General features: G+C 64.1%; 204 protein-coding genes, 3 tRNA genes and 2 pseudogenes (2 of these 209 running past the window's edge). 122 read left to right on the top strand and 87 right to left on the bottom strand.

What is annotated here, in order from left to right:
• From AC0Z35_RS13060 to AC0Z35_RS13040, 5 genes are all read left to right on the top strand, one after another.
• Positions 1-682: the 3' portion of a helix-turn-helix domain-containing protein gene (locus tag AC0Z35_RS13060; RefSeq protein WP_046803692.1), read on the top strand. 23 nt of this gene lie to the left of the window's left edge; the window shows 682 of its 705 coding nt (coding positions 24-705); the start codon falls outside the window, past its left edge; the stop codon is at positions 680-682.
• Positions 683-781: 99 nt separating this feature from the next.
• The gene (locus AC0Z35_RS13055) at positions 782-1,537 is read left to right on the top strand and encodes an ABC transporter substrate-binding protein (protein ID WP_046803691.1); all 756 of its coding nucleotides are present in this window, start codon (positions 782-784) and stop codon (positions 1,535-1,537) included.
• Between the two features lie 122 nt (positions 1,538-1,659).
• Complete coding sequence (locus tag AC0Z35_RS13050) at positions 1,660-2,313, top strand: amino acid ABC transporter permease (RefSeq protein WP_046803690.1); 654 nt, start codon at positions 1,660-1,662, stop codon at positions 2,311-2,313.
• Positions 2,310-3,041 (top strand): amino acid ABC transporter ATP-binding protein, encoded by a 732-nt coding sequence (locus AC0Z35_RS13045; protein ID WP_046803689.1) that lies wholly within the window; start codon positions 2,310-2,312, stop codon positions 3,039-3,041. The genes AC0Z35_RS13050 and AC0Z35_RS13045 overlap by 4 nt, the downstream gene beginning before the upstream one ends.
• Before the next feature lie 9 nt (positions 3,042-3,050).
• Positions 3,051-4,340: an NAD(P)/FAD-dependent oxidoreductase gene (locus tag AC0Z35_RS13040; protein ID WP_485132099.1), complete on the top strand. Its 1,290-nt coding sequence runs from the start codon at positions 3,051-3,053 to the stop codon at positions 4,338-4,340.
• An 88-nt stretch (positions 4,341-4,428) separates the two neighbouring features.
• Here AC0Z35_RS13040 and AC0Z35_RS13035 read toward each other — a convergent pair whose 3' ends face one another.
• Positions 4,429-7,323 (bottom strand): valine--tRNA ligase, encoded by a 2,895-nt coding sequence (locus AC0Z35_RS13035; protein WP_485132098.1) that lies wholly within the window; start codon positions 7,321-7,323, stop codon positions 4,429-4,431.
• Positions 7,324-7,728: 405 nt separating this feature from the next.
• On the opposite strand from AC0Z35_RS13035, the gene ndk reads away from it, so the two are divergent.
• From ndk to AC0Z35_RS12930, 21 genes are all read left to right on the top strand, one after another.
• A complete protein-coding gene (ndk, locus tag AC0Z35_RS13030; RefSeq protein ID WP_006218576.1) occupies positions 7,729-8,154 on the top strand; it encodes a nucleoside-diphosphate kinase in 426 nt (141 codons plus the stop codon).
• Positions 8,155-8,198: 44 nt separating this feature from the next.
• Entirely contained in the window at positions 8,199-9,353 is a 1,155-nt protein-coding gene (rlmN, locus tag AC0Z35_RS13025; RefSeq protein WP_046803686.1) for a dual-specificity RNA methyltransferase RlmN, read from the top strand.
• Positions 9,350-9,844 (top strand): helix-turn-helix domain-containing protein, encoded by a 495-nt coding sequence (locus AC0Z35_RS13020; RefSeq protein WP_046803685.1) that lies wholly within the window; start codon positions 9,350-9,352, stop codon positions 9,842-9,844. Before rlmN ends, AC0Z35_RS13020 begins: the two co-directional genes overlap by 4 nt.
• Before the next feature lie 13 nt (positions 9,845-9,857).
• On the top strand, positions 9,858-11,144 hold the full coding sequence (gene ispG / locus AC0Z35_RS13015) for a flavodoxin-dependent (E)-4-hydroxy-3-methylbut-2-enyl-diphosphate synthase (protein ID WP_046803684.1): 1,287 nt from the start codon (positions 9,858-9,860) through the stop codon (positions 11,142-11,144).
• 55 nt (positions 11,145-11,199) lie between these two features.
• A complete protein-coding gene (gene hisS / locus AC0Z35_RS13010) occupies positions 11,200-12,486 on the top strand; it encodes a histidine--tRNA ligase (RefSeq protein ID WP_120157424.1) in 1,287 nt (428 codons plus the stop codon).
• Positions 12,487-12,489: 3 nt separating this feature from the next.
• Positions 12,490-13,128: a YfgM family protein gene (locus AC0Z35_RS13005; RefSeq protein ID WP_046803682.1), complete on the top strand. Its 639-nt coding sequence runs from the start codon at positions 12,490-12,492 to the stop codon at positions 13,126-13,128.
• Between the two features lie 5 nt (positions 13,129-13,133).
• Positions 13,134-14,291, top strand: a complete 1,158-nt coding sequence (gene bamB / locus AC0Z35_RS13000; RefSeq protein ID WP_046803681.1) for an outer membrane protein assembly factor BamB — start codon at positions 13,134-13,136, stop codon at positions 14,289-14,291.
• Positions 14,292-14,317: 26 nt separating this feature from the next.
• Positions 14,318-15,676 carry a ribosome biogenesis GTPase Der gene (der, locus tag AC0Z35_RS12995; RefSeq protein ID WP_046803680.1) on the top strand — a complete coding sequence of 453 codons (1,359 nt, stop codon included), beginning with the start codon at positions 14,318-14,320 and terminating at the stop codon, positions 15,674-15,676.
• Positions 15,677-15,679: 3 nt separating this feature from the next.
• A complete protein-coding gene (gene hisC, locus AC0Z35_RS12990; protein ID WP_485132097.1) occupies positions 15,680-16,753 on the top strand; it encodes a histidinol-phosphate transaminase in 1,074 nt (357 codons plus the stop codon).
• Positions 16,754-16,911: 158 nt separating this feature from the next.
• The gene (gene hfq, locus AC0Z35_RS12985) at positions 16,912-17,148 is read left to right on the top strand and encodes an RNA chaperone Hfq (RefSeq protein ID WP_006218585.1); all 237 of its coding nucleotides are present in this window, start codon (positions 16,912-16,914) and stop codon (positions 17,146-17,148) included.
• 84 nt (positions 17,149-17,232) lie between these two features.
• Positions 17,233-18,339, top strand: a complete 1,107-nt coding sequence (gene hflX, locus AC0Z35_RS12980; RefSeq protein WP_046803678.1) for a GTPase HflX — start codon at positions 17,233-17,235, stop codon at positions 18,337-18,339.
• Complete coding sequence (gene hflK, locus AC0Z35_RS12975) at positions 18,305-19,609, top strand: FtsH protease activity modulator HflK (protein ID WP_485132096.1); 1,305 nt, start codon at positions 18,305-18,307, stop codon at positions 19,607-19,609. The genes hflX and hflK overlap by 35 nt, the downstream gene beginning before the upstream one ends.
• A gap of 18 nt (positions 19,610-19,627) precedes the next feature.
• A complete protein-coding gene (hflC, locus tag AC0Z35_RS12970) occupies positions 19,628-20,530 on the top strand; it encodes a protease modulator HflC (protein WP_046803676.1) in 903 nt (300 codons plus the stop codon).
• A 276-nt stretch (positions 20,531-20,806) separates the two neighbouring features.
• Positions 20,807-21,964 carry an ATP phosphoribosyltransferase regulatory subunit gene (locus AC0Z35_RS12965; protein WP_046803675.1) on the top strand — a complete coding sequence of 386 codons (1,158 nt, stop codon included), beginning with the start codon at positions 20,807-20,809 and terminating at the stop codon, positions 21,962-21,964.
• 76 nt (positions 21,965-22,040) lie between these two features.
• Positions 22,041-23,336, top strand: a complete 1,296-nt coding sequence (locus tag AC0Z35_RS12960; protein ID WP_485132095.1) for an adenylosuccinate synthase — start codon at positions 22,041-22,043, stop codon at positions 23,334-23,336.
• 81 nt (positions 23,337-23,417) lie between these two features.
• The gene (locus AC0Z35_RS12955; RefSeq protein WP_046803673.1) at positions 23,418-23,960 is read left to right on the top strand and encodes a phosphoribosyltransferase; all 543 of its coding nucleotides are present in this window, start codon (positions 23,418-23,420) and stop codon (positions 23,958-23,960) included.
• 400 nt (positions 23,961-24,360) lie between these two features.
• On the top strand, positions 24,361-24,573 hold the full coding sequence (gene rpsU, locus AC0Z35_RS12950) for a 30S ribosomal protein S21 (RefSeq protein ID WP_006218592.1): 213 nt from the start codon (positions 24,361-24,363) through the stop codon (positions 24,571-24,573).
• Positions 24,574-24,592: 19 nt separating this feature from the next.
• Positions 24,593-26,656 (top strand): DNA primase, encoded by a 2,064-nt coding sequence (gene dnaG / locus AC0Z35_RS12945; protein WP_104145705.1) that lies wholly within the window; start codon positions 24,593-24,595, stop codon positions 26,654-26,656.
• 868 nt (positions 26,657-27,524) lie between these two features.
• On the top strand, positions 27,525-29,801 hold the full coding sequence (rpoD, locus tag AC0Z35_RS12940) for an RNA polymerase sigma factor RpoD (protein WP_046803671.1): 2,277 nt from the start codon (positions 27,525-27,527) through the stop codon (positions 29,799-29,801).
• A 9-nt stretch (positions 29,802-29,810) separates the two neighbouring features.
• Positions 29,811-29,889 (top strand) — tRNA-Ile (locus AC0Z35_RS12935).
• A 190-nt stretch (positions 29,890-30,079) separates the two neighbouring features.
• Positions 30,080-30,283 (top strand): cold-shock protein, encoded by a 204-nt coding sequence (locus AC0Z35_RS12930; protein ID WP_172616244.1) that lies wholly within the window; start codon positions 30,080-30,082, stop codon positions 30,281-30,283.
• Positions 30,284-30,954: 671 nt separating this feature from the next.
• Here AC0Z35_RS12930 and AC0Z35_RS12925 read toward each other — a convergent pair.
• Both AC0Z35_RS12925 and AC0Z35_RS12920 read right to left on the bottom strand, forming a co-directional pair.
• Complete coding sequence (locus AC0Z35_RS12925) at positions 30,955-31,248, bottom strand: hypothetical protein (RefSeq protein ID WP_046803669.1); 294 nt, start codon at positions 31,246-31,248, stop codon at positions 30,955-30,957.
• A 48-nt stretch (positions 31,249-31,296) separates the two neighbouring features.
• Entirely contained in the window at positions 31,297-31,959 is a 663-nt protein-coding gene (locus AC0Z35_RS12920; protein WP_120154648.1) for an SOS response-associated peptidase, read from the bottom strand.
• Positions 31,960-32,339: 380 nt separating this feature from the next.
• Here AC0Z35_RS12920 and AC0Z35_RS12915 point away from each other — a divergent pair, with 380 nt between their 5' ends.
• The 10 genes and pseudogenes from AC0Z35_RS12915 to AC0Z35_RS12870 form a co-directional block, all read left to right on the top strand.
• The gene (locus tag AC0Z35_RS12915) at positions 32,340-32,606 is read left to right on the top strand and encodes a hypothetical protein (protein WP_046803667.1); all 267 of its coding nucleotides are present in this window, start codon (positions 32,340-32,342) and stop codon (positions 32,604-32,606) included.
• Between the two features lie 242 nt (positions 32,607-32,848).
• Entirely contained in the window at positions 32,849-34,024 is a 1,176-nt protein-coding gene (locus AC0Z35_RS12910) for a hypothetical protein (protein ID WP_485132094.1), read from the top strand.
• Positions 34,021-34,656, top strand: a complete 636-nt coding sequence (locus tag AC0Z35_RS12905; RefSeq protein ID WP_120154652.1) for a TadE/TadG family type IV pilus assembly protein — start codon at positions 34,021-34,023, stop codon at positions 34,654-34,656. The genes AC0Z35_RS12910 and AC0Z35_RS12905 overlap by 4 nt, the downstream gene beginning before the upstream one ends.
• 188 nt (positions 34,657-34,844) lie before the next feature.
• Positions 34,845-35,384: a hypothetical protein gene (locus AC0Z35_RS12900; RefSeq protein WP_240434061.1), complete on the top strand. Its 540-nt coding sequence runs from the start codon at positions 34,845-34,847 to the stop codon at positions 35,382-35,384.
• Positions 35,381-36,238: a Flp pilus assembly protein CpaB gene (gene cpaB / locus AC0Z35_RS12895; RefSeq protein WP_120157425.1), complete on the top strand. Its 858-nt coding sequence runs from the start codon at positions 35,381-35,383 to the stop codon at positions 36,236-36,238. The genes AC0Z35_RS12900 and cpaB overlap by 4 nt, the downstream gene beginning before the upstream one ends.
• Before the next feature lie 8 nt (positions 36,239-36,246).
• Entirely contained in the window at positions 36,247-37,620 is a 1,374-nt protein-coding gene (locus AC0Z35_RS12890) for a type II and III secretion system protein family protein (protein WP_371683128.1), read from the top strand.
• Between the two features lie 19 nt (positions 37,621-37,639).
• Complete coding sequence (locus tag AC0Z35_RS12885) at positions 37,640-39,535, top strand: TadA family conjugal transfer-associated ATPase (RefSeq protein ID WP_485132145.1); 1,896 nt, start codon at positions 37,640-37,642, stop codon at positions 39,533-39,535.
• Positions 39,532-40,377, top strand: a complete 846-nt coding sequence (locus AC0Z35_RS12880) for a type II secretion system F family protein (protein ID WP_319309042.1) — start codon at positions 39,532-39,534, stop codon at positions 40,375-40,377. The genes AC0Z35_RS12885 and AC0Z35_RS12880 overlap by 4 nt, the downstream gene beginning before the upstream one ends.
• Positions 40,378-40,388: 11 nt before the next feature.
• The gene (locus AC0Z35_RS12875; protein WP_219992051.1) at positions 40,389-41,258 is read left to right on the top strand and encodes a type II secretion system F family protein; all 870 of its coding nucleotides are present in this window, start codon (positions 40,389-40,391) and stop codon (positions 41,256-41,258) included.
• Positions 41,255-41,509 (top strand): annotated as a pseudogene (locus tag AC0Z35_RS12870) (DUF192 domain-containing protein); the annotation flags it as partial. The gene AC0Z35_RS12875 and the pseudogene AC0Z35_RS12870, both read left to right, overlap by 4 nt.
• A 3-nt stretch (positions 41,510-41,512) precedes the next feature.
• Here the strand turns inward: AC0Z35_RS12870 and AC0Z35_RS12865 are convergent.
• Positions 41,513-42,316, bottom strand: coding sequence for a BPSS1780 family membrane protein (locus AC0Z35_RS12865; protein ID WP_046803619.1), 804 nt, complete (start codon positions 42,314-42,316; stop codon positions 41,513-41,515).
• 66 nt (positions 42,317-42,382) lie between these two features.
• Positions 42,383-43,351, bottom strand: coding sequence for a homoserine kinase (locus AC0Z35_RS12860; RefSeq protein WP_485132093.1), 969 nt, complete (start codon positions 43,349-43,351; stop codon positions 42,383-42,385).
• Positions 43,352-43,533: 182 nt separating this feature from the next.
• Between AC0Z35_RS12860 and dusA the strand changes: the two genes are divergently transcribed.
• Positions 43,534-44,550, top strand: a complete 1,017-nt coding sequence (gene dusA, locus AC0Z35_RS12855) for a tRNA dihydrouridine(20/20a) synthase DusA (RefSeq protein WP_485132092.1) — start codon at positions 43,534-43,536, stop codon at positions 44,548-44,550.
• Between the two features lie 63 nt (positions 44,551-44,613).
• Here dusA and AC0Z35_RS12850 read toward each other — a convergent pair whose 3' ends face one another.
• Both AC0Z35_RS12850 and AC0Z35_RS12845 read right to left on the bottom strand, forming a co-directional pair.
• Positions 44,614-45,072 (bottom strand): CBS domain-containing protein, encoded by a 459-nt coding sequence (locus tag AC0Z35_RS12850; RefSeq protein ID WP_006218678.1) that lies wholly within the window; start codon positions 45,070-45,072, stop codon positions 44,614-44,616.
• Positions 45,073-45,108: 36 nt separating this feature from the next.
• Positions 45,109-46,422, bottom strand: coding sequence for a YihY family inner membrane protein (locus AC0Z35_RS12845; protein ID WP_485132091.1), 1,314 nt, complete (start codon positions 46,420-46,422; stop codon positions 45,109-45,111).
• Between the two features lie 17 nt (positions 46,423-46,439).
• Between AC0Z35_RS12845 and AC0Z35_RS12840 the strand changes: the two genes are divergently transcribed.
• From AC0Z35_RS12840 to AC0Z35_RS12830, 3 genes are all read left to right on the top strand, one after another.
• The gene (locus AC0Z35_RS12840; RefSeq protein WP_046803560.1) at positions 46,440-46,811 is read left to right on the top strand and encodes a DUF2069 domain-containing protein; all 372 of its coding nucleotides are present in this window, start codon (positions 46,440-46,442) and stop codon (positions 46,809-46,811) included.
• Positions 46,808-48,295 carry a protein adenylyltransferase SelO gene (locus AC0Z35_RS12835; protein WP_485132090.1) on the top strand — a complete coding sequence of 496 codons (1,488 nt, stop codon included), beginning with the start codon at positions 46,808-46,810 and terminating at the stop codon, positions 48,293-48,295. Before AC0Z35_RS12840 ends, AC0Z35_RS12835 begins: the two co-directional genes overlap by 4 nt.
• A 225-nt stretch (positions 48,296-48,520) precedes the next feature.
• Positions 48,521-49,240 (top strand): response regulator transcription factor, encoded by a 720-nt coding sequence (locus AC0Z35_RS12830; protein WP_006218682.1) that lies wholly within the window; start codon positions 48,521-48,523, stop codon positions 49,238-49,240.
• Here AC0Z35_RS12830 and AC0Z35_RS12825 read toward each other — a convergent pair.
• Both AC0Z35_RS12825 and AC0Z35_RS12820 read right to left on the bottom strand, forming a co-directional pair.
• Positions 49,222-50,781 carry a sensor histidine kinase gene (locus tag AC0Z35_RS12825; RefSeq protein ID WP_485132089.1) on the bottom strand — a complete coding sequence of 520 codons (1,560 nt, stop codon included), beginning with the start codon at positions 50,779-50,781 and terminating at the stop codon, positions 49,222-49,224. The genes AC0Z35_RS12830 and AC0Z35_RS12825 overlap by 19 nt on opposite strands.
• Before the next feature lie 8 nt (positions 50,782-50,789).
• Entirely contained in the window at positions 50,790-52,757 is a 1,968-nt protein-coding gene (locus AC0Z35_RS12820; protein ID WP_485132088.1) for an EAL domain-containing protein, read from the bottom strand.
• A 628-nt stretch (positions 52,758-53,385) separates the two neighbouring features.
• Between AC0Z35_RS12820 and AC0Z35_RS12815 the strand changes: the two genes are divergently transcribed.
• The 3 genes from AC0Z35_RS12815 to AC0Z35_RS12805 are packed head-to-tail and all read left to right on the top strand — an operon-like array spanning position 53,386 to position 56,632.
• Positions 53,386-54,663 (top strand): putative bifunctional diguanylate cyclase/phosphodiesterase, encoded by a 1,278-nt coding sequence (locus AC0Z35_RS12815; protein ID WP_223265054.1) that lies wholly within the window; start codon positions 53,386-53,388, stop codon positions 54,661-54,663.
• A 36-nt stretch (positions 54,664-54,699) separates the two neighbouring features.
• Complete coding sequence (gene aroC / locus AC0Z35_RS12810) at positions 54,700-55,767, top strand: chorismate synthase (protein WP_046803557.1); 1,068 nt, start codon at positions 54,700-54,702, stop codon at positions 55,765-55,767.
• A gap of 37 nt (positions 55,768-55,804) precedes the next feature.
• On the top strand, positions 55,805-56,632 hold the full coding sequence (locus AC0Z35_RS12805) for a M48 family metallopeptidase (protein WP_046803556.1): 828 nt from the start codon (positions 55,805-55,807) through the stop codon (positions 56,630-56,632).
• A 100-nt stretch (positions 56,633-56,732) separates the two neighbouring features.
• Here the strand turns inward: AC0Z35_RS12805 and AC0Z35_RS12800 are convergent, their stop codons facing one another.
• The 8 genes from AC0Z35_RS12800 to AC0Z35_RS12765 all read right to left on the bottom strand — a co-directional run bounded on the left by AC0Z35_RS12800 (position 56,733) and on the right by AC0Z35_RS12765 (position 77,521).
• Positions 56,733-58,685, bottom strand: coding sequence for a bifunctional diguanylate cyclase/phosphodiesterase (locus AC0Z35_RS12800; protein WP_485132087.1), 1,953 nt, complete (start codon positions 58,683-58,685; stop codon positions 56,733-56,735).
• Between the two features lie 17 nt (positions 58,686-58,702).
• Complete coding sequence (locus tag AC0Z35_RS12795) at positions 58,703-59,386, bottom strand: transglutaminase-like cysteine peptidase (protein ID WP_485132086.1); 684 nt, start codon at positions 59,384-59,386, stop codon at positions 58,703-58,705.
• A gap of 105 nt (positions 59,387-59,491) precedes the next feature.
• On the bottom strand, positions 59,492-71,434 hold the full coding sequence (locus AC0Z35_RS12790; RefSeq protein WP_485132085.1) for a retention module-containing protein: 11,943 nt from the start codon (positions 71,432-71,434) through the stop codon (positions 59,492-59,494).
• A gap of 84 nt (positions 71,435-71,518) precedes the next feature.
• Positions 71,519-72,175 (bottom strand): helix-turn-helix transcriptional regulator, encoded by a 657-nt coding sequence (locus tag AC0Z35_RS12785; protein ID WP_046807560.1) that lies wholly within the window; start codon positions 72,173-72,175, stop codon positions 71,519-71,521.
• A 19-nt stretch (positions 72,176-72,194) separates the two neighbouring features.
• Positions 72,195-73,616 carry an HlyD family type I secretion periplasmic adaptor subunit gene (locus AC0Z35_RS12780; protein WP_104145421.1) on the bottom strand — a complete coding sequence of 474 codons (1,422 nt, stop codon included), beginning with the start codon at positions 73,614-73,616 and terminating at the stop codon, positions 72,195-72,197.
• Positions 73,617-73,623: 7 nt separating this feature from the next.
• On the bottom strand, positions 73,624-75,789 hold the full coding sequence (locus tag AC0Z35_RS12775; protein WP_485132084.1) for a type I secretion system permease/ATPase: 2,166 nt from the start codon (positions 75,787-75,789) through the stop codon (positions 73,624-73,626).
• On the bottom strand, positions 75,773-75,985 hold the full coding sequence (locus AC0Z35_RS12770; protein ID WP_006218695.1) for a hypothetical protein: 213 nt from the start codon (positions 75,983-75,985) through the stop codon (positions 75,773-75,775). The genes AC0Z35_RS12775 and AC0Z35_RS12770 overlap by 17 nt, the downstream gene beginning before the upstream one ends.
• A 24-nt stretch (positions 75,986-76,009) precedes the next feature.
• The gene (locus AC0Z35_RS12765; RefSeq protein WP_120154672.1) at positions 76,010-77,521 is read right to left on the bottom strand and encodes a TolC family outer membrane protein; all 1,512 of its coding nucleotides are present in this window, start codon (positions 77,519-77,521) and stop codon (positions 76,010-76,012) included.
• Positions 77,522-78,038: 517 nt separating this feature from the next.
• Here AC0Z35_RS12765 and leuC point away from each other — a divergent pair.
• The 9 genes from leuC to AC0Z35_RS12720 all read left to right on the top strand — a co-directional run bounded on the left by leuC (position 78,039) and on the right by AC0Z35_RS12720 (position 88,183).
• Complete coding sequence (leuC, locus tag AC0Z35_RS12760; protein WP_046807556.1) at positions 78,039-79,442, top strand: 3-isopropylmalate dehydratase large subunit; 1,404 nt, start codon at positions 78,039-78,041, stop codon at positions 79,440-79,442.
• A gap of 26 nt (positions 79,443-79,468) precedes the next feature.
• Positions 79,469-80,119, top strand: coding sequence for a 3-isopropylmalate dehydratase small subunit (gene leuD, locus AC0Z35_RS12755; RefSeq protein ID WP_006218698.1), 651 nt, complete (start codon positions 79,469-79,471; stop codon positions 80,117-80,119).
• 29 nt (positions 80,120-80,148) lie between these two features.
• Entirely contained in the window at positions 80,149-81,225 is a 1,077-nt protein-coding gene (gene leuB, locus AC0Z35_RS12750; protein WP_046807555.1) for a 3-isopropylmalate dehydrogenase, read from the top strand.
• 234 nt (positions 81,226-81,459) lie between these two features.
• A complete protein-coding gene (gene asd, locus AC0Z35_RS12745) occupies positions 81,460-82,590 on the top strand; it encodes an aspartate-semialdehyde dehydrogenase (protein ID WP_485132083.1) in 1,131 nt (376 codons plus the stop codon).
• Positions 82,591-82,849: 259 nt separating this feature from the next.
• On the top strand, positions 82,850-85,009 hold the full coding sequence (locus tag AC0Z35_RS12740) for a FimV/HubP family polar landmark protein (RefSeq protein WP_485133311.1): 2,160 nt from the start codon (positions 82,850-82,852) through the stop codon (positions 85,007-85,009).
• A gap of 3 nt (positions 85,010-85,012) precedes the next feature.
• Positions 85,013-85,822, top strand: a complete 810-nt coding sequence (gene truA, locus AC0Z35_RS12735; RefSeq protein WP_046807552.1) for a tRNA pseudouridine(38-40) synthase TruA — start codon at positions 85,013-85,015, stop codon at positions 85,820-85,822.
• 60 nt (positions 85,823-85,882) lie between these two features.
• The gene (locus AC0Z35_RS12730; RefSeq protein ID WP_485132081.1) at positions 85,883-87,082 is read left to right on the top strand and encodes a TRAP transporter substrate-binding protein; all 1,200 of its coding nucleotides are present in this window, start codon (positions 85,883-85,885) and stop codon (positions 87,080-87,082) included.
• 68 nt (positions 87,083-87,150) lie between these two features.
• Positions 87,151-87,816 carry a phosphoribosylanthranilate isomerase gene (locus AC0Z35_RS12725; RefSeq protein ID WP_046807550.1) on the top strand — a complete coding sequence of 222 codons (666 nt, stop codon included), beginning with the start codon at positions 87,151-87,153 and terminating at the stop codon, positions 87,814-87,816.
• A 290-nt stretch (positions 87,817-88,106) separates the two neighbouring features.
• Positions 88,107-88,183: transfer RNA gene (locus AC0Z35_RS12720), tRNA-Val, on the top strand.
• 89 nt (positions 88,184-88,272) lie between these two features.
• On the opposite strand, the gene AC0Z35_RS12715 is transcribed toward AC0Z35_RS12720, so the two are convergent.
• On the bottom strand, positions 88,273-88,533 hold the full coding sequence (locus tag AC0Z35_RS12715; protein WP_046807549.1) for a hypothetical protein: 261 nt from the start codon (positions 88,531-88,533) through the stop codon (positions 88,273-88,275).
• A 35-nt stretch (positions 88,534-88,568) separates the two neighbouring features.
• On the bottom strand, positions 88,569-88,847 hold the full coding sequence (locus AC0Z35_RS12710; protein ID WP_052946133.1) for a hypothetical protein: 279 nt from the start codon (positions 88,845-88,847) through the stop codon (positions 88,569-88,571).
• Positions 88,848-89,107: 260 nt separating this feature from the next.
• On the opposite strand from AC0Z35_RS12710, the gene AC0Z35_RS12705 reads away from it, so the two are divergent.
• A complete protein-coding gene (locus tag AC0Z35_RS12705) occupies positions 89,108-89,701 on the top strand; it encodes a tetratricopeptide repeat protein (RefSeq protein ID WP_314362445.1) in 594 nt (197 codons plus the stop codon).
• 71 nt (positions 89,702-89,772) lie between these two features.
• Positions 89,773-90,168: a YbaN family protein gene (locus AC0Z35_RS12700; RefSeq protein ID WP_485132080.1), complete on the top strand. Its 396-nt coding sequence runs from the start codon at positions 89,773-89,775 to the stop codon at positions 90,166-90,168.
• 63 nt (positions 90,169-90,231) lie between these two features.
• On the opposite strand, the gene AC0Z35_RS12695 is transcribed toward AC0Z35_RS12700, so the two are convergent.
• The 4 genes from AC0Z35_RS12695 to AC0Z35_RS12680 are packed head-to-tail and all read right to left on the bottom strand — an operon-like array spanning position 90,232 to position 94,979.
• Complete coding sequence (locus tag AC0Z35_RS12695; RefSeq protein WP_485132079.1) at positions 90,232-92,013, bottom strand: IlvD/Edd family dehydratase; 1,782 nt, start codon at positions 92,011-92,013, stop codon at positions 90,232-90,234.
• 42 nt (positions 92,014-92,055) lie between these two features.
• Positions 92,056-93,072: a TRAP transporter substrate-binding protein gene (locus tag AC0Z35_RS12690; RefSeq protein ID WP_485132078.1), complete on the bottom strand. Its 1,017-nt coding sequence runs from the start codon at positions 93,070-93,072 to the stop codon at positions 92,056-92,058.
• A gap of 28 nt (positions 93,073-93,100) precedes the next feature.
• Positions 93,101-94,381, bottom strand: coding sequence for a TRAP transporter large permease (locus tag AC0Z35_RS12685; RefSeq protein ID WP_104145411.1), 1,281 nt, complete (start codon positions 94,379-94,381; stop codon positions 93,101-93,103).
• A gap of 55 nt (positions 94,382-94,436) precedes the next feature.
• On the bottom strand, positions 94,437-94,979 hold the full coding sequence (locus AC0Z35_RS12680) for a TRAP transporter small permease (protein WP_046807712.1): 543 nt from the start codon (positions 94,977-94,979) through the stop codon (positions 94,437-94,439).
• Between the two features lie 133 nt (positions 94,980-95,112).
• Here AC0Z35_RS12680 and gntR point away from each other — a divergent pair, with 133 nt between their 5' ends.
• Complete coding sequence (gntR, locus tag AC0Z35_RS12675; RefSeq protein ID WP_046807713.1) at positions 95,113-96,138, top strand: HTH-type transcriptional regulator GntR; 1,026 nt, start codon at positions 95,113-95,115, stop codon at positions 96,136-96,138.
• Between the two features lie 9 nt (positions 96,139-96,147).
• Here gntR and AC0Z35_RS12670 read toward each other — a convergent pair whose 3' ends face one another.
• The 10 genes from AC0Z35_RS12670 to AC0Z35_RS12625 all read right to left on the bottom strand — a co-directional run bounded on the left by AC0Z35_RS12670 (position 96,148) and on the right by AC0Z35_RS12625 (position 106,366).
• Positions 96,148-97,041: a DMT family transporter gene (locus AC0Z35_RS12670; protein ID WP_219992133.1), complete on the bottom strand. Its 894-nt coding sequence runs from the start codon at positions 97,039-97,041 to the stop codon at positions 96,148-96,150.
• 15 nt (positions 97,042-97,056) lie between these two features.
• Positions 97,057-98,121 carry a histone deacetylase family protein gene (locus AC0Z35_RS12665; RefSeq protein ID WP_104145409.1) on the bottom strand — a complete coding sequence of 355 codons (1,065 nt, stop codon included), beginning with the start codon at positions 98,119-98,121 and terminating at the stop codon, positions 97,057-97,059.
• A 19-nt stretch (positions 98,122-98,140) separates the two neighbouring features.
• Positions 98,141-98,431, bottom strand: a complete 291-nt coding sequence (locus AC0Z35_RS12660; protein ID WP_162941180.1) for a cupin domain-containing protein — start codon at positions 98,429-98,431, stop codon at positions 98,141-98,143.
• Positions 98,432-98,500: 69 nt separating this feature from the next.
• On the bottom strand, positions 98,501-100,135 hold the full coding sequence (locus AC0Z35_RS12655) for an ABC transporter ATP-binding protein (RefSeq protein ID WP_046807717.1): 1,635 nt from the start codon (positions 100,133-100,135) through the stop codon (positions 98,501-98,503).
• 9 nt (positions 100,136-100,144) lie between these two features.
• Positions 100,145-100,984 (bottom strand): ABC transporter permease, encoded by an 840-nt coding sequence (locus AC0Z35_RS12650; protein WP_104145406.1) that lies wholly within the window; start codon positions 100,982-100,984, stop codon positions 100,145-100,147.
• The gene (locus tag AC0Z35_RS12645; protein WP_162941181.1) at positions 100,981-101,988 is read right to left on the bottom strand and encodes an ABC transporter permease; all 1,008 of its coding nucleotides are present in this window, start codon (positions 101,986-101,988) and stop codon (positions 100,981-100,983) included. The genes AC0Z35_RS12650 and AC0Z35_RS12645 overlap by 4 nt, the downstream gene beginning before the upstream one ends.
• Before the next feature lie 102 nt (positions 101,989-102,090).
• Positions 102,091-103,665, bottom strand: coding sequence for an ABC transporter substrate-binding protein (locus tag AC0Z35_RS12640; protein ID WP_046807720.1), 1,575 nt, complete (start codon positions 103,663-103,665; stop codon positions 102,091-102,093).
• Between the two features lie 260 nt (positions 103,666-103,925).
• Positions 103,926-105,170 carry a Zn-dependent hydrolase gene (locus AC0Z35_RS12635; protein ID WP_046807721.1) on the bottom strand — a complete coding sequence of 415 codons (1,245 nt, stop codon included), beginning with the start codon at positions 105,168-105,170 and terminating at the stop codon, positions 103,926-103,928.
• On the bottom strand, positions 105,167-105,910 hold the full coding sequence (locus AC0Z35_RS12630) for a FadR/GntR family transcriptional regulator (RefSeq protein ID WP_120154692.1): 744 nt from the start codon (positions 105,908-105,910) through the stop codon (positions 105,167-105,169). The genes AC0Z35_RS12635 and AC0Z35_RS12630 overlap by 4 nt, the downstream gene beginning before the upstream one ends.
• A 210-nt stretch (positions 105,911-106,120) precedes the next feature.
• Complete coding sequence (locus AC0Z35_RS12625; RefSeq protein ID WP_046807731.1) at positions 106,121-106,366, bottom strand: hypothetical protein; 246 nt, start codon at positions 106,364-106,366, stop codon at positions 106,121-106,123.
• A gap of 125 nt (positions 106,367-106,491) precedes the next feature.
• On the opposite strand from AC0Z35_RS12625, the gene hemN reads away from it, so the two are divergent.
• Positions 106,492-107,919, top strand: a complete 1,428-nt coding sequence (gene hemN, locus AC0Z35_RS12620) for an oxygen-independent coproporphyrinogen III oxidase (RefSeq protein WP_485132077.1) — start codon at positions 106,492-106,494, stop codon at positions 107,917-107,919.
• A 23-nt stretch (positions 107,920-107,942) separates the two neighbouring features.
• Here the strand turns inward: hemN and AC0Z35_RS12615 are convergent, their stop codons facing one another.
• Positions 107,943-108,683: a response regulator gene (locus AC0Z35_RS12615; protein WP_052946146.1), complete on the bottom strand. Its 741-nt coding sequence runs from the start codon at positions 108,681-108,683 to the stop codon at positions 107,943-107,945.
• Positions 108,684-109,243: 560 nt separating this feature from the next.
• Here AC0Z35_RS12615 and thrS point away from each other — a divergent pair.
• The 6 genes from thrS to ptsP all read left to right on the top strand — a co-directional run bounded on the left by thrS (position 109,244) and on the right by ptsP (position 115,518).
• On the top strand, positions 109,244-111,196 hold the full coding sequence (gene thrS, locus AC0Z35_RS12610) for a threonine--tRNA ligase (protein WP_046807724.1): 1,953 nt from the start codon (positions 109,244-109,246) through the stop codon (positions 111,194-111,196).
• Between the two features lie 20 nt (positions 111,197-111,216).
• Positions 111,217-111,771 carry a translation initiation factor IF-3 gene (gene infC, locus AC0Z35_RS12605; protein ID WP_081451529.1) on the top strand — a complete coding sequence of 185 codons (555 nt, stop codon included), beginning with the start codon at positions 111,217-111,219 and terminating at the stop codon, positions 111,769-111,771.
• A 157-nt stretch (positions 111,772-111,928) separates the two neighbouring features.
• The gene (gshB, locus tag AC0Z35_RS12600) at positions 111,929-112,900 is read left to right on the top strand and encodes a glutathione synthase (protein WP_120154699.1); all 972 of its coding nucleotides are present in this window, start codon (positions 111,929-111,931) and stop codon (positions 112,898-112,900) included.
• Positions 112,901-112,917: 17 nt separating this feature from the next.
• Complete coding sequence (locus tag AC0Z35_RS12595; protein ID WP_120154701.1) at positions 112,918-113,319, top strand: PTS sugar transporter subunit IIA; 402 nt, start codon at positions 112,918-112,920, stop codon at positions 113,317-113,319.
• Positions 113,320-113,435: 116 nt separating this feature from the next.
• Positions 113,436-113,705: an HPr family phosphocarrier protein gene (locus AC0Z35_RS12590; protein WP_046807727.1), complete on the top strand. Its 270-nt coding sequence runs from the start codon at positions 113,436-113,438 to the stop codon at positions 113,703-113,705.
• Positions 113,706-113,766: 61 nt separating this feature from the next.
• The gene (gene ptsP / locus AC0Z35_RS12585) at positions 113,767-115,518 is read left to right on the top strand and encodes a phosphoenolpyruvate--protein phosphotransferase (protein WP_485132144.1); all 1,752 of its coding nucleotides are present in this window, start codon (positions 113,767-113,769) and stop codon (positions 115,516-115,518) included.
• Between the two features lie 210 nt (positions 115,519-115,728).
• Here ptsP and amt read toward each other — a convergent pair whose 3' ends face one another.
• Both amt and AC0Z35_RS12575 read right to left on the bottom strand, forming a co-directional pair.
• Positions 115,729-116,967 (bottom strand): ammonium transporter, encoded by a 1,239-nt coding sequence (amt, locus tag AC0Z35_RS12580; RefSeq protein ID WP_046807729.1) that lies wholly within the window; start codon positions 116,965-116,967, stop codon positions 115,729-115,731.
• A gap of 32 nt (positions 116,968-116,999) precedes the next feature.
• The gene (locus tag AC0Z35_RS12575) at positions 117,000-117,338 is read right to left on the bottom strand and encodes a P-II family nitrogen regulator (RefSeq protein ID WP_006218735.1); all 339 of its coding nucleotides are present in this window, start codon (positions 117,336-117,338) and stop codon (positions 117,000-117,002) included.
• 773 nt (positions 117,339-118,111) lie between these two features.
• Between AC0Z35_RS12575 and AC0Z35_RS12570 the strand changes: the two genes are divergently transcribed.
• From AC0Z35_RS12570 to AC0Z35_RS12530, 9 genes are all read left to right on the top strand, one after another.
• Positions 118,112-118,363 (top strand): accessory factor UbiK family protein, encoded by a 252-nt coding sequence (locus tag AC0Z35_RS12570; RefSeq protein ID WP_006218738.1) that lies wholly within the window; start codon positions 118,112-118,114, stop codon positions 118,361-118,363.
• Between the two features lie 389 nt (positions 118,364-118,752).
• Positions 118,753-120,285 carry a YifB family Mg chelatase-like AAA ATPase gene (locus tag AC0Z35_RS12565; RefSeq protein WP_485132076.1) on the top strand — a complete coding sequence of 511 codons (1,533 nt, stop codon included), beginning with the start codon at positions 118,753-118,755 and terminating at the stop codon, positions 120,283-120,285.
• Between the two features lie 390 nt (positions 120,286-120,675).
• On the top strand, positions 120,676-120,873 hold the full coding sequence (gene rpmI / locus AC0Z35_RS12560; protein ID WP_006218740.1) for a 50S ribosomal protein L35: 198 nt from the start codon (positions 120,676-120,678) through the stop codon (positions 120,871-120,873).
• Between the two features lie 15 nt (positions 120,874-120,888).
• Positions 120,889-121,248, top strand: a complete 360-nt coding sequence (gene rplT / locus AC0Z35_RS12555) for a 50S ribosomal protein L20 (RefSeq protein WP_006218741.1) — start codon at positions 120,889-120,891, stop codon at positions 121,246-121,248.
• A 77-nt stretch (positions 121,249-121,325) separates the two neighbouring features.
• On the top strand, positions 121,326-122,348 hold the full coding sequence (gene pheS / locus AC0Z35_RS12550; RefSeq protein ID WP_006218742.1) for a phenylalanine--tRNA ligase subunit alpha: 1,023 nt from the start codon (positions 121,326-121,328) through the stop codon (positions 122,346-122,348).
• A 13-nt stretch (positions 122,349-122,361) separates the two neighbouring features.
• Positions 122,362-124,779 (top strand): phenylalanine--tRNA ligase subunit beta, encoded by a 2,418-nt coding sequence (gene pheT / locus AC0Z35_RS12545; protein WP_485132075.1) that lies wholly within the window; start codon positions 122,362-122,364, stop codon positions 124,777-124,779.
• A 3-nt stretch (positions 124,780-124,782) separates the two neighbouring features.
• Positions 124,783-125,124 carry an integration host factor subunit alpha gene (locus AC0Z35_RS12540; RefSeq protein WP_006218744.1) on the top strand — a complete coding sequence of 114 codons (342 nt, stop codon included), beginning with the start codon at positions 124,783-124,785 and terminating at the stop codon, positions 125,122-125,124.
• 58 nt (positions 125,125-125,182) lie between these two features.
• Entirely contained in the window at positions 125,183-125,626 is a 444-nt protein-coding gene (locus AC0Z35_RS12535) for a MerR family transcriptional regulator (RefSeq protein ID WP_046807426.1), read from the top strand.
• A 232-nt stretch (positions 125,627-125,858) separates the two neighbouring features.
• Positions 125,859-125,935, top strand: a tRNA-Pro gene (locus tag AC0Z35_RS12530).
• A gap of 120 nt (positions 125,936-126,055) precedes the next feature.
• Here the strand turns inward: AC0Z35_RS12530 and AC0Z35_RS12525 are convergent.
• The gene (locus AC0Z35_RS12525; protein WP_485132074.1) at positions 126,056-126,460 is read right to left on the bottom strand and encodes a hypothetical protein; all 405 of its coding nucleotides are present in this window, start codon (positions 126,458-126,460) and stop codon (positions 126,056-126,058) included.
• Positions 126,461-126,658: 198 nt separating this feature from the next.
• On the opposite strand from AC0Z35_RS12525, the gene AC0Z35_RS12520 reads away from it, so the two are divergent.
• Both AC0Z35_RS12520 and AC0Z35_RS12515 read left to right on the top strand, forming a co-directional pair.
• Positions 126,659-127,405, top strand: coding sequence for a hypothetical protein (locus AC0Z35_RS12520; protein WP_485132073.1), 747 nt, complete (start codon positions 126,659-126,661; stop codon positions 127,403-127,405).
• A 3-nt stretch (positions 127,406-127,408) separates the two neighbouring features.
• The gene (locus tag AC0Z35_RS12515; protein WP_485132072.1) at positions 127,409-128,221 is read left to right on the top strand and encodes an alpha/beta fold hydrolase; all 813 of its coding nucleotides are present in this window, start codon (positions 127,409-127,411) and stop codon (positions 128,219-128,221) included.
• A gap of 77 nt (positions 128,222-128,298) precedes the next feature.
• Here the strand turns inward: AC0Z35_RS12515 and AC0Z35_RS12510 are convergent, their stop codons facing one another.
• Positions 128,299-128,868: a hypothetical protein gene (locus AC0Z35_RS12510; RefSeq protein WP_485132071.1), complete on the bottom strand. Its 570-nt coding sequence runs from the start codon at positions 128,866-128,868 to the stop codon at positions 128,299-128,301.
• Positions 128,869-128,922: 54 nt separating this feature from the next.
• Between AC0Z35_RS12510 and AC0Z35_RS12505 the strand changes: the two genes are divergently transcribed.
• Both AC0Z35_RS12505 and AC0Z35_RS12500 read left to right on the top strand, forming a co-directional pair.
• Complete coding sequence (locus AC0Z35_RS12505) at positions 128,923-129,837, top strand: PhzF family phenazine biosynthesis isomerase (RefSeq protein ID WP_314362511.1); 915 nt, start codon at positions 128,923-128,925, stop codon at positions 129,835-129,837.
• A gap of 303 nt (positions 129,838-130,140) precedes the next feature.
• On the top strand, positions 130,141-130,575 hold the full coding sequence (locus AC0Z35_RS12500; RefSeq protein WP_104145397.1) for a GNAT family acetyltransferase: 435 nt from the start codon (positions 130,141-130,143) through the stop codon (positions 130,573-130,575).
• Between the two features lie 37 nt (positions 130,576-130,612).
• Here the strand turns inward: AC0Z35_RS12500 and AC0Z35_RS12495 are convergent, their stop codons facing one another.
• A complete protein-coding gene (locus tag AC0Z35_RS12495; RefSeq protein WP_485132070.1) occupies positions 130,613-131,566 on the bottom strand; it encodes a M14 family metallopeptidase in 954 nt (317 codons plus the stop codon).
• A gap of 308 nt (positions 131,567-131,874) precedes the next feature.
• On the opposite strand from AC0Z35_RS12495, the gene AC0Z35_RS12490 reads away from it, so the two are divergent.
• On the top strand, positions 131,875-132,078 hold the full coding sequence (locus tag AC0Z35_RS12490; protein WP_223264989.1) for a hypothetical protein: 204 nt from the start codon (positions 131,875-131,877) through the stop codon (positions 132,076-132,078).
• Positions 132,079-132,305: 227 nt separating this feature from the next.
• A complete protein-coding gene (locus AC0Z35_RS12485) occupies positions 132,306-132,896 on the top strand; it encodes a BPSL1445 family SYLF domain-containing lipoprotein (protein WP_046807420.1) in 591 nt (196 codons plus the stop codon).
• Between the two features lie 78 nt (positions 132,897-132,974).
• On the opposite strand, the gene AC0Z35_RS12480 is transcribed toward AC0Z35_RS12485, so the two are convergent.
• Together AC0Z35_RS12480 and AC0Z35_RS12475 are read right to left on the bottom strand one after the other, a co-directional pair.
• Complete coding sequence (locus tag AC0Z35_RS12480; protein WP_046807419.1) at positions 132,975-133,208, bottom strand: hypothetical protein; 234 nt, start codon at positions 133,206-133,208, stop codon at positions 132,975-132,977.
• A gap of 115 nt (positions 133,209-133,323) precedes the next feature.
• Positions 133,324-133,794, bottom strand: coding sequence for an Lrp/AsnC family transcriptional regulator (locus tag AC0Z35_RS12475; RefSeq protein ID WP_006218755.1), 471 nt, complete (start codon positions 133,792-133,794; stop codon positions 133,324-133,326).
• A 160-nt stretch (positions 133,795-133,954) separates the two neighbouring features.
• Between AC0Z35_RS12475 and AC0Z35_RS12470 the strand changes: the two genes are divergently transcribed.
• The 6 genes from AC0Z35_RS12470 (at position 133,955) to AC0Z35_RS12445 (ending at position 138,100) form a co-directional block, all read left to right on the top strand.
• Entirely contained in the window at positions 133,955-134,866 is a 912-nt protein-coding gene (locus tag AC0Z35_RS12470; protein ID WP_046807430.1) for a DMT family transporter, read from the top strand.
• Positions 134,867-134,945: 79 nt separating this feature from the next.
• Positions 134,946-135,692: a sulfite exporter TauE/SafE family protein gene (locus AC0Z35_RS12465; RefSeq protein WP_046807418.1), complete on the top strand. Its 747-nt coding sequence runs from the start codon at positions 134,946-134,948 to the stop codon at positions 135,690-135,692.
• 54 nt (positions 135,693-135,746) lie between these two features.
• Positions 135,747-135,971, top strand: coding sequence for a hypothetical protein (locus AC0Z35_RS12460; protein WP_046807417.1), 225 nt, complete (start codon positions 135,747-135,749; stop codon positions 135,969-135,971).
• Between the two features lie 338 nt (positions 135,972-136,309).
• A complete protein-coding gene (locus AC0Z35_RS12455) occupies positions 136,310-136,522 on the top strand; it encodes a hypothetical protein (RefSeq protein WP_008159938.1) in 213 nt (70 codons plus the stop codon).
• A gap of 149 nt (positions 136,523-136,671) precedes the next feature.
• A complete protein-coding gene (locus AC0Z35_RS12450) occupies positions 136,672-137,781 on the top strand; it encodes an AGE family epimerase/isomerase (RefSeq protein ID WP_485132143.1) in 1,110 nt (369 codons plus the stop codon).
• Between the two features lie 103 nt (positions 137,782-137,884).
• The gene (locus tag AC0Z35_RS12445; protein ID WP_025135384.1) at positions 137,885-138,100 is read left to right on the top strand and encodes a hypothetical protein; all 216 of its coding nucleotides are present in this window, start codon (positions 137,885-137,887) and stop codon (positions 138,098-138,100) included.
• 131 nt (positions 138,101-138,231) lie between these two features.
• Here the strand turns inward: AC0Z35_RS12445 and AC0Z35_RS12440 are convergent, their stop codons facing one another.
• Entirely contained in the window at positions 138,232-139,167 is a 936-nt protein-coding gene (locus tag AC0Z35_RS12440; protein WP_485132069.1) for a LysR substrate-binding domain-containing protein, read from the bottom strand.
• 138 nt (positions 139,168-139,305) lie between these two features.
• Here AC0Z35_RS12440 and AC0Z35_RS12435 point away from each other — a divergent pair, with 138 nt between their 5' ends.
• The 3 genes from AC0Z35_RS12435 (at position 139,306) to AC0Z35_RS12425 (ending at position 141,673) form a co-directional block, all read left to right on the top strand.
• Positions 139,306-140,298: a Bug family tripartite tricarboxylate transporter substrate binding protein gene (locus AC0Z35_RS12435; RefSeq protein ID WP_046807415.1), complete on the top strand. Its 993-nt coding sequence runs from the start codon at positions 139,306-139,308 to the stop codon at positions 140,296-140,298.
• 2 nt (positions 140,299-140,300) lie between these two features.
• Positions 140,301-141,179, top strand: a complete 879-nt coding sequence (locus tag AC0Z35_RS12430) for an N-formylglutamate amidohydrolase (protein ID WP_046807414.1) — start codon at positions 140,301-140,303, stop codon at positions 141,177-141,179.
• 179 nt (positions 141,180-141,358) lie between these two features.
• Positions 141,359-141,673 carry a hypothetical protein gene (locus AC0Z35_RS12425; RefSeq protein WP_485132068.1) on the top strand — a complete coding sequence of 105 codons (315 nt, stop codon included), beginning with the start codon at positions 141,359-141,361 and terminating at the stop codon, positions 141,671-141,673.
• Positions 141,674-141,773: 100 nt separating this feature from the next.
• Here the strand turns inward: AC0Z35_RS12425 and AC0Z35_RS12420 are convergent, their stop codons facing one another.
• Positions 141,774-142,616 (bottom strand): LysR substrate-binding domain-containing protein, encoded by an 843-nt coding sequence (locus AC0Z35_RS12420; RefSeq protein ID WP_046807412.1) that lies wholly within the window; start codon positions 142,614-142,616, stop codon positions 141,774-141,776.
• Positions 142,617-142,727: 111 nt separating this feature from the next.
• On the opposite strand from AC0Z35_RS12420, the gene AC0Z35_RS12415 reads away from it, so the two are divergent.
• Positions 142,728-143,711, top strand: coding sequence for a bile acid:sodium symporter family protein (locus AC0Z35_RS12415; RefSeq protein WP_046807411.1), 984 nt, complete (start codon positions 142,728-142,730; stop codon positions 143,709-143,711).
• A gap of 51 nt (positions 143,712-143,762) precedes the next feature.
• On the opposite strand, the gene AC0Z35_RS12410 is transcribed toward AC0Z35_RS12415, so the two are convergent.
• Complete coding sequence (locus tag AC0Z35_RS12410; protein ID WP_046807410.1) at positions 143,763-144,146, bottom strand: Rieske (2Fe-2S) protein; 384 nt, start codon at positions 144,144-144,146, stop codon at positions 143,763-143,765.
• A gap of 52 nt (positions 144,147-144,198) precedes the next feature.
• Positions 144,199-146,064 (bottom strand): ABCB family ABC transporter ATP-binding protein/permease, encoded by a 1,866-nt coding sequence (locus tag AC0Z35_RS12405; protein ID WP_319304409.1) that lies wholly within the window; start codon positions 146,062-146,064, stop codon positions 144,199-144,201.
• A 261-nt stretch (positions 146,065-146,325) separates the two neighbouring features.
• Here AC0Z35_RS12405 and AC0Z35_RS12400 point away from each other — a divergent pair, with 261 nt between their 5' ends.
• Positions 146,326-147,153: an aldo/keto reductase gene (locus AC0Z35_RS12400; protein ID WP_319304407.1), complete on the top strand. Its 828-nt coding sequence runs from the start codon at positions 146,326-146,328 to the stop codon at positions 147,151-147,153.
• A 158-nt stretch (positions 147,154-147,311) separates the two neighbouring features.
• Here AC0Z35_RS12400 and AC0Z35_RS12395 read toward each other — a convergent pair whose 3' ends face one another.
• Together AC0Z35_RS12395 and AC0Z35_RS12390 are read right to left on the bottom strand one after the other, a co-directional pair.
• Positions 147,312-147,515, bottom strand: a complete 204-nt coding sequence (locus tag AC0Z35_RS12395) for a hypothetical protein (RefSeq protein WP_046807407.1) — start codon at positions 147,513-147,515, stop codon at positions 147,312-147,314.
• Entirely contained in the window at positions 147,512-148,687 is a 1,176-nt protein-coding gene (locus AC0Z35_RS12390) for a PepSY-associated TM helix domain-containing protein (RefSeq protein ID WP_046807406.1), read from the bottom strand. The genes AC0Z35_RS12395 and AC0Z35_RS12390 overlap by 4 nt, the downstream gene beginning before the upstream one ends.
• A gap of 246 nt (positions 148,688-148,933) precedes the next feature.
• On the opposite strand from AC0Z35_RS12390, the gene AC0Z35_RS12385 reads away from it, so the two are divergent.
• A complete protein-coding gene (locus AC0Z35_RS12385; RefSeq protein ID WP_485132067.1) occupies positions 148,934-149,647 on the top strand; it encodes a metallophosphoesterase in 714 nt (237 codons plus the stop codon).
• 118 nt (positions 149,648-149,765) lie between these two features.
• On the opposite strand, the gene AC0Z35_RS12380 is transcribed toward AC0Z35_RS12385, so the two are convergent.
• Both AC0Z35_RS12380 and AC0Z35_RS12375 read right to left on the bottom strand, forming a co-directional pair.
• Positions 149,766-152,492, bottom strand: coding sequence for a penicillin-binding protein 1A (locus tag AC0Z35_RS12380; RefSeq protein WP_485132066.1), 2,727 nt, complete (start codon positions 152,490-152,492; stop codon positions 149,766-149,768).
• A 226-nt stretch (positions 152,493-152,718) separates the two neighbouring features.
• The gene (locus tag AC0Z35_RS12375; protein WP_485132065.1) at positions 152,719-153,537 is read right to left on the bottom strand and encodes an AraC family transcriptional regulator; all 819 of its coding nucleotides are present in this window, start codon (positions 153,535-153,537) and stop codon (positions 152,719-152,721) included.
• Between the two features lie 162 nt (positions 153,538-153,699).
• Here AC0Z35_RS12375 and AC0Z35_RS12370 point away from each other — a divergent pair, with 162 nt between their 5' ends.
• Both AC0Z35_RS12370 and AC0Z35_RS12365 read left to right on the top strand, forming a co-directional pair.
• Entirely contained in the window at positions 153,700-154,980 is a 1,281-nt protein-coding gene (locus AC0Z35_RS12370; protein WP_485132064.1) for an MFS transporter, read from the top strand.
• 429 nt (positions 154,981-155,409) lie between these two features.
• Positions 155,410-156,651, top strand: coding sequence for a GGDEF domain-containing protein (locus AC0Z35_RS12365; protein WP_485132063.1), 1,242 nt, complete (start codon positions 155,410-155,412; stop codon positions 156,649-156,651).
• Here AC0Z35_RS12365 and AC0Z35_RS12360 read toward each other — a convergent pair.
• A complete protein-coding gene (locus AC0Z35_RS12360; protein WP_370512740.1) occupies positions 156,648-158,555 on the bottom strand; it encodes a S9 family peptidase in 1,908 nt (635 codons plus the stop codon). The two genes, AC0Z35_RS12365 and AC0Z35_RS12360, sit on opposite strands and share 4 nt — an antisense overlap.
• A gap of 137 nt (positions 158,556-158,692) precedes the next feature.
• On the opposite strand from AC0Z35_RS12360, the gene AC0Z35_RS12355 reads away from it, so the two are divergent.
• Positions 158,693-159,148 (top strand): BPTD_2524 family lipoprotein, encoded by a 456-nt coding sequence (locus AC0Z35_RS12355; protein ID WP_046804510.1) that lies wholly within the window; start codon positions 158,693-158,695, stop codon positions 159,146-159,148.
• 133 nt (positions 159,149-159,281) lie between these two features.
• Here AC0Z35_RS12355 and AC0Z35_RS12350 read toward each other — a convergent pair whose 3' ends face one another.
• Positions 159,282-159,704: a PaaI family thioesterase gene (locus tag AC0Z35_RS12350; RefSeq protein WP_046804511.1), complete on the bottom strand. Its 423-nt coding sequence runs from the start codon at positions 159,702-159,704 to the stop codon at positions 159,282-159,284.
• 101 nt (positions 159,705-159,805) lie between these two features.
• Between AC0Z35_RS12350 and dinB the strand changes: the two genes are divergently transcribed.
• Complete coding sequence (gene dinB / locus AC0Z35_RS12345) at positions 159,806-160,888, top strand: DNA polymerase IV (RefSeq protein WP_046804512.1); 1,083 nt, start codon at positions 159,806-159,808, stop codon at positions 160,886-160,888.
• Between the two features lie 15 nt (positions 160,889-160,903).
• Here dinB and AC0Z35_RS12340 read toward each other — a convergent pair whose 3' ends face one another.
• The 19 genes from AC0Z35_RS12340 to AC0Z35_RS12250 all read right to left on the bottom strand — a co-directional run bounded on the left by AC0Z35_RS12340 (position 160,904) and on the right by AC0Z35_RS12250 (position 177,297).
• A complete protein-coding gene (locus AC0Z35_RS12340) occupies positions 160,904-161,365 on the bottom strand; it encodes a GatB/YqeY domain-containing protein (protein WP_319304396.1) in 462 nt (153 codons plus the stop codon).
• 102 nt (positions 161,366-161,467) lie between these two features.
• Entirely contained in the window at positions 161,468-161,908 is a 441-nt protein-coding gene (locus tag AC0Z35_RS12335; RefSeq protein WP_046804514.1) for a hypothetical protein, read from the bottom strand.
• 153 nt (positions 161,909-162,061) lie between these two features.
• A complete protein-coding gene (locus tag AC0Z35_RS12330) occupies positions 162,062-163,288 on the bottom strand; it encodes a beta-ketoacyl-ACP synthase (protein ID WP_104145382.1) in 1,227 nt (408 codons plus the stop codon).
• Positions 163,288-164,019 (bottom strand): 3-oxoacyl-ACP reductase FabG, encoded by a 732-nt coding sequence (fabG, locus tag AC0Z35_RS12325; protein WP_485132062.1) that lies wholly within the window; start codon positions 164,017-164,019, stop codon positions 163,288-163,290. The genes AC0Z35_RS12330 and fabG overlap by 1 nt, the downstream gene beginning before the upstream one ends.
• Positions 164,016-164,477: a hotdog family protein gene (locus tag AC0Z35_RS12320; RefSeq protein ID WP_485132061.1), complete on the bottom strand. Its 462-nt coding sequence runs from the start codon at positions 164,475-164,477 to the stop codon at positions 164,016-164,018. Before AC0Z35_RS12320 ends, fabG begins: the two co-directional genes overlap by 4 nt.
• On the bottom strand, positions 164,474-165,829 hold the full coding sequence (locus AC0Z35_RS12315) for a beta-ketoacyl-ACP synthase (RefSeq protein ID WP_485132060.1): 1,356 nt from the start codon (positions 165,827-165,829) through the stop codon (positions 164,474-164,476). The genes AC0Z35_RS12320 and AC0Z35_RS12315 overlap by 4 nt, the downstream gene beginning before the upstream one ends.
• Positions 165,826-166,488 (bottom strand): DUF3261 domain-containing protein, encoded by a 663-nt coding sequence (locus tag AC0Z35_RS12310; RefSeq protein WP_485132059.1) that lies wholly within the window; start codon positions 166,486-166,488, stop codon positions 165,826-165,828. The genes AC0Z35_RS12315 and AC0Z35_RS12310 overlap by 4 nt, the downstream gene beginning before the upstream one ends.
• 5 nt (positions 166,489-166,493) lie before the next feature.
• Positions 166,494-167,741: an NAD(P)/FAD-dependent oxidoreductase gene (locus AC0Z35_RS12305; protein ID WP_485132058.1), complete on the bottom strand. Its 1,248-nt coding sequence runs from the start codon at positions 167,739-167,741 to the stop codon at positions 166,494-166,496.
• 25 nt (positions 167,742-167,766) lie between these two features.
• Positions 167,767-170,103, bottom strand: coding sequence for an MMPL family transporter (locus tag AC0Z35_RS12300; protein ID WP_485132057.1), 2,337 nt, complete (start codon positions 170,101-170,103; stop codon positions 167,767-167,769).
• Positions 170,087-170,770: an outer membrane lipoprotein carrier protein LolA gene (locus AC0Z35_RS12295; RefSeq protein ID WP_485132056.1), complete on the bottom strand. Its 684-nt coding sequence runs from the start codon at positions 170,768-170,770 to the stop codon at positions 170,087-170,089. Before AC0Z35_RS12295 ends, AC0Z35_RS12300 begins: the two co-directional genes overlap by 17 nt.
• Positions 170,767-171,210 (bottom strand): acyl-CoA thioesterase, encoded by a 444-nt coding sequence (locus AC0Z35_RS12290; protein ID WP_120154754.1) that lies wholly within the window; start codon positions 171,208-171,210, stop codon positions 170,767-170,769. The genes AC0Z35_RS12295 and AC0Z35_RS12290 overlap by 4 nt, the downstream gene beginning before the upstream one ends.
• A complete protein-coding gene (locus tag AC0Z35_RS12285) occupies positions 171,203-172,162 on the bottom strand; it encodes a lysophospholipid acyltransferase family protein (RefSeq protein ID WP_046804522.1) in 960 nt (319 codons plus the stop codon). Before AC0Z35_RS12285 ends, AC0Z35_RS12290 begins: the two co-directional genes overlap by 8 nt.
• Positions 172,159-172,935, bottom strand: coding sequence for a glycosyltransferase family 2 protein (locus AC0Z35_RS12280; protein WP_104145428.1), 777 nt, complete (start codon positions 172,933-172,935; stop codon positions 172,159-172,161). The genes AC0Z35_RS12285 and AC0Z35_RS12280 overlap by 4 nt, the downstream gene beginning before the upstream one ends.
• Positions 172,919-174,619, bottom strand: a complete 1,701-nt coding sequence (locus AC0Z35_RS12275) for an ApeI family dehydratase (protein WP_485132055.1) — start codon at positions 174,617-174,619, stop codon at positions 172,919-172,921. Before AC0Z35_RS12275 ends, AC0Z35_RS12280 begins: the two co-directional genes overlap by 17 nt.
• A gap of 3 nt (positions 174,620-174,622) precedes the next feature.
• Complete coding sequence (locus AC0Z35_RS12270) at positions 174,623-175,171, bottom strand: COG4648 family protein (RefSeq protein WP_120154760.1); 549 nt, start codon at positions 175,169-175,171, stop codon at positions 174,623-174,625.
• The gene (locus AC0Z35_RS12265; RefSeq protein ID WP_039883125.1) at positions 175,168-175,422 is read right to left on the bottom strand and encodes an acyl carrier protein; all 255 of its coding nucleotides are present in this window, start codon (positions 175,420-175,422) and stop codon (positions 175,168-175,170) included. The genes AC0Z35_RS12270 and AC0Z35_RS12265 overlap by 4 nt, the downstream gene beginning before the upstream one ends.
• 17 nt (positions 175,423-175,439) lie before the next feature.
• On the bottom strand, positions 175,440-175,700 hold the full coding sequence (locus AC0Z35_RS12260; RefSeq protein ID WP_046804525.1) for a phosphopantetheine-binding protein: 261 nt from the start codon (positions 175,698-175,700) through the stop codon (positions 175,440-175,442).
• A complete protein-coding gene (locus AC0Z35_RS12255; RefSeq protein ID WP_104145427.1) occupies positions 175,697-176,545 on the bottom strand; it encodes a lysophospholipid acyltransferase family protein in 849 nt (282 codons plus the stop codon). The genes AC0Z35_RS12260 and AC0Z35_RS12255 overlap by 4 nt, the downstream gene beginning before the upstream one ends.
• Positions 176,542-177,297: a beta-ketoacyl synthase chain length factor gene (locus tag AC0Z35_RS12250; RefSeq protein WP_485132054.1), complete on the bottom strand. Its 756-nt coding sequence runs from the start codon at positions 177,295-177,297 to the stop codon at positions 176,542-176,544. The genes AC0Z35_RS12255 and AC0Z35_RS12250 overlap by 4 nt, the downstream gene beginning before the upstream one ends.
• A gap of 135 nt (positions 177,298-177,432) precedes the next feature.
• On the opposite strand from AC0Z35_RS12250, the gene AC0Z35_RS12245 reads away from it, so the two are divergent.
• The 6 genes from AC0Z35_RS12245 to AC0Z35_RS12220 all read left to right on the top strand — a co-directional run bounded on the left by AC0Z35_RS12245 (position 177,433) and on the right by AC0Z35_RS12220 (position 183,312).
• Positions 177,433-178,071 (top strand): 4'-phosphopantetheinyl transferase family protein, encoded by a 639-nt coding sequence (locus AC0Z35_RS12245; RefSeq protein WP_485132053.1) that lies wholly within the window; start codon positions 177,433-177,435, stop codon positions 178,069-178,071.
• A 110-nt stretch (positions 178,072-178,181) separates the two neighbouring features.
• Positions 178,182-179,399: an NO-inducible flavohemoprotein gene (gene hmpA / locus AC0Z35_RS12240; RefSeq protein ID WP_485132052.1), complete on the top strand. Its 1,218-nt coding sequence runs from the start codon at positions 178,182-178,184 to the stop codon at positions 179,397-179,399.
• 56 nt (positions 179,400-179,455) lie between these two features.
• A complete protein-coding gene (locus AC0Z35_RS12235; protein WP_046804528.1) occupies positions 179,456-179,893 on the top strand; it encodes an Rrf2 family transcriptional regulator in 438 nt (145 codons plus the stop codon).
• Between the two features lie 151 nt (positions 179,894-180,044).
• On the top strand, positions 180,045-181,292 hold the full coding sequence (locus AC0Z35_RS12230) for a D-amino acid dehydrogenase (RefSeq protein WP_104145426.1): 1,248 nt from the start codon (positions 180,045-180,047) through the stop codon (positions 181,290-181,292).
• Between the two features lie 95 nt (positions 181,293-181,387).
• Entirely contained in the window at positions 181,388-182,353 is a 966-nt protein-coding gene (locus tag AC0Z35_RS12225; RefSeq protein ID WP_485132051.1) for a proline dehydrogenase family protein, read from the top strand.
• Positions 182,354-182,508: 155 nt separating this feature from the next.
• Positions 182,509-183,312 (top strand): AraC family transcriptional regulator, encoded by an 804-nt coding sequence (locus AC0Z35_RS12220; protein WP_485132050.1) that lies wholly within the window; start codon positions 182,509-182,511, stop codon positions 183,310-183,312.
• Here AC0Z35_RS12220 and AC0Z35_RS12215 read toward each other — a convergent pair.
• Positions 183,261-183,926, bottom strand: a complete 666-nt coding sequence (locus AC0Z35_RS12215; RefSeq protein WP_485132049.1) for a flavodoxin family protein — start codon at positions 183,924-183,926, stop codon at positions 183,261-183,263. The two genes, AC0Z35_RS12220 and AC0Z35_RS12215, sit on opposite strands and share 52 nt — an antisense overlap.
• 112 nt (positions 183,927-184,038) lie before the next feature.
• On the opposite strand from AC0Z35_RS12215, the gene AC0Z35_RS12210 reads away from it, so the two are divergent.
• Positions 184,039-184,938, top strand: coding sequence for a LysR substrate-binding domain-containing protein (locus AC0Z35_RS12210; RefSeq protein ID WP_485132048.1), 900 nt, complete (start codon positions 184,039-184,041; stop codon positions 184,936-184,938).
• A 27-nt stretch (positions 184,939-184,965) separates the two neighbouring features.
• Here the strand turns inward: AC0Z35_RS12210 and AC0Z35_RS12205 are convergent, their stop codons facing one another.
• The gene (locus AC0Z35_RS12205) at positions 184,966-186,405 is read right to left on the bottom strand and encodes an MFS transporter (protein WP_485132047.1); all 1,440 of its coding nucleotides are present in this window, start codon (positions 186,403-186,405) and stop codon (positions 184,966-184,968) included.
• 126 nt (positions 186,406-186,531) lie between these two features.
• Between AC0Z35_RS12205 and AC0Z35_RS12200 the strand changes: the two genes are divergently transcribed.
• The 4 genes from AC0Z35_RS12200 (at position 186,532) to AC0Z35_RS12185 (ending at position 190,202) form a co-directional block, all read left to right on the top strand.
• The gene (locus tag AC0Z35_RS12200; RefSeq protein WP_485132046.1) at positions 186,532-187,470 is read left to right on the top strand and encodes a LysR substrate-binding domain-containing protein; all 939 of its coding nucleotides are present in this window, start codon (positions 186,532-186,534) and stop codon (positions 187,468-187,470) included.
• Complete coding sequence (locus AC0Z35_RS12195; RefSeq protein ID WP_319304356.1) at positions 187,467-188,372, top strand: LysR family transcriptional regulator; 906 nt, start codon at positions 187,467-187,469, stop codon at positions 188,370-188,372. Before AC0Z35_RS12200 ends, AC0Z35_RS12195 begins: the two co-directional genes overlap by 4 nt.
• 189 nt (positions 188,373-188,561) lie before the next feature.
• Complete coding sequence (locus tag AC0Z35_RS12190) at positions 188,562-189,191, top strand: glutathione S-transferase family protein (protein WP_104145367.1); 630 nt, start codon at positions 188,562-188,564, stop codon at positions 189,189-189,191.
• Between the two features lie 33 nt (positions 189,192-189,224).
• On the top strand, positions 189,225-190,202 hold the full coding sequence (locus AC0Z35_RS12185) for a pyridoxamine 5'-phosphate oxidase family protein (protein WP_485132045.1): 978 nt from the start codon (positions 189,225-189,227) through the stop codon (positions 190,200-190,202).
• Here AC0Z35_RS12185 and AC0Z35_RS12180 read toward each other — a convergent pair.
• Complete coding sequence (locus AC0Z35_RS12180; RefSeq protein WP_046804538.1) at positions 190,199-190,657, bottom strand: winged helix-turn-helix transcriptional regulator; 459 nt, start codon at positions 190,655-190,657, stop codon at positions 190,199-190,201. The genes AC0Z35_RS12185 and AC0Z35_RS12180 overlap by 4 nt on opposite strands.
• A gap of 264 nt (positions 190,658-190,921) precedes the next feature.
• On the opposite strand from AC0Z35_RS12180, the gene AC0Z35_RS12175 reads away from it, so the two are divergent.
• Entirely contained in the window at positions 190,922-192,097 is a 1,176-nt protein-coding gene (locus AC0Z35_RS12175) for an MFS transporter (RefSeq protein WP_485132142.1), read from the top strand.
• Here the strand turns inward: AC0Z35_RS12175 and AC0Z35_RS12170 are convergent.
• Both AC0Z35_RS12170 and AC0Z35_RS12165 read right to left on the bottom strand, forming a co-directional pair.
• Complete coding sequence (locus AC0Z35_RS12170) at positions 192,079-193,848, bottom strand: acyl-CoA dehydrogenase (protein WP_485132044.1); 1,770 nt, start codon at positions 193,846-193,848, stop codon at positions 192,079-192,081. The genes AC0Z35_RS12175 and AC0Z35_RS12170 overlap by 19 nt on opposite strands.
• 42 nt (positions 193,849-193,890) lie before the next feature.
• Complete coding sequence (locus AC0Z35_RS12165) at positions 193,891-195,666, bottom strand: acyl-CoA synthetase (protein ID WP_485132043.1); 1,776 nt, start codon at positions 195,664-195,666, stop codon at positions 193,891-193,893.
• 180 nt (positions 195,667-195,846) lie between these two features.
• On the opposite strand from AC0Z35_RS12165, the gene AC0Z35_RS12160 reads away from it, so the two are divergent.
• Complete coding sequence (locus AC0Z35_RS12160; RefSeq protein WP_046804541.1) at positions 195,847-196,557, top strand: Crp/Fnr family transcriptional regulator; 711 nt, start codon at positions 195,847-195,849, stop codon at positions 196,555-196,557.
• Positions 196,558-196,573: 16 nt separating this feature from the next.
• On the opposite strand, the gene AC0Z35_RS12155 is transcribed toward AC0Z35_RS12160, so the two are convergent.
• Both AC0Z35_RS12155 and AC0Z35_RS12150 read right to left on the bottom strand, forming a co-directional pair.
• Positions 196,574-197,359, bottom strand: a complete 786-nt coding sequence (locus AC0Z35_RS12155; protein ID WP_485132042.1) for an aspartate/glutamate racemase family protein — start codon at positions 197,357-197,359, stop codon at positions 196,574-196,576.
• Positions 197,356-197,814 (bottom strand): MarR family winged helix-turn-helix transcriptional regulator, encoded by a 459-nt coding sequence (locus AC0Z35_RS12150; RefSeq protein ID WP_046804542.1) that lies wholly within the window; start codon positions 197,812-197,814, stop codon positions 197,356-197,358. The genes AC0Z35_RS12155 and AC0Z35_RS12150 overlap by 4 nt, the downstream gene beginning before the upstream one ends.
• Positions 197,815-198,053: 239 nt before the next feature.
• Here AC0Z35_RS12150 and aceE point away from each other — a divergent pair, with 239 nt between their 5' ends.
• Positions 198,054-200,717, top strand: coding sequence for a pyruvate dehydrogenase (acetyl-transferring), homodimeric type (aceE, locus tag AC0Z35_RS12145; RefSeq protein ID WP_485132041.1), 2,664 nt, complete (start codon positions 198,054-198,056; stop codon positions 200,715-200,717).
• A 144-nt stretch (positions 200,718-200,861) separates the two neighbouring features.
• Positions 200,862-202,220: a glutathione-disulfide reductase gene (gene gorA / locus AC0Z35_RS12140; RefSeq protein WP_046804544.1), complete on the top strand. Its 1,359-nt coding sequence runs from the start codon at positions 200,862-200,864 to the stop codon at positions 202,218-202,220.
• Positions 202,221-202,254: 34 nt separating this feature from the next.
• Here gorA and AC0Z35_RS12135 read toward each other — a convergent pair whose 3' ends face one another.
• On the bottom strand, positions 202,255-203,079 hold the full coding sequence (locus AC0Z35_RS12135) for a DUF72 domain-containing protein (RefSeq protein WP_485132040.1): 825 nt from the start codon (positions 203,077-203,079) through the stop codon (positions 202,255-202,257).
• A gap of 226 nt (positions 203,080-203,305) precedes the next feature.
• On the opposite strand from AC0Z35_RS12135, the gene AC0Z35_RS12130 reads away from it, so the two are divergent.
• Positions 203,306-203,938, top strand: coding sequence for a LysE family translocator (locus AC0Z35_RS12130; protein WP_046804546.1), 633 nt, complete (start codon positions 203,306-203,308; stop codon positions 203,936-203,938).
• A complete protein-coding gene (locus AC0Z35_RS12125; RefSeq protein ID WP_046804547.1) occupies positions 203,938-204,234 on the top strand; it encodes a hypothetical protein in 297 nt (98 codons plus the stop codon). The genes AC0Z35_RS12130 and AC0Z35_RS12125 overlap by 1 nt, the downstream gene beginning before the upstream one ends.
• On the opposite strand, the gene pdxR (AC0Z35_RS12120) is transcribed toward AC0Z35_RS12125, so the two are convergent.
• The gene (gene pdxR, locus AC0Z35_RS12120) at positions 204,231-205,751 is read right to left on the bottom strand and encodes a MocR-like pyridoxine biosynthesis transcription factor PdxR (protein WP_485132039.1); all 1,521 of its coding nucleotides are present in this window, start codon (positions 205,749-205,751) and stop codon (positions 204,231-204,233) included. The two genes, AC0Z35_RS12125 and pdxR (AC0Z35_RS12120), sit on opposite strands and share 4 nt — an antisense overlap.
• Before the next feature lie 153 nt (positions 205,752-205,904).
• On the opposite strand from pdxR (AC0Z35_RS12120), the gene AC0Z35_RS12115 reads away from it, so the two are divergent.
• Positions 205,905-206,633, top strand: coding sequence for a GNAT family N-acetyltransferase (locus AC0Z35_RS12115; RefSeq protein ID WP_104145359.1), 729 nt, complete (start codon positions 205,905-205,907; stop codon positions 206,631-206,633).
• Entirely contained in the window at positions 206,624-207,508 is an 885-nt protein-coding gene (locus tag AC0Z35_RS12110) for a DMT family transporter (protein WP_485132038.1), read from the top strand. Before AC0Z35_RS12115 ends, AC0Z35_RS12110 begins: the two co-directional genes overlap by 10 nt.
• Before the next feature lie 111 nt (positions 207,509-207,619).
• Here the strand turns inward: AC0Z35_RS12110 and AC0Z35_RS12105 are convergent, their stop codons facing one another.
• The 4 genes from AC0Z35_RS12105 to AC0Z35_RS12090 form a co-directional block, all read right to left on the bottom strand.
• A complete protein-coding gene (locus tag AC0Z35_RS12105; RefSeq protein ID WP_314357332.1) occupies positions 207,620-208,510 on the bottom strand; it encodes an EamA family transporter in 891 nt (296 codons plus the stop codon).
• 56 nt (positions 208,511-208,566) lie between these two features.
• Positions 208,567-208,902, bottom strand: coding sequence for a thioredoxin family protein (locus tag AC0Z35_RS12100; protein ID WP_046804551.1), 336 nt, complete (start codon positions 208,900-208,902; stop codon positions 208,567-208,569).
• Between the two features lie 88 nt (positions 208,903-208,990).
• Positions 208,991-210,274 carry a Zn-dependent hydrolase gene (locus tag AC0Z35_RS12095; protein WP_120154804.1) on the bottom strand — a complete coding sequence of 428 codons (1,284 nt, stop codon included), beginning with the start codon at positions 210,272-210,274 and terminating at the stop codon, positions 208,991-208,993.
• A 76-nt stretch (positions 210,275-210,350) separates the two neighbouring features.
• Positions 210,351-211,145: an enoyl-CoA hydratase/isomerase family protein gene (locus AC0Z35_RS12090; RefSeq protein ID WP_485132037.1), complete on the bottom strand. Its 795-nt coding sequence runs from the start codon at positions 211,143-211,145 to the stop codon at positions 210,351-210,353.
• A 227-nt stretch (positions 211,146-211,372) separates the two neighbouring features.
• On the opposite strand from AC0Z35_RS12090, the gene AC0Z35_RS12085 reads away from it, so the two are divergent.
• Complete coding sequence (locus tag AC0Z35_RS12085) at positions 211,373-212,353, top strand: SDR family oxidoreductase (protein ID WP_485132141.1); 981 nt, start codon at positions 211,373-211,375, stop codon at positions 212,351-212,353.
• Here AC0Z35_RS12085 and AC0Z35_RS12080 read toward each other — a convergent pair.
• Positions 212,326-213,042, bottom strand: a pseudogene (locus tag AC0Z35_RS12080) (TetR/AcrR family transcriptional regulator); the annotation flags it as partial. The gene AC0Z35_RS12085 and the pseudogene AC0Z35_RS12080 sit on opposite strands and share 28 nt — an antisense overlap.
• A gap of 103 nt (positions 213,043-213,145) precedes the next feature.
• Here AC0Z35_RS12080 and AC0Z35_RS12075 point away from each other — a divergent pair.
• The 4 genes from AC0Z35_RS12075 to AC0Z35_RS12060 all read left to right on the top strand — a co-directional run bounded on the left by AC0Z35_RS12075 (position 213,146) and on the right by AC0Z35_RS12060 (position 218,047).
• A complete protein-coding gene (locus tag AC0Z35_RS12075; protein ID WP_485132036.1) occupies positions 213,146-214,786 on the top strand; it encodes an acyl-CoA synthetase in 1,641 nt (546 codons plus the stop codon).
• A gap of 142 nt (positions 214,787-214,928) precedes the next feature.
• Positions 214,929-216,785, top strand: a complete 1,857-nt coding sequence (locus AC0Z35_RS12070; protein WP_046804555.1) for a phosphoenolpyruvate carboxykinase (GTP) — start codon at positions 214,929-214,931, stop codon at positions 216,783-216,785.
• A gap of 96 nt (positions 216,786-216,881) precedes the next feature.
• Positions 216,882-217,421 carry a PDDEXK nuclease domain-containing protein gene (locus AC0Z35_RS12065; RefSeq protein ID WP_162941184.1) on the top strand — a complete coding sequence of 180 codons (540 nt, stop codon included), beginning with the start codon at positions 216,882-216,884 and terminating at the stop codon, positions 217,419-217,421.
• Positions 217,418-218,047 carry a class I SAM-dependent DNA methyltransferase gene (locus AC0Z35_RS12060; RefSeq protein WP_120154815.1) on the top strand — a complete coding sequence of 210 codons (630 nt, stop codon included), beginning with the start codon at positions 217,418-217,420 and terminating at the stop codon, positions 218,045-218,047. The genes AC0Z35_RS12065 and AC0Z35_RS12060 overlap by 4 nt, the downstream gene beginning before the upstream one ends.
• Before the next feature lie 151 nt (positions 218,048-218,198).
• On the opposite strand, the gene AC0Z35_RS12055 is transcribed toward AC0Z35_RS12060, so the two are convergent.
• Complete coding sequence (locus AC0Z35_RS12055) at positions 218,199-218,525, bottom strand: antibiotic biosynthesis monooxygenase family protein (protein WP_104145351.1); 327 nt, start codon at positions 218,523-218,525, stop codon at positions 218,199-218,201.
• A gap of 158 nt (positions 218,526-218,683) precedes the next feature.
• Between AC0Z35_RS12055 and pdxR (AC0Z35_RS12050) the strand changes: the two genes are divergently transcribed.
• The 5 genes from pdxR (AC0Z35_RS12050) to AC0Z35_RS12030 all read left to right on the top strand — a co-directional run bounded on the left by pdxR (AC0Z35_RS12050) (position 218,684) and on the right by AC0Z35_RS12030 (position 223,998).
• Positions 218,684-220,210 (top strand): MocR-like pyridoxine biosynthesis transcription factor PdxR, encoded by a 1,527-nt coding sequence (gene pdxR, locus AC0Z35_RS12050; RefSeq protein WP_485132035.1) that lies wholly within the window; start codon positions 218,684-218,686, stop codon positions 220,208-220,210.
• A complete protein-coding gene (locus tag AC0Z35_RS12045) occupies positions 220,203-221,138 on the top strand; it encodes a LysR family transcriptional regulator (RefSeq protein WP_219992182.1) in 936 nt (311 codons plus the stop codon). The genes pdxR (AC0Z35_RS12050) and AC0Z35_RS12045 overlap by 8 nt, the downstream gene beginning before the upstream one ends.
• Before the next feature lie 113 nt (positions 221,139-221,251).
• On the top strand, positions 221,252-222,025 hold the full coding sequence (locus tag AC0Z35_RS12040) for an aldolase (RefSeq protein WP_046804558.1): 774 nt from the start codon (positions 221,252-221,254) through the stop codon (positions 222,023-222,025).
• Between the two features lie 29 nt (positions 222,026-222,054).
• Positions 222,055-223,386 carry an MFS transporter gene (locus AC0Z35_RS12035; protein WP_046804559.1) on the top strand — a complete coding sequence of 444 codons (1,332 nt, stop codon included), beginning with the start codon at positions 222,055-222,057 and terminating at the stop codon, positions 223,384-223,386.
• 3 nt (positions 223,387-223,389) lie between these two features.
• Positions 223,390-223,998, top strand: coding sequence for a DsbA family protein (locus AC0Z35_RS12030; RefSeq protein WP_485132034.1), 609 nt, complete (start codon positions 223,390-223,392; stop codon positions 223,996-223,998).
• A gap of 73 nt (positions 223,999-224,071) precedes the next feature.
• On the opposite strand, the gene AC0Z35_RS12025 is transcribed toward AC0Z35_RS12030, so the two are convergent.
• Together AC0Z35_RS12025 and AC0Z35_RS12020 are read right to left on the bottom strand one after the other, a co-directional pair.
• Positions 224,072-225,274: a trans-sulfuration enzyme family protein gene (locus tag AC0Z35_RS12025; protein ID WP_219992184.1), complete on the bottom strand. Its 1,203-nt coding sequence runs from the start codon at positions 225,272-225,274 to the stop codon at positions 224,072-224,074.
• 73 nt (positions 225,275-225,347) lie between these two features.
• Positions 225,348-225,833, bottom strand: the final stretch of a protein-coding gene (locus AC0Z35_RS12020) for an amino acid ABC transporter substrate-binding protein (RefSeq protein WP_370512741.1). 522 nt of this gene lie beyond the right edge of the window; 486 of the gene's 1,008 nt are visible here — the last part of the coding sequence; its start codon lies off the right edge, out of view — the gene reads right to left on this strand; it ends in the stop codon at positions 225,348-225,350.

Here is a 225,833-nt window from a genome sequence, read left to right as displayed (position 1 = left end):
CTCGCGTTCGACGCGGACCGCCCTTGATAGCCATCCCGAGTCGTCGCCTGCGTCGAAGGCCTTGCCGGCCGATCGGCCCGAGTCCGCCGTGGACTTATGGCTGGGCCAACAGCTGCGGCAGCTGCGTAAAGAGCAAGGCCGTTCACTGGCTGAAGTGGCGCGTGCCTGCGGCATGTCCTTGGGCTTGCTCAGCCAGATCGAACGCGGCCTGAGTTCCGCTTCCGTCAAAGTGCTGCACCTGCTGGCGCGCGAATTTCATGTCTCGGTCAATTCGCTGCTGCGCAATGCCGAGCCGACGCAGGGCGAAGATGGGGGCCGCGTGGCGCGAGCCGGCACGCACCGCTTCATTGACCTTAGTGAAAAAGGCATCAGCAAAGAGATGTACACGCCGCCGGCCTGCCGCAGCATGGACCTTTGCCGCGCCAGCATCGAGCCCGGCGGCTCCACCGGCAACGAGCTGTTCGTGACGGGGCAGGGCGAGCAGATCGGTGTTGTGCTGAAGGGGTCACTGGAATTGTGGGTGGGCGATCGCGTGGTCCTGCTCAATGAGGGCGACAGCTTTTGTTATGCCAGCAGCACGCCGCGACGCTGGCGCAATCCCGGCTCGCAGACGACCGAGGTCATCTGGGCCATTTCCAACATCACACCAGCCGCGGGGGACGACACGCAACAGGCGCCATAAGCGCGCAGCAGCCACATCCGCGCGACGACACTGGGGATTGTCGCGCCACCGGACACGCAGGGCGTTGCCCGGACTTCTTTGCCACGATGAGGAAATGTCATGAAATTCAAGACTCTTGTTGTCTCTGTATTTGCAGCATTGTCCATGGCCGCGGGCGCGCAAGCCCAAACGGTGTTGAAGGTGGGGTCCACGCCCACCGGCAGTCCTTTTACGTTTCTGGACACCAAAGCCAATAGCATCGAAGGCGTGATGGTGGACATCGTGAAGGCTGTGGGCAAAGAGGCCGGCTTCGAGGTTCAGATCGAACCCATGGCGTTTTCCGCATTGATTGGGTCACTGACATCCAAGCGCATCGATATCGTGTCGGCCGCAATGTTCATCACTCCGCAGCGCCAACAAGTCGTGAGCTTTTCCGAACCGGTCTATCGCTATGGCGAAGGACTGATGGTGCTTAAGACCGACAACAAGGAATACAAGTCGTTCGCGGACATGAAGGGCATGACCGTTGGCGTGCAGGTGGGGACGGCGTTTGTCGAACCCATCCAGAAGAGCGGTGTGTTCAAGGAAGTGAAGCTGTACGACAATCCGCCGGACATGATGCGCGACGCCAACGCCGGCCGCATCCAGGGCGGGTTCATGGACTACCCGATCGCCGCCTACATCCTGACGCAAGGCAACTACCCCAATCTGAAGATGGCACAAGCCTATCAACCTACCGTGATGGGCAGCCTGGGGCTGGCCACGCGCAAGGAAGATACCGCGCTGTTGGAACGCATCAATAAAGCGCTGGCCAAGCTCAAGGCCGACGGCGCCATCGACGCCATCTTGAAAAAGTGGGGGCTGTCCGGCGCATAACGCCGGCTGCTTGCAGGCAACCAACGTTTTAGCAACTGCCAAGCTGACGCGCGTGCGTGCGCGTCGGCGGGCGGGACGCATCCCGCGTCCCTGCTGGCGGTCGAGCCTGGGTGGATGAGGTCATGACGGAATTCTTCAACGACGCGGCGGAGTACCTGCCGATATTGCTGCAAGGCGCCAAGCTGACGATTCTGGTCACGCTCGGTTCGCTGGCGCTGTCCACGGTGCTGGGCCTGGTGTGGGCGCTGATGCGCGTCTCGGGCAATAAAATCCTGTCCAAGATCAGCGGCGGGGTGATCAACCTGCTGCGCGGTATCCCGATTATCGTGCTGCTGTTCTACATCTATTTCGTGATGCCGGACATGGGGGTCTCGTTGACCGCCGTGCAGGCGGCCATCATTGGTCTGGGCGTCGCGTATTCCGCGTATCAGGCCGAGAATTTCCGCGCCGGTATCCAGGCCATCGACCGCGGTCAGATCGAAGCGGCGATGGCGATGGGCATGAGCTGGAGCATGACGATGCGGCGCGTGGTCTTGCCGCAGGCAGTCAAGATCGTGCTGCCGCCGTACGGCAACATCATGATCATGATGTTGAAAGATTCGTCACAGGCGTCGACGATCACGGTGGCCGAGCTTGCGCTGCAAGGCAAGCTGATTGCGGTCTCCACCTTCAAGAACGCGACCGTCTTTTCGCTGGTGGCGCTGATGTACCTGGTGATGTGCGTGCCGTTGATCCTGCTGGTGCGTCACCTGGAAAAAAGGAGCGCCACCAAATGATCGAACTGCAAGGAGTGCGCAAGAGCTTTGGCTCGCTTGAGGTGTTGAAGGGTATCGACGCCGAAGTCCGCAAGGGCGAAGTGGTCTGCGTAATCGGCCCGTCCGGTTCGGGTAAGTCCACGATCCTGCGCTGCATCAACGGGCTGGAGCGCTATAACGCCGGCCGCATCACCGTGGATGGTGAACTCGTCGATGCCGACGCGGCGTCCATCGTGTCGATTCGCACGCAGGTGGCGATGGTGTTTCAACGCTTCAACTTATTTCCGCATCGCACCGCGCTGGAAAACGTGATTGAAGGGCCCATCTTCGTCAAAAAGGAGCCCCGCGCTCAGGTGATGGAACGCGGGCGCGAATTGCTGGCCAGCGTAGGCCTGGCGGACAAGGCCGACGCACATCCCAATCAACTGTCCGGCGGCCAGCAGCAGCGCGTGGCCATCGCGCGGGCGTTGGCGATGCAGCCCAAGGCCATTCTGTTCGATGAGCCCACGTCCGCCTTGGACCCTGAACTGGTCGGCGATGTGTTGGGCGTGATGCGCAAGCTGGCGGAAGCGGGCATGACGATGGTGGTCGTCACGCATGAAATGAGCTTTGCCCGCGAGGTCGCGGACCGCGTCATGTTCTTCGATGGCGGCGTCATGGTAGAGCAGGGCGCCGCCCGCGAAGTGCTGAATCATCCGCAGCATCCCCGGACGCAGGACTTCCTGCACCGCGTGCTGCATCCCATGTAAGGAACCGTCATGCCGCAAGCGCCGTTTCCCCTCTCTCCTTCCTTATGGGCCGCCACTGCGGCGCCGCCGCCTCCGACCGAGCCGTTGACCGCGTCGACGCAAGCCGACGTGTTGGTGATAGGCGGTGGCTACGCCGGGTTAAGCACGGCTTTGCACCTGGCCGAGCGGGGCGTGAAGACCATCGTGCTGGAGGCTCGCGAGATCGGCTTCGGCGGGTCCGGGCGTAATGGCGGTCAGGTGATTCCTGGGCTGAAATACGACCCGGACGATTTGATCTCAATGTTCGGACACGACAAGGGCGAGCGGCTGTTGCGGTTTGCCGGTGCGACGGCCGATTCAGTCTTCAACCTGATCGACCGTCATGCGATGGACGTGCCGCATGTGCGCAAGGGGTGGATCCAGGGCGCGCACACCGCCGAAGCCTTGCGCATAGCGCATGGCCGCGCGGCGCAATGGGCCCGCCACGGCGTGGACGCCCAGCCGCTCGATCAGGATCAGGTTGCGCGCCTGCTGGGCACGGACCGCTACCTGGGCGGCTGGGTCGATAACCGGGCGGGGGCGGTGCAGCCCTTGAGCTATGTGCGTGGCCTGGCGCGCGCCGCGTTGAACGCGGGCGCGCTGATCCATACGGAAACGCCGGTCACGGGCTTGAAGCGCGACGGCGGCAAGTGGACAGCCACGACGGCACGCGGTGCAAGCGTGATGGCGGATCGCGTCGTCATGTGCACGAACGCTTACGGCGGCGACCTGCTGCCCGGCCTGAAGACGTCCATCATCGACGCCAACACTTTCCAGGTGGCGACGGCGCCGCTACCGGAATCGGTGCGCGCGGGAATCTTTCCCGAAGGCCATGTCACGTCCGATACGCGCAACCTGCTGCTGTACTTTCGTCTGGACCACCAGGGCCGCCTGTTGATGGGCGGACGCGGGCCGTTTCGTGAACCCAAGGGGCCGCAGGATTGGGCGCACCTGGAACGCGTGATGTTCAAGATGTTCCCGCAGGTGGCCGGCACGCCGTTTGAATACCGCTGGTGCGGGCGCGTGGCCATCACGCGCGATTACCTGCCGCATTTGCACGAGCCGCAGCCTGGCCTGCTGGTGGATATCGGCTGCCAGGGGCGCGGGGTGGGTCTGCAAACCAGCATGGGGCGCGCGATGGCGCAGTACGTGGCCACGGGCGACGCAACCGCGCTGCCGGTGCCTGTGTCACCGGTGGTGCCGTTTCCGCTCTATGGTTTGCGCCGGCTGTACGTGAACGCGGTGGTCACGTGGTATCGCATGACGGACGGGGGCGTGTAAGCGTAGGCCACCGGCCAAGCCGAAAAAAACCCCGGAACGCGTTCCGGGGTTTTTGTTTGGCGGGCGTTTTGGCCAGAACCGATCGGGTTCAGTCCGCCAGCTTGGCACGCTGTTCGCGCACCTTTTGCAGGGTTTCGCCAAACTGCGCCATGCGCGCCTTTTCCTGCTCGACGACGGCCGCGGGTGCGCGTTCGACAAAGCTGGCGTTGGACAACTTGCCGTTGGCCTTGGCGATTTCGCCTTCCAGACGCGCGATTTCCTTGTCCAGACGGACGCGTTCGGCGGCCACGTCGATCTCAACGTGCAGCATCAGGCGGCTGGCACCCACCACCTGGACCGGTGCGCCGGCGTCGGGCAGGGTGTCCAGCACGTCGACCTGGCTCAGCTTGGCGAGCGCGGCAAGGTAAGGCGCGTTGCGCTTGAGCACGGGCGCGTCGCCCTGGGCGCACAGCGGCACCTTCTGGGCGGGCGACAGGTTCATTTCGCCGCGCAATGCGCGCACGGCCTCGACCTGCGCCTTCAGCTCGGCCACATCGGCTTCGGCCGCGGCGTCCACGGCAGCCAGATTGGCTTGCGGATACGGCTGCACGCTGACGCTGTCGGCAACGCCTTCCTTGCGCTTGCCCGCCACCACCGACACCTTCTGCCACAGTTCTTCAGTGATGAACGGAATGATCGGATGGGCCAGGCGCAACACGCATTCCAGCACACGGATCAGCGTGCGGCGCGTACCCAGTTGCTGGGCCGGCGTGCCGGTCTGGATCTGGACCTTGGCCAGTTCCAGGTACCAGTCGCAGTATTCGTCCCAGACAAAGCGGTACAGCGAGTTGGCGATATTGTCGAAGCGGTAGTCGGCAAAGCCGCGCGCCACGTCGGCTTCCAGCGTTTGCATCTGGCTGATGATCCAGCGGTCGACAAACGAGGTTTCGCCCGCGTCGGAACCCGTCAGGTCATGGCCTTCGGTGTTCATCAGCACGAAGCGCGTGGCGTTCCACAGCTTGTTGCAGAAGTTGCGATACCCCTCGCAACGCTTCAGGTCGAAATTGATGTTGCGACCCAGCGTGGCGTAGGCCGCCATCGTGAAGCGCAGCGCGTCGGTGCCGAACGCCGGAATGCCGTCCGGGTACTGGCGGCGCGTTGCCTTTTCGATGGCGCCGGCCTGCTTGGGGTTCATCAGGCCGTAGGTACGCTTGGTGACCAGACCGTCCAGGTCGATGCCGTCGATCAGGTCGACCGGGTCCAGCGTGTTGCCCTTGGACTTGCTCATCTTCTGGCCGTCGGCATCGCGGATCAGGCCGTGCACATAGACGTGCTTGAACGGAATCTGGCCCGTCATGTGCGTGGTCAGCATGACCATGCGCGCGACCCAGAAGAAAATGATGTCGAAGCCGGTAACCAGCACGCTGGACGGCAGGTAGCGTTCCAGGTCGGGCGTTTTTTCAGGCCAGCCCAGCGTCGTGAAGGGCACCAGGCCCGACGAGAACCAGGTGTCCAGCACGTCAGGATCGCGCTTGAGATCGCCTGTGACGCCTGCGGCGCGTGCCTGCTCGATGGCGCCGGCTTCGTCGTGTGCAACGAAGATCTGGCCGTCTTCCGAATACCACGCCGGGATCTGGTGGCCCCACCACAGCTGGCGCGAGATGCACCAGTCCTGGATGTTGTTCAGCCACTGGTTGTAGATGGTGGTCCAGTTGTCCGGGTAGAACTTGATGCGGCCATCGGCCACCACTTCAAGGGCCACTTCGGTGATGCTCTTGCCCGGGTTCAGCGTGCCTTCGGGCGCGGGCTTGCTCATGGCCACGAACCATTGGTCGGTCAGCATGGGTTCCAGGACGACGCCGGTGCGGTCGCCCTTGGGCTGCATCATTTTGTGCGGTTCGACCTTGACCAGATAACCTTCGGCATCCAACTGCGCAACGACTGCCTTGCGGGCTTCGTAGCGTTCCAGGCCCTGGAACTGCTTGGGGCCGTTTTCGTTGATGTGCGCGTCCAGCGTGAAGATCACGATCAAGGGAAGATCGTGGCGCATCGCGCAGGCATAGTCGTTGAAGTCGTGCGCGCCGGTGATCTTCACGCAGCCCGTGCCGAATTCCGGGTCAACGAAATCGTCGGCGATGATCGGGATGTTGCGGTCGCACAGCGGCAGCTCGACTTCCTTGCCGACCAGGTGCTGGTAGCGCGGGTCGTCCGGGTGCACGCACAGCGCGCCGTCGGCCAGCATCGTTTCCGGGCGGGTCGTGGCGATGGTCATGCCGCGCAGCGTGACGGTCTGGCCGTCTTTGTCGACGATGGTTTGCGGGCCGTCCACGAAGGGATAGAGGATGTGCCACATGTGGCCCTCGGTCTCTTCGGACTGCACTTCCAGGTCGGACACGGCGGTCAGCAGTTTCGGGTCCCAGTTGACCAGGCGCTTGCCGCGGTAGATCAGGCCCTGTTTATGCAGGCGCACGAAGGTCTCGACCACGCCTCGCGACATGCGGTCGTCCATGGTGAAATACTCGCGCGGCCAGTCCGCCGAGGCGCCCAGGCGACGCACCTGTTCGGTAATGGCGTTGCCCGACTTTTCCTTCCATTCCCAGACTTTTTCCACGAATTTTTCGCGCCCGAGGTCATGGCGCGAAACCTTCTGGGCATCCAGCTGTCTTTCAACAACGATCTGCGTGGCGATGCCGGCGTGGTCGGTGCCGGGAATGAACACCGTGTCGTCGCCGGACATGCGGCGATACCGCACCAGCCCGTCCATGATGGTCTGGTTGAACGCATGGCCCATGTGCAGCGTGCCCGTGACGTTGGGCGGCGGGAACTGGATGACATAGGGCTGGCTTTCTGTCCCCGTTTTTACGTGCTGACCCGCCGTGAAATAGCCGCGCTTTTCCCATTCGGCGTACCAGCGCGATTCCAGTTCAGAAGGTTCGAAGCTCTTGGAGAGTTCCGGGGCGTCGCTCGCGGGGTTCGCGGCGGTGGGGGGAGCAGCTTGAGTCATTACAGGGTTCCGGCAGACAGGGCGCCCGGCATAGGGATACGGGCAGCAAACCGCTCATTTTAAGATGTAATGCGGTCTTCTCAGCGTGTTAGAATACCGGGTTACTGTAAACCTTTTAGAAGTCCCTGAATTCATTGAGGATTCCTTCAGAAATGTGCGCTTAAAAGCTCCCGTTTCGGTATCCTCGGTAAGAATCCACGGCACGTCCGATCGGTGGCCAGTGTCGAATCCCTGCCTTGGCAAGCGGTTCGGGCCGGCCCGGAATGTTCAACGACATCGTTCAAACACGCCGGACCGCCCGCGCGCCCATCGCGCGATGACACTTCAAGGGTGACACCGACAAGTGCAGAGCCACGCCAGGCAATTCATCAGAAACCAGTCAGAAATCAGCTTTCGGAGTTCCTAATGTCCATCCAACGCACCCTCTCGATCATCAAGCCCGACGCCGTCGCCAAGAACGTCATCGGCCAGATCGTCGGCCGCTTCGAGCAAGCCGGCCTGAAGGTCATCGCTGCCCGCCTGGCGCAACTGTCGCGCGCCGATGCCGAGCGTTTCTACGCCGTGCACAAGGAACGCCCCTTCTTCAAGGACCTGGTCGATTTCATGATCTCGGGCCCCGTGTTCGTGCAAGTGCTGGAAGGTGAAGATGCCATCCAGAAGAACCGCGACCTGATGGGCGCCACGGACCCGAAGAAGGCTGAAGCCGGCACCATCCGCGCCGACTTCGCCGACAGCATCGACGCCAACGCCGTGCACGGCTCCGACGCTCCGGAAACGGCTGCCGTTGAAGTCGCTTTCTTCTTCCCCGAAATCAACATCCACAGCCGTTGATTTTCGCGTAAGCACTGAATTAGTTTTTTAGCGTTACCCAGGTCATGGAATCCGTCGAACGAATCAATCTGCTGGGGCTGGATGGCTCCGCCCTGTCCGAACTTGTCGGGCAGTGGGGCGGCAAGCCGTTTCGCGCCCGCCAGCTGCAGCGCTGGATGCACCAGCGCGGCGCCGATTCGTTCGACGCCATGACCGACCTGGCTCGCGAATTCCGCAGCCAGCTCGCGTCCAACTGCCGTATCGAGGCCTTGCCCGTCAATATCGAGCAACGCTCGACCGACGGCACGCGCAAGTGGCTGTTCGACGTGGGGCAGGGCAATGCCATCGAAACCGTCTTCATCCCCGAAGACGATCGCGGCACCCTATGTATTTCCAGCCAGGCCGGCTGCGTGGTCAATTGCCGCTTTTGCTCGACCGGGCATCAGGGCTTTAACCGCAACCTGAAAACCAGCGAAATCATCGGCCAGCTGTGGTGGGCCAAGCGCGTGCTGGAAGCCGATATCGGCACCGCCCGCCTGGAAAGCGCCAAGGCTACCGAAGATACGCGCGTCATCAGCAACGTGGTCATGATGGGCATGGGCGAACCCTTGCTTAATTACGACCAGGTCCTGCCGGCGCTGCGCCTGATGCTGGACGACAACGCCTACGGCCTGTCGCGTCGCCGCGTCACGGTTTCCACCTCGGGCGTGGTCCCCATGATGGACCGCCTGTCGCAAGACTGTCCGGTGGCGCTGGCGGTGTCGCTGCACGCGCCCAACGATGCGCTGCGCGACGAACTGGTGCCGCTGAACAAGAAGTACCCGCTGAAAGAGTTGCTGGCGGCTTGCGAGCGCTATCTGGCGTTTGCGCCCCGCGACTTCATCACTTTTGAATACTGCATGCTGGACGGCATCAACGATACCGACCAGCACGCCAAGGAACTGATCCAAATTGCACGCCAGCTGCGCTGCAAGCTCAATCTGATTCCGTTCAACCCCTTCCCCGAGTCGGGCCTGAAGCGTTCCAACTCCGCCCGCGTGAAGGTATTTGCGCAGCGGCTGATGGACGCCGGCATCATCACGACCGTGCGCAAGACCCGGGGCGACGACATCGATGCAGCTTGTGGTCAATTGGCCGGAGAAGTGCGCGATCGCACTCGGATTACCGAGCGCAACGCCGCACAGCGCCAGACCATACCAATTAAACAGGTGCATGCATGACGCAGGAATTCGCTTCTGCAGTTTCTGAAACGCCCGCCGGTTCCGCGGGCAATATCGGCTCGGCATTGCGCGCGCTGCGACAGTCCAAGGGTTGGTCCCTGGACGAGGTGTCCAGCCGGATCAAGTTTTCCACGAAGCAGATCGAAGCCCTTGAAAACGAAGCTTGGGCAGACTTGCCCACCGGCGTTTCCCTGCGCGGGCTGGTCCGCAACTATGCGCGTTTGCTGGGTGCCGATTCCCAGGCCATCGTCGACTCGCTTGACCCGAAGGCCCGCGTTACCGGCCCCGTCAAGCTGAGCCCGGGCGCCCTGCATTCGGCGCATTCCATTCCCCAATCCAGTGCTGACGACGAGCGTTCGTCGTCCACGTCCTGGGGCTGGTTGATCGCCATTGTGCTGGTGCTGGCCGCCGGCGTGGCGTACGCCTTCTGGCAAGGCTGGTTGCCGCAGCAGTGGCTGCCGTTCGACTGGCTGCCCAAGCCCACCAAGTAAACCGGTTCCACCGATGCAAGATTCCTCTCTGCCTTGCCACGATGCGCCGCCTCCCTCTGTGGGGGCCGCCATGCGCCGCGCCACCCGTTCGGTGGCGGTGAAGTGGGGTGATCGCGTCGTCATGGTTGGCGGCGATGCCCCGGTCGTGGTGCAGTCCATGACCAACACCGATACCGCCGACGCCATCGCCACGGCGATTCAGGTCAAGGAACTGGCGCAGGCCGGTTCCGAGCTGGTGCGTATCACCGTCAACACGCCCGAGGCGGCCCGCGAAGTGGTCGCCATCCGCGAACAGCTGGACCGCATGGGCGTGAACGTGCCGCTGGTCGGCGACTTCCATTACAACGGCCACAAGCTGCTGACGCAGTTCCCGGAATGCGCGCAAGCGCTGTCCAAGTACCGGATCAACCCCGGCAACATGGGTGGCGGCAAGCGGCGCGACGACAACTTCGCGCAGATGATCGAAGTGGCTTGCCGTTACGACAAGCCGGTGCGCATCGGCGTGAACTGGGGCAGCCTGGATCACGAACTGATGGCGCGCAAGATGGACGAAAACAGCCGTCGCGCGCAACCCTGGGAGGCCCAGGCCGTGATGCGTGACGCGCTGGTCGTGTCGGCCATCAGCAATGCCCAGCGTGCCGAGGAATTGGGCTTGCGCCGCGATGCGATCATCCTGTCGTGCAAGGTCAGCCATGTCCAGGACTTGATTGCCGTTTACCGCGACCTGTCCGCCCGCTGCGATTATCCGCTGCACCTGGGCCTGACCGAAGCCGGCATGGGCAGCAAGGGCATCGTGGCCTCCACCGCCGCGCTGGCCGTGCTGCTGCAGCAAGGCATTGGCGACACCATCCGTATTTCGTTGACGCCGGAACCCGGCGGCGACCGCAGCCGCGAAGCGATCGTGGCGCAAGAAATCCTGCAGACCATGGGCCTGCGCGCGTTCACCCCCATGGTGGTCGCATGCCCCGGCTGTGGCCGGACCAGCAGCACGTTCTTCCAGGAACTTGCCGACAGCATCCAGTCCTACCTGCGTCGTCAGATGCCGGTCTGGAAGTCGCAATATCCGGGCGTCGAAAGCATGAACGTCGCGGTCATGGGCTGTGTGGTCAACGGGCCGGGCGAAAGCCGCCATGCCGATATCGGTATCAGTCTGCCGGGAACGGGCGAAGTGCCCGCGGCGCCGGTATTCGTGGATGGCGAACGCACGGTCACCCTCAAAGGCGACCATATCGCCGAAGAGTTTCAGGCCATCGTCGAAGACTACGTGGCGCGCCGTTACGGCGTGCTCGCCTCTCATTAAAAGAAAGGGTGTAGCCGCAAACGCGCCGGCAGGCGCGTGATGCGGCATGATCAAGATGACTCAAGCTTTCCAGAAAGTCGCCGCCATACGCGGCATGAATGACGTGTTGCCCGGGCCGAGCGCCCGCTGGGAACAATTCGAGGAAATCGTGCGCGGCTGGCTGCGCGGCTACGGCTATCGCAACGTGCGTACGCCCGTGCTTGAGCATACGCGCCTGTTCACGCGCGGCATCGGCGAAGTGACCGACATCGTCGAAAAAGAGATGTACACGTTCACCGATGCGCTGAATGGCGAGTCGCTGACGATGCGCCCTGAAATGACGGCCGGCATCGTGCGCGCCTCCATCGAGCACAACCTGCTCTATGACCGCCCGCAACGCGTTTATTCGATCGGCCCGGTTTTCCGCCACGAACGCCCGCAGCGCGGCCGTTACCGCCAGTTCCACCAGATCGACGTCGAAGCCCTGGGCTTTGTCGGCCCCGACGTGGATGCCGAACTTATCGTCATGCTGGCCCGCCTGTGGAAGCTGCTGGGTCTGAAAGACGTGCGCCTTGAACTCAATTCGCTGGGCCAGCCCGCCGAACGCGCCGCGCACCGCGCCGCGCTGATCGAGCACCTGGAAAAGCACCGCGACATTCTGGACGAAGACGGCCAGCGCCGCTTGTACACGAACCCGCTGCGCGTGCTGGATACGAAGAATCCGGCCATGCAGGAAATGGCCAACAGCGCGCCGCGCCTGTTCGATTTCCTGGGCGACGAATCGCGCGCGCACTTCGAAGGCGTTTGCCAGCGCTTGACGGAAGCCGGCATTGAATACAGCCTGAATCCGCGCCTGGTGCGCGGGCTGGACTACTACAACCTGACCGTGTTCGAGTGGGTCACCGATCGCCTCGGCTCGCAGGGCACGGTGTGCGGCGGTGGTCGTTACGACGGTTTGATCGAACTGCTGGGCGGCAAGCCCGCTCCCGCCGTCGGCTTTGCCATCGGCATGGAACGCCTGCTGGACCTCTGGGAACAGAGCGTTCAGTTGGACGCCCCTGCCGAATGCGACGTGTACGTGGTGCATCAGGGCGAAGACGCGCAGCGCCTGGCGGCCCGTGTGGGCGAGTCGCTGCGCGATGCCGGCCTGTCCGTGATCGTGCATGCCGGTTCGGCCGGCTTCAAGTCGCAATTCAAGCGCGCTGATGCCAGTGGCGCCCGCGTTGCGGTTATTCTTGGCGCCGACGAAGTCGCATCGCAGACCGCCAGCGTCAAATATTTGCGTGCGGATGCCCAAGGCGACGCGGCGCAGCAGCAGGTCCCGCTTGCGGATCTGGCTGCGGTACTGAACAACAAGGGTTAAGGCATGGCATACGATCTCGAAGAACAGGAAAAGCTGGACGCCATCAAGGCGTGGTGGGCTCGATACGGCACGCTGGTCGTGACGCTGTTTGCGGTGGTGGCGCTGGCCTGGGGCGGTTGGTGGGGCTGGAAGGCCTATGAATCGCACCGTGCCAACCAGGCCATGGGCTACTTCGAAGCGCTGGAAGATGCGGCACGCCTGGGCGGCGCCGATTCGGCGGTGCGCATCAAGACGGCGGCCGCCACGCTGCGCGAGCAGTACCCGGCCACCGGCTATGCCGCGCGCGGCGCCCTGGTGGCGGCTCAGGCCCTGCAAGCCCAGAAGGACGAAGCCGGCGCGCGTGAGCAGCTGGAATGGCTGGCGGCGCAAGGCAAGAATCCGTCAATGCAGGCCGTGGCCCGTCTGCGTCTGGCCGGCATGCTGCTGGACCAAAAGCAGTTTGATGCAGCGCTTGCCCAATTGAACAATCCGCCGGCTGCCTTTGCCGCCTTGTTTGCTGACCGTCGTGGCGATATTCTCGCCGCGCAAGGCAAGCGCGATGAAGCGCGTGCGGCCTGGCAAAGCGCCATTGATGGCTTGGGCACGGCGAATCCGCTGACCCAGGTTGTGCAATTGAAACTGGATGCCCTGAGCGGAGCGTAACTGTAATGCGTAAATTTGCACCTGGTCGTACGTGGCGTGGCGCGGTCTGCCTGGCAAGCTTGCTTGCCCTGGGCGGCTGCGGTTTGTTCTCCCACGATGACGGCCGATACGATCCCGCCCCGCTGACCGAATACAAGGCCGGCATGTCCGTGCGCCAGATCTGGTCCACGTCGATCGGCAGCGGCTCGGGCCTTGGCTTTGCGCCCACGGTGCTGGGCACGGCCGTCTACGCCGCCACGCCTGATGGCTCGGTCGGCAAGTTCGACCTGCAAAGTGGCCGCCCGTTGTGGAAGGCCAAGACCGAAGGCAAGCTGTCCGCCGGTGCCGGCAGCGACGGCACCACGACCGCCGTCGCCTCGCCCGATGGCGACGTGATTGCGTTCGACGACACCGGCAAGGTCAAGTGGAAGGTCCGCGCGACCAGCGACGTCACGATCCCGCCGGTGGTGGGCTATGGCATTGTCGTCGTGCGCAGCGGCGACTATCGCATTCAGGCGTTCGACGCCAATAGCGGCGAACGCGTCTGGAACGTGCAACGCCCCGGTCCGTCGCTTGCCTTGCGCAGCGTGTCGCAAATGGTCCTGGCCGAAGGCCTGGTGATCACTGGCCTGCCTGGCGGCAAGCTGATGGCAATCGCGTCCGACAGCGGCAACGTGCAATGGGAAGGCACCGTGGCTACGCCGCGCGGCGCCAGCGACCTTGAACGCCTGACCGACGTCGTCGGCACGCCGCGTATCACGGGCAACCTGCTTTGCGCAGTCGCCTACCAAGGGCGTATCGTCTGCTTTGACGTGACCGCCGGCGGCCGTCCGTTGTGGGCCAAGGACTTCTCCAGCGTCAGCGGCATGACGCTGGATGACCGTTTTGCGTACTCGGCGGATCAAAATAGCGTTGTCAACGCGTTTGCGCTGGATAATGGCGGCAATGTGTGGAAGCAAGCGGCGCTGAAGAATCGCCAGCTGACCGCCCCGGCCATGCTGGGCGGCGCGCTTGCCGTGGGCGACCTGGAAGGTTATCTGCACTTCCTGTCGCGTAGTGATGGCAGCCTGATGGCCCGGCTGTCCGTGGGTGGAGGCGCCGTCGTTTCGCCGCCGCAAACCACCCCCCAAGGTGTGCTGGTCCAGACGGGCAATGGCAATCTCGTCATGATCGGCGCCAACTAAAAACCTATAGAACAAAGCCTTACACCGTGTCTTTCAAGCCTGTCGTTGCCCTGGTCGGTCGCCCCAATGTGGGGAAGTCGACCCTTTTCAACCGCCTGACGCGATCGCGCGCCGCGCTGGTGGCCGATTTTTCCGGCCTGACCCGCGACCGCCATTACGGTGAGGGCAGGGTAGGCGAGATCCCGTTCATCGCTATCGATACCGGTGGTTTCGAACCCGTCGCCAAGGACGGGATCCTGCTGGAGATGGCGCGCCAGACCCGGCAGGCCATCGCCGAGGCTGACGTCGTGGTGTTCCTGGTGGACGCTCGCGCCGGCCTGAACGCCCACGACCACCAGATCGCCCAACTGCTGCGCAAGTCTGGCCAGCAGCGCGTGCTGCTGGCGGTGAACAAGGCCGAAGGCATGGGCTTGGGCCCCGCCATTGCCGAATTCCACGAACTGGGCTTGGGCCAACCCTTTCCGATTTCGGCGGCGCACGGTGACGGCATCGTCGACCTGATCGAACTGGCCCTGAAGGACCTGGCCGAACCGCCGGCCGAAGACGAGGCGTTCGAAGAAGGCGAGGGCGAGCACGATCACCGCATCAAGCTGGCCATCGTCGGTCGTCCCAACGTGGGCAAGTCGACGCTTATCAATACCCTGATGGGCGAAGAGCGCGTCATTGCGTTCGACTTGCCCGGTACGACGCGCGACGCCATTGAAATCGACTTCGATCGCGATGGCCGCCGCTACACGCTGATTGACACGGCCGGCCTGCGCAAGCGCGGCAAGGTCTTTGAGGCTGTCGAGAAGTTCTCGGTCATCAAGACGTTGCAGGCCATCGAGGCCAGCAACGTCGTGTTGCTGATGCTGGACGCGCACACCGAAATTTCCGAGCAGGACGCCCACATTGCGGGCTTCGTGCTGGAAACGGGTCGTGCCGTGGTGGTCGCCATCAACAAATGGGACGGCCTGGACGGCGAGGAAAAGGAACGCATCGAACGCGAGTTTCAACGCAAGTTGCGGTTCCTGTCGTTCGCGCGCATGCATACCATCTCGGCGCTGCGTGGCCAGGGCATCAAGCCGTTGCTCAAGTCCATCAACTCGGCGCACGCCGCGGCGTTCGCCAAGCTGTCCACGCCGAAGCTGACGCGTGAGCTTCAGGCCGCTATCGAACAGCAACAGCCGCCGCGCAAGGGTATCTTCCGCCCCAAGATGCGCTACGCGCACCAAGGGGGGCAGAACCCGCCGCTGGTCGTCATTCACGGCAATGCCCTGGATGCCATCCCCGATTCGTATCGCCGCTATCTGGAAACGCGTTTCCGCAATGCGTTCGATCTGGCCGGCACGCCGCTGCGCATCGAATTCAAGTCGTCGCACAACCCCTACGCGCAGGAAAGCTGATCCATGAGCCGTTTCTGGAGTCCCGTGGTCGGGACGCTCAGTCCGTATGTCCCGGGCGAGCAGCCCAAGCTTCAGAACCTGGTCAAGCTGAATACCAACGAGCACCCGTACGGGCCGTCGCCCAAGGTGCTCGAGGCCATCCGTGCGGCCGCTGACGACACGCTAAAGCTGTATCCGGATCCGGCTTCGGACCGGCTGCGCCAGGCAATCGCGACCACCGTCGGCGTGCAAGCCGACCAGGTCTTCGTCGGCAATGGATCCGACGAGGTGCTGGCGCACGCATTTCTTGCGCTGCTCAAGCACGACAAGCCGCTGCGCTTTCCCGACATCACCTACAGCTTCTATCCGGTCTACTGCGGCTTGTACGGTATCGAGTACGAAACGGTGCCGCTGGCGGCGGATTTTTCCATCAATGTCGACGACTACCTGCCGGGTGCAAACGGACAGGCAGGCCCCATCATCTTCCCCAATCCCAATGCGCCGACCGGCCGGGCGCTAAGCCTGGCCGATGTTGAGCGCATCGTGGCCGGCAACCCGGAGTCTGTTGTGGTGGTGGACGAGGCCTATGTGGACTTCGGCGGGGAATCCGCGGTGGGCCTGGTGGCCCGCTATGACAACCTGTTGGTCGTGCAGACGCTGTCCAAGTCGCGCTCGCTGGCAGGGTTGCGCGTTGGTTTTGCCGTGGGCAGCGCCGAACTCATCGATGGCCTTGAGCGCGTAAAGAACAGTTTCAACTCCTACCCGATAGATCGCCTGGCGTCGGCCGGCGCAGTAGCGGCATTGGAGGATACAGAGTACTTTGACAAGACTCGCCAAGCCGTGATCGAAACCCGGTCGCGGATGACGGCGGGCTTGCAGGCGTTGGACTTTGAGGTTTTGCCGTCGGCCGCGAATTTCGTGTTCGCGCGGCATTCTTCAAAAGACGCTGCGGGCCTGGCCGCCGCCTTGCGCGAGCGCAGCATCATCGTGCGTCATTTTCGTCATGCTCGCATCGATCAGTTTTTGCGCATCACTGTGGGCACTGACGAGCAGGTCGACCTGCTTTTGAAGGCGCTTGAAGAGGTCCTGAAAGCGTGATCTTCAGGGGCATTTCAGCTTGAAATTTCTGGTGTCACTTTTGCTTCCTGGCCAAGTAGCACGGGCCGGGAAAACCCTGTAGAGTAGATGTTTCGGTGTGCTCCACCAGCACAAGAAAGCACATCATCACTCAATAACAAACAAATGGAGCCTGGCCAATGAGCAATAAAGGGCAAACTCTGCAAGATCCGTTTCTGAACACGCTGCGCAAGGATCATGTGCCCGTGTCGATCTACTTGGTAAACGGCATCAAGCTTCAAGGGCAAATCGAATCTTTTGATCAGTACGTGGTGCTGCTGCGCAATACGGTTACGCAAATGGTTTACAAGCATGCCATTTCCACCGTCGTTCCCGCGCGCGCCGTCAACTTTCAGGTGGAAGTCCCTGCTGAATAATCTCGCTCCAGCTGTACCTTTTTTTGCCCGCCTGACGGTTGACGTCGGCGGGCATTTTCGCTTTGGCTCCAATATGGTGCATGTATGCGCGCTCTGATTATCAGCGTGGACCTGGGTGACCCGGACCACGCTGCCCACGCCGAAGAATTCACCATGCTGGCCAAGGGTGCGGGCGCGGAAGTCGTCGGTACGCTGACTGCTCGGCGCGATCGCCCCGACGCCAAGTTCTTCATCGGCTCGGGCAAAGCGGACGAAGCCGTGGCGATGGCGCAAGCCTTGCTGGCTGATATCGTTCTTTTCGACCAACCTTTGTCGCCAGCTCAGCAACGCAACCTTGAACGCGCCTTCAATCTGCGTGTGGTGGATCGCGTGGCCCTCATTCTGGACATTTTCGCGCTGCGCGCAAAAAGCCACGAGGGCAAATTGCAGGTCGAGTTGGCGCAGTTGCAGCATCTGGCCACGCGGTTGACCCGCATGTGGAGCCACCTGGAACGTCAACGCGGCGGTATCGGGATGCGCGGTCCGGGCGAATCGCAGCTTGAAATGGATCGCCGCATGATTGGCGCCAAGGTCAAGACGCTGCGCGAGCGGCTTGATCGTGTCGAGCGCCAGCGGGTAACGCAACGGCGCGCCCGGGCCAGGGGCGGTGCGCTGTCGGTGTCGCTGGTGGGGTACACCAACGCCGGCAAGTCCACGCTGTTCAATGCGCTGACGCGTGCTGACAGCTACGCCGCCGACCAGCTGTTCGCCACGCTGGACACGACCACGCGTCGTATCTGGATCGATGGAGCTGGCTCGGTGGTGGTGTCGGACACCGTCGGATTCATCCGCGACCTGCCTCACGGCCTGATCGCCGCGTTCCGCGCAACACTCGAAGAGACTGTTCACGCCGATCTGCTGCTGCATGTGGTCGACGCCGCCAGCCCGCAGCGCGACGAACAGATATTTGAAGTCAACAAGGTTCTTGCCGAAATCGGAGCCTCCGCGATTCCGACCATTCTGGTATACAACAAGATTGACCGGGCGGGTTTGGAACCCCGGGTGGAGCGCGATGCACATGGTACGATTGCGCGAGTATTTGTAAGCGCCACCGAGCGCGCCGGTCTGGATGCGTTGCGCGGGGCAATTGCGGAGACCGGACAGATTGTGGGAAACAATGCCGCGAATTATCAAACTCTTCAATCTGAATGACCCCGGTTGGGGTCGTGGGAACAACAATGGCTCCGAGCCGCCGCCGAAGCGGCCTCAAGGCAATGGAGACGGCCCACCTGACCTGGACGAAGTCTGGCGCGATTTCAATAATCGCATCGGCTCCTTGTTCGGTCGCAAGGGCGGTGGCGGTGGCAACAATCGCCCCGGTAACCGAGGCGGCATGACGCCGCCATCGCCGCGCGGTACGCGCATCGGCCTGGGCGTCATCGCCCTGGTCGCGGCGGGTATCTGGCTGGCCAGTGGCTTCTATATCGTGCAAGAAGGCCAGGTCGCGGTTGTGACCCAGTTCGGCAAGTACAAGAGCACGTCGCAAGCTGGCTTCCAGTGGCGCTTGCCGTATCCCATTCAAAGCCATGAAATCGTCAACGTGTCGCAACTGCGCACGTTCGAAGTCGGTTTCCGTGGCGGTTCGCGCAATAAGGTCCTGCCTGAAGCGCTGATGCTCACGACGGACGAGAACATCGTCGATATGCAGTTCGTCGTGCAATACCGCCTGCGTGCCGACGGTGGCCCTGACTATCTCTTCAAGACGCGCGACCCGGACGAATCCGTCCGCCAGGCCTCTGAAACGGCGATGCGCGAAGTCGTGGGCAAGCAGTCGATGGACTTCGTCCTGTACGAAGGCCGTACCGCTGTCGCCACGCAAGTGCAGGCCTTGATGCAGCAAATCCTGGATCGCTATCAAAGCGGTGTGCAGGTCAGCACCGTTGCCATCCAGAACGTGCAGCCGCCCGAACAGGTGCAAGCCGCCTTCGACGACGCCGTCAAGGCAGGTCAAGACCGCGAACGCCAGATCAACGAAGGCCAGGCCTACGCCAACCAGGTCGTGCCATTGGCCAGCGGCCAGGCATCGCGCATGACCGAGCAGGCTGAAGGCTACAAGGCCAAGGTGGTGGGCGATGCGCAGGGTAATAGCTCGCGCTTCACCAGCATCCTGGGCGAATACGAAAAGGCGCCGCAAGTCATGCGCCAGCGTATGTACCTGGAAAGCATGCAAGACATCTTCACGCGCGCCAGCAAGGTCATGGTCGACACCAAGAGCAACAACAACATGTTGTATTTGCCTTTGGACAAAATCATGCATCTGGCTGCCCAGGACGCCAGCAAGTCCAGCGTCGGCAACCCGGGTTCGCCTGCGTTGATCAGCCCGCCAGTCCAACCGCCGTTGCGTAGCAACGCGGCGCCGGCGCCCCAGTCTTCCGGCAGCAGCAATAGCAACACGCTGCCCCGCGACCGCACGTCGCGCTAACCCGGAGGATTTCTGATCATGCAACGTTTTATGCCCATCCTGGTCGGCCTGCTTATCGTGCTGGCTGCCCTGTCGTCATGCGTCTTCGTCGTGCGCGAGCGCGACTACGCCCTGGTGTTCTCACTGGGTGAAGTGCGCAAGACCATTAATGAACCCGGCCTGTACTTCAAGGCGCCGCCGCCGTTCCAGAACGTGGTGACGCTGGACAAGCGCATTCTGACCATCGAAACCAACGAAGCCGAACGCATCCAGACTTCTGAAAAGAAGAACCTGCTGATCGATTCCTACGTGAAATGGCGTATTGCGGACCCCCGCCAATACTACGTTTCGACGGGTGGCAACGAGCGCGTCGCACAAGAGCGCCTGCAAGCGCTGATCCGCGACGCCTTGAACGCTTCGGTCAACGTGCGTACCGTGCGTGACGTGGTTTCGACCGAACGCGACAAGATCATGGCCGAGATCCTGACCAACGTGGCCAAGCGCGCCGAGCCCCTCGGCGTGCAGATCGTCGACGTGCGTCTGCGCCGCATTGAATTCGCGCCCGAGATTTCGGAATCGGTGTACCGGCGCATGGAAGCGGAGCGTACGCGCGTCGCCAATGAGCTGCGTTCCATTGGTGCCGCCGAGGGCGAGAAGATCCGCGCCGAAGCGGATCGCCAGCGCGAAGTGATTGTGGCTCAGGCTTACGCCACGGCGCAGGGCATCATGGGTGAAGGCGACGCTGCCGCCGCTTCGATCTATGCCCAGGCTTACGGCAAGAATCCGCAGTTCTACACGTACTACAAGAGCTTGGAGGCTTACCGCGCTTCGTTCTCGAAGCCGGGCGACGTGCTGGTGGTCGACCCCAGCTCCAGCTTCTTCCAGTTCATGAAGGACCCGGCGGGCGAAGCATTGGCGCCGGTCACCGTGCCCGCCAAGTAAGTCGCCACGCGCCTTGCACACTGAAAACCCCTTGGAAGTCCAAGGGGTTTTTTATTGCTGCAAGAGACCTTGAGGGCTGGGCTGCGGCGCTTGTTCGAACAAGCGGGGACGGCTTTCGGCCCTGATAATCCCGGCTGGCGCTGCCGGCCGACTCATGTACAATACCGCGTAAGCTAGAAAACATTCCGCAGCGGCTGAGCGGGCTTACGCCCCCTCAGCCGCTTTTTCGTTTGGGCGACGCCCACGCATCACTTGGCGTTATTCAGGTAAACATTCATGGGTAACTGGTTGCTGCCCGAGAGCCTTGCCGACGTACTTCCGGCAGAGGCCCGGCGCATCGAGGAATTGCGCCGCGAACTTCTCGATTTGTACCGTACATACGGCTTCGAGCTGGTCGCGCCGCCCCTGGTCGAATACATCGATTCATTGCTGTCCGGCACCGGTAGCGATCTGGATCTGCGCACGTGCAAGCTGGTTGACCAGCTGACGGGTCGCACGCTGGGTGTACGGGCCGACATGACTCCTCAGGTCACGCGCATTGATGCGCACTTGTTGAACCGTGCCGGCGTGACGCGCCTGTGCTATTGCGGCAACGTGCTGCACGCTCGCCCGGCGGACCTTCTGTCCAGCCGCGAGCTTCTGCAGATCGGCGCCGAGATTTACGGCCATGCCGGGTTTGAAGCCGATCTGGAAATTATCCAGCTCGTGTTGGAAACGGTGGCAATCGCCGGCGTGCGCAACCCCCGTCTGGACTTGTGCCATCCGGGTGTGGTGCGCGCCATCGTCGAATCCGACCCTGCCGCCGTCGCTTTGGCCGAAGATGTCATCCGTCTGCTGCGCGAGAAAGACGTGCCAGGGCTGGGTGAACTGGCCGAAAAGGCGCCCGGCATGCGCGAAGAAACGCTGAATGCGCTGAAGTTGCTGCCAAATTTGTATGGTGGCCCCGAAGTGCTGAAGAACGCACGTCGTGACTTGCCTTTGTTGCCTGGCGTGGCGGCGGCGTTGGATGCGCTGCAGGCTCTGGTGGATGCGATGCCCAACGTGGCATTCGGCGTCGACCTGGCTGATGTGGGCGGCTATGGCTACCACTCCGGCGTCAAGTTCGCGCTGTACGCCGAAGGGTGGCACGACGCGCTGGTCAGCGGCGGACGCTATGACGATGTCAGCCGAGCATTCGGGCGCGCCCGTCCCGCCACGGGCTTCAGTCTGGATTTACGCAAACTGGCGGCGGGTTTGCCGCCAGCAGAGCGGGCGCGTGCGGTTCGCGCGCCCTGGGGGCAGGCCCCCGCCTTGACCGAGGCGGTTCGCCGTCTGCGCCGGTCAGGGGAAATTGTCGTTCAGGTATTGCCCGGTCACGAGCAGGATCAGGACGAATTCGTTTGCGATCGCGAGCTGGCGCTGCAAGATGGTGCCTGGACGGTCAGAACGCTGTGACTAACTCCCTCTTGGAAACGAGAGGGCCGCGGGGAGATTTCCGGATTTCCCGAGAAACTCGATATTGATTCGTAACATGAGCAAGAACGTAGTCGTAATCGGCACCCAGTGGGGTGACGAGGGCAAAGGCAAGATCGTCGATTGGCTGGCGGAATCCGTCCAAGGCGTGGTCCGCTTCCAAGGCGGTCACAACGCCGGCCATACGCTGTGGATCAACGGCAAGAAGACGATTCTTCGCCTGATCCCGTCGGGCATCATGCATCCCGGTGTCACCTGCTTTATCGGCAATGGCGTCGTGCTGTCCCCGGAAGCCCTGCTCAAGGAAATCGAAGAGCTGGAAGCCGCCGGTCTGGACGTGCGCTCGCGCCTGCAGATTTCCGAAATCTGCCCGCTGATCCTTCCTTATCACGTGGCCATCGACAAGGCGCGCGAAGCGCGCAAGGGCGAAGGCAAGATCGGTACGACCGGTCGTGGCATCGGTCCGGCGTACGAGGACAAGGTTGCCCGCCGCGCGCTGCGCGTGCAGGATCTGTTCAACCCGTCGCTGTTTGACGAGAAGCTGGCCGAAGTCCTGGATTACCACAACTTCGTGTTGACCAAGTACCTGGGCGCCGAAGCGGTTTCCGCTGAGGAAGTGCGCGATCAGGCCATGGCCCTGGCTCCGGCCATTGCTCCCATGGTCAAGGACGTGTCCAGCAACCTGTATGCCATGCAGCAGGAAGGCAAGCGCATCCTGTTCGAGGGCGCGCAAGGCGCATTGCTGGACGTCGACCACGGTACGTACCCCTTCGTCACCAGCAGCAATTGCGTGGCTGGCGCGGCGTCGGCGGGTGCGGGTGTGGGTCCGCAGCAGCTGGATTACGTGTTGGGCATCACCAAGGCCTACACCACCCGCGTGGGTTCGGGCCCGTTCCCCACGGAGCTGGTCGACGAAATCGGCACGCGTCTGGCAACCATCGGCAAGGAATTCGGATCGGTCACCGGCCGTCCGCGTCGTTGCGGCTGGTTCGACGGCGCTGCGCTGAAGCGCTCGGTTCGCCTGAATGGCATTTCCGGCCTGTGCATCACCAAGCTGGACGTGCTGGATGGCCTGGAAACGATCCAACTGGGCGTCGGCTACCGCGTCAACGGTGAATTCCGCGATGTGCTGCCTTACGGCGCGCACGCCGTTGCGCAAGCGCAGCCGGTGCTGGAAGAATTGCCGGGCTGGTCCGAGTCCACCGTTGGCATCACCGAGTACGACAAGCTGCCCGCCGCGGCCCGTCGCTACCTGGAGCGCGTTGCCGAAGTTTGCGGCGTGCCGATCGACCTCGTGTCGACCGGTCCGGATCGCAATGAAACCATTGTCCTGCGTCATCCCCTGAAGGGCTGATCGGGTTAATATTCCAAAGGCCGCCGCCGGTCTCATACCGGCGGCGGCCTTTTCGTATTTTTAAGCAGGAGATGCTTACCTATGAGCGCACCGACCAATGATGAGAGCCATCTGTGGGTGACGTGGGACGATTACAACCGGCTGATCGAGCGCCTGACCTTGCAGGTGCACCAGTCGGGATGGAAGTTCGACAAGATTCTTTGCCTGGCGCGCGGCGGTATGCGCGTGGGCGACGTTATGTCCCGTATTTTTGATGTCCCGCTGGGCATTCTGGCCACCAGCAGCTATCGCGAAGCCGCCGGCACCAAGCAGGGCGACATGGACATCGCGCAGTTCATCACCATCACGCGCGGCACATTGTCCGGGCGGGTGTTGCTGGTGGACGACATGGTCGACACCGGCAAGACGTTCAGCAAGGTCTACGACCATCTGAAGAGCCAATTCGCCGACATCACGGAATTGCGCAGCGCCGTCCTCTGGTGGAAAGGGCATTCCCAAGCCACGCCCGACTATTACGTCGAGAAGCTGCCGACGAACCCCTGGATTCACCAGCCGTTCGAGGATTACGACAGCCTGCGACCACATCAGCTGGAAGCGTGGATCCGCAAGGGTTACAAGAGCTGAGCTCGGTCGGTCTGAAGTCCAAGGCAGGAAAGGAGGGATGCATGTATGCGTCAAGCGTCCCTCCTAGTAGTCAAAGCGGGCATGACCATGCTAGAATCGCTGGTTATCGCTAAACCGAACTTGGCTTGTTACTCTTTGGGTAGTCTTTGGGTAACGGAAACAGCCAGCGGAAATCCGAGAAATACGTAAAAAACGGGCAAGAGTGGGTACGCATCAGTACTGCTAAAGCAGCGCTGCATGTTTTCCCGCTACGTCGTTTTTCGAGAACTTGGGTTGCGCTTTCAAGGTTCCTCGTTCCGCGGTTATTGGTTACCGCGGACCTGGACCCGCGCAGCGTTGCTGGTAAGCAAGCCAGGTTTGTCATCAACTTTTGTTACCCTACAAGCAGGCCAATCACTTTATGCCTATCGTTCGACTGAAGGAAAACGAACCGTTTGAAGCCGCTCTGCGCCGCTTCAAGCGCACCATCGAAAAGACCGGTTTGCTCACCGAGCTGCGTTCGCGCGAGTTCTATGAGAAGCCCACGGCCGAGCGCAAGCGCAAGCACGCCGCCGCCGTGAAGCGCCACTACAAGCGCATTCGTAGCCAACAACTGCCCCCGCGCCTGTATTGATTTTTGATTCCCGAATCTATTGATTCCAGAATCATTCATCCAGGATCTACTCGCCCGAGTCGACGTCGTCGACGTAGTCGGGCGATATGTGCAGTTGCGAAAGGGTGGGGCCAACTTGCTTGGCCTGTGCCCCTTTCATAACGAAAAAAGTCCGTCTTTCACTGTCAGCCCCACCAAGCAGTTTTATCACTGCTTCGGCTGTGGAGCCCATGGCAGCGCCATCACATTCCTGATGGAACATACGGGTACCAGTTTCCCCGAAGCCGTGCGCACGCTCGCGGCTTCGGCGGGAATGACGGTCCCGGAAGAAAATCGCAGTCCACGTCAGCAGCAGGAAACCGCGCGCCGCAAGGCCGAGGAGTCCCGCCATACGCAGGTGCTGGATGCCGCCCAGGCGCACTACCTGAAACAGTTGCGTGCCTCTCCGGCCGCCATCCGCTACCTGAAGCAGCGTGGCCTAACGGGCGAAATTGCCGCGCATTTCGGCTTGGGGTGGTCAGGAACCGACCGGCACGGCCTTGCGCAGGTCTTTCCCAATTACGACGACCCCACGCTCGTGGAGTCGGGGCTTGTCATCGAATCTGAAGATGGGCGCCGTTATGACCGCTTTCGCGAGCGCGTCATGTTTCCGATTCGCAACGCGCGAGGCAGTCTGATCGGGTTTGGCGGTCGCATCATCGGCAAAGGCGAACCCAAGTACCTGAATTCTCCCGAGACGCCGCTTTTCTCGAAGGGCCATGAGTTGTACGGCCTGTGGGAGGCGCGCCAAGCCATCCGCCAGGAAGGCCAGGTGATCGTGGTCGAAGGTTACATGGACGTGGTCGGGCTGGCGCAGCAAGGGATCGCCAACGCGGTCGCGACGTTAGGCACGGCAACGACGCCGGACCACGTCAAGAAGCTGCTGCGCGCCAGCGACAAGGTGATATTCAGCTTTGATGGTGACGGCGCTGGTCGGCGTGCCGCATGGCGCGCGCTGCAAGCCTGTCTGCCCGTTCTGCGCGACGATATCGCGATCCGTTTCCTGTTCTTGCCGTCCGAGCACGATCCGGATTCGTACGTGCGGGAGCTGGGCGCTGAAGCCTTCCGCGCATGCCTGGGCGACGCTGTTGCTCTGTCCCGATTTTTGCTGGACGAGTTGGCCTCGCGCCACAACATGAATGAAGCGGAAGGCCGCGCCAGTTGCCTGCACGAGGCCAAGCCTTTGCTGGCAGCGATTCCGGAATGCGCCTTGCGCGTCCAGATCGAGCGCGAAATGGCCAAGCTTGTGCAACTGACCCCAGAGGAAATGTCGCAGATCCTGGCGCAGCAGCCGGCCAAGCCTTTTGCCCCGCCTGGCGCGGCGAAAGCCAGCGCAGGCGAGGCCGGTGCACCGTCCGGACATTCGGGTTCGGATCAGGACGGCGGTCACTCCGATATGGGGTATGACTTTGCCGGCCATGATTTCCACGATATTCCCGCCGAAGAGCCCGACTTTGCCGATTACGGGCATTTTCCGTCGGCGGGTGGGGATGCGGCGGCGGGCTCCGGCCAACGATCCGGCGGGAAGCCCGAATGGAAGAGCAAAGGCGATTGGAAAGGCAAAAGCGACTGGAAGGGCGGCAAGGGCAACTGGAAAGGGCGCCGGGACAATGATGTCGGCGGCTTTGAGGGGCGCCGCACCATGCCGTCCCTGGCCAAGCGTCTGCTGGGGCTTTTGCTGGCTCACCCCGAACTTGTCGACTCGATGGGCGATCAGCAACTTGAAGTCATCGATCATGGCCCCCATCTAGGTTTGGTACGGGACTTGATCATGCTGGCTCAGTCCAGCGGCGCGCGCCATGTCGGCGCCCTGTTGGAGGCAGCCGAGCCCGATTCGGACCTGGCAACGGTCCTAAAGGGGCTGCGCGCGGACATCCTGTCTCAGGAAGATTTGCCGGATCCGCAAACCGAGTGGGATGACGCCTTGCGGCGCATTGAATTTGATTCAGCGAAGCTTGAAATGGCCAAACTGGCGGCGACGGGTCTGTCTACCGAGGAAGCTCGGAAGCGCTATCTGGAGCTGTCCAGCCGATTGGCGGTGTTGAAAGGTGCTGGGATACGGTAAATGCGCTAAAATCAAAGGTTGTCCGCTGGCAAGGGCCATGCGAAGCTGTGTAGTTCCGAGAGTGGTGCGACCATCGAGCATAGTCTTGGAGACTATAGCCTTGGAGCATATAGCCTTGAAGCATAGCCTTCCGACCGTAGCCTTGCATTTTATGCATCGATGCTTGCAGCGCAAAGATTCCTGAAATATTTCTGAATCCTAAGACGACTTGGCCCGAGAGCGCTCGTGCTGAAGGATGCGTCCAAGCCGGCGGAATCAATTTCGGCTAGATGAATCTAATAGATTTTCGCCGTCTTTGCTTGAAGCGGTTTGGCAGGAAGTAAGGCCCGCAGGACGGTGCAGGCAGGACGGCATCGCAGGCGTGCATGAATGTGCAGTGCAAGACGTAGTGATGAATCGTAGTGATGAAGATTGATGCGAAAGCAGTATTGAGAAAGACCGAAGTACATCAAAGGTACTTGTTTTAAGTGATTTTATGGCCGACGGCTGGAGCCGAAGGCTGAGCGGTGAATCAGGCAGTTCAGCGGTGAGCATTTTTGCGTAGCGTTAGTGGTCTGGGTGCTGTGTCTACATAGCTGCTAGGGGCAACCGTCCCCATAAGCAAGCAAAGCCTATTTATAGGCAGGCAGCCCCCCCGACGCCCGGAATCCGCCGCAGGATGAGGTTATGCACGTTAAGCGCCCGAACGGTATTGCACCGGCAAGGCGCCAAGCGGGCTCGCAAGAGCTGGCGCTGCGAACAACGCAGCCGCGTGATCTTGGCCGGTTTATCTGTTTTACCCGTATCTGCGTCGCGCTGGGCCACCGTCCAGGGTGAACCAGCGCGGTGCAACATGCCCAAACGGGTTGCGACGACCACGGAAGCGACTATGACCAAATCCACCGGCAAATCCTCCTCTGCAATTGATGCGGCTGAAACTCAGGCCCCCGCGGCCAAGCGTGCCGTAAGCATGGCGGCGGAAAAAGCGCCCGCCAAGACGGCGGTGAAGGTCGCCAAGCCTGCCGCCAAGACGGCTGCCAAAAAGGCAACCAAGACGGCCGCGGCTGACAAGCCCGAAAAAGTGACCAAGGCTCGCGCCAAGAAGGCTGAGGACAAACTCGCCGACTTGGTCGGCGGCAGCGCGCCTCGTTCGGGTCCGGTACCCAGCGGCCGCCGCCCGGGCCGCCCCGCCAAGAACGCCAATAACGACGGCGATGGTTTCGACGACACGATGGACGGCGAAGGTGAAGTGCTGCCTGACCTGAAGCCGCCCAAGCGCGGCGGCAAGCGCGGCAAGGCAGATCCCAAGGATCTGATCGCGCGCGGCCCTGTCACGCCTGAAGAATACGAAGCTCGCCGCAACCGTCTGAAGCAGCTCATCAAGCTGGGCAAAGACCGCGGCTACCTGACATACGGCGAAATCAACGACCATCTGCCTGACGACCTGGTCGACGCCGAAGCCATTGACGGCATCATCAGCACGTTCAGCGACATGGGTATCGCGGTCTACGACCAGGCCCCCGACGCCGAAACGCTGTTGATGAGCGAGAACGCCCCGGTTGCGTCCAACGACGACGATGTCGAAGACGAAGCCGAGGCCGCGCTCACCACCGTGGATTCCGACTTTGGCCGGACCACCGATCCCGTGCGTATGTACATGCGCGAAATGGGCTCGGTTGAACTGCTGACGCGCGAAGGCGAAATCGAAATCGCCAAGCGTATCGAAGACGGCTTGAAGCACATGGTCATGGCCATTTCGGCCTGCCCGACCACGATCAACGAAATCCTGGCCCACATCCTGCGCGTGCGGGAAGGCCAGGCGCAGATCGACGAAGTTGTCGACGGCCTGGTTGATCCGGAAGACGGCGAAGAATACGCCGGCGCCGGTGTGACCGCTGACGAAGACGAAAGCGATGACGGCCCCGCGGGCGGGATGTCCAGCAAGCAGCTGGAAGACCTGCGCGTGAAGGCGTTGGCCAAGTTCGACGAAGTGGGCAAGCAGTTCGACAAGATGCGCCTGTCGTACGAGAAAGACGGCTACAAGTCGGACATCTACGTGCGCGCGCAGGAATCCATCCAGAACGAACTGATGGGCATCCGCTTCACCGCGAAGATGGTCGAGAAGCTGGCTGACACGTTGCGCAACCAAGTGGAAGAAGTACGCCAGCTCGAACGCGCCGTCCTGCACACGTGTGTGGACCGTGCCGGCATGCCGCGCACGCACTTCATCAAGGTCTTCCCGGGCAACGAAACCAACCTGCAATGGGTCGTTGACGAAGTCAGCGCCGGCCATCCTTACGCCGAAACGCTGGAACGTCAGATTCCCGCGGTGCAGGAACTGCAGCAAAAGCTGATCGACCTGCAAACGCGTGTCGTGCTGCCGCTGAAGGACCTGAAAGACGTCAACAAGCGCATGGCCACGGGCGAAGCCAAGGCTCGCAAGGCCAAGCGCGAAATGACCGAGGCCAACCTGCGTCTGGTGATCTCGATTGCCAAGAAGTACACGAACCGTGGCCTGCAATTCCTGGATCTGATTCAGGAAGGCAACATCGGCCTGATGAAGGCCGTGGACAAGTTCGAGTACCGTCGCGGCTACAAGTTTTCGACGTACGCCACGTGGTGGATTCGTCAGGCCATCACGCGTTCCATCGCTGACCAGGCGCGCACCATCCGTATTCCGGTTCACATGATTGAAACGATCAACAAGATGAATCGGATCAGCCGTCAGATTCTGCAGGAAACGGGTGCTGAGCCGGATCCCGCGACCCTGGCGCAAAAGATGGACATGCCCGAGGACAAGATCCGCAAGATCCTCAAGATCGCTAAAGAACCGATCTCGATGGAAACGCCGATCGGCGACGACGATGATTCGCACTTGGGCGACTTCATCGAAGACACCTCGACGCTGGCGCCTTCGGACGCGGCTTTGCATGGTTCCATGCGTGATGTGGTCAAGGAAGTGCTAGACTCTCTGACCCCGCGTGAAGCCAAGGTTCTGCGTATGCGTTTCGGTATCGAAATGAGCACCGACCAGACCCTGGAAGAAGTGGGTAAGCAGTTCGACGTGACTCGCGAGCGCATCCGCCAAATAGAGGCTAAAGCGCTGCGCAAGCTGCGTCATCCCAGCCGCGCCGATAAGCTGAAAAGCTTCCTCGAAGGGCAGTAATCGTTTCCTGGGCCTCTAGCTCATGCCTGGTTAGAGCAGCGGACTCATAATCCGTTGGTGCCGAGTTCGACTCTCGGGGGGCCTACCAAGAAAATCCTGAGTAATCAGGTACGTACAGCCGCCAGCAATGGCGGCTGTTTCGTTTTTGGAGCGAAGAGGGGCCTTCAGTGTGTGCAGAATATGTGTCATTGAGAAACAGCGATATCTTTGTTGCCGTTAAGCGCCCATAGTGGCTGCGGGAATATTTTTTCCCTGTACATCTAGGACATACATTGAAGATAGAAACTGGTATCGTGAAGTGGTTCAACAACGACAAGGGCTACGGCTTTATTTCGCCGGAACTGGGTGGTAAAGACCTCTTTGCGCATTACTCGGAAATTCAGGGTGACGGGCACAAATCTCTTGAAGAGAACCAGCGCGTTTCTTTCGTCGCCGGCCAAGGACAGAAAGGTCCTCAGGCGACCATGATCAAAGCGATTTAATAACCTGTTTGCCCGCTGTCAGGCGGGCAGGTAGGTAGCAAGCTGCGGGGCCGAATCCATTGGAACAATGGATTCGGCCTTTTTGTTTGTGAGGCCGGTCTAGCGTTCGCTCTTGGGCTAACACGGGGGCTAACACCAGGGCCAACAGACCAGATCTTGTGAATCTTGGCTGATTCTTTGTGCAGCCAAGGCGGGTATGCGGAAAGGTATGCGGCGGCCCCGACAAAAGCTATGGGCTTTGCCGGGGCGTTCGCAGTCTTCATTGTGCAAAAGTCATACGGATATGGCCTTTACCGCCTCGTTCGGGAGCGTGTGGAACGCCCCCTTGCCTTTTCAAGGTCGGTAACTGCTGAAGGCACATCCATATGGTGGGTTTCCGTGGGCTTATCTAATGCCTGCGGGCGTCGCCTGCCTATTCATTCGGATCCGGGCGCATGCCTCTCGCTTCTTGCAACGCTATCTCTGCGCAGAACGCTCGGATCATCGTTATGCAAAGCTCTTTGTCGGCTTCGGAGAGCGCCCGGAATTCGGCGGGCGGGAAATCGGGATAGGGCCATGTGTTCATTCAGACACTCTAGCAACGGGATTCGCTTCTGTATCGTCTGAAGCCCGGAACTAGGACTGATTGACGGGTCTATGCGCGGCGCTCCGGGGCTTGTGGCCTTGCCTTTTCAGCGCGGGGCCATTCCCTTGCGAAGCTTGTCAGGAGCCTCCAGCAGCGAGGCCGCCAGGCTGTCGCGCTCTTGCACACAGGGCTCGTCGCACAGACTTTTGACGAAATCATCGTACAGTTCGCCCGTCACGCCGGCGGGCCGCTTGAAGTCTCCCGATAGTTGATAGGCGCGCAGGATCACCGACCTTAGGCGCTTGACCTCCCAAAGCAGCGAGATCACGTCGGAGTTCCAGGGTTGACGCTCGCGGATCGTCCGGAGGTCGTCTAGGGTGAGGGGGGCTTTGAACGTCATGGCGAAAGACACTGTTTATATATCCAGTATATTCCACCAGAAACGGGGTCATTTCACGGCGTCGGCAATTAGTTTCAGGGCCGGATAGGCGCCCAGAAGGTCACGCGTCTCTTCCGGAGGCGCGCTCAGCCAGTCTTGGTACGAACCTTCCGACAGGATCACCACCATCCGCTTTTCCTCGTTTGGCCGGTGGTATCGACTGAACAGCGGATCGTCGTCGGCGTTGATGGTCAGCATTGTGTAGCTTTCGTACAGGTGGCCCGCGGCGTCGCGCCACCTGTCCCAAAGCCCGGCGATGCCTAGCGGCATGCCGTCGGCACGGCTGATCCGAGTCGGAACGGCCGCGCCTGATCGCCAGTCGGGTTCGAAGATGGCTTGGGCGGGGATGATGCAGCGTTGCGCGCGGCGCCAAGCGTTGCCGAACGTGTATGACTTTGCTGCGGTTTCGCTACGAGCGTTGAAGGTGGACAATTTGGCGGCTTTATCCACCGCATCCGGGCGCGTCGCCGCCGAGATCAGGCCCCATCGGCCGATGACGGCCTCTCGTTCCGGCACCGCTTCATCACCTGAATCCCACTCTTTCGGCCGGCGGACAAACAAGCCTTCGTAACGGGGCCACATGTCGTACTTCGTGCTGACGGAAGGGGCGCGAACGCCGAATTTCTGCAGCAGCAATTCTGCGTCTTTCAGCGTCTGATAGTGGGAACACATGCGTGCCTCGATGGCTGAAAAGTCGACGCCAAAACGGAAGAGCGCCCCAGCTCAAGATGAGTCTGAGGCGCTCCTGCCCGGCTTCGCACGCGATGGGTGTCAGACAGCCCGGCAACTCAAATCTACTGCTGGAAAAAACGACCGGCAATAGGGAAAACCCCAAAAGAATTAGCGGGTTACAAGATCTCGGTCTTACGCAGCTCATTCCGCTCTGAACCCCGTTATGACCGTCCGGCGTTAACGAATTTTTTGCCCGCTGTGGCGCTCTTCCAACGCGTCAAGGCCCGGGGACACATTTGCCCACCTCGGCTTGTGCGAATTGTGGCGCCTGAGTGCGACGTCGACACTGACGCCTACTTTCAATGCAGCGGAGAGCAGAAATGTGGAGCAGTCGAAAACGTCAGCTTGGGCAGGGCATGACCGAATACATCGTCGTCGTAGCGCTTGTGGCGGTCGCGGCGATCGCCGTCTATCAATACTTCGGACAAGTGGTTCGCTCGCAAACCGCCGCGATGGCGCGCGAGCTGGCCGGAGAAGACGGCGGGACGCAGACGCGCGCGGCGCAGCAAGCGGCTCAGAAGGCGGGCGCGCAGGCAAAGGCCCGCTCGTTGAAGTCTTTCACCGGCAATGCGACGGAAGCGAAGTGAAGATGTTTACTCGTACGCCAGAGTCCCTTCAACATGGCCAGGCCCTGGTGCTCGGCATGGTCGTTGTGTCAGTGGCTGTGGCGTCCCTGGTCGTGCTTTACAACCTGGGCCAGACCGTCGAGGGCCGCGTGCGGCTGACGCATGCCGCGGATGCGGCGGCGTACAGCGGCGCGCTGGAACAAGCGCGCACGCTCAACGCGATCGCCTACGTCAATCGCACCCACATTGCCCACCAGGTCGCCATGGCGCATCTGGTCACGCTGGCAGCGGCCGCGCAGTACGGCGGCGCCTTGCACACGCAGCACACTCGCCGCAATCCGCCGGCGGGCCTGATAGCCATGCTGTTCGGCGCGGATATGGGCCTGGCCTATCGGGCCGGGCAAGCCTCATCGGACGCACAGTCGCGGCTGGCCGGCGCGTTTGCTCAACATGATCGGGCGGTACATCGCGTATTGAAGGCGGGTGCGGAATCGGCCAGGGCGGGTCTTGTCGCTACTCGCGATCGCATCATGCGCAAGGTGCTTGAAGCCAACATGGTCGACTCCGGGTCCGGTTCCGATTCCGGCGTAGGCGCACGTTCGTCGGGCTTGGCGCTGGATCTGCTGTCCGACAACTGGCCCGGCTTCATTGGGCGCAGCGCAGCTACCCGAGAAGCGGGCCTGCGTCCGGCCGTGGAGCAGGCCACCGAACGTTATCGCTTTCTGAATAGCCGCGATGCAACGCGTCGCAATGCCTGGCCGGTCAGCCGCCGATGTCCGTTGAAAAGGCATGAATTGCGCCGTCGTGGAATGACCTGGCTTGGCCCGGACGGGCGATGGGGCGCGTTGGATACGCAATCGTTCCATGCGCTGCGTTCCAATCGCTGGATTGGGTGCTACTTCCGTGAGTACGCCATGGGTTGGGGCACGGCCCAAGGAAAAAAGTCCCAGACGCCTGACGGCATCGATTACGTGGATGACGCGCCCGCGGATTTCTCCCAAGAGGATTTTTGGCGATGGGTGCAGCAGTCCACCGGGTGGGACATTTTCAGCGGCGCGACCAATCCCATGGCCAACTCCTATGCGATGGCTTCAGCGCAGCGTTGGCCCGCCGGTGGCTTGCCGTCTTATCTGGAAATACCGACTGAGCGTATGCGCGACCCGCTGCGTTTTGCCGTGCGCGTGGCCTGGTCAGGCGCCCGGCTCAAGACGACGGATGCGGATAGCGCACTGGCACAACCTCGTGGTCGCTTTCGCTATGACGGCTTGGGCCAGTCGGGCGCCATCACCGTCGTCAGCGCCGCCGAAACGTACTTTCTGCGGCCGGAACCTAGAGCCGACAAAAAAAGTGAATTGCCGACATTGTTTCGACCCTATTGGCGGGCACGTCTATCCGCAATCACTCGCGACGAAGCGCTGCGAATCCGGGAGGCACGATGAGCTCGATGTCGACTCGCGCGGGCTTTCCGGCCGCCCAGCAAGGGCAGGCAATGATTGAAGCGCTGCTGATGCTGCCATTGATGGCGGCGCTAGTGTGGAGTGTCACCTGGATCGGAGGGTTGCAGTTTTCGGCGCAACAGTTGGCGCACGCCAGCCGCAAGGCGGCGATGGCCGGCGCGTTGGGCGAACCGGTGACGCCACGACACTCTTTCGCAGCCGCCGCGCAAACTCGCCGGGTACTCGGCCTTGCTGACGTCGCAGCGCCAAACCTGTCTCGCTTGCAGCACGAGTGGTTTGGAGCCGGGCTCCATTTGCTTGCGGTGTACGCCCGGTCGGCGCCTTCAGGGCGAGACGGACCGCCGGCGCCTTTAATCACGCGTCATACGCACGTGGCGGTCGGCACGGGACACGCACACGGAGACGCCGATGCACGCCGACGCATCGCCAACGCGCCCACGGCATGGCGTCACGTCGAACAAACGTCTCTTGCCGAGGCGCGTCGGATGGCGCCGTACGTCCAGCGCATGGACCGCGCATGGGGCAGGGCGGCGATCCACACTGATTGGTTGTCGGCGTGGGACGACGTCGTCCCGCCGGGCCGATTGGGCCAACAAAAGGAACGATCCCGATGACCACGGCTACGAACACTACTCAGAGACAAAGAAGGCGCGCTGTCAGCGCCGGCCTTCGTCCGCTGACGGCCGGCGTGCTGCTTGGCTGTATGGCCGTATCTTCCGTCGCGTGGCCGTCCGGGCGTTCGGCGGTATCGCCTGGCGTTACGTTGAACCGACTACGTTTTCCCGAAGGAAGCCGGCATGACATGTTGGCGGATCGTATATGGCTGCATGGGCTTCCTGCCCAGGTGCTTGTGTTCGACTCGCCTGTAGCAGTGCCCGACCTGATCCGCGACTTGTCGACTCAGCAGCCGGCCTTGGTCGACTTGAATGTGCTTCCCGATCAAATCATTTTGTCTGGCTGGGTCGACGACATGCAATGGGCGGTGCAGCTGCAAGGTGCGGGCCCGAGCCGCACGGTCGGCACGGTTTCTACGCTGCGCATGAATTCCGTTCCAGGCCTTGCGACACCGGCCTGGCTGCCGCGGGGCGCAATACCGAGGCTGGATCTTGCGGTGCAGGAAAAGGGAGGCAAAGTGTCTGATCGCATCTGGCAACTGGCCCTGCCGCCCGCCCGGCTTGGGCCGTTGCTGCACGGCGCGTTGCGCCGCGAAGGATGGGTATTTGAAACCGAAACCGAAAGTGGTGCAGAGCAGTCGTGGGCACAGGCTGGCGAGCGCCTGCAGATATCATTGACTGCGTTGGATGGGGGCAGCGGGCTCCACGTCAGAAGGTGGACGCCATGAAGGCCGCACTGATGCACGGCGTTCTGCGGTTGCGGCGCGTTGGCGTTTATGGGCTGGCATTGGCGGCGGGGCTGGTATCCGCGTGGGCCGTGCGCGAGCATGTGCAGCAGCGAGTGGAAGCGCTGGAAGCCGAAGCTCGGGCGCCTGTCGTCGAGCGCCTGGTGGCGGCGTATGACTTGGCGGCGGGGGCGCAGCTTGAAGAAATCGACCTGGCCGTGCGAGAGATCCCGGTGAAGTGGGCGTCTGCCGCCAGTTTGGAGCCGCAGGCCGTGAACCATCTTCTTGGCGGCACGCTGGTCGTGGATGTCGCCCAGGGCGAACCCCTGCTGAAGTCGCAGGTGACGTTCACGGCGCCGGCGCCCGCGTTGGCATCCCGATTGCGATCGGGCCAACGGGCGCTGACCGTCAGCGCCTCGGACCTTGGCGGCTTGGCCGATAGCTTGCGCGCCGACGACCTGATCGACCTTTACGTGACCTTCGTCCATCACCAACGAGAGGTCACTGTGCCCTTGCTGCAAGGGATGCGCGTGTTGACCGTAGGCGCCGGGGCGGACGAAGACGGCATCGTCGGCTCGGCCGGCAGCATCACGCTTGCCGCCGATCCCGATCAAGCAATGAAGTTTGTTGCTGCCAGGCAGGCAGGCGCGCTAACCGCCATGCTGCGGCATCGCGACGATGTGGCCACCGTGGCTGATTCGACTCAAACGGACCTGGCGTCCCTTATCGGGCTTGACCCCGAGCCCAAGCGCGCGCCGGACGTGACCATTTTGTATGGAGATCGTATGGACAAGCAGTCGGTGATGTTCCCACCGGAAGCCGTCGACGCGCCGGACTATTCCGCGAGGCGGCCATGAGACAAGTCATGGTGATTTTGCGGACTCTCTGCGTGGCGGCTGTCACTGCGCTTCTGACTCCCAGCACGGCGGCCGCCCTGGCGAACTCGGAAGTGCTGGAGCTACAGGTCGGCGAAACCCGTGTTCTTTCCCACCCTGGTGTGAAGCGCGTGGCGATCGGCAACGGGCAGGTACTAAGCGCCATTGCCGCCGAGGGCCGCGACGTGGTGATCTTCGCGCGCGCGGAAGGAATGTCGTCGGTGCACGTCTGGACCGCCGCCGGCCGCGCGGCTGCGTACGAGCTGCGCGTGGTGCCTGCCGGGGCGCCACGCCTGCGCGCGGAGGTCGACTCGCTGCTTTCTCGAATTCCCGGGGCGCGCAGCACGCACGTGGGTGGCCGTATCGTGATCGAAGGGGATGACTTGTCTGACGACGACCGAGCGCGCATTGCCGCCCTGGCTGAACGCTATCCCGCCATCCTGGACTTCACCGGGCAGGTGGGATGGGACCGCATGGTGCTTCTTGATGTTCAAGTCGTGGAAATCCCCACCTCGCGGATGCGAGAGTTCGGTGTGCGCTGGGACGGTGTTTCGCAGGGGGGCGTGAATGCCGGCGTCGCCTGGGACGCCGGCTCCAGAGGACGCATGACGCGTCCGGGCGAACCTGTGATCGAGACGCCGGGTCCCATGTCGACCGCGGCCGGATACTTCGGGGTCAACGCCTTGCTGTCCGCGCGTATCGCCGCGCTGGCCCAAAGCGGCGAGGCCGTCATGTTGGCTCAGCCGCAATTGCTGGCGCGCAGCGGCGCCAGCGCCACTTTCCTGGCTGGTGGCGAGGTCCCCTACACATCGACGGACTCGCGTGGCAACCCTACCACCTTGTTCAAACCGTATGGGGTGTCCCTGAACATTACGCCCCGCATCGACCGCAACGGCGTGATCCGTTCATTGATTGAAGTCGAGGCAAGTTCCGTGGACAGCTCGATAAGCGTCGCAGGAGGACCAGCGTTGCGCACGCGGCGGGCGTCTACCGAATTCAATGTCAGGTCGGGCAACACGCTGGTTATTGGCGGCTTCTTGTCGCGCGAGCAGGGGCAAGAGTCCACCGGACTGCCGTGGTTGAAGAACATTCCCATTCTGGGGGCGCTGTTTTCGTCCCGACGATTCCAGCAGCGCGAAACGGAACTGGCCATATTCGTGACGCCAAAAATCGTGTCGCAAAGCGAGCCGGCCCTGATGGACCGCGTGCAGCGGGGGCGGGGCGTTATTGACGCCGCGTTCCCGGATCCGCCCCGCCTGGGAACGGCGGCTCCGGTCGCCAGCCAGGGATGGGATCCCTATTCCGGCGCGGGCTCCCAGTGGGCCGTGAATGATGAACCTGCGCAGCCGCCAGATCAGCCCTGAAGCCATGCTGGACATCGAAATGACCTATGAAGATGCCGGCGTTCGCCGCCTGGCCACCACCGCGCCGGTACTGATCGGGCGAGGTGCCCAGTGCGGCCTTCGTATCGTCAATTGGCGAGTGGGGCGGCAGCATGCCCGACTGCTGCGCGAGGACGGCCATATCGTCCTGGAGGATCTGGGTACGCTTGCCGGCACCATTGTCAATGGCGCTCGTGTCGTGCGGCATGCGCCGGTGCTGCCGGACGACGCCATCCTGATTGGACCGTGCCGCCTCAGGGTGCGCTTGGCAACCCCTGACGCAGCCGCGCTGCCGGATCCGTCCGCCAGTGCCTCGCCGCATTGCCACGCCCCGCCCGGCGGCGATGCAACCGCCCATTTGCCGCTGGCCGCCGTCTCCCGGTTAACCCCATCCCCATCGCCATCGCCATTGCCATTGCCATTGCCATTGCCATCGCCATTGCCATCGACCCTGTCGTCGCCCACCCTATTGACCGCATCAACCGCATCAACCGCATCAACCGCATCAACCGCATCAACCGCATCAACCGCATCAACCGCATCAACCGCAGCGACCACGGCAACGCAACAGGAGCCAACGCGCCCGCCTCGACTTCAACCTCAACTTCAGCCACAGCAGGTGCAGGCGCGCCGCCGCCTGCATGCGGCGCTGTTGGACGCGCTGGACCTGCGCAGGCGCGATGTGGCAGGCATGAGCGATGGCACGTTGCGCGCCGAGGCCGAGCGCCTGCTGACGCGGATCGTGGCGTCGGACATCGATCTGCCGCCGGACGCCGACAGGCAGGCCCTGTGCGCCGAGGTGCTGGACGAGGCTGTGGGCCTGGGTCCCCTGGAACCGCTGCTGGCCGCGCCCGATATCACCGAGATCATGGTCAACCGCTATGACGAAATCTATGTTGAACGCGCTGGGCGTCTATGGCGGCATCCGGCCGCGTTCACCAGCGAACAGTCGGTCCGTTGGGTGATCGAACGTATCGTCACGCCGCTGGGCCGCCGCATCGACGAAAGCTCCCCGATGGTGGATGCACGCTTGCCGGATGGCTCGCGCGTGCATGCCATCATCCCGCCCGTCGCGATGAAGGGCGCAAGCCTGACCATCCGCAAGTTTCCGCAGCGTCGGCCTCAGATGGCGGATTTGATTGCGGCGGCGTCATTAAGCGGTCCCATGGCCGGGTTCCTTGCGCTATGCGTCAGGATGCGCAAGAACGTGGTCGTATCCGGCGGAACGGGGTCGGGGAAAACGACATTGCTGAACATCCTGTCCGACGAAATCCCCGAGGGCGAGCGTGTCGTCACCATTGAAGACGCGGCCGAACTGCGGCTGAATCACGATCATCTGGTTGCGCTGGAAGCGCGTCCCGCCAACCAAGAGGGCAGGGGGCATATCGCGATTCGCGAATTGGTTCGCAACGCGCTGCGCATGCGGCCCGACAGAATCGTCGTAGGCGAATGCCGAGGGGCCGAGGCGTTCGACATGCTGACGGCCATGAACACCGGGCATGAGGGCTCTTTGACCACGCTGCACGCCAACTCCCCCCGGGATGCACTGGCGCGGCTGGAATCGATGATCTTGATGGCTGGCCTGGATTTGCCTCTGTCGGTGGTGCGCGAACAGATAGCCGCCAGTGTGGACGTGATTGTGCAGCAGGCAAGAATGGCAAACGGCCGGCGAGTGGTGACATCCATTGTTGAAGTCGCGGGCATGGAAAGCGGTCGCATACAGATCCAGCAGCTATTTCGGTTTGATCGTGCAGCCGGCTTCAGCGGATGCGGAGCCTTGCCCGGCTTCATGCAGGATTGGGCCGACGAGGGTGTGTCGCTGGAACCGGCGTGGTTCTCCGAGGCCGCCTCCATACCCGCGCCGGTGGATGCCCATGGCGTATGGGGGGCATCATGATCTGGTTGGCGGCTGGGGCGGCGATGTGCTGCGCAGCGATGCTGGCTTGGCATGCGCAGGCCTGGTTTGCGCCGGCGTTGCGCCGCTATCGGGCGCTTTATACACAGGACGCCGGCGTGCGCTTGAGCGAGGTCTTTCTGTTCATTGACCCGGCGCAGTTATGGGCCGCCGCCATGGCGTTTGCGGCAATGTCCGCGGCGCTGGTCTTTTCATTGACCGGCAGCGGCATTTTGGCTGCCTTGTTCGCGGGCGTGGCCTCCAGGGCTCCCCGCATGACAGTTGATCTGTTGCGGCGAAGGCGGGCACGACGTTTCGAACAGCAGTTGCCCATGGCTTTGTTGATGCTGGCGGCGGCACTGCGCGCGGGCGTCGCGTTGACGACGGCGTTGCGCCATGTCGTCGAGCAAAGCGGCGCACCCCTGGCGCAGGAATTCGGGTTGATGCTGCGGGAACAGCGCTTGGGCGTGCCCTGGGACGTCGCGCTGGAAAACCTGCAAGCGCGGATGCCGGGGGATTCCACTGCATTGGTGGTGGCGGCAATGCGTATCGCGGCGCAAACCGGCGGGAACCTGGCAGAAGCATTGGACAGCATCGCGCAAACCCTGCGGGCTCGCCTGCAGCTACAGGCGAAATTGCTCGCCTTGACCTCTCAAGGGCGCTTGCAGGCGTGGATCGTCGGCGCGTTGCCCGTGCTGTTGCTGGCTGTGCTGGACCGCCTGGAGCCCGATGTGATGGCCGTGCTGTGGCACACGCCGATGGGTTGGGGCGTCCTCGCGATATTGACCGTGCTGGAAACGGCCGGGGTGCTGTTGATCCGGCGCATCGTCCGAATCGAACTCTGACAGGGGGAACCATGTTGCTGACTTTGAGCATGATGATGGCCGCGGCAGCCGTGGGCTGGTTGACTTGGTCCGCATTGCGTCCGTTGCTGGGCGGCAACCGATTGGTATTGGCCGGGCTGCCATGGTGGTGGCGGGTGGCTTGGCCGTGGGTGTCGGCCGTGGCGCCCCTTGTGGGGCCGCTTTGTTCGTGGCGTCTGCGTGCCCGCCTGGCCCGTGCAGTCGAACTGGCCGGGCTGACTGCCGAGGTTGGCTACGCGCACGTCGCGGCGTTGGGCGTCAGTGCGGCGTTGCTTGCAGGCGGTGTGTGCGCAGCCCTGGCGACGGCCTTTGACGCCTTCTTTCAAAGCGGGTGGCTGTGGTCGATAGCGGCGGCCATGGTGGCCGGCGTGGCGCCACGCCTGTGGTTGCATGGGCTGAGCGAAGCGCGGCGCCGCAGCATTGAACGCGACTTGCCTTTTGTGTTCGACATGATGACGCTATGCGTGGAAGCGGGCCTTAGCGTGCAGGGGGCGCTGCAAGTTGCGGCGCAAAGCGGGCCGAAGGGTGCGTTGCGCGATGCCCTGTCAGAAGCACTGTCGGAAATGCGGGCGGGCGTGACGCGCACCGTGGCGATCAAAGCGCTGGCCGACCGCAGCAATAGCCCGATCGCCCGGACGTGGGCTGCGGCGCTGGCTCAAGCCGAGACGCTGGGCATCAGCCTCGGCCCCGTCCTGCGTGCGCAGGCGGCGCAGTGCCGTGGTGACCGGCATGTGCGTGCCGAACAGCAAGCGATGCAGGCGCCGGTAAAAATGCTGTTGCCCCTGATTGGCTGCATCTTCCCGTGCACGTTCATTGTGCTGGCCTTTCCGATCGCGGTTCAGCTGCTTCAGAGCATTCCATGAACCGGAACAGCCAAAGCCAAAGCCAAAGCCCCTTGCCTCTGGCCCGGCTGCGATTCTTGCGTGTGCTTGACTGGAAAGGGCGGATGCGCGGACTGCTCGGGCGTCGACCGCCCGGCAGTCGGTCCGGTGTGATGCTGATGCCTTGTGCCGCTGTGCATACCTTTGGCATGCGCTACGCCATCGACGTGGCGTTTGTGTCGCGCGATTTAAGCGTGATAGCGGTGCGCCGGGCGCTGCCGCCATGCCGCATCGCCCTATGCCTGGGCGCTATTGCCGTTGTCGAGATGCGTGCTGGCGTTATTGATGCCAAACACGGAGGTATAGGCAGGATAGAAGCTGCAATACAACGCGCCGCCTGCGGCGATGTTGAACGGAATCTGCAACGTGCCGGCAAACTGCGGCGACAACCCCATGTAGACCAACAAGCCCGCGCACAGGTCGATGAAAAGAAACACCAAGGCCCACGTGGCGCCATACACCAGAAAGGGCCACTTATTACGCCAGCACGCGATGCCAGAGAAGAACAGGGCTTGCACCAGCCGCAGGCCGTGCCAGGCGACCAGAACGGGTGCATGCCAGAACAACGCGGCAATCACCACATAAATAATCGCGAAGATGGTCAGCGGCACGCGCATGGCCATCAGGATCGGGTCCAGGGAACGTTCGACCGATGCAATCCGATAAGCTTCCGCCATCGAATCCATGAACGGCATAAACGTCAGCAAACCGGCCGCCATGCTCAAACCGGCGTACAGCAGGCCCATGACGAAAAGTTTTCTGAACACGCCCGGTTGCTTCAGCGGCTTGCCCCACATCGACGGCAGCATGACGCGGTCGGCTTCGACGTGCTTGCACGCGGACAACGTCATGAGGGTGATGATGGGCATGAACGCCACGACCAGGATGGGGCCGACGGGCGGTGTCGCGCTGGCGAAAACGACCAGCAGGCTGATGAACATGGCCCAGGTGAACATGGCCAGGGGTTGCTTGCGGAACAGGCGGAAGCCGTCTCGAACCCATTGCCAGCCGGATGTCGCGGGTAGGAATGCTGCTTGCATGGCTCTCTAAAGGAGGGATAGCTCTCAAAAAGGGACGCGCTAGCCCCATTATGGGGGGCGTTACGGTTACGGCAATATTGGCAAGCCCGGGCGGTGGCGCGCCTGCAACACTCTTTCAAAGTGTCGGGGGTCATGCGGCTTAAGCGTTTGGGCCGGGCGGGGCAGATAAAAGTCGTACAGGCGCGACACCCAGAACCGCAACGCGGCGCCGCGCAGCATCAGCGGCCATACCTGGCGTTCGGCGTCGGTGAAGGGGCGCACGGCGGCATAGGCCGACAGCCAGGCTTGCACCAGTTCGGGGACGAACTCGCCCGTGTCACGTTCGATACACCAATCGTTGACGCTGACGGCCACGTCGAACAGCCAGGTATCGCAGCCAGCGAAATAGAAATCGATGATGCCGCCCATGAGCGGATCTTCGAAGGTGCCCGCGAACAGGACGTTGTCGCGGAAAAGGTCGCAATGGGCCGGGCCGGTTTGCAGGGCTTGCCAGGCGGGCGTGGCCACCGCGGCCTGCTGGGCAGCCAATTCGGCAGTCAGCAGCTCGGCTTGCGCGGGCGCCAGGAACGGCATCACCTTGGGGGCCGTATCCAGCCACCAGTTCAAGCCACGCAAGTTGGGTTGGTGTATGGGAAAGTCCTGCGCCGCCAGATGGGCGCGCGCCAGGGTCGCGCCGGCAAGGGCGCAGTGCGCGGCGCCGGGAGCCGGCTCGTACCCGCCGGGCAGGCGCGACACGATGGCGCAGGGCTTGCCGTGCAGCGTCGTCAGGCGGGTGCCGTCGCGCAGGTTCTGCGGCCGAGGCACCGGGATGCCGCGTTCCGCCAAGTGATACATCAATTCGATATAGAACGGCAGTTGGGCGTGCGTCAACACTTCGAACAACGTCAGCACATATTCGCCGCGGGTCGTATACAAGAAGTAGTTGGTGTTCTCGATACCCGCCGTAATCCCTCGAAGCGAGACGAACTCGCCCAGATCGAATTGCGCCAGCAGGGCGCGCGCGTCGTCGTCGGATACGGGAGTAAATACGGCCATTGATATGCAGGGAATAGGGGTTAACGGACGCTGGGACAAGCCCGTGCGGCGGCGGCGGCGCAATTTTAGACCACATAGCGTCCGGCCGTTCGGAAGCGCCGGGCACTGTCTGGCAGCGCGTCCCGGACATAATGCCGCGAAGCCCGTAAAATACCGCATCCCCTTGTTTTGTAGAGTGATTCTTGGACTCCCCCGACTGGCGGCTGTGCGTCGCCCCGATGATTGACGTGACCGACCGCCATTGCCGTTTCTTCCACCGGCTGTTGGCCCCCCGCGCGCGCTTGTATACGGAAATGATCACCACGGGCGCGCTGCAGCACGGCAACATCCCGCGCCACCTGGACTTTGACGAAGCCGAGCATCCCGTTGCGTTGCAGCTGGGCGGCAGCGAGCCCGATGCACTGGCCCAATCGGCCAAGCTGGGACGTCAATGGGGGTACGACGAGATCAATCTCAATTGCGGCTGTCCATCGGAGCGCGTGCAGAAAGGCGCTTTTGGGGCTTGCCTGATGGCGGAACCCGACCTGGTCGCCGATTGCATCAAAGCCATGCAGGACGCGGTCGACATTCCTGTCACCGTTAAACACCGCCTGGGTCTGGATTACGAAAATTCCTACGACTTTGTCCGAGATTTCGTCGGCAAGATTTACGACACCGGCTGTCGCGTTTTCATCGCACACGCCCGCAATGCCGTGTTGAAGGGTCTGACGCCCAAGGACAACCGCGAAATCCCGCCGCTGCGCTACGACGTCGTCAAGCAGCTGAAGCAGGATTTTCCCGATTGCACCTTCGTGTTGAATGGTGGCTTGGCGGATGCGGACCAGTCGGTGCAGGCGGCCGGCGAATTCGATGGCGTGATGCTGGGCCGCGCGGCCTGGCATACGCCGCGCGTGCTGTCCGAGGTGTCGCTGCGCTTGTGGCCGTCGGTACGCCTGCCCAGTGACGCGCAAGTCGTCGACGCCATGACGGAATACGCCGCCCGCCAGGTGGCCCAGGGCGTGCCATTGCGGGTGATGACCCGGCCGATGCTGGGCTTGGTGAACGGCCAGTCCGGCGCGCGTCGCTGGCGCCGGATGCTGTCGGACCCGGCCCTGCTTTCGGCTAACAACCCCGAACTGATCTACGACGCATGGCGCAGCCAGCGGCAGGCGCCTGACGTGCGCGGCGCCGCATTGGAAGCGGCGCCGGCAGGGGTGTAGCGTGGCGTCGGGGTGGCGGCTAGCGCTGCCTGAACCCCGGCCTGACCGAACTAATCAGAACAATCAGGACTTTGCCGGTTCGGCAGTTTCAGCCGGCCAGTCGCGTATATAGGCCTTCAGCATGTTGTTTTCGAACTGCTGCGCCGCGACGATCGCCTGTGCCATGTCATAGAACGAAATCACGCCCATCAGGGTCGGGCCGTCCATGACCGGGATGTACCGCGCATGCTTTTCCAGCATCAGGCGCTGGACTTCATCGGCGCTGGTATTGGGCGAAACGCTGACCGGCGCGTCGTCCATGATCGACCGAATCGTGGTTTCGCCGGCCCCGCCGTGCGCGTGCATGTGGCGGATGATCTCGCGGAACGTGAGCATGCCGGTCAGGGTGCCGAATTCCATGATGACAAGCGAGCCAATATCCTGCTCGCTCATGGTTTGCACAGCCTGGGACACAGGCATGTCGGGCGACGCCGTATAGAGCGTATCGCCCTTGACGCGCAAAATCTCACTGACCTTCAACATCGGTTCCTCCCGGGCGGACTACGCCCTGATGCTTTGCTATTTCTTGTTCGCTTCCAATTGCAGTAAGGGAGCGATTCCATTTTCGGTATTCTGCGCTTCTCCGCACAGTTCTTCCAGCGTGGGTGTATTTTGCTGTGAAATAACGGCCGAAGCGACTCGCAGAATTTCCGGGTCGTTACGGACCCTGGGCTGGCTGCGGTCCAGCAGGAAATTATCGACCACGGGCGCCATCGACGTTTCGCGGGCATCGCAGGTCAGCACCCAGTGGTCGTCGGGGCTGCGGGTGGCCAGGCCCATTGCGCTTAGCGTTTCCAGCACCTCGTTCAGTTCGTCCTGATGCAGCCGCAACTGGGACGCCAGCACATTGGCGGGCAGGCCGGGCGGGTTGGCGGATTGCACACGGCGTAACGCGCGTAGCGCATCCAGGGCGTCGACGAATTGCGCGCCGGGGTAGCGGTTGATTTCCCAGCGGCCCAGCCGGATCAGCGGGGCGCTTGAGGCCAGGGTGGCGCCTAGCAAGACGGCCAGCCAGGACAGGTAAATCCACAACAGGAAGATGGGCAGCGTCGCGAACGCGCCGTAAATGACCGTGTAGGTGGGGAACCGCGTCAGGTAGTAGGCAAAACCCGACTTCATGATTTCCAGCGCAACCGCCGTCACCCCGCCGCCCACCAACGCGTCGCGCCACAGCACGTCGCGGTTCGGCACGACGACGAACAGCGCCGCGAAGCCCAGCCCGGTCAGGACAAGCGGGATAAACGAAACGACGACGCTGACGACTTCCGGCACGTCCCGGACCAGCCCCAGCGATTCGCGCGCCACGAACGAAGTCGCCCACAGGCTGGCGCCTGCCAGCACGGGACCCAGCGTGATGATGGCCCAATACACCAGCGCCCGCTGCGGCAAGGGCCGCTGGCGGGACACATGCCAGATGTCGTTAAAAGCCTGGTCGATCGTCATGATCAACAGCAGGGAAGTCACCAGCAGGAATGCGCCGCCGATCGCCGTCAGGCGGGACGCCTGGCGTGCGAACTGGTTCAGGTATTCCATGATGTTGTCCGAGACGGACGGAGGCATCAAGCTGTTGGTCAGGAAGTCTTCCAGGGCGACACGGAACTCCTGGAACACCGGAAAGGCGGTGAACAGGGAAAGCACCACTGCCAGCATGGGCACGATGGCCAGCACCGTCGTGAAGGTGAGGCTGGAGGCAACCTGCAGCAGCTTTTCTTCGCCGGCGCGTTGCAACGTGAACCGGATGACGCGTCCGGCCCTTGCTACCCATGAAGAGCGCGCGGTCGAGGGTTCGGGGGCCACCGGCGTAGCGGCGCCGGGCTCGGCGGGGCGATTCATCAGGCGATAATAGCAGCATGAATCCCGAACTCAACCCCCGTCTACGCCTGCTGGCCTCGGCGTCATTGTTCGCTTTGATCGTCTTGTGCATTACCTGGGAAACGGTGGTGGCGCCGCTGCGGCCGGGCGGGTCCTGGATGCTGCTGAAGGCGTTGCCGCTGGCCTTTCCGTTGCGCGGCATTTTGCGCGGCAACCTCTATACCTATCAGTGGGCGTCCATGTTGTCGCTGCTATATCTGATGGAAGGCGTGGTGCGGGCGATGTCGGATCCGGCGCCGCTTTCCGTCCTGATGGCCTGGGGCGAAATCGTTCTTTCGGCTATCTTTTTCCTTAGCGCCATTTTCTATGTGCGGCCCGCCAAGCGCGCCGCCAGGAGCCAACGCGCATGAATGCCAGATCTCTTTCCGAACTTCAAGCGGTCAACAGCTTTGCCGCGTTGCCCGCTGCTTTCTACACCCGGCTGGCGCCGCAAGGCCTGAATAATCCGCGCCTGTTGCACGCCAATGCGGACGCTGCGGCGTTGATCGGCCTGGACCCGGCCGCGTTGGATACGCCGGAATTCCTCGAAGTGTTCTCCGGCCGCGCACCCTTGCCGGGCGGCGACACCTTGGCGGCGGTCTACAGCGGCCATCAGTTTGGCGTGTGGGCCGGCCAACTGGGCGATGGCCGTGCCCATTTGCTGGGCGAAGTCCAAGGGCCGGATGGCGGCTGGGAATTGCAGTTGAAAGGCGCCGGGATGACGCCGTACTCGCGCATGGGCGACGGCCGCGCCGTGCTGCGATCCTCGGTACGCGAATACCTGGCCAGCGAAGCCATGCACGGCTTGGGCATCCCCACCACGCGGGCCCTGGCGTTGGTGACATCTGACGACCCGGTCATGCGGGAAACCGTCGAGACGGCCGCGATCGTGACCCGGATGTCCCCCAGCTTCGTGCGATTCGGTTCGTTTGAACATTGGTCGTCACGCCGCCAGCCCGAACTGCTCAAGACGCTGGCCGATTATGTGATCGACCGCTTTTACCCTGAATGCCGCGAAGCGCCGGCCGATCCGGCCCAGGCCCGGATTGCCCCGTATCTGAATCTGCTGCGTGCCGTCACGCACCGCACCGCGCGGCTGATGGCGGATTGGCAGGCCGTGGGCTTTTGCCATGGCGTGATGAACACCGACAACATGTCCATTCTGGGTTTGACCCTGGATTACGGCCCCTATGGGTTCATGGACGGTTTCCGGCTGGGGCACGTCTGCAACCATTCCGACTCGGAAGGGCGTTATTCGTGGAATCGTCAGCCGTCGGTGGCCCTGTGGAACCTGTATCGCCTGGGCGGAAGCCTGCACGCGCTGGTGCAAGACGTCGAGCCGCTACGGGCGGTGCTGGACGAATTCGAGGCGGTTTTCACGCGCGCTTTCCACGACCGCATGGGCGCCAAACTGGGGCTGGCCGCTTGGCAGCCGGCCGACGAGCCGCTGCTGGACGACCTGCTTAAACTGATGGACGCGAATCAAGCGGACTTCACTTTGTCGTGGCGCCGATTGGCGGATGCGGTGCTGGGGCAGCGCAGCGGGTTCGAAGACCTGTTCATCGACCGTCCCGCTGCCGGCGCATGGCTGGACCGTCTGTTGGCGCGCCACGCACAAGAGGGCCGCCCCGCGCAAGAAGTGGCCGACGGCATGAACCGCGTGAACCCGCTATATGTTTTACGAAATCATCTGGCTGAAGAGGCGATCCGGGCTGCCAAGACGGGCGACGCCAGCGAAATCGACACATTGATGCGGCTGCTGCGCGACCCGTACACGGCGCAGGTCGGGTACGAACGTTACGCCGGGTTGCCCCCGGATTGGGCCGGAAGTTTGGAAGTCAGCTGCTCGTCTTAACGCGCGGATTATCCCGAATTGCGCAAAGGTGGGCGGTGGCGGGGGCGTTTTCCTGCGATTTACGCGAAAAAGCGATGATAGAGAGCGAAATATCACGCTTTTTTTCGCTGCAATCATTCGTTTCCATTGTAAATCTCGTAAGATTGTCGCCTGCGGGACACTCAGGATCGCATACCGCATCCATGGGGCATTTGTCGACAATTTTCAATATAAAGCACTCTGAATATGCCTGGCGCAGATGGTTTGCTATGTATCGGTCTGCTCGAGGATGACGCTGACTTCCGCGAGGAATTGGCGTTAGGCTTGGGCGGCTATGGTTTTCGGGTAGCGTTTGCTTGTGACAATGCTGCGGCGTTCTATCGCCGATTGCAGGAACAGCCGTGCGACATTGTCATCCTGGACGCGCATCTTCCTGGCGAGGACGGCTTTTCGGTTGCGACCCGTCTACGAGCCTTGAGCCCCGTGGGCATTGTCATGCTGACCGGCCGCAGCGCGCTTGAAGACCGCGTGCGCGGGCTGGAAGGCGGCGCTGACGTCTACATGACCAAGCCCGTCGACCTGCTGGAACTCAGTTCCGTGATTCGCAGCCTGGCGCGCCGGATGCGGCTGGCCAAGGCCCCGCGCCCCGCCGATGCTGAAACCCGCGCCTCGGCCGACAGCACCTGGTCCCTGCAAGACGGGGGCTGGATCCTGGTGGCCCCGGACGGCGCCTCGCTGCACCTTAGCGCCCAAGAACGGACGTTTTTGATGGCGCTGATGGACGCGGCAGGTAATGCCGTCAGCCGGCAGGTGCTGGCAGAACTGTTTTTGCCTGAAAGCCCGGGCGGTTTCGAATTGCGCCGTATTGACGTATTGGTCAGCCGCCTGCGCGCCAAGGCGCAAAGCGCGGGCCTGAAGTTGCCGGTGTTGTCGGTGCGCGGTCAGGGTTACGTTTTCGCCGCCTGATCCGCGCCCGGCTCTCCGGGGGCATTGACGGGCAGGGTGATTACAAAGCGCGTCCCCACGCCCACCTTGCTGTGCAGGGTCAACGAGCCGCCCTGGTTCTGACAAATGCGCCGGGCCAGATATAGCCCGATGCCCATGCCTTGCGTTTCCCGATGCGCGGAACGCCGAAAATGCGGTTCGAACACGCGTGGCTGGTCCTGTTCTTCGATGCCCGGCCCGCGATCCACCACCGCCAGCCACGCCATCGGCGCATCCCCTTCACGTATCTGACCCACTTCAATCCGGACCGGCTCGTTGGCCGGTGAATACTTGATCGCATTGTGAATCAGGTTGCGCACGACCACGCTGGTCAGCGGGCGGTCGCAGAACACCGGCAAGGGGTCATCGGCGTCCAGCAGCAACGCGTGCGCGGTGTCCGGCCGCATCGCCGTCACCACATCGCGTGCCAACTCCGCCAGATCCGTGTGCTCGCCCCTGGGCGTCCAGGCCTGATCGCCCAGGCGGTCCTGGTTCAGCAGCTGGTCCATCAATTCCGTCATCCGCGAAACGGACCGATGGATGCGAGCCAGGCGCGTGTCGACCGCTTCACCGCTGTCGGACAGGATCATGTCCAGCGATTGCGCGGCCGCGCTGATGGTGGCCAACGGCGCGCGCAGCTCGTGCGAAATCAACGCGTTCATCTGGCGTTGCGTGTCCAGCGCGCCGGCCAGTTCCGCCACGCGCAGTTCGCCCTGGGCAACATGTTCGGCATCCGCGTGGTCCTGACCCGCCCGGCGGTCGCCGGCGCTTCCGTGACGTTGGCCGATCAGCGCCAAGCCGAGCAGGGCGCCGGTCACCAACAACAGCCGCGCCACTTCAATCAGCGAACCGGACGTGTCTGCGCCGTTCGATAGCCAGGCCTCGCCGCCCAGCATCCACGCGGTCGTGGCATGAATACACGCCACGGTCAGCGCCAGCGGGCGGCCTTTTTTTTGCGTTGCGGCCTGGACGGCGAACCAGATGGCCAGGCCCGCGCTGATGCCGGCTCCCAGCCCCGCGATCAGGGTTGGAATCAGCCCATCTTCGGTTTCGTAGACGAATATCAGCGCCAATGCGGCCACGCCGGCCAGCGCCATGCTCAACGCACGGCATGCGGTCGCGATGGTTGCGGACCGGGCCACGCCGGCACCTGTCACCAGCGGCGCCGTTACGGCCAGCAACGCGGCATAAGAGCCGGCTTGCAGGGCGCCCGGCGGCAGCAATGTGGGCAAGGTGCGAAACACGCCTTCCAGTGTCACGAAGGCCAGGCCGGCGCCGTAAATCGACGCGCGGGCGCACGCCCACACCAGCGCGCACGTCAGGCCGCACGCAATGGCGACGCCCGCCGTCAGGCCAAGCTGTAGTCCTGCAATTGGGGGAGAGACACCGTAGGCCCGAGCGACCGCCGGCAAGAAGAATGCACACACCAGCAATAGCCCCAGTGGCGACAACAGGGCTTGCGATCCTGTCGCGGCGCGGCGTTCGCCTCGTGCGCCGAAAAGGCCGTGGATGCGAAGAAACAATCCTTCCTTCAACTAGTAACCCATTGGTGATCCGGCGCCAGCTCGCGCGTATGGGCGAAGTTTACGACAGCCCCACGTATCGCGCGGACGCCCAGGTCTTCCAGAATGAGCTGGGTGGCGGAATCGGGAACGTCTTCGGCGTATACGGCCATGTCCAGCGTTGCCGCCGTGGCCATGACCGTGGCGGCCAGGTGCTGGCTGCCCGGGCTATGGCGCAAACCCGTAATGAAGCTGCCGCACAATTTCAAATAGGAAACCGGAAATTCGTGCAGCCGTTCCATCGCGCCGAATTGCTGCGACAGCCTGGACAGGCCGACGCGGGCGCCCGCCGCGGTCACGATGCGGCACAGCTGACGCAGGTCACCGGCTTGTTCGATCAAACCATCGGCGTCCACTTCGATGAACAGCCGTCCGGTCAACGCCGGGCGATCCGCCAACATGCGTTCAAGCCGCGACAGGAAAGAAGTCTGGGTCAAAGAGGCCAGGGATACCGGCACCGTCAGCGCGGCAGAACGGGTGAACAGCCAGTCCAGCCCTAGCCGGATCGCCTGGATGTCACACTCCGCCGACAGGCCAAGCCGCACTGCCGGTGGCATGAAGATCGAGGCGGGGACCGGGTCGCCGTCTGTGGTGTCATGCAGCGTCAGGCTGGCCTCGTGATGCAGTAATTCGCCCGTCACGGCGTAGAGCGGCAGCACCGACAACGAAAAGCGGTGTTGCTCCAGTGCGGTGACCAGGGCGTCGTGCCAGCTGTACTCGCCGATGCGCGTGCTGTCGGCGGCCTGGCTGGCTGGGGTGATCTGGTCGTCGTCGGCGCTTTCCGCGCACATCAGCGCGTGATCCAGCCTGGCCAGCGTATCGCTCATGTTGTCGCCGGGCGCGAAAGCGGCCATCGCCAGCGCCCACCGGCACCATCCATATTTGTCCATGGGCACGCGCAGCGCGCGCAGTTCATGGCGTACGCGTTCGGCCAGGACGCTTGCCTGCGGCGCCGAGGTGCACGGCAGCAACAACGCAAAATCCGACCCGCTGATCCGGGCCAGCTGCGCCGAGGGCCCGCCAAATTCCGCCACCAGTTTGCGCAAACGGTCGGACGAGGACCGCAGCCATTGATCGGTGAACGCCCGCGACAGATGGCGGTTGATCTGGGCCAGGTCTCGCTGGCGGAACATCAGGATGTGGCCGCCCGCATCGGTCGACTTGTCCGCCAGCGCCGCGCGGAAAAGGTCGATGAAGTGCTTGCGGTTGGACAGGCGGGTGATGGGGTCGCGGTAAATCTCGCTTTGCAGCGACTCGATCTTTGCGTTCTGCTCCTCGACGGTCGCGGCCACCCGACGCTGCGCGTCGACGAACGCCTGATCCACCCCGGCCAGCTCGCAAGACCCGGCGGGCGGCGCGCTGCTGCCCGGCGCCAACGCACGCACGCGATCACAGATGTCGCGCGAGGTGCGCGTCTCGATCCAGCGCACCAGATTGAAGGCAAACAGCGACCAGAACACGCCGGCCGCCAGCACCAGTCCCAGAACGCGTACCCCGCCTTGCCAGAGCGTGTCGCGAGCCAAGCGCCCATCCGCCTGCACGGTGACGGTGCCGCGCGCGCCGCCATCCATCGACACGTAGGGGCGCGACACGGCGGGGGCCTGCACGTTTAGCCAGGCCGTACGCCAGTCGCTGTCGCGACCGGCCGTTGCGGCCTTGTGCCGTTCCAGCACCGTGGCGCCGCCTTCATCGGCGATACGCACCATGGAATACAGGCCCTGTCCAAACAGGTCATCCGCCAACGCCACCCGCTCATCGGGGCGGGACGAGGCGTGCGCCAACGCCCACGACAAGGCGCTTGCGCCGCCTTCGCTCTGTTGGGCAAGTTGCGTATTCAGATAGCGATGGGCAGCGACCATCCCCAGCGCCTGTGCGCCAAGCAGAATGAAGCCGACCAGCAGGGCAGTGCAGAAAAGTAATCGGCGTAATGTCGACATGTCGGTCAATTCCCTTCGCGGGCATCAAGCAAGCCAAGATTACTGGGTCGCCCGGGTAAAGGGGGCGCCGGGCAAAGAACGTGCCCAGCGCGAAAAAAGCTGGATAAGAAACGTGACACACGTTACTAATACCTCAGCAGCGCCGCTTACACTGTAATTCGGCATGTCACAGAACGTACAGAATATTACGAAATTAGGCGCCACGTCAGACAAGCTGTGCAATTATTTCGATCGTGATAATCGTCCCATTGAGAACTATTGAGACACCACGTATTAATTTTTGGGCTTTACCTGTCGTAGTAAGGGTAGGGCATGGGTCTGCGGACCGGCCGGCTAACGCTATCCAAGGACCGACATGACCCCCCTCGAGCATCCTAAGAACCTTCGAAATACAAGGAAAAGAGGCGCGTTGCCTTCGAAGTGTGGCGTTTTTTTGCGAAAATAATGCATAATTTAAAAAATGTTACAGCCCTTGGGTTTCCTTCTGGACCGCAACGCCAAGGGTTTCCAGATAGGGGGCTCCGTGCGTGAGAGTTACCTGCTCGCACTGTGTCTGACGCTCGCAGGCGCTTTGGCGGCGATCAGTCTGTTTTTTGTGCGCAGGGAGCGCGCCCTGCGTCGTCGCTTGATGCGCGATGAGTTGACCGGCGTTTTGAGTCAGCAGGAATTGCACCGTCGCGCCCGTGCCTGGCTGACGCAAAAAGAGGGGCCCGCGCGCCGAGGCGCTTTTTTTCTGGTCAGCTTTGAACAATACGCCGAGATCAGCGCCATGCTGCGCGCCGGCGAAGACCAGGCATTGCTGGTGCTGGTTGCCGATCGCCTAAGCCTCATCACCCGGACGCTGGGCGGCATGGTGGCCCGAAGCGGTACGGATTCATTCACTATTTGCGTGCCCGAAGTGGACGAAGTGGGCGCCGCCCAGGTATCGGCCAAGCTGCTGGAAGACCTTAGCGAACCCTACGCGCTTGGCGGGCGCACCCTGATTGCGGTATTCAGGGTGGGGGCGGCGCTCTATCCCGAGCATGGCCGCACGGTCGAAGAACTGCAACGCTGCGTGCAGGTGGCCATGGTGCCGCTCAAAGAGCGCGGTGGACCGGGATGGAATCTCTTTGACTTCCGTCTGCTGGCGCGGCATCGCGATGAGCAGGGCCTGGAAAATGATCTGCGCCTGGCCCTGACCACGCCGGCCATGGAGCAGTTCGAATTGTTCTACCAGCCCGTTTGCGATAGCGGCTCCGGCGTCGTGCAGGGCTGCGAGGCCTTGCTGCGCTGGCATCACCCCACGCTGGGCAGCGTGTCGCCCGCCGTTACCATCGAGCTGGCCGAGCGCAGCGGCCTGATCGTGCCGTTGGGCGCCTGGATCCTGGAGCGTGCATGCTCGCAGGCCGCCCTGTGGCCCCCGGCGTGGCGCGTGCATGTGAATCTGTCCGTCAAGCAGATGAATGAAGACGGCCTGGTGCAGCTGATTGCCGACGTGCTGAAGGCCACGCAGCTGTCGCCTCGCAAACTGGTATTGGAAATTACCGAGTCGATTTTCATCCTGCACTACGAGCGCCACGTGAAGATGTTGAACACGTTGCGCGCGCAGGGCATCGGCATTGCGCTGGACGATTTTGGCTGCGGCTATTCCAGCCTGAACCACCTGCGTCATCTGCCCATCGACTGGGTCAAGATCGACCGCAGCTTCATTTCCGCGCTGGAGTCCGATGCCGGCAGCCGCGAAGTGGTATCCGCTCTTTTCGGTTTGTGCCAGGCGATGCGTCTGCCTGTTGTGGCCGAAGGCGTTGAAACCGAAGGGCAGCGTGAAATTCTGAAGTCGCTGGGTTGTCGGGTGATGCAGGGCTTCCTGTTGGGCCGGCCCGCTCCCGCCTCGGAAATCCAGGCTTTGGCTTCGGCGGTGTCATAATCGGGGTTGCTTGCAAATCCGACCTGTTGACTCCCTATGCCCGGCAATACCCTAGGTACCCTTTTTACCGTCACGAATTTCGGCGAATCCCACGGGCCGGCCATCGGTTGCGTCGTGGATGGCTGTCCCCCGGGGCTAAGCCTGGACGTCGCCGATATCCAGCTTGAACTGGATCGCCGCCGCCCTGGCACGTCGCGTCACGTCACGCAGCGCCAGGAAGCCGACCAGGTCGAAATCCTGTCGGGCGTCTACGAAGGCGTCACCACCGGGACCCCCATCGGTCTGCTGATCCGCAACACGGACGCCCGCAGCAAGGACTACTCAAACATTGCCGATACGTTCCGGCCGGGCCATGCCGATTACGCCTATTGGCGCAAGTTTGGCGTGCGCGATCCGCGCGGCGGCGGCCGTTCGTCGGCCCGGCTGACGGCGCCCACGGTGGCGGCCGGCGCCATCGCCAAGAAATGGCTGGCCGAACAATATGGCGTGAAGGTGCGCGGCTACATGAGCCAGCTGGGCCCCGTCGCCATCCCGTTCGAGTCCTGGGACGAGGTGCCCAACAATCCGTTCTACGCACCCAACGCGCAGATCGTGCCGGAACTTGAAGCCTATATGGACCAATTGCGCCGCGATGGCGATTCCGTCGGCGCCCGCATTGAAGTCGTCGCGGAAAACCTGCCCGCCGGCTGGGGCGAACCCATCTACGACCGCCTGGATGCCGACATCGCGCACGTGATGATGGGCCTGAACGCCGTGAAGGGCGTTTCCATCGGCGCGGGTTTTGATTGCATCGCACAGCGCGGTTCCGAGCACGGCGACGAGATCACGCCCGATGGTTTCCTGACCAACCATGCGGGCGGCGTGCTGGGCGGTATTTCAACGGGCCAGCCGATCACGGTGTCGCTGGCCATCAAGCCCACGTCCAGCATTCGTGTTGAACGCCGCTCGGTCAATCGTGCGAACGAGCCCGTCATGGTGCAGACGCTGGGCCGTCACGATCCTTGCGTTGGCATCCGCGCCACGCCCATCGCCGAAGCCATGCTGGCGTTGGTACTGATCGACCACGCGCTGCGCCATCGCGGCCAGTGCGGCGATCCGCTCTGATCCCCGACACTCTTGCCAACGACTTCAGGAGGCCGACTTGAAACGTAATCGTCATCTGTTGCGCGGCGCCGGCGCCGTGCTTGCCTTGGCACTGCTGGGCGGTTGCACGGGCATGAACACCACGCAATCCGGTGCCATAGGCGTGAACCGTACGCAATACATGTCCAGCCTGGTGCCCTCCCAGGCGCTGGAGCAGGAAGCCAGTCAGCAATACGCCGACATCCTCAAGCAGGCGCAGGCCAAGGGCCTGTTGGACCGCGACGCGCAACAGCTGTCGCGCGTGCGCGCCATTTCGCAGCGGCTGATCGCGCAGGCTGGCGTATTCCGGCCAGACGCGGTGGGCTGGAAATGGGAAGAACACGTGATTTCCAGCGATGAAATCAACGCGTGGTGCATGCCCGGCGGCAAGATCGCCGTCTATACCGGCTTGCTCACCAAGATCAAGCCCACCGACGACGAGCTTGCGGCGGTGCTGGGCCACGAGATCGCCCACGCGCTGCGCGAACATGCGCGCGAGCGCGTCTCGCAGCAAATGGCCACGAACCTGGGTTTGTCGGTACTGTCCATCGCCACGGGCTCCAGCGCCGCGTCTGACCTGGGCGGCCAACTGACCGACGTGATGTTCTCGCTGCCCAACAGCCGCACCCACGAAACCGAGGCCGACCGCATGGGCGTCGAACTCGCAGCCCGCGCCGGTTTCGATCCGCGCGCCGCCGTGACGTTGTGGCAGAAGATGGGCGCGGCCAGCAGCGGCAACGCACCGCCGGAAATCCTGTCGACGCACCCGTCGGCAGAGTCCCGCATCACCGACTTGCAAGCTGCCGCGCAGCAAGTCCTGCCGCTGTATCAGCAAGCAAAGAAATAGCCGCATCGTCCTGCGATCGCGGGGAATAAAAAAATACGCCGCCTGGAGATCCAGGCGGCGTATTTGTTGATGCAGGTGCCGGCTACGTCTATGCCCGCGCCTATGCCGATGCCGCGCCGGCCGCGGGTTTGACGCCCGGTCCGCGCATCACGGCAATGCCCAGGCCGGCCAGGATGCGCTGCGTTTCGGCGTCGGGCACGTCCTCGGCGTAGACGTCGATGTTCAGCGAACGTGCCGTCTCCAGCACCGACGCCGTCAACTGCTGGCTGCCCGGGCTTTGCGACATCCCGCCCACAAAACCGCCGCCCAGTTTTACATAGGACAGGGGCAGCGTGTGCAGCTGCGCCACGGCGCCAAACTGCTGCGCCAGGCGGCGCACGCCGATATGCGCGCCAAACTCCGAGGTCACGCGCGCCAGCGTGGCGATCTGTTCGTGGCATTCCACCAAGCCGTGCGCGTCGATTTCAAGATACAGGCGGTGCGCCAGCGGACGGCGTTCGGTCAGTAACAGCGCCAATTGACGGAAGAACTTCTGGCCCCGTAGCGACGGCAGCGCCACGCGCACCGCCATTTCACCCGGGTTGTCCGCCAGCCAGTCCAGGCCAAGGCGCACCGATTCCAGATCGCAGTCGGCCACCAGGTCCAGGCGCACCGCCGGCGGTATGAACAGCGTGGCGGGAATGGCGACCTGGTCGGGCGCCGTGCGTAGCATCAGCATCGCTTCGGTGCGCAGCGCGGTGCCGTCGGCAGCCAACAGATGCTCGGTCGCCAGCTCGAAATGGTGGTCTTCCAGCGCGGTCAGAATCGCGTCCTTCCACGCCCGTTCACCCGATTCCGACGGGGACTGCATGTCGGTCGCACCCGCAATCACCACTTGATCGCTATTGGCGCTTTCGGCTCGCATCAATCCAAAGTCCAGCCTTGCCAGCACGGGGCCAGCCTGGCTGCCTTGGCCATAGTCCGTCATGGCCAGAGCCCAGCGGCACAAATGCCCTTCGCCAACGGGAATGCGGGTGGCATGCAGATCGGTGCGCAGCCGTTCGGCAACCATCATCGCCTGGGGCGCCGCGCAACCGGGCAGCAGCAATGCAAAGTCCGAACCATTCAAGCGCGCCAGCAACGGGGCCGACACGTTCAGCGCCTTCAAGGCACCCTGGATGCGTTCGCAAGCGGCGCGCAGCCACTGGTCGATGAATTCGCGCGGCATGTGGCGGTTCAGGTCGGCCAGATCGCGCTGACGGAACACCAGCACATGGCCGCCCGTCACGCCAGGCGCTTCCAGCGCGCGGCGGAATTCGTTCACGAAATACTTGCGGTTCGGCAGACGCGTGACGGGGTCCTGGTTCAGTTCCAGTTCCAGCGATTCGATCTTGGCGTTCTGTTCCTCAACGCTGGCGTAGACGCGTTCGCGCGTCTGGTTCAAGGCCTGCACCACGCCCGACAACTCGGGTACGCGTGCCTCTACCTGTTCGGGCGGCGTGTCGCGCCCGATGCTGCGCACGTGGTCGCTGATTTCGCGCAGCAGGCGGTTCTTGATCCAGCCCACCAGCACGAACGCAAACACCGCCCACAGCACGCCCGCGCCGATCACCAGCGCGATCATCTTCAAGCTGCTGCGCCACAGCGCTTCCCAAGCGTAAGAATCGTTGGCGATCAGGGTCACTTCACCCACCTGACGCCAGCCGTCGCTGACCGCGTGGCTGGCTGGCTGCGTGTCCAGCGGCGCCAGCTTTTGAAACCATGCCGGCACCGACTTCGGCGTGGCGGTGGAGCGACGTTCGATCAGCACCTTGCCGTCCGGATCCGCCAGCCGCACCAACGAGAAATGTCCGCCGTCATACAGCGCCGACACCAGCAATTCCTGCAACACCGGGTCGTTGTTCGCGGGCTGCGACAAGGACAGCGCCAGCGACACGGCCGCGTCGGTGCTCTGCACCTGCAACTGGCCGGACAGGTATTCCCGCGCCGAATTCACGCTAAGCGCCAGCGTGCCCAGCAAAATGACGCCGATTGCCAAGGTAACGCTGAGCAGTAACTGTCGAAGTATGGACATAGTCTTATTTCCGGACATCAGGGGCGGATGCCTTCCCGTTCCATGCGTTGAAGTAGATCACGCCAGCGGCTCAGGCGGTCAACCGGCGCGGCGGGCTTGCCGTCCACGTAGACGCCGTCGGCGTTGAAGCTGAACACCGGCGTCAGATCGCGTCGCTGCGTAGCCGGCAGGATGGTTGAAATCAAGCTGTCCAGCACCAGCGGGACCGCGTTGGGGGTGTCGTAATAGCCCAGCACCATGTGGGCGACCTGGCTGCTGCTGGCCGGTCCGCCCACGCGCGCGCGGACGTAAATGAAACGCAGCTTGTTGGCCGGTACGCCCATCGCGAGCAGCGTGAAGTACTTGCCGATGACGTAGTCTTCGCAATCGCCGGCGCCCCTGCCCAGGGATTCCAGCGGCGTGGCCCAGTAGTCTGCCTGCTTCCAAAGGGTGATGTCTTCGCCGGACAGCAGGGACTGATTCCAGAAATCGTTCGCGCTCGTCAGCTTGTCCCGCTCTTCGCGCGGGGGCGGGTTGCGCAACAGCTGTAGCCAGTTGCCCACCGCCTTCGCGCCTTTCGGGCCGTAGCGGCTGGCGGCCAGGCTTTGCAGCCGGTCCGAGCTGACCTCCAGGGCGAAACTTCCGCCCCAGACGCAAGCCAGGCACAGCAACACCAACCGGCATAGGCCCCGCAGGCTGCGGAAACGGTGAGTCGAGGACATGAAACGGATTTTCACATTTTTCCAGCGCGTATAAGGCTCGCCTGAAAAAAATATCGGGGGGATGGCGGTTGCCCGTCGTCCCCCCGGTGCTTACGCGACTACGGCTTAGCTGTGGTCGACGTTCAGCTTACCCTTCTGCAGCAGGTCATTGATGATGGCCTGGTTGCTCATGGTGCCGTTGCCCGTCAGGTCCACGTTTTCCAGCACGATCTTCTGGTCGACGCCTTGGGCGATCTGGCCCTTGGTGTTGATGTCGATGACCGTGTTGTTGCCTTCCTTATGGATGTTCAGGAACTGGGTCAGCGTGCCGTCCTTCTCACCGATCAGCAGGTCCTTCAGGTCCAGGACGTCGCCGCCATTGGCCAGGGTGTCCGCCGAGAAGTCCTTGATGGTGTCGACGGCCGGGGCGCCAACCGAGCCCTGATCGTTCAACTCCCACTTGAACGTGTCGCTGCCCAGGCCGCCGTACAACGTGTCGTTGCCCTTGCCACCGATCAGGGTGTCATTGCCAGCGCCGCCGTCCAGCGTGTCGTTGCCCGCGCCGCCATGCAGCAGATCGTTGCCGGCGCCGCCGTACAGGATGTCGTTGCCGTCATCGCCGTACAGGGAGTCGTCGCCGCCCTGGCCGTAGATGATGTCATCGCCCGTGCCGCCGTGCACCGTATCGTTGCCGCCGCGCGGATCATCCGCAATGTTGAACTGCGCGTGGTTGGCCTTCAGGTAGTCATAGACCTCGGCGCTGGTTGCCGCATGACCATTCTGGTAAGCCAGGAAGTCTTGCAGCGCCTTCAGGCCCTGGCCATCGTGCGAACCGGCGGCCACATTGCCCCAGGCAAGATGATCGGTATTGATCGTGTCGCCAAAGATGATGTCGTTGCCGGCACCGCCGTTGATGACGTCATTACCCACCACGGCCGGATCGGTGCTGGAGCTGCCGCCTTGCAGGGCGGCAGCCAGGTCCGAACCCTTCAGCACGATGTCGACTTGGCCCGCGGGGGCGACGATGACCTGGCTGGCGGCGTAGGCTGCCAACGAGATATTGTCGATGTTCACCGTTGCATTCGAGTTGTTGTTCGTGCCATCCACCACTTCATAAACAAAGCGGTAATCGCCCGACGTCAACATCTTGGATGTGATGGTCGTCGTGCTGCTGAAACCAGAGTTCGATGTTCCGCCATCGACGCCGACCCACGTCTTGGAGGCGGCATCGTAGCGCTGCAACGTCCAGGTGAATTGGTCGCCCGTGCTGAAATTGGACGTCTGAACCGTGAAGCTCAGCTTTCCATATTCGCTGATGGAGATCTTCGTGTCGTTGGTCGCGGTGGTGCTGCTGCCGCCGGCAAAGTCCACAAGCCTGAGCACGCCGTTGGTCTTGGTCACCGACCCGGACTGCGAACCCGTACCGGTCGTTGTCCAGTTGTTGATGTTATTCAAGCCCGAGTTGCTGCTGCTGCCAAAGGTAGCCAACGAAGAGTCGTTGCTGTCGCCGACCGTCGTGTAGGCAGTGCCGCCGCCGCCCGTGTTATCGAACAGACGCAGATAGTCTGCATTCACGCCGTTGCCGATGCCGATGCCATGCACGGTACTTACCTTGGACAAGGGATCGAAGGCGTTGACGGATTCTTGCAGCGTCGTGGCGCTGGTTGAGCTACCCGTGCCGCCGAGGTTGCCGTAGCGGTCGTAGTAGTACGTCGGATCGCCGTCGGTCAGGAAGAACGTGACGTTTTCGTAGCCTGCCGCCGCGGTTTTGCCCGCCGTGGCCTGGCTGTTGAACCACGACACCGCCGTATTGAATGCGGCTTCGTAGTTGGTGCCACCATTAGCCGACAGGTCGCCGATGGCGTCCGTCAGTTGCTTCAGGTTCGACTGTGACAGGTTTTGCAGCGTCAGGTTCTGCTGAGCGCCGGCGGCAAAGCCGATCAGCGTCACGTTCACCGTTCCGTCGTGTCCCGCCAGCTGGGTGGCCAAGGACTTCAGCGCGTCAATGACGAGCTTCATCCGCGAATTGGCGTAACTGACGTTTTCGCTGCCGTTCAGGCCATACGCCATGCTGCCCGACGTATCCACGACCAGGGCAATGTTGTAGTTCTTGCCCGGCTCCACGGTCACGACCGTACCGCCCTTGTCGCCCAGGATGATGTCGTCGCCCGAACCGCCGTTCAGCACCGGCGTCGTGCCCGTGCCGCTGCCGACGTTTTCGCCCGTCACCATGTTGTTGGTGTTCAACACGAAGTTGTACGTGCCCGACGTGTTCTGGCCACCGTGGTCCGTACCGCCGTTGTCACGCACCTGGAAGCCGATCGAGGTATCCAGGCCGTTGGCCGAAGGCGTGAAGATCAGCTTGCCGGCAGCAATGTCCGCTGCCGAGACAGCGGTGTTCAGGCCCACGGGGTTGCCGTTCAACGTCAGCGTGCCGTCGGTCGGCAAGCGCGAGATGATCACGCTTTGCAGCGCATTGCCCTCGGCTCCGTCGCTGAAGTTGAATTCGGACAGGGTGAAGACGTGGCTGTCGCCGATCTCCACATTGGCCGAGTTGTCCGCGGCGACCGGTGCGTCGTTCGTGCCGACGATCGACACCGAGATCGGTTGCACCGTCGTGCCGTCGCCCGTCGTCACATTGAACGTCTCGGACAGCAGGGCGCCTGCCGGCAGGTTCTGCACCACAGCCAGGCTGTTGTTCAGCGTGTAGGTCCAGTTGCCGTTGGCATCGATCGAGAACGTGCCGTACTTGCCGACCACGTTGGTCTGCGCCATGACGCCGCTTTGGCCGACGTCCGCGTCCACCACAGTCAGCTTGCCGGTGGTGGACAGGCTGTAGTCCTCGGTCACCGTGCCAGAGGTCTGGCCGGTGATGACCGGGGCGTCGTTCGTGCCGGTAATGGTGACCGTGACCGGCAATTGCGCCGTACCGCCGTGGCCGTCGTTGACGGTCACGGTGATGGTGTCGGTGACCTGCTGGCCTTCCTTCAGGCCCTGGACGTTCGCGCTGGTGTTATTCAGCGTGTAGGTCCACTTGCCGCTGGAATCGACCACGAACGTGCCATACGTGCCCGCGCCGTTGTTGCTGACGGACCAGGTGTGCGTGTCGGTGAGGTCGATGTCCGACTTGGTCAGTTGGCCATTGGCGGTCAGCGTGCCGTCTTCCTTCACGGCGCCCGTGGCGTTGCCCGCGATGGTCGGGGCGTCGTTCGTGCCCGTCACCGTCACGGTGATCAACTGCGTGGCGGTACCGCCATGGCCATCGTTGACGGTCACGGTGATGGTGTCAGTCACCTTCTGCCCGTCGGCCAAGGCTTGCACCTTGGCGCTGGCGTTGTCCAGCGTGTAGGTCCACTTGCCGTTCGCATCCACCACAAAGGCGCCGTACGTGCCCTTGCCGGCGTTGTTCAGCGTCCAGGTGTGGGTGTCCGTCGTGTCGATGTCAGCCTTGGTCAACTGGCCGCTGACCACTTGCGTGCCATCTTCGGTCACGCCGCCGGTGATGACGCCGCCCATGGTCGGGGCGTCGTTCGTGCCGGTAACGGTGATCGTGATGGTTTGCTGCGCGGTGCCGCCATGGCCGTCGTCGATGGTCACGGTAACGGTGTCGGTCACTTGCTGGCCCTCGGCCAGGGCTTGCACCTTGGCGTTGGCGTTGTCCAGCGTGTACGTCCACTTGCCGGTGTTGTCCACTGTCAGCGTGCCGTACGTACCCTTGCCGTTGTTGCCGACCGACCAGGTGTGCGTGTCGGTAGCGTCAACGTCGGCCTTGGTCAGCTGGCCGGTGACCACTTGCGTGCCGTCTTCCTTGACGGCGCCGTTGGCCACGCCACCGATAGTCGGGGCGTCGTTGGAGCCGGTGATCGTCACGACCACTTGCTGCTGCGCCGTACCGCCATGGCCGTCGTCAACGGTCACGGTGATGGTGTCCGTCACTTGTTGGCCGGCAGCCAGGGCTTGCACCTTGGCGCTGGCGTTGTCCAGGTTGTAGGTCCACTTGCCGGTCGCATCAACCGAGAACGTGCCGTACGTACCCTTGCCGGCGTTGTTGACCGACCAGGTGTGGGTGTCGGTCGCGTCAACGTCGGACTTGGACAACTGGCCAGAGATGCTGCTGGGCGCAGTATCTTCCTTGACGGTGCCGACGGCCGTGCCCGAGATCGTCGGGGCGTCGTTGGAGCCCGTAATCGTAACGGTCACTTGCTGCTGCGCCGTACCACCATGGCCGTCGTTAACGGTCACGGTGATGGTGTCCGTCACTTGCTGGCCGGCGGCCAGGGCTTGCACCTTGGCGCTGGAGTTGTTCAGGTTGTAGGTCCAATTGCCGTTGCCATCAACGGAGAAGGAGCCGTAGGTGCCCTTGCCGTCGTTGTTAACGGACCACGTGTGCGTGTCGGTCGTGTCAACGTCGGCGACATCCAGCTTGCCGGTGGCAACCAGCGTGCCGTCTTCGGTAACTGCACCATCAGCCTTGCCGGTCAGAACCGGGATGTCGTTGGTGCCGACGATGGTGACCACGACTTGACCGGTCGTACCGTCAGCGGTGGTGACGGTAAACGTTTCAGTCAGCGTCTTGCCAGCACCCAAGCCTTGGACGGCCGGGTCATTGTTGGTCAGGTTGTACGTCCATGCACCGTTGGCGTCGACAGAGAACGTGCCATGTTGGCCGGCGGTGTTGGTTTGAGCCTGGAACACCGCTTGACCAGCGTCCGGGTCCGTGACGTCGAGCTTGCCACCCACGGAGAGCGTCTTGTCTTCGATGACTTCGCCCTTGTCGCTGTCAGGCGTAGCGGGCGTAATGATCGCGCCGTCGTCCGTGCCGTTGATCGTGACCGTCACATCCTTGGTGACCACGCCGCCGTTGCCGTCATCGACGGTGACGGTGAACGTCTCGGTAATGGACTGACCGGTCTTCAGACCTTGGACGTCCTTATTGGCGTTGTCCAGGTTGTACGTCCAGTTGCCCGACGAGTCGACCGAGAACGAACCGTACGTACCCTTGCCATCGTTGTTGACGGTCCAGGTGTGGGTATCGGTCGTGTCAACGTCCGCGACATCCAGCTTGCCGGTGGCGACCAGCGTGCCATCTTCCGTGACGGTGCCATCTGCCTTGCCGGTCAGGACCGGGATGTCGTTGGTACCGACGATGGTGACGACGACTTGACCGGTCGTACCGTCAGCGGTGGTAACCGTGAAGGTCTCGGTCAGCGTCTTGCCAGCGCCCAGGCCTTGGACGGCCGGGTCGTTGTTGGTCAGGTTGTAGGTCCATGCGCCGTTCGCGTCGACGGAGAACGTGCCGTGTTGGCCGGCGGTGTTGGTTTGAGCCTGGAACACCGCTTGACCAGCGTCCGCATCGGTGACGTCGAGCTTGCCACCCACGGAGAGCGTCTTGTCTTCGACGACTTCGCCCTTGTCGCTGTCAGGGGTAGAAGGCGTGATGATCGCGCCGTCATCGGTACCGTTGATCGTGACGGTCACATCCTTGGTAACCACGCCGCCGTTGCCGTCATCGACGGTGACGGTGAACGTCTCGGTGATCGATTGGCCGGTCTTCAGACCTTGGACATCCTTGTTGGCGTTGTCCAGGTTGTAGGTCCAGTTGCCCGACGAGTCGACCGAGAACGAACCGTACGTACCTTTGCCCTCGTTGTTAACGGACCAGGTGTGGGTGTCGGTCGTGTCGACGTCGGCGACATCCAGCTTGCCGGTTGCAACCAGCGTGCCATCTTCGGTGACTGCACCATCAGCCTTGCCGGTCAGCACCGGGATGTCGTTGGTACCGACGATGGTGACGACGACTTGACCCGTCGTGCCGTCAGCGGTGGTGACGGTAAACGTTTCGGTCAGCGTCTTGCCAGCACCCAGGCCTTGGACAGCCGGGTCGTTGTTGGTCAGGTTGTACGTCCATGCACCGTTGGCGTCGACGGAGAACGTGCCGTGTTGGCCAGGCGCGTTCGTTTGAACTTGGAACACGGCTTGGCCGGCGTCCGGGTCGGTGACGTTGAGCTTGCCGTCAACAGAGAGCGTCTCGTCTTCAATGACTTGGCCCTTGTCAGCGCCCGGTGCTCCCGGGGTGATGATCGCGCCGTCGTCCGTGCCGTTGATCGTGACCGTCACATCCTTGGTGACCACACCGCCGTTGCCGTCATCGACCGTAACCGTAAACGTCTCGGTGATCGACTGACCGGTCTTCAGACCTTGGACATCCTTGTTGGCGTTGTCCAGGTTGTAGGTCCAATTGCCGTTGCCATCAACGGAGAAGGAGCCGTAGGCGCCCTTGCCGTCGTTGTTAACGGTCCACGTGTGGGTGTCGGTCGTGTCGACGTCGGCCACATCCAGCTTGCCGGTGGCGACCTGCGTGCCGTCTTCGGTGACGGTGCCATCGGCTTTGCCGGTCAGAACCGGGATGTCGTTGGTACCGACGATGGTGACGACGACTTGACCGGTCGTGCCGTCAGCCGTCGTAACCGTGAAGGTTTCGGTCAGGGTCTTGCCAGCGCCCAGGCCTTGGACGGCCGGGTCGTTGTTGGTCAGGTTGTAGGTCCACGCGCCGTTGGCGTCGACGGAGAACGTGCCATGTTGGCCAGGCGCGTTCGTCTGAACTTGGAACACGGCTTCGCCGGCGTCCGGATCGGTGACGTCAAGCTTGCCGTCAACAGACAGCGTCTTGTCTTCGATCACTTCGCCCTTGTCAGCGCCCGGAGCTCCCGGGGTGATGATCGCGCCGTCGTCCGTGCCGTTGATCGTGACGGTCACATCCTTGGTGACCACACCGCCATTGCCGTCATCGACGGTGACGGTAAACGTCTCGGTGATCGATTGGCCGGTCTTCAGACCTTGGACGTCCTTGTTGGCGTTGTCCAGGTTGTACGTCCAGTTGCCCGACGAGTCGACCGAGAACGAACCGTACGTACCCTTGCCCTCGTTGTTAACGGTCCAGGTGTGGGTATCGGTCGTGTCGACGTCGGCCACATCCAGCTTGCCGGTGGCAACCAGCGAACCGTCTTCCGTGACGGCGCCATCGGCCTTGCCGGTCAGGACCGGGATGTCGTTGGTGCCGACGATGGTGACGACGACTTGACCGGTCGTGCCGTCAGCGGTCGTAACCGTGAAGGTTTCGGTCAGGGTCTTGCCAGCGCCCAAGCCTTGAACGGCCGGGTCATTGTTGGTCAGGTTGTACGTCCAGTTGCCGTTTGCGTCGACAGAGAACGTGCCGTGTTGGCCGGCCGTGTTGGTTTGAGCCTGGAACACGGCTTGGCCGGCGTCCGGGTCGGTGACGTTGAGCTTGCCGTCAACAGACAGCGTCTCGTCTTCGATGACTTGGCCCTTGTCGCTGTCAGGCGTAGAAGGCGTAATGATCGCGCCGTCATCGGTACCGTTGATCGTGACCGTCACGTCCTTGGTGACCACACCGCCATTGCCGTCATCGACGGTGACGGTGAACGTTTCGGTGATCGACTGACCGGTCTTCAGACCTTGGACGTCCTTATTGGCGTTGTCCAGGTTGTAGGTCCAGTTGCCCGACGAGTCGACCGAGAACGAACCGTACGTACCCTTGCCGTCATTGTTAACGGTCCAGGTGTGGGTATCGGTCGTGTCAACGTCGGCCACATCCAGCTTGCCGGTGGCAACCAGGCTGCCGTCTTCGGTAACTGCACCATCAGCTTTGCCGGTCAGAACCGGGATGTCGTTGGTGCCGACGATGGTGACGACGACTTGACCCGTCGTGCCGTCAGCGGTCGTAACCGTGAAGGTTTCGGTCAGGGTCTTGCCAGCGCCCAAGCCTTGGACGGCCGGGTCGTTGTTGGTCAGGTTGTACGTCCACGCGCCGTTGGCGTCGACAGAGAACGTGCCGTGTTGGCCAGGCGCGTTCGTCTGAACTTGGAACACGGCTTGGCCGGCGTCCGGATCGGTGACGTCAAGCTTGCCACCCACGGAGAGCGTCTTGTCTTCAATGACTTGGCCCTTGTCGCTGTCAGGCGTAGCGGGCGTAATGATCGCGCCGTCATCGGTACCGTTGATCGTGACCGTCACATCCTTAGTGACCACGCCGCCGTTGCCGTCATCGACCGTAACCGTAAACGTCTCGGTGATCGACTGACCGGTCTTCAGACCTTGGACATCCTTGTTGGCGTTGTCCAGGTTGTAGGTCCAGTTGCCCGACGAATCGACCGAGAACGAACCGTACGTACCCTTGCCGTCATTGTTAACGGTCCAGGTGTGGGTATCGGTCGTGTCAACGTCGGCCACATCCAGCTTGCCGGTGGCAACCAGGCTGCCGTCTTCGGTGACTGCACCATCAGCCTTGCCGGTCAGCACCGGGATGTCGTTGGTGCCGACGATGGTGACCACGACTTGACCCGTCGTGCCGTCAGCGGTCGTAACCGTGAAGGTTTCGGTCAGCGTCTTGCCAGCACCTAGGCCTTGAACGGCCGGGTCGTTGTTGGTCAGGTTGTACGTCCATGCGCCGTTCGCGTCGACGGAGAACGTGCCGTGTTGGCCGGGCGCGTTCGTCTGAACTTGGAACACGGCTTGGCCGGCGTCCGGATCGGTGACGTTGAGCTTGCCGTCAACAGAGAGCGTCTCGTCTTCAATGACTTGGCCCTTGTCGCTGTCAGGCGTAGCGGGCGTAATGATCGCGCCGTCATCGGTACCGTTGATCGTGACCGTCACATCCTTAGTGACCACGCCGCCGTTGCCGTCATCGACCGTAACCGTAAACGTCTCGGTGATCGACTGACCGGTCTTCAGACCTTGGACATCCTTGTTGGCGTTGTCCAGGTTGTAGGTCCAGTTGCCCGACGAGTCGACCGAGAACGAACCGTACGTACCCTTGCCGTCATTGTTAACGGTCCAGGTGTGGGTATCGGTCGTGTCAACGTCGGCCACATCCAGCTTGCCGGTGGCCACCAGGCTGCCGTCTTCGGTAACTGCACCATCAGCCTTGCCGGTCAGAACCGGGATGTCGTTGGTGCCGACGATGGTGACCACGACTTGACCGGTCGTGCCGTCAGCGGTCGTAACCGTGAAGGTCTCGGTCAGTGTCTTGCCAGCACCCAAGCCTTGGACGGCCGGGTCGTTGTTGGTCAGGTTGTACGTCCAGTTGCCGTTGGCGTCGACAGAGAACGTGCCGTGTTGGCCAGGCGCGTTCGTCTGAACTTGGAACACGGCTTGGCCGGCGTCCGGATCGGTGACGTCAAGCTTGCCACCCACGGAGAGCGTCTTGTCTTCAATGACTTGGCCCTTGTCGCTGTCAGGCGTAGCGGGCGTAATGATCGCGCCGTCATCGGTACCGTTGATCGTGACCGTCACATCCTTAGTGACCACGCCGCCGTTGCCGTCATCGACCGTAACCGTAAACGTCTCGGTGATCGACTGACCGGTCTTCAGACCTTGGACATCCTTGTTGGCGTTGTCCAGGTTGTAGGTCCAGTTGCCCGACGAATCGACCGAGAACGAACCGTACGTACCCTTGCCGTCATTGTTAACGGTCCAGGTGTGGGTATCGGTCGTGTCAACGTCGGCCACATCCAGCTTGCCGGTGGCCACCAGGCTGCCGTCTTCGGTAACTGCACCATCAGCCTTGCCGGTCAGAACCGGGATGTCGTTGGTGCCGACGATGGTGACCACGACTTGACCGGTCGTGCCGTCAGCGGTCGTAACCGTGAAGGTCTCGGTCAGTGTCTTGCCAGCACCCAAGCCTTGGACGGCCGGGTCGTTGTTGGTCAGGTTGTACGTCCAGTTGCCGTTGGCGTCGACAGAGAACGTGCCGTGTTGGCCAGGCGCGTTCGTCTGAACTTGGAACACGGCTTGGCCGGCGTCCGGATCGGTGACGTCAAGCTTGCCACCCACGGAGGGCGTCTTGTCTTCAATGACTTGGCCCTTGTCGCTGTCAGGCGTAGCGGGCGTAATGATCGCGCCGTCATCGGTACCGTTGATCGTGACGGTCACATCCTTGGTGACCACACCGCCATTGCCGTCATCAACCGTGACGGTGAACGTTTCGGTGATGGACTGACCGGTCTTCAGACCTTGGACATCCTTGTTGGCGTTGTCCAGGTTGTAGGTCCAGTTGCCGTTGCCATCGACGGAGAAGGAGCCGTACGTGCCCTTGCCATCGTTGTTAACGGACCAGCTATGCGTATCGGTCGTATCAACGTCCGCGACATCCAGCTTGCCGGAGACGACAAGGCTGCCGTCTTCCGTGACTGCACCGTCGGCCTTGCCCGTCAGGACCGGAACATCGTTGGTCCCGACGATCGTGACCACCACCTGGCCCGTCGTGCCGTCAGCCGTCGTAACCGTAATGGTTTCCGACAGCGTCTTGCCAGCGCCCAGGCCTTGGACGGCCGGATCCCCGTTATTCAGGTTGTACGTCCAGTTGCCGTTGGCATCGATCGAGAACGTGCCGTGCGTGGTGGTGGCGTTCGTCTGAACCTGGAACACCGCTTGACCCGCGTCCGGGTCGGTGACTTCCAACTTGCCGCCGACCGACAGCTTCTCGTCTTCGACGACCTGGCCCGCGTCAGCACCCGGTGCCCCCGGGGTAATGATCGCGCCGTCATCCGTGCCGTTGATCGTGACGGTGACCACTTGCGTCGTCACGCCGCCGTTGCCGTCGTTGACCGTGACGGTGAACGTCTCGGTCAAGGTCTGGCCGGCGATCAGTGCCTGGACGGCGGGGTTGGCGTTAGCCAGGTTGTAGGTCCACGTGCCGTCGGCCGCAATCGTCAGCGCGCCGTATTGGCCGGCGCCATTGTCGTTGACGGACCACGTGTGCGTGTCGGACGTGTCGACGTCAGCCACGTTCAGCTTGCCGGTGGCGACCAGCGCCGAGTCTTCGGTGACCGCGCCGGCGGCTTGGCCGCTGATCGTGGGGACGTCGTTGGTGCCCTGGATGGTGACGGTGACCGTGCCGGTCGTGCCGTCAGCCGTGGTGACCGTGAAGGTCTCGGTCAGGGTCTCGCCAACGGCCAGCGCTTGCACGCGGGTGTCGTTGTTGTTCAGGTTGTAGACCCACGCGCCGCTGGCGTCGATCGAGAACGTGCCGTGCTGGCCGGCCTGGCCGGATTGCACGACAAAGCGCGCTTCGCCGTCGTCCACGTCGGTGACGTTCAGCTTGCCGTTCGCGGTGAAGGTGGTGTCTTCCTTGACCGTGCCGGCATCGTCGCCGGCGTTGGCCGGGGTGATCTGGGCCGGGTCGTTCACGCCGACAATCGTCACTTCGACGGTGGCGGTGGACGTTGCGCCGCTGGGATCGGTGACCGTGTACGAAATCGTGCTGGTGGCGGTCTGGCCGGCGGGCAGGTTCTGGAAGCCCGTGCCGGGCGTGAAGACGTAGCTGCCGTCGGGCAGAACTGTAAAGGTGCCGCCGTTGGAGCCGTTGACGGTGACGCCGCCCGCGGTCATGGGCCGGCCGCTGACCGACACGATGGCCAGGGGATCGCCGTCGGGATCGCTGTCGTTGCTGAGCAGGTTGCCGCGCTGGACCGCGTTCTGGTCGCCCGTGCTGGCATCGTTCAGTGCGGACGGGGCGCTGTTGGTCGCTGCCGGGACAGCGGCATCGCCGTTGTTGTCGCCCGTGGCGCCGGCGGCGCCGGCGCGGGGCAGGGTGTCGTCACCGCGGCCGGGGTTGGCGTAGGCCAGGTCCAGCGGCGTGGTGGTTTCCAGGATGCGGGCCAGGCGCACGAAGCTGCTGCCGCCGGCATCGCCGCCGCCGGCCACGATGGCGGCGGTGGGGTCCAGTTCGTCAAACGGGTCGCGGCCGGCTTGCAACGCGGCCAGCAGGCGGTCGGAATCCGTGCCGGTGGGCGGCGTCAGCGCGGCTTCGCTGGGGTCGGCCAAGGGGCCCGTGATGTCGCCGTTGACGGCGACTTCACGGCTTTCGCCGATCACGATCGGCATGCCGTTTTCAACCTGAACGGAAACCGTGGCGCCCGAGGCCGTAACGATGTCGCTGCCGGCGGGGACTTTGCTGCCTTGATGCAGTTCGGTCAGCGAGCCGTCGCTGTTGCGTATCCACGCGCGACCGGAGATTTCATTGACGACTGCGGGAGTAGTGTTGGCCATGTGGGTTCCGTTTCAGGGAGTTATCCAAGATGGCCAGATACTAAAGAGCGCCGGGCGGGCGCGATATTGTCCTTAAGGACAGTTTCAGGAAGTAATTTTGCTGCGTGTGTCGGCCGGCGCCGAAATGCCGTGCACCAGCAGGGCAAGTTGAAGGCGATCGGACACGCCCAGCTTTTCAAAGACGGCGGAAAGATGCGCCTTGACCGTGCGTTCGGTGATGCCCAGGGCCTCGGCGATCTGCGCGTTGGCCTGACCGCTGGCGGCGTAGCGCGCCACGGTGATCTCGCGCTCGGTCAGCAGGCCGTTGTCCCAGGAATGCGAATCCTGGGCGCGCTCGGTGACCAGCTTTAGCAAACGCGCCACCAAAGAGCGGCCCATCCATATCCCACCGGACAAGACCACTTCCAGCGCTTGCGACAGCGCGGCGGCGGGCGCGTAGCTGTGGCAATAGCCATGGGCGCCCGCGCCCAGCGCTTGCGTGCCTTGCTCGTCATTGGGGCTGGGGCTGGCGACCACCAGGTGCAGGCCGGCCAGGGCAGGGCCCCAGCTGGGATCCTGCCACGATGGCAAGCGCGGCACGTCGGTATCCAGCACGGCCAGCGTGCGGCCTTGCTCTCGCCAGCGTTGCAGGTCGGCCAGGCCGCGCCCGCGGGCAGCCAGCCAGCGCGTGGAATCCAACGCGCGCCAGTGTTGCCAGAGCAGGTCGTCGTGCGTAATCAACAAGACGGGAACGGGTTTCATAAAGCCTTGCAGCTCTCCTTTAACGTTCGGTGAAGGCGTTTGCCTTGGCACGCAGAATCGGTTTGAGCAGGTACTGCAACACGGTGCGTTTACCCGTCAGGATATGAACCTCGGCCACCATCCCGGGGATGATGGGCAATAGTTTGTCGCCCACGGTGCTGCGGTCCGTGCGGACCCGCACCACGTAATAGGAATTGCCTTTTTCGTCGGTGACCGTGTCGGCGCCGATCTGTTCGACCTTGCCTTCCAGGCCGCCGTAGATGGAGAAGTCGTAGGCGGTGAACTTCACTTCCGCCTTCTGGTCGGCATGCAGGAAACCGATGTCGCGCGGCTGGATGCGCACTTCCAGCAGCAGCGTGTCGTCCTTGGGCACGATCTCGATAATGTCCTTGCCCGGCTGCACCACGCCGCCGACGGTGTTGTTGAACAGCGTCTTGATGGTGCCGGCCAGCGGCGCGCGCACTTCGGCCAGCTTCACGCGGTCGGCCAGGGCCAGCTTGCCCTGGCGCAGGGTCGACAGCTTGGTGTTGGTCTCGGACAGTTCGCTGCGGGCCTGGTTGCGAATATTGAGCTCGGACTCTTCCAGCTTGCTTTGCGCTTCCTTGATCGACGCCTGGAATCGGTCAATCTGCGCCTCGGCGCCTTTTTGCTCGCCGCAATACCGCGCCACGTCGCGTTGCAGGCGCAGCAGGTCCACTTCGGACACGGCGCCGCTCTTGAGCAATGGCCGGGTCACCTGCAATTCCCGCGAGGTCAGTGCGCAACTGGCCGAGGCTTGATCGCGCTTGGCGATGGTTTCGCGCAGGTCTTCCTGGCGTTGCTTGAGCTGTTCGCGCGCCACGTTGATGGTGGCGTTCAGCTCGGTGTTGCGCGCTTGCCAGGCGTTGCGTTCCATTTCAGCCAGGCCGGGCGCCTGCTTCAGCACTTCTTCCGGCGCCACGAAAGGTTCGCCGGTGGCCAAGGCCTGCAAGCGGGCGGACTTGGCCAGCAGCGACAGGTATTCCGCGTTGTTCTCGCCCAGGGAAGAGGCAAAGCGCGTGGAATCGATTTTCAGCAGGGTCTGGCCGGCCTGGACTTCCTGGCCCGGGCGGACCAGGATTTCCTCGACGATGCCGCCGTCCAGGCTTTGAATGATCTGCACTTGGCGCGACGGCACAACCTTGCCTTCGCCGCGAACCACTTCGTCGATGCTGCCGGTGGCCGCCCAGACGATCAGCAGGAAGGTCGCCAGCAGCGCCACCCACAGCAGCACGCGCGAGCTGCGGGCCTGCGACTCCTGGATCACCCATTCGGCATTGCCGACATAGTCCGAGCGCTTTTCCCGCTTGCCTTTTTCGGTGCCGTCCAGCAACCGGTCAAAGAAGAATACGAAGACGTTGCGCAATTTGCGCCACAGGGTGCCCAGCAGGCCGTGCCGGGTCTCTCCAGGATTTTTCAGCATGGCGCCCTTAACTCCCGCGTCCAACGCGTCCTTGACGCAGTGCTTCGACAACTTGCTCCTTGGGGCCGTCCGCAACGATGTGACCGTTATCGATCACGATCAGGCGGTCCACCAGGTCCAGCAGCGCGGTGCGGTGCGTGACCAGCAGGATCGTCTTGGTGGCGCTGGCCTCGCCCAGCCGCTTGCGTAACTGCGCTTCGCTCTGGTGGTCCATGTTGCTGCTGGGTTCATCCAGCAGCAGGATCGGCGGGTCGTTGATCAGCGCGCGGGCGACGGCGACGGACTGGCGTTGGCCGCCCGACAGCGATTCGCCGCGTTCGCCGATCACCATGTCGAAGCCGTTGGGGTGCAGGTTGGCAAAGTCCGTCACGCCGGCCAGGTTGGCGGCGGCCAGGATGCTGGCGTCGTCGGCGTAGGGCGCGCCCATGGCCAGGTTGTGTTTCAGGCTGCCGTAGAACAGCGTGGGGTCTTGCGGCACATGGCCGATGGCGCGGCGCACGTCGGCCGGGTCGATCTGGCGCACGTCCACACCGTCCAGCAGCACAGCGCCTTCGGTGGGCTGATACAGCGCCAGCGCCAGCTTCTCCAGTGTGGTCTTGCCCGAGCCGATGCGGCCGATGATGCCGACCTTTTCACCGGGCTTGAGCTTGAACGACACCTTCTTCAGTACCGGCTGCGTGCTGCCGGGGTAGGCGAAGGTGACGTCGCGAAATTCCAGGCCGCCATGAAACACGGGGCGGTGCAGGAATTCGGCTTCGGCCGGGCGTTCAATCGGCAGCTTCATATAGTTGTCGATGGAACCCAGCGAGGTGCGGGCGTTCTGGTATTGCATCAACAGCCCGGCAACCTGGCCCAGCGGCGCCAGGCAGCGGCTGGCGATCATGGACGCGGCGATGATGCCGCCCATGGACATGGCCGATTCCTGCGCCTGGTACACGCCGATGATGACCACGGAGATCGACACCATTTGCTGGATGGCCTGCACAAAGCCCACGGTGGATGACGAGATCAACTTGAGCTTGCCGCCTGTCTGCGCGATGAATTCCGTGGCGCGTTCCCAGTTGCGTTGCACCGAGCCTTGCGCGTTCAGCGTCTTGACGGCCTCCAGGCCGGTCAGCGCTTCGACCAGTGTCGCGTTGCGCTGCGAACTGGCCTGGAAGCTGGCCATCGTCAACGCTTCCATGCGTGCCTGTGCGGCTAGCGACACCAGCAAAATCAGCACGATGGCAACCAGCGGCGGCAGGATCATCCACGGCGATATCCAGGCCAGCGCGGCCAGGAACAGCAGGATGAAGGGCAGGTCGACCAGCGTGGTGATGGTGGCCGACGCGATGAAGTCACGGATGGATTCGAACGACCGCAGGTTGGCCGCGAACGATCCGACGGACACGGGGCGGCCTTCCAGCCGCAGGTCCAGCACGCGCTCCATGATCTGTGCGGACAGGCGCACGTCGACGCGCTTGCTTGCACTGTCCACCACATGAGAACGGGCGGTCGACAGCACCATGTTGAAAATCACCACCAGCGTGATGCCGATAGCCAGCACCCACAGCGTTTCGACGGCGTTGTTGGGCACCACGCGGTCATACACGTTCATGGTGAACAAGGGCATGGCCATGGCGAAGATATTGATCAGCAGCGCGGCGACCAGCGCATCGCGGTACAGGCGCCGGTTTTCCATGATGGCCGCCCAGAACCAATGGCGTTCGCGCACTTTGGCCACTTCGGGCGCGCGGGCGTCGAACCGGAATTGAGGACGCACGAAGCAGACCAGGCCGGTGTATTGCGCGGCCAGGGCTTCGGGCGTCATCTCGACGGAACTGCCGCCAAGCTCGGGATGGCTGACCACATATTTGCCGTCTTCTTTTTTCAGCAGCAGGCAGGCGCGTTCGCCTTGCAACAGCAAGATGGCGGGCAGAAGGTCGGGGGAAATGCTGTCCAGCGTGCGCTTGACCACGCGCGCGGAAAGTTGGGCCCGCGCCGCGGCGCGCGGCAGCAGGGCAGGGGTCAGGCGGTGTTCTTCCAGGGGCAGGCCGGCGGACAGCGCCTGCGCCGTGGCGGTCACGCCATGCAGGCGCGTAATTTCAACCAGGCAGTCCAGCAAGGGGTCGTCATGCGCCGCTCGGGCGTCGGCGCGCCATTCACGCGCCGCCTTTTCAGATAACTTGTCCATCTTCGTCATCCAAGAGGTCTAGGTGTTCCGAGAGGCGCGCGCGTTGCTGCTTGCGCTGGGAAAGCTTTTGCTGTGCCTGGATAGGCAGGTCTGTCATGCGCAAGGTGCCATTGGCGATCAAGGCGTCGATCAGGTCTTCAAGAACGCGGACAAAGTCCGCGTCCAACTGCGAAAATTCGTTGCCCTGGGGCGTCATATGGCCTCCTTGCGCCCGCCGCCTTCAAGGCTTGGCGGTGGGTGCGTTCAGCGGCACGAGCGTGGGCGGCAGCGTGCCTTCGTTGTATTGAACGCGCACGGGAGCCAGGCGGGCAGAGTCGGGGACCGTCGAATTGCAAAGCTTGATCACTTCGTCGGTTACCTCCAGTTTGCCGTTTTCCTCGGGCATCTCGTTGCGCGCGGGTTGCAGCGACAGCGCGGGCAACAGCGCATGTGACAGCGCCAGCCAGCGGTACTGCGCAAGCTTGAGGTCATACAAGCCGTTGGTCAATGCGCGGCGCGACTCGAACAGTTCGTTTTCAGTGTCAAGCAAGTCCAGCAGCGAGCGCTGGCCAATCTGGAACTGTTGTCGATATGCGTCACGTACCTTGGTCGTGGCCACTTCGTGGTCGCGCAGGAACGGCAGCTTCTGGCTCAGGCTGGTGATGTTGTTCCAGGCCACGGCCAGGTCCTGCTGCACGTTGCGGCAGGTGTAGTCGCGGATGTCGCGCGCGGCGTACGACTGCGCGGCGGTTTGACGCACGCGGGCCGAATCGGCGCCGCCGCGGTACAGGTTGTAGCTCATCACAACTTGCACGCTGGAGCTTTGGATGTCGCGTGTTTCCGGCGTGGGGTCGTTCTGGTCACGGCCCGAGGACGCCACGAATTCAAACTTGGGCGAGAAAGCGCCCTTGGACGAGGCCACGCCGGCTTGCGCGGCTTGCAACCCGGCTTGCTTGGACAGGAAGCTGGGGTTGCGGCGCAGCGACTCGTTGAAGTCGCCCGGCTTGACGGGCAGCTTGGCGGCGATGTCGGGCGGCGGCTGCATGGCTTCGGGCGGGAAAGCGCCGGTCACGCGCTGAAAGCGCTGCTGCACGTCAAGCAGGTTGGCGGTTTCGGTCATCAGGTTGGTCTGGGCCAGCGACAGGCGGCCGCCTGCCTGTTCCAGGTCAACGCGGCGGCCCACGCCGGATTCGGTGCGTTCGCCGATCTGCTTCAGCGTTTCTTCGTGCAGCGAATAGTTCTGGCGGGCCAGCAGTTCCATGTCGCGGTAGCGTTGCAGGTCGATATACGCCTGCACGGCGGCGAACGCGGTGCTGTCGCTGGTAGCCAACACGTCATAGAAGCGCGCCAGCTTGTCGAAGCCGGCCTGTTTGACGTCGTTGCTGGTGCGGAAGCCGTCAAAAATCAACTGGCGCAGCTCAACGTTGTAGCCCGGGCGGCTCCAGCGTTGCGATCCCACGTCCGGCACGTTGCTGCGATATTCGCGGCCTACATAGCCCTGAGCATTGATTTGCGGGAAGAAGGCGGCGCGTGCAACCGACTGACCTTCCAGCGACGCCTGGAAGTCGTGATACTTGGCCTGGATTTCCGGGTTGCTCAACAGCGTCTGCTCAACAACCTGATTCAGCGTCACCGTGGATACGGTGGCGGCCGGCGCGCCTTGAGCGGCGGGCGGGGTGGGCTGGGCAAAAGCGGCGGGAACAAAAGCCAAGGCGAAAAGCGAAGTCGTGCGTTTGATCAAAAACGAAGCCATAGTGATTATTCGCGTGTCGGAGTGGGATTGAATGGCGGCCATATTGTATGTAAATGTCATATTTCCCTAGTCAAGATTTGTTAAGTCTTGCAGAAGGCAAAATGACTCGCCACAACGTTTCTTCGCGCAACATCACCTAATTTGACTGAATTTGCACGAACTTCACAGACTGTGAAAAGTGCCAGCTTTATTAATACGGTTTATTTCGTATTATTTCGAAAGTGACGTGTCTGTAGTGAAACAGGATTATATCGGTTTGATAATTCTGTATCTGATTTCTCTTATCGAATTTGTAATTTGTGATTAATTTTCCACAGTGTTCTCGCACTGTTTGCCGCGCTGGAAGTGACGGATTCCGTAACCAACATGGTAGTGGTGGTACTAGTATGTATGGTGTGGTTGTACTAGGTTCAGAGCCTGGGCATAATTCCCGCATGCCGCAGTGGCCGGCACGGAAGCGATTTGCTGATCAACCGTGCGAGGCTCAAGCCGGACTGTCTATTTGCAGAGCGCATCCATGGCCCAAACCCTTTACGACAAACTCTGGGACGCCCACATCGTCCACCAGGAATCAGACGGCACCTGTCTGCTCTATATCGATCGCCATCTGGTGCACGAAGTCACCAGCCCGCAAGCCTTCGAAGGTCTGGCGATTGCCGGCCGCAAGCCCTGGCGCACCGGCGCCAACCTGGCGGTGGCCGACCACAACGTGCCGACGCTGAACCGCGCACAGGGCATTGATGACCCGATCTCGCGGCTGCAAGTGGACACGCTGGACGCCAACTGCGAGAAATACGGCATTACCGAATTCCGCATGAACGACTTGCGCCAAGGCATCGTGCACGTCATCGGCCCCGAGCAGGGCGCCACGTTGCCGGGCATGACCGTGGTCTGTGGCGATTCGCACACCAGCACCCACGGCGCGCTGGGCGCACTGGCATTCGGTATCGGCACGTCCGAGGTCGAGCACGTGCTGGCCACGCAGACGCTGCTGATGAAGAAAGCCAAAAGCATGCTGATCAAGGTCGACGGCGACTTGCCTTTTGGCTGTACGGCCAAAGACGTGGTGCTGCACATCATCGGCATCATCGGCACGGCCGGTGGCACGGGCCACGCCATTGAATTCGCGGGCAGCACCATCCGCGCCCTGTCCGTGGAAGGCCGCATGACCGTGTGCAACATGGCGATTGAAGCCGGCGCGCGCTCGGGCATGGTGGCGGTCGACGACAAGACCGTTGAATATTTCCGTGGCCGCCCCTTCGCGCCCACGGGCGTGGTGTGGGACCAGGCCGTCAAGTACTGGCGCACGCTGCACACCGACGAAGGCGCCAAGTTCGACACGGTGGTGGAAGTGAACGCGCGCGACATCAAGCCGCAGGTCACCTGGGGCACGTCGCCCGAAATGGTGTTGCCGGTGGATTCCCGCGTGCCGGACCCCGACCGCGAAAAAGACGATGTGCGCCGCAGCGGCATGGAACGCGCGTTGCAATACATGGGCTTAAAGCCCAACACGCCGTTGACCGACATCCGCGTGGACCGTGTGTTCATTGGCTCGTGCACGAACTCGCGCATCGAAGACCTGCGCGCGGCTGCCGCCGTGGCGCGCGGCAAGCGCGTGGCTTCCAATGTGCGTCAAGCCATGGTTGTGCCGGGCTCTGGCCTGGTCAAGCAACAAGCCGAACGCGAAGGGCTGGACAAGATTTTCATCGAAGCCGGTTTCGAATGGCGCGAACCGGGCTGTTCGATGTGCCTGGCCATGAACGCCGATCGCCTTGAACCGGGTGAACGTTGCGCGTCGACGTCGAACCGTAATTTCGAAGGCCGGCAAGGTCAGGGTGGCCGTACGCATCTGGTCAGCCCCGCGATGGCCGCCGCCGCCGCCGTGGCCGGCCACTTCGTCGACGTCCGCACGTTCCGTTAAGCGATCACGCACCGAGTACCGACATCATGCAAGCATTTACCACTCACGAAGGCCTGGTGGCTCCGCTCGACCGTGAAAACGTCGACACGGACCTCATCATTCCCAAGCAGTTCCTCAAGTCGATCCAGCGCACCGGTTTCGGCCCCAACCTGTTCGACGAGCTTCGCTACCTGGATCACGGCGAGCCCGGCATGGACAACAGCAAGCGTCCTCTGAACCCGGATTTTGTGCTGAACCAGCCCCGCTACCAAGGCGCCTCGATTCTGTTGGCGCGCAAGAACTTCGGCTGCGGCTCCAGTCGCGAGCACGCGCCCTGGGCGCTGACGCAGTACGGCTTTCGCGCGATCATCGCGCCGTCGTATGCCGACATCTTTTTCAACAACAGCTTCAAGAACGGCTTGCTGCCGATCGTGCTGTCTGAATTGGAAGTGGCCCGCCTGTTCGACGAAGTCAAGGCGTTCCCGAATTACAAGCTGCAAATCGACCTGGACCGCCAGGTCGTGATCGCCGCGGACGGCCGCGCGATGGGCTTCGATATCGAACCGTTCCGCAAGTACTGCCTGCTGAACGGCTTCGACGATATCGGCCTGACGCTGCGCCATTCCGACAAGATCCGCGCCTTTGAGGCCGAACGCCTGGCCCGCCACCCCTGGCTGGAAAGCCGTCCCATCGCCTGAACCCATTCTGATCACAGGATCGCTTTCAAATGACCCACAACATTGCAGTCTTGCCGGGTGACGGCATCGGACCGGAAATCGTCGAACAGGCCGTACGCGTGCTTCAAGCGCTGGACGTGCCGTTCGACATCAAGCAGGCGCCCGTTGGCGGCGCCGCGTTCGACCAGTTCGAACACCCGCTGCCCCCGGCCACGCTCAAGCTGGCCAAGGAATCCGACGCCGTGCTGTTCGGCGCCGTTGGCGACTGGAAGTACGACAGCCTGCCGCGCGAGTTCCGTCCGGAACAAGCCATTCTGGGCCTGCGCAAGGCGCTGGGCCTGTTTGCCAACCTGCGTCCGGCCATCCTGTACCCTGAGCTGGCCAGCGCATCGTCGCTCAAGCCCGAGATCGTGTCCGGCCTGGACATCCTGATCATTCGTGAACTGACGGGCGACATCTATTTCGGCACGCCGCGCGGCGTCCGTTCGTCGCCCGACGGCTCGTTTGCGGGCGAGCGCGAAGGCTACGACACCATGCGCTACGCGGAATCTGAAGTGCGCCGCATTGCGCGCATCGGCTTCGAGTCGGCGCAAAAGCGCAACAAGAAGCTGTGCAGCGTGGACAAGGCCAACGTGCTTGAAACCTCGCAGTTCTGGCGCGATATCGTCATTGAAGTGGCGCGCGAATATCCGGACGTAGAGTTGTCGCACATGTACGTCGACAACGCCGCGATGCAACTGGTGCGCAACCCGCGCCAGTTCGACGTGATCGTTACGGGCAACCTGTTCGGCGACATCCTGTCGGACGAAGCGGCGATGCTGACGGGTTCGATCGGCATGTTGCCGTCGGCCTCTTTGAACGCCGGCGGCCAGGGCCTGTACGAACCCAGCCACGGTTCGGCCCCGGACATCGCGGGCAAGGGTATCGCCAACCCGTTGGCGACCATCTTGTCCGCCGCCATGTTGCTGCGCTATTCGCTGAACCTTGCACCGCAAGCCGACCGCATCGAAGCCGCCGTGCGCCGCGTGCTGGCCGACGGCCTGCGTACCGCCGACATCTTTGAAGCGGGCACCACGAAGGTCACCACGGCCGCCATGGGCGACGCCGTGCTCAAAGCCTTGGCCTGATCGCCAGGCAAGGGGCGCGCCCTTGCGGCGCCGCCCCATTTTGGAAGGGGCCGCTGCAGGTAGCGGCCCTTTTTTCGCCCGTGTTGTGACGGCGCCGCGAAAGCCGTTGGACGGTCTTCCGGCCCCAAATTTTTCTAGCTGCGCCGCAACATACGCGCGTGCATTCTGATAAATTGTTGAATTGCACGACTTTTTCTACCCGGACCTTGTCTCCACCTTTATAGAGCGATTGAAATGAATCAAGCAGTAGGCCTTGTCGGCTGGCGCGGAATGGTCGGCTCGGTGCTCATGCAACGCATGCGCGACGAGAACGACTTCGCACTGATCGAACCGGTGTTCTTTTCCACCAGCAATGCTGGCGGCGCCGCGCCCACGTGGGCCGAAGGCGCGGGCCCGTTGCAAAATGCCTACGACATTGATGCTCTGAAAAAACTGCCGATTATTCTGACGGCTCATGGCGGCGACTATACGTCCGAGGTTTATCCCAAGCTGCGCGGCGCGGGCTGGAACGGCATCTGGATTGATGCGGCCAGCACCTTGCGCATGGCAGAAGACGCCATCATCGTCCTGGACCCGGTCAACCGCCCGGTCATCGACGCGGCGCTCAAGCGCGGCGTGCGCAACTTCATCGGCGGCAACTGCACGGTCAGCTGCATGCTGATGGGCCTGGCCGGCCTGTTCAACAACGACCTGGTGGAATGGATGACGTCCATGACCTACCAGGCGGCGTCCGGCGGCGGCGCGCAGCACATGCGCGAACTGCTGACCCAATTCGGCGAGATCAACCAGGCCGTCAAGCCCTTGCTGGACGATCCGGCGTCGGCCATTCTGGCTATCGATCGTGGCGTGCTGGCCAAGCAGAAAGATGCGTCGCTGCCGCACGAACACTTTGGCGTTCCGCTGGGCGGCAATCTGATTCCCTGGATCGACAAGGATCTGGGCGACGGCATGTCCAAGGAAGAATGGAAGGCCGAAGTCGAGACCAACAAGATCCTGGGCCGCGGCGCCGCCTTCGGCACGCCCGCCACCCCGATCGACGGCCTGTGCGTGCGCATCGGCGCCATGCGCTGCCATAGCCAGGCCCTGACCATCAAGCTCAAGCGCGATGTGCCGCTGGATGAGATCGAAGCGCTGATCGCGCAAGGCACGCAATGGGCCAAGGTGGTTCCCAACACCAAGGAAGCGACGGTTTCGGCGCTGACCCCGGTTGCCGTGACCGGCACGCTGGACATCCCGGTTGGCCGCCTGCGCAAGCTGTCGATGGGCTCGCAATACCTGGGCGCCTTCACGGTGGGCGACCAACTGCTGTGGGGCGCTGCCGAACCGCTGCGCCGCATGCTGCGCATCGCGCTGGCCGAAGCCTGACGCGCAGGTGTGGACGGTCGATAAAAGTGGTTTGATCGGCCGTGTAGACAAGCAAGGGCACCTTCGGGTGCCCTTGACGTTTGGACAATCGTAAAAGGGAAGCGGCGGATGTGCCCGAGAGCCAACGCCGAAGCGCCTTTCAGGTTTGTGAAACCGGCATCATCCATTACACTTTTCCCGTGAATTGAGGCCTGTTTCGCTAATATGTGGCGCGACCCGGCCAGCCCGTAATTCGACTACAAGAACGGAATTCCAGCTTATGACCCAGCGTTCGCGCCATGTGAAGCATGCCCGCCGTTTGAAAACCCTTCAATGGGCGATCGCGTTGGCGATTGGGTCGAGCATGTGCAGTTCGGCGCTGGCCATGCGGGTCGGGCATTCCCGCGTGGTGTCGGCACCGGGCGCGCCGTTGCAGGCGGTGGTTGGTTTGCAGGAATTGACGCCGGATGAGGTGTCGTCGTTGAAGGTGTCGGTGGCGGATGAAGCCGCCTGGCAGCGCGCCGGCCTGAAGCCGCCGGTGCCGTTGGCCAGCATGGTGGTCCGCATTGAAGACGGCATCGACGCCACGCGCAAGAACCTGCGCGTGCGCGGCACGCAGCCGCCGGCCAGCGGCGCGGTCGACCTGCTCTTGGACATCACTTCAAGTTCCGGCCAGCGCCAGGTGCAGGTCAGCGTATTGGTGCCCCTGCGCGGCACCGGCGCGGACGTGACGCCGGCCTCGGTGGGCGGCACGGCGCGCGCGGGGGGCAGTACCGCGACGGTCAATGTGAAGCAGGGCGACAATCTCTTTGCCATTGCGCAGCGCAACGCGGTGCCCAACGCTTCGGTGTATCAGATGCTGGTGGCGTTGTGGCGCGCGAATCCAGACGCCTTTATTCAGAACAACATGAACCTGGTCCGCGCCGGGCAAAAGCTGAAGATTCCGGATGCGGCCACGGTTCGTGCGATTGATCCGGCCGAAGCGCGCCGCATCTTTAACGAACATGCCGAAGCGTTTGCCAAGTACCGCGCCAGGGTCGGCGCGGCGGCAGGCGCCAATCCGTCGGTGGTGAAGGGGCAGGACGCGGCATCCGGCTCCGTGGCGCAACCTGGTGATACGAGCGTGGCCACGCCCGCTCCAACCCAGGACCGTGTGCGCTTGTCGACCGGGCTGGCGGCAGGAGGCGCGGTCGCGCAGGCGGATGCGCAAGCCGACGCGAAGACATCCAACGAGCGCGCACTGAAAGACGTTGAAGGCCGCGTGAATCAGCTGCAAAGCAATGTGGACGAGTTGAACAAGGCCGTGGCGCAGCAGGGCGGTTCGGGAACCTCGGGCGCGGGCGGCACCGGCGCGGCTGGCGGCGCGGGAGCCTCAGGAAACGCAGGGGGCACGGGCGCGACGGGCGGTTCCGGTGCGACGGGCGGTTCGGGCGCAGCGGGCGGTTCGGGTGCAGCCGGTACTCCGGGCGCAACTGGTGCTCCGGGCACGGCGGGCGCTCCGGGCACGGCGGGCGCTCCCGGCGCGACGGGCAGTTCCGGCGCGGCCGGTACCCCAGGTGTAACGGGCGCTTCTGGCGCGGCGGGTACCCCAGGTGCAGCGGGCGCTTCCGGCGCGGCCGGTTCCCCGGGTGCAACGGGCGCTTCCGGCGCGGCTGGTACCCCAGGTGCAGCGGGCGCTTCGGGCGCGGCCGGTACCCCAGGTGCAGCGGGCGCTTCGGGCGCGGCCGGTACCCCAGGTGCAGCGGGCGCTTCGGGCGCGGCCGGTACCCCAGGTACGGCGAGCAGTTCCGGCGCAGCCGGTACTCCGGGTGCAGCGGGCACTCCCGGCGCCGCAGGTACTCCCGGCGCAGCGGGCACCCCAGGCGGTGCGGGTTCGACGAATAATACCGGCGCGGCCGGTGCGGCGGGCGTGACCGGTACGTCCGGTAGCCCGGCCGCGTCCGGCGTTGCGGGCGCCACGGCGCCCGCGGGCGCGGCGGGTCCGGCCGGCACACCGGGCGGGGCCGGTAGCGCCGCAACCCCAGGGGTAGCGGGCGCAACCGGCGCCGCAGGCTCTCCAGGCGCCGCCGGCTCTCCAGGCGCCACCGGATCACCCGGCGCGCCGGGTGTCGCCGGCGCTCCCGGTGCATCCTCCTCGGACAGCGCCCGTGCGGGCACGCCGCCCGACAACGCCAAAGACCTCTCCAGCAGCATGCCCAGCTGGCTGGCGGACAATCTGCTCGTCATCGTTACCGCCTTGTTGGCGTTGATCGCCTTCGCGATCGCCTGGCTGCTGCGTCGCGCCGGCGCGCGTCGCGACGACGATGACGAGGATACCTACGCCTTTAACGAGCCGGTGCTGGACACGGCAGCGCTGAACCGCAAGCTCGATACGATCAATCTCGACCTGGACGAACCGCCCACGGACGAACCGCGCCGAGTCAGCGGTCCACGGGTTTGAACGATGTCTAGAGTTGCATTGGGGCTGGCGTATGACGGCTCCGCTTGGCAGGGTTGGCAGACGCAGCCGCACCGGCAAACGGTGCAGGACACACTGGAGTCTGCCTTGGCAAAATTCTCCGGCGTGCAGGGCGTAGTGCCCACGATATGCGCGGGCCGCACCGATACCGGGGTGCACGGCGCGATGCAGGTGGTACACCTGGACACCGAGTTGGACCGGCGCATGGAGTCCTGGGTGCGCGGTGTGAATGCGTTCCTGCCGTCCAGCGTGTCGGTGCAATGGGCGCAACAAGTGTCCGACGAATTTCATGCGCGTTTTTCCGCGCGCGCCCGCACCTATGTGTACCTGCTGTGGCGCGGCCGGGTGCGGCCGGCTCTGTGGGCCGGGCGCGCCGGTTGGTGCTTTCAACCGCTGGATGTGCAAGCCATGCGCGCCGCCGCGCAGGCCCTGGTTGGCGAACACGATTTTTCAAGCTTCCGTTCTTCGCAATGTCAGGCCAAGCATCCGGTGCGCCAGATGCACCGGCTGGAAATCGCGGAACGCGGGCCGTTCCTGGTTTTCACCTTGAAGGCGAACGCGTTTTTGCATCACATGGTTCGCAACATCATGGGCGCGCTGCTGCAAGTGGGGCAGGGCAGGGAATCGGTGGACTGGATGGCGCAACTGCTGTCCTGGCGTGACCGTACGCGCGGAGCGCCCACCTTCGCGCCCGACGGCCTGTACTTGGCGGCTATTGATTACCCCGCCGAGTTCGGCTTGGAAGAGCTGGATGGCGGCTCGACGTTGTTGTCGCCGTTTACGCAGTCTTATTAGGAATTACCAGGAAGCCGCCGTCGCCATCGCGCCTTCCATGCGCTTAAAGGAACCATTGCCATGCAACGCCGCGCGTTTTTGAAACAAGCCGCCCTCGGCGCGGCAGGCAGCGCCGCGTTGGCCGCTCCGGCCATCGCACAACAGGCGACGGCCATCGGACAACAGGAGCCAGTCCTCGCACAACAGACGCCGGCCGTCGTACAACAGACACCACCCGTCGCACAACAGACGCCGCCCAGCACAGAGCGGGCGCCAACGGTCGCATGGCGGCTTGCGTCCAGCTTTCCAAGCGAATCGCCCACCTTGTTCGCGGGCGCGGAAGATGTGGCGCGGTATGTATCCGAAGTGACCGACGGCCGTTTCACGATCCAGATTTTCCCGGCAGGCGATCTGGTCCAGCCTGGCCAAGTGCTTGAAGCCGTGCAGCATCGTGTCGTGGACTGCGGGCACACCGCATCGACGCGCTATTTCGATACAGACCCTGCGCTGAGTTTTGACGCCGGCGTTCCGTTCGGGCTGAACACCCGGCAGATGAACGCCTGGATGCTTCAGGGCGAAGGCTTGGCGCTGACGCGTGTGCTGTTCGACAAGTACAACATCGTGAACTTCCCTTGTGGCTACACCGGTGCGCAGATGGGCGGGTGGTTTCGGGGCGAGGTCAAGACCGTGGACGACTTGCGCGGCTTGAAGATCAAGGCCAGCGGATTTGCCCGGCACGTGCTGGCGCGGTTGGGCGCCACGCCTGTCGATGTGCCGGTGGCCGACACGTACGCCGCATTGGAGCAGGGCGTCGTGGACGCGGTGGCCTGGGTTGGCCCTTACGACGATGAAAGCCTTGCGCTGTATAAGGTGGCGCGCAATTATTACTTCCCGGGTTGGTGGGCCGGCACCTTGCAGTTGTCGCTGTACGTGAACCAGGACGCCTACGACGAACTGCCCAAGCCGTATCAGTCGGCCCTGGCGTTGGCGTGCCGCATGGCAACCGCCAACATGATTGCGAAGTACGACGCTGGCAATCCGGACGCGTTGCGTCGTCTGGTCTCGCGCGGCGCGCAGCTCAAGGCGTTTCCCAAACCGGTGCTGCAAGCCTGCTATGACGCCTCGTTGGCGGCTTATAAAGAGCTGGGCGCCAAGGATCCGATGTTCAAAAAGCTCTACGACAGCATGGTCGCTTTCCGAGATAAGGAAGTGCCCTGGTTCCGTGTCGCCGAGGGCGGCTTTGACTCGATGATCGCCACACTGGGCCAGCCGGCCGGCTGATCGCCGCCCAAACCTTGCGCGATATACTGATACACCGATTTTTCATCGGGCCACTGATCGTTAATGCCATGCGTACACGCATCAAAATCTGCGGATTGACCCGCGAACAGGACATTGAAGCCGCCGTTTCGGCCGGCGTCGATGCCATCGGCTTTGTCTTCTACCCCAAGAGCAAGCGTTGCCTGACACCGACGCGCGCGGCGCAATTGCGCCGTGCGGTGCCCGCATTTGTGGACGTCGTTGCGCTGTTCGTGAACCCGGCGCCTTCCGACGTACAGGCCGTGCTGGACGAAGTGCATCCTGAACTGCTGCAATTTCACGGTGACGAATCCCCGCAGGATTGCGCCCGCTACGGCCAACGCTTCCTGCGCGCATTCCGCGCGGGGGCACCGGGTTTGGAAACCGCTGAAAACCTGGCGTCGTACTGCCGCGCATTCGGCGAAGCGGCGGGGTGGTTGTTCGACAGCTACAGCTCGGGATACGGTGGCAGCGGCCACGGCTTTGACTACGCGTTGCTGGACGACGTGCGCGCTGATCCCGTGTCGCGTCCCCTGATTTTGTCGGGTGGTTTGAACGGCGACAACATCGGCCAGGCGATCGAGCAAGTCAGGCCCTGGGCCGTCGATGTGAGCAGCGGCGTCGAGCTTGAGCAAGGAATAAAAAGTTCTGATAGAATCTCGTTCTTCGTTGATGCGGCACACGCCGCAGACGCGAAAATGAAGGGAAAAAAGTAGTGCTGTAGTTGCGTTGGTGTGCAGTTGCTGGCCAGTAAAAATTGGCGGTAGCTGCCGGTAGCCGAAGCGGTTTGGAAGCGGTCATAAAGCGGTTTTGAAGCATGACATGCTTAATAAATCGAACCGAACGATCGGGTACTGAAAGCCATTCAAATTGGTATTCAGTTGGGCAAGCGGAAGCAAATTGCCAAGGCAATAGCCCCAACCAAACCACGCAATGAATACTGCAAAAAATCATTAAAGACCATTTGCACGGTTCAAAAAAGCACTATATAATTCTTCTTCTTTGCAGGCGGTTAGCTCAGTTGGTTAGAGCGCCACGTTGACATCGTGGAGGTCGTTGGTTCGAACCCAATACCGCCTACCAGATTCCTGCAAGTGCTGAAAAGCATGGCAAAAGCCGATACGAAAAGCCGCTAAGTCACTGACTTAGCGGCTTTTTTCATTTCAGCGTTCCTACGCCGCCTCACCCCGCGCGGATTCGTCGTGTTGATTTTTCCGTACCCCCCGAATATTCAACGCCGCCAAGCCCAGCTGAAGCGCAATCAACGCATACGCGCCGTCGTGCAATCCCCACGCAATCCACAACGCATTGCTTAATAGAAATACCCAAAACCCCCATTTGCGTTTGGCTTTGCCTTGCGATGCCACCAGCCATGCGGCGGCCAGCGATGTCACCATCGCGGGCCATTGAAGAAAATTCCATAGCGCGTCCATGATGTAAGCCGGGTCCTCCGTTGCGGCGTGAGCGATCAGCCCAGTTTCTTGACGACGCGGGCCAGTTTGGCGATGCCGCCGGTGCCGCTTGCGGCGCGTCCCATCAGCGCCGTGCCGGCCGCGGTCAGCATGGCGCGTTTGAATGGCGTGCGGCCTTTCATGCCGGCCACGATCAATAGCGCGCCCAGGCCAAATACGATCAGGTGCTCGCCGGGGAAGTCGGGGCGTCGGTCGTCTATGTCTTTCAGTTGCCGCGTCAGAGATGGGTCATCGCGACCCACGGGTTCCATTTCCACTACGTCATCGGTTTGCATCGCAGTTCCCCCAAAAAAAAGAAGCCGCTTCTCTTCAGCAAGTGACATGCCAGGCGTTGCCCCGGGGAAGCGCACACCGTTTCGCGAAGGCAGGGCTTATCTGATAAGGTCCGGCGTATCTTCCGCCTGCTTACACCATGCACACATTCACCAAAGCACTCCTGCTGGCTCCCTGCGTTTGGCTTGCCGCTTGCGCCATCAAACCGCCGACGGCAACGCAAGCGCAGCCGCGCGTTGACGAATTGCCGATGTATGGGGGCATGGACCGGTCTGCCGCAGCCGAGTTGCAGGCTAGCGACAAGAAGCTGGTCGAGGACGCCGTCCGGGCATTTGGTTCAGCCGCCAAGGCGTCGCAGGCCTGGGTGTCGCAGGGATACCGGTTTTACCAGGCGGACCAATTGGGCATGGCGATGCGGCGGTTCAATCAGGCTTGGCTGTTGAACCCGGACAACCCCGAGGCCTATACCGGCTTTGCCGCGGTGCTGCACGACCAGGGCAAGTTTTGCCAGGCGATGAGCATGATGGATCTGGCGATCAGCCATGATCCTCCTACCTTTCAGGGCATTTACGCCGACGCGGGCCGCATTGCCGCCCGTTGCGCAGCGGAAGATAAGACGCTGCCGCCAGAGGCGCGAGTGGCGGCTACCGCGCGGTCCGACGAGTGGTATCGCAAAGGCGAAGCCGTCGAGCCCGACAAGGGGTATCTGTATTCGTCCTGGGCCACGGCGTACTACTGGCGCGGGCAATACGATCAGGCGTGGGCAATGGTGGTCAAGGCGCGCGCGGCGGGCGGATCGCCCAGCCCGAAATTCATGGAAATGCTACGCGCCCAAATGCCGGAGCCTCGCGGTTAGCCCCGCAGCTGCCTGAGTGATCGGCGCAGCTTCGGCGGCAATGCGGCAATTGCGATATTCTGCTGACCATCATGATCAAAGCTCTATGGTTGGCGTTGGGCTGCGTGATGCTGGCATTGGGCGTCATCGGCGCATTTTTGCCGGTCATGCCGACGACGATTTTCCTGATATTGGCGGTGGGCTGCTTTTCGCGGTCGTCCCCGCGCCTGGAAAAATGGCTGTTGGACAGTCCGACTTACGGACCGCCGCTACGCATCTGGCGCGACCAGAAGGCGGTGTCGCGTAAAGGCAAGACGTACGCCTGCCTGGGAATGGCCGTGGGATACGCTTTGTTTTGGTGGAGCGCGCACCCGTCGTGGCCGTTGGCCGTGGGGGTCGGCCTGTTCTTCGTTGCCAGCGCGGCCTATGTATTGAGCCGGCCGGCGCCCAAGGTGTTTGATGCCGGTGGCCGGCCGTTGCAACGATAGCGCTGGATGGCGCGTATCGTTGCGCCGGCCCTTGCCGGGCCGTGCCGCTTATCGCCTGACCGTTCAGTGCGAATGCCGGGGATCGCCCCGCGTCTCGATCACTTTCAGATAAAGCGTTGCCGGTTCCAGGCAGCCCCCGGTCGACAATTGACCCACCATTTGCCGATAGATTTCCTGCCACGGCGTTTGGGAAGCCGGCGGCTGATACGGCGGTTCCTGCTTGCGCCGTTCCATCTCGGCGTCGTCCACCAGCGCGGTCACGCTACGCTGGTTCAGGTCGACGCGGATCTTGTCGTCCGTGCGCAGCAGCGCCAGGCCACCGCCCACGGCGGCTTCGGGCGACATATTCAAAATCGACGGGCTGGCCGACGTGCCGCTCTGCCGGCCATCGCCCAGGCAGGGCAGTGAATCGATACCGCGCTTGAGCAGGTGCGACGGCGGCGCCATGTTGACCACTTCGGCGCTGCCGGGGTATCCCACGGTGCCCGCGCCGCGTATCACCAGAATGCAGTGTTCGTCGATGTTCAGCGACGGGTCTTCGATGCGGGCGTGATAGTCCTCCGGGCCTTCAAACACAATGGCGCGTGCCTCGAAGGCATTTTCCGAACCGGGTTCCGCTAGATACGTGCGACGAAATGCCTCGCCCACCACCGACATCTTGATAATGGCGCTGTCGAAGAAGTTGCCCGACAGCACGATGAATCCGGCGCGATGCTTGAGCGGCGCCTCGCAGGTGCGGATGACATCGGGGTCCCGCGTCTTGGACGCCGCGGCGATGTCGCCGATGCTGCGGCCCGATACGGTGGGGCAATCGGCGTGCAGGCGGCCGGCCGCCAGCAATTCGTGCATGACGGCGGGCACGCCGCCCGCACGGTGAAAGCCTTCGCCCAGGTGTTCGCCGGCCGGCACGCAGTTCACCAGCAGGGGCACGTCTTCGCCCAGCCGTTGCCAATCGTCCAGACTGAGGTCGATGCCGGCGTGGCGGGCCATGGCGATCAGGTGGGGCGGGCAGTTGCTGGATGCGCCCAGTGCCGAGGCCACGACGATGGCGTTCTCAAATGCCTCGCGCGTCAGGATGTGCGACGGGCGCAAGTCTTCCCGCACCATGTCGCAGATGCGCATGCCGGTGGCGTAGGCCATCTGCGCGCGTTCGCGGTAGGGGGCGGGAATGCTGGCACACGTGGGCAAGGACATGCCCAGCGCTTCGGCCAGCGAGTTCATCGACAGCGCCGTGCCCATGGTGTTGCAGTGCCCGACCGATGGCGATGACGCTGTCGCCAGCGTCATGAAACCCTCGTAGTCCAGCTTGCCCGCCGCCATCAAATTGCGTGCATGCCAGATGACCGTGCCGGAACCCACCCGCTGGCCGTCGTGCCAGCCGTCCAGCATCGGTCCGCCCGACAGCACGATGGCGGGCAGGTCGACGGTGGCGGCGGCCATCAGGCAGGCGGGCGTGGTCTTGTCGCAACCGGTGGTCAGGACCACGCCGTCCAGCGGATAACCATGCAGGATCTCGACCAGGCCCAGATAAGCCAGGTTGCGATCCAGCGCGGCGGTGGGCCGCCGGCCCTGTTCGGCCAGCGGATGCACCGGGAACTCCATGGGGATGCCGCCCGCGTCGCGGATACCCGCCTTGATGCGCTCGGCCAGCGCCAAGTGATGCCGGTTGCAGGGCGCCAGGTCGCTGCCGGTCTGGGCGATGCCGATGATCGGCCGCCCGGATTGCAGTTCCTGCCGCGTCAGGCCGTAGTTAAGGTAGCGTTCGACGTAAATGGCCGTCATGTCGGCGTGCGCGGGATCGTCGAACCATTTCTGGCTGCGCAATTTGCGGGGTATCTGTGACATATGGAGCTCGCTTGCTTCGCGTGGGCGATCAGTAAAAAGGCGTCAGTTGCGCGCCTTCTGGATCTCATCATTCAACTGCTTGATGAGGTCGGGGCCCAGTTCCTGCGTGTATTTGTCGACCACCGGCTGGACCTTCTGGCGCATGCGCGCGACTTCCTCGGGGCTGACGGTGTTGATCTTCATGCCGGCCTTTTCAAGGGTGGTCATGGCCTTGGTGGAATCCGCGCGGCTGTCCTTGCGTTCAAACTCGCGCGATGCCTCGGCCGCCTGGCGCACCAGCTTCTGTTCGTCGGGCGACAACGTGTCCCACCACTTCTTGGACGCCAGCACGACCCACGGCGTATAGACGTGGCGCGTGATGGTCAGGAAGGGCTGCACTTCGTAGAACTTGCTGCTTTGAATCGTCGTGATGGGGTTTTCCTGCCCGTCGACCGTGCGCGTTTCCAGGGCGGTGAACAGCTCCGAGAACGGCATGGGAACGGCATTGGCACCCAGCGTATTGAAAACGCCCAGCGCGATCTGGTTCTGCATCACGCGCAGCTTGATGCCTTCCAGGTCTTCCGCGCGCGCGATCGGGCGCTTGGAGTTGGTCATGTTGCGAAAGCCGTTTTCCCAATAGACCAGGCCGACCAGCCCCTTGGCTTCCAGCTTCTTCAACAGGTGCTGGCCCAGTTGCCCATCCAGAACCGCATCGGCTTCCTTTTCGCTGTTGAACAGGAAGGGCAGGTCGAACACGCCGAATTCCTTGACCATCCCGGCCAACGGCGCGGTGGACCCGACCATCATTTCCTGGGCGCCGCCCGCCAGCGCGCCTTGCATCTGTTCGTCGGAACCCAGGTTGGCCGAGCCGAAGGTCTTCATCTTCAACTTGCCGCCGCTGACTTTTTCAAGCTCTTGCGCCAGGAAGCGCGCGGCGCGGCCCTGGACGCTTTCTTCGTTCAGGCCGTAGCCGAAACGGATCAGGCGCGGCTTGACGTCGGCCGCGGCGGCCACGCCGGCAACGGCGCAGGACAGCGCGGTGGCCAGCACGAGTAAACGGGTTTTGAATCGATAGGTCATGGTGCTCCTCCTTGGGTTTTTTTTGCCGCTAGTGCATCCAGCGTGCGGGTACGGTGATCAGCTCGGGGAAGATCACCAGCAGGACCAGCAGGCCCGTGTAGGCCACGACGTAGCGCCACACGCCCCTGCAGATGGTTTCCATATTGATGCGGGCCACGCCGCACACCACGTTCAGCACGGTGCCCACGGGCGGGGTCAACAAGCCCACGCAGCCCACCATCACGAACATGACGCCGAAGTAGACGGGGTCGATGCCGGCTTTGGTTACCACGGGCATCAGCACCGGCGCCAGGATCAGGATGGTGGGCGTCAGGTCCATGACCGTTCCCACCAATGTCAGCAGCAGCAGCAGGGCGAACATCAGCAGCTTGGGCTGGTCCATGACCGGTTCGAGCAGCGCAATCAGGTCTTGCGGCATGTCGGCCAGCGTGATCATGTAGGACGAGACCATCGCGGCGGCCACCAGGAACATGACGACGGCGGTGGTGCGCGCGGCGTTCACGAACAACGGCAGAAGGTCGCGCAGCCCGATCTCGCGGTAGACGAACAGACTGACGCCCAGCGCGTACACGGCGGCCACCACGGCGGCTTCCGTCGGCGTGAACACCCCGCCGCGCAGCCCGCCGATGATGATGACGGGCAGCATCAGCGCCCATATCGATTCGCGCAGGGCCTTCAGGCGGTTGCGCCACGGTTCACGCGGCGACGGCTTGATGCTGCCGTGCTTGCGCGCCACCCAGGTCCATACCGCCACCAGCGTCAAGCCCATCATCAGCCCGGGGGCGATGCCCGCGAAGAACAGCTTGGTGATCGATACGTTGGTCGCCACCCCGAAGATGATGAACGAGATGGACGGCGGGATGATGGGGGCAACAATGCCGCCCGCCGCGATCAGCCCGGACGCCTGCCCGGCGTCGTACCCCTTTTCGCGCAGCATGGGGATCAGCAAGGAGCCCAGCGCGGCGGCGTCGGCCACCGCCGAGCCGGACAAGGCGGCCAGCAGCACGCTGGCAAAAATCGCCACGTAGCCCAGGCCGCCCTGGACGTGCCCGACAAACATGCTGGCCAGGCGCACGATACGTCTGGATATGCCGCCGGCATTCATGAGTTCGCCCGCCAGCATGAATAGCGGGACGGCCATCAGCGTGAAGCTGTTGGCGCCCGTCAGCATGTTCTGCGCGAGGATCTGGGTATCGAAGAAGTCCAGCTGGAACATCATGGCCAGCGCGCTGAGCAGCAGCGCGAAGGCAATCGGCATGCCCAGGGCGATCAGCCCCAGCAGTACGAGCAGGAAGAGGGTCAGAATCATTGCAAAGGTCCGGGCGGGGTGGGGGCGGGCGCGTTGGGGGCGGGCAGAGCCCGACTCAGACCGAGGGGTCTTCGGGACTGGATTCCGCCGGCAGGGGGCCGCCGGCCAGCACACGGATGATGTCGATGACGGTCAACAGGCCCATGGCCACGGACGCGTACAGCGCCGCCGTGTTGAACACCGCCAGGCGCATGCCGGTGACGGGCAGCACCGTGTCCATGCCGATCACGGTCTGCACCCAGCTGCCGCGTGCCATCAGCCACAGCACCCACAACACCAACAACTGGCAGAAGATGTGCGAGACACGACGCGCGGCGGGGCCGAAGCGTTCAACCAGCATGGTGACGCCGATGTGCTGGTGGTCGCGCAATGCAATGACGGCGCCCAGGAAGATCAGCCACACAAACGCCAGGCGGGATACCTCGTCGGACGCGTTGATGCCGGAATTGAACAGATAGCGCAGCGCCACGTTGCCGAACAGCAGCACGACCATGACGACCAGACAGGCGACCATCAGCCAGGTCTGTAACGCAAAACACCAATCGGCGGCACGGGCCAGCGGCGAACCGCCGCGCTGCCCGGAAGGGAAGGCTTGCATGTTTGTCTCCTGCCCGGTTTTTCTGGGCTTTTTTCGCTTATGCTTTGGCGGATGTTAGCGCTAACATTTCGCTTTTGGCAAGCCCCTGTTTTTTGCGTCAGACTACGCGCTTCCCACCCGACCACGAAGGCCAATGTCCATCCGTAAACCCCGCAGTTCGCACGCTGGCCGCGTCACCATGCAAGAGGTGGCGCGCCGCGCCGGCGTCAGCGCCATCACCGTGTCGCGCGCGTTGCGCACACCGGACAAAGTGGCCGAGGCGCTGCGCCTGCGCATCGCGCGCGTCTGCCAGGAGCTGGGGTACGTGCCCAACCATGCCGCCAGCGCGCTGGCTTCGGCGCGCTCGCAGACCATCGTTGTGCTGATCCCGTCGCTCAGCAACGTGGTGTTCGTGGACATCATTTCCGGCATCAAGGAAGTGTTGGACCAGCATGGCTATCACATGCTGATCGGGGTGACGGGGTATTCGCCGGATGCCGAGGAAGCCTTGCTGCGCAAGTATCTACAGCATTCGCCGGACGGCTTGATCCTGACCGGTATCGACCACAACCCCGGCACATGGGCCTTGTTGCGCACGCAGCGCATGGCCACGGTGCACACCATCGAAACATTGGCGGGCGCCGAGGACATGAGCGTCGGCTTTTCGCAGTTTGATTCCGGCTATGCCGCCTGCCGCCATCTGGTGGAACGCGGCCGTCGACGCATCGGCATCATCGGCGCGCAGTTGGACCCGCGTTCCTTGCGCCGCTGCGAAGGGGCGCGGCAGGCGCTGCGTGATGCGGGTTGCTACGACGCCACGCTTGAAATCATGACGCCGGAGAAGTCGTCGATCAGTCTGGGGGCGTCCTTGCTGGAATCCTTGCGCCAGCAACATCCGGATTGCGACGCGGTCTTTTTCTGCAACGATGACTTGGCGCAAGGCGCCGTGTTTCAGTGCGGCAGGCTGGGCGTGCGCGTACCCGAGCAGATGGCCCTGGTCGGCTTTCATGACCTGGCCGGCACGGCCTGGACGACCCCGCCGTTGTCCACGATTGCCACGCCGCGTTACCAGATCGGCGTGTCCGCAGCCGGCTTGCTGATGCAGCACCTGGCGGGTGAGCCTATCGCCCAGCGGCACGTGGACCTGGGTTTCACGCTGGTGCAGCGCGAAACCAGCTGAACGGCGGACTTAGCCTGCACGACGCATGGCCAGGAAAACACCCGACGCCATGATCAAGGCCATGCCCGCCAGCGCCAGGCTGTCGGGCGGGCGTTGGAACCAGAAGGTGCTGAACAGCACGGCCAGCAGCAGTTGAAAATAATTCAACGGCGCCAGGGTGGCTGCCGAGACGCGTTGGAATGCGGCAATCAACAACACCTGCGCCAACCCGCTGCATGCGCCCAGCGCGATGATGATCGCGGCGTCGGCAGGCGTGGGCCAGGGGTCGGGCAGAAAGAAGGGCGCCGGCAGCGCCGTGACGATCAGGCAGATGATTGCCGTATACGCATACTGCACCGGCCCGGGCACCTTGCCCGACAGCTTGCGCGTGAGCACCTGGAAGATCGCGTAGCAGATTGCCGACACCGCCATCAACAGCGTGCCCAACAGCGGCAAGTCGCCGCCGGGCCGCACAATCAGCAGCATGCCGGCAAAGCCGACGGCCACCGCCAGCCATTGCACGGGGCGCACGCGCTCGCCCAGCAGCCAAGGCGACAGCGCCACCATGATGAGCGGCGACGTGAAGTAGATGGCGGTGGCTTCCGACAAAGGCATCCAGATCAGCGCGGTCATGAAGCACGTGGCCACGGTGGCCAGCGTGACGCCGCGCAGGATCAACAGGGGTTTTTCGGGGGCATCGCGCAGGCGCATCCCGCTACCGTGACGCCATAGCATGGTGATGGCCAGAACAATCACCGCCAGATACCGCATCACATTCAAGAACGGCGCGGGGTAGCGTTCCAGCATGTACTTGGACCCCGCGTCGAACGTGGCAAAGGCCACCAGCGCGGCGAAGAACAACAGGATGCCCGCATTGCGCGAGGCGGCAGGGGTAGGCAGGACGGCGGCGGGAACAGAGGCCATGGTGCTTGCCGCGCGTCAGGCGCCGGCGTGGCCCAGGCCTTGCAGGAACGCGTCCAGCGCGGGCCCGATCGCCTGCACCATATAGCCACCTTCCTGCACGACGACGGTGGGCAGGCGCAAGCTGGCCACGCGCGCGCCAATGTCGCGGTACGCGTCGATGTCCAGCTTCAGCACGCTGATAGGGTCGTCCTTGTAGGTGTCAAAGCCCAACGCCAGCACCAGCGCTTGCGGGGCGTAACCGGACAGTGCCGTCAGCGCGGTGTCCAGCGCGGCCAGGAACGGGTCGTTGCCTGAACCGTGCGCCAGCGGCAGGTTCAGGTTGCAGCCTTCGCCCGCGCCATGGCCACGTTCCTCGGCGTAGCCGGTGTAGAAAGGGTAGTAGGCGCCGGGGTCGGCGTGCAGCGACACCGTCATGACGTCCGCGCGCTGGTAGAAAATGTTCTGCGTGCCGTCGCCATGGTGGGCGTCCACATCCAGCACCGCCACTTTGGACCAGGTCTGTAGCAGGCGGCTGGCCGCCGCCGCGCTGCTGTTCAGATAGCAGAAGCCACCGGCGCGATCCCGATGTGCGTGGTGGCCAGACGGCCGGCACAGCGCGTACGCCATGCCCGACGTGCCGGCAACGTGATCCGCGGCCGCCACCGCGCTGTGCGTGGAGCGCAGCGCCGAACGCCAGGTCTGCGGCCCGATGGGGCAAGACAGGTCGCTTAGGTAGTACCCCGCTTGCGCCACGATGGACGGAGACGGGCAGGGCCCGCGCCCCGCCTGCTCCACGCGGCCGTTGTAGTAAGGCGATAGGTTGGGCAACACTTCCGGGCCCGGGTCCACGCCGGGCGCCTTCAACGATTGCCAGCGCGTGTAGGCGGTTTCCAGGAAGTTCAGGTAGTCGGCGCTGTGGATGCTTTCCAGCGGTTTGCGGCCATAGTCCGAAGGCGCCTGGACCTGGATGCCGCGCGCTGTCAAAGCGCCTTGCAGGCTTTCCGCTCGGGACGGCAGGTCGGTAGGCGCGCTGATCCGCCCCAAGCGCATGAACTGCTGCGGGGTGTGCAGCAATTGTTCTTCCGAGAAAAACGCCTTCATGGTGGTCCTCGCTGACGCGTCAAGCCTGTTTGATTTCGATTTCGACAAAAACGAATTCGGTGTCGCTGGGGTTGATGACGTTGTGCTCAACGCCAACCGGTCGATAGTAGGCGATGCCGGTGGTGAGTTGGCTGGTGACCTCGCCGTCGGGCGTTTCCAGCAACAGCGGGCCAGTGGTTTGCGGGACCACGACGTAGTTCATGCCGTGGCGATGCCAGCCGGTTTCACCGCCGGGCGGAAAGCGCCATTCGGTGACGGTGACGCGGTCGTTGTCGATCTGCACGGTGGGAATGGCGGCGGGGCGTTGCACGGGGGATGCTCCTGAAGTTGTCATGCGTCGTGGTGTCGGTGTGGGTGTGGGTGTGGGTGTCGGGGGCGATCAGGCCATTGTCGCTTGCGTGGGGTCCCAGTGCTGACCGGGCACGGCGGCAATCAACTGGCGCGTGTAGGCATGCTGCGGCTTGTCGAAAATCTGGGTCGGCGACCCGTATTCCACGACCTTGCCACGGTGCATTACCAGCACGGAATTGCAGATCTGCGCCGCGACCCGCAAATCGTGGGTGATGAATACCAGCGCAATCTGCAAGCGCTGTTGCAAGTCGTGCAGCAGTTGCAGCACCTGCGCCTGCACCGAGACGTCCAGCGCCGACACGGATTCGTCGGCCACCAGCACCTTGGGTTCCAGCGCCAGCGCCCGCGCGATGCCGATGCGCTGGCGTTGCCCACCCGAGAACTGGTTGGGGTAGCGATCAAAGGCGGACGGGTCCAGCCCCACCAGCGACAGCAGTTCGCGCACGCGCGCCTCGGCCTTGGCGCGCGGCACGCCGTTGGCCACGGGGCCATCGCTGATGATGCGGCCCACGGTGTGGCGCGGGTTGAGCGAGGCAAAAGGGTCCTGGAAGATCATTTGGATATCGTGGCGCAGCGGGCGGAAACGCGATTCCGACATCGCGGCGATATCCTGGCCATTGAAGATCAGTTGCCCGCCGTTGATGCCCACCAGCTTCAGCAGGCATTTGCCGATCGTCGATTTGCCCGACCCGGATTCGCCGACGATGCCCAGTGTTTCGCCACGTCGTACGCTGAAGCTGACGCCGTCAACGGCATGCACCTCGCGTTTGCCGCCGAGCCAGCCGTGGCCGATGACGTACGTCTTCTTCAGGTCTTTCACTTCCAGCACGGGCGCGTCATTGGCGGTGGCCACGCGTTCCTCGCCACGCCGATGCGGCACTGCCGCGATCAGCCGTTGCGTGTACGGGTGGCGCGGACGGTTCAGTACGTCTTCGGCGGGGCCTTGCTCCACCAACACGCCTTTTTCCATGACGGCGACACGGTGGGCAATTTCGGCCACCACGCCGAAATCGTGCGTGACAAACATCACGCCCATGCCTTTCTCTTTCTGGATGCGCGCAATCAGCGCCAGGATCTGCGCTTGCGTGGTGACGTCCAGCGCCGTGGTGGGTTCGTCGGCGATCAGCAGGGCTGGCTCCAGCGCCAGCGCCATGGCGATCATCACGCGTTGGCGCTGGCCGCCCGACAGCCGGAACGGATACACGTGATACAGCGTTGCCGGGTCCGGCAAGCCCACAAAATCCAGCAATTCAAGCGTGCGCTTCATACGCTCGGCGCCCGGGTAGGCATCGTGTACGCGCATGACTTCGCTGATCTGCTCCCCCACGGTCATCAGCGGGTTCAGCGCCGACAGGGGTTCCTGGAAAATCATCGCCATGTCTTTGCCGCGCATGGCTTGCAACGTGGCTTCGTCCTGCTGCAGCAGGTCTTTGCCGCGAAAGAGAATGCGGCCCTGCTGCGGCGTCAGGTAGTCCGGCAGCAGGCCCATGATGGCGTTGGCGCTCATGGACTTGCCCGATCCGGATTCGCCCACGATGCACAGGATTTCGCCGGCGCGGATGTCGTAGGAAACGTCTTGCACGGCAAAGGGTCGGTCGCCGCCGCGAGGCAGCGCGATACTCAGGTTCTGGATGGACAGCAAGGGCGTGGCTTCGGTCGTCATGTTGGCCTCCTATTCGCCGCGCTTGCGCAGTTGGGGGTTCAGGGCGTCGTTCAAGCCTTCGCCGATCAGGTTGATGGCCAGTACCGTCAACAGGATGGCCACGCCGGGCCACACACTCATCCACCACGCTTCGCGGATCATCGTGCGCGCCGCGCCGATCATGAAGCCCCAGCTCATCAGGTTGCGGTCGCCCAGGCCCAGGAACGACAAGGACGATTCTGTCAGGATGGCGGTGGCCACCATGAACGAGGCCGACACGATGATGGGCGACATGGCGTTGGGCAGGATCTGCGTGCTGACGATGCGCGCCGGCGTCTGGCCAATGACGATGGCCGCCTGGACGAATTCGCGCTGCTTGAGCGTCATGAATTCAGAGCGCACCAGCCGCGCAGCGGGCGGCCAGGACACGACGGCGATCGCACCCATGATGGAATAGACCGATGGGCTCAGGATGGCGACCAGCACCACGGCCATGGCCAGCTGCGGAATGGTCTGGAAGAACTCGGTGAAGCGCATCAGCGCGTCGTCCACGCGGCCACCGCAGTAGCCGGCCACCGAGCCGACCAGAATGCCGAACAGCAATGCCACCGCCGTCGACAGCAGGCCCACCATCAGGGACACCCGCGCGCCCCACACCAGGCCGGCGGTGATGTCGCGGCCCAGCATGTCGGTGCCGAACGGGAAGTCGGCGTTGGTGAACGGCGGAATCAGCGGGTCGGCCACCATCATCCAGGGGGATTCTTGATACAGCAGCGGCGCGGCCAGCGCCACAATGACGACGACCAGCATGATGGCAAGACCGGCCACCGCGCCGTAGTTGCGCATATAACGTCGGGCAAAAGCTTTCATGCGGCGGCTCCTTGCTGCGCGCCCGCGGCGATACGCGGATCAATCAGGCGGTACAACACATCGGTCAGCAGGTTGAACACCACCACCATGATGGAGGTGACCAGGAAGATGCCCAGCAGCAGTTGATAGTCGCGCTGAAGCAGGGCGTCGAACATCAGGCGCCCGATGCCCGGCCAGGCAAACACGGTTTCGGTCAGCACCGCGCCGCCCGCCATCTGGCCCAGTTGAATGCCGGCGAACGTAATGACGGGCAGCAGTGCGTTGCGCAGCACGTGCACGCGGATCACGCGGCTGGGGCTCACGCCCTTGGCGCGCGCCGTTTTCACGAAGTCCATGCCGATCACTTCCAGCATCGACGCCCGCGTCAGCCGCACGTACACGGCCATGAAGAAGCAACCCAGGGTGACGGTGGGCAGGATCAGGTGTTGGGCGATGTCCGAGGCGCGCGCCCAGCCGGTCAGGCCCGAGCCCACGGTTTCCATGCCGAATGCGGGCAGCCAGCCCAGCACGACGGAGAACAGCAAAATGCCCATCAGCGACAGCCAGAACAGCGGCGTGGCGTACAGCAGCAGCGCGCCGGTCATCACCGAACTGTCGATCCAGCGGCGCTTGTTGCGGTAACGCGCCTTGGCCGCAACCACGCCCAGGAAGACACCCAGCACGATGGAAAACAAAAAGGCGCAGGACATCAGCAGGAACGTGGCGGGCAGGCGCTCAACGATCAAGTCCAGCACGGGGACGTGGTTGCGGTACGAAAAGCCCAGGTCCAGCTGGACCACGCCCTTCAGGTACAGCATCAGCTGCGTCAGGATGGGTTTGTCCAGGCCGAAAGCCACGCGCAGCTGGTCGACATAGGCGGCATCGCCCGCGCCGGCCTGGCCCGCCAGCACGGCAGCCGGGTCGCCGGGCGCCAGCCGGATCAGAAAGAAATTGATGATGACCACGCCCAGCACGACCACCAGGGCCTTGCCGACGCGGGACAAGAAAAAGGAAAGGAATTTCATGCTTGGGATGTCCTCTCGGGCTGAACGCGGGCGGCCAGTGGCGTGCCCATGCGCTGCCGGGATCCGCCGCCGCAAGGGCTTTGCGGCGGCGTCTTGCTGCGTTTACTTTTCGATGTAGACGTCGTCGAACGATTCGTTCAACCCGATCGCGGTCTTGACCAGGTTCTTCACGTTGGCGCGGTACAGGGTCGGGAATTCCATATCCACCAGGTAGCCGTTGGCCACGTCATTGACGAGCGTGGTTTGCAGCTTGGTGTAGATTTCCTGGCGCTTGGCCGGATCAACCTCGGAGGCGGCGGCTTCCCATTGCTTGTCGGTCTCGGGGTTGCTGTAGCCCTGCACGTTGGCAAACGGCGAACCCTTGACGATGTTCGACGAGATATACAGCCGCTGCACGCCCAGCGCGGGGTCGCCGTACTGGTAGGTGAACGTGGTGGTCAGGTCGAAGTCCCAATTGCCCGTGCGGCTGGCCCAGCCGCCCGCGTCGGTGGATTCCACATTGACCTTGAAGCCCAGTTGTTCCAGCGCCTGCTTGGTGTATTCGCCCAGGCGATCCCACGTGGAACCGTACGGAAAGCTCAGTTGGCGAATCGTGTAGTCCTCGGGCTTGATGCCCGATTCCTTGATCAGCGCGCGAGCCTTCTTCATGTCGAACGGCATCGCCGGCATGTTCTTGTCGTAGAACATCTCGGTCGTCACGAAGGGGCTGGTGGACACCTTGCCCAGGCCGAAGAAAATATTGTTGACCACCATGTTGCGGTTCATCGCGGCCATGATGGCCTGACGCACCTTCAGGTTGTCGAACGGGGGCTTGCGCATGTTGAAGATCAGGTAAGCCTGCGGCGAGAACATTTCCCAGCCGGCTGTGGTGTATTCCACCTTGGGCAGGGCACGCAGGCGCTTGATGTCGACGTTGTCCACGTCACCGCCACGCAGCACGTCCACGCTGCCGCGTTCGAACGCGACCGCGCGCGAGGCCGCGTCGGGAATCACGTTGAACACCAGTTCATCCAGATACGGCTTGCCCGGCTTCCAATAATCGGGGTTGCGCGTCAGCTTGATGTATTCACCGCGCTTCCATTCCTTGAACATGAACGGGCCGGTGCCCACGGGCTTCTGGTTGGCCGGGTTGGTCATGAAGTCCGTGCCGGCGTACAGATGCTTGGGCATCATGGGCGCAAAGCCAGGTTCGAACATCAGCATGAAAGCGGGGAAGGGCGTCTTCAGCTTGATCACCACCGTTTTCGCGTCCGGGGCAGTCACCGAATCGACAAACTTGTTCAAGATGACGCGGGCGCGCGCATGCGTCTTGGGCAGCATCTCGGAAAGCGAGAACACCACGTCTTCCGAGGTGAACGGCTTGCCGTCATGCCACTTGACGTTGTCTTGCAGGTGGAACGTATAGGTCAGCCCGTCGGCCGCCGCTTCCCACGATTTGGCCAGGCCGGGCTGCGGCTTCAGGTCGGTGGAATAGGTCAGCAGGCTTTCGTAGATCTTGCCCGCGACAAATTGCGTGGGGCCTTGCTGGTTGATGGCCGTGACGATCACGGGCGGCTCGGGCTGCACGATCATGTTCAGCGTGCCGCCTTTGGTCTGCGCCAAGGCTTGCGTGGCGGGTAGCGCGGCCGCAAGGACCAATGCGCCGATGCTTAGGGAGAACCATTTCTTCGATTTCACTGCGAGCCTCCGGGCTGGAAAGGGACTGACAGGTGACCGCCGCTGCGCGGCGGATGCCGTGCTTTGACAAGCAAACCTTGTGCCACCTGGGTTTATCAGGGGTACTACAGGTAAAGCCGCTACCGCCATGCTTCGTACAGGTGCTGGGTAAGGCAGGCCGCGCACCAATGCGGCGAAATCGGCGGTGCACGCGCGGCGAGCCGAAAGACGTGGTGACGTCGGCATCGGCCGCGCGGCGATCCGCGAGGAAACAGTTGCCGCTATCTTGCGGCGTTGGCCCGCGCCACCATGGCGTCAAGCAGGACGTTGCAGCCGGCTTCCAGATGCTCGGGTTGCGCGTCCTCAATTTCGTTGTGGCTGATGCCGTCTTTGCAGGGCACGAAGATCATGGCGGTGGGCGCCACCGCGGCCATGTAGACGGCGTCGTGCCCCGCGCCCGTCACGATGTTCATCGCCGGCAGGCCGCGACTGGCGGCGCCTTGCCGGACCTTGTCCACCAGGTCGGTATCAAAGGGCGTGGGGCGGAAATACTGCACGTCTTTCAAGTCCACCTGCACGCCATGGGCCACGGCGATGTCATCGCAAGCCCGGCGCCATTGCTGGTCCATGCGCGTCAACGTGGCTTCGTCTTCGTGGCGCAGGTCGGCGGTAAAGCGCACCTGGCCAGGGATGACGTTGCGCGATCCCGGGTGCGCGTGGATCTCGCCCACGGTGCCACGCCCGTGCGGCTGGTGCGCGTTAGCGATGTTGATGACGGTCTGCACCAGAAAACTGGCGGCAAAGAGCGCGTCGCGGCGAATCGCCATCGGTGTGGGGCCCGCGTGCATTTCCATGCCGGTCACCGTGATGTCGTACCAGCGCAGGCCCAGCGACCCGGTCACGACGCCGATGGTCTTTTCCTCGTGTTCAAGAATCGGGCCCTGTTCGATATGGGCCTCGAAGTAGGCGTCCACCGGGCGCCCGCCTACCGGGTCCGTGCCCGCGTATCCGATCGCGGCCAGCTCATCGCGTACCGAGATGCCTTGCGCGTCGCGGGCCGACAGCGCGGTTTCCAATGGGAACTTGCCGGCGAATACGCCGGACCCCATCATCACGGGCACAAAGCGCGAGCCTTCCTCGTTGGTCCAGATCGCCACTTCCAGCGGCGCTTCCGTCTGGACGCCGGCGTCGTTCAATGTGCGCATGACTTCCAGGCCGGCCAGCACGCCGTAGCAGCCGTCGAACTTGCCGCCCGTGGGTTGGGTATCGATGTGGCTGCCGGTCATGACGGGCGGCAGGTCGTTATTGCGGCCGGCGCGGCGCGCAAAGATGTTGCCCACCTGGTCCACCCGCACCGTCATGCCGGCATCGCGCATCCAGCCAGTGACAAGGTCGCGGCCCTGGCCGTCCAGCGCGGTCAGCGCCAATCGACAGTTGCCGCCTTTTGGCGTGGCGCCGATGCGCGCAAGGTCCATCAGCGACTGCCACAGGCGTTGGCCGTTGATGGACAGGGAAGACGTAGTCATGGGTTGCCTCGATGATCGGTAAGGGGATCGAAGTCTTCGCGCAGGCGCGCCAGGATGCCAAGCAGGTGCGTGTGCATGGCGTGGCGCGCGCGAATCGGGTCTCGCGCCGTGATGGCGTTCAGGATGCGTTGATGCTCGGCATGGGCGGCGACCCACGCTTGCGTCGTGACGAAATAGTCCTGCATGCGGCTATACAGCGAACTGGACTGGCTTAGATTCCACAGATGCGCCACGGCTGACGCCAGCGCCGCGTTGCCGCAGGCCGCGCCGATGGCGCTGTGGAACGCGCGGTCATGGCGGCCGGGCGAGTCGGTCAGCGACATGGCGGCATGGGCATCGCGGATGCCGGCAATCTGTGCGGGCGTGGCCTGGTGCGCGGCCAGCGCCGCGCATTCCGGTTCGATCAGCATGCGCGCTTCAAGAAGGTCGAATGGCCCGATGTCGTCCTGTTCGGCCAAGGCCGGCGCGCCCATGGCGGCCGTTGCGGGAAACGCGGCGCCGTCCGGCGAGGTCGTGACGAACACCCCGGTGCCGACGCGAACTTCGACGTAGCCTTCGATTTCCAGCGCAATCAGTGCTTCGCGGATCGAGGCCCGACTCACTTGCAGTTGTTCGGCCAGCTCGCGCTCGGAAGGCAGGCGCGCGCCGCGCAGGAAATCACCCGCCCGGATGCGGCCGGCGATCTGGTCGGCAATCATGCGATACAAGCGGGTGGCGGCGACGGCCTGAAAGGTGCTCATCGTGGCGTGGAGTTGTCATGGCCTGGTGGTCAGGCCACCAATATAGGCACGCCGCCTTTGAAATAGAAGGGGAAATTTACGTTTTCAGGGAAAACGATCAGAGGGAATCTACGTCTTCCTATCCGGTGGTCAGGCCAGTTAGGCGACGTTAGTGTCTGGCCTGAAGCGGGCGTTGGCGTTGCGCCAGCGCCGCTTGCTTGCATGCCCGGTTTAGGGCTCGTTCGTGAACGCGCGGACCAGGCGCGCGATGCCGTCCAGTTCGTCCTGGGCGCCCTCTACCCATTCGGGCTTTTCAAAGGGGCTGTCGGACGGGGCGTTGTCCATGCCGGCCTTCAGGTCGTTAAGCAGTTCCAGCGCCATGTCGGTAGCTTGCGGGCTGCTGCGGGTGGATAGGGCGATGGCAATTGCCACCGCCTGGCGCATGGCCAACAGGCGGCCGTCCAGTTCAGTGCCCATGAGGTGTCCTTGTTGTGCAACGTAAAAGCCGCATTTTACGGGCGTGACCCGGCGCCCGCCCAAGACGCCGCCGGGTTTGCGCCAGATCAAGTTGCGGTGACCCGCAAGGGCGAATAATCCAGGCTATGCAAGCCGCCCTAAGCCCCGTCGTTTCATCGCCCGCGCCTGCCGCCGCCGAACCGTTCTTTCCCCCTCGATTGTTGGCGAGGCTGGACAAGAACGGGCCACGCTACACCTCGTATCCCACCGCCGACCGCTATCACGGCAATTTCGGCGAGCAGGACTATCGCAACGCGCTGCGGCAGCGTCGCGCCAACGCCGCGACCGAGCCGCTGTCGCTATATGTGCACATCCCGTTCTGCGATTCGGTCTGCTATTACTGCGCGTGCAACAAGGTGGTCACGCGTCATCACGACCGTGCGGTGCGCTACCTGGAAGCGCTGGCGCAAGAGATCGCCTTGCACGTGAAGGAGCTTGGCCCGGGCGTGCCGGTGTCGCAACTGCACTTTGGTGGCGGAACGCCTACGTTTCTGTCCGATGCGGAGCTCACCCGTTTGATGCAGGACCTGAGATCGGCATTCCGGTTCGAGAACGATGCCGAAATTTCGATCGAAGTCGATCCTCGCACGGCTACGCCCCAGCGCCTGGCGCACCTTCGGCAGTTGGGCTTTAACCGCCTGAGCTTCGGCGTGCAGGATTTTGACGAGCGGGTGCAAAAGGCGGTGCATCGGGTGCAGTCTTTTGACGACGTGCGGGCGCTGATGCAAAGCGCGCGCGCCCTGGGCTACGACTCGGTCAACATGGACCTGATCTACGGGTTGCCGTTGCAGACCACGGAATCGTTCGCGCGCACGATCAAACAGGTGGTGGCGTTGCGACCCGACCGCATTGCGCTGTACGCCTACGCGCACCTGCCCGAGCGCTTCAAGCCCCAGCGCCGCATCCATGAAGCGGACCTGCCCAACCGCGAGACCCGGGTGGGCTTGCTTGGCGCGGCCATCGACGGCTTTCTGCAGCAGGGCTACACGTACATCGGCATGGACCATTTCGCGCTGAACACCGACGCGTTGGCCATCGCCAAGCAGCGTGGTCAGCTGCACCGGAATTTCCAGGGCTATAGCACCCAGCCCGACCGGGATCTGGTCGCCCTGGGCGTGTCCGCCATCGGCCGCATCGGCAACACGTACAGCCAGAACGCAAAAGTGCTGGACGCCTATTACGGCGCGGTCGAATCCGGCCATTTCGCGGTGGAACGCGGGCTCAGCCTGTCCAGCGACGACCTGGTGCGGCGGGAAGTCATCATGGACATCATGTGCCAGGGCCGGGTGGACTTTGCCGCCGTCGAGGCGCGCCACGGCCTGCGCTTTGGCGACTACTTCAGCCGCGAACTGCTGCAAATGGCGAACCTGGCCGAATTGGGCCTGGTCAATCTGCGCGCGGGCGAAGTAGAGGTTACCGGGCTGGGCTGGTACTTCGTGCGCGCGGTCGCCATGGCGTTTGACGGCTACCTGGGCAGCGCCGGCAGCGGCGCCAGCTATTCCCGCATCATCTGACGCGGCGCGTGCGCGGGGCGGCTTCATTCCGCGAATTTCTCGCGCAGGTATAGAGCCAGCGATAGATCGTCGGCCAGTTGCAGCTTTTGCATCGCCCGCCGCTTATGGGTGCTGATCGTCTTTTTGCTGCGCGACAGGCGCGCGGCTATCTGCGTGACGGACAGGCCCTGGCTGATATGGCGCAGGATCTCGATTTCGGATGTGGTCAGCATCGCGTGGGGGTGGTCGGGCAGCACGGGGCGAACCTTGCCGTCCTGCACGGACAGAAAGGTCTTCTTGTTGTTGAGTACGGCTCGAATGATTTCGGGCAGCAACACCATTCCCCATTGCTTGGCCAAATAGCCGTTGGCGCCGGCGCGATACGCGGCGTATTGCGTTTCCTGCCGGTTGCCCGCCGAAAACGTGATGAGCGCCAGGGCAGGGTAGTGCCGCCGCAGCCGCCGCAGGAAATTGACGCCGTCCCAGGGTTCCTGGGGCAGATAAAAATCCACCAGCGCTACATCACAGGGCGTATGACGCAGCTTCTCAAGCATTTCGCGCGCCGATGTCTCTCGGTGCAGCACCCGGAAGCCGGGGCGGCTTTCAAGATATGCACCCACGCCTAGGGCGACGACGGGGTGATCGTCCAGTATCGCCACCTTGATAACCGACGGCAGCCGCGACAGCAGCATATGCCTGCGTCCGCTTGAGCGCACGCCTTCGCCGCAGCGTGGCGGGTTGGAAATAGAGGCTGCTTTGGTCACACGTATTGGGACAGCTTTCATCGATGCTCCACAAGCCGGTAGCGCGAACCGCGTCGCGCTTTTCTCGGCCAGAGTTGAAGTCCGGAGCACGCTCCGCGCCTGGTCATAAATTTGCGATGGAAGGTTACGTTTTCGAAAGCCTGTCCGGACGGGAATCACCCGAATATCGGACCTTTGCACCCTGGAACGAGCATTCAATCAGCCGCAAGACTGGGCATATTCGCTTGACTGGCGCCCGGAAAAGGCGCAAAGGGTGCTACAATCGACACATTAATTTCGGTCGATCCGTTGGTTGCTGGGGTGCCCCCGGCCCGGTCTTGGTTGGTATCGATCGCGCAACCTTGCAACGCGCCGTCCTGGCGCGTTTGAACAGGCTCAGAATCATGCTTTTCCTGCTGGCACGAACTACGACCCGGAACTTTCGCCCTATGTCGCGTTAGTTTTTCGTGCGTCGGGTTTCACCGTGTCAGGTCAGCGGTAAGACTCAGCAAGACAACCAGAAAACGCGGCTATCAGGCCGCGTTTTTCGTTTTCGTTCATTGATTTTTTTCTCGTTCCAAGAACCCCAGGAAGCACTCCCGATGGTACAGATCACATTGCCCGATGGTTCGCAACGCCAATATCCGGGGCCGGTCACGGTCGCCGAAGTGGCTCAGTCGATCGGTACGGGCCTGGCCAAGGCCGCCTTGGGCGGCCGCGTGACGTTTGAAGGCGAGTCGTCCAAGCTGGTCGACACAAGCTATCGCATCGAAGGCGATGCGCGCCTGGCAATCGTGACCGCCAAGGACGCCGATGGTCTGGATCTGATCCGGCACTCGACGGCCCACTTGCTGGCCTATGCCGTGAAGGAGCTGTTTCCGGACGCTCAGGTCACCATCGGTCCCGTGATCGACAACGGCTTCTACTACGACTTCTCGTACAAGCGCCCGTTCACGCCCGAAGACTTGGTCGCCATCGAAAAGAAGATGGCCGAGCTCGCCAAGAAAGACGAGGTAGTCACGCGCGAAGAATGGTCGCGCGATGATGCCGTTGAATTCTTCAAGGGTATCGGCGAAAAGTACAAGGCCGAGATCATCGCGTCGATCCCGTCCAACGAGCCCCTGAGCCTGTATCGCGAAGGCGATTTCATCGACCTGTGCCGCGGCCCCCACGTGCCGTCCACCGGCAAGCTGAAGGTGTTCAAGCTGATGAAGGTGGCCGGCGCCTATTGGCGCGGCGACAGCAAGAACGAGATGCTTCAGCGCATCTATGGCACGGCCTGGGCCACCAAGGAAGAACAGGAAGCCTACCTGCACATGCTGGAAGAGGCCGAGCGCCGCGATCACCGCAAGATCGGCCGCGAACTTGACCTGTTCCACTTCCAGGATGAAGCGCCGGGCCTGATTTTCTGGCATCCCAAGGGCTGGGCGTTGTGGCAGCAGGTCGAGCAATACATGCGCGCCGTCTACAACAACAACGGCTACCAGGAAGTCAAGGCGCCGCAGATCCTTGATATTTCGCTGTGGAAGAAGACGGGCCACTGGGACAACTATCGTGAAAACATGTTCACGACCGAGTCCGAGAACCGCGTCTATGGCCTGAAGCCGATGAACTGCCCGGGCCACGTGCAGATCTTCAACGCCGGCCTGCATTCCTATCGCGAACTGCCGCTGCGCTATGGCGAATTCGGCCAGTGCCACCGCAACGAACCCTCGGGTTCGCTGCACGGCATGATGCGCGTGCGCGGGTTCACGCAGGATGACGGCCACATCTTCTGTACCGAAGATCAGCTGCAAGACGAATGCGCCGACTTCACGGCCCTGCTACAGAAGGTCTATCGCGATTTCGGCTTTACCGAAGTGCTGTACAAGGTCGCCACGCGTCCTGAAAAGCGCATCGGCTCGGACGAAGTCTGGGATACGGCCGAGCAGGCGTTGATGGAAAGCCTGCGCCGCACGGGTTGCGAATTCGAGATTTCCCCGGGGGAAGGCGCGTTTTACGGTCCCAAGGTGGAATACACCCTGAAAGACGCCATCGGGCGCCACTGGCAATGCGGTACCATTCAGGTCGACTTCTCCATGCCCGTGCGCCTTGGCGCCGAGTATGTCGACCAAAACGACCAGCGTCGTCCGCCGGTCATGCTGCACCGTGCCATCCTGGGTTCGCTCGAGCGTTTCATCGGCATGCTGATCGAAAACCATGCCGGCGCGATGCCGCCCTGGCTGGCCCCGGTGCAAGCCGTTGTATGCTGCATTTCTGAACCTTCGGCCGATTATGCGGCTGAAATAACACAAAGCCTGAAAAAACAAGGCTTTAGAGTAGAGTCCGATTTGCGTGGTGAAAAAATCACTCGTAAAATCCGGGAGCACAGCCTGCAAAAGGTGCCGTACATTCTTGTCGTCGGCGACAAGGAAAAACAAAACGGCACCGTAGCCGTCCGCGGTCTGGGTGGATTGGACCTTGGCGCCATCGCATACGACGAATTCGTCGCGCGATTGTCCGAGGATGTTTCTGCCCGTCGCGACGTCAATCAACCTGATAGCAGTGCTGCTTAACATTTCTAGGAGCTTTCAACATCGCCACTGAAAAAGCCAATCGCATCAACGGTGAAATCCGCGTCCCCGAGGTGCGCCTGATAGGTCTGGACGGAGAACAGCTGGGCATCGTCAAGATCGCCGACGCGTTCCGTCTTTCCGAGCAAAGCGACGTGGATCTGGTGGAAATCGCGCCGAACGCCGAGCCGCCGGTCTGCCGTTTGATGGACTACGGTAAGTTCAAGTACCAAGAGCAGAAGCGCCAAGCTGAAGCTCGTTCCAAGCAGAAGGTCATCCAGGTCAAGGAAGTCAAATTCCGTCCGGCCACCGACGAGGGCGACTACCAAGTCAAGCTGCGCAACCTGCGCCGCTTCCTCGAAGAGGGCGACAAGGCCAAGGTGACCCTGCGCTTCCGTGGCCGCGAAATGGCTCACCAGGAACTGGGTATGCGTGTGCTTGAACGTGTGCGTGACGATCTGCTGGAACTTGCCCAGGTCGAAGCCATGCCGAAGCTCGAAGGCCGTCAGATGGTCATGGTGCTGGCGCCCAAGAAGAAGGCCGTGCCCGCTGCGGGCAAGCCTGAATCTGCCGCGTAAGTTCCAGCCATAGCCTTTGCAAGAAGGCTTGGCCGCTTCCCATCCGACCCGCCGTCCGTCACGTGACCGGCGGGTTCGCTTATTGGGCGGCTCTGCGCTACGATGTCATAAAGCCGCCTTCCCGCCAGGGAAGGCGGCGTACGTTCAGGGTGTCGCGATGCATGTTTTGTTCGTTTTGGATCCCTTGCCGCTTCTCAAGGCGTACAAGGACAGTTCGGTTGCCATGATGCGTGCCCTCGTGGCGCGCGGCCACACGCTTAGCGTGGCCATGCAGGGCGATCTCTACATCGAGGCCGGCACGGTCAAGGCCGTTACCACGCCGATCGCGCTGGTCGCGGATGCCGACTTGCACGGCCACGACTGGTGGACCGAGTCCCCCGCACAAGATCTGCCGCTGGCCGATTTTGGCGCCGTCGTGATGCGCAAAGACCCTCCTTTCGACATGGAATACGTGTATTCGACGCATCTGCTCGAATACGCCGAAGCGCAGGGCGCCCGCGTGTTCAACAGCGGCGCGGCCATTCGCAACCATCCCGAAAAGCTGGCCATCACCGAAATCAGCGAGTTCACCGCCCCGACGCTGGTGACGCGCAACATGGCTCGCCTGAAGGCGTTTCACGATACGCACCACGACGTGATCGTCAAACCGCTTGACGGCATGGGTGGCACGGGCGTGTTCCGCCTGCAACCCAAAGACCCCAACCTGAACGCCATCCTGGAAACGCTGACCGACAACGGCGCGCGCACCATCATGGCTCAGCGCTACATCCCTGACATCGTCAAGGGTGACAAGCGCATCCTGCTCATCGGCGGTGAGCCGGTGCCGTATTCGCTGGCGCGCATTCCGCTGGCCGGTGAAACGCGCGGCAATCTGGCCGCCGGCGGCCGTGGCGTGGCGCAGGAATTGTCGCCGCGCGATCGCGAAATCGCCGAAGCCGTCGCCCCCAAGCTTGCCGCTCGCGGCCTGCTGCTGGTCGGCTTGGACGTCATTGGCGATTACGTCACCGAAGTCAACGTCACCAGCCCCACCTGTTTCGTCGAGATTGCCGAACAGACTGGCTTCGATGTCGCGGGCATGTTCGTCCAGGCGCTTGAAAAAGCCGTGGCGAATACTGCCCCGGCAGCCTGATCTTTCTGGAATCCGTCATGACCACGGGTATTGTTATCGTCGTGCACGCGCCTTTGGGCGCGGCGATGCGCGAATGCGCCAGCCACGTCATGGGCGACCTTGACGGCATGCTGGCCATTCACGACATCCTGCCCGAGGACCGGCCCGATGAGCAGGCACCGGCCGTCCTGAAAGATATTCTTGAACAGGATCACGGCGCCGGTGTGCTGGTGCTGACGGACCTGATCGGCGCCACCCCCGCCAATATCTCCAAGCGCGCCGTGGCCGATGCCCAGGCGCAGGGCATTCAGTGCTGTGTCCTGGCCGGCCTGAATACCCCCATGCTGCTGCGCGCCTTGACCTATCGCAATCTGCCGCTTGCCGATACGCGCGAAAAGGCCTTGGCCGGCGGCGTGCAGGGTGTCTTGCGTGTAGACTGACGGGCAGGAATTTGCCCTATTATGTCGGCTGGTATTTCCGGTCGAAATGCGGTTGACGGTTTGCCTCTTTGCTGCGATCAACACTGCGGCGTTAATCCGCGGTCATAATATTTCCTATGCCTACTAAAGACATCGTCATCAGCAATAAATTGGGTTTGCATGCGCGGGCCGCCGCCAAGCTGACGCAACTGGCCAGCAAGTTCTCCAGCGAGATCTTCATCTCGCGTGGCGCGCAACGCGTGAACGCCAAAAGCATCATGGGCGTCATGATGCTGGCGGCCGGGCTTGGCGTGACGGTCAAACTGGAGGCTTCCGGCAATGACGCCGATCAAGCCCTTTCCGAAATCGAAACTCTGTTCGACAGCAAATTCGGTGAGCAGGAATAGAACACCCCCTGAATCCGCCGGCCCTGGCGTTGCCGAGGCCGGCCCGTCTACGACCCTGAACATCGCCCACGACGGGGCTGGCCGCGCCAGCCCCGTCGTTTGTCTTTATGGCAAAGGCGTTGCCAAGGGATATGCCATCGGCCGCGCGGTCGTCATGGGCGCCGCGGCGCTGGAAGTGGCGCACTACCGGATATCACCCGAAGATGTGCCCGCCGAAAGCAGCCGCCTGACCGAGGCCCTGGCATCGGCGCAACAAGAGCTTCGGCTATTGGCCGACACCTTGCCCGCCGACGCGCCGCGCGAGCTGGGCGCCATGCTCAACGTGCACAGCCTGCTCTTGGGTGACCCCTTGCTGGCCGAGCAAACGCTGGGCCTGATCGCCGAACGTCACTACAACGCCGAGTGGGCGCTGACCACGCAAGGCCAGATGCTGGGCCAGCAGTTCGACGCCATGGAAGACGAGTACCTGCGCGAGCGTGGGGCCGACGTACGCCAGGTCATCGAGCGCGTGCTGCATGTGCTTGCCGGCACGTCCGCCATCCTGCCCGACATGTCCCACATGGGCGGCGACGATGCGCTGGTGGTCGTGGCTCACGACATTTCTCCGGCGGACATGCTGCGCTTGCGCGGCGGCCGCTTCGCCGCTTTCGTGACCGATCTGGGCGGCCCCACGTCGCATACCGCCATCGTGGCGCGCAGCATGGGCGTGCCGGCCGTGGTTGCCATGGGCAACGTACGCGAGCTGGTACGCGATGGCGACATGCTCATCATCGACGGCGCGGCGGGCGCGGTGGTGGTCAATCCGTCTGACCGCATTCTTCAGGAATACCGCCGCCGCCAGACCGTGTACGCCGATGAACGCGCAGAGCTGGGCCTGTTGCGCGACGAGCCTTCCGTGACGCTGGATGGCATCGACATCGTCCTGCACGCCAATATCGAACTGCCGGAAGAGGCCGCGCTGGCGCTGGCGTCCGGCGCGCACGGCATCGGCCTGTTCCGCAGCGAATTCCTGTTCATGGGCCGGCCGGACCTGCCCGGCGAAGAAGAGCAATACGAAGCCTATTCATCAGTGGTCAAGGTCATGGCCGGCAGGCCCGTCACGATCCGCACGCTGGACATCGGGTCGGACAAGACGCTGGACGGCGAAGCCACCGTGGCTACGAATCCCGCGCTGGGCCAGCGCGCAATCCGCTACTGCCTGGCGCGTCCGGAAATGTTCGCCACGCAGCTGCGCGCCATCTTGCGGGCATCGGCGCACGGCCCGGTTCGGTTGCTGATCCCCATGATTGCGCACATGCACGAAGTGGTGGCCACCAAGGCTGCCATCGAGGCGGCGCGCCGCGAGCTTGATGCGCGTGGGCAGGCGTATGCGCCGCACATGGAAGTGGGGGCAATGGTGGAAGTGCCCGCCATCGCAATCGCCATCGAGCCCTTCGCGCAGGCCCTGGATTTCCTGTCTATCGGCACCAACGACCTGATCCAGTACACGTTGGCCATTGACCGCGGCGACCATGATGTTGCCGCGCTGTACGACCCGCTGCATCCCGCCGTGCTGCGCCTGGTGGCCAATACCATCAACGCGGGCGAGCGCGCCGGCAAGCCGGTAGCGGTGTGCGGCGAAATGGCGGGCGATTCACGCATGACACGCCTGTTGCTGGGCCTGGGCCTGACGGAATTTTCCATGCACCCGCAGCAGTTGCTGGACGTCAAGCGCGAGGTGCGGCGCGCGCATTCGAACGCCTTGCGGATCAAAGTGGCCACCGCGCTCAACCGCGCTTTGCCTGTCGACCTGGACGCGCTGGACCCGGCCTGAAACGACCGGGGTTGGCCGAATTTGCCGGTATTAGCCTGTATTGGCCTGTATTGGCCATTCCGAACCTGCCAGACGCTGAACGCCCCTGAACGGGGCGTTTTTCTTTGCCTTTGCATCCGGAGTCACCAATGAAAAACGGCGTCGGGGGCAGCCCCCGACGCCGTTTCTGGCAAGCCCTGCGGCAGTCAAGCCGCAGGCCTGCAAACCGCTTTAGCTGTGATAAGCCGATTCGCCGTGGCTGGTGACGTCCAGACCTTCGCGTTCCTGATCTTCCGGCACACGCAGGCCGCACAGGGCGTTGGCGATCTTGTAGGCAATCCACGCCACCACACCGGACCAGACGATGGTCAGCAGCACGCCTTCCAGCTGCACCCACAGTTGGTGGGCGATCATGCCGGGTTCGGCCAGACCGGGGCCACCGAGGACCTGGGCATTGAACACGCCGGTCAGCAAGGCGCCGACGATACCGCCCACACCGTGCACGCCGAACACATCCAGCGCGTCATCGGCACGCAGCAAACGCTTCAGGCCATTCACACCCCAGACGCAGACGATGCCGGCGATCACGCCGATGATCAGTGCGCCCACCGGGCCGACCAGGCCGGCTGCCGGCGTGATGCCCACCAGACCCGCGATCGCGCCGGACGCAGCGCCCAGCATCGACGGCTTGCCCTTGACGGCCCATTCCGTGAACAACCAAGCCAGAACGGCACCGGCAGTTGCGATCATCGTGTTGAAGAAGGCCAGCGTGGCGTTCTCGTTGGCGGCCAGCGCCGAACCCGCGTTGAAGCCGAACCAGCCCACCCACAGCAGGGCGGCGCCCACGAAGGTCATCGGCAGGTTGTGCGGTTGCATCGCTTCGCGGCCGTAGCCCACGCGCTTACCCACCACATAAGCACCCACCAGGCCGGCCACACCGGCGTTGATGTGCACCACGGTGCCGCCGGCAAAGTCCAGTGCGCCCTTGGCGTTCAGCAGGCCGGGCGCCGTTTCGGACGCGAACCACACCATGTGGGCGATCGGCACGTAGGCAAACGTAAACCAGATCACCGTGAACACCAGCACGGCCGAAAAGCGGGCGCGCTCGGCAAAGCTGCCCACGATCAGCGCGCAAGTGATGCCGGCGAACGTGGCCTGGAACGAGGCGAACAGCAGCTCGGTCAGGGTGTTCGACATGGCGTACTTGCCGTCAGCCGGTGTGAACATGCCAGAGAAGAAGGCGCGCGACAGGCCGCCGAAGAATGCATTGCCTTCGGTGAAGGCAAGCGAATAACCGTAGATGAACCAGAGAACCAGGCCCAACACGAACGTGCACAACACTTGCAGCAACACAGACAGCACGTTCTTGCTGCGTACCAGGCCGCCATAGAACATCGCCAGACCGGGTACGGCCATCATCAATACGAGCAGGGTAGAGACGAGCAACCAGGAGATATCTGCTTTATCCATTTTCAGGCTCCAATGAGTCTTTCTTTATTTATTTACAGCGCAGCTTCGCCAGCTTCACCTGTGCGGATACGGATCACCTGTTCCAGCGGGGCGGCAAAGATCTTGCCGTCACCGATCTTGCCGGTACGAGCGGCTTGCTCGATCGCCTCGATGACCTGGTCCACAAGGTGATCGGGCACGGCGGCTTCGACACGCAGCTTGGGCAGAAAGTCCACGGCGTATTCCGCGCCGCGATACAGCTCGGTATGGCCCTTTTGACGGCCAAAACCCTTTACTTCGGTAACAGTCAGGCCCTGGACGCCGATCCCGGATAGAGCCACCCGCACTTCGTCGAGCTTGAAGGGCTTGATGATGGCGATGATGAGTTTCATGGCATTTCCTCTCATGGTTGCACGTTGGCTCCGACTATCAAGCAATATCCATGCCATGTTTCCTGGCGCGTGGAATGCGGGCTGCACGCGCGCATGTTGTGCCTGTGCGCACCAATCTGGGGCGTTATGCACCACGGAGCGGCCTCAATATGGTGCGTGATGCGCGCCATTGGGTGCATGCAACGAAATATGTTTCAAAAGCGGCATTTGTAGCCAGTTGATGCCGTGGCCGTTGCGGTTTGTATTGCCGTTTTCTTCGGTGCCCGGTCTGCCCGGTCGGTATGACCCGGCCGCGGAGCGTTGCGGCGCAACGGTGACCCGGGTTTCAAGGCCGCCGTGTTCGGTAATCGGGCGGCCATTCAATCCTCCAAATGGAGGATTCCCTTGATACCAGGGATTACAGGCGTCGGCTTGTTGCCGGGGGACGGGTGAAGAAGAATCAAGACAGCTCCGGCCGAGGCAAGCGTCAACCAGTAAGCGTCAAGCAGCCTCTAGGCGGCCAAATCGCTGTGGGCTGCCGTTGCTGGCACGACGCAGCTAGCGGCGCAATGCAAGCAGTCGTCGGATTTATATGCGCGATCGGCAAACCAGATGGGTTGCCTGTAACGATGTTGGTAGGGGGTTGCCGCCATGGCAGCCCGGTTTTCTCCTGTGCTTTGATGGGCGGTCACCGCATGCGGCCCGCCCTTTTTTTTGGCGCGAGCTGGCGGGGCGTGGCTGCGCCAGCTCGGCAAGGCACTACACTTGAGGCATCAAGAACCAGAGAGGCCGCTATGAATAATCGCACCCAGTGGATGGAAGACATCCAGAAAAATATTTCTGACCTGATTGCCCGCAGCCCGGCTGCGGATGTGGAGCGCAATGTGCGCGCGATGATGACGCAGGCGTTCTCGAAGCTGGACTTGGTCACGCGCGAAGAATTCGACGTACAAGCCGATTTGCTGGCGCGTACGCGCGCCCGCGTGGACCAGCTTGCCGCACAGGTACAACAGATGGAATCGCGCTTGTCCGCGTTGGATAAGTGATGTGCCGTCAGGGGCTAACCGTTAGCAGCTAGCCGCTCGCCGTGAGCCGCTCACCGTGAGCCGCTCGGCAGTCCCCGTCACAAAGCAAATCAAAACGACCGCACCGTGCGGTCGTTTTGCTTTTGGGGAACGGGGAAGGAGGGGCACGCGCAAGCGATCTCGGAGAAGTGATCGGGGCCGGGCGATCGGGGGCAGGGGCGGGGTCAGAGGAGGGGGGAACAGGAACGGGGAACAGGAACGGGGAACAGGAGCGGGGGACAAGGAACGGGGGACAAGGAACGGGGGACAAGGAACGGGGGGCAAGGAACAAGGGACATCATTGTCCCGCTCGGCCCATCGCGCCGGACGGAATTGCCGATACTGACGGTCTTGTATTCACGGAGACTGTCTTGACGCTTGCCGTACTTGCCAGCCGCGCGCTCAGTGGCATGCACGCGCACGCTGTTCGGGTCGAGACCCATTTGGGCCCCGGCCTGCCCAGCTTCAACGTCGTGGGGCTTGCGGACACCGAAGTGCGCGAAAGCCGTGAACGCGTGCGTGCCGCGATATTGAACAGCGGGTTTGATTTCCCGCCCGGCCGCATCACTGTCAATTTGTCGCCGGCCGACATCCCCAAGGAATCAGGTCGCTTTGATCTGCCTATCGCGTTAGGCCTGCTGCTGGCTTCCGGTCAGCTATCCGCGCCCGTTGCGGGCCAAGGGGAGGGGCAGCCAAGGGGGCCTGATCCCTCTTTGGTTGATCTGGTGTTCGCCGGCGAACTATCCCTGACCGGCGCGCTGGTGCCCGTTGCCGCACCGTTGGTTATTGCCTTGAGCGTGGCGCGGGATGCACCCGGCGCCACGCTGATACTGCCGGCGGGCAGCGCTGAAGAGGCCGCATGGGTGCCGGACCTGCGCGTTTTGTCCGCGCGCAGCCTGGCCGATGTCGCCGCGCACGCAGCCGGCTCGCATCACCTTGCCGACGCCGTCCCCAAGGCATGGCCACAGGCGCCACCCGGGCCGTGCCTGTCGGATGTCCGGGGGCAGGCGGGTGCAAGGCGGGCGCTGGAAGTGGCGGCGGCGGGCGGCCATAGCCTGCTGATGGTGGGTCCGCCGGGCGCCGGTAAAAGCATGCTGGCGTCGCGTTTGCCGGGCTTGCTGCCGCCGCTGGATCGATCCCAGGCGTTGGAAGCGGCCGCCGTCTCCGCCTTGGCGGGCTTGCCGCAAACGTTGATGGGCCAGCCGCCGTTTCGCGCACCCCACCATTCCGCCTCGGTCGCCGCCTTGGTGGGCGGGGGCAGCCGGCCCCGCCCCGGCGAGATCAGCCTGGCGCACAATGGCGTGCTGTTCCTGGACGAACTGCCCGAGTACAGCCGGCGCACCCTGGAAGCCTTGCGCGAGCCCTTGGAGGCGGGCAGGGTGGTTATCGCCCGGGCGTTACACGCGGCGCAATTTCCGGCGCGTTTTCAATTGATCGCGGCAATGAATCCCTGCCCCTGCGGATGGCGCGGGCACCCGGTGCGGGCCTGTGTATGCAAACCGGACCAGATTGCGCGCTATGTGGGCAAGATATCGGGGCCACTACTGGATCGGATCGACCTGCACGTGGCACTGCCACCCTCTGACCCCGAATCAATGGCGGGCCCGCCTGGCGAAGCCTCCGGGCACGTGCTTGAACGGGTCACGCGCTGCCGACAGCGGCAGCACGACCGTCAGGGCAAGCTGAACGCCGCGTTGAGCGGCGCCGAGCTGGATCAGCACTGTGTGATGCAGGCGGATGCGCAGGCGCTGCTGTTTCAAGCCATGCGGCGTTTGTCGGGTTCCGGGCGGGCGCTGCACCGGGCGCTGCGCGTTGCCCGCACGATCGCCGATCTTGAAGGTGCCGAGGCGCTGGCTGCCAGTCATGTTGCCCAGGCGGTTCAGTACCGCCGGCCGGGTTTGTAGGGTTCCTTGGAAGCCGGCTGTGCGTCCACCTGGGGTTTTTCCGCATTCCGGCTCGACAACACCAAGGAAATCACCATATAATCAAAGGCTTTCCCGGATCTGGCGTGCTTTTTAGCGGCAGACGTTCCAGGAAAGAAGTAGCAGCAAAGAAGTAGCAGCAAAGAGATAAGCCAAGCTGGCCGCGCTGAAAATCAATAGGCGTTTGCCGGTAGTAGTACAGCAATATCTCGGCAGTACCTCAGCACTACCCAGCAGTACCCCCCAAGAAGTGGCAACAGGTTTACAAGTTTTGCCGTTGTGTCGGTACCAGCCTTCGGGCTGCCAGCCACCAGCGCCCAAGCACCTCGCGTCATGTCAAATCAACAACGAGTTTAAGTTTAGGGAATCATCATGCCCAAGATGAAAACCAAGAAAAGCGCCTCCAAGCGCTTTAAGGTTCGCGGCAGCGGCTCCATCAAGCGCGGTCAGGCGTTCAAGCGCCACATTCTGACCAAGAAGACCACGAAGGCCAAGCGTCAATTGCGCGGCTCGACGGCCGTTCATGAATCCAACGTGGCCTCCGTCAAGGCCATGATGCCTTTCGCTTGATAAGGGAGACTTAATATGCCTCGCGTCAAACGCGGCGTAACTGCCCGCGCACGTCACAAAAAAGTCATTGCCGCCGCCAAGGGTTACCGTGGCCGCCGCGGTAATGTGTTCCGTATTGCCAAGCAAGCAGTCATGCGCGCTGGCCAATACGCCTACCGCGACCGTCGTAACAAGAAGCGCACGTTCCGTGCTCTGTGGATCACGCGTATCAACGCTGCTGTCCGCGAACATGGCGTCAGCTACAGCGTGTTCATCGCTGGTCTGAAGAAGGCTTCGATTGAACTGGATCGTAAGGTCCTGGCCGATCTGGCCGTGCGCGACAAGGCCGGCTTTGCCGCCATCGTGCAGCAAGCCAAGGCTGCCTTGGCTGCCTGATCGCGCGCTTTAACTCATCGCGCATCGCTGCAAACGGGGCTGTAATAGCCCCGTTTGCGTTTTGAAGGCTGGATTTCATGACTCTATTGGTTGACGACCTGGTCTCCCAGGCGCAAGAACGGTTCGCCGCGGCTACGGATGCCGCCGCGCTCGAGAACGCAAAGGCTCGATTCCTGGGTAAGGAAGGCGCACTGACGGTGCTGCTCAAGGGTCTGGGCAAGCTCGATCCCGAGCAGAAGCGCGAGATGGGCGCCCGTATCAATCAGGCCAAGCAACAAGTCGAAGAGCTCCTGAATTCGCGCCGCGCTGCATTGGCGCAGGCGGAACTGGACGCCCGACTGGCTTCTGAAACCATTGACGTCACCCTGCCGGGCCGCGGTCGCGCGCCGGGGGGCATCCATCCGGTGATCCGGACCTGGGAACGTGTGGAAGCTATCTTCCGTTCCATTGGCTTCGACGTGGCCGACGGCCCCGAAGTGGAAAACGACTGGACCAATTTCACCGCATTGAACAACCCGCTGGACCATCCGGCGCGTTCCATGCAGGACACGTTCTACGTCGACATGAACGACGCCGACGGCCTGCCGCTGCTGCTGCGCACGCACACCAGCCCCATGCAGGTGCGTTATGCCCGCATGCACAAGCCGCCCATCAAGGTGATTGCACCCGGGCGCACCTATCGCGTCGACAGCGACGCCACGCACTCGCCCATGTTCCACCAAGTGGAAGGGCTCTGGATCGCCGAGGACATCTCGTTTGCCGACCTGAAGGGCGTGTACACCGATTTCCTGCGTTGCTTCTTTGAAAGCGATGATCTTGTCGTGCGCTTCCGCCCGTCGTTCTTCCCGTTCACGGAGCCGTCCGCCGAAATCGACATGATGTTCACCTCGGGTCCCAACCGTGGTCGCTGGCTGGAAATTTCCGGCTCGGGCCAGGTGCACCCCGAAGTGGTGCGCAACTTCGGCCTTGATCCCGAGCGCTACATCGGCTTTGCCTTTGGTTCCGGCCTTGAGCGCCTGACGATGTTGCGCTACGGCGTCAACGACCTGCGCCAGTTCTACGAAGGCGATTTGCGCTTCTTGCGCCAGTTCAACGAATAACAGACGGCTGATCATGCAATTTCCCGAATCCTGGCTGCGTACGCTGGTCAACCCTCCCATCGCAACCGACGAACTCGCGCACCGCCTCACCATGGCCGGCCTGGAAGTCGAAGAGACGGCGCCTGCCGCCCCGGCCTTTACCGGCGTGGTCGTGGGTCACATCGTCGATATCGCTCCGCATCCCGACGCCGACAAGCTGCGCGTGTGCCAAGTGGACGATGGCTCCGGCGAACGCCTGCAAATCGTGTGCGGCGCGCCGAACGCGGCTGCCGGCCTGAAGGTGCCATTGGCACGCGTGGGCGCTGAACTGCCTGGCGGCATGAAGATCGGCGTGGCGAAAATGCGCGGCGTCCAATCGTCGGGCATGTTGTGCTCGGCCCGCGAACTGGGCTTGTCGCAAGACCACGCAGGCTTGTTGGAACTGCCCGCCGACATGGTGCCCGGTCAGTCCATCCGCGAAGCGCTGGACCTGGACGACACGCTCTTCACGCTCAAGCTCACGCCTAACCGCGCCGACTGCCTGTCGATACTTGGCGTGGCGCGCGAAGTGGCTGCGCTGACGGGCGCACCGTTGTCGGTTCCCACGGCCGTTGCCGTGCCCGTGCAGCTTGAAGATCGTCTGCCCGTCAAGATCGAAGCTCCCGACCTGTGCGGCCGTTTTGCCGGCCGCGTTATTCGTGGCGTGAATGCTCGCGCCGCAACGCCAGACTGGATGAAGACGCGCCTTGAGCGCGCCGGCCAGCGTTCGTTGTCGGCATTGGTCGACATCTCGAACTATGTCATGCTTGAGTTGGGCCGCCCGTCACACGTGTTCGATCTGGACAAGATCGGTGGCGATATCTCCGTGCGCTGGGCGCGCGAAGGCGAGACGCTGGAACTGCTGAACGGCCAGACCATCACGCTGGATCCGAAGGTCGGCGTGGTGGTGGCAGGCGATCAGGTGGAAAGCCTGGCCGGCATCATGGGTGGTGAAGCCACGTCCGTAACGCTGGACACGCAGAACGTCTATCTGGAAGCCGCGTTCTGGTGGCCGCAGGCCATTGCGGGTCGCGCGCGCCGCTACAAGTTCAGCTCGGAAGCCAGCCATCGCTTCGAGCGCGGCGTGGACTACGCCAGCATTCCCGAACACATCGAATTCATTACGCGCTTGATCGTCGACATCTGCGGCGGCCAGGTCGGCCCGCTGGATGACCAGATCGTCAACCTGCCTACGCGCGCGCCTGTCCGCATGCGCCTGGCGCGCTGCCATCGCGTGCTTGGCGTGCCCGTCACGCAAGAGCAGGTCGCCAAGATTTTCGCCAGCCTGGGTCTGGAGTTCACGGTCGAAGGCGATGACTTCATCGTCAGCCCGCCGTCGTACCGCTTCGACCTTGAAATCGAAGAAGACCTGATCGAGGAAGTGGCTCGCATCTACGGCTTCGAGAGCATTCCCGATGTGCCGCCGATGGCGCGCGCCAAGATGTTCTCGCAGCCCGAAGTGCATCGTGGCGCGCATGCGCTGCGTCGCCTGACGGCCGCCCAGGATTACCAGGAAGTCGTGAACTACAGCTTCGTTGAAGCCGATTGGGAACGCGACTACGCCGGCAACGACACGCCGGTTCGCCTGGTGAATCCTATTGCCAGCCATTTGTCGGTCATGCGTTCCAGCCTGATTGGTGGCTTGGTCGCCAACATCCGCCACAACGCCAACCGCAAGCAGTCGCGCGTTCGCGTGTTCGAACTGGGTCGCGTCTTCATGCGCGACGCCAGCGCACAAGATGGTCCGCTGGAAGTTGCGGGCGTGCGCCAACCGATGCGCTTGTCGGGCGCTGCCTGGGGCCCGGCCGTTGAAGAGCAGTGGGGCTTGGCCACGCGCCAAGTCGATTTCTTTGACGTGAAGATGGACGTCGAGGCATTGTTTGGCGCCCGCGGTCGTCGTCTGCGATTCGAAGCTGCGTCGCATCCCGCGCTGCATCCGGGCCGCAGCGCCCGCATCGAGCTCGATGGCAAGCAAGTGGGCTGGGTCGGCGAACTGCACCCGCGTTGGGCGCAGCAGGCAGATTTGGCGCACGCGCCCGTCGTGTTCGAACTTGACGTTCAAGCCTTGTCCGAAGGCGAGTTGCCTCAAGTGCGCGAGCTCTCGCGCCAGCCCGTGGTCGTGCGCGACCTGGCGCTGTGGGTGGACGCTTCGGTGTCTACGCAATCGATGCTGGACACGGTGTTTGCCGCGGTCAAGGCGGATGCGCAACTGGCAGTTGTGCAGGACGCGCGCGTGTTTGACGTGTGGCGCGAGAAGGCCCATGGCAGCGAGCCCGTCACGGAGAAAAGCCTTGCTTTCCGTTTCTGGCTACAGGACACTGAGGTCACCCTGGACGAAGCCCGTGTGGCGGATTGCCTGTCCCGCATCAAGGATGCATTGGTCGGCGCCCACGGCGCGCGCCAGCGTACATGAACCATGGGGAACAGTATGCTTGCTGCCGAGCCACGCACCCTGACCAAGGCTGAGCTTGCCGAACTGCTCTTCGAGCGGGTCGGCTTGAACAAGCGCGAGGCCAAGGACATCGTCGATACCTTCTTCGAAGAAATCCGTGACGCCTTGGCTCGCGGTGATTCCGTGAAGCTTTCGGGTTTCGGCAATTTCCAGGTGCGCGACAAGCCGCCACGACCTGGCCGCAATCCCAAAACCGGCGAGACCATTCCCATCGCCGCACGACGCGTGGTCACGTTCCACGCGAGTCAGAAACTCAAGAGCGTGGTAGAGCAGGCGACCCCTGCTGCACCCGACGCCGCGGAGTGATACGCTTTGTCGGTAATTGTTATCGGCACCCAGCTTACTCGCGGCATAAAATTCGCTTATGACACGTACTGAATCCACCGTTACCCTGCCGCCCATTCCCGCCAAGCGTTACTTCACCATTGGTGAAGTCAGCGAGCTGTGTGGCGTCAAGCCTCACGTCTTGCGGTACTGGGAACAGGAATTCACCCAGCTCAAGCCGGTCAAGCGGCGCGGCAATCGCCGCTACTATCAGCATCACGAAGTGCTGCTGATTCGCCGCATCCGTTCCTTGCTGTATGAACAAGGCTTTACGATCAGCGGTGCGCGCAATCGCCTGGGCGATGCGCGCGATATGCCGCACGATCAAGACGCCGCCGTTCGTTTGTCGGGCGCCGAAATGCAAGGCCTGCGCAACGAGCTTGCCAGCGTCTCGACGATGTTGGCAGACGCCTTGGGCCTGCCCGCTAACGTGACCAACGTGGCCGCCAGCGCAAGCAGCGGCACCGTCAGCACGGTGGCATAAGTCGGTTGGGCTCATCCGCGCCAACCCGCATTTGATAGAAAGCGTTATCCGCAACGCGCGTCGCTGATCCGCTTCGCGCGCGGCAACAAGCAGTGCATTGCGCTTCATGCGCCGTCTGATAGATAGCTAGTGCAGACGACGAACATGAAGCGCAAATTTTTTTGAGTATTCAGCACTTTTTTTGCACCAATGCGTGCAAACTTATTTTTGTTCTGCTATACTCTTTTTCTTTCGGGGCGTAGCGCAGCCTGGTAGCGCACTTGCATGGGGTGCAAGGGGTCGCGAGTTCGAATCCCGCCGTCCCGACCAGAAGTTCCAAGGCCGTTAGTGAGAAATCACTAACGGCCTTTCTCATTTCCGAATCAGGTTGGTTGCATCGATATCTGCACCTATCGCGCCGACATATACCCAGCACTCATCGCCCATTCACTATCCTCCGCCCGCGCTCTCCGCCGTTTTCCCCGCGCGCATTTTTCTGCTGAAAACAACGCTTAGCGAATGATCCGCGGTGCGCACGAACGTCACGTCGGCGGTGGGGCGTCCCACTGACATCCCAGCCATCATTGCCATCGCGGCAGTCCATACCAGTCCGATGATAGGTGTCGACGAGATTGCGCTGTGATGCAAGCTTGGAAAGGGGTTCGACGGTCTATCCACCACGCGGCTTTTCAGGCCGGCCTGAGCCACCAATGCGCCCGCGCGTAGCAGGGTGGCTTCCATGTCATGGACGTTTTCCATATAGAAGTTCTGCTTGTCGAAAAGCGCATTCGAAAGCAGCTGTGCAAACTGCGCTTCGCTGATTTGGTTCATGAAGTAGGTGCGGGCGAAGGGCATAGGGGCATCCCGTTTTTGATATCAGCCTTATGGCAGCTTAGCCGAACGGCATCATGGCCGAACAGCATGCTGGCAGGAAAAAATGCGCAGCAGCCCCCACATATTCTGTTCATCAATGTGCTGGTATAACTAGCGTCCCGACTTCGTTCGCAAAGGGTTCCCGTGGCTCGCAAACTCGCTGGTAGGCGTCTTATCGCGTTGACCTTCAATGCCATTGGTCAATACGGCAGGAACATGGTGGCTGCGGCGCCATGGTCTTTGTGCGTGTTTTTTCTATCGCTTCCTTTTGCGTTGCTGGCGTCCAAGTCTGTGGGCGCGATCCAATTTGTGTTCCTGCTGCTGGCGTTGATTAATTTGCTGGCATTGGCACGTATGACGTTCGCATGGATGGATGTCGTCGCCAGTAGGGGCGTCGTGATCGAACAGCCGAAGCGGCCGGCCAATGCCGAGGCAAAGCACTTGGCGCTGCTGGTTCTATTCGTCGTCGTGGCGGGCGCGGTGTTGCGTGCGTCCGCCGACATTCCGCTGTGGCTCTACTTCGCGCTGAATAGCGGTGGCGACGCAAAGTTCTTTGGCGCGTTGTTCAGCGTGCTTGGTCTGATCTGGGTGCCAACGATATACGCCGGCGCGGTATATGTGCCGAGCCTGCCGCGCGCCGCGTCATCAGGCGAATACGGATTCAAGGAGGTGCGCCAAACCATGGTCTTTCGGCGCTGGCCGTTGGCCATTGTGTTGTTTGGCCTTGTCGTGTCGGCGGGCGTCACGAAGACCTTGGTCGTCGACGTTGCGCGCCGCGTTACCTTGTCCGGCATCGCTTATGGCCTGCTCGGCATGCTGATCTGCACGGCCATGATGGTCATAGCGGCGGTGATGGCCGCGGTCGCCTATCGCGAATCCTCACGCGGCAGCGCGGAGAAGATCGGCGGCGTTGCCGTGGTGGTTTGATTGATGCGAAGCCAACATCACATAACGAGTGGCCGGGCGTCGCTTTTTGCCGAGACGGCGGGACGTGGCGACCCGGTGGTATTCCTGCACGCCGCCATCTGCGACAGCCGTATGTGGGAGGCGCAGATGGGTCAAGTCGCGAAAACGAATACCGCTATTGCCTATGATCGTCGCGGCCACGGGCGGACGCGTGCCGAAGTGGAAGATTATTCAGCGGTTGCCGATCTGGTGGCAGTGCTGGATACGTTGGCAGAAGGCAAGCCGGCAATTCTGGTGGGTTGTTCGCAAGGCGCCCGCGTTGCACTGGACGCGGCGCTGTTGCACCCGTCGCGAGTGCGCGGCTTGGTGTTGATTTCGCCGACCGTTGCCGGCGTGGCCGACCCGGTGCATTCGCCAGCGGTGCACGAACTGATGGAAGAATTGAAGCGGGCCGGCGCGGCGGGTGATCAGGAACGTATCAATGCCTTGAAGGCGCGCCTGTTCCTGGATGGCCCGTTCGAGCAGGAACGGCGGGTGTCGGGCGCCGCGCGCACGCTGTTTCTGGAAATGAACGGCGCCATATTAAGCGCGCCGTATCGCGGCTCAAGCATCGATAACGTGGCTGCGTACCAGCGCCTGGGCGAAATCGAAGTGCCGACGCTTGTATTGTGGGGCGCTTGCGACTTTCCACATATCCAGGCGCGTAGCAGACAAGTTGCCGCGTTGCTCCCTTATGGCATTGGCACGGAATTGCCCTGCACGGCGCATTTGCCCAGCCTGGATCGGCCTGCGGAATTGAACGCGCGCCTGGCCGCGTTTATCGCGAGCGCTACCTGATCGTCCGCCTGGCGCGTGCCGTGCACGCTCCGGCTTGAGAGATTGACGATGCACCGGCGCGCGGACGTTTAATCGGCTTAACGCTTCTTACCCGCGCCACGCGGCATGGGCGGTAGCGGGGAGCCGACGTGTGAGGCCAGCCAGTGTTCGATCTTGTCGTCGCGGCGGGCGGCCCAGTCTTTGCCAATTTCCAGGACAAGCATGTTGCGGGTGTCGCCAAGGTCCGGGGCGTCCTTTGGCAACATGACGCGCCAAATTTCCGAGGCGACCATATCGGTGGTCAACAGCACGCCGATGCCTTTGGCGTCGATCCATAGCGGCGCTGCGCGATCGTCGACAAACTTCTTCAGGTTTTCCAGCTGCTTTTGCGCGAGTGACGCGTTGTCTTTTGATGCCGCGATCAGGACCAGGTATTGCCGGTGGCCGACTGCGGGTTCTTCGGCGTCGCCAAAGGGGTTTTCCATGATGCATTCCTTGCAAAAGTAAACGCGTTCGGGTGCGCGATTGCGGCCCGGCGCGGTAGTGCGCGAACGCAATGGCGGCTTGGCGTGAGTGCCGCTGCGCGCGATTGCGATCCAGCACCACAGGGTACTCGACTCCGCCCCTGCTGTTATGGCGAAAATCTCCGTCTTCTGTGCCTGTTGCAACGTGGCTGACCGCGCGCATACTCGTCGACTTACCACTGCCAAAGAGAAGACCGCATGCGCTACCGCTATGTCACTGCCGATGTGTTTACCGGCCAAACCTATTGTGGCAACCCATTGGCTGTCGTGTTGGACGCGCAGGGGCTGGATGGCGCGCAGATGCAGCGCATTGCGCGAGAGTTCAATTATTCGGAAACCAGTTTCGTGCTGCCACCCAAGGACGCCGGTAATACGGCCTGGGTTCGGATATTCACGCCTGATCGCGAGGTGCCGTTCGCGGGGCACCCCAACGTAGGCACCGCCGTGGTGCTGGCGCGCGAGATGGTCGCGGCGGGGCGCCCGATGCCGGACGCGTTTGTCTTCGAAGAAGAAGCAGGCTTGGTGCGCATTACGTTGCGCGCGGGCGCCAAGGGTGTGGAAAGCGTCGAGCTTCTGGCGCCGCAACCGCTGTCACGCGCCAGCGAAGTGTCGGCTGCGGATCTGGCGCGTGCATTGAAATTGAACCCCGAGGACGTGGACACGTCCGAGCATGCGCCGCAAGTCGTGTCGGTGGGTTTGATTTTTCTGGTGGCGCAGCTGGCCAGCCGTGATGCCTTGCGCCGCGCATCGCCGGATTCGCAGGGCTACGCCGCGTTGCTGCCGCTGGATGGCGCAAAGTCCATTTACGTCTACACCACGGATACCGCAAGCGACACGATCGATGCTCCCACCGATATCCAGGCGCGCATGTTCACCGGCCGCATGACGGAAGACCCCGCCACCGGTAGCGCGACGGCCGCTGTCACGGCGCTGCGCGCGGCGTTGCGGGACCAGGGCAAACTGACGCTGCGCGTGGGGCAGGGCGTCGACATGGGGCGGCCAAGCCTGCTGCTGGCCCATGCCGAGCCGCGCACCGACGGCGTGTGGGCCGGGGTGGCGGGCCATGCCGTGGTGGTGATGGAAGGCACGTTGCCGGCGCCCGGCGCACAGTAAGCCGGTATTCAGAGTAAGCCGGTATTCACAGTAAGCCGGTATTGATCCCAGGTCAGGCGCTCGTGTAAGCTTGCCCGCATGAATCCCCATGATTTTCCTGCCGCATGCTTGGCAGACAACCGACGAGCCGCTCGACGTTTACGTTGAGTGGCTAGTCACGTACAGGCGCCGACCCTTCGGCGCTTTCCTTGAAGGCCACGATACCTCTCGTGGCCTTTTTGTTTTTGCGGTAAGTCCTTTGCCGCCCTGTAGCTTCCGAGGCGTATCGCCGGGCCTTCGTTTCCCTGATTGAAGGAACGAAGCATGACCTGTGATTCCCTGGCCATCCGGCCCTACCAACCCGCTGACGAAGCGGCGCTGATCCAGCTATGGCGCGACTGCGGCCTGACGCGTCCCTGGAACGATCCCGCCAAGGATATTGCCCGCAAGCTGACCGTGCAGCCGGAGTTGTTTCTGGTTGGTGAGATCCGCGGCGTGATCGTCGCCACGCTGATGGGTGGCTATGACGGGCACCGCGCCTGGATCAATTATCTGGCGGTGGCGCCCGCGCACCAGCGGCGGGGCTATGCCACCGAGCTGATGCGCGCTGTCGAAGCCAAGCTGCTTCAGATGGGCTGCCCGAAGATCAATCTGCTGATCCGGTCCGGCAACGTCGCCGTGCAGGGCTTCTACAAAAGCTTGGGCTTTGAGCTGGATGAAGTGATCAGCATGGGCAAGCGCCTGATCCCTGACAGGTAGGCCGCGTTGCCACCTGGCGCATCGTGCGCCAGGTGGCTTAGATGGCTTCGGTAAGGTAGACCGCTTCCCTGCCGACGATCGGCATGCGCGTGGGCATGAAGATCGTGCAGCGGTCGCAAGGCGATCGGATTTCCTCGTCGCCGTTCATCGCGATGAGTTCGCCCTTGTCGAAGGTTTCAAAGCCGATGACATGGCGAGTGAAATGGAAGTCTTCGGACTTGACCATGTGCACTTCCAGCAAACGGAAGCGTTGCGGAACGGGCGGCGGCGGGGCGTTCAGGGGCGCATCGATGAGGCCGGTGTGGGCCAAAAAGCGCATCGTCACGTCGGTGGCCAATTCGGCGGCCGAGCGTGCGAAATGCTGGCCGCATTCGACAACCAGGGCTCCCTGGCTGTCGGACAGCGGGTCCCCATGATGGCCGTAGCCCATGACGCCTGTGCCGGGAAATTTATGCTGCGGCATCACTAGGTGCACCGCGGGCGCGCCAACGGCGGCCGCCAGGGCGGTATTGCGGTCCATCTCGTTGTAGACCCAGAACGGTTGCACGGGGGCGCGGGTCGAGTGGATGTCCAGCACAAAATCGGCGGCGTCCAGCACCGGTCGCAGTTGGCGGGCGCGGCGCAGTTCGGGGCTGTCTTCTGTTCCGTCCAACATGGCCGCCGACCAGATGCGATTCAGGTTATGCACCAGCTGCCGGTTCTCGTACGGGTTCTCGATGTCGAAGGCTTCATACGCTTCGACATGGGCAAAGCTGACGGTCAACGTGCCGATCTTGGGGCGCACACCGGTGTCCAGCAGATGTGTGACGGCGACCATGCCACAGATTTCGTTGCCATGCGTGATGGCGTTGATCAGCACGTGAGGACCCGGGACGCCGGATTCAAAGCGATGCACGTACGGGATACCGGTGTTGCCTTCGCGGTATGCAGACAGGTCGCGGGGCAGGACTTCGAGGGGGGCTGTGTCGGGTTCAAAAGGTAATGTTTGCATGGAACGAAAGGCCTCTTGGTGAACGTTGCAATATACCCCCCGGGCCGCGCCGAGCAAATCGCCCGCTGTGATTGCATGAATGAAAAAAAGACCGCATCGGCTTCAAAAGACGAAATTTCGATGTCATGCGAGCGTGTGCAAGATGCTGGAGTACTAGGTGTACTAGTGCTTCGTGACCCGCTAAAAGCACTGCTTTTCAGTACCATTTTTTTTTGGCATATTGCGCGCGGAGTGTTTGATTTCAGGAGTGCGGAATGGGGGCGGGACCGCAACGCCATATCGATGGTTTTCAAGTGGGTTGTGAGATCGTGAGTCTGGATGCTGGCGTGATGGCTATCGAGGTCATCGTGAGCCGCCCAGGCAACGGAGGGGCGCAGCAGCAACGCTGGTCTTTGCCCCGCTTTGTCACGTTCGCGGATGCCGACGTGGCGCGGCGTCATGCGGAATTGGTGCTGTCTGGAATCGTGTCTGTGGATGCGTCCACCGGCGAACCGAGGTACGGCATTCTGTAGGCGCGCGGCAACGCCGGGCATGAGGTCCTGTCGGGGCAGCCTCTACTAAATGTTGCAGCAGCAAGGCAAGAGTTTCGGCCCGCGCAGGCCCATGGCTGTTGGATCCGGGCCATTGCGCACGAGATGAAGGCGGGTAGGTTTTGTTTCGTTTTACACAATCGTGTGCCTTGCTTCAGCGAGTTTGACCGGTACAGTGGTACTGGCTGACAACAATAAAGGAGAGTTCCATGCTTGACACTTTTCCTGTTCTGCGTCGTGTAGGTATTGCCGCGACGATCGGGGTAGCCGGTGTGCTGTTTGCCGGTTGCACCACGACCACCCCGAAGTCCTCGGCGACCTCAACTGAAAAGCGCGATTCCATGAATAGCGCGGCCAACGCCACATTGACCAAGCTGTACGAGGCTTCGCCGCAATCGAAGGAATTGGTGGCGCGCGCCAAGGGTGTGCTGGTGTTCCCCGACGTGTTGAGCGGCAGTTTCATCGTGGGCGCCGAGCATGGCAACGGCGTGTTGCGGGTGGGCGGCTCTAATGCCGGTTACTACAGCACCACGGCGGGCTCGATCGGCTTCCAGGCCGGCGCGCAGTCCAAGGCCATGGTGTTGTTGTTCATGACGGATGACGCCTTGAACAAGTTCCGCAACAGCAGTGGCTGGACCGTCGGCGCGGACGCCACGGTTGCCGTGGTGAACATCGGAGCCAACGGCCGCATCGATACCAATACGGCGCAGCAGCCGATCGTGGGTTTCGTGATGAACAACGGTGGCTTGATGGCGGGCGTTTCGCTGGCCGGCACCAAGATCTCGAAGCTTGACTGGTAAGCCTGACGGCTGAAAACCTTTCGCCAGGAAAAACGCCGCGGATTCAACTCCGCGGCGTTTTTTTTGGGGGGCTATGGGTTAGCCGAGCAACGTGTCGCCGTTATTGCGCACCGCGCTTTCGCGCTGGATTTCGGCTTCTTCAATAGCTGGATCCAGGCCGCGCCACCGCAGTATGCGGCCGCGTTCGGCCTCGGGTTCCCAACCCAGCATGCCGTATCGGGTGATTTCAGTTTCGCCTGTGTCGAATTCCACTTCGAAGTAACCCTGACGATCGGGTAGCGCGCTGCCGGGTGACCATTCTGTTTCGGGCATGGTTGCTCCTTTGCTAAGCGATGGGAGGGAAGCCGGCGCGCATGCCGCGCCGACGAATCATTGTGCGGGCGGCCGCCTGATCCCGCAAGTTTCGGAACGCGTCGCCTGGTATCCGTCAGGCAAGCGGAACGGCGGTGGTGTACAGCACCTGCTTGAGCGCGAAGCTTGAACGGATGCTGGCCACGCCGGGGATGCGCGTGATGTGCTCGACGATCAGTCGTTCAAGCGCGTCCACGTCGGGCACCAAGGCGCGAATCAGATAGTCGGCGTCGCCCGACATCAGATAGCACTCCATGATTTCCGGCAGCACGGCGATTTCGCGTTCGAACACGTCCAGCGCGGCTTTGCGCTGCTTGTCCAGCGAGATCTGGATGAAGACGTTGACCTTCAGGCCCAGCTTGCGCGCATTGAGCAGGGTGACGCGGCGGTCGATCAGCCCGTCGGTTTCCAGCCGCCGCACGCGCGCCAGGCAAGGCGAAGCGGACAGATTCACGCGGGCGGCAAGTTCGACGTTGGTCAGTCGCGCATCGCGTTGAAGTTCGTTCAGGATTCGGATGTCGGTCGCATCCAGGTTGATTTCCGGCATAAGTCACCTAGTTGTCGTTGCTTGGCAATTCGTTCGTGCTGGGCAAGCAGTGTATCGGAGCAAATTGAGGTGAAATATGCTGGGGTTAACCCTATAGACTATTTCTTTCTTCGGCAAATGGGCCGAAGTGCGGAATATTCAAGCGGTAGATCCTGTGGTGATAAGTCAGCAAAGCACGTTGCGCAAGTTTTTGCCGCTGGTGGGCGCGGTCATGGTCTGGGGTGGAAACTGGCCCGTCATGAAGATGGGGTTGGCACACATGAGCCCGTTGTGGCTTGCCGCCAGCCGGTTTGGATCCGCTGCGGTGGTCAGCGTGCTGGTGTTGGCGGCGCTGGGTCGACTGCGGTTTCCCACACGCCAGGAATGGCCGCTGGTGGCCGGCGTGGCGCTGTTGCAGATGGGCGCGTTTACCGCGCTGGCGTTGTGGGCCTTGCAGTACGTGGCGCCGGGACGAGCGTCCGTGGTCGCCTACGCGACGTCGATTTGGGTCATCCCCTTGTCGGCACTGATTCTGAAAGAACGCCTGAACGCCGGCCAATGGGTGGCGACGGCGCTCAGCTATGCGGGCATCGGTGTGATCGTGGCGCCGGCATTCAGCCCTTGGCAGGCGCATACCGTAGTGGGCCTGGTCATGCTGCTGGGCGCCTCGTTCGCGTGGGCGTGCAACATCATCCAGCTGCGCGGCAATCGTCACGTGCGCCTGGGCGCCGACATGATTCCCTGGCAAACCGCGCTTGCCACGATTCCGTTGGCGGCGTTGGCCTGGATGCGCGATGGCGCGCCCGGCTTTTTGACGGTGCCCGATGCGTGGCCGATCATCCTGTACACCGGTCCGCTTGCGACGGCACTGACGTTCATCGTGGTGTTGGGCATGACGCAAAAAATGCCGCCCGTGGCTACGTCCATTGCGATGCTGTGTGTGCCGGTGATCGGCCTTGTCGTGTCGTCCGTCGTCTTTCATGAACGCCTGTCGGCCGACCTGGCGCTGGGCCTGACGTTGATCGGCATCAGCGTCGCCGCCTCGGCGGTCGCCGCGCGCGTGAAGCGCCCGCTTGCACTGCGGCCTTCGTAGAACGCACTAGAATGTCGCGCCGGGAGGGGCCTGGCAACGCGTGGGGATGCGCGGCAGAAATGCGGCAAATGGGGCAGAAATGGATTCGCTATATGTGCTGGTCGTGTTGGGCGCGGTGGCTGCCGGCTTCGTTCAGGGATTGTCTGGGTTCGGCTTCGGGATGGTGGCAATGTCGTTCTGGGCGTGGACCATCGACCCACGCCTGGCTGCCGCGATGACGGTCTTCGGCGCACTGACCGGCCAGCTGCTCGCCGCATTCACCGTGCGCCGGGGCTTTTCCTGGTCGAACCTGTTGCCGTTTGTTCTAGGCGGATTGGTGGGCATCCCCATCGGGGTAAAGGTCTTGCCGCATCTTGACCCCTTGATATTCAAGACCTTCATCGGCGGCTTGCTGGCCGTCTGGTGTCCGATCATGTTGTTCGCCACGCGTTTGCCGCGTATTACGGCAGGCGGCAAGGTGGCGGATGGAGTCGTGGGGGCGATGGGCGGCATCATGGGCGGCATCGGCGGCTTCACGGGCGTCATCCCGACGTTGTGGTGCACCTTGCGCGGCTTTGAGCGCGACGTGCAGCGCTCGGTAATTCAGAATTTCAACTTGTCGATGCTGGCGGTGACGATGGCAAGCTACATCGTCACCGGGGTGGTAACGACAGACATGCTGCCGCTGTTTGCCATCATCGTGCCGGCCATGCTGGTGCCGACATTACTGGGCGCGCGGGTGTATGTCGGCATCAGCGACGTGACGTTTCGGCGCGTGGTGCTGGGCCTCTTGACGTTGTCCGGCATTGCCTTGCTGGTGTCGTCGGTGCCCAAGCTTTTTGCATAGCCGGGCGGGCTTGACGAGCATGCTATCGTTAAAGCCATTGAAGAGAGAATCAGCATGGCATTGCATCGTTTTCAGAAAGGCGAACTGGGTCATTGGCTGCGCATCGTGGCTGACAACAGCGAACCCGGCGCCGCACAAGCACAAGTGCCTGTCGAAATTTCGCAGGCACTTCAAACTTTGCGCTGCATTCAGCCCGGCGAAGATGGCCGCTGGCTGATCACCGAAAAGGGCAAGCTCGCCCTTCGCATGGAAGAGCCCAGCGCCATCCACGTGCGCTGAACGCTGCCCGCCGGCATGCTCGCCGGCTTTCTTGCAGCACATATCGATCCCCCTTGTGCGTTTTGGCTTGCTGCGGTTTGAAGCAAGTTGCGCCCAATTGCCGCATAGTTTGCGAATGATTTCGCGTTATGTCGCACGGCAGGGGGTATTTATAGGGCAGTACGGGAATCTCCTGAGACGGAATGTGTGATTTGGCATCTTCCGGACGTATCGCGCTTGTTATCTCGCCAGTAAGATGAACTTGCGTGACGCTTTCAGGTCTATTCAATTACGCGGGATTTCGTCCCGCCACGTCACGCGTGGTTCACGCGTTTAGGTAACCGACTGGGAGGTAGCACATGCAGCATCGTGACCAGGAAGTACTGATCGACGTTTCCACAGCGGCCATGGATACCGGCGGATATGGCGTCTTGCTGACGGTAACGGCCGAGGGCGGCACCGAGGTGGATGCCGCGTTTTCCCACTTGGGCAACTGCGCTTCATTAGACGAAGCACGAGATCGCGCGGAAGTATTCGCGCAGAACTGGGTCGAGGAAAACATCTTCCGATAGGGCTTATCCGCCCTGGACGGAGCTGATCGGTGGTACCGGTCTGTGTGAGCATGAGGCTGCGGAAAATACTCCAAAATTTGCGACGAAATTTTCGGTTATCGTTGCTGCTCCAAAACCTGGGGCCCTTTTCGGGTATGGGTCGTTCCAAGATGATTGCCGCACAGACCACTCCTATTCTGACGGAGCATGTCCGCGCGTTACGCGCGCATTTCGACTCCGTCATCCTGCCGCTCTGGATGGGGCAGGGTTTCAACGGCGTATTGGGTCTGCCCTACGAATCGCTGGATGCCGCAACGGGCAAGCCGCTGCCGCCCAGCCGATATCGGGCCATGGCATGCGCGCGTCAACTCTATGTTTTCTCAGAAGCGTCTGGTGCTGCCGCGGGCCAGCATGCGGACCGCTTGTTTGCGTCCCTGTGCCGCGTGTTTCGCAATGAACATGGCGGCTGGCTGTACAGCGTGGACGCCGAGGCGCGCCCGTTGGACGACACCCAGGACTTATATACCCACGCCTTCGTGGTGCTGGCGTGTTCGGCGTATTTTCAGCGCAGCCGTAATGCGGATGCGCGCAAGCTCATGCTGGCGACGGCGTCGGCAATTGAGGCGCGCTTCAAGACAAATGATGGGCTCTACCATGCGGCGCTTAGCGCCGATTGGCTGACGCCGCTGCGCCCGCCCGCGCAAAATCCCATGATGCACCTTACGGAAGCGTATCTGGCGGCCGCGCAGGTTGCCGAGCCCGCGCTGTTTGCCCAGCATCTGCGCACGCTGGCGCAAGGTGTCAGCCAGTTCTTCGTGCACGGTCCCACGCAGTGCATTTCCGAAGCGTTGCAAGGCACGGCGGGCAACCGGCTTGAACCGGGTCACCAGTTTGAATGGCTGTCGCTGGTGCACGGCGCGGCGCAGGTGTTTGAAGGGCTGGAGCTGGTGGAAACCTTGCCGCGCGCGGTGCAATGGGCACGCGCGCACGGGGTGGACGTACAAGGCCCGGGCGTGCTGGCGTCCTTGGATGAGTCGGGGGCGGTGGTGGACGGTACGCGGCGGATTTGGGCGCAGACGGAATACCTGAGGGCGCTGGCGGTGCTGGGCGATTGGCCGGCGCTGGAGTCGGGGCTGGCCAGTTTTCGTGCCCATTTCGTCCATGACGGCGGTTGGTACGAATGCCTGAACGGGCGGGGCGAGGTCGTGCGTGCCGACATGCCGTCGACATCGCCGTACCATTTGGCCACTGCCCTGGCGGCGATGCCTAACGTTGTTTAAACGCCCTTGTTAACAATTATTGTCGTTCAATTGTTATAAATCGATAGAAAAACATTGGTGAAATCCCTTACAATTTGCTAACACTGTTTGTGGGGAAGCATCAATGAGCGTTATGTGTTTGGCTTGCCAACGCATTAACCCGGGCCTTGCCGGCGTCGCGCCGCATTCGCACCTGGGACATCAAGGTTTCACCAATCCCACGCAGAAAGGGCGCGAAGAGAGTCGCGAAGATCACTTCCGGTGCCTGAGCTGCGGGGCGAAATGGTTGCGTGAAACCGATAAGTGGGGCGTGGACCTGGGATTCAAGCTGGCACCTTGATCGTTTTATCGCCGCACTTAAAGTCGGGCCTCTGTGAAGAGGCCCGTTTTATTTGGTTTCAAGTATACCGCGCGCGGTGAAACCAGAAGTGTCGATGGAGACGTCCCGCACTTCACGGCCTTTCGCCGTTTTCACGACGCCGATCTGGCCGCGATAACGTCGGGGTCGGCTTGCGCCGTGTCCAGCAACCATTGCCGGAAGCATTCCAGCGCGTAATGGTCGCGGCGCTGCGCTGGCGCGCACAGGTGGTATCCCCGGCTCAGACGAATCGGCAGATCAGGGAAGGGCGCGGCCACCCGGCCGGATTGAAGTTCGTCGCGCACCAGGCAGCGTTGCAATACCGCGACCCCCATATCCGCCATGACCGCGCGGATCAAGATGGACACCTGATCAAACCCCTTGGACAGCGTAACGGCATGGCGTGGCACGCCGGCTGCGTTGAACCATTGCGCCCAGTTGTCCTGGCCGTTGGTGTGATAGAGCAGGGGTTCGCCCAGCAGGCCGTGCGGGGTGCTCCATAGCCCTTGCACCTGGCGGGCGGCCAAGCGGTCGGGGTGGCAAATAACGACCACTTCGCGGCCGATGACGTAATCGGCCTGGCACCCGGGCCATTGTTCCGGAGTGCCGGACAAGATGCTGGCGTCTGGCGTGGTGCTAGAGAAATCCTCATTGCGCCGATAGGCTGCGAAATTAAGCTGGATATCGGGATAGCGCCGATGAAAGTCCGGCAAGTGCGGCACCAGCCAGGCGCTGGCCAAGGTTGGCACCGTGGATAGCGTCAAGCGCAACCGGCGGTCATCCGCCCGCAGGTCGGCACTGAGCTTTTCGATGGCTTGTAGCGGCGTGTGCGCGCCGTCATACAACTTCTGGCCCATCTCGGTCAGGGTCAGACCATGCGCATTGCGATGCATCAGCGGCTGCCCGAAGTGGGCCTCCAGGCGGGCAATGGCACGGCTGATGGCCCCTTGGGTGACGCACAGCGTCTGGGCCGCCAGGGTGAAGCTTCCCAAGCGTGCCGCCGCGATAAAGGCGTGCAGCTCGGACATGGACGGCGAATGCAGCCGCATTTAGCATGACCTTTGGTAATGAAGGAGTGCAATATAGTCGTTTGAAAGGGGACCGTAAAGTTTGGACACTGGCGGCCTGTCTCTGTCTGACAACCAGTTCTGACCCTTACTTCAACGTTTCCCTTTCGGAGTCGATCCATGTCTCGCCGCCTGCTTGGCCGGTCCGCGCGCTTTGCGCTTGCCGGCATGTTCGCCACGCTGTCCTTTGCCGGCATTGCCCAAGCCGCCGACTACCCTTCGCGTCCCATCAAGCTGGTGGTGCCGTTCGCCGCGGGCGGTTCGACCGACATCGTTGCCCGCCTGGTCGCGGAATATGCCGGTCGCGACCTCAAGCAAACCATCGTGGTTGAAAACAAGGCGGGCGCAGGCGGCTCGATGGGCATGGAACAGGTGGCGCGATCCACGCCCGACGGCTACACGATCGGCATGGCGACGATGAGCACGCACGGCTCGAACCCGGCCGTGTATCGCAAGATGAATTACGACCCGATCAAGGACTTCGCGCCTGTGGCGAACGTGCTGGCGGTGCCCAGCATCCTTGCCATCAACCCGAATATCCCGGCCAAGAACATGGCGGAATTCGTGGCGCTGGCCAAGAAGGCGCCGGCTGACCGCTACAGCTTCGCCTCGCCCGGCGTGGGATCGCTGGGGCATGTGAACATCGAGAATTTCATGATGCTGTCCGGCATCAAGCTGCTGCACGTGCCTTACCGTGGGGCGGGTCCTGCGTTGAACGACGTGATGGGCGGGCAGGTCGACGCCATCACCGACAACCTGTCGTCCACGCTGCCGCAGGTGCAGGGCGGCAAGCTGCGTGCGTTGGCCGTGCTGGGCGCCGAGCGTTCGCCGCTGCTGCCGGACGTGCCGACCTATATCGAACTGGGTTATCCCGACATGGGCACGGGCGGCTGGTTCGGATTGGTGGCCCCGGCCGGTACGCCGACGGCCGTGGTCGACCGCCTGAACCAGGCGGTGCGCGCGGCGATGCAAGACCCCGAGTTCCGCAAGAAGGCCGAAGACGTGGGTGGTACGCTGATGCCCACGACGCCCCAAGAGTTCCAGGTCCAGATCGAACAGGCCCTGGCCCGCTACGCCAAGGTGGCCAAGGCCGCCAACATTCAGGCTGACTGACGATGACGCTTGCCGATTTCAACGTGGTTTCCGTGCATGAACCTCAGGGGCCGGCCTTGCCGCTGGTCTGTGATTCGCCGCATAGCGGTGAACGCTATCCCGACGATTTCGGGGCGGTGGCAACGCAAGCGCAATTGCGCCAGGGCGAAGACACGCACGTGGACGCGTTGTGGTCGGCGGCGCCCACGCTGGGTGCAACGTTGATTGCCGCGCACTTTCCGCGCGTGTACATCGACCCGAACCGCACCTTGCAGGACCTGGACCCCGACCTGTTGGCTGAACCGTGGCCGCAGCCGCTGTCGCCGGGCGAGAAGACCCGCTTGGGCAAGGGGCTGATCTGGCGCCGCATGGACAAGGCCACGCCCATCTACGATCGCAAGCTGAGCCTGGCCGAGGTGCGGCATCGCATCCAGGCTTACTACGAGCCCTATCACGCGGCGTTGTCGCAGGCCATCAGCAGCGCCGAACAACGCTTTGGCGCGGTGTGGCACCTGAACCTGCATTCCATGCCCAACGACGCGTACGAACGCCTGGGCCGGCAAAGCGAACATCCGCTGGCGGACTTCGTGCTGGGCGACCGGGACGGTACAACGTGCGAGCCGGAATTTATCGCGCTGATCGAAAAAGCGCTGCGCGACCTGGGCTATACCGTGGCGCGTAACGACCCCTACAAGGGCGTGCAACTGATTGCGCAGATCGGCCAGCCGGCGTTGAACCGGCACAGCTTGCAGGTCGAGATTCGGCGCCCTTTGTATATGGACGAAGCCACGCGCGAGCGCAACGCCGGGTTCGACTTGTTGCGCGGGCATTTGACGACCGTGCTTGCCCAGGTGGCCGATTACGTGCGTGTGCGCATGGACGCGGTTGCGGCGACCAAGTAGCGGTCGACAACATAACAGTCGACAAAATAGAGTCGTTTGTGTGGCTGTACCCCGGCAAAAAGCCGGCGTTGATGCAGATCAACGCCGGCTTTTTGCATGCCGCTTAAGTTTCCGTTTGCCGCGCCGTTGTCGCTAGGAACAAGCTGCGCCGACTGTGGCCGCGGCGCAAGGGAACCGTAATGCTAGAGAAGAAGATCAACGGATTTTCGGTGGTGGCGTACGCGACGCAACCCGAAGGGCGCACGCCGCCCCGGGCGTTCTTGGAGACGCGGCGCCTGGTGGCCAAGGTCAAGGAAGGCGAGGTCGGTGCACAGCAGGCGGCGGACCCGGATGGCGCCGAGCCGGCCGCCGCGCCGCCCGAAGGCCAGCCGTTCGAAATTTTTGTCAGCCGCCGCTTTCGCAGCGCCATCGAAGCGATGTCCGCCGCGCGCAATGCGCTGGACCGCGTGACCAGCGTGGACGAAGACGGCGTGCCGGATCCGCTGCCGGAATAAGCGTGAGGCCGGGCGGGCGTGTATTGACGGCCCGCCGCCGCCGCACCCGCACCCGCACCCGCACCCGCACCCGCACCCGCACCCGCACCTTGTGGCCAGGTCAGGTCAAGGTGCTGCGCATCAGGATGTCGGTCAGCGCCCGCGTGGGCTTGTTGGGGGCCGGAGCCGAGATGACGATGAATTCCACTTGCGGTAAAGCGGGCAACTGCGTCGCGCCACCGGGCGCGGCCAGCCCCGCCGTGGACAGGTGCGAAGGCTGCACGGTAATGCCCAGCCCCGCGCGCGCGGCCGCCTGGCAGCCCGCGTAGCTGGTGCTTGTGCAAACGATCTGCCAGCTGCGGCCGGCGCGCGCCAAGGCGTCCAGCGTCAGCGTGCGCGTCACGCTCGGCTCGCGCAGCAATATCAATGGCAGCGGCGCATCCGGCGCAAAGCGCAGGCCTTCCTTGGCGCGCCACAGTAGCGCTTCCTTGTGCAGCGTCTGGCCCCGGCGATCGCCGCGGCGCCGCTTGCCGATCATCACGTCCAGCTCGTTGTCGTCCAGCAGTTTGTAGAGCTCGCTGGTGACGCCGATGGTCAGGTCCAGTTCCACTTCGGGGTGCGCCAGCCGAAACGCGGCCAGCACATCCGGCAGCGGCCCCATCGCCAGATCGTCCGACGTGCCCAGCCGTACGCGACCGCGCAGGCGCGGCGCATCGAACAGCCGCGCGGCGCGTTCGTGCGCGTCCAGAATGATCTCGGCATGCACCAGCAAACTGCGCCCGTCGCTGGTCAGCGCCAGCGAATGCGTGTCGCGCAGGAACAGGCGCCGGTTCACGGACTGTTCCAGTTGTCGGATGTGTTCACTGACAGTGGGCTGGGTCAGACCCAGGCGGCGGGCGGCTTCGGTAAAGCTGGGGGCGCCGGCGGCCACCGTGAAGGTCTTGAGCCACAAGGGGTTAAGCATGGCAAGCCGATAGGGTCATAGAACTTTTCGATGACAGTCAAAGTAATCAATGGCCTTCACGATGGCAAGGGGCGCGCCTATAGTTTTCCGTAATTTCCTGGAAACCTAGCCATGCGCCGCTTTTTACCTGACCAATTCACGCTGATCCTGATCGCCACCGTGGCGTTTGCCAGCTTTTTCCCCGCCGTGGGCAAGGGCGCCACGTTCATGATGGTGGCCAGCAACGTGGCGATATCGTTGCTGTTCTTTCTGCACGGCGCGCGCCTTTCCACCGATGCCATCGTGGCCGGCGTGAAGGACGTGCGCCTGCATGCGTTGATCCTGGCCTGCACCTTCATTCTGTTTCCCGCGTTGGGGCTGGGCTTGCGGGCCCTGTTCCCCGGTCTGCTGACGCCTTCGCTGTGGCTGGGCGTGCTGTTCGTGTGCACGCTGTCTTCAACCGTGCAGTCGTCCATTGCCTTTACGTCGATGGCGCGGGGCAACGTGCCGGGCGCCATTTGCGCGGCGACCGCGTCCAACTTGCTGGGCACCGTGTTGACGCCGTTGCTGGTGGCGGTGTTGCTGCATCGGCAGGGCGGCGGACACGGGCTGGCCGACGCGGGCCGCATCCTGGCGCAGCTGCTGTTGCCGTTTGCGGTGGGCAGCCTGTTGCGGCCGTGGATCGGCGCCTGGGCGCAGCGCAACAGCCGCACGTTGTCCAAGGTGGATCGCAGTTCGATTTTGCTGGCCGTCTACACGGCCTTCAGTGAGGCGGTGGCGCAGGGCATCTGGCACGCGTTTCCGGCGATCGATCTGGCCACGATGGTGCTGGTGAATGCGTTGCTGCTGGGCTCGGTGCTGGTGATTACGACCTGGGGCAGCCGCAAGCTGGGCTTGTCCAAAGAGAACGAAATCACGCTGGTGTTCTGCGGGTCGAAGAAGTCGCTGGCGTCCGGCATTCCGCTGGCCACCGTGCTGTTCGGCACGTCGCAGATGGGCGTGGTGGTGCTGCCCTTGATGATCTTTCACCAGATGCAGCTGATGGTGTGCGCCGTGTTGGCGCGGCGCTATGCGGAACGGCAGCCGCCGGCGCAGGCAGCCGTGGCGGGGGCGTAGCGTCAGCGACGATGGTTACGGCAAGTCGGAAACGCCAACGTCGGCCGGCTTTCAGCCGCCGTCGCGCGGAACGATCTTGCCGGTGGGGTGCCAGTACACGGCGCCATCACGTTCCGACACCGTCAGCGCGGTCAGGCGCCCGTTCTTGCAAGGCCCGCCGACGCACAAGCCGGTGTCCGGCTGATAGGTCGCGCCGTGGCGCGCGCACATGATGAGGTCGCCCGCGCGGGTGAAGAAGCTGCCTTCCCAATCCAGTTCCACGCCCACGTGGGCGCAGCGGTTCAGATATCCATGCACGCGGTCCTGGTAGCGGACGAAAAAGGCAGTGGTCTGACCCGAGCCGTCGGACACCGGCACTTTGACGCCCAGGCCGCCGTTGGCCAGGTCGGATGCCGCGCAGACGCGGACTTCGGGGGCAAGCGAGGGTTCCTGCATGGCGGGCCTTTTTACGAAAGGGTGCGATGTTCGGTCAGGGCGATGGGGCTTGTCAATCCGCCGGGCTGTTGGCTGGGTTGTTCACCGGATTGCTGGCCGGGGCGTCGCTAACGTCGGCGTCTTCGTTGGACGCCGCACCGTCCTGCTGGCGCGCCCACATTCCGGCGTAGACGCCGCGTTGCGCCAGCAGCTGCGGATGGCGGCCGCGTTCGATGATGCGGCCTTCGGACAGCACGATGATCTCGTCGGCGTCGGCCACGGTCGACAGGCGGTGCGCGATGATCAGCGTGCTGCGGCCCTGGCTGACTTCGCGCAGGTTCGCCTGGATCTCGCGTTCGGTGTGGGTGTCCAGCGCGCTGGTGGCTTCGTCGAACAGGAAAATGGCGGGGTTCTTCAGGATGGTGCGGGCGATGGCTACGCGCTGCTTTTCGCCGCCAGATAGTTTCAGGCCGCGCTCGCCCACCATGGTCTGGTAGCCGTCCGGCATGGTCATGATCAGGTCGTGGATGTGCGCCAAGCGCGCGGCCGCCTGGATCTCGGCCTCGGTCGCGCCGGGCCGGCCGTAGCCGATGTTGTAGTGAATGGTGTCGTTGAACAGCACGGTGTCTTGCGGCACCACGCCGATCGCGGCGCGCAGGCTGGCCTGGGTGACGTTGCGCACGTCCTGGCCGTCGACCAGGATGGCGCCGCTGTCCGCGTCGTAGAAGCGGAACAGCAGGCGGGCGATGGTGGATTTGCCCGCGCCCGACGTGCCGACCACCGCAACGGTCTTGCCCGCCGCAATGGTGAAACTCACGCCCTTCAAGATGGGGCGGCGCGCGTCATAGCCAAAATACACGTCGCGAAATTCCACCTGGCCACCCGCCACGCGCAGCGGCAGGGCGTCGGGGCGGTCGGCCACTTCGCGGTCCTGCCCCAAGAGTTCGAACATGCGTTCCATGTCGATCATGGCCTGCTTGATTTCGCGGTAGATGAAGCCGAAGAAGCTCAGGGGCTGGTACAGCTGCAACAGGTAGGTGTTGACCAGGACAAAATCGCCCAGCGTGTAGCGGCCCTGGGCGATGCCGGTGGCGGCCATCCACATCACCAGCGTCAGGCCCACCGAAATGATGGCGGCCTGGCCCACGTTCAGAATCGACAAGCTGACCTGGCTGCGCACGGCGGCCCGCTCGTAGCGCGTCAGCGAGGCGTCGTAGCGGCGCGCCTCGTGCTCTTCGTTGCCAAAGTACTTGACCGTCTCGTAGTTCAGCAGGCTTTCGATGGCCTTGGTGTTGGCTTCTGAATCGGTTTCGTTCATCTGGCGCCGGAACTTGGCGCGCCATTCCGTGACGGCAAGGGTATAGGCCATGTACAGGATGACTGTCGCGCCGGTGGCCGCGGCCAGCCAGATGTCGAACATCTTCCACAGCACAATACACACCAGCCCGATTTCAAAGAACGTGGGCAGGATGTTGAACAGCAAAAACGACAGCAGCGTCTGGATGCCCTTCGTGCCGCGTTCAATGGCCCGCGTCAGCCCGCCGGTCTGGCGCGACAGGTGAAAACGCAGCGCCAACGCGTGCAAGTGGCGAAAGATCTGCAAGCCCACCGCGCGGATGGCGTGCTGGCCGACGCGGGCAAAGATGGCGTCGCGCAATTCCGAGAACAGCAGCGACAGCACGCGCGCGGTGCCATAGGCCAGGATCAGGCCCAGCGGTACCGTCACCGCGCCGGGCGCACCCTTGCCCAGTTCGTCGATGGCGTGCTTGTAGATCAGTGGCACATAAACGGTGGCCGCCTTGGCCGCGAACAGGCACAGCAATGCGGCCACGACGCGCACCTTGAGCCCGGTCTTGCCGGGCGGCCACAAGTACGGGAACAGGGTGCGCAAGGTAGAAAAACCGCCGCGATTCTTCGGGGGCGCGTCAGGGGAATTCATGGCTGGCCTTGGGGGGCGAAAGCGGGGGGTGGAGCGGTGTGAAGGGCATTATCCGGCACGGGCGCTATTATTTGGGTGATAACCCCTGGTATTTGCGGACCATTGCCTGGGGATGTCGGACCGGTATCGGAATGTGGGCGCAGCTCGGCAAGCCCGCTTTTTTATCTCTTCAATCCGGGGTTGGCCGGGCTGTGCCCCTGGATTGCGCGACCTGGCGCGTATTCGCCGTGCGAGCGTTGCGTTGCATGTTTCGGAGGGCTTATGGCGAAGGTACCCGCAGTGAAATTGAACGACGGCAGCAACATCCCGCAACTGGGGCTGGGCGTTTGGCAGGTGCCCGATGACCAGGCGGCCGCCAGCGTCAAGGAAGCCTTGGCGGCCGGCTACCGGTCGGTGGACACGGCGGCCATCTACGGCAACGAGGCAGGCGTGGGCGCGGGCTTGCGCGCATCGGGCGTGGCGCGCAAGGACCTGTTCATCACCACCAAGCTGTGGAACGACAAGCACGGCTATGACGACGCCCACAAGGCCATGGATGAAAGCCTGGAAAAGCTGGGCCTGGCCTATGTGGACCTGTACCTGATCCACTGGCCGGTGGCGGGCAGCACCCAGTTCCTGGATGCCTGGCGCGCGATGGTCGAAATGAAGGAAGACGGCCGCGCGCGTTCGATCGGGGTGTCCAACTTCACGCAGGCCAACCTGCAACAGTTGATCGAGACGTCTGGCGTCACGCCGGCGGTCAATCAGATCGAGCTGCATCCGGGCTTCGCCCAGCACGAGCTACGGGCCTTCCACGCCAAGCACGGCATCGCCACCGAATCCTGGAGCCCCTTGGCACAGGGCGGCGTGACGAAAGAAAAAGTCATCGTGGACCTGGCCGCCAAGCACGGCAAGTCTCCGGCGCAGGTCACGCTGCGCTGGCACGTGCAAAGCGGCCTTATCGTGATCCCGAAGTCGGTCACGCCCGCCCGCATCCGCGAGAACATCGACATTTTTGATTTTGAACTGTCGGCGGATGAGATGGCCGCGATTGACGGCATCAAGAACGGCGCGCGGCTGGGGCCGGACCCGGAACAATTCGGCCGATAGCCGGCTGGGGAAGGCGGGTTCAATGGCCGGGCTCAAGGTCTGGACTCAAGGGCCGGGACAACGCCCCGGGATCGGGTCCAGGACCGGCTCAGGACAGGGCGCGAGACTGGGGCGCGGGACTAGGGCGTCGGATGGGGCAGCGGGGCCCCATGAACCGCCTAGTGTTTCAGCGGGAATACCCAGTACCGGACGATGACCCCCAGCAGGATGGTCAACGTGATCCACGACGCCCAGTGCCAGGCGCCCGTGCCCAACAGCGCGGCCAACAGGCCAAAGACGCTGAGCACGCCCAGCAGGATGGGCGCGCCCCATACGAACATGAAGCCGCGACCTGTGCGGCCTTTGGTGTGGCGGGCGCTCATGCCGGATTCCTTTGCGGGGCGGCGGCGGCCTGGTGCTTTTTCACCAGCTCGTTGATGCGCGCCTCGGTGGCGCGGCGCCGCGCAATCCACAGGTACAGGCCGCTGACCAGCACCACGATGGTGATGAGGTCAAGCAAGGCCCAGATGATCTTCAGCGGCAGGCCCGCGTAATCGCCAAAGTGCAGCGGGCGCGACACTTCCAGCGCGGTCAGGTACCACGGCATTTTGGCCACGGTAGTCAGTTCGCCGGTTCTGCCGTCGACCAGCACGGGTGTGTTCAGCTTCGAGGTCAGCGGCGTGTCGCCACGCATCCAGGCGATGTAGTGGTGCGGGCTGCCGAAAGCGTTGCCCGGAAATGCGATGAATGACACCTCGTTGCCCGGCATGGCTTTCTTGGCCGTGTCGGCCGCCAGTTGCGCCGAGGCCAACTGCGTGGGCACGGTCTGGCCCTTGTAGGGTTCCAGAATGCGGACCAATTCAGTGGACTGCCACAGGCGGAACAATGGGGTCGACAGCTCGTTGATGACGCCCGTGAAGCCCACCACGAAGGCCCACACCAGGGTCACGATGCCCAGCAGGTTGTGCAGGTCCAGCCATTTCAGGCGCGTGGACCGGGCGGCTCGGACGGTGCCGAACTCCAGTTTTTTCATGAACGGGCCGTACAACACCACGCCTGACACGATAGCCACGCAGAACAGCAGCCCCATGAAGCCCAGGAACAACTCACCCGGCAAGCCGGCAAACAAATCCACATGCAGGGCCAGCATGATGCCCATGAACGAGAACTTGTCTTCCGTATACAGCGGGCCTTCCAGCAGCACGTCGCCGGTGCGGCCGTCCATGCGGACCGCATGCCCGGACGCCTGGCCATCACCTGGCTTCTTGGCCATGCCGACATACACCTGGGGCTCGTCGGGGTCGAAGAACAGGTAATCAACCACTTCGCCCGGATACATGGTCAGGGCGCTGGCGACCAGCTTGTCCAGATTGGCGGGCGGCGTGTTGGCCGGCACGTTGGACAGCGGCTTGGCGTCATCCAGCCAGTGCTCGATTTCATGGTGAAAAACCAGCGGCAAGCCCGTCAGGCAGATGATGAGCAGGAAGATGGTGCAAACCAGGCTGGTCCACTTGTGGATCCAGTACCAGGTTTTGATGGTGGACGCGGCTGTCATGGCGGCGGAAGGGGGCGGCGGCGCGCGCGGCCCCCTTTAAGCTGTTTGTGAGGAAGGCGGAACATTATCACGAATAATAGCGATTCTCGTAACGGAATATTTGACCCCCGGATGGTCAGGGGTGCAAGGCCGGCGTCAACTAAAGCGGGTTAAAAAGACAGGTCGGGAGATACCGGGCGCGAGCCGCCACGGTTTGTTTCAAGGGACGGGTCTTGCTCGCCCCGCAACCGGCAGTCGAGAAGCATCATGGAGCAGCGATTTTTAAAAGTCCCGCGTAACGAGCATGGCCGCGATTTCGCGGTAGGCGACGTGCACGGTCATTTTTCGCGTTTGCAGGAAAGCCTGGACCGGCTGGGTTTCGACCCGGCCCGCGACCGGCTCTTTTCCGTGGGCGATCTGGTTGATCGCGGACCTGAAAGCGAAGCCGCGCTGCAATGGCTGGCCCAGCCCTGGTTTTACGCGGTCCAGGGCAACCACGAAGACTATGCGATTCGTCATGTGCGCACCGGCAAGGTGGACGTGACCAATTGGCGCGGTTACGGCGGCGGCTGGTTCCTGGACCTGCCCGTCGACCAGCAGCAACTGTTTGCCGACGCGTTTGCCCAGCTTCCCATCGCTATCGAAGTCGAAACCCGCGAGGGCGCGGTGGGCCTGCTGCATGCGGATTGCCCGGTGCTGTTCTGGCCGCGCCTGGAGTTCGCGCTGCAAGATCGCTACAAGCGCACCAGCGCGACGTGCCAGTGGTCGCGCGACCGCTTGCGGCAGATGAACCGCACCGGCATCCAGGGCGTGCGGGCGGTGGTGGCCGGGCACACGCCCGTGGCCGCGCCGCTGGTTCTGGGCAACGTTTATCACATTGATACCGAAGGCTGGCGATCCGGCTACTTCACGTTCCTGGACCTGGAATCGCTGGCGGCCTGGCCGCGCGAGGTCGTGACCGAGCTGGCGGTAGAGGAATAGGCCGTCGGGCGCTGGGGACGAGGGAGGGGGCCGTTTAACGGTCACCGTGGAACGAGAAAGCAGGGAAACGACACGGGCGCCGCAAAGGGCGCCCGTGTCGTTTTTCAGCGTTGGTCGGTTACAGCGGCCGGGCGATGACCGAGCTGGACGTAGTCACCGCGCTGGCGCGCGCAGCGGCATCTTCCGCGCTGCCGGCAGCAGGCAGGGTGGCCGCCGGTACGCCCGTAGCCCGTACGCCCGAAGCCGGTACGCCCGCCGCCGGTACGCCCGTAGCCGGTATGCCCGTAGCCGGTATGCCCGCCGCCGGTATGCCAGAAGTCGCGACGCCCGCCATGCCCCCCGGCGCAACATTCGCGGCGCTCGGTACCGGAATGGGCTGCAACGGCGGCTGCACGGCGCTGTTGTTCGAATTTTGCGGCAGCGCGGCGCCACCGGGGCTCGGCAGCGGCTTGACGGACGTGTCCACGCCATCCGTGCTGCGGTTGTTGTTCAGGAAATCGGTCAGCGCATCGCCCGACGACAAATCCAGCGACGCCACCGCCTGCCCGGGCGGGAATTCCGCGAAATAGTATTCGCCGTTTTCCACCAGCAGCCCGTCCGGACGCGGCGACTGCTTGGCTTCGGGCATGCCCTTCAAGACCGGCTGCATGTAGTCCAGCCACGTGGACAACGCCAGGCCGCTGCCGAATTCGTTGGTGCCCAGCGACTTGGGCTGGTCAAAGCCCATCCAGACGGTCGTGGCCAGATCGGGCGTGAAGCCCGAGAACCAGACGTCCACCGCGTCGTTGGTGGTGCCCGTCTTGCCGCCGACGTCGTTGCGCTTCAGCACCTGGTGCGCGCGCGCGGCCGTGCCGCTAGTCGTAACCCCGCGCAGGATGTCGTCCATGACCCAGGCGGTGCGCGGGTCGATGGCGCGCGCCGCTTCGTCGCCCGCCTTGACGGGCTGCGCCTGCATCAGCACTTTGCCCGAACGGTCGGTGACGTGGTCCACCAGGTACGGCGTCACGCGATAGCCGCCGTTGGCGAAGACGCCATAGCCATTGACCACTTGCAACGGCGTGGCGCCGCCTGCGCCCAGCGCCAGCGGCAGCACCGCCGGCCAGCGCGATTTGTCAAAGCCGAAACGGGTCAGGTAGTCCTGGGCGTACTGCGGCGAAATCGCTTGCAGGATGCGGATCGACACCATGTTCTTGGACCGGTACAAGCCCTGGCGCAACGTCAGCATGGGTTCGTACTTGTTGCCGTCGTTCTTGGGCTGCCAGTCCTTGGAGCCCGTTTGCGCGGCCGTCAGCATGAACGGCTGGTCGGAGATCTGCGTGGCGGGGGTAAAGCCGCGTTCCAGCGCCGCGGCGTAGACGAACGGCTTGATGTTGGAACCGGGCTGGCGCCAGGCCTGCGTCACGCGGTTGAAGTTGCCCCGGTTGTAGTCAAAGCCGCCGATCATGGCGCGGATCGCGCCATCTTGCGGCGCCATCGACACCAACGCCGCTTGCAGCGCCGGCATGTTGATGATTTCCCAGGTGTCGCTGTCCTTGCCTCCCGTTTTGTGGATGTACACGACCGAACCGCGACGGATGCGCTGGCTGTCGCTGGCCTTGGGGTTCAAGGCGCGCGCCACCACGGCCAGCGCCTTCTTGTCCGAAATGGTGATGATGTCGCGCGCGCTGCGGGCCACCTTCACTTCGGTAGGGCTGGCCGACAGGACGACCGCCGCCAGCAGGTCCTCGCTGTCCGGCGTCTTGTCTTGCACGCCGTCCAGAATCTCGTCCAGCGCCTGGGCATCGCTTTCGACGCCGTCAGGCAGGTCGATCTGATCTTCCGGGCCGGGATATACGGCGCGGCGCGTGTAGTCCATGACGCCATCGCGCACCGCGCGGTAAGCGGCTTCCTGGGCCTTGGAATCGATGGTGGTGTAGACGTCGATGCCCTTGGAATACGTTTCTTCCTGGAACACGCCGTACATCAACTGGCGTGCCAGTTCCGACGGGTAATCGCCATGCACGGCGAAGCCGCGCGCGCTGGTGCCGTCAGCGCCCCGGATCGTCAGGCGTTGCTTGAGCGCTTCGTCAGCCTGCTCGGGCGTCAGGTAGCCCAGCGCCTTCATGCGGCCCAGCACGTAGTGCTGGCGAATTTCGGCACGCGGGAAATTGGTGATGGGGTTGAAGCGCGACGGAGCCTTGGGGATGCCGGCCAGCATGGCGGCTTCCGCCGGGGTCACTTCCGACAGCGGCTTGCCAAAGTAAGCGCGCGACGCGGCCGCGAAGCCATAGGCGCGGTGCCCCAGGTAGATCTGGTTCATGTAGAGCTCAAGGATCTGGTCCTTGGTCAGCTCGTTTTCGATCTTGAACGTGAGCAGCAGCTCGTACAGCTTGCGCGAATACGTCTTTTCGGAAGACAGATAGAAATTGCGCGCCACCTGCATCGTGATCGTGCTGCCGCCTTGCGACTTCGAGCCCTTGACCACGTTGGTCAGTACCGCGCGCGCCACGCCCATCCAGTCGACACCGCCGTGGCTGTAGAATCGGTCGTCCTCGGCCGCCAGCACGGCCTGGCGCATCACCGGCGGGATTTCATCAAACCGCAGCACGTTGCGGTGTTCTTCGCCGTATTCGCCGATCAGCACCTTGTCGGCCGTGTAGATGCGCAGCGGCACGCGTGGCCGGTAGTCGGTCATGGCGTGCAGGTCGGGCAGGCTGGGCCAGGCCAGGGCCAATGCCAGCCCAAGCACGACGGCGCCGCACGCGCCGACGCCGGCCGCGACGATGCCCGTCTTGACCAGGATGCGTTTCCAGGGAAGGCCCGATTTGCCGCCCGGGTTGGCGGAGGATTGCTGGGGGGTGCTCATTGCAGGCGATTCTAGGACAGAACGCTATAGACCGGCCATGGCGTCATAAGGTTTCAGTAACCAAACTTGCCGAAGCCAAGTGGGGGGCGTGTGCCGCGATAGATATAGGGACGGGGTCTAGCATACGCGCGACGCGGCTTGCGTGCGCGAGCGACGGGAATTGCGCTGTGAAATGTATTGCGCGCCGTGACAAACAGCAAGGCCGGTTGCATGCGCCTGTTGTGATTCAGCTTTCGGTAAGGCGCCAGGAGCCCTGTTGATACCGCTGCGGCGGCGCGCCCAACGCGCGGTGGAACATGGCGCTGAACGCGCTGGTGCTGCGGTATCCCAGGTCGGCCGCGATGCGGGCAACGGGCACGCCTTCCGACAAGCGGCAGACCGCGTCGGCCAGGCGCACCTGCTGCACCCATTGCCGGTAATTCAGGCCCAGTTCCGCCTGGAACAGCCGGATCAGCGTGCGCGCGCTGGCGCCGACCTCGTTGCCCCAGGCTTCCATGCCGCGTTGCAGGCCCGGCTGGTCCAGGATGGCCGCGCAGATGGTCTGCAAGCGGCGGTCTCGCGGCCAGGGGATTTGTATGGGCAGCACGCGCGCGGCCGCTAGTTCAGACAGGATCAACGCGGCGATCTGCTCGGCCCGGCCCCCCAGCGGGTAGTCGATGGGCTCGGCCGTCAGTGCCAGGATCAGTTCGCGCAGCAGGCCGCTCACTTCCACCACCTGGGGTTGCGGCCAGTAGCCGGCGGCGGCATCGGCCTGGATGTAAAGCGAGCGCATCGACACGGCGCCCACCATGTCCACCCCATGAGGCACGCCGGCCGGCACCCACAAGGCGCGCATCGGCGGCAGCGCCCAGAAGCCGCTGGGTGTGGTGACGCGCATCACGCCTTCGGCCGCGTAGATCAGCTGCGCGCGGGGATGCGAGTGCGCGCCCGTTTGCGCCCCCGCGCGAAATTCCTTGGCCAGCGCGGTGACGACGCGCGGGCGGTCCTGGTAGTCCTGCGCGTTGATGCTGCGGGCGGGGTCGGGCGGGGCAAGACGGGTGGCCATGATGTCACTTCCAACCAAAGGATGAGGCCGCGACGGCGGGCAGGATGCCGCTATTTTGTCACTTGCCCGATGAAAATTGGCAGATCTTCGCAGCGGCCGGTTTCTACACTGATGGCTGGCTTTGGCTGTCAGCCAAACACAACCCCATCGCAAAAGCCGCCCATGACCCCCGCCCAAAATCCCGTTGCCGGCATGTCGGACGCCATGGCGCCCGCGCCCGCTGCGCAGGCGACCGCCGCCCCGTCCGCCGCCACGTCCACTGCCACGTCCACCCCCCCATCCACCGCCTATAAAGTGCTGGGCGCGATCAGCGTGGCGCATTTGATGAACGACATGATCCAGTCGATCCTGTTGGCCATCTACCCCATGTTGAAGGATTCGTTCAGCCTGTCCTTCGCACAGATCGGGCTGATCACCTTGGTCTATCAGTTGGCGGCCTCGCTGCTGCAACCCTTCATCGGCCTGTACACCGACCGCCATCCCAAGCCCTATTCGCTGCCCGTGGGAATGAGCTTCACGCTGGCTGGGCTATTGCTGCTGTCGGTGGCGCCGTCGTTCGGTTGGCTGCTGGTGGCCGCCGTGCTTGTCGGCACGGGGTCGTCGGTGTTCCACCCGGAATCGTCGCGGGTGGCGCGCATGGCCTCGGGCGGCCGGCACGGCTTGGCGCAGTCGCTGTTCCAGGTGGGGGGCAATGTGGGGTCGGCGCTGGGGCCGCTGCTGGCGGCGCTGTTCATCATTCCGCACGGCCAGCGCAGCGTGGCCTGGTTTGCCTTCGCGGCGCTATTCGGCATCGTGGTGCTGACCGGTATCGGCCGTTGGTACAGCGCCAACCGCGTCATGTTGAAGCCGCGCGCGCGCACGGCGGGCACCGGCAACGGCCTGTCGCGCAATCGGGTGATCGGTGCGCTGGCGGTGCTGGGCGTGCTGATATTTTCCAAGTACTTCTATCTGGCCAGCCTGAACAGCTATTTCACTTTCTACCTGATCGACAAGTTCGGTTTGTCGGTGCGCGAGGCGCAGCTGTACCTGTTCCTGTTCCTGGCCGCAGTCGCGGTGGGCACGGTGGTGGGCGGGCCGGTGGGCGACCGCATCGGCCGCAAGATCGTCATCTGGGTGTCGATCCTGGGCGTAGCGCCCTTCACCTTGCTGCTGCCCCACGCCAATCTGTTCTGGACGGCGGCGCTGGTGGTGGTGATCGGCATGGTGCTGGCGTCGGCGTTTTCGGCCATCGTCGTCTACGCGCAGGAATTGGTGCCGGGCAAGGTGGGCATGATTGCCGGGCTGTTCTTCGGCTTTGCCTTCGGCATGGGCGGGGTGGGGGCGGCCGCGCTGGGCAAGCTGGCCGACGCCACCAGCATCGGCTATGTGTACCAGGTGTGCGCGTATCTGCCGCTGTTGGGCGTGGTGGCAATCTTGCTGCCTAACGTGGAAAAGCCGCGCTGATGCAGTCCCGCGTTGATTCCCTACGCCAAACCAGCACGGCTCTTCGGACGACGGGGTAGTGCTTTTGGCCGACTGGCGGGGGCGAACCACAATAATTAATCTAGGGTTTGCCCTTCGTTCCTTTCGATTGTCAGTTACCTGAAAGGTTTAACTGTCAAATACTGCAAACGGGTGAACCGGGCGCTCCTGGCTTGGCGTATTCTTCTGGACATGCCGCGCTATCGTCTTGGCGCGGGAGGTAAAGGTTCAGGACAACGTCGCGCCCTCGCTTCGGCGGATCGCCGTCACGCGGGGCGGCGGCTTTTCGTCCTTCTGGTAACAAAAAGCATCAAGCATGCTGACGTGTAACGCGTATCCATCCATGAACCCAGTGCAACGGCAGGTCTGAACCGACGGCATTTGTTCCCAAGGCGCGGCCGGCAAAAAACCATGACGACTTCTTTGTTCTTCCTGATGTGGGCGCTGGCCACGGCCTTGGCGCTACCGCTGTTGCTGCCGTTCCAGTCGCGCGGGGTCAAGGGCGTGCGTGCGTTCATCGCCGCCAACACGCTGGCCGTGCTGGCGCTGCTGGCCTTCGCCGCCGCCAAGCTTGTGCCGCCGGGCGCCTACATCATGGCGTCGAACGCGGCTTGGGTATGCGCAATCAGCCTGGTGTACGTGGGCGTGCGCCAGTTCTTCGGGCTGCGGCCGCATATCGCGCGCACCTCCGGCGTCACGGCGGCGGGTGTGCTGGCCTTTGCGCTGCTGCTGTATGGCGCGGACCACCTGCCAGAACGCATGCTGCTCAATTCCGGCTTTACCTGCATCAGCGCGCTGCTGACCGGGCGGGTCATCTACCAGCAGCGCGCAAAAATCCGCACCCCCGGCGTGACGCTGTATCTGATGCTGGCCATATTCGGGCTGGCGGCGCTGCACGCAACGCGGGTCGTGGTCTATGGGTTCGGTTTCGTGAAGCCCGTGTCCTTGCTTGAACCGTCATCCTGGGGGCTGTTCTTCATTGTGTGCGGTTCGGTGACGGTGCCGGCGCTGTTCCTGGCGTTGCTGCTGCTGGTGCAGACGTGGCTATCCGAGCAGATGCAGGCGGCCCTGACGTTCGACAGCCTGACGCACGCCTATTCCCGCCGCAGCATCCTGGATGAACTGGAACGCGAGTTGCAGCGCTGTAGCCGCTCGGGCGGTCCGCTGGCCGTGCTGGTGCTGGACATCGACCATTTCAAATCCATCAACGACCGCTACGGCCATGCGGCGGGCGACACCGCGCTCCGCCATTTCGCCAAGGTCGCGCAGCACGCCGTGCGCGGCGCCGACCGCTTCGGCCGCCTGGGCGGCGAGGAGTTCGTGCTGTTGATGGTGGACTGCGACCCGGCGCGGGCGCTGGTGCACGCGCAGCGCGTCTGTGATGCACTGCGCGATACGCCGCTTTACCTGCAAGGGGTGGAAGTGCCCATGACCGCCAGCGGTGGTCTGGCCACGTACCAGCCCGGCGATAGCGCCGATGTGATCCTGGCGCGCGCCGACGTGGCGCTATACCGCGCCAAGGAGCAAGGGCGCGACCGGGTGGAAATGGCGTTTGGCGCGCGCGGCGCGGGCCGCGTGCACGTGGCCGGGCTGGCCGGCATGGCGCCAGCGGCGAACGCGCCGCTGGTGACTCATGAAGGCGCGGGGAACTAAGGCTTGAGGTGTTCCGTCAGGAACTTTTCCATCGCTTCGTAGAACTCGAACTTGTTCTCGTCGTTGTGGAAACCGTGGCCTTCGTTGTCCTTGACCATGTATTCCACTTCAACCCCGCGCGCCTTCAACGCCGCCACCATCTGGTCGCTTTCGTCTTTGGCCACGCGCGGGTCCTTGGCGCCTTGTGCAACGAACAGCGGCGTCTTGATCTTGTCCGCGTGCAGCGCGGGCGAGGTCGCGGCCAGCCGGTCCTTATCGCGTTCGGGGTGGCCGACCATGTCCTGCATCTTGTCCAACATGGGCTTCCAGTACGGCGGAATGGACTTCATGAACGTGAACAGATTGGACACGCCCACGTAGTCCACGGCTGCCGCGTACAGGTCCGGCGTGAACGTCACGCCGGCCAGCGTGGCGTAGCCGCCGTAGCTGGCGCCATAGATGCCGATGCGCTTGGGGTCGGCGATGCCTTGCTTGACCAGCCACTGAACGCCATCGGTGATGTCGTCCTGCATTTTCAGGCCCCATTGCCCGAAGCCGGCTTCCCAGAACGCGCGGCCATAACCCGTCGAACCCCGGAAGTTCATTTGCAGCACGCAGAAACCGCGGTTGGCCAGGAATTGCGTTTCGGGGTTGTAGCCCCAGCCGTCGCGTGCCCACGGCCCGCCGTGCGGGTTGACGATGCAAGGCAGGTTCTTGGGATCGCGGCCGGCGGGCAGCGTCAGGTAGCCGTGGATGGTCAGGCCGTCGCGGCTTTGGTAGCTGATGGGCCGCACTTGCGACATGTCGGCTTCCGGAATGGCCGGGTTGATGTCGGCCAGCTTGGTCAGCGTGTCGGTGTTGGCGTCGTACAAGTAGCGCGAGCCCGGCGTGCGGTCGTTGTAGGCCGCCACGATGAACACGGTTTCGTCGCGGTTGGACCCTTGCAGGGCGATGTCATAGCCCTTGAGCTTGTCGGACAGTTTCTTGAACAGCGCTTCGGACTGCGCGTCGAAGAACTTGTATTGCGGCTTGTCGGTCTGGTAGGCGGCCAGCGTCAGCACGCGGCGCTTGCGTGAGTAGCCCGCGCCGTCCAGGTCGACGGTGTCGGGCGTGAAGATTTCTTCTTCGACATCCGGTTGTGCCGGGTCGATGACCACCAGCGACAGCTTGTCGCGGCCACGGTTGCTCAGGGCGTAGATCTTCTTGTCGTCGAACGTGAAGAACGACGGGCTGACGTTGGTGCGGTAATCGGTGGTGATCAGCGGGCGGAAGTCGGACGCTTCGTTGTCGCGGTAGAGCAGGGTGGTGTTCAGGCCGTCGCTGGTGACGGCGGCGCGCACCTTGCCCGCATGGTCGGTCTGCCAGCCCACGATGTTGCCCGGGTTCTGCGCTACCAGCACGGCGGCGCCAGTGTGGACGTTGACGCGGTACACGTCAAAGACCTCGGGGTTGCGTTGGTTGTGGCTGATCAGGACGTGGTCGGGGTCGTCTTCAAGATCGTCTTCGATGCTGGCGCGCGCGCCTTCATAGGGCGTCAGGTCGGTGATCTTGCCCGTCTTGGCGTTCACGGCCAGTACGTGGAAGTTCTCGTCGCCGCCAAAGTCCTTCTGATAGAGCACCACGTCGGCGCCCTTCCAGAAGTAGTTGGAGATATCGCGCGCGGTTTCGCTGGTCAGTTGGCGGGGTTCGCCCACCAGCTGGCTGCCTTGCAGCGGCTGCACGTAAATGTTCATGCGGGCCGGGTTGCCGTCCACGCTGGTGGGCTGCATGAAGGCCAGGGTGCGGCCGTCGTCGGCCAGGCGGAAGAAGCCGCGTTCCGGGTTGCGGAAAAAGTCCTTCAGGGGATAGGCGCGGGGCGGGGGCTGGGTGGCGCAGGCGCCCAGCGTGGTGCCGACGATACTGGCGGCCAGAATGGTGCGCGTCATGAAGGAAAACAAGGCAGGACCTCCGCGATTTCAATGCGGTCGATAATGCCATAGTCGCGCGGGCGGTGTCGAACCGACCCCACTTATGCCGCCGTGCCGTTTGCGGGATAATCGCGGCAATTCATCTGGAGAATTACATGTACAGGAATCTGGTCGCGGCATCGGCGCTGGCGCTGGGCCTGGCGGGTTGCTCGCTGGGCATCTCGCAGGACAGCGCATCCCCGCACAGCGAATTCAAGGCGCCGGTCGCGTTCAAGGACGCCTACGCCACCGTGATCCGGCAGTCGAACAACTGCCTGCGCAGCACCGACAACGCCTATCGCGTGGTGTCCGACCTGAACGAGGCGGCGCAGTCGGGCGTGGTGCGCGTGCTGGCCCCGTATACCGACAACGAAATGTCACGCGTGGACCTCAAGGCCAATGGCCCGGCAAGCACCGACGTGAAGATCGTGATGTGGGGCAAGGGCACCTGGGACGCCGCCGCGATGCGTGCCATGCAGGACGCCATCTACTACAGCATCACGTCGTGCAGCACCTACATGCCGCTGGACCCGCGCCCGCCCGTCAAGCCGTCGCGCGACCTGCCCAACTGAGCGCCGTCGCGCGACCTGCCCGACTCAGCGCGCGCGACCTGTGCAACTAAGCGCCGCGCGCGACCTATGCAACTTGCGCCGCGCGCGACCTGTGCAACTTGCGGCGCGCGTCACATCCCAAGGGCGGCGCCGTTCAATCGCCGCCCGGGCGGCGGCGAATGATCTTGAAGGTTGCCGTGGCGCGCGCCACCAGTTCGCCGTCGGCGCGTCGGATGTCGCCTTCACAGAAGGCGATGGACGCGCCCCGGCGCAGGCAGCGCGCTTCAATGACCAGGTCGCCCGTGCCGGGAGACAGGAACGTGGTGTTCATGTCGATGGTGGCCATGCCTTCGGTGGCGTCGGCGGACCCGCGTGCCGCCGCGCTAAGGGTAAAGTCCAGCACGCTCATCAGCGTGCCGCCGTGCACGTCGCCCCGGCTGTTGGTCAGGTCCTGGCGCCACGGCAGGGTGGTGCGGGCGAATCCCGGTGCAACGCTCTCGGGCACCAGCCCGATGAAGTGCATGAAGGGTATCGTCAGGCCGAAATAGTCAGTGGATGCAGAGGCAGAGGCGGTCATGAGCGTAGGCAAGATGGGTAAGCGGATAGAGCCGGTCATAATATATTTTTTTGCAGTGCCCGCCAGCGTGCAACGGCGACGGGCGCATCGTCTTCACTGGAATGTCTGAACTCTTGCGCAAGATCGTGCATGTGGACATGGACGCGTTCTACGCGTCCGTGGAGCAGCGCGACAATCCCGACCTGCGCGGCAAGCCCGTGGTGGTGGCCTGGACCGGGCCGCGCTCGGTCGTCTGCGCGGCGTCCTACGAGGCGCGGCGCTTCGGCGTTCATTCGGCCATGTCCGCCATCCGCGCCGAACGCCTGTGCCCGCAAGCCATCTACGTGCCGCCGGACTTCAACCGCTATCGCGAGGTGTCGCGCCAGATCCGGCAGATATTCGGCCGCCATACCGACTTGATCGAACCGCTGTCGCTGGACGAAGCCTACCTGGACGTGACGCATAACAAAGGTGGGCTGCCCTCGGCGACTGAAGTGGCTCAGGTCATCCGCCATCAAATCCGCGAAGAAACCGGCCTGACCGCGTCGGCCGGCATCGCGCCCAACAAATTCCTGGCCAAGATTGCCTCTGACTGGAACAAGCCCGACGGGCAGTTCGTCATCCGGCCCACGAAGGTGTTGGAATTTCTGCAACCGCTGCCGGTGCGCAAAGTGCCGGGAGTGGGCAAGGTGACGCAGGCGCGGCTGGAGCAGTTGGGCATCCACACGGTGGGCGACCTGGCCACGCACAGCCTGGAAGAACTGGCCCACTATTTCGGGCGCTACGGGCGCCGCCTGTACGAGCTGGCGCGCGGTATCGACGATCGCGAAGTGCAAACCGACCAGCCCTTGCAGCAGGTGTCGGCCGAGACCACGTTTTCGGAAGATATCCGGCTGGACGCGTTGGGCGATGCCATCGACCGCATGGCGGGCAAGGTGTGGGACCAGGCGTTAAAGAAAGGCGCGCTGGGGCGCACGGTGGTCCTGAAGTTGAAGACCGACCGGTTTCGCATCCTGACGCGCAGCCAGACCAGCTTGAATCCGCCGGGGTCGGCGGCCGAACTGGCGGCGTTGGCCAGGCTGTTGTGCGAACGGGTGGAACTGCCGCCGGAAACGTTGTACCGGCTGGCAGGCGTCGGGATGAGCAATTTTGCCGATCCCGCCGAGCAGTCGCGCCAGCCCGATTTGTTCGGCGGCACGTTTTAACTGCCCGGCGCCGGGTCAGGCCAGCCGGGCCTTGACCTGTTGCGACAACGCCGTCATGTCGGCGCGGCCGGCCAGCGCCTGCTTGAGCAGCGCCATGACCTTGCCCATGGCGGGCGCGCCCGTCACGCCTTGCGCGGCCACTTCGGCCAGCGCGGCGTCGATGGCGGCGGCCACTTCTTCAGGGCTTGCGGCCTGCGGCAAGAACTCTTGCAGCACCAGCAATTCGGCCTTTTCCTGTTCGGCGGTTTCCGTGCGCCCGGCTTGTTCGAAGGCGGCGATGGATTCGCGCCGTTGCTTGACCTGCTTTTCGATGATGGCGGTAACTTCGGCGTCGTTCAGGTCGCGGCGTTCGTCCACTTCCTTTTGCTTGACGGCGGCCAGCAGGAAACGCAGGGTCGTCAGGCGTTCGGAAGCCTTGGCGCGCATGGCGTCCTTGACGGCATCGGACAGGCGGGTCTTGAGCGTAGCAGTGCTCATATGTGAACCTTTTGGGTGGTGTTGCGGCAATTCGCAAGTGTAAATCGGGCGGACCCGGATCGGGCCAGCATCTAGCCGGCGTCGGGCCGGCTTCGGCCCGGCTTACTTCACGCGGGCCAGATCCCCGCGCAGCGCCACGCCGGCCACCACGGCGCCCGCGTGGCACTCGTAGTCGGTCTTGCTGCTGGTTTCGTTTTTGCGATAGTAGCTGACGATGTTCGTCACGGCATTCGCGCCGGCCTTCTTGGCGGCTTCATGCAGCGAGATCACCGCCGATTGCGCCGCCCACAGGCACGCTTCCGGGTCTTTCTTGGCAAACGCGTTGGTCTTGCGGTTGGTGACCACGTTGGCTTCCAGCACCTGGCCCTTCGGACCCGTGCCCGCCAGGTAGAACTTGACGCTGCCGTCGATCTTGCCGGCGGCCAGGGCGGCGTCGATGGCCGGTTGCAGGGGCAGGAAGACGGTGCGGTCGGCGGCCAGTACCTGGGTCGAGCAGGCCAGCGACAGGGACAGAGCGCCAAAGAGCTTGTGGGTGATCTTCATGAAGTGCGTTTTCCGAGAATGAAAGTTGGGAAGAAGGCAGAAAGAAGGCGAAAAGAAGGTGAAAAGAAGGTGAAAAGTCGGTGAAAAAAGGCGAATGGACGGAACAGGTCAATGCCGACCCGGCAAGCCCGGCCAGGCAACGCCCGACGCGGCTCAGGACCAGCGCCGGAAAATCAGTGAGGTGTTGATGCCGCCGAACGCGAAGTTATTGTTCATGACGTATTCGTTGCTCATGCGGCGGCCTTCGCCTTGCAGATAGTCCAGGTCGCCGCAACGCGGATCGATGTTGCGTAGATTCAGCGTGGGCGCGTACCAGTCGCGGTTCAACATCTCGATGCTGAACCACGACTCCAGCACGCCGCAGGCGCCCAGCGTGTGGCCCAGATAGCTTTTCTGCGTGCTGATCGGCATGCGCGCGCCAAACAGCGCGTGCGTGGCCTGCGTTTCAGCGATATCGCCTTGTTCGGTCGCGGTGCCGTGGCCGTTCACGTAGCCGATGGCTTCCGGCGGCAGGCCGGCGTCCGCCAGCGCCATCTGCATGGCGACGCGCATCGTGGCCGCCTCGGGCCGCGTGATGTGCGTGCCGTCCGAGTTGCTGCCGAATCCCACCACTTCCGCATGGATGTGCGCCCCGCGCGCCAGTGCATGGTCCAGCGATTCCAGCACCAGCATGCCGCTGCCTTCGCCGATGACCAGGCCGTCGCGGTCGCGGTCGTAAGGGCGCGGCGTCAGTTCCGGCGTGTCGTTCTGCTGGCTGGTGGCATACAGCGCGTCAAACACCAGCGCTTCGCTGGCGCACAGTTCTTCCGCGCCGCCGGCCAGCATCATGTCCTGGCGGCCATAGCGGATGGCCTCGTAGGCGTAGCCGATGCCCTGGCTGCCCGAGGTGCAGGCGCTGGAGGTCGGAATGATGCGGCCCTTCAGCTCGAAGAAGATGCCCACGTTGGCCGCCGTGGTGTGCGGCATCATGCGCACATAGGAATTGGCGTTCAGGTCGTCGGTGACGCCGTTCAGCAGCATGTTGCCGAACGCGCGGATCTCGGCGGTGCTGCCCACCGACGACCCGCACGCCACGCCCATGCGGCCATCGGTGATGCTGGGCTCGCCCAGCAACGACGCATCGGCCAGCGCCAGCTCGGCGGCGCGCACGGCCAGTTGCGACACGCGGCCCATGCTGCGCAATTGCTTGCGCGTCCAGTGCGAGGGCACCTTGAAGTCTTCCACGGGCCCGGCCAGCCGCGTGTTCAGTTCGGCAAAGCGCGCCCAATCCGGCATGGCGCGGATGGCGCTGCGGCCCGATTCGAATGCTTGTTGCACGCTGGCCCAGTCCGAACCCAGCGCGCTGATGCCGGCCATGCCGGTGACCACAACCCGTTTCATCAGCACAACCCTCCGTTGACCGCGATGACCTGGCGCGTGATGTAGGCGGCGCCCGGCGACATCAGGAAGGCCACCGTGGCGGCCACCTCTTCGGGCTTGCCCATGCGCTGGGCCGGCACCGCTTTCAGAATTTCTTCCACGGGCACGTGCTCGTCGATCATGTCGGTATCGATCAGGCCCGGCGCCACGCAGTTCACGGTGATCTGGCGCTTGGCCAGTTCAACGGCCAGCGCTTTGGCCGCCCCGATCAGCCCCGCCTTGGACGCGCTGTAGTTGACCTGGCCACGGTTGCCCACCAGCCCGGACACCGACGCCATGCAGACCACGCGGCCCGGCGCGCGGCGCCGGATCATGGGCATGGCCAGCGGGCTCAGCACGTTGTAGAAGCCGTCCAGGTTGGTGCGCATCACCTGGTCCCAGTCGTCGGCCGTCAAGGCCGGGAAGGCGCCGTCGCGCGTCAGCCCGGCGTTGAGCACCACGCCGTAATACGCGCCGTGCGCTTCTACCTCCGCTTGCAGCACGGCCGCGCACTGTGCACGGTCGGACACGTCGAATTGCAGCACGCGCGCCTGGCGGCCGCGCGCGATGACCTCTGCCTGCACGGCCTCGGCCTGTTCGCGTTGCTGGCGGCAGTGCAGGACAAGATCGTGGCCGGCGTCGGCCAGTGCCAAGGCAATGGCGCGGCCGATGCCACGGCTTGATCCGGTTACAAGAATGGGGGCTGCGTTCATGTCAGGGAAGCTTCCTGGGTAAATTCGTCGGGGTCCTTGGGCTGATAGACGTTCAGCCGGGCGTGGGCCAGCAGGTGGGATTCGTCGCGCAGCTCGCATTCGAAAACGCTCATGCCGCTGGCATCGATCAAGCCGCGTTGGACATGGATGGTCAGGGCCGCGCCGGCGGGCAGGGTGTCCGCGTGGCAGTCATAGCGCCTGGTGCCAAGCAGGAATCCCAGCTTGACCGGGGCGTCGGCTTCGCGCGCCTGGCAACCGGCCCAGGCGCCCACCGCTTGCGCCATCAGCTCCATGCCTAGCCAGGGCGGCAACGAGCCGTCCGGCAGCGAGTACGGGCCGGGTTTGATGACGGCGCGGGCGGTGAGACTGTCGGCGTCATAGCCTTGCACCGCGTCGATCAGGATCATGTTGCCGGCATGCGGCAATAGGGCGGCAACGGGCCACGGGCAGGCTTTCATGGGCGGGCTCCCAGGATCAGGCTGGCGTTGTTGCCGCCGAACGCAAAGGAATTGCTCATTGCGATACGGGGGCGGCCCGACGCATAGCGATGCTGGCCGTTGCTGAAATTCAGCGCGGGCAGCGCCGGGTCGGCCTGGCCATCCCAGGTGTGGGGCATGAGCCGGCCGTCGGGATTCATGGCGGACAGCGTGATCCAGGCCAGCGCGGCTTCCATGGCGCCGGCCGCGCCCAGCGTGTGGCCGGTCAACGCCTTGGTGGACGCGCAGGGCACGCCTTCGGGGAACACGGCATGCATGGCGTGGCTTTCCATCGCGTCGTTGTGCGGGGTGCCGGTGCCGTGCAGGTTGACCCAGCCGATGTCGGCAGGCGCCAGCCGCGCGGCCTGCAAGGCGGCCAGCATGGCCTGGCGCGCGCCCGCGCCCGACGGCTCGGGCGCCGACATATGCCAGGCGTCCGAGCTGGCACCGCCGCCCAGCAGCGCCACGGCGTTGGCGTCATCGGCGTCGCGCTGCATCACGAACAGCACGCCGGCTTCGCCGATATTGATGCCACGGCGGTTGACCGAGAACGGCTGGCAAAGCGCGTCGTCCACCGCTTCCAGCGTGGCGAAGCCATTGATCGTCAGGCGGCAAAGCGTGTCCGCGCCGCCGCACACCACCGCGTCGCAAAGGCCCAGGCTCAGCAGTCGGCGCGCGGACAGCAGCGCGCGGGCGCTGGAAGTGCAGGCGGTCGACAGCGTGTAAGCCGGCCCGGTCAGGCCCAGATGCGCCGCCAGGAACGCAGCGGGCGAGGAAAGGGCCTGACGGCGATAGTCGTAGTCGGCGGGCCAGGCGCCTTGCGCCGCCAAGGTGCGGAAGGCGGGCGCGTTGTCGTTGACGCCTGACGTGCTGGTGCCCAGCACCACCGCGATGCGGCCGGGTCCGTGGCGGGCGATGGCGCGCCGCAATTGCGGGGCGATCTGTTCGGCGCAGGCCAGCAGCAAGCGGTTGTTGCGGCTGTGCAGATGGTCGGGCAAGGGGGGGGCCGCGGCCATGGCCAGGATGTCGCCGGGCGGGGCGTCTGAGGAGCCAGCGTTGGCCTTGGCAAGCATGTCGCGCGGGGCGGCGGCCGAGGTGCCAGGTGGGATGTCGCCAGCTGTGTTGGCGGCGGTGGGGGCTCGAGTGTCGGCGGCGGTGCCAGGAAACGCCGGCAAGGGGCCGACATAAGCGCCCAGCGTCAGGCTGCGGTCGTGGACCCAGCCGGCCTGTGCGCGCATGCCGCGCGTGTCGCCATCGAAGGCGGCTTGGGCGACGGCGTTCACGCCTGCGCCCAACGCGCAGACGATGCCGGGGGTGCCTAGCCAAGTGTTCACGGCAGTTCCTTGAGCGGCGCGACGCGCCAGGTGACGCCATCGGCGCCGGTAATCGAAAAAACGTCGGGCTGCGAGGGCTGCGCCCAACGCACCGTCCAGCGCACCTCGCCGCGATCCAGCAGGCTGCGTACCGCCGTGCCGTCGTCTTGCCGCCGCGCGCGCCATGTGCCCGCGCCATAAGCGGCGTCCAGCTGGGCCTGCGGCGTCCACGCGAATATCAGTGCGGCAAACAGATCGCGCGCCTGGGCGTTGGGCCGCATGAATCCGTCGTTGCGCCAGTGGCCGCCCTCCAGCATCTGCCGCGCTTGCGGCACGCCCATCGGGTCGAACAGCGACCAGCGCAGCGCCGCTCCTTCGCGCTGCACCACCAGCATCGTGTCCACGCTGGGCTGGTCGGCGGCCACCTGCACGACGTGCAGCTGGCGCGGCACGGCAAAGCCGGCGTCGCGGGCGGGCAAGGGTGGCGCGCCGGCGCAGCCGGCCAGCCCGATCAGCACGGCCAGCAACGCCGCCGTGGCCCGCGCGCGCCGGGCCGACTTGCGCACGGGCAAGGGCAAGCGCTGCACCACGCCAAGGCGGGGTACGGGCAGGGGCAGGCGTGCAAAAACGCCATGTGTGTGCACGGATACGGGCGGGCGTGGCGAAGCGGCTTGCATCATCGGTCTCAGGCGGGTTCGGCTTGCGTGGCGGCGCCACGGCAAAGCTCGCTTAGCATGCGCAGGCGGCGTTGCGGGCTGGCGACAAAGGGGTTGGCGGTGTCCCACGCGTAGCCGGCCAGAATCGAGCTGATCATCCGGCGGATTTCGGGCTGCGGATTCTTGTGGAACACCACGTCCTGGAATTCGCCGCTGTACCAGCCTTGCACATAGGCGCGGAAGGTCTCTACGCCCAGCATCAAGGGGTCGGCAAAATCGGCCTGCCAGTCCACCACTTCGCCGCCCAGCTGGCGGTGCAGGGCGTCGGTGGCCAACTTGGACGAGCGTAGCGCGATGGTCACGCCGGATGAAAACACCGGGTCCAGGAATTCGGCCGCGTTGCCCAGCAGCGCGTAGCCGGGCCCGTACAGCCGGGTGACGCTGGCGGAATATCCGCCGATGGTATTGGCCGGCGTGTCCCACACGGCATTGGCCAGCACGCGCTTGAGGTTCGGCGCGGCAGCGGCCATCTCACGCAGGGTCGACATCAGGTCCTGGTCGGGGCCACCGAACAGATCCTGCCCGCCAACCACGCCGAACGAGCAGCGGCCGTTCGAGAACGGAATCAGCCAGTACCAGATGCCCGGCTGCTCGGGATGCACGCTGATCAGGATTTTCTCGCGGTCAAAGCCGGGGTCGTCGATGCGGTCTTCGATGTGCGTGAAGATGGCCTTGCGCGGCGGCATCGAGGAAGGGCGTTCCAAATCCAGCAAGCGCGCCAGCACGCGGCCATAGCCGCTGGCGTCCAGCACGAAGCGGCTCTTGACCTGGTAGCTGGCGCCGTCGGCGCCGCGCACGTCCAGCAGCGGTTGGTCGCCGCTGAAATCCGCGGCCGTGACTTCTTGCAGGTAGCGCACGTCCACGCCCTGGCGCGCGGCATCGTCGGCCAGCACTTTGTCGAACTGCGCGCGCTGCACCTGGAAGGTGGTGCCGGGGCCGGCGGTGAACTTGTCGCGAAAATCAAAGTAGGTGTAGTCGTCGCCCCGCGCAAAGGCGGCGCCGTTTTTCACCTGAAAGCCCGCCGCGTTGACGGCAGGCATCATGCCGGCTTCTTCAACGAATTCCAGGCAGTGCGCCAGCAGGCTTTCGCCAATTGAAAAGCGCGGAAATTGCTGGCGTTCCAGCATCAGCACATCATGGCCTTGCCGCTTGAGCAGGGCCGCCGCAACCGCACCGGCGGGACCTGCTCCGATGACGACGACTTCACGATGTTCCATGTGGGGTGATTCCATGTAGGGGGGGCTAATGGGAGCGGCCGCGCTGGGGCGGACGCACCCAGGGAGACCACAGCAAAGAAAAGGCAACGCCCAGCGCGACGGCCATGCCGAAGTTCGCAATGGCAGGCGTCTGGCTGACGGCAAGCAGACCGAAGGACAGCAAGGTGGTGACGGCGCCCAGCAGGACGCCGACCAGGCTGGCGGCGGCGCCCGCCACGCGTTCGTACATGAAAATGGCGTAGTCCACGCCGATGGCGGACACCAACAGCAGGCCGAACAGGCTGAACAGGGTCAGGGGCTGGCCCAGATAGCCCAACGCGGCCAAGGCGCAGGCGGTGGCGGCAAGCGGCACCGCCAGGATGCGCCAGGTGGCGGCGCGACCCAGCGTCAGCAGCAGCAAGACGGCCGCCACCCCATAGGACAGCAGCTTGAGTTCGGCGGCTTCGATACGGGTTGAGGCGAACATGCGGTTCAAGTCGCCGCTGCGGTCCACCAGTTCGACGCCCGGCAAATCGCCCGCGATGCCGTCCAGCGCGGCGGCGCTGCGCAGGCCCAGCAGCGTGACCATGCCGGCTGCCTGGCCGTCGTGCACGCCCAGCCATTGGCCGCGCCAGCGTTCGGCAAGCGGGCCTTGCAGCGCGGCGTCGATGGTCAGCGGGGGCAAGGTGGCGAAGGCATTTAGTTCACGCTGCAAGGCCGCAAACGGTATGCCCAGGTCGGTCAGGGGTTTCCAGGGGTCGGGCCGCGCGGCCTGCGCCGTCAGTTGCCGGCCTAGCGCCAGCTGGTCTTGCACGGGCGACACCAGTTGGCTAAGCGCGCTGTAACCGGCAAGGTCGCCACGCTGGACCAGCGCGTCCAGCTTGCGGGCCACCCGCGCTTGTCGGCGCAGCAGCTCGTCCGCGTCGGGCGCGCGCACAAGAAAGAACTGGCTGGTCGGCGTGAAGCCGGTGATCTCGCCGATCTGGCGCGCTTGTTGCAATAGCGGCGCGGGCAGGCTCAACCATTGGCGCAGGTCGTCCTGGATGACCAGCCGGCTGACGCCACCCACGGTAGCGGCCACCAGCGCCAGCGCGCCCGCCGCCAGCAGCAGGCGTCGGCCCGCCACGCGTTCTCGCAAGCGCAAAGCCGCTTCGGCGGCGTGCAACAGCGGCGGCCATGGGCGCGGATGCCAGCCGTTCATCCATGCCGGAAGCTGGCACACCGTGCACGCGTAGGCGCCCAACAGCCCGGCGGCTGAAAAGACGGCCGTCTGCGTCAGGGCAGGAAACGGTGTAAAGGCCAGCGCCACGTAGCCGACCAGGCTGGCCGCCAGGCTGATGGTCAGGCCGGGCAACACGCGGCGCAGCGCGGGCCATGCATGCCAGTCGGCCATGCCGTAGCTTTTGCCCAGCCAGTGCATGGGAAAGTCCACCGCCACGCCGATCAGGCTGGCGCCGATCACCAGCGTCAGCACATGGATCGAGCCAAACACCGCCACGCAGGCTACGGCGCCGGTCAACAGGCCCACCGCCACCGGGATGAATGCCAGCAACGCACGCGCGCGGCGCAAGGCCAGCAACAGCACCAGGACGATGCCGGCCATGGCGATGGACCCGATCCAGGAGCTTTCGGCCACGGCCTGCGCCCGCCCGGCCGCCGCGTACAGCGGGCCGCCGGCGACCAATAGTTCCGCGCCGTCGGCCTGTAGCGCCTGGCGGGCTTCATCGATGCGGGACGCCAGGCCCTGCGGCGCGTCGGTGTCGAACGCGTCAGCGCGCGTTTCGGCGCGCACCAGCACCCAGCGCCGGCCGGCATGTTCCGCTTGCAACGTGCCGGTGCCCATGTCGTATTGCACCGCGCCGCCGGGCCGCAACGCTTGTTCGGCGCGCCGGGTCAGCCCCAGCCAGTCCTTGTCCACGGGCACCAGTCCCGACGACGAAAACGGGTCGGACAATTCGCGCGCGCGGCGTTGGGCGTAGGCGGCGGGGTCGCCGGCCAGTTGGTCGCGGTGGGCAGGGGGCAGCATGGCCAGGCGTCCGGCCAGCAGCTGCGCGCGCAGCGCGGCCACGTCCACATTCAATTCCAGCTGCACCGAGGCGAACAGGCCGCTGTCGCGCAGGCGGTCGACCAAGGCGCGCGCGGGCGCCACCGGGTCCGCGCCCGGCCGCGCCGCCACCAGCGCCAGCAACTGGCGAGACAGCGGTTCCTGGATGCGTGCTTCGGCCAATTGCCGCGTGGCGTCGGCCTGGGTGTGCGGCACCAGCTCCATCAGGTTGGCCGACACCGGCCAGCCATGGCGGCATTGCCACGCGCCCACGCACAGGATAAGTAGCAGACCCAGCTTGAACAGCCGGGGCAGCCAGCGCTCAATGGGAAAACGCACGTTGTTCTTCTGAAGTCAGGGCGTCGGCGGCAACCGCGTCCGTCATTTGCAGGACGCTGCGGTCGCCTTGGGATTCGCGCAATTCGATGCGGTCGACCAGCTTGCCGCCGTTGATCTGGATGTTGTCGAAAATCTGGCGCAGCAAAGCGGACCGCGGCGTCAGCATCAGCTGCCATGCCGCGGCGTCGCCCGTCAGGGCAAGGTCGAAGTTGTCTTGCAGGTCTTTGGTGTCGCCGGCCAGCACCGACAGGAACAGCCGGTTCTCGCGGCCCGACCCGGTCTGTTGCGGCAACGCCTGCCAGGCCCCGGATTCATCACGCCGCGATATGCCGCCAGCGTCGATGCGCAGGTCCTGGGCGATGGGCGTGCGCAGCAGCCACAACAGCCCTTTGCCGGCTGCCAGCGTGAAGTCGCCACGGCTGGTCAGGGGCTGCGGCAGCGAGCGCAGGAATTTTTGCTGGATGAAATGGCCACGCACGACCGGCGTGGCACGCAGCTGGGCTTGCAGGTCGTCCAGGCTGAAAGCGTGCGCGGTCCACGGCAGCGCGATCAGCAACAGCAAGAGCCACTGCAACTGCCGCAGCGCCGCATGTCGTGCGAGTGTCAGGCCGCGTTTCAAGCCGTGTTTCAGCCGCAGTGCAAACGACTTGGTGGCAGGCGCCTTCATGCCGACGCCTCCAGGGCATGCAGCTTGCGCCGCACGGCGTCCACGAACGCGGGTGGCGAGGTCAGCTGCATTTCACGGGTTGCGATGCAGACGGCCACCTGTTCAGACGTGCCGCGCGTCAGCCGCTTGCCGCTTGCCGTATCCAGGATCAGGTAATTGATCTTCAAGCGGTTTTCCCATTCCACCAGCTCGGCGCGGACCGTCAGGCGCTGGCCGAACTCGGCCGGCTGGGCATAGCGCAAATGCAGATCGATGACCGGCCAGGCGTAGCCGCTGGCGCGCATGGCGTCGTAGTTGTGGCCCAGTTGGTCCAGCAGTTCGCAACGCGCCTGCTCCAGGTACTTCACGTAGTGGCCGTGCCACACGACATTGAGCGAGTCGACGTCGAAGAAGGGGACCTGGATGTCGACCTGTGCGCCGATAAGGCCTCGTTTACGCATCGTCTTTCCAGAAAGGGTAGAAGTTGAACCATTGCAGCGGCGCCAGTCGGCAGTGCGCGGCAAGTTGGTCGGCATAGCGTTGCGCCCAGTAGGCGATGCGTTCCTGGCGCGTGGCGCGCGTCCATTCGATGCCGTCGCACAGGCGTTGCATGGCGACGCGGTAGCGGCCGCCATGGCGCGTGCAGAACAGCACATTGACCGGGCAGCGCAGCAGCCCCGCCAGCAGCCAGGGCCCTTGCGGCAGCGCGGCCGGCGCACCCAGGAAGTTGACCCGCGTGGTGCGGTCGCCCTGCAGCGGCACGCGGTCGCCGGCAATGGCCAGCCATTCCCCGCGATCCAGGCGCTGCGCCAGGTCCAGCATGGTGGCGGCGTCCAGTTCGCTGACCTGGATCATGCGCAAGCCACCGCCGGCCTCATCCAGCAGGCGGTTGAAATGCACGGCGTGCTTGCTGTGCACCAGCACGTTCAGGCGCAGCGCGCCCGACTGTTCGGCCAGCGCGCGGCACACTTCGATGTTGCCCAGATGCGAGCCCACCAGGATCTGGCCACGGCCGGTGCCCATTTGCGCATGCAGGCCGTCGGGGTCGGCGATGTCCAGGTGCGACAGCGTGATCTTGCCTTGCCACACGTCCAGCTTGTCCAGCATGGCGTCGGCGAAGGCCAGGTATTGGCGGTAGACGGGCAGGGTGCGCGGCAGCGGCACGTGCGGCAAGGGCGGCATGTTGGCCATGTCGGGCATGTCGGGCGTTGTCGTGCCGGATAGCCGCTGCTGGTACTGCGCGATGGCGCGGCGCGCGCGGCCACCGAATGCGTAGAAGTACAGCACCACGATCCACACCACGGGCGCGACCACGCGGCGGCCCAGCCGACGCGCGGCCCAGGCCGTCAGGCGCATCAATAGGGGGCTGCCGCGCTCGCGCTGGTGGGCCCAATGGGAATCGGCGGCGCTCAAGATGGCGCCCTTCCTGCCAGGCGGTGCGCCCTGCGTGCCAGGCGGCGCCACAGCAACGCCGGCGCGCGGCCCAGCATCCCGAAGAACAGCCGCGCGTGCATGCGGCTGATCAGCACGTTGTCACGCAGGCCCTTGAAATGCGACACCCCGCCTGCCGGGTAGGTCACGCGGGTGGGGCGCCACGCCATTGGCACACCGCGCCAATGCAGGCGCACCAGGATGGCGATGTCGAAATCCATGCGGCGGCCCACGCCGGCGCGGTCAATGACGGGCAGCACGGACGCCAATGGATAAATACGAAAGCCGCACATGGCGTCGGGGATGTCCATCGACAGCGTATTGATCCAGACCCAGACGCGGGTCAGCCAGCGCCCGTAAAGGCGGCTGCGCGGGACATCGTCGCCGTAGACGGGCGCGCCGCAGATCACGGCTTGCGGGTGGGCGCGCGACGCCTCGGCCATGGCGATGGCGTCGTGCAAGGCGTGCTGGCCATCGGCGTCCACCTGCAAGGCGTGGGTATAGCCGAAGGCGGCGGCGGCGCGCAGGCCGTCCTGTACCGCCGCGCCCTTGCCGCCATTGACGGCGCGGCGCACCAGGTGCGTGCGCGGCTGCGCGGCCAGCGTGTCCAGCACGGCCGCGCATCCCGGCTCGGAACCATCGTCCACCAGCACGCAGGGCAAGCCCTGCGCCGCCATCTGCGTATGCACGGCGGCTACCGTGGCGCCATGGTTGTAAACCGGGATGACCGCGCACAGCTTATGGGGTTGCGGCATGGCCATCCCTTTGAATCATGCGGCCCGACGAGCAGGGCGCGTCGTCCACCGTCAAGGTGAAATACAGCTTTTGTTTCGCCTCGTCCCAGCGCAAAGCCATCACGGCCCGATCCCCGGGGCGCAGCAAGCGCTGGAATTTCAGGGCCTCCATGCCGCCAAATTGCAGGCCGGGGCACAGACCGCGCTGCGCCAGCGACAGCGCCCAACTGATTTGCGCGACGCCCGGCACCACGGGCACCGTCGGGAAATGCCCGCTGAAAAACGCCAGGTCGTAGGGAGTATCCAGCGTGTAGCGGCGTTCGTTGCCGGGTTGGCCGGGCAGTTCTACCACATGGGGGTCCACCGGGCGCGGACCCGCCGCCGCGTCGAACAATACCTGCGGCATCTTGCCCTGCGCATTGGTGGGCAAATGCCTGAAAAGCCGCCACGATCGCGGGATGGCCAGCGACTCAAAGCCCGTGCCCAGATGCGTGCGTAGCGCGTCCACCAGCGTCTTGCGGCCTTGGTTGCGCAGCACATGCAGTCCCGCGCTCGACAGCGCGACCAGCCCGGTCAGGCGCGTGGCGCCGCTCGCGATGCCCACGCGCGCATCGGCCACATAGCCGTGGCGCATCAGCGCCTGTTCCAGCATTGGCAACGAGATCCGTTTTTCTTCGATCTTGACGATGCGGTCCAGGCGGCCCAGCAATTCAAAGCCGCTGCCGGTCAGCCGGGCGCCATCCGAGGTGTGTTCGTCGGCGGCGTTGACCCAGGGCGATTGCACGCGCAACGCGCCGTCGGCGCCTGTGCTGAGCGCAACGCCGGGCAAGGCTTGCCAGTCAGATGCCCCGGTGCGCCACGCAACGGCACCGGTTTCCGAACTGCCATAGATTTCGGTGGGACGCAGGCCAAGTTCGCGTTCAATGTCGTCGGATACCTGCACCGGCAGCGCACCGCCCGACGAATGAATACGCAGCAGTCGGCCGCGTAGTTGCACCCAGTCCAGCCGTTGACCCAGCCGGCGCAACATGGCGGGGCTGGCTATCCAGGTGAAGGACGGATAGCGCAGGCTGGCTTGCTGCAATTCCTCGGGATAGTGGCGCTGAAGGCGGTCGATCAAGCGGCCCGCGCACAGCGGCCACAGCACGCGAAACGGCAGGCCGTACATATGTTGTGCCGATACGCTGCCCAGCACGGGCGCGTTCGGTTCCGGCCATTGTCGCTGCAAGGCGTGGACCTCGGCCGACAGCTGGCGCCATTGCTTGTGCAGCGGCTTGGGCGCGCCGCTGGAGCCCGACGTGCACAGCACCAGAGTGCGTGCGGGGTCCAGGCCGGCGGGCGCAAGCGGCGTATGGTCTTGCAAGCCGTGCAGCCGCCATTGGCGCGACGGTGGCACGGGCAGGGCGGTATCGGTCAGCCAGGCGTCGACATCCGCGTCCAGCGTAGCGCAGGTGGCGGGCTGCGCATCGCCGGGCAAGACGGCGATGACGTTGGCGCGCCAGCAGGCGAACAGCGCAATGGCCAGCGCCACGGCATCGTCGAACCACAGCGCCACGCGGCGTGGCGCGCGTGCCTGCAAGGCGCCGGCCGCGCGCAGGCTGGCCTGCGCGAAAGCGGCGCGAGTCAATGGCGGCTCGTCGGCCAGCAGGACGTCGTGGGCGGCTGCGTTTGGCAGCAGCAGGTGTTCTAGCGGTGTCCAGCGCATGGCTCAAACCGCCTTCGCGGCTGCCGGGCGCAGCAGCCATTCGCCTGCCATCAGCAGGCCCATCAAGCCATAGCTGATGGCGCCGTTGTAGGCGACCCACCAGCTCCAGGGCGCCCAGGCGGCCAGGGCCGCGGCCGCCGCGCCGTTACCCGCAAAAAACAGGCACCATGCACGCGTGACGTTACGCGTGTAGCGCACGCCCTCGGGCGGCAGGTTCGGATGACGCAGGCGGGCGATTTGTTCAATCACGGGACGGCCGACGCGCAGGCTTGCGCCGAAGATGGCAAGCATCATCGCGTTGACCATCACGGGGTACCAGCGCAGCCATGCTTCGGAATTGCAAAGCGCCAACACGACGCAGAACGTCACGGCCACGGCCGGCAGCAAGCGCGCGCCGGGTTGCCCGGCGCGCGCGGTCAAGCCACGCAGCAACCACAGCAGCGCCAGCGGCAAGGCCAGCCAGGCGGGACTGACGCGCCCCAGCGTCGCGTGCACCACAAAGGGATACGCGACGCCGGCCACGGCCAAGCCGGCCGCAACGCCGCGCCTCATGCGTCGGGAGCCTGCTTTTGCCACATGGCCTGGACCACGTCCTCGACGGTGCGCACCGTGCGAAAGTCGTTTGCGTCCAACTTGCGGCCGGTCTGGCGGCGCACGTGGTCGATCAGGTCGATGGCGTCGATGCTGTCGATTTCCAGATCGGTATATAGATTGGCTTGCGGCGTAACGCGTTCGGGTTCGATCTCGAACAGCTCGACCAGCGCGTCGCGCAACGTATTGAAGATGTCCTCACGGGTATGCATCGTGGACTCCATCTGCGTTAAGCGCGGCGCTGCGCGGCGACAAAGTCCGCCAGGCTGCTGATGCTGGTGAAATGCTCGCGCATGTTGCGCGTTTCGGGATCGATGGCGATGCTGTAGCGCTTTTGCAGCGCCAGGCCCAGCTCAAGGGCATCGACCGAATCCAGCCCCAATCCCTCGCCAAACAGCGGGGCGTCGGACGCGATGTCGTCGGGGGTGATGTCTTCCAGACCCAGCGATTCGATGACGAGCGTCTTGAGCTCAAGTTCCAATTGGTTCATCCCGCTTTGACTCCGTTGCCACCGTCCCGGGTGGCGTGTTCGTTCATGACAGCGCCGGCCGGCGCGGTGCGCGCCAGCTCGGCTTCGAAATAGGCATGCAGCCAGGCATTCATCTTGCGGCCCGCGGCGGGCAGGGGGTGCGCGCTGCTCCAGACGGTCGGGTCGATGTCCTCGCCCACCTGGATGACATAGCGCATGCGGCGCGCGGGAATCCGGTACCAGGGTTCGCCCTTGGTCAGGCTGCGCGGGTTCATCTGGATGACCACGGGCGTGACGATGCGCGCACCGCGCAGCGCAATGGCGCAGGCGCCACGGTGAAACTGCGGCAATGCGTCAGGCGGCGTGCGCGTGCCTTCGGGGAAGACGATCAGCGTTTCGCCGTTGCGCAGCACATCAGCGGCGCGGTCAAACATGTCGAAGCTCTCGTCGTTGGTGATGTAGCCCGCATTGGCAACGGGGCCGCGCGTGAACGGGTTGGTGGCCAGCCCATGCTTGACGATGCAGTTGGCGTTCTTGACGTGTCCCACCAGAAACACCACATCGAGCAACGACGGGTGGTTGGCCAGGATCATCTGGCCGGGCTTGCCCAGGCGGTCGGCACCCTTGAATTCAACGGTCAGGATGCCCACCCGAACCATGAATCGGATGAACAGGCGAAACGTGCGGTTCAGCGCCCAGCGCGCGCGCCGCTGGCGTTCGATCCGGCCGCCCGGCAGCAGGCGCTGCGGCGGGAAGACCAGCACGCGCAACAGCACGCCGCCCACGCCGAACATCGTGAAGGCCATGCCGGTGGCCAGCAGGCGCCAAAGCCAGAAGTCCTGGCGGGGTTGGGTGGTGCTAGTCATGCGGTGCGGGTCCAGGTCCAGCGTCGGGCGCGATTGGCGTGCCCCCACGTGGGGGTGCGCAGCGTCAGGTGGCGCAGCAGGTTCAAGGGGTTGGGCCAGGCGTGCTCCGCTGCCGTCAAGTCGAAGGACGACGTGGGTGGCGGGCGGTGGCCGCCGGCGCCAGAGGACAGGGCCAGTGACCAGTCCGAGCCGGCGCGCAAACGAAACGCGGCGGCGTAGGTGTAGGGCACGTCATCGATCCAGGCGGCATAGGGCGCGGGCGGGCGCTCTTCGGCCAGCACCACCAGGACGTCGTCATGGCCCTGGTCGAGCAGCATGGCGGCTTCGACAAACGCGTGCTCCAGGCCGTCGTCGTCCACCGACAGCGCGACGGATTCGGTGGTTTCACCGCGTATGATCGACCACTGCGCGGCAATGGCGTTGTGCACCGACAGGCCGAACGCGGTGGGAGACAGCGGTTCGTTTGCCGCCAGCGCTTGCAGCAGGCCGAAATTGCGGGTGGTTTCGCCGTGCCGCGAGGCAAACACGAACGGCATCGCCGGGCGCCCGGCGGCTAGCGGCCACGCGCATTCGAACACCGCGCGGGCAAGCGGGCTGAGCCGGCGGCGTTGCATCGGGGGCAGAAAGTCCAGGCGGGGCGCGCGTGCGTCATCAAGAGGACAGTAAGGGTGTTGCGCCCAATGAAACCAGTCTTCGGGCGACTCCATTCCTTGCGTCCAACCTTGCCATTGCGCGATTGAAAACGTCAACATAGCGCGCGATTCTACTATGTCATCGCTCATGGAATTTGTTTTCAGTAGTAACTTTGTGTCGACGCCACAGCAAGGGGTTTCGCGTCTTCGAAATGTAATTGGTTACTTATTGCCGTGGAAATTCAGGAACTATTCATGTATTGGGCGGACAAAGGCGCCGCCGAACTTTATCGGGTGCAGGACCTGTCCGAAAACGACGCCTTGCTGGCGCCCGCCCGATCCGGCCCCAAGGCCCGCGAAGACTGGCGGGTCAGCCGTGCCTTGCTGCATGACGTGCGCCGGTCCACCCCTGCGGGCGGGGTGACGTCGCTAAGCCACAGCGGCGGGCACGCCGTCTGCGCCCGCGCCCCGGACGGCTGGGCAGTGGGCGCCGACCTTGAGCGCCTGCGGACACGGGATTTTGCCGCGCTGGCCGCTTGGGTGTGCTCAAAGGAAGAGGCCGTGGCGCTGGCCGCCTTGGAGGGGCCGGCCCAATGCCATCGTTTTTACCTGCTATGGACCTTGAAAGAAGCCTTGATCAAGGCAGCAAAATTGGCTTTTCCAGCGGATATGGCCACGGTTGGCCTCGCCAGGGATGGGGACGGCACATGGCGGCTACGCGCGCCGCCCGGCCCGTGGCAGGCGGCCAGCTGGATGGTGGGGGACGCATGGATGGCCTCCGTGGTGTGGCAGGGCCCGGACCCGGCCACAAGGTATCCAATTTGGCGCGGGGGCGCCGGCTGCGCCTTGCCGGCGCTAACACTTGTTGGCGAATGGCTACGCGACATCGATTAAGGGGTGCGCCGGGATGTGTCCTTGGTTCTTGAAGATGACCCTTCGTTCTTAAAGATGTATTATGAATATATGTTTAAAGCGAGCCCGATCGCAATTCAAGGAGCAGCAAGATGTTGAGCCCCGAAGTCCGCGCGCTGGTCAAAGCCACGGCCCCCGTCCTTAAAACCCATGGCGTGGCGCTGACGCGTCATTTCTACGCGCGCATGTTCGAGCACAACCCCGAGCTCAAGCACGTGTTCAACCAGGGCCATCAGGCCGGCGGCCAGCAGCAGCATGCGTTGGCCGGCGCCGTGACCGCCTACGCGGAACACATCGACGACCCTTCCGTGCTGGCCCCCGTGGTGACGCGCATCGTGCACAAGCACGTCAGCCTGGGTATCCGGGCCGAGCACTACGCTATTGTGGGCAAGCATTTGCTGGCGTCGATCCGTGAAGTGCTGGGCGAGGCCGCCACCGACGAACTGGTGGACGCCTGGGCCGCGGCTTATGGCCAATTGGCTGACTTGCTGATCGCCGAAGAATCGCGCCTGTATGCCGAATCGGCGGGCAAGCCGGGCGGTTGGACGGGGTGGCGCGCCTTTCGCATCGTGGGTAAGCAGCCGGAAAGCGCTGAAATCACGTCCTTCTATCTGGCGCCGTCCGATGGCGGCAAGGTGCCCGCCTATCGCCCCGGCCAGTACCTGTCCGTGCGTGTCTACATTCCCGAGCTGGGCCTGATGCAGCCGCGCCAATACAGTTTGTCGGACGCGCCCGGGCAAGATCGCCTGCGTATTTCAGTCAAGCGCGAGGCCGCGGGCGCCCAGACGCCGGCGGGCCGGGTGTCCAACACTTTGCACGACCGGCTGCAAGAGGGCGACGTGCTGGATGTGGCGCCGCCGCAAGGGGATTTCTATCTTCAAGAAGACAGCGACGCGCCCGTGGTACTGCTCAGCGGCGGAGTCGGGCTGACGCCGATGGTGTCGATGCTGAACCATCTGGTGCGCACCGACGACAAGCGCCAGATCCGGTTCGTGCACGGCTGTCGCAACCGCGCGGTGCACGCCATGCGCGACCACGTGAACCGCATCGCGGCAGAACGCGGCAATGTACGCAAGGCGGTCTTCTATGAAGAAGTCGGCCACGCCGACAAGGCCGGCGAAGACTACGACCACCGTGGCCGCGTGAACCTGCGCGCCATCGCGGACGAGGCCATCGTGCCGGGCGCCGATTATTACCTGTGCGGTCCGGCGCCGTTCATGGCCGCGCAACGCTCCGCCTTGCTGGAGCTGGGCGTGGAACCCGCGCGCATCCACGCCGAGGCCTTTGGCACCGGCGGCGCTCCAGCCTGAGCGGTGTATCCTGGCGGCCTGAACTTTTCGGGCCGCCCGGCCACCCGAACCTTGCCATGCAACTGACCCGATTCACCGATTTCGGCCTGCGCGTCTTGATGTATCTGACGCAGTGCCGAGACCGGCCCAGCGCCGTGACCATCCCGGAGATCGCCGAGCGTTTCGACGTGTCGCGCAATCACCTGGTCAAAGTGGTGCACTTCATGTCGCAACGCGGCTGGATCAGTACCGTGCGGGGCAAGGGCGGCGGTTTGCGGCTGGCGCGCGACGCGTGCAGCTATCCCGTCGGCGACCTGATCCGCGAGCTGGAACAGCAGGGTCCGCTGATCGATTGTCGCGAACCGCCCTGTGCGCTGGACGGCGCCTGCCGGCTGGCGGGCGTGCTGGCCCAGACCCTGAACGCCTTCTACGACGCGCTTAACGGCTACACGCTGGCCGATCTGGTGCGCGACCCCACCGCCGCCGCCATCATCAAGCTGCACCGCGCGGCCTGACCCGTCAGCCTTGGCCCGTCTGTCTTGACCCGGCCCGCTTGCCCCCCTCAATCCCATGATGTTTTGTTATGGATGCTGCGGCGTTTGGCATTTGCCGCGCTGCCCATGGCCGTTACAAAATGGGAGATTCCCTGTTTGATTGGATGAAGGCATGCGCGTTTGCGTAATCGGTGCGGGCGTTGTCGGCGTGACGTCTGCGTATTTCCTGGCGCGCCAGGGCCACGATGTGGTGCTGGTGGACAGCCAGGCGCGGCCGGCGGAAGTGTCCAGCTACGCCAACGGCGGCCAGCTCAGCTACAGCTACGTCGCGCCGCTGGCCGGTCCGGGCGTCTTGCCCAGCGTGCCCGGCTGGCTGTTGCGCCAGGATTCCCCGCTGCGCTTCCGGCCCCGGCTGGACCCCCACCAATGGCGTTGGTGCGTGCAATTTGCCCTGGCCTGCCGCGCGTCGGTGGCCAAGGCGTCCACCGCGCAGTTGCTGGGCTTGTCCTACCTTAGCCGCGACGTCATGCACACGCTGCTGCAACAGGAAAACCTGGATTTTGGCCATCTGAAAAACGGCAAGCTGATCGCCTACCGCAGCGCCGCCTTGCTGGACAAGGCGCGCGCGCTGGTGGCCTACCAGGCGGGGCACGGCGCGCAGCAGCAGGTGCTGGATGCGGCGCAAACCCTGGCAATGGAGCCGGCGCTGGCCGCCATGGGCCGCAATCTGGCGGGCGCGATCTACACGCCCAGCGAAGAGGCGGGTGATTGCCGTCAGTTCACCGAAGGCCTGTTCGACCGCCTGCAAGCGCTGGGCAATGTGGAGTGCGCCATGTCCAACCCCGTGACCGGTTTGCAGCGCGAAGGCCGCCGCATCGTCGCGGTGAACACGCGCCATGGCGACATCGGCGCCGACGCCATCGTGCTGGCCACCGGCATCGGCACCCGTGCGCTGCTCAAGCCGCTGGGGCATGACGTGCCCTTGTATCCGCTAAAGGGGTACAGCCTGAGCGTGCCCTTGGCGGACGACGACACGGTTGCCCCGCGTATCAGCGTGACGGATTACGAGCGCCGCATCGTCTATGCGCGCGTGGGCAAGGTGCTGCGCATTGCCGCCATGGTCGATATCGGCAGCGCCAACGCCGATATCGATCCGGCGCGCGTGGAGCTGCTCAAGCGCCAGGTGCGCGAGGCGTTTCCCGCGCTGGACCTGACGCAAGCTATCCCCTGGGCCGGCTTGCGCCCGGCCACGCCTACCGGCAAACCGTTGATCGGGCAGAGTCCGGCGGCCGACAACCTGTGGCTGAACATTGGCCAGGGCGCGCTGGGCTTCACGCTGGCCTGCGGCAGCGCCGCGTTGCTGACGGCGCAGATGGCCGGGCTGGAACTGCCCTTGGACCCGGCGCCGTTTCGGCCTTGAGCCCGCGTCCCCCAGGCGCCATTCCCCGCGTTCACGGGCGTTCAATACAAGCGCGTTCGGCCACGCCATAGTGCGGCTCTCTAGCGGGAGCACTCATGAGCATTTTCCAAAGAACCACCATCGCGCTGGCGCGCAGCCCCGTCATGGGGCGCGCAATGCGGGCGGTGGCGGCGCGCTCGTCGCTGGCGCAGCGCTTTGTCGGCGGCACGGATGTGCACGCCGCCGTTCGCACCGCGTTGCGGCTGTGGCAGGCCCATGGCATCCGGTCATCGTTGTTCTACCTGGGCGAATACGTGGCCGACCCCGCCGCCATCGAACACAACGTGTCGCAAGCCATCGAGGCCTGTCGCGCGCTGGGCGCGGCCGGGCTGGACGTGCACGTATCCGTGGACCCCACCGCCATCGGCTACATGGCCAGCGACGCGCTGGGCGCCGCCAACGCGCGCCGTATCGCCGACGCCATTGCAAGCCCTCGCGTCGCCATCGCCCGCCGCAACTGCATGATGTTGGATATGGAAGATTCCACCATCCGCGATCGCACCTGCGCGCTACATCGTGCCTTGCTGGAAGACGGCTTGCCCGTCGGCCTGACCTTGCAGGCGCGGCGGCGGCGCACGCCCGAAGACCTGGCCTGGGCCGTGCGCCGGCACACGTCGTTGCGGCTGGTGAAAGGCGCGTTTCCCGAGCGCGCGCTGGACCATGCGGGCCGCGCCCGGATCGACCTGGCCTATCTGGACGCGGCCGCCATCATGCTGTCGCACGACGCGCGCAAAGCGGGGTTTTATCCGGTGTTCGGCACGCATGACGATAGGCTGGCCGGCGCCATCATGACGCTGGCGCGCGAGCGGGGATGGTCGCCAGACGCGTTCGAATTTGAAATGCTTTATGGTGTGCGCCCCGACTGGCAAATGGCGCTGCGCGGCCTGGGCTATAACGTCCGGGTCTACCTGCCATTCGGTGCCGACTGGTGGCCTTACGCCATCCGCCGCGTCGGCGAAAATCCGTCCAATGCGTGGCTGTTGGCGCGCTCGCTGACCGCGGATGGACGGTACTTCGGCTAGCGTAGCGGAGCAGGGCGATAAGACGGCGGGGCGACAGGCCGGCGGACTATCGGCCACGCCACGCCGTTGCGGTCCGGGCTGGCGGCAGTCGCGCAAGGACTTCTGGCCCTCTATTTCTGGCTATCCATTTCTGCCTATCCACTTCTGGCTATTTGATGGCTGCATCTGAACATATCTGGCATTGCGGCGCGGGCCTGCCCGGCGACGTCTTGATCGCGGATCTGCGGGCGTACCGCTACGCGCCGCACTTTCATGATGCCTGGTCGATCGGCGCCATCGAACGCGGCCGGTGCTCTTTTACCGTACAGGGCCACACCCACGTTGCCGCCACCGGCGACCTGGTGGTGATCGCACCCGGCCAGGTGCACACGGGCGGCACGTCGGACGCGCCGCTGGCCTATCGCATGGCGTACATCGACCCGGCCTGGTTCGATGACCACGCGCGCGCCATGCTGGGAGGCGCCGCGCGCATATCGGGCCCCGTGATCCGCGCGCCCGCGTTGTGCGCACAATGGCTACACGCGCTGGCGCCCGGCGCCATGGACGACGGCGAACGCCGCGAACGAATCTCGGCCGCGCTGCTCGGCCTGCTTGGCGCGCACGGCGACGCGACCGCGCCTGCGGACAGCGACGCGTCCGACGTCTGCGCGTTGCTGCGCGAACGCATGGCGACCGATCCCGCCTGCGCGCCGGACCTTGATGCGCTGGCCCGCGCGCAGGACCGTCACCGCACCACGCTGGTCAAGCAGTTTGCCCGCCGCTACGGGCTTCCGCCGCAAGCCTGGCTGCGCAATTGGCGCGTGGCGCGCGCACGGGTGTTGTTGCGTGGCGGCGTGCCGCTGGCGCAAGCGGCCCACGCCGTGGGGTTTGCCGACCAGGCGCACCTGACGCGCGTGTTCAAGCAGGTCTACGGCAGTACGCCCGGCGTGCTGCTGCGCGCGGGTTCCCAGACGTTGTGAGGGCGGGGCGTTTCGATGCGGTAATCGGAATATTTCCGGGTAAAGAACGACGCGCCCAGCTGCTCGGCAGCCAATAAGGGCTGGCGAGGATCGGCCGCGATTTCTCCGCGCAGGTTGCCCGCGCCGTGCACATAGCCCACGAATTCGGAATGCGAATAGCGCGCGTATTCCTGCACCTGATGCACGATGCCCAGCGCCGCCCCGGGGTAGGTTTCCTCGGACGCCACCGCCAAGCCCAGGCGCTTGCCCGTCATGCGTGCCTTGACGCGTTCCGGCTCGGGGCCGCTGCCGGCATAGTGGCTGAACGAACGGTCAAAGAAAGCCTTGGTCTGCGCCGACATGCCGTACCAATAAATGGGCGTGCAGATCAGCACGCCATCGGCAGGCAGGAAGTGTTCAAGAAACAGTTCCGAATAGCGGTCATCGGGCGCGGGTTGGTGGCGCAGGTCGGACAGGAACCCGTGGAGGTAATCGTCCAGGAAAAGCAGGTTGGCGGATATGCCGGCGGCGTTTGCGCCACGTTGCGCGGCGGCGCCTAATGCGGCGCTGTTGCCGTCGCGGCGGGGGCTGCCGACCAGGATCAGCAGGCGTTGGGATGGATGATTTTGATTCATGATGGCTCCGAATGAGTTCGTGCCTTCAATATAGAAATCCGGCTTGTCGACGACAAATGATGAATCCTTGATTAAGATGAATTCATTTCATCCATAAGGTTGTCCAGTCCTCATGTTTTCGACCTTGCCGGTGACCGCCCTGCGCGCGTTCGAGGCCGCCGCGCGGCTGCGCAGTTTCAAGCTGGCCGCCGCTGAATTGGCGGTGACGCCCACGGCGGTGTCGCACCAGATCAAGTCGCTGGAACGGCAGGTGGGATTTCCGCTGTTCGACCGCGCGCCACGCAGCGTAAAACTGACGGACAAAGGCGCGCGCCTTTTCATCAGCGTGCACGGCGCGCTGCTGGACATTGCGCAAACGCTGGACGCCTTGCGCCCCGAACCGGCCTCCGGCGCCTTGACGCTATCGACCACGCATTCCTTCGCGGCCCTGTGGCTGGTGCCGCGACTGGGGCGCTTTCATCAAGCCTTTCCGCAATACCAGCTGAACCTGCAAACCGGCGCCGACCCCGTGGATCTGCTGCAAGACGCCAGCGTGGACGTGGCGGTGCGCTATAGCCGACGCGCCTATCCCGCCCTGCATACCGCCGCGACGCTGCCCGAGTGGTTTGGCGTCTACGGCGCGCCCGGGCTCATCGCGCAAATGGCGAAGACGCGCGCGGCCAAAGCGGCGCCTGCCTTGGTGACGGTGCGCTGGCGCGATTCGGATCTGTACGAACAAGGCTGGCTGGCGTGGTGCCAGGCGGCGCGTATGCCCGCTTGGCGCGAACCCGAGGCCGTGCACGCCTACGCAGAAGAACACTACGCGCTGCAAGCCGCCATCGCGGGGCAGGGGCTGGTGCTGGCCAGTTCGGTCATGGTGTCCGACAGCGTGCGCGCCGGCACCCTGGCCGCGCACCGGCCGCGAGTGCGCGTGCCCGGCGCGGCCTACACGGCCCTGTGCGCGCCCGGGCGCGAACGCCATCCCCCGGTCAGGGCCTTTTTGGCGTGGCTGACGCGGGAATTCCAGGCGTAGCGGTCGCCTGCCGCGATGCGCGCGTGGTCAGCTCGCCCGCCATGACGCGCGCGGCAACAGCGGCAGGGCGGCCAGCATCGCCACGCCCGCCAGCACCCAGGCGGCGGGCCACGAGCTGGCCGCCACCACATGCGGCAGCGCAACGGGCGTCAGGAACAGGCCCAGGTAGACGCAGCTGTTCGCCATGCCCAACGCCGTGCCGGCCCGGTTCACGCCGGCAAGCGTCGCCAGTTCGGTATATGCCACGCCGTGCCAGGCCGACGCGCACACGCCCGCCGCCGTCAGCAGGGCGGCCGTGGCAAGCACCGCGCCCGGCGTGGTGGGGCCGCCACTGACCAGCCAGGCGACCGCGCCCAACGCCGCGAACATCAGCGCGCTCAGTTGCGCGCAGCGGCGCAAAAAGGCGCGTCGGTTGCCGTGCCGATCGGTCCACCGGCCGCTGGCGATGCGCGCCACCATCGCGCCCAACTGCACCGCCACCATCACGGCAGTCAGCGTTCCGATGTCCGCCTGGCTGAAGTCGTGCAGGAACACCGTGGCGAAGGTCAGCACCGCGAACTGCGGGCAGCACATCAAGCCGATCGCCGCCGCCGCGCGCCAGACGCGCGCATCGCGCAACGGGCCGCGCGTGGGGGGGCGGGCGGCGGCATGGCGGCCTGGGGCGGCATGGGCGGTGGCGGTGGCGGTGGCGGGGGCGGGGGCGGGCTCAGCCGAGGCGGGGCCGGCCTGGACGGCTTCTATCCGGTCGAGTCCGGTCAAGTCCGGCTCCGCCGTGACCCGCGCGGCGGCGCGCAATCCGCCCGGACCGCGCAATCCGCCCGGACCGCGCAATCCGCCCGGATCGCGCAGCCAGCACACCGCCAGCACCGCCGCCGCTGCGCACATCGCGGCCAGTGCGCCGAAGACGGCGGCAAAGCCGGACCGTGCCGCCAGCCAAGGCAGCAGCAGGGCGCCCAGACCTCCGCCCAGCGGCACGGCGGTCTGGCGGATGCTCATGGCAAGCCCGCGTTCGCTATCGCCGAACCAGGCCATCACGGCCCGGCCGCTGGCGCCGTTGACGCTGCCGCCCAATACGCCCACCAGCACCAGACCCGCCGCCAAGAGCCACAAGCTGGGCACCACACCGGCCGTGGGCGAGGCGAACACGCTTAGCCAGGCCAGCGCGGCTGCCGTGGCGCTCAGGCCGGTCAACAGGACGGGGCGGTCGCCCCAGCGGTCGGTCAGCAGGCCCCAGGGCAATTCAAACAAGGCCACGCCCAGGCCCATCAAGCCCAGCGCCAGCCCAAGCTGATCGTTGTCCAGCCGATAACCGGCACGCATGAACACCGCCGTGGTCGGCAGGCCGGCGGCGGCGGCCGAAAAGGCCGCGTTGGCGGCCACGCCGACCGCCAGCACTTTCCAGCGGTGCGCGGCGGCGGGCGCGGCCGGGGCGGACAGCAAAATCGCAGGGGCGGGGATGTCGGACATGCGGAACTCCAGAGCTTTTAAAAAAGGACCCGGCCAGTTTGCGCGTCTGCTATCGTTCTGAAAATCAGGAAATATTGATTCAATAGTTTTGAAAAACTGGACTATTAAAGCCAAGCAAGGCGACCCATGCGACCCGTAACCTTTGACCTGGACATCCTGCGCAGCTTCGTTGCGGGCGTCGATTTGGGTAGCTTCGGCCGGGCGGCCGACCGCCTGGGCCGATCCACGTCGGCGATCAGCGCGCAAATGAAAAAGCTGGAAGAGCAGGCCGGCGTGCCGCTGCTGCGCAAGGCCGGGCGTGGCCTTGCGCTCACCGACGCGGGCCAGACCATGCTGGCCTACGGCCGCCGCCTGTTGGAGCTGAACGACCAGGCAGCCCGCGCCGTGCAAGGGGCCGAGCTGTCCGGCCGCGTGCGCCTGGGCATGCAGGAGGACTTCGGCGAAATGCTGTTGCCCCGCGTGCTGGGCCAATTCGCCCGCGCGCATCCCTATGTGCGGATCGAAGCACGGGTGGCGCGCAACGGCGAACTGCTGGAACGCATGGCGCTGGGGCAGTTGGACCTGGCGCTGGCCTGGGACTTTGATGCGCGCCTGCCGCATGCCGAACGCCTGCTGGACCTGCCCATGCGCTGGATCGGCCCCAGCCAGCTTGCCGATCCGCCGCGCGGCGACGGCGATGGCGAACTGCCGCTGGTGGCCTTCGAGGCGCCTTGCCTGTTTCGCACCTGTGCCACCGACGCGTTGGACCGCGCCGGTGTGAACTGGCGCGCGGCGTTCACCAGCCCCAGCCTGGCCGGTTTGTGGGCGGCCGTGTCGGCGGGGCTGGGCCTGGCCGTGCGCACGCCGTTGGGCCTGCCCGCCGGCGTGCGCGCGCTGGCGGCGGGCGAGCAGGGCTTGCCCCCTTTGCCGTCGATCACGCTGTCGCTGTATCGTGCCCAGGCGCAGCCGGACCCGGTGGCCGCCGCGCTGGCCGATATCGTGCGGCAGTGTGTCCGGGACAGCAGCGCCGCCTGGGCGACGCCATCCGCCCTGTCCACCACCTTGCCCGCCACGGTCCCAGCATGAATCGATTCCAAGAAATGTCGGTGTTCCTGGCCGTGGCTGAAGCCCAGAGCTTTGCCGCCGCCGCACGCCGCCTGGAAATGTCCGCGCCGTCGGTCACGCGCAGCGTTGCCGCGCTGGAACGGCGGCTGGGCGCCTTGCTGCTGGTACGCACCACGCGCAGCCTGCGCCTGACCGAGGCGGGCCAGCGCTACGCGGCCGACTGCCGCCGCATTCTTGAAGACGTCGAACAAGCCGACGATGCCGCCGCCGGTGCGATGGCCGTACCACGTGGCGCGCTGCATGTCACCGCGCCCGCATTCTTTGGCGAACTGCACGTCATGCCGGTGGTGCTGGGCTATCTGCGCGCGCATCGGGCCGTGTCGGTGCGCACCTTGCTGGTGGACCGGGTGGTCAACCTGTTGGACGAAGGCGTGGATGTTGCCGTGCGCATCGGCGCGTTGCCCGATTCCACGTTGACGGCGGTGCCGGTGGGCCACGTGCGCCGCGTGGTATGCGCCACGCCTGAATTCCTGCGCCAACACGGCGAACCCCAGGACCCCGATGCGCTGCACCGCTTCTGCACCATCACGGCCGCGATGGAAGGGCGGGGCGCGCAATGGCGCTTCCAGCAAGCTGGCGAGCCGCGCCGGCTGAACGTGGAATCGCAGCTGGCCGTCACGTCGTTTCAGGCCGCCGTATTGGCCGCGTGCGAAGGGTGGGGCTTGACGCAGGTGGTGTCGTACCAGGTGGCACGGCACCTCAAAAGCGGTGCCTTGCAGGTGGTGCTGCGCGACTTCGAATTGCCGCCCATGCCGGTGCATGTGGTGTACCCAGAGGGCCGCCGCAGTTCCGCCAAAGTGCGCAGCTTTGTCGAGTTCTGCGTGCAAGCCCTGCGGCGCGATCTGGCCGAATTACCGCTCTGACGGGCCGGAGCTCGGGCAGCGAGGCCGGGGGATGAGGAGCCTTCGGCCGGTGCCTTCCCCGTGCCTTTGACCCGGTACCTTCCACCCGTCCTTTCAAATCCGACAATAGTGTCTTGTCGCGGCTGGCCGTTCACGCGGGGCGCGCATCGGACCAAGATGGAGCCATGTTCATCCACCTTGGAAATTCCCATGTCCGCTGCCCCGTTGACCTTCTATAGCTTTCCCCTGTCCGGCCACGCGCATCGCGTCGCGCTGATGCTGTCGCTGCTGAACGTTCCGCACCAGCGCATTGACGTGGACCTGCGCGGCGGCGAGCACAAGCGCCCGGAATTCCTGGCGCTGAACGCGTTCGGCCAGGTGCCGGTCATCGACGACAACGGCACGGTGGTGGCGGATTCCAATGCCATCCTGGTCTATCTGGCCACCCGCTACGACGGCCAGGCCTGGCTGCCCGCCGATCCGGCCGGCGCGGCGGCGGTGCAGCGCTGGTTGTCGGTGGCGGCCGGGCCCCTGGCCAGCGGCCCGGCAACGGCCCGATTGATCACGGTATTTGGCGCGCCCTACGACGTGGAAACGACCTTGGCGCGCGCGCATGCCTTGCTGGGCGTCATGAACGCCGAGCTTGGCACCCGTGCCTTCCTGGCCGGTTCCCGCCCGACGATCGCGGACGTGGCCTGCTACGCCTACGTGTCGCACGCGCCCGAAGGCAATGTGTCGCTGGCCGACTACCCGCATGTGCGCGCGTGGCTCGACCGCATCGAAAGCCTGCCGGGCTTCGTGCCCATGGCCCGCACGCCCGCCGGCTTGCAGGCCGCCTGACACCGCCATCACCGCCACGGCCCGGAGCGCACCATGATCCCCACTGATACCCCTCTTGACGACGGCTTGCCCTGGCATGCGGGCGAACGCCTGTTGCAAGCGCGCGCCGGCGTGGCTGAACGCATGGCGCAGATCGGCCCGAAGATCGTGCGCGACCACATGCCCGACCAGCACCGCGCTTTTTTCGCGCAGTTGCCATTCCTGGTAATAGGCACGGTGGACCCCCAGGGAGACCCGTGGGCCGGCGTGCTGGAGGGCCAGCCCGGCTTTGCCATATCGCCCGACCCGCACACCTTGCGGGTAACCGTCATGCCGGATGCCGATGACCCGGTGCGCGCGGGCCTGGGCCCCGGGCAGGCGGTGGGGCTGCTGGGCATCGAACTGCACACGCGCCGGCGAAATCGCATGAACGGTCGCATCGCGGCATGGGACGGCAAGCGCTTCGATGTAGCCGTGGCGCAGTCCTTTGGCAATTGCCCGCAGTACATCCAGGCGCGCGATTTTCATTTCTCGCGTTCGCCCGCCATGCGGTTTGCAGCCGCGTTGCCGGAAACCGATCAGTTGGACGATGCCGCGCGCGCGTTGATCCAATCGGCCGACACCTTTTTCGTGGCCTCTTACGTGGACGATGATGCGCGGGGTGGCCGCGCGGTTGACGTGTCGCATCGCGGCGGCAAACCCGGTTTTGTGCGGGTGGACGGCAATGTGCTGACCATTCCCGATTTTTCCGGCAACCGCTTTTTCAATACCTTGGGCAACCTGATGGCGAACCCGCGCGCGGGGTTGGTCTTTGTGGATTTTGAACGGGGCGACCTGCTTCAGGTATCGGGCCGCGCCGAGGTGGTGCTGGACAGCCCCGAAATCCAAAGCTTTGCGGGCGCTGAACGGCTGTGGCGCGTGCACGTGCGCCGTGTGCTGCGGCGGCCCGGCGCCTTGGCGCTGCGCTGGCAATTCGGCGCGTATTCGCCCACCGCGCTAGGCACGGGGCAGTGGCCAGGGCAGCCGGGCTAGCCGGGCGAGGGCGTGGTTTTCTGCACGACGGTGTCGTCGGGCTCCAGCAGGCGCCCGTCCTGGGCGCGGATTTCCAGGCGGCGCACGGCTTGGCCGCGCTTGCGGTCGATCAGCGTGGAGTGCGCTTCGGCAGGGCCGTAGTAATGGTCTTCGCCCCACTGCCGCAAGCCGACGATGACCGGAAACAGCGCGCGGCCTTTGTCCGTCAGCACGTATTCCTGATAGGCGCTGCCGTCCGAGGCAGGGGCCACGGCCAGGATGCCGTGGGCAACCAGGGTGCGCAGCCGGTCGCTAAGGATGTTCTTGGCCACGCCCAGGCTTTTCTGGAATTCGCCAAACCGGCGCACGCCGTCGAACGCGTCCCGCACGATCAACAGCGACCACCAGTCGCCGATGGCGTCTAACGAGCGCGCCACCGGGCAGGCGGCGCCTTCAAGGCTGGTGCGTTTGACCATGTCTGACCCTAGGATTGGGATGCAATGGTTGCATTATAAAACCTTCGGGTCTAGCATTCTGGTTTCGTAATAAAACTAGAAGGACGTACCATGCCCGATGCTCCACCGCCCGGCGCCAACACCTTGAGCGCTGCCTGCGCGCAACCCGCGGCGGCTGCCGCCCGCGGCACCCCGGCCGATGCGGGGCGCAATCCGGCCGCCAACGACGGCGCCGAGGCCAACGACGCCGCCGACGCGTCGCCACCCCTGCCCACATCGCTGGTGATGTTGCTGGCCGTAGCCTGTGCGCTAAGCGTGGCCAACGTGTATTACGCGCAGCCCTTGCTGGACGCCATCGCTCGCGAGTTCCTGTTGGACGAAGGCGCCGTGGGCGTCGTCGTCAGCGCAACGCAATTGGGCTGCGCGGTGGCGCTGCTGTTCGTGGTGCCGCTTGGCGACCTGCTGGACCGGCGCCGCCTGATGCTGGCGCAACTGGGCCTGCTGGTGCTGGCGCTGGGCGCGGTGGCCATGTCGGCCAATACGCCGTGGCTGCTGGCGGGCATGGTGGCGCTGGGCCTGTTGGGTACCGCGATGACGCAAGGCCTGCTGGCGCTGTCCGCCGCGCTGGCCGCGCCCGGCGAACGGGGCAGGGTGGTGGGCGCCGCGCAGGGCGGAGTGGTGATCGGCTTGTTGCTGGCGCGCACGGTGGCCGGCGTGGTGGCCGACGCCTGGGGTTGGCGCGCCGTGTACGTGGTGTCCGCCGCGATGGCGGCGTTGCTGGCGTGGGTGCTGCTGCGCCGCTTGCCTCGGCGCCGGCTGCCCACGGCAACGCTGTCCTACTGGGACTTGCTGCGGTCCATGGCGACGCTGCTGGCCACGGAACCCGTGCTGCGCGTGCGCGGCATGATCGCCTTGCTGATGTTCGCCGCCATCAGCGTATTCTGGACGGCGCTGGTGCTGCCCTTGAGCGCGCCGCCCCATTCCTTGTCGCACGCGGCGGTGGGTGGCTTTGGCCTGGTGGGCGTATTGGGCGTGTTGATGGCCGCGCGGGCCGGCCGCTGGGCGGATCGCGGGCTGGGGCAGCGCACCACGGGCGCGGGCTTGGTGCTGCTGTGCCTGGCGTGGGCGCCCATTGCCTTGCTGGATCACAGCCTGTGGGCCCTGGCGCTGGGCGTGCTGGTGCTGGACGTGGCGCTGCAAGCGCTGCACGTGACGAATCAAACGATGATCTTCAGCATCAGCGCCCAGTCGCATAGCCGCCTGGTGGGCAGCTACATGATGTTCTACGCGGTGGGTAGCGGGCTGGGCGGCATTGCGTCCACGGCGGTGTACGCGCGCGCCGGCTGGCTGGGTGTGTGCGCGCTGGGCGCGGCCATCAGCGTGACGGCCTTGTTGTTCTGGGCGGCGACGTTGCCCCGCAAGGCATCGCCGCCGCCGTCGCGTCAGGGTTGTACCGCGTAGTCCTTGGACCCCAGCACCACGGCCGCCAGCCCCGGCGCCTGGGTCAGCTTGTGCAGCGCATAGGTCTGTGCGGTGGCGATCTTGGCCTGATGGAAGTCGGGGTCTTCCTGCTGGTGGTCCAGGCTGGCCAGCAGCGCGCGGGCCATCTGCCAACCGGCCAGCGTCGTGCCGGCCAGCAGCAGATACGGCACGGCCGACCCGAAGACGGCGTTGGGCGCGCCCGCGGCGTTGGCCAGCACAAAGTCCACGACATTTGCCAGGGCCAGCCGCGCCTGCCGCAGTGGCTTGAGCACCAGGTTGGCGGCAGGCTCGCTGCGCGATTCCAGCTCGGTTTCAGTCTGGCGGATGGCCTCCAGCAGCGCATGCGCCACCGCGCCGCCGTCGCGCAAGGTCTTGCGGCCGACCAGGTCGTTGGCCTGGATGGCGGTGGTGCCTTCGTAGATGGTCAGGATGCGGGCGTCGCGGTAATACTGCGCCGCGCCGGTTTCCTCAATGAAGCCCATGCCGCCGTGCACCTGCACGCCCAGGCTGGTCACGTCCAGCGACATCTCGGTGCACCAGCCCTTCACGATGGGCACCAGGAATTCCTGGATGGCCAGATGACGCTTGCGCTCGTCGGCGTCGGGGCTGGCGTGGGCCAGGTCGGCGTGGCCCGCCGTCACGTAGGCCAGCGCGCGGCCCGCTTCGGTCAGCGCGCGCATGGTGCCCAGCATGCGGCGCACATCGGGGTGGTGGATGATGGTGACGGCATCGCGCGACGACCCGTCCACCGGGCGGCTTTGCACGCGGTCGTTGGCATAGGCCAGCGCGTGCTGGTAGGCACGGTCGGCAATGGCGATGCCCTGCACGCCCACCGCATAGCGCGCCGCGTTCATCATGATGAACATGGCGTCCAGCCCGCGGTTTTCCTGGCCCACCAGATAGCCCAGCGCGCCGCCCGCATCGCCGAATTGCAAGGTGGCGGTGGGGCTGGCCTTGATGCCCAGCTTGTGTTCGATGGACACGCAGGTGACGTCGTTGCGCGCGCCCAGTGAGCCGTCTTCGTTGACCAGGAACTTGGGCACCAGGAACAGCGAAATGCCCTTGACGCCTTCGGGTGCGTCGGGCAACCGGGCCAGCACCAGGTGCAGGATGTTCTCGGTCAGGTCGTGGTCGCCGTAGGTGATGAAGATCTTGGTGCCGGATAGCCGGTACGTGCCGTCGCCCACCGGTTGCGCGCGCGTGCGGATCATGGCCAGGTCCGAGCCGGCTTGCGGTTCGGTCAGGTTCATGGTGCCGGTCCACTGGCCCGAGATCATGGGCCCGATGAAGCGCGTTTTCATTTCCGCCGAGCCGACGGTCAGCAAGGCTTCGATGGCGCCGTTGGTCAACAAGGGGCATAGCGCGAACGACAGATTGGCGGCGTTCAGCATTTCAGAGCAGGGCGACCCGATCAGGCCGGGCAAGCCCTGGCCACCGTATTGCACTGGATGTGACATGCCCTGCCAGCCCGCTTCGGTGTATTGGCGAAACGCCTGCTTGAAGCCGGGCGACGTGGTGACGGCGCCGTCGCGCCAGGCGCTGGGCTCTCGGTCGGCCGGGTGGTTCAGCGGGGCCAGCACTTCGGCCGCGAAATGCGCGGATTCTTCCAGCACGGCCTGTGCGGTGTCGGGCGTGGCCTCCTCGAAACCGGGCAGGGCGGCAACTTGCCGCAGGCCGGCCAGGTGGTTCAACACAAACAGCATGTCTTTCACGGGGGCTTGGTACGTCATGGCCGAAAAACTCCTTTGATGAAGGTGCCGGGCTGCCGGCGTTCAGGCGGCTTTGTTGGGGTCGGCCACATCAATGGCCTGCGTTGAGCCCACGGCGGCGCGCAGCTCGAATTTCTGGATCTTGCCGGTGGATGTCTTGGGCAGTTCTCCGAAGCGCACCGCGCGCGGCACCTTGAAGCCGGGCAACAGCAGTTTGCAGTGCGCGATGATCTCTTCGGCGGTGGCGCTGCAACCCGGTTTCAGTTCGACAAACGCGCAAGGCGTTTCGCCCCACTTCGGGTCGGGCATGGCCACGACGGCCACGGCTGCAACGGCGGGGTGCCGGTACAGCGCGTCTTCCACCTCAATGCTGGAGATGTTTTCGCCGCCGGAAATAATGATGTCCTTGCTGCGGTCCTTGATGCGCACGTACCCGTCCGCCGTCATCACGCCCAGGTCGCCGGTGTGAAACCAGCCGCCCGCGAAGGCGTCGTCGGTGGCGCGTTCGTTCTTCAGGTAGCCCTTCATGCAGATGTTGCCGCGAAACATGATTTCGCCCACGGTCTGTTCGTCGGCGGGCACTTCCTGCATGGTGTCGGGGTTGCGCACCGATACGCCGGCCTGCAAGTGGTAGCGCACGCCCTGGCGCGCGGTCAGCTGCGCACGGCGTTCGTCGTCCAGCGCGTCCCAGGATTCCTGGCGGGCGCAGACGGCGGCCGGCCCGTAGACTTCGGTTAGCCCATAGACGTGGGTCAGTTCAAAGCCGATGTCGCGCATCTTGGCGATGACGGCGGGCGCGGGCGCGGCGCCCGCGACCATGGTGCGCACGGTATGTGTGATGCCCGCGCGCATCTCGGCCGGCGCGTTGGCCAGCGCGCTTTGCACGATGGGCGCGCCGCAGTAATGCGTGACGCCTTCGGCGCGGATCAGGTCGAACACGGTCTGGGGGTCGAACTTGCGCAGGCACACGTTTACCCCGGCGCGCGCGGCCACCGTCCACGGAAAGCACCAGCCGTTGCAATGAAACATGGGCAGCGTCCACAGATAAACCGCGTGTTTGGGCATGTCCCATTCAAGAATGTTGCTGACGGCGTTCAGGTATGCGCCGCGGTAGTGGTAGACCACGCCCTTGGGGTCGCCGGTGGTGCCCGAGGTGTAGTTCAGCGCGATGGCGTCCCATTCGTCGGCCGGCGGCTGCCAGTCGTAATGGGCGGGCGCGTCGGCCAGGAAGGCTTCGTAGTCGGTAGCGCCCGGCATAGGGGCGCCCGGCACAGGGTTGCCCGGCATAGGGTTGCCCGGCATAGGGGCGCCCGGCACAGGGGCGCCCGGCACAGGGGCGCCCGGCTCAGGGGCGTCCCTATGCCGGGCGCCTGCCGAGGTGGCGGGGGCGCCGTCCAGGTCGTGGACCGAGACGATCTTCAAGTGCGGGTATTCGGCGCGGGCGCGCTGGGCGATATCGGCATATTCGGTGTCGATGATCAGGGCGCGCGCTTCGCCGTGGCCCAGCATGAACAGCACGCTGGGCGCGTCCAGGCGGGTGTTCAGCGTGTTGAGCACCGCACCGACCATCGGCACGCCGAAGTGGGCTTCGACCATGGCGGGAATGTTGGGCAGCATCACGGCGACGGTGTCGCCGCGCTGGATGCCGGCCCGTTCCAGCGCGTTGGCCAGGCGTTGCGCGCGTTCGTAGGTCTGGGCCCAGGTGCGGCGAACCTTGCCGTACACCACGGCAAGCCGCTGGCCGTACACCTCGGCCGCGCGGGCAATGAAGTCCACCGGGGTCAAGGGCGTGTAGTTGGCGTCGCGGCGCGCCAGGCCGTGGTCGAACATGCTGCTCATGCGTCGTCTCCGAGTAGGGCGCGTGGGCGGCCCTTGTCTTGTTCGAGGTTTGCTGATCGCGGAAAGCTTGATTTCCGTCGCTTGCGTGAGCGTAGGGGCGAGCCGAAAATACTGTCTGTCGCCTGCATGACAGACCTGCCAGCCGACCTCGCAAACTGCCAGTTTTACACGGTTCCGCCCATGTCCGATGTTTCAAACGTTGTTTCCGCCGCCGCGCTGGCCGAGCTCTTCGGCGCCTGTTCGTGGTTCGCCGCACTGGAGGCCGGCCACCAGGAACTCGTGCTGGCGACGGCGCGCGCGGAACACGTGGCCAATGGCGCCTGGATCGCGCGGCGCAACGCGCCATCGGACTATTGGCTGGGCGTGCACACGGGCTTGCTCAAGCTGGCCATCTATAACGAGTCGGGCCGCAGTTGCACGTTTTCCGGCGTGCCGCGTGGCGGCTGGTTTGGCGAAGGCAGCGTCATCAAGCGCGAGCTGCGCAAATACGATGTGGTGGCGATCCAGCCGTCGCTGGTAATGTTGGTGCCAGCCGCCACGTTCCATGCGCTGCTGGCCGCCAGCCTGCCGTTTTCGCATTTCGTCATCGGCCAGCTGAACGACCGCATGGGGGAATTCATTGCATCGATCCAGAACCATCGTTTGATGGATGCCGATGCGCGGGTGGCGCAGTCGCTGGCCCAGCTGTTCAACCCGCAGCTGTACCCGTCGACCGACCTGACGCTGGCGATTTCCCAGGAAGAACTAGGCTATCTGACCGGCCTGTCGCGCCAGCGGGTGAACCAGGCGTTGCAGACCCTGGCGGACGCGCAGATCCTGGCGCTGGCGTATCACCAGATCAAGGTGCTGGATTTGAACCGGCTGCGGCAGTTCGGGCTGGAGCAGATCTAGCGCCAACCGGGCCGCGTCAGCGCGGCGCCGGGGCGGGTGAGGGCGCGGGCGACAGGGCACCGGACAGCGCGCGTGACAGCGCGGCGCGCGCCAGGATGCGTGTGGAATCCAGCGTGGGCAAGGCGCAGTTGCCGTCGTTCAGCACCAGCGGCAGTTCGGTGCAGCCCAGCACCACGGCGTCGCAACCGGCATCGCGCAAGCGTTCCACAATGCCTTGCAGGCGCGCGACCGACCCGGGCTGGAAAACGCCGTAAACCAGTTCGTCCATGATGATGCGGCCCAGCGTGAGCCGGTCTTCTTCGATGGGGCGCACCCATTGCAGCCCTTGCGCGCCCAGCTTGTCCGGATACACCTCGCTATCGACCAGCCACCGCGTGCCCAGGATGCCAATGCGCCGAAAGCCTTGCGCGGCGGCCTGCAAGGCAACTTCCTCGGCGATATGCAGCCAGGGCAGCGGCGAACGCGGCAGCGCATGGCCCCACGCCTGATGGATGGTGTTGTCGGGGCAGATCAGCAAGTCAGCCCCGGCGCGCGCCAGCTTGTTGGCCGATGACAGCATTAACGCGCCCACACCGGCCAGGTCCTGGTTGTTCAGGCACACCACGTAGTCCGCCAGCGAATGGGTATGCAGCGATATTTCGGGGTGCGCGTGCGGCCCCATGCGCTGCGAACCTTCGGCACACAAGGTTCGATAGCACAGCGCGGCGCCTTCGGCCGAACAGGCAACGATGCCGATGTGCAGGGCGGCGGTGGCGACCGGGTCGGCGGTCGTGGGGGTGGTGTTTATCGGCGCATTGATCATGAGGCAGGGTCCTGGTTCAACGCCCGCACGTGGCGGGCAATGTCGACAAAGCTCTTGGCCATGGCGGCTTGTTGCGCGGCGGGCAATCGCGACAGGAACAATTCGTCGATGGCCGGGCCGTACACCTTCCACATCTCGCGCCGCAGCGCGCGGCCCTTGGGCGTCAGGCGGGCATAGGTGGCGCGCCTGTCCTCGTCGGAACGAAAGCGCTCGACCAGGCCGGCCGCCTCGATCCGGTCCATCAAGCGCGTCAGGTTATAGCGCGCGATCACCATGCGTTCGGCCATTTCGAACATGCGCGCCGTGCCGTCCGGGGCGCGTTCCAGCGCCCATAGCGCGTCGTACCACGCCAGCGGCGGCAGGTCGGCTGCCGACAGCCGTTTTTCAATCTCCTCTACCACCAGCGCGTGCGCGGTCAGGAAGAGGCTCCATGCGTCGGGCTTGCCCGTGGCCATGCGGTCGTTCCTTTTTTGATATCGGGAATGCAGCCGCGATTGTAAGAGCGGCGTTGCGGGATCGCGTGATCGAAGTGGAAAACGTGAACAGCGGCTGGCAAAGATAGTTGCACTTGCAATTGTTCAGGCGCGGCCATACGATTGCAATTGCACATGATGCAATTGCAATTCACGATGTGAAATGCGTGGAACGCCGACGCCTTGCTGCGTGGCGCAGCCCCATCACCAAAGGAACTCCCATGGACACCCCGATCGATTCCACCGACGCCGACCCGCAGGAAACCCAGGAATGGCTGGAAGCCATGCAGGCCGTGTTGGCCCACGAAGGCCGGCCGCGCACGCACTACTTGCTGGATCAATTGATCCAGCAGGACCGCGCGGCCAATGGGCGCTATACGGCGCCGGGCGTCACCCCCTACGTCAACACCATCAATGTTGCGAGCCAGCCCGCGTTTCCGGGTGATATCGGCATCGAGCAGCGACTGGACGCCTACCTGCGCTGGAATGCCATGGCCATGGTGCTGCGCGCCGGCAAGACCTCGGGCGTGGGCGGCCACATCGCCACCTACGCGTCGGCCACGACGCTGTACGAAACCGGCTACCGCCATTTCTTTCGCGCCGCCACGCCCGATTTCCTGGGCGACCTGCTCTACATTCAGGGCCATTCCGCGCCCGGCATTTATGCGCGCGCCTACCTGGAAGGCCGAATTTCCGAAGACCAGCTTGACGGCTTTCGCCGCGAAATCGGCGGCGGCGGGCTGGCGTCCTATCCGCACCCGCGCACCATGCCGGGCTTTTGGCAATTTCCCACGGTGTCGATGGGCCTGGGCCCGCTGATGGCTGCCTATCAGGCCCGCTACATGCGTTACCTGGAAGACCGCGAGCTGATTGCCGCGCAGGGCCGCAAGGTATGGGGCTTTCTGGGTGACGGGGAACAGGACCAGCCCGAAACGCTGGCCGCCGTGGCAATGGCCGGGCGCGAAAAGCTGGACAACCTGATCTTCGTGGTCAATTGCAACCTGCAACGGCTGGATGGGCCGGTGCGCGGCAACGCCAAGATCATCCAGGAACTGGAAAGCGTCTATCGCGGCGCCGGCTGGAATGTCATCAAGGTGATCTGGGGCGCCGGTTGGGACGCGCTGCTGGCGCAGGACCACGACGGCCGCCTGCGCCGCCGCATGATGCAGTGCGTGGATGGCGAATACCAGGTGTTCAAGGCGCGAGGCGGCGCCTACGTGCGCGAGCATTTCTTTGGGGCGGACCCGGTGTTGCTGGACCGCGTGGCCCATCTGTCGGACGATGAGATCGGCGCACTGAACCGGGGCGGCCACGACCCCGCCAAAGTGCATGCCGCCTATGCCGCGGCCGTGGCGCACCGGGGCCAGCCCACCGTCATCCTGGCCAAGACCGTCAAGGGGTACGGCATGGGCGCGGCGGGCGAGGCCGCCAACACCAACCACCAGCAAAAGAAAATGGCCGACCCGGCCGTGCGCGCCTTCCGCGACCGCTTCGCCATTGCCGTGCCGGACGATCAGCTTGAAGAGATTCCGTATATCAAGCCCGCGCCTGGCAGCGCGGAACACCACTATTTCCAGGCCGCCATCGCACGCGCCGGCGGCCATCTGCCGCACCGCTCGGCGGGGCCAGGGCCGTTGTCCACGCCGCCGCTGACGGCGTTCGCCGCCCATTTGAAGGGCAGCGACGGCCGCGAATTTTCAAGCACGATGGCCTTCGTGCGGGTATTGGCGCAGCTGCTCAAAGACCCGGATATCGGCCCGCGCGTCGTACCCATCGTGCCCGACGAGTCGCGCACGTTCGGCATGGACGGCATGTTCCGCCAAGTGGGCATCTATTCGCACGTCGGCCAGCTTTACACGCCGCAGGACGCGGACCAGCTCAGCGTCTATCGCGAGGATCGCAAGGGCCAGATCTTGCAGGAAGGCATCAACGAATCCGGCGCGATGTCGTCGTGGATCGCGGCGGGCACCGCGCACAGCACGCATGGGCTGGCCACCATTCCCTTCTACATTTTCTATTCCATGTTCGGCTTTCAACGCGTGGGCGATCTGGCGTGGGCGGCGGGCGACATCCGCGCGCGCGGCTTTTTGCTTGGCGCCACGTCGGGGCGCACCACACTGGAAGGCGAGGGGCTGCAACACGATGACGGCCATAGCCACGTGCTGGCCTCGGTCATCCCGTCCTGCCGCGCCTATGACCCTGCCTACGCCTATGAAATCGCGGTGATCGTGCAGGACGGGCTGCGCCGGATGTACACGGACGGCGAAGACGTTTTCTATTACCTGACGCTGGTCAACGAGAAGACCGCGCATCCGCCCATGCCCGAAGGCGCCCAGGCCGGCATCCTGCAAGGCATGTATCGCCTGCGCCAGGGCGAGCCGGGCGCCTTGCGCGTGCAGCTGCTGGGTAGCGGCGCGATTCTGGCCGAGACGCTGGCCGCCGCCAATCTCTTGCAACAGGATTTCGGCGTGTCGGCGGACGTCTGGAGCGTGACCAGCTATTCCGAACTGATGCGCGACGGCCACGAGGTCGAACGCTGGAACCGCCTGCATCCGCAGGCCGAAGCGCGGCGCGGTCATGCCGAAACCGCGCTGGCCGCCAGCGTGGGGCCGGTGGTGGCCGCCACCGACTATATGAAGACGGTGCCCGAGCAGATCCGGCCGTTCCTGGCGGGCCGGCGCTACGTCACCCTGGGCACCGACGGATTCGGCCGCTCGGATACGCGCCCGGCGTTGCGCTCGTTCTTCGGCGTGGACCGCCATCACATCGCCTTGGCGGCGCTCAAGGCGCTGGCCGATGACGGGCAGGTGGACCCGGCCCAGGCCGCCCAGGCCATCGTCCGATACGGCATCAACGCCGAGGCCGTGTCGGCGGCCTTGCCCTAGGCACAGGGGCGTAGCGCCGTCGGCATGGGTGCGTCCGCGCCGCGCCCATGCCGCCCGCGCGAACCCGGGCGCGCGCCGGTAGTGTTAAATACGGTTTTCCCGGACAGTGAACGCGGGCCCCCGGGCTTTAGCGAAGGAAACAACATGGCATTCGATTTTGATCTGTTTGTGATCGGCGCGGGTTCTGGCGGCGTGCGCGCGGCCCGTTTTGCAGCGGGCTTTGGCGCGCGCGTGGCCGTGGCGGAAAGCCGCTACCTGGGCGGCACCTGCGTCAACGTGGGCTGCGTGCCCAAGAAGCTGCTGGTCTACGGCGCCCATTACAGCGAAGACTTCGAGCAGGCCCACGGCTTTGGCTGGAATGTAGGCAAGCCGTCCTTCGACTGGCCCACCCTGATCGCCAACAAAAACCGCGAAATCGAACGCCTTAACGGCATTTACCGCAACTTGCTGGTCAATAGCGGCGTGACGCTGCTGGAAGGCCACGCCCGCATCGTCGACCCGCACACCGTCGAAATCAACGGCCAACGCCACACCGCCGCCAACATCCTGGTGGCAACGGGCGGCTGGCCGCGCGTGCCCGACATTCCCGGCAAGGAACACGCCATTACCTCGAACGAGGCGTTCTTCCTGCCGCGGTTGCCGCGCCGCGTGCTGGTGGTGGGCGGCGGTTATATCGCGGTGGAATTCGCGTCGATCTTCAATGGCATGGGCGCGCACACCGTGCAGGCCTATCGCGGCCCGCTGTTCCTGCGCGGTTTTGACCAGGGCGTGCGTGAACACCTGCGCGACGAGCTCACCAAAAAGGGCGTCGACCTGCGCTTTTTCACCGACCTGGCGCGCATCGACAAGCAGCCCGACGGCTCGCTGCTGGCCACGTTGAAAGACGGCGCGGTCATCGAAACCGATTGCGTCTTCTACGCCACCGGCCGCCGTCCGATGCTGGACAACCTGGGCCTGGAGAACACCGGCGTCAAGCTGCGCGAAGACGGCTTCATCGACGTGGACGACGAATACCGCACCGCCGAACCTTCCATCCTGGCGATTGGCGACGTCATCGGCCGGGTGCCGCTGACGCCGGTGGCGCTGGCCGAAGGCATGGCCGTGGCGCGCCGCCTGTTCCGCCCCGAGGAGTACCGCAAGGTCGACTACAAGCTGATTCCGACCGCCGTGTTCAGCCTGCCGAACATCGGCACGGTGGGCATGACCACGGAAGAAGCGCGCGAAGCGGGCTACGAGATCAAGCTTTTCGAAAGCCGCTTCCGTCCGATGAAGCTGACGCTGACGGAATCGCAGGAAAAGACCTTGATGAAGCTGATCGTGGACGCCAAGACGGACCGCGTGCTGGGCGTGCACATGGTCGGCCCCGATGCGGGCGAAATCGTGCAGGGCATCGCGGTGGCGCTCAAGGCCGGTGCTACCAAGCAGGTGTTCGACGACACCATCGGCATCCACCCGACGGCGGCGGAAGAATTCGTCACCCTGCGCACGCCGGTCGCGCAATAAGGGCGCCAAAAAACGCGCCGCGCGCCGGCCTGCACTACAAGCGTTCGATCATGGCGCGCGCCGCAAACGGCGCGCGTTCTTTTGCGCCATTGATAAAGAAGGCGTGGACGTCCTGCGCGCGCGGTGGCCCGGATGGCGCGGAACCGATCCGAGGCAGGTCCGCCGGATCGTCGCCACGCGACCAGGTGTGCAGCCTGTCCGCCCAGGCGTCCAGCACCTTGGGCGCATAGCCGGCCTTGAACGTGGTGCTGGCGCGCATCAACCGGGCGTAGACGAAATCGGCGGTGCGGTCGGCAATGGCCGGAAAGTTCTCGCTATCGGTATAGACGGTGGCGGCGCGGTGACGGCGGGCCAGTTCCAGGTATTCCTCGCAGGCGAAGCTGGGATGGCGCACGTCCAGCACGTGGCGCAGCGGCAAGCCATCGACCTTGTCGGGCAACAGCGCCAGGAATTCGCCGAAGTCATCCGCGTTGAAGGTCTTGGTGGGCGCGAATTGCCACACCACCGGCCCCAGCTTGGGTCCTAATTCGGCAATGCCGCTATGGACGAAGCGCTGGATGGAATCGCCGGCGCCCGCAAGCTCGCGCCGGTTGGTGGCGTAGCGCGACGCCTTCAGCGAAAAGACGAAGCCGTCCGGCGTTTCGTCGCGCCATTTGGCGAAAGTGGCTGGCTTCTGGGTGCTGTAGTAGGTGCCGTTGATTTCAATCGCGGTGAGCTGCCGGCTGGCGTATTCCAGCTCGCGCGCATGGGGCAGGTCCTCGGGATAAAAGGTGCCGCGCCACGGCGCGTACGTCCAGCCGCCGATGCCGACGCGAATGACGGGCGGGCTTTCCACCACGGACGGATGACGTTTCGGCATCTTCCGGTGCTCCATGCAGTGCAACGAATCGGTTCACTGTATCGCCACGCGCCCGGGGTCGTAAAGTTGCGGAGGCCAATCACGGCGCGGGTTCGGGCCGGTGTGGCATGGGCGATACGTTTGCCGGGCGGCCGTGCCGCGTTCAAAAAGTTTCCTGTTCCGATACAGTTTTGCGATAACGTGTGCGCATCCCTGTTCGACATCGTCCGGCTCGCGCCGGCTCATCATGCCCGACCTGACTCATCTTCTGACATTCGCCCTGGTGGCCCTGGGCATGGTGCTGACGCCCGGCCCCAACATGATTTACCTGGTGTCCCGATCCATCTCGCAAGGCGCGCGCGCCGGCCTGATCTCCCTGGGCGGCGTGGCGGTCGGGTTCATCTTCTATGTGTGCTGCGCGGCCTTCGGCATTACGGCCTTGCTGCTGACGGTGCCCTACGCCTATGACGCTTTGCGCATCGGCGGCGCCATGTACCTGCTGTACATGGCGTGGCAGGCCATCCGCCCGGGCGGGCGATCGCCGTTCCAGGTGCGCGAACTGCCCCGCAGCAGCCCGCGCACGCTGTTCACGATGGGGCTGGTGACCAACCTGCTCAACCCCAAGATCGCGGTGATGTATGTGTCGCTGTTGCCCCAGTTCATCCAGCCCGACCATGGCAGCGTGTTCACGCAGTCGCTGGCGCTGGGCATGACGCAGGTGGTCATCAGCCTGTCGGTCAATGCCGTCATCGCCATTACCGCCGGCTCCATCGCGGGCTTCCTTGCGGGCCGGCCGTTGTGGCTGGTGATCCAGCGCTGGTTGATGGGTACCGTGCTGGCCGGCCTGGCCGTGCGCATGTTGATGGACGCGCGACGCTGATGCCGCAGGACGACGGATTTTTCGGCTCGCTGGGCGTCATGCTCGGCGAAGCGCTGCGCGCGGTGGTGGGCGGCATCAAATGGCTGCTGGGCGGCTTGGGCGGTGCGCTGGGCGACTTCTACGGCGGGCTGTCCAAGGCAATGGGCATGAGCCCGTCCATCTTCAATTTTGTCTTGCTGGTGCTGGGCCTGATGTTCTTGTGGGCCGCCATCAAGGCCTTGCTGCGCCGCTCCATTCTTGGGTTTCTGTTCTGGGCGGTGCTGGCGGTGCTGGTGCTGGGTGGCCTGGTCAATTAGCGCCGGGCTTGCCGCGCCAGTTCGCCCAGGCGCTTGACCAGCGCGGGAAAGCGGTCGGCGCTGGTGTTGCCATAGCCGATCACCAGCCCGTTGTCTTCGGCGCGCGGCGCCATGGCGAAAGTCGATAGCGCGCTGGGATTCATGCCCACCTGCCGCGCCAGCGCCACAATGGCCTGATCCGGGCAATCCGGCGGCAGGCGCACCGTCAGGTGCAGGCCGCTGTGTCCGCCCAAGACCTCGTGATCCCCCTTGAAATGCGTGGCCAGCGCATCGCGCAAGGCCGACTGCCGTTCGCGGTACAGGCGCCGCATGCGGCCCAAGTGACGCGAGAATTGGCCGTTGTCGATGAAGGCGGCCAGCGTCAGCTGTTCCAGCCGGTGGCCGCCGCGCAGCATCTCGATAACGGAAGGCAAGGCGGTCTGGGCCAGGGCCTCGGGCAGCACCAAAAAGCCCAGGCGCAACGCCGGAAAAAGCGTCTTGCTGAACGTGCCCACGTACAGCACGGGCGCGTTGGGCAACAGCCCCTGCATGGCCGCGATGGGGTCGCCTTGATGCCGGAACTCACTGTCGTAGTCGTCTTCGATGATCCAGGCGCCCGCGCGCCCGGCCCGTTCCAGCAAGTCCAGCCGCCGCGCCACCGACAGCACGGCGCCGGTGGGGTATTGATGCGTGGGCGTGGTCTGGATCAGGCGCGGCGGATGCGTGCGCCAGGCGTCGTCGGGTATGACGATGCCGTCCGCGTCCACGCGCATGGCCACCACGTTCAGGTCGCCGCCATGAAAGGCCGACTTGGCGCCGCGATAGCCGGGCTCTTCGAGCCAGGCGGTGTCGCCCGGGTTGGTCAGCAGTTGCACGCATAGCGCCAGCGCGCCCTGCGCGCCTTCGGTGATGATGATGCGCGAGGCGTCGCAATGCACGCCGCGCGACACCCGCAGATATTGCGCGATGGCTTCGCGCAGCGCCGGCTCACCCGTCGGATGGCCGTAGCCCAGCGTGGTGGCGGGGGCGGCTTGCAGCGCACGGTCTTGCGCGCGGCGCCAGGCGTTCATGGGGAACTGCGTCAGGGCCGGCGTGCCGGGGGTCATGGGCAAAGAACTGTCGGTGGCGCCACGGGTGGCAACGATGCGCGACAAGCGCGTGGCGGTGGCGGTGGGGGCCGTCGTTGCATCGGCGGTCGCGGTTGCCGCTGCGGTTGCGCTGGCCGTGGCGCGGGTCGCCAATGCCCACGGGGCGGCTGACAGCGGCGCCACCCGGGTGCCCTGGCGGTCCGCGATGACATAGCCTTCGGCGGTCAACTGCTCGTAGGCGATCAGCACCGTATTGCGCGAGATTTCAAGCTCTTCGGACAGCGCGCGTGACGACGGCAGCTTGCCGCCGGCGGGCAATTGGCCGGCCAGGATGGCCTGCTTCAGGCGTTGAATAAGCTGGCGTTGGCGCGGCGGCGCGCCGGGGCCGCGCGCAAGCGGACTGGACAGCAGGGCGGTGTGGGCGGGTAGGCTTCGGCTGGGCGTTTGCATGGCGCGATGATCGCGGGCCGCTTGAGGCGTGGCCCTATTAAATTCGGGATCCGTGGTGCTTTTTATGATGCCACGATTCCGATATTGTGAGGCCCTGCGTGTTGCGTCCGCCACGGCCGGCGGCGCGCGCTTAACCGGATGAGGCCCCGCCCAATGCAAGCCCGCGTCAATGCATTCCAACAACCCATCGGCCCCGACGTACCCGGCTGGACGGCACGCCCGCGCCCGCCGCTAACGCCCGCCATCGGCCGTTATTGCCGCCTGGAACCCTTGTCCGCCGAGCGCCATGCCGCGGATCTGTACCAGGCCTTCAGCCAGGCGCCGGACGATAGCGACTGGACCTACATGGGCGTTGGCCCGTTTGCCGACGCGGACGCCTACCGCGCCTTCGCCGAAGCCGCGCAGGCGGGCAACGACCCGCTGCATCACGCCATCATCGACCTGGAAACGGGCCGGGCCATCGGCACGCTGGCCTTGATGCGTATCGACCCGGCCAATGGCGTTATCGAAGTCGGCTTCGTGTCGTTCTCGCGCCGGCTCAAGCGCACCCGGATCGCCACCGAAGCGCAATTCCTGCTGATGCGCCGCGCGTTCGACGAGCTGGGCTACCGCCGTTATGAATGGAAGTGCGACTGCCTGAATGCGCCGTCGCGCCAGGCCGCTGCGCGGCTGGGCTTTCAGTTTGAAGGCATCTTCCGCCAGGCCACGGTCTACAAGGGCCGCAGCCGCGACACCGCCTGGTTTTCGATCATCGACAGCGAATGGCCCGCGCTGCGCGCCGCCTACGAACGCTGGCTGGACCCCGCCAACTTCGACGCCGAAGGCAATCAACGCCAAAGCCTGTCTGAACTGACCGCCCGGGAAAAAGCCGCGTGCGCCTGATTCCGGTGGCGTTGGCCCTGTTCTGGGGGCTGAACTGGCCGGCGGTGAAAATCATCCTCGCCATCTTCCCGCCGTTTACGCTGCGCGTGCTGGGGCTGGGCAGCGGCGCGGTCCTGCTGTTGCTGCTGGCGCGCGCCAAGCGGCTGCCCCTGTTGCCGCCGCGCGATGCGTGGCCGGGCATCGTCGTGGGCGGCGTGCTGGCCGTGGCGGTCTTCAACCTGGCGGTGGCGTGGGCGCAGCTCAGCACCAGCACGTCGCGCGCGGCGGTGCTGACCTTCACGATGCCTATGATGTCGGCGCTGCTGGCCTGGCTGGTGCTGGGCGAACGGCTGGACCGACGGCGCGCGCTGGCGCTGATGCTGGGCGCCATCGGGGTGGCGATCCTGGCTTGGCCGGTGTTGCGCGCGGTGTTCGGGCAGCACGACCTGGCCGCCACCCGTGGCCTGGTGTTTCCGCTGGTGGCCGCGTTTGGGTGGGCGGCGGGCACGGTGTATCTGAAGCGCTGGCCGGTGGACGGCCACCGTATCGTCGTCACCGCATGGCAGTTGGCCGTGGGCGCCGCCTGTGCGCTGACGGGCGTGTTGATCGCCGGCGAGTCATTTCCTACCCATGGCTGGAACGGCCGCATCGTGGCGGCGCTGTCATTCCACATCATCCTGGGTACGGCGGTGGCCTACTGGCTGTGGTTCGTGCTGAGCGAACGCGTCAGCGCCACGGTGGCGGCGTTGACCACGTTGATGGTGCCGGTGGTGGGCGTGCTGGGCGCGATGGCCCTGGTGGGCGACCGGCCCGCCGCCGCCGATTGGTGGGGCTTTGCCTTTGTGCTGGCAGGCGCCGCGCTGATCGTGCTGAACCTGGGCCGGAGCCGGGGGTAGGCAGGGCCAGGGCGCCGAGAGAGCACAGCATGGGGTGCCGAGATAGGGCGCCGAGATAGGGGCAGCAGGATAGGGCAGCAGGATAAAGCGGCCCTTGCCCGGATTGCCAGCTCAGTCCTGCCGCCTGCGCAGCCACTGCCTGACGACTTCGCCGCCGCTGACCAGGGTGATACCCGACAGCACCAGCACCGCGCCGATGGCGAAGCCCGCGTCCAGCGGTTCATCCAGGATCAGCACTCCGAAGCTCACCCCGAACAGCGGCGTCATGAACGACAGGATCGACAGGCGCGACGCCAGGTAGCGGCGCAACAGCCAGAACCACGCCAGGTAACTGGACAAGGCCACGACCACCGCCTGGAACGCCACGCTGGTCAAGGCCGCCGTCGTGGGGCGGATGGTGTGCTGGCCGGTGACCACGGCATAGGCCAAGAGGCCCACCGCCGCCACCGCCATCTGATACAGCAAGGTCTTGGACGGGGCCGCCTCGGACAACGACGTTGCGCGGATGGCGACCGTGGTGGCGCCCCACAGCAAGCCCGCCGCCAATCCCATGGCGTCGCCCAGCAGCATGTTGGCGGCGCCGGCGGCTTCGCGCGGTGCGCCGCCCTTGAACAGGAACGCCACCGCAATACCGCCGAAAGCAATCGCGACTCCCAGCCATTGCAGCGGCTGCATGCGTTCTTCGGGCAGCAGCCAATGCAGCCCCAGCGCGGCAAATATGGGCGCGGTGTACAGAAACACCGACATGTGCGAGGCCGTGGTGTACAGCAGCCCCTGCGCCACAAACAGGAATTCCGCGCCGAACAGCAAGCCGACAAGCAGGCCCGGCAGCGCCGTGCCGTCGCGCACGGCGCCCCGGCCTTCGGCGCGCCAGACCACCACCGCCAGCACCAGCGCGGCAAAGCTGGATCGCAGCGCAATCTGCATGATGGGCGCGATGTCGGCGGCCACCAGCTTGATGGCAATTTGCTGAAAGCCCCAGCACACACACAGGGCCAGCATGCCGGTGGTGGCCAGCGTGTCCAGCGGCAAGCGCAGCGGTTTGGACGCGGGCGCCGTCACGGCAGTTCGGCGGGGTAGCTGTCCAGCGCCAGGCCGATCTGTTGGCGCAAGTCCCATTCGGCCAGCGTCGATTGCACCGGCCCGAAAAAGGCGCCGTCGCGTGTCACAAACATGGCGGGCAGGTGAAAGACTTCGTAGCGCTCAACCAGGCCACGGTTGTCCCCGGCGTCCACCCAACAGACCCGTTCCACCGGCAGTTCCAGCGCGGGCAGCTGTTCGCGCGCAATGCGGCAGGTGCCGCAGGTGCGGCTATGGAAGACCAGCAGCGACAAGCCGGGCGCGTCCAGCAGGAAGCGGTCGGCGGTGCTGTCGTTCAGTTCTATCTGTTCCATGGGGATTCATCCGGGGCAAGGCAGCCATTATGGCAGCGCGCCGCCCCGTGGCCGGCGATAACCGTGGGGGCGGAATGGGTGTGGCGCGTCAGGCGCCGCGCAGCACGCGGTCCAGTTGCAGCACGGACTGATACAGCACGCGCGTGCCGTCCAGCAGCTGCGACGGTTCGATCCATTCTTCCGGGCAGTGGCTGCGGCCGTTCAGGCACGGGATGAAGATCATGCCGATGGGGCCGGTGGGCGCCATGTAGACGGCGTCGTGGCCGGCACCGCTGGGCAGGCGCATGGACGCGTAACCCAGCTGGTCCGCCGCCGCTTTCACGGCGTCCATCACCAGGGGTGAGCAGTCGGTGGGCTGGGCGCGGCTTAGTTGGGTGAAGCCGGCCGTCAGGCGCCACGCCTTCAGGTCGTCGGCGACGCCGGCCATCAATGTTTCGGGGAAGCTGTCCAGCACGGCGTTGCTGTCGCTGCGCATTTCCAGCGTCATCTCGACGCGGCCTGGCACGGCGTTGGCGGCGTTGGGCGTCATCGACAGCCGGCCCACGGTGGCCACCACGTAATGCGGGTTGCCGCTGGCGGCGCTGGCCTGGCGGCTGGCCGCGTCGATGATGCGTGCCGCGCCCACCAGGGCGTCGCGGCGGATGTCCATGGGCGTGGTGCCGGCGTGGTCGGGTTGGCCTTGCACCACGATCTGCACGCGGCGGATGCCAACGATGTTGGTGACCACGCCGATCGGCAGGCCACGGCTTTCCAGTACGGGGCCCTGTTCGATGTGCAGTTCGACGAAGGCCGCGGTGCCGCCCGCGCCACGCAGCGGTGCGCTCAACGCGGCGGGGTCGCCGCCGATGCGGGCGATGCCCTGGGCCAGCGATTCGCCGGCGGGGTTGCAGGCGGCCAGCATGTCCGCCGACAGCTGGCCGCTAAGGGCGCGGCTGCCCACGCACGAGATGCCGTAGTCGCTGGGTTCTTCGGACAGGAAGTCGATGACTTCAAAGGGGTGGTCAAGTTCGATGCCGTGCTCGTTCAGCGTATGCGCGACTTCGATGCCGGCCAGCACGCCGATGATGCCGTCGAACCGTCCGCCTTCCATCACGGTGTCGCAGTGCGAGCCGGTGGCGATGGGCTTGCGCGACGGGTCGCGGCCGGCGCGCGTGCCGACCAGGTTGCCGCCCGCATCCAGGCGAGTCGCCAGGCCGGCCGCTTCGAACTGGCCACGCAACCAGGCGCGGGCGTCGTCGAACAACGGCGAAAAGGCGCGTCGCGTCCAGGGAACATCGGGCAAGGTAAACCGGGACAAGGCTTCAACGCGGGACCACAGGCGGTCGGCATTGAGGGGCGGGAAGGCGGGGGAAGGGGAAGTCGGATGCGGCATGAAAATTCCTGAAGATGCGCCAGGGATTATGTCATGGCGTGTTGGGCCTCCCGCGTCTTCCCTCCCTGCCATGGTCTCAGCAGCGCTGCCGCCAGGACGGCTCGCGCTTTTCCAGGAAGGCCGCCACGCCTTCGCGCGCTTCGTCGGTGGCGCGGCACACGGCGATGCGCTCGACCGTGTCGGCGATCAGTTCGGCGTCGATGGCCCGACCCGCAAAATCGCGCACCAGCCGCTTGCTTGCCTTGACGGCGTCCGGCCCGTTGGCGCACAGCGCGCGGCAGAGGGCGTCGGCCGCGTCGGGCAGGGCGTCGGCCGACACAACATCGTGCACCAGCCCCAGCCGCAGCGCGGTGGCGGCGTCGAAGCGTTCGGCCGTCAGGAAATACCGGTTGGCGGCGCGCTCGCCCATGGCGCGGATCACGTACGGGCTGATGGTGGCAGGCAGCAGCCCCAAGCGCGTTTCAGACAGGCAGAAATGCGCGCCATCCGCCGCGATAGCGATATCGCACGCCGACAGCAGCCCCATCCCGCCCGCGTAGGCGTCGCCGTTCACGCAGGCCACCACGGGTTTCGGGCACGTCCAGATCGTGTGCAGCATGTCGGCCAGTCGGGTCGCATCCTGGCGGTTGTCCGCATCGGTATGCGTGGCCATTTTGCGCATCCAGTTCAGATCGCCGCCCGCGCAGAACGCCTTGCCCGCACCCGTCAGCAATAACACTCGCACGTCGGGGTCGCGCGCGGCGTCACGCACGGCGTCGGTCAGCGCGGCGATCAGCGTTTCGTCGAAGGCGTTGCGCATGTCCGGCCGGTTCAGGGTCAGGCGAACGATGGCGCCATCGCGCGAGACATTCAGCGGGGCTGTCGAAGTCATGCGGGTCTCCTGGTTTATTGATTTGTGCTCAAGAAGTGGGGTGCTGCAACCAAAAGATTCTAGGACGGAATCGGGATTGCAGGGATGGGTTCGATATAAATATTGAGTTATCCTCAAAAAAAATAACGGAGCGAGGCATGAACCCAGAATCGAATGTGCAGGCCAACCCCGCCTTGGGCTCCGCCTCGGGCTTTACAGCAGACCCGACAGCGGGCGGCCAAGCCGCCATGTCGCGCTATGCGTCGGTGTTCAGACCGGGGCTTTTCGATGGCAAGACTGTTGTCGTGACAGGCGGCGGCAGCGGTCTGGGCCGTTGCACGGCGCACGAGCTTGCGTCGCTGGGCGCGAACCTGGCGCTGGTGGGCCGCAAGCTGGAAAAGCTGAAAGCGGTGGGCGCGGAAATCGCCCGCGTCTACCCCGAAGCCGCCGGCCGCGTCAGCCTGCACGCCTGCGACATTCGTGATGAAGCCGGCGTGCGCGGCGCGGTGGCGGACGTGCTGGCCCGGCACGGCGCCATCGACGGCTTGTTCAATTGCGCGGGCGGGCAGTTCCCCGCGCCGCTGGACCGCATCAGCCTGAACGGCTGGAACGCGGTCGTGCAGAACAACCTGCACGGCACCTTCCTGATGGCGCGCGAGGTCTACACCCAGCACATGCGCCGGCACGGCGGGGCCATCGTCAACATGCTGGCCGATATCTGGGGCGGCATGCCCGGCATGGGGCATTCGGGCGCGGCCCGCGCCGGGGTCTGGAACCTGACCGAAACCGCCGCGTGCGAATGGGCGCATGCCGGCGTGCGCGTCAATGCGGTGGCGCCGGGCTGGATTGCCTCCAGCGGCATGGACAGCTACGACGACCACTACCGCGCGGTGCTGCGCGACCTGAAAACCAAGGTGCCGTTGCAACGCTTTGGCACCGAGGCCGAACTGGCCGCGGCCGTGGTGTTCCTGTTGTCGCCGGCGGCCGCCTTCATCAATGGCACGGTCATCCGCGTGGATGGCGGCGTGCCGAACGCACGCCATTCCTGGACCTTGCAGCCGGCCGAACGGGGCGAGGTCTACAACGGCTTTCCTCAGTACGTGCCGCCGTCCTTGTTTGCCGATGCGGGGGAGGGGGCCGGTGCAGAAGATGCAGCCGAAGCGGCGGGCGCGACCGATGCCGCGCGCGCAGCCGAAGCGAAACCCTCGGCCGACTCTTCCGACGCGTGAAGCCGGTGCAGGGCGTCGCGCACCTCGCCCCGGAACTGCGCCAGCGCCAGCGCGTCGCGGTGCGGCGGTTGCAGGGCCTGCCACAAGAACCCGACCAGCTGGTCAGCGGTGGTGGCCACGTCCACCCGCGCGCCGCGCAACATTGCGTCCCACAGCACGTGCTCCATCGGGCCGTAAACCGTGGACCGCAGCAACCGCAGGGGCATGTCCTGCCGGATGTCGCCATCAGCCTGCCCCTGCGCCAGGATGCGCATCAGCGGGGCGGTATAGCGCCGTTGCAGGGCCGCGTAGACCTCGCCGAAATCGTCGTTGCGCGCGCGCCCTTCGGACAGGATGAAGGCGCACAGCCCCGGCCCCTCGGCCAGCAGATGCCGCAAATGGGTATGCACAAGGTAATGCAGCTGCGCCCGCGCCCCGTGCACGTGCGGCAGGTTGTCTTCCACCTTGGCGATGATTTCGTCATACCAGTCGCCGATCACCCGCACGCACAATTCCCGCTTGCCGCCGAAGTACGTGAAGATCGTGGCTTCGGACACGCCCAGGCGCTGGGCGATCTCGGTGGTGGTGGCGGCCTGGAAGCCGGCCTCGGAAAACACCTGCCGGGCCATGTGCAAGATGTCCCGTATGCGCTGTTCGGACTTGGCGCTGGCGGGCGGGCGGCGGATCGGAACGACGGGAGTTTTTTCCATGCGAACGGCAAAAGGGCGGTGGGGCGAGGCTTATTATTGAGCCAGGGTCAAGCAAGTTCAGCAAGCCCTGGGCGATTTCCATAACAACATCAGAGACAAAACCATGCTGTCCCGAAAGGCATCCTACAAGCAGCTTGTGTCCGAATTCCAATGGCAGGTGCCGGACACCTACAACATTGGCGTGGACGCCTGCGACAAATGGGCGGACGGCAGCGGCCGCCTGGCGCTGATCTTCGAAAAAAGCGACGGCGCGCAAACCCGCTACTCGTTCGACGATATCAGGGCGCAATCGAACCGCCTGGCGCACAGCCTGATCCGCCATGGCGTGCGGCGCGGCGACCGCGTGGCCGTGTACCTGCCCCAGGCGCCCGAAACGGCGGTAACCCACATCGCCGTCTACAAAATGGGCGCGGTGGCGGTGCCGCTGTTCACGCTGTTCGGCGTGGACGCCATCCAGTACCGGCTGGCCAATAGCGGCGCCGTGGCGTTGGTGACCGACACCGAGGGCTGCCGCAAGCTGCGCGAGATACGCGCCAGCCTGCCCGGCCTGAAGGTCGTTTATTGCATCGATGGGGATGGCGATGGCAATGGCGATGGCGACGGCGCCGCCGTGCCGTTCCACCCCGCACTGGCCGCGGAATCGGACGATTTCGAACCGGTCGCCACGCGCGCCGACGACCCCGCCGTGATCATCTACACGTCCGGCACCACCGGCAAGCCCAAGGGCGCGCTGCACGCGCATCGCGTCCTGCTGGGCCACTTGCCCGGCGTGGAAATGTCGCACGAATTCTTCCCCGAAAACGCCGCCCTGATGTGGACGCCGGCCGACTGGGCCTGGATCGGCGGGCTGCTGGACGTGCTGCTTCCGTCCTGGCATCACGGCGTGCCGGTCCTGGCCCGCCGCTTCGAGAAGTTCGACGGCAGCGCCGCGCTGGCGCTCATGGCGCGCCACGGCGTCACCCACACATTCCTGCCGCCCACCGCGCTGAAGATGATGCGCGGTTCCGCCTACCCGGATGGCGCCGGCCCGCTGGCGCTGCGCTCGGTGGCCAGCGGCGGGGAGTCGCTGGGCGCCGAGCTCATCGACTGGGGCCGCCGCGTGCTGGGCGTGACCATCAACGAGTTCTACGGCCAGACCGAATGCAACATGCTGGTGTCGTCGTGTTCGTCGCTGTTCGACCCGGAAATCGGTTCGATCGGCCGCGCCGCGCCCGGTCACCGGGTGGCTATTGTGGATGACCAGGGCGTTGAAGTGGCCGATGGACAGGAGGGCAACATCGGCGTATTGCGGCCGGACCCCGTCATGTTCCTGGGCTACTGGAACAACCCCGAGGCCACCGCCGAAAAGTTCGTGGGTGACTACCTGCTGACCGGCGACCTGGGCGTGCGCGATGCGCGCGGCTTTATCCGCTTTGTCGGCCGCAACGACGACGTCATCACCAGCGCGGGCTACCGCATCGGCCCCGCGCCCATCGAAGACTGCCTGATTGGCCACCCCGCCGTGCGCATGGCGGCGGTGGTGGGCGTGCCCGATGAGCAGCGCACCGAGATCGTCATGGCCTATGTCGTGTTGAATGACGGCGTCACCGGCGACGACGCCTTGGTGCGCGACTTGCAGGCGCATGTACGCACCCGCCTGGCCGCCCATGAATACCCGCGCGCCATCCGGTTTGTAACCAGTTTGCCAACCACGGCTACCGGCAAGATCATCCGCCGGGAGTTGCGCGACGGTAACTACCGTTGAGCTCGTCTCAACCCGTGACAATCTCGTCCATGAGGATGGGTTGACGGGTTGCCCCGCGCTGCAAGTATGATGGCGCAAATTACATACGGCCCCACGCAATTGGGGCCGTATCACCATTCGTCTAAGCATGGAGATAGCCCCAATGAATAAGCCATTGGATGGGGGGTTGGCTGCGTTGAACGTGCCCGCCTACGTCAAGCATCGCGGCCTGATCGACTGGGTAGCCAGTTTTGTAGCACTGGCCAAGCCCGACCGCGTGGTCTGGTGCGACGGTTCGCAGGAAGAATACGACCGCCTGTGTGAACAGATGGTCCAGGCCGGCACGATGCGCCGGCTCAACCCCGCCAAGCGGCCCAATTCCTTCCTGGCGTGCTCGGACCCGTCCGACGTGGCGCGCGTGGAAGACCGCACCTTCATCTGTTCCGACCGCGCCGAAGACGCCGGCCCCACCAACAACTGGGCCGATCCGGCTGAAATGCGCGACACGTTGAACGGCCTGTTCGACGGCGCCATGCGCGGCCGCACGCTGTACGTCGTGCCGTTCTCGATGGGCCCGTTGGGCTCGGACATCGCCCACATCGGCGTCGAACTGTCCGACAGCCCGTATGTGGTCGTGAACATGCGCATCATGACCCGCATGGGCAAGGCCGTGTACGACGTGCTGGGCACCGACGGCGACTTCGTGCCGTGCGTGCATTCCGTGGGCAAGCCGCTTGCCGCCGGCGAAGCCGACGTGCCGTGGCCGTGCAACCCCACCAAGTACATCGTGCATTTCCCCAAGAGCCGCGAAATCTGGAGCTTCGGCTCGGGCTATGGCGGCAACGCGCTGCTGGGCAAAAAGTGCTTCGCGTTGCGCATCGCGTCCACCATGGGCCGCGACCAGGGCTGGCTGGCCGAACACATGCTGATCCTGGGCGTTACCTCGCCCAAGGGCCGCAAGTATCACGTGGCCGCGGCATTCCCGTCGGCCTGCGGCAAGACCAACTTCGCCATGCTGATCCCGCCGCAGGGCATGGACGGCTGGAAGGTCACCACCATCGGCGACGACATCGCCTGGATCAAGCCCGGCCCCGACGGCCGCCTGCACGCCATCAACCCGGAAGCCGGCTATTTCGGCGTAGCCCCGGGCACCAGCGAGCAGACCAACTTCAACGCGATGGCCACGCTCAAGGCCAACGTCATCTTCACCAACGTGGCGCTGACCGATGATGGCGACGTCTGGTGGGAAGGCATGACCGACACGCCGCCCGCGCACCTGATCGACTGGCAAGGCCAGGACTGGACGCCCGCCATCGCCCGCGAGACCGGCCGCAAGGCCGCGCACCCGAACGCGCGCTTCACCGCGCCGGCCGCGCAATGCCCGTCCATCGACCCCGAATGGGAAAACCCGAAGGGCGTGGTCATCGACGCGTTCATCTTCGGCGGCCGCCGTTCGACCACCGTGCCGCTGGTGACCGAGGCCCGCAGCTGGGTGGAAGGGGTGTACATGGCCGCGACCATGGGCTCGGAAACCACCGCCGCCGCCGTCGGGCAGCAGGGCGTGGTGCGCCGCGACCCCTTCGCCATGCTGCCGTTCTGCGGCTACAACATGAGCGACTACTTCAACCACTGGCTCAAGCTGGGCAAGCAACTGGAAGCCACCGGCGCCACCTTGCCGCGCATTTACTGCGTCAACTGGTTCCGCAAGGGTCCCGACGGCAAGTTCGTCTGGCCGGGCTTTGGCGAAAACATGCGCGTGCTGCGCTGGATGCTGGGCCGTATCGACGGCGAATCCAAGGGCGTGGACCAGGTGTTCGGCGTATCGCCGAGCTACCAGGACATCGACTGGACCGGCCTGGAGTTCACGCCCGACAAGTTCGAGCAGGTCATGTCGGTGGACGCCGACGCCTGGCGCGACGAGCTGGCGCTGCACCACGAACTGTTCGGCCAATTGTCCCAAGGCTTGCCGGAAGACCTGCCCGCCACCAAGACCAAGATCGAAGGCCGTCTGGCCGCCTGAGTCTGACTTGGTCCTAGAAGCCCGCGTGCCCGGTAGGCGCGCGGGCTTTTCTATTTCATGATGGATGCTTCGTTGGGAATCTAAGGAGTAGTCGTCGTGACGAAGTGGAATCTGGGCGAATCCGGCAGTCGGGCAGGCCGCGCAATGCCCGCCGATGCAGCACCGGCGCGTGCGCTGCACATGGCCATCGTGGCGGATATGGAATCCTTCCTGATGCAGCTGGATGTCGGCCTCGCGTTCGTGGCCAGGCAAAAGCGCCTGCGCATCGACAACGACGACCACACCCTGGACTTGCTGTTCTTTCACCGCAAGCTTCGCCGGCTGGTGGCCCTTGTCATGACGCTGGACGAGTCCTGCGTCATCAGCGAGCGGCAGATGGAATCTTGCCTGCGCTGGCTGGACAAATCCGACCGCCGTGCTGAAGAAGCGACGCCGCTGGGCATGATCCTGTGCGCCGGCACGCAAACCGAATACATCCAGCTGCTTGCGCTGACGCCGTCCGGCGTGGAAGCGGCGCAATATCCCACCGACCTGCCGCCCCGCGCGGTGCTGGCGCAGCGCTTGCAGCAGGCGGCGCGGCGCGCCCGGGCGCGACTTGAGCAACGCGCGTCGCAATCGAGCACAATGCCGTCATGAAACTCGATCCGGAAGACTTGGCCAAGATTACCGCGCTGACCTTGGCGAACTACGAAGAGAACGCCGAGGCGTTCGCGGCCAACACGCGTGGACACGATGTCACGCAGAACATTGCCGCGCTGCTGCGCCACATCCGTGTCGAGCCGCCGTACGACATCCTGGATCTGGGCTGCGGCCCCGGCCGCGACCTGATGGCGTTCGCCGCACTGGGCCATCGGCCGGTGGGACTGGACGGCACGCAAAGCTTCGTCAAGATGGCCCGCGCCGCGTCCGGCTGCGAGGTCTGGCACCAGGACTTCCTGCAACTGTCACTGCCCGCCGAACGTTTTGACGGCATCTTCGCCAACGCCGTGTTGTTCCACGTGCCCGGTCAGGAATTGCCGCGCGTGCTGCGCGAGCTATGGTCCGCGCTGCGGCCCGGCGGCGTGCTGTTCTGCTCAAACCCTCGTGGCGGCAACCAGGAAGGCTGGAACCGTGGGCGCTACGGCGCGTACCACGACCTGGAAGGCTGGCGCGCGCTGATGGAGGGTGCCGGCTTCGAAGAACTTGAACACTATTACCGCCCCGACGGCCTGCCGCGCGACCAGCAGCCCTGGCTGGCGACGGTGTGGCGCCGTCCGGGGTAGGGCGCCGGGTTCAACTGCCGGCTTCCTGGCGCCGGTCGCCCGAAGCCGGTCGCCTGAAGCCGGTCGCCCGAAGCCGGTCGCCCGAAGTCGATCTCCCGCCGCCGGTCGCCCGCCGCCGGTCGCCCAAAGCCGGTTCCACGGCCTTGCGCGGTTACTGGACGGGGCGGTTCAACGGATGCGCGATGCCTCCGTCGCCATAGCTTGTGATGACTTCGGCGATGACCACCTGATAACCGCGTAGCCACTTGGCCTGCTGCCGTTTGGCCTTGAGGTGGTCCTTGTGGTCGATCAGCTGCTGCAGGGCTTCGCGGTTGCTCCAGTAATACACGTTGGATACCAGGCCCGTCGCCGGATTTTCCCAGGCTTCCTCGCCCAGATAGCCGGGAATGGACCGCGCGATGGCCGCGATGGCATCGTCCATTTCGTGGAAGGCGCTGTCGTACTCGCCGGGCATGAATGTGAAGGTTGCGGTGTACATAAAGGAAAAAGGCAGGGGAAAAAACCAAGCAGAAGCCAAGCGGAAATCAAGCGCAAAGCCGCGCAGACACGGATAAGAAAAAACGAGACTATGACGCACCTCTGGCACAATGAAAACGTCCAGTCCGATTGATTTTTTTCAAGCCAGTTAAGCCGCTCATGCCTACGTCCCCGGCCAAGCCCCCAGCCGACACCAGCCGCCGCATCTATGAACGCATCAGGGCGCAGATCCTTGATGGCACCTTGCGCGCGGGCATGCCCTTGCCTTCGACGCGGGCGATGGCGCTGGACCTGGCGGTGTCCCGCACCACGATCACGACGGTCTACGAACAGCTGGCCGCCGAAGGCTACGTTGAGACCAGCCTGGGCCGCCGAGCGCGCGTGGCGGCCGGCGCCGCCCACGCCGATGTGAATCCACGGCCGGCCATGGCAGCGCCGGATGCGGTGCTGCGCTTGTCGGCGTACGGCAAGAAAGTGCGCGGCTTTCTCGACAAAGATGGGCCGCAGGTTTTTGGCGCCGATCCGCGCGTTATTGATTTTCTATATGGCGCCTTGGCCTTTGACGACTTCCCGGTGCTGGCGTGGCGCAAAGCCTATAACCGAGCCTTGGTACAACGCCAGCCTAGTCTTTATTACCAGGCTCCCCAGGGTGAACTTGCGCTGCGTGTGGCGCTGCAAGGCTATTTGCGCCGGGCACGGGGGCTGGCCTGTCACGCCGACCAGATCCTTATCGTGCATGGCTCGCAACAGGCAATCGATCTATGCGCGCGCGTACTGGTGGACGCTGACGATACGGTGCTGGTCGAAGACCCTTGCTACGTGATGGCCCGCCGCCTGTTCGAGGCCGTGGGGGCGGATGTGCGCGAAGTGCCTGTGGACGAACAAGGGCTGCTGTCCGAGGCCCTGCCCGAAGAACGCACGCGCCTGGTCTACGTGACGCCGTCGCACCAGTTTCCCTTGGGCGGCGTGATGCCCATCGCCCGCCGCAGGGCGCTGCTGGCGTGGGCGGCCAGGCAGCGGGCATGGATCGTCGAAGACGACTACGACGGTGAATTCCGCTATGGAATGCGTCCCGTCGATACGCTGCAATCCATCGACGATTCAGGCGCCGTCATCTATGTCGGCACGTTTTCCAAAGCCCTGTCCCCGCAGATGCGAATGGGCTATCTGGTGCTGCCACCCAGCCTGGTCAGCGTGTTTCGAGAGGCCAAGCGGCTGATGGACCGGCACGCCCCCCGGCTGGAACAGGCGGCGCTGGCTTCGTTAATTGAAGACGGGTCGTATGAACGCCACGTGCGACGTTGCCGGCGGCAAAACGAAGCGCGCCGCGTCGCCCTGCCGCGCGCCCTGGAACGCCACCTGCCCGACGCCGTCCAGGTGGCGGGTTCGGCCTCCGGCTTGCACGTGGTGGTGTGGGTGCCCGGGGTGGCAGAGGCTGACGAGCCTGAGCTGGTCAGCCTGGCCCGGCAGCACGGCGTGGGCGTTCGACCCATCTCACCCCTGTATTTCAAGGGCGAGGCGCACCGCTCGCATTGCTGCGCCGGCCTTGTTCTGGGCTACGCCAGTCTGGCGCCCGCGGCCATTGACGAGGGCGTGCTGCGGCTGGCTCGCGCCATCCAGACATTACGCGCCGGCAGCACCGCTGCCGGCATCAGCATCGACTCCTCGGAAACGCGCCGTGCCTAAATTGAACCTTCCGCCTGTCGATGCCGACGTTGACAAGGGCACCGGCGATTCCGATCGCCGGCTGCGGTATTTTCTGACGATTGCCGCGTGCGGGTCCATGTCCCGCGCCGCCGACGAACTGGGCATTTCGCAACCCAGTCTTAGCCGGCAGATATCCGCCTTGGAAGCCTATTTGGGCCGCCCGGTTTTTGATCGCAACGGGCGGGGCATGGTGCTTAGCGACGTTGGGCGCACGTTGCACCGCGCGGTGGCACCCGCGTTTCAATTGATCGATGACACCGTTGCCAAGACGCGGGATTCCAGTTCGGCCGGTTCTTCGTCGCTGCGCATCGCGGCGGTGCACACGCTGACTTATTACTTCCTGGGCGATCTGGTGTCGGCGGTGGCTCACGAAGGGGGTGATGCCAATCTGCACTTGATGGCGCGCAGTTCGCCGGAAGTGGTCGACCTGGTGGCCTCGGGCAAGGCGGAATTGGGTTTCGTGTACGACTCGGCCGTCGCCAGCCCCGGCCTGGTGTCCGTCCCACTGTTTGAAGACCAGATGTGCCTGATCGCCCGGATCGACGATGACGCCTACGACGAGACGACCGATATCTGGTCGCGGCCGTTGCGGCTGGTGGCCTTTCCCGAGCACTACGCACTGCGAAAAATGCTGCACCATTCGCGGCTGAACTATGTGGTGTCGGCCGAGACCGACACGGTGGATTCTGCGCTGGAACTCGTGTCGGCGGGCATCGGCAACTGCCTGTTGCCGACCCGCATGCCCGACCGCCTGTTGCAGGACCACCGGCTGAAGAAAATTACCATCACCGGGGGACGGCTGGCGCGTAAGGTAGTGGCGATCCACCGCGACGGCTACGCACTGTTTCCGCTGGCGGCGCTGACGTTGCAGATCGCGCAGCGTCTTTGCAAGCGTATGACCGAATAACTGAATGACTGAATGACTGAATAGCTGATATAGCCTCAGACGCATCGACGTCGCTTTGCGCACTTCTCATACTCGGCCCACCGACTCCGTGTCGACTTCACAAAGGGTAAGAGATGAGCGACGAGCTCCGCAGCAAAGCGTATTTCGACGAGCGCGCCACGCAAGAGATGGCGCAACACCTCAAAGGCCAGGATCGGTCCTTGAATGAAACCCTGGCCTACGCCTGTCGCATCCTGGCGATGACGGGGCAAGAAGCGGGCTTGGCGGGGCAGATCAGCGCGCGATCGGACACGCCAAATGCCTATTGGACACTACGCTTCGGCCTGGGCTTTGACGAAGCCACGCCTGACGACTTTATCGAGGTCGACCAGGACCTGAATACGATTTCCGGCACCGGCATGGCCAACCCGGCCACCCGTTTTCACCTGTGGGTGTACCGCAATCGGCCCGACGTCCAATCGATCATCCACACGCATTCGCCTTGGGCGACCACGCTGGCCACCGCGCGCCAGCCTTTGGTTGTGGCGCAGATGGACATGGCGCCGCTGTTCGACGATTGCGCCTTTCTTGGCGAATGGCCGGGCGTGCCGATTGCAGACGAAGAGGGCGTGATCATTTCGGCGGCATTGGGCCAAAAGAAGTCTATTTTGTTGGCCCATCACGGCTATCTGACCGCCGGCGTTTCGGTCGAGGAAGCCACCTATCTGTCCGTTTACCTGGAACGCGCCGCGCGCTTGCAGGTGCGCGCCCAGGCGTTCGGCCCATTGACGCCGGTGGACGCGAGGCTGGCGAAGGAAGCGCACGACTACCTGCTCAAGCGCTCCATTGTCCAAGCCACTTTCAATTACTGGTCCCGTCAGACGGACCGGCTTGCCGGCCCGAAATAAGCCGCGCCTACCTCCGCAAGGAACACCAAATGAACGACAAGAACACCCAATCCAATCAGGGTGGCAAGGGGAAGTCGCGCCAGCACGTTACGGCGGGCATTGCCAGCTTCATGGGCACCACGATCGAGTGGTATGACTACTTCCTGTACGGCACCGCCGCGGCGCTGATTTTCAACAAGATTTTCTTTCCCGCTTTCGATCCCATCACCGGGACGCTGGCCGCCTTCGCCACCTATTCGGTGGGCTTTTTTGCCCGGCCACTGGGCGGCGTCATCTTCGGGCATTTCGGCGACCGGGTCGGTCGCAAGTCCATGCTGTTGATTACGCTGTTTTTGATGGGCATACCGACCATCCTCATCGGGCTGATCCCGTCTTACGACAGCATCGGCTATTGGGCGGCCGTGTTGCTGGTCTGCATGCGATTTTTGCAGGGCATTGCCGTGGGCGGCGAATGGGGTGGGGCCGTGTTGATGGCCGTGGAACATGCGCCCGAAGGCAAGAAAGGGTTCTTTGGCAGCTTGCCGCAAGTGGGTGTGGCGCCGGGCCTGATCCTGTCGTCGCTGGCGATGGCGGCGGTAGCGCAGCTGCCCGAAGAAGACATGTTGTCCTGGGGATGGCGCGTGCCCTTCGTGGCCAGCGTCGTGCTGTTGTTGGTCGGCTGGTTCATCCGGGTCAAGGTGGCGGAATCGCCCGACTTTCAGAACATGGAAAACAAGGGAGAAAAAGTCGATGTGCCCGCCAAGGTCGTGCTGAAGAAGTATCCCCGTGAAGTGTTGGCCGTTATCGGCGGGCGCCTGGCCGAAGTGACCTGGTTCTATACGGTGGTGACCTTTGCCTTGGCGTATGCGACGGGAAGCCTGGGCGTGCCCCGTGCCGTGATGCTGGACGCGACCATCTGGGGCGCGGCAGCGGCGCTGTTCACCATGCCGTTGTTCGGCATTCTTGGCGACCGCGTCGGCTATCGCTCGGTGTTCATCCTGGGGTCACTGGCCATCATCTTCTATGCGCCCACCTTTTTCACGCTGCTGCAGACCGGCCAGCCTGGCAGCATCAATTGGGCGATGATCATTGCGGTGGGCTTGATCTATGGTTGCTTGTATGGGCCGCAGGGCAGCTTGTTTTCATCGCAGTTCCCGCCGGAAGTGCGCTACAGCGGAATATCGCTTGCCGTGCAGGTGTCGGGCGCCATCGGCGGCGGCCTGGCGCCGTTGATCGCTACGTCGCTGTTGGCTTACGCCGACGGCAATCCCAAGTACATCGTCTGGTACCTGAGCATTCTTGGCGTTATCGCAGCGGCCAGCGCGCTGTTCATGCACGGACCCGAACGGTTCAACGCCCGTCAACCCATCACGACGCGCTAAGCCATGGACAAGAACATCGACTATTACTTCTGGATCAACTCCGACTGGGCCTATCTAGGCGCGCAGCGGCTGGACGCGCTGGCCGCGCGGCATGGCGTCGGCATCAACTATCGGCTTGTCGATCTGCCCGACGTCTATCGACGTACCGGCGGCGTGCTACTCGGCCAGCGGTCGCCCGAGCGGCAGGCCTATCGCATTGCCGAACTGAAGCGCTGGTGCCGGCTGTTGGAGACGCCGGTCAACCCGCAGCCGGCGTTCATGTGTCCCAACGGGGACCTGGCGTCGCGACTGGTGATCGCGGCCCTGGAAGTGCCCCAGCCCATCACACCGCTGTACACGCGGATACTGCGAGCCGAGTGGTGTGACGACGAGGACATTTCCGACCCCACGGTGTTGCGCCGCATTCTGGCCGAGCAGGGATACGCGGCGCAGGCGATCTTTGACCGGGCGGCGCAGCCGGACATCGAAGCCCGTTATAGAAAGAACACCGACGATGCGGTCGCGGCGGGCGTGTTCGGGTCGCCCAGTTATGTCTATGACGGTGAGGTCTTCTGGGGGCAGGATCGCCTGGATATGCTGGACCGCGCGATCACGCTTGAACGCGCGGGCTGACCCCGACACCGGGGCGGTCGCCCGGCAGGCCGCCGGGGGCCGCCCGCGGCCCCGGCGCGTTGCTGGCGAAGGATCAAGCCAGCGCTTGTCTCAGATCGTCCAGCAGATCGTCGATGTCTTCCAGGCCAACCGACAGCCGAACCAGCCCAGGGCTCACGCCCGGGCTCAGGCGCAGACTCGGATTGATCTTCTTGCGCGCGTCGACCATGCCCGCCGTGTGATAGATCAGCGAATCCGTGTCGCCCAGGCTGATGCCGCGCGCAATGATGTTGAGCTTGTCAATCATCGGCGCCACGCCGTCAAAGCCGGCTTTCAGTTCGAACGACACCATGCCGCTGCCGGCCGACATCTGCCGGCGGGCGATATCGCGGTCGGCAAAGTCGGGCAGGAAGGGGTAGATAACGCGGGCCACGGCCGGGTGCGCGGACAGCATCTGGGCCACCGCCAAGGCGTTTTTGCTATGGCGCTCCATGCGGATATCCAGCGTCTTCAGCCCGCGCAGCACCAGAAAGCAGGACATCGGTGACGGCGTGGCGCCGGTCAGGTACTTGGCCCCGGCCGCGCGTATGGCCTCAATGGTGTCGCGACGGCCGATCGCCACCCCGCCCAGAATATCGCCATGCCCGTTGAGGTACTTGGTCAAGGAATGGATAACCAGGTCGGCCCCGTGTTCGATGGGGCGTTGAAGCGCGGGCGATGCAAACGTTGAATCCACGATCACCATGGCGCCAACGCGCTTTGCCGCCTGAGCAATACGCTGGATGTCCAGCACTTCGCAAGACGGATTGATGGGCGTCTCGAAATAGACCAGCTTGGTGGCCGGCGTGATCGCTGCCTGGGTGCCGGCCGCTGTGCTCAGATCGGCGCGCACCACTTTTACGCCGAACTTGGGCAGCCCCTCATCCATCAAGGCGCCGGCGGTGTTGTAGATGGTGTGGTGCACGACGATTTCATCACCGGCCGCAAGCAAGGTCAGCAACGTGGAGGCAATGGCACCCATGCCCGAGGCCGTCACAATGGCGGCTTCGGCGCCCTCCAGCGCCGCCAGCCGATCTTCCAGCAGCTTTTGCGTGGGATTTTGTTGGCGACCGTATACGCAGCGGTCGCTGTCGCCCGAGAACACCGCCTGAAATTGCTCGGTGGATTCAAATGCGTAGGTCGATGTCAGGAAGATGGGGGGCGACACGGCGCCTTCAAAGGCCACAGGGTCGTAGCCGTGGTGGATCGCCTTGGTGGCAAAGCCCGGCGGGCGAGTGTCTTTGGCGTGGTCTTTCATCATTGCGTCCTGGGAGATGTCCTGTCGGTTCGGTGGTTTGGTTCGATTCGATTGGATTCGGGAGCCGCCAGGCCTACCGGATCGGCCAGCCATACATGATTCCGCCCTTGCTGTAGAGCGCGTTCATGCCACGCTCCAGTTTCAGGGCGCTTGTCATTCCCAGCGTACGCTCGTAGATCTCGCCGTAGTTGCCGACCCGTTTGACGATGTTGTAGGCCCATTTGTCCTCCAGTCCCAGGTTCTTGCCCATGCCGGGAACGACGCCAAGGATTCGTTGCACGTTGGGGTTTGCGCTTTTCAGCATGTCGTCCACATTGGCCTGCGTGATGCCGTATTCCTCTGCTTCCAGCAAGGCGTTCAACGTCCAGCGCACCGTGTTGAACCACTGCTCGTCGCCTTGGCGCACCATCGGCCCAAGCGGTTCCTTGGACAGCGATTCCGGAAAGATGATGTACTCGGCATCGCTGCCCAAGTTGCGGCGCGTGGCGGCAAGCATGGATTTGTCGGCAGTGATCGCATCGCATCGGCCTGCCGAGAAGGCACGCAGGATCTCATCGAA

Source organism: Achromobacter sp. 1L-A-4-B-C2, assembly GCF_057291955.1.
The sequence above is the reverse complement of the archived record's forward strand: the minus strand, read 5'-3'. Positions and strand labels throughout refer to the sequence as shown.

Excerpts from the sequence above, each read along its gene's own strand:
- AC0Z35_RS12865 (WP_046803619.1), bottom strand. The coding sequence starts at position 42,316 with ATGCAAGCAGCATTCCTACCCGCGACATCCGGCTGGCAATGGGTTCGA.
- AC0Z35_RS12405 (WP_319304409.1), bottom strand. The coding sequence starts at position 146,064 with ATGAATTCCCCTGACGCGCCCCCGAAGAATCGCGGCGGTTTTTCTACC.
- AC0Z35_RS12475 (WP_006218755.1), bottom strand. The coding sequence starts at position 133,794 with ATGCCGGAAATCAACCTGGATGCGACCGACATCCGAATCCTGAACGAA.
- leuD (WP_006218698.1), top strand. The coding sequence starts at position 79,469 with ATGCAAGCATTTACCACTCACGAAGGCCTGGTGGCTCCGCTCGACCGT.
- AC0Z35_RS12330 (WP_104145382.1), bottom strand. The coding sequence starts at position 163,288 with ATGAAACGGGTTGTGGTCACCGGCATGGCCGGCATCAGCGCGCTGGGT.
- rplT (WP_006218741.1), top strand. The coding sequence starts at position 120,889 with ATGCCTCGCGTCAAACGCGGCGTAACTGCCCGCGCACGTCACAAAAAA.
- AC0Z35_RS12280 (WP_104145428.1), bottom strand. The coding sequence starts at position 172,935 with ATGCCGCAACCCCATAAGCTGTGCGCGGTCATCCCGGTTTACAACCAT.
- cpaB (WP_120157425.1), top strand. The coding sequence starts at position 35,381 with ATGAAGGCCGCACTGATGCACGGCGTTCTGCGGTTGCGGCGCGTTGGC.
- AC0Z35_RS12295 (WP_485132056.1), bottom strand. The coding sequence starts at position 170,770 with ATGAAGGCGCCTGCCACCAAGTCGTTTGCACTGCGGCTGAAACACGGC.
- AC0Z35_RS12220 (WP_485132050.1), top strand. The coding sequence starts at position 182,509 with ATGGCTGCATCTGAACATATCTGGCATTGCGGCGCGGGCCTGCCCGGC.
- AC0Z35_RS12495 (WP_485132070.1), bottom strand. The coding sequence starts at position 131,566 with ATGCAAACATTACCTTTTGAACCCGACACAGCCCCCCTCGAAGTCCTG.
- AC0Z35_RS12275 (WP_485132055.1), bottom strand. The coding sequence starts at position 174,619 with ATGCGCTGGACACCGCTAGAACACCTGCTGCTGCCAAACGCAGCCGCC.
- AC0Z35_RS12905 (WP_120154652.1), top strand. The coding sequence starts at position 34,021 with ATGAGCTCGATGTCGACTCGCGCGGGCTTTCCGGCCGCCCAGCAAGGG.
- AC0Z35_RS12635 (WP_046807721.1), bottom strand. The coding sequence starts at position 105,170 with ATGACTACGTCTTCCCTGTCCATCAACGGCCAACGCCTGTGGCAGTCG.
- AC0Z35_RS12715 (WP_046807549.1), bottom strand. The coding sequence starts at position 88,533 with ATGGACGCGCTATGGAATTTTCTTCAATGGCCCGCGATGGTGACATCG.
- AC0Z35_RS12260 (WP_046804525.1), bottom strand. The coding sequence starts at position 175,700 with ATGAACCAATTGGAACTTGAGCTCAAGACGCTCGTCATCGAATCGCTG.
- AC0Z35_RS12515 (WP_485132072.1), top strand. The coding sequence starts at position 127,409 with ATGCGAAGCCAACATCACATAACGAGTGGCCGGGCGTCGCTTTTTGCC.
- AC0Z35_RS12150 (WP_046804542.1), bottom strand. The coding sequence starts at position 197,814 with ATGGCCACGGGCAAGCCCGACGCATGGAGCCTCTTCCTGACCGCGCAC.
- AC0Z35_RS13035 (WP_485132098.1), bottom strand. The coding sequence starts at position 7,323 with ATGACTCAAGCTGCTCCCCCCACCGCCGCGAACCCCGCGAGCGACGCC.
- AC0Z35_RS12725 (WP_046807550.1), top strand. The coding sequence starts at position 87,151 with ATGCGTACACGCATCAAAATCTGCGGATTGACCCGCGAACAGGACATT.
- gorA (WP_046804544.1), top strand. The coding sequence starts at position 200,862 with ATGGCATTCGATTTTGATCTGTTTGTGATCGGCGCGGGTTCTGGCGGC.
- AC0Z35_RS12410 (WP_046807410.1), bottom strand. The coding sequence starts at position 144,146 with ATGCAGGAACCCTCGCTTGCCCCCGAAGTCCGCGTCTGCGCGGCATCC.
- fabG (WP_485132062.1), bottom strand. The coding sequence starts at position 164,019 with ATGAACGCAGCCCCCATTCTTGTAACCGGATCAAGCCGTGGCATCGGC.
- AC0Z35_RS12115 (WP_104145359.1), top strand. The coding sequence starts at position 205,905 with ATGCAAGCCCGCGTCAATGCATTCCAACAACCCATCGGCCCCGACGTA.
- AC0Z35_RS12890 (WP_371683128.1), top strand. The coding sequence starts at position 36,247 with ATGGTGATTTTGCGGACTCTCTGCGTGGCGGCTGTCACTGCGCTTCTG.
- aroC (WP_046803557.1), top strand. The coding sequence starts at position 54,700 with ATGCCCGGCAATACCCTAGGTACCCTTTTTACCGTCACGAATTTCGGC.
- AC0Z35_RS12920 (WP_120154648.1), bottom strand. The coding sequence starts at position 31,959 with ATGTGTTCCCACTATCAGACGCTGAAAGACGCAGAATTGCTGCTGCAG.
- AC0Z35_RS13055 (WP_046803691.1), top strand. The coding sequence starts at position 782 with ATGAAATTCAAGACTCTTGTTGTCTCTGTATTTGCAGCATTGTCCATG.
- AC0Z35_RS13005 (WP_046803682.1), top strand. The coding sequence starts at position 12,490 with ATGGCATACGATCTCGAAGAACAGGAAAAGCTGGACGCCATCAAGGCG.
- AC0Z35_RS12505 (WP_314362511.1), top strand. The coding sequence starts at position 128,923 with ATGCGCTACCGCTATGTCACTGCCGATGTGTTTACCGGCCAAACCTAT.
- AC0Z35_RS12910 (WP_485132094.1), top strand. The coding sequence starts at position 32,849 with ATGGCGCATCTGGTCACGCTGGCAGCGGCCGCGCAGTACGGCGGCGCC.
- AC0Z35_RS12125 (WP_046804547.1), top strand. The coding sequence starts at position 203,938 with ATGCCGCAGGACGACGGATTTTTCGGCTCGCTGGGCGTCATGCTCGGC.
- AC0Z35_RS12365 (WP_485132063.1), top strand. The coding sequence starts at position 155,410 with ATGACGACTTCTTTGTTCTTCCTGATGTGGGCGCTGGCCACGGCCTTG.
- AC0Z35_RS12100 (WP_046804551.1), bottom strand. The coding sequence starts at position 208,902 with ATGGAACAGATAGAACTGAACGACAGCACCGCCGACCGCTTCCTGCTG.
- AC0Z35_RS12900 (WP_240434061.1), top strand. The coding sequence starts at position 34,845 with ATGTTGGCGGATCGTATATGGCTGCATGGGCTTCCTGCCCAGGTGCTT.
- asd (WP_485132083.1), top strand. The coding sequence starts at position 81,460 with ATGAATCAAGCAGTAGGCCTTGTCGGCTGGCGCGGAATGGTCGGCTCG.
- AC0Z35_RS12710 (WP_052946133.1), bottom strand. The coding sequence starts at position 88,847 with ATGCAAACCGATGACGTAGTGGAAATGGAACCCGTGGGTCGCGATGAC.
- AC0Z35_RS12615 (WP_052946146.1), bottom strand. The coding sequence starts at position 108,683 with ATGAAAGCTGTCCCAATACGTGTGACCAAAGCAGCCTCTATTTCCAAC.
- AC0Z35_RS12060 (WP_120154815.1), top strand. The coding sequence starts at position 217,418 with ATGAAACTCGATCCGGAAGACTTGGCCAAGATTACCGCGCTGACCTTG.
- AC0Z35_RS12690 (WP_485132078.1), bottom strand. The coding sequence starts at position 93,072 with ATGACCTATCGATTCAAAACCCGTTTACTCGTGCTGGCCACCGCGCTG.
- AC0Z35_RS12445 (WP_025135384.1), top strand. The coding sequence starts at position 137,885 with ATGAGCGTTATGTGTTTGGCTTGCCAACGCATTAACCCGGGCCTTGCC.
- hfq (WP_006218585.1), top strand. The coding sequence starts at position 16,912 with ATGAGCAATAAAGGGCAAACTCTGCAAGATCCGTTTCTGAACACGCTG.
- AC0Z35_RS12540 (WP_006218744.1), top strand. The coding sequence starts at position 124,783 with ATGGGGAACAGTATGCTTGCTGCCGAGCCACGCACCCTGACCAAGGCT.
- hflX (WP_046803678.1), top strand. The coding sequence starts at position 17,233 with ATGCGCGCTCTGATTATCAGCGTGGACCTGGGTGACCCGGACCACGCT.
- AC0Z35_RS12205 (WP_485132047.1), bottom strand. The coding sequence starts at position 186,405 with ATGTCCGACATCCCCGCCCCTGCGATTTTGCTGTCCGCCCCGGCCGCG.
- AC0Z35_RS12400 (WP_319304407.1), top strand. The coding sequence starts at position 146,326 with ATGGCGAAGGTACCCGCAGTGAAATTGAACGACGGCAGCAACATCCCG.
- rpsU (WP_006218592.1), top strand. The coding sequence starts at position 24,361 with ATGCCTATCGTTCGACTGAAGGAAAACGAACCGTTTGAAGCCGCTCTG.
- AC0Z35_RS12705 (WP_314362445.1), top strand. The coding sequence starts at position 89,108 with ATGGACCGGTCTGCCGCAGCCGAGTTGCAGGCTAGCGACAAGAAGCTG.
- AC0Z35_RS12500 (WP_104145397.1), top strand. The coding sequence starts at position 130,141 with ATGACCTGTGATTCCCTGGCCATCCGGCCCTACCAACCCGCTGACGAA.
- AC0Z35_RS12880 (WP_319309042.1), top strand. The coding sequence starts at position 39,532 with ATGATCTGGTTGGCGGCTGGGGCGGCGATGTGCTGCGCAGCGATGCTG.
- AC0Z35_RS12170 (WP_485132044.1), bottom strand. The coding sequence starts at position 193,848 with ATGACGTACCAAGCCCCCGTGAAAGACATGCTGTTTGTGTTGAACCAC.
- AC0Z35_RS12820 (WP_485132088.1), bottom strand. The coding sequence starts at position 52,757 with ATGTCGACATTACGCCGATTACTTTTCTGCACTGCCCTGCTGGTCGGC.
- AC0Z35_RS12375 (WP_485132065.1), bottom strand. The coding sequence starts at position 153,537 with ATGGCCACCCGTCTTGCCCCGCCCGACCCCGCCCGCAGCATCAACGCG.
- AC0Z35_RS12185 (WP_485132045.1), top strand. The coding sequence starts at position 189,225 with ATGATCCCCACTGATACCCCTCTTGACGACGGCTTGCCCTGGCATGCG.
- AC0Z35_RS12875 (WP_219992051.1), top strand. The coding sequence starts at position 40,389 with ATGTTGCTGACTTTGAGCATGATGATGGCCGCGGCAGCCGTGGGCTGG.
- AC0Z35_RS12415 (WP_046807411.1), top strand. The coding sequence starts at position 142,728 with ATGCGCCGCTTTTTACCTGACCAATTCACGCTGATCCTGATCGCCACC.
- AC0Z35_RS12265 (WP_039883125.1), bottom strand. The coding sequence starts at position 175,422 with ATGCATACCCGTGAGGACATCTTCAATACGTTGCGCGACGCGCTGGTC.
- AC0Z35_RS12960 (WP_485132095.1), top strand. The coding sequence starts at position 22,041 with ATGAGCAAGAACGTAGTCGTAATCGGCACCCAGTGGGGTGACGAGGGC.
- AC0Z35_RS12625 (WP_046807731.1), bottom strand. The coding sequence starts at position 106,366 with ATGGGCACTGAACTGGACGGCCGCCTGTTGGCCATGCGCCAGGCGGTG.
- AC0Z35_RS12355 (WP_046804510.1), top strand. The coding sequence starts at position 158,693 with ATGTACAGGAATCTGGTCGCGGCATCGGCGCTGGCGCTGGGCCTGGCG.
- gntR (WP_046807713.1), top strand. The coding sequence starts at position 95,113 with ATGTCCATCCGTAAACCCCGCAGTTCGCACGCTGGCCGCGTCACCATG.
- AC0Z35_RS12790 (WP_485132085.1), bottom strand. The coding sequence starts at position 71,434 with ATGGCCAACACTACTCCCGCAGTCGTCAATGAAATCTCCGGTCGCGCG.
- AC0Z35_RS12250 (WP_485132054.1), bottom strand. The coding sequence starts at position 177,297 with ATGTTGACGTTTTCAATCGCGCAATGGCAAGGTTGGACGCAAGGAATG.
- AC0Z35_RS12440 (WP_485132069.1), bottom strand. The coding sequence starts at position 139,167 with ATGCGGCTGCATTCGCCGTCCATGTCCGAGCTGCACGCCTTTATCGCG.
- AC0Z35_RS12455 (WP_008159938.1), top strand. The coding sequence starts at position 136,310 with ATGCAGCATCGTGACCAGGAAGTACTGATCGACGTTTCCACAGCGGCC.
- AC0Z35_RS12730 (WP_485132081.1), top strand. The coding sequence starts at position 85,883 with ATGCAACGCCGCGCGTTTTTGAAACAAGCCGCCCTCGGCGCGGCAGGC.
- AC0Z35_RS12175 (WP_485132142.1), top strand. The coding sequence starts at position 190,922 with ATGTTGCTGGCCGTAGCCTGTGCGCTAAGCGTGGCCAACGTGTATTAC.
- ispG (WP_046803684.1), top strand. The coding sequence starts at position 9,858 with ATGCAAGATTCCTCTCTGCCTTGCCACGATGCGCCGCCTCCCTCTGTG.
- rpmI (WP_006218740.1), top strand. The coding sequence starts at position 120,676 with ATGCCCAAGATGAAAACCAAGAAAAGCGCCTCCAAGCGCTTTAAGGTT.
- AC0Z35_RS12245 (WP_485132053.1), top strand. The coding sequence starts at position 177,433 with ATGTATTGGGCGGACAAAGGCGCCGCCGAACTTTATCGGGTGCAGGAC.
- AC0Z35_RS12230 (WP_104145426.1), top strand. The coding sequence starts at position 180,045 with ATGCGCGTTTGCGTAATCGGTGCGGGCGTTGTCGGCGTGACGTCTGCG.
- AC0Z35_RS12645 (WP_162941181.1), bottom strand. The coding sequence starts at position 101,988 with ATGAAATTCCTTTCCTTTTTCTTGTCCCGCGTCGGCAAGGCCCTGGTG.
- AC0Z35_RS12105 (WP_314357332.1), bottom strand. The coding sequence starts at position 208,510 with ATGCTGGCCCTGTGTGTGTGCTGGGGCTTTCAGCAAATTGCCATCAAG.
- ndk (WP_006218576.1), top strand. The coding sequence starts at position 7,729 with ATGTCCATCCAACGCACCCTCTCGATCATCAAGCCCGACGCCGTCGCC.
- AC0Z35_RS12695 (WP_485132079.1), bottom strand. The coding sequence starts at position 92,013 with ATGTCACAGATACCCCGCAAATTGCGCAGCCAGAAATGGTTCGACGAT.
- AC0Z35_RS12160 (WP_046804541.1), top strand. The coding sequence starts at position 195,847 with ATGTCCGATGTTTCAAACGTTGTTTCCGCCGCCGCGCTGGCCGAGCTC.
- AC0Z35_RS12130 (WP_046804546.1), top strand. The coding sequence starts at position 203,306 with ATGCCCGACCTGACTCATCTTCTGACATTCGCCCTGGTGGCCCTGGGC.
- AC0Z35_RS12680 (WP_046807712.1), bottom strand. The coding sequence starts at position 94,979 with ATGCAAGCCTTCCCTTCCGGGCAGCGCGGCGGTTCGCCGCTGGCCCGT.
- hmpA (WP_485132052.1), top strand. The coding sequence starts at position 178,182 with ATGTTGAGCCCCGAAGTCCGCGCGCTGGTCAAAGCCACGGCCCCCGTC.
- AC0Z35_RS12165 (WP_485132043.1), bottom strand. The coding sequence starts at position 195,666 with ATGAGCAGCATGTTCGACCACGGCCTGGCGCGCCGCGACGCCAACTAC.
- AC0Z35_RS12535 (WP_046807426.1), top strand. The coding sequence starts at position 125,183 with ATGACACGTACTGAATCCACCGTTACCCTGCCGCCCATTCCCGCCAAG.
- bamB (WP_046803681.1), top strand. The coding sequence starts at position 13,134 with ATGCGTAAATTTGCACCTGGTCGTACGTGGCGTGGCGCGGTCTGCCTG.
- aceE (WP_485132041.1), top strand. The coding sequence starts at position 198,054 with ATGGACACCCCGATCGATTCCACCGACGCCGACCCGCAGGAAACCCAG.
- AC0Z35_RS12030 (WP_485132034.1), top strand. The coding sequence starts at position 223,390 with ATGGACAAGAACATCGACTATTACTTCTGGATCAACTCCGACTGGGCC.
- rlmN (WP_046803686.1), top strand. The coding sequence starts at position 8,199 with ATGGAATCCGTCGAACGAATCAATCTGCTGGGGCTGGATGGCTCCGCC.
- hemN (WP_485132077.1), top strand. The coding sequence starts at position 106,492 with ATGCAAGCCGCCCTAAGCCCCGTCGTTTCATCGCCCGCGCCTGCCGCC.
- AC0Z35_RS13040 (WP_485132099.1), top strand. The coding sequence starts at position 3,051 with ATGCCGCAAGCGCCGTTTCCCCTCTCTCCTTCCTTATGGGCCGCCACT.
- AC0Z35_RS12665 (WP_104145409.1), bottom strand. The coding sequence starts at position 98,121 with ATGAAGGCGTTTTTCTCGGAAGAACAATTGCTGCACACCCCGCAGCAG.
- AC0Z35_RS12795 (WP_485132086.1), bottom strand. The coding sequence starts at position 59,386 with ATGTCCTCGACTCACCGTTTCCGCAGCCTGCGGGGCCTATGCCGGTTG.
- AC0Z35_RS12155 (WP_485132042.1), bottom strand. The coding sequence starts at position 197,359 with ATGATCAATGCGCCGATAAACACCACCCCCACGACCGCCGACCCGGTC.
- AC0Z35_RS12190 (WP_104145367.1), top strand. The coding sequence starts at position 188,562 with ATGTCCGCTGCCCCGTTGACCTTCTATAGCTTTCCCCTGTCCGGCCAC.
- AC0Z35_RS12785 (WP_046807560.1), bottom strand. The coding sequence starts at position 72,175 with ATGAAACCCGTTCCCGTCTTGTTGATTACGCACGACGACCTGCTCTGG.
- gshB (WP_120154699.1), top strand. The coding sequence starts at position 111,929 with ATGCATGTTTTGTTCGTTTTGGATCCCTTGCCGCTTCTCAAGGCGTAC.
- AC0Z35_RS12075 (WP_485132036.1), top strand. The coding sequence starts at position 213,146 with ATGCTGTCCCGAAAGGCATCCTACAAGCAGCTTGTGTCCGAATTCCAA.
- pheS (WP_006218742.1), top strand. The coding sequence starts at position 121,326 with ATGACTCTATTGGTTGACGACCTGGTCTCCCAGGCGCAAGAACGGTTC.
- AC0Z35_RS12575 (WP_006218735.1), bottom strand. The coding sequence starts at position 117,338 with ATGAAACTCATCATCGCCATCATCAAGCCCTTCAAGCTCGACGAAGTG.
- rpoD (WP_046803671.1), top strand. The coding sequence starts at position 27,525 with ATGACCAAATCCACCGGCAAATCCTCCTCTGCAATTGATGCGGCTGAA.
- AC0Z35_RS12255 (WP_104145427.1), bottom strand. The coding sequence starts at position 176,545 with ATGACTAGCACCACCCAACCCCGCCAGGACTTCTGGCTTTGGCGCCTG.
- AC0Z35_RS12800 (WP_485132087.1), bottom strand. The coding sequence starts at position 58,685 with ATGTCCATACTTCGACAGTTACTGCTCAGCGTTACCTTGGCAATCGGC.
- AC0Z35_RS12840 (WP_046803560.1), top strand. The coding sequence starts at position 46,440 with ATGAATCCCGAACTCAACCCCCGTCTACGCCTGCTGGCCTCGGCGTCA.
- amt (WP_046807729.1), bottom strand. The coding sequence starts at position 116,967 with ATGGATAAAGCAGATATCTCCTGGTTGCTCGTCTCTACCCTGCTCGTA.
- AC0Z35_RS12425 (WP_485132068.1), top strand. The coding sequence starts at position 141,359 with ATGCTAGAGAAGAAGATCAACGGATTTTCGGTGGTGGCGTACGCGACG.
- hflK (WP_485132096.1), top strand. The coding sequence starts at position 18,305 with ATGCCGCGAATTATCAAACTCTTCAATCTGAATGACCCCGGTTGGGGT.
- AC0Z35_RS12965 (WP_046803675.1), top strand. The coding sequence starts at position 20,807 with ATGGGTAACTGGTTGCTGCCCGAGAGCCTTGCCGACGTACTTCCGGCA.
- AC0Z35_RS13020 (WP_046803685.1), top strand. The coding sequence starts at position 9,350 with ATGACGCAGGAATTCGCTTCTGCAGTTTCTGAAACGCCCGCCGGTTCC.
- AC0Z35_RS12290 (WP_120154754.1), bottom strand. The coding sequence starts at position 171,210 with ATGCGTAAACGAGGCCTTATCGGCGCACAGGTCGACATCCAGGTCCCC.
- AC0Z35_RS12335 (WP_046804514.1), bottom strand. The coding sequence starts at position 161,908 with ATGAAGATCACCCACAAGCTCTTTGGCGCTCTGTCCCTGTCGCTGGCC.
- AC0Z35_RS12200 (WP_485132046.1), top strand. The coding sequence starts at position 186,532 with ATGCGACCCGTAACCTTTGACCTGGACATCCTGCGCAGCTTCGTTGCG.
- hisC (WP_485132097.1), top strand. The coding sequence starts at position 15,680 with ATGAGCCGTTTCTGGAGTCCCGTGGTCGGGACGCTCAGTCCGTATGTC.
- pdxR (WP_485132039.1), bottom strand. The coding sequence starts at position 205,751 with ATGCAAACGCCCAGCCGAAGCCTACCCGCCCACACCGCCCTGCTGTCC.
- AC0Z35_RS12090 (WP_485132037.1), bottom strand. The coding sequence starts at position 211,145 with ATGACTTCGACAGCCCCGCTGAATGTCTCGCGCGATGGCGCCATCGTT.
- hflC (WP_046803676.1), top strand. The coding sequence starts at position 19,628 with ATGCAACGTTTTATGCCCATCCTGGTCGGCCTGCTTATCGTGCTGGCT.
- AC0Z35_RS12380 (WP_485132066.1), bottom strand. The coding sequence starts at position 152,492 with ATGAGCACCCCCCAGCAATCCTCCGCCAACCCGGGCGGCAAATCGGGC.
- AC0Z35_RS12885 (WP_485132145.1), top strand. The coding sequence starts at position 37,640 with ATGACCTATGAAGATGCCGGCGTTCGCCGCCTGGCCACCACCGCGCCG.
- AC0Z35_RS12860 (WP_485132093.1), bottom strand. The coding sequence starts at position 43,351 with ATGGCCGTATTTACTCCCGTATCCGACGACGACGCGCGCGCCCTGCTG.
- AC0Z35_RS12025 (WP_219992184.1), bottom strand. The coding sequence starts at position 225,274 with ATGAAAGACCACGCCAAAGACACTCGCCCGCCGGGCTTTGCCACCAAG.
- AC0Z35_RS12070 (WP_046804555.1), top strand. The coding sequence starts at position 214,929 with ATGAATAAGCCATTGGATGGGGGGTTGGCTGCGTTGAACGTGCCCGCC.
- AC0Z35_RS12420 (WP_046807412.1), bottom strand. The coding sequence starts at position 142,616 with ATGCTTAACCCCTTGTGGCTCAAGACCTTCACGGTGGCCGCCGGCGCC.
- AC0Z35_RS12450 (WP_485132143.1), top strand. The coding sequence starts at position 136,672 with ATGATTGCCGCACAGACCACTCCTATTCTGACGGAGCATGTCCGCGCG.
- AC0Z35_RS12740 (WP_485133311.1), top strand. The coding sequence starts at position 82,850 with ATGACCCAGCGTTCGCGCCATGTGAAGCATGCCCGCCGTTTGAAAACC.
- AC0Z35_RS13050 (WP_046803690.1), top strand. The coding sequence starts at position 1,660 with ATGACGGAATTCTTCAACGACGCGGCGGAGTACCTGCCGATATTGCTG.
- AC0Z35_RS12770 (WP_006218695.1), bottom strand. The coding sequence starts at position 75,985 with ATGACGCCCCAGGGCAACGAATTTTCGCAGTTGGACGCGGACTTTGTC.
- AC0Z35_RS12035 (WP_046804559.1), top strand. The coding sequence starts at position 222,055 with ATGAACGACAAGAACACCCAATCCAATCAGGGTGGCAAGGGGAAGTCG.
- AC0Z35_RS12340 (WP_319304396.1), bottom strand. The coding sequence starts at position 161,365 with ATGAGCACTGCTACGCTCAAGACCCGCCTGTCCGATGCCGTCAAGGAC.
- AC0Z35_RS12480 (WP_046807419.1), bottom strand. The coding sequence starts at position 133,208 with ATGCCCGAAACAGAATGGTCACCCGGCAGCGCGCTACCCGATCGTCAG.
- AC0Z35_RS12395 (WP_046807407.1), bottom strand. The coding sequence starts at position 147,515 with ATGAGCGCCCGCCACACCAAAGGCCGCACAGGTCGCGGCTTCATGTTC.
- AC0Z35_RS12630 (WP_120154692.1), bottom strand. The coding sequence starts at position 105,910 with ATGAGCACCTTTCAGGCCGTCGCCGCCACCCGCTTGTATCGCATGATT.
- thrS (WP_046807724.1), top strand. The coding sequence starts at position 109,244 with ATGGTACAGATCACATTGCCCGATGGTTCGCAACGCCAATATCCGGGG.
- leuB (WP_046807555.1), top strand. The coding sequence starts at position 80,149 with ATGACCCACAACATTGCAGTCTTGCCGGGTGACGGCATCGGACCGGAA.
- AC0Z35_RS12845 (WP_485132091.1), bottom strand. The coding sequence starts at position 46,422 with ATGAATCGCCCCGCCGAGCCCGGCGCCGCTACGCCGGTGGCCCCCGAA.
- AC0Z35_RS12765 (WP_120154672.1), bottom strand. The coding sequence starts at position 77,521 with ATGGCTTCGTTTTTGATCAAACGCACGACTTCGCTTTTCGCCTTGGCT.
- AC0Z35_RS12195 (WP_319304356.1), top strand. The coding sequence starts at position 187,467 with ATGAATCGATTCCAAGAAATGTCGGTGTTCCTGGCCGTGGCTGAAGCC.
- AC0Z35_RS12350 (WP_046804511.1), bottom strand. The coding sequence starts at position 159,704 with ATGACCGCCTCTGCCTCTGCATCCACTGACTATTTCGGCCTGACGATA.
- AC0Z35_RS12925 (WP_046803669.1), bottom strand. The coding sequence starts at position 31,248 with ATGACGTTCAAAGCCCCCCTCACCCTAGACGACCTCCGGACGATCCGC.
- AC0Z35_RS12215 (WP_485132049.1), bottom strand. The coding sequence starts at position 183,926 with ATGAATCAAAATCATCCATCCCAACGCCTGCTGATCCTGGTCGGCAGC.
- AC0Z35_RS13045 (WP_046803689.1), top strand. The coding sequence starts at position 2,310 with ATGATCGAACTGCAAGGAGTGCGCAAGAGCTTTGGCTCGCTTGAGGTG.
- AC0Z35_RS12830 (WP_006218682.1), top strand. The coding sequence starts at position 48,521 with ATGCCTGGCGCAGATGGTTTGCTATGTATCGGTCTGCTCGAGGATGAC.
- AC0Z35_RS12235 (WP_046804528.1), top strand. The coding sequence starts at position 179,456 with ATGCAACTGACCCGATTCACCGATTTCGGCCTGCGCGTCTTGATGTAT.
- AC0Z35_RS12915 (WP_046803667.1), top strand. The coding sequence starts at position 32,340 with ATGTGGAGCAGTCGAAAACGTCAGCTTGGGCAGGGCATGACCGAATAC.
- AC0Z35_RS12570 (WP_006218738.1), top strand. The coding sequence starts at position 118,112 with ATGAATAATCGCACCCAGTGGATGGAAGACATCCAGAAAAATATTTCT.
- AC0Z35_RS12055 (WP_104145351.1), bottom strand. The coding sequence starts at position 218,525 with ATGTACACCGCAACCTTCACATTCATGCCCGGCGAGTACGACAGCGCC.
- AC0Z35_RS12815 (WP_223265054.1), top strand. The coding sequence starts at position 53,386 with ATGCGCGATGAGTTGACCGGCGTTTTGAGTCAGCAGGAATTGCACCGT.
- AC0Z35_RS12180 (WP_046804538.1), bottom strand. The coding sequence starts at position 190,657 with ATGGTCAAACGCACCAGCCTTGAAGGCGCCGCCTGCCCGGTGGCGCGC.
- AC0Z35_RS12460 (WP_046807417.1), top strand. The coding sequence starts at position 135,747 with ATGGCATTGCATCGTTTTCAGAAAGGCGAACTGGGTCATTGGCTGCGC.
- AC0Z35_RS12655 (WP_046807717.1), bottom strand. The coding sequence starts at position 100,135 with ATGACGACCGAAGCCACGCCCTTGCTGTCCATCCAGAACCTGAGTATC.
- AC0Z35_RS12670 (WP_219992133.1), bottom strand. The coding sequence starts at position 97,041 with ATGGCCTCTGTTCCCGCCGCCGTCCTGCCTACCCCTGCCGCCTCGCGC.
- AC0Z35_RS12775 (WP_485132084.1), bottom strand. The coding sequence starts at position 75,789 with ATGGACAAGTTATCTGAAAAGGCGGCGCGTGAATGGCGCGCCGACGCC.
- AC0Z35_RS12085 (WP_485132141.1), top strand. The coding sequence starts at position 211,373 with ATGTCGCGCTATGCGTCGGTGTTCAGACCGGGGCTTTTCGATGGCAAG.
- AC0Z35_RS12095 (WP_120154804.1), bottom strand. The coding sequence starts at position 210,274 with ATGCCGCATCCGACTTCCCCTTCCCCCGCCTTCCCGCCCCTCAATGCC.
- AC0Z35_RS12310 (WP_485132059.1), bottom strand. The coding sequence starts at position 166,488 with ATGATGCAAGCCGCTTCGCCACGCCCGCCCGTATCCGTGCACACACAT.
- AC0Z35_RS12435 (WP_046807415.1), top strand. The coding sequence starts at position 139,306 with ATGTCTCGCCGCCTGCTTGGCCGGTCCGCGCGCTTTGCGCTTGCCGGC.
- AC0Z35_RS12700 (WP_485132080.1), top strand. The coding sequence starts at position 89,773 with ATGATCAAAGCTCTATGGTTGGCGTTGGGCTGCGTGATGCTGGCATTG.
- AC0Z35_RS12135 (WP_485132040.1), bottom strand. The coding sequence starts at position 203,079 with ATGCCGAAACGTCATCCGTCCGTGGTGGAAAGCCCGCCCGTCATTCGC.
- AC0Z35_RS12225 (WP_485132051.1), top strand. The coding sequence starts at position 181,388 with ATGAGCATTTTCCAAAGAACCACCATCGCGCTGGCGCGCAGCCCCGTC.
- AC0Z35_RS12430 (WP_046807414.1), top strand. The coding sequence starts at position 140,301 with ATGACGCTTGCCGATTTCAACGTGGTTTCCGTGCATGAACCTCAGGGG.
- AC0Z35_RS12650 (WP_104145406.1), bottom strand. The coding sequence starts at position 100,984 with ATGAAAGCTTTTGCCCGACGTTATATGCGCAACTACGGCGCGGTGGCC.
- AC0Z35_RS12390 (WP_046807406.1), bottom strand. The coding sequence starts at position 148,687 with ATGACAGCCGCGTCCACCATCAAAACCTGGTACTGGATCCACAAGTGG.
- AC0Z35_RS12320 (WP_485132061.1), bottom strand. The coding sequence starts at position 164,477 with ATGAAAGCCTGCCCGTGGCCCGTTGCCGCCCTATTGCCGCATGCCGGC.
- hisS (WP_120157424.1), top strand. The coding sequence starts at position 11,200 with ATGACTCAAGCTTTCCAGAAAGTCGCCGCCATACGCGGCATGAATGAC.
- AC0Z35_RS12360 (WP_370512740.1), bottom strand. The coding sequence starts at position 158,555 with ATGACGCGCACCATTCTGGCCGCCAGTATCGTCGGCACCACGCTGGGC.
- AC0Z35_RS12465 (WP_046807418.1), top strand. The coding sequence starts at position 134,946 with ATGGATTCGCTATATGTGCTGGTCGTGTTGGGCGCGGTGGCTGCCGGC.
- AC0Z35_RS12850 (WP_006218678.1), bottom strand. The coding sequence starts at position 45,072 with ATGTTGAAGGTCAGTGAGATTTTGCGCGTCAAGGGCGATACGCTCTAT.
- AC0Z35_RS12370 (WP_485132064.1), top strand. The coding sequence starts at position 153,700 with ATGACCCCCGCCCAAAATCCCGTTGCCGGCATGTCGGACGCCATGGCG.
- AC0Z35_RS12305 (WP_485132058.1), bottom strand. The coding sequence starts at position 167,741 with ATGGAACATCGTGAAGTCGTCGTCATCGGAGCAGGTCCCGCCGGTGCG.
- AC0Z35_RS12780 (WP_104145421.1), bottom strand. The coding sequence starts at position 73,616 with ATGCTGAAAAATCCTGGAGAGACCCGGCACGGCCTGCTGGGCACCCTG.
- AC0Z35_RS12040 (WP_046804558.1), top strand. The coding sequence starts at position 221,252 with ATGAGCGACGAGCTCCGCAGCAAAGCGTATTTCGACGAGCGCGCCACG.
- AC0Z35_RS12210 (WP_485132048.1), top strand. The coding sequence starts at position 184,039 with ATGTTTTCGACCTTGCCGGTGACCGCCCTGCGCGCGTTCGAGGCCGCC.
- AC0Z35_RS12525 (WP_485132074.1), bottom strand. The coding sequence starts at position 126,460 with ATGCCCTTCGCCCGCACCTACTTCATGAACCAAATCAGCGAAGCGCAG.
- AC0Z35_RS12685 (WP_104145411.1), bottom strand. The coding sequence starts at position 94,381 with ATGATTCTGACCCTCTTCCTGCTCGTACTGCTGGGGCTGATCGCCCTG.
- pdxR (WP_485132035.1), top strand. The coding sequence starts at position 218,684 with ATGCCTACGTCCCCGGCCAAGCCCCCAGCCGACACCAGCCGCCGCATC.
- leuC (WP_046807556.1), top strand. The coding sequence starts at position 78,039 with ATGGCCCAAACCCTTTACGACAAACTCTGGGACGCCCACATCGTCCAC.
- pheT (WP_485132075.1), top strand. The coding sequence starts at position 122,362 with ATGCAATTTCCCGAATCCTGGCTGCGTACGCTGGTCAACCCTCCCATC.
- AC0Z35_RS12385 (WP_485132067.1), top strand. The coding sequence starts at position 148,934 with ATGGAGCAGCGATTTTTAAAAGTCCCGCGTAACGAGCATGGCCGCGAT.
- AC0Z35_RS12590 (WP_046807727.1), top strand. The coding sequence starts at position 113,436 with ATGCCTACTAAAGACATCGTCATCAGCAATAAATTGGGTTTGCATGCG.
- AC0Z35_RS12955 (WP_046803673.1), top strand. The coding sequence starts at position 23,418 with ATGAGCGCACCGACCAATGATGAGAGCCATCTGTGGGTGACGTGGGAC.
- AC0Z35_RS12595 (WP_120154701.1), top strand. The coding sequence starts at position 112,918 with ATGACCACGGGTATTGTTATCGTCGTGCACGCGCCTTTGGGCGCGGCG.
- truA (WP_046807552.1), top strand. The coding sequence starts at position 85,013 with ATGTCTAGAGTTGCATTGGGGCTGGCGTATGACGGCTCCGCTTGGCAG.
- dinB (WP_046804512.1), top strand. The coding sequence starts at position 159,806 with ATGTCTGAACTCTTGCGCAAGATCGTGCATGTGGACATGGACGCGTTC.
- AC0Z35_RS12835 (WP_485132090.1), top strand. The coding sequence starts at position 46,808 with ATGAATGCCAGATCTCTTTCCGAACTTCAAGCGGTCAACAGCTTTGCC.
- AC0Z35_RS12485 (WP_046807420.1), top strand. The coding sequence starts at position 132,306 with ATGCTTGACACTTTTCCTGTTCTGCGTCGTGTAGGTATTGCCGCGACG.
- AC0Z35_RS12270 (WP_120154760.1), bottom strand. The coding sequence starts at position 175,171 with ATGAGGCGCGGCGTTGCGGCCGGCTTGGCCGTGGCCGGCGTCGCGTAT.